The organism is Janthinobacterium sp. GW458P, assembly GCF_002127585.1.
In the GTDB taxonomy this organism is placed as follows: domain Bacteria; phylum Pseudomonadota; class Gammaproteobacteria; order Burkholderiales; family Burkholderiaceae_D; genus Janthinobacterium.
In genome coordinates this window covers 230687-459706 of record NZ_NEGZ01000001.1, presented here as the reverse complement: position 1 = coordinate 459706, position 229020 = coordinate 230687, and the positions used below count along the sequence as shown (strand labels likewise).

215 protein-coding genes, 4 tRNA genes and 1 pseudogene (1 of these 220 running past the window's edge) are annotated in these 229020 nt (G+C 61.9%); 85 read left to right on the top strand and 135 right to left on the bottom strand.

What is annotated here, in order from left to right:
* Positions 1 to 69, bottom strand: partial view of a YqjD family protein gene (locus tag CBW50_RS02065; protein ID WP_086143940.1) — the beginning only. Its footprint begins 285 nt before the window's first position; only the first 69 of its 354 coding nucleotides appear in the window; its start codon is at positions 67 to 69; its stop codon lies beyond the left edge, outside the window.
* Between the two features lie 455 nt (positions 70 to 524).
* On the opposite strand from CBW50_RS02065, the gene CBW50_RS02060 reads away from it, so the two are divergent.
* A complete protein-coding gene (locus tag CBW50_RS02060; RefSeq protein WP_086143939.1) occupies positions 525 to 1925 on the top strand; it encodes a PLP-dependent aminotransferase family protein in 1401 nt (466 codons plus the stop codon).
* A gap of 100 nt (positions 1926 to 2025) precedes the next feature.
* On the opposite strand, the gene CBW50_RS02055 is transcribed toward CBW50_RS02060, so the two are convergent.
* The 3 genes from CBW50_RS02055 to pepN form a co-directional block, all read right to left on the bottom strand.
* A tRNA-Thr gene (locus tag CBW50_RS02055) sits at positions 2026 to 2101 on the bottom strand.
* A gap of 115 nt (positions 2102 to 2216) precedes the next feature.
* On the bottom strand, positions 2217 to 3218 hold the full coding sequence (locus CBW50_RS02050; RefSeq protein ID WP_034747152.1) for a class 1 fructose-bisphosphatase: 1002 nt from the start codon (positions 3216 to 3218) through the stop codon (positions 2217 to 2219).
* Positions 3219 to 3309: 91 nt separating this feature from the next.
* The gene (gene pepN / locus CBW50_RS02045) at positions 3310 to 5964 is read right to left on the bottom strand and encodes an aminopeptidase N (RefSeq protein WP_086143938.1); all 2655 of its coding nucleotides are present in this window, start codon (positions 5962 to 5964) and stop codon (positions 3310 to 3312) included.
* A 217-nt stretch (positions 5965 to 6181) separates the two neighbouring features.
* Between pepN and CBW50_RS02040 the strand changes: the two genes are divergently transcribed.
* Entirely contained in the window at positions 6182 to 6811 is a 630-nt protein-coding gene (locus tag CBW50_RS02040; protein WP_086143937.1) for a DUF4136 domain-containing protein, read from the top strand.
* A 314-nt stretch (positions 6812 to 7125) separates the two neighbouring features.
* Here the strand turns inward: CBW50_RS02040 and CBW50_RS02035 are convergent, their stop codons facing one another.
* The 4 genes from CBW50_RS02035 to CBW50_RS02020 all read right to left on the bottom strand — a co-directional run bounded on the left by CBW50_RS02035 (position 7126) and on the right by CBW50_RS02020 (position 12052).
* Positions 7126 to 8055 (bottom strand): quinone oxidoreductase, encoded by a 930-nt coding sequence (locus CBW50_RS02035; RefSeq protein ID WP_226935496.1) that lies wholly within the window; start codon positions 8053 to 8055, stop codon positions 7126 to 7128.
* Positions 8056 to 8148: 93 nt separating this feature from the next.
* Entirely contained in the window at positions 8149 to 8538 is a 390-nt protein-coding gene (locus tag CBW50_RS02030; RefSeq protein WP_086144003.1) for a methylglyoxal synthase, read from the bottom strand.
* 29 nt (positions 8539 to 8567) lie between these two features.
* Positions 8568 to 9488, bottom strand: coding sequence for an EamA family transporter (locus tag CBW50_RS02025; protein ID WP_086144002.1), 921 nt, complete (start codon positions 9486 to 9488; stop codon positions 8568 to 8570).
* 80 nt (positions 9489 to 9568) lie between these two features.
* The gene (locus CBW50_RS02020; RefSeq protein WP_226935400.1) at positions 9569 to 12052 is read right to left on the bottom strand and encodes an alkaline phosphatase; all 2484 of its coding nucleotides are present in this window, start codon (positions 12050 to 12052) and stop codon (positions 9569 to 9571) included.
* A gap of 143 nt (positions 12053 to 12195) precedes the next feature.
* Between CBW50_RS02020 and CBW50_RS02015 the strand changes: the two genes are divergently transcribed.
* The 12 genes from CBW50_RS02015 to CBW50_RS01960 all read left to right on the top strand — a co-directional run bounded on the left by CBW50_RS02015 (position 12196) and on the right by CBW50_RS01960 (position 23548).
* Positions 12196 to 12921: a YebC/PmpR family DNA-binding transcriptional regulator gene (locus CBW50_RS02015; RefSeq protein WP_086143934.1), complete on the top strand. Its 726-nt coding sequence runs from the start codon at positions 12196 to 12198 to the stop codon at positions 12919 to 12921.
* Between the two features lie 60 nt (positions 12922 to 12981).
* Positions 12982 to 14250, top strand: coding sequence for a phosphoribosylamine--glycine ligase (purD, locus tag CBW50_RS02010; RefSeq protein ID WP_086143933.1), 1269 nt, complete (start codon positions 12982 to 12984; stop codon positions 14248 to 14250).
* Between the two features lie 125 nt (positions 14251 to 14375).
* Positions 14376 to 15191 carry a hypothetical protein gene (locus tag CBW50_RS02005; RefSeq protein WP_086143932.1) on the top strand — a complete coding sequence of 272 codons (816 nt, stop codon included), beginning with the start codon at positions 14376 to 14378 and terminating at the stop codon, positions 15189 to 15191.
* A 273-nt stretch (positions 15192 to 15464) separates the two neighbouring features.
* Positions 15465 to 17015, top strand: coding sequence for a class I SAM-dependent methyltransferase (locus CBW50_RS02000; RefSeq protein ID WP_086143931.1), 1551 nt, complete (start codon positions 15465 to 15467; stop codon positions 17013 to 17015).
* A 141-nt stretch (positions 17016 to 17156) separates the two neighbouring features.
* Complete coding sequence (hemF, locus tag CBW50_RS01995) at positions 17157 to 18071, top strand: oxygen-dependent coproporphyrinogen oxidase (protein WP_086143930.1); 915 nt, start codon at positions 17157 to 17159, stop codon at positions 18069 to 18071.
* Between the two features lie 32 nt (positions 18072 to 18103).
* A complete protein-coding gene (nadD, locus tag CBW50_RS01990; protein WP_253251894.1) occupies positions 18104 to 18751 on the top strand; it encodes a nicotinate (nicotinamide) nucleotide adenylyltransferase in 648 nt (215 codons plus the stop codon).
* Positions 18752 to 19441 carry a ribosome silencing factor gene (rsfS, locus tag CBW50_RS01985; protein ID WP_086143929.1) on the top strand — a complete coding sequence of 230 codons (690 nt, stop codon included), beginning with the start codon at positions 18752 to 18754 and terminating at the stop codon, positions 19439 to 19441.
* 6 nt (positions 19442 to 19447) lie between these two features.
* Positions 19448 to 19918: a 23S rRNA (pseudouridine(1915)-N(3))-methyltransferase RlmH gene (rlmH, locus tag CBW50_RS01980; protein WP_034747108.1), complete on the top strand. Its 471-nt coding sequence runs from the start codon at positions 19448 to 19450 to the stop codon at positions 19916 to 19918.
* Positions 19919 to 19926: 8 nt separating this feature from the next.
* On the top strand, positions 19927 to 20547 hold the full coding sequence (locus tag CBW50_RS01975; protein ID WP_086143928.1) for a nucleoside triphosphate pyrophosphatase: 621 nt from the start codon (positions 19927 to 19929) through the stop codon (positions 20545 to 20547).
* 43 nt (positions 20548 to 20590) lie between these two features.
* Complete coding sequence (gene rng, locus CBW50_RS01970; protein ID WP_086143927.1) at positions 20591 to 22054, top strand: ribonuclease G; 1464 nt, start codon at positions 20591 to 20593, stop codon at positions 22052 to 22054.
* A gap of 2 nt (positions 22055 to 22056) precedes the next feature.
* Positions 22057 to 22839 carry an AraC family transcriptional regulator gene (locus tag CBW50_RS01965; protein WP_086143926.1) on the top strand — a complete coding sequence of 261 codons (783 nt, stop codon included), beginning with the start codon at positions 22057 to 22059 and terminating at the stop codon, positions 22837 to 22839.
* 79 nt (positions 22840 to 22918) lie between these two features.
* Positions 22919 to 23548: a LysE family translocator gene (locus CBW50_RS01960; RefSeq protein ID WP_086144000.1), complete on the top strand. Its 630-nt coding sequence runs from the start codon at positions 22919 to 22921 to the stop codon at positions 23546 to 23548.
* Between the two features lie 4 nt (positions 23549 to 23552).
* Here the strand turns inward: CBW50_RS01960 and CBW50_RS01955 are convergent, their stop codons facing one another.
* The 3 genes from CBW50_RS01955 to CBW50_RS01945 form a co-directional block, all read right to left on the bottom strand.
* On the bottom strand, positions 23553 to 24092 hold the full coding sequence (locus CBW50_RS01955; RefSeq protein ID WP_226935403.1) for a hypothetical protein: 540 nt from the start codon (positions 24090 to 24092) through the stop codon (positions 23553 to 23555).
* An 84-nt stretch (positions 24093 to 24176) separates the two neighbouring features.
* Positions 24177 to 24644, bottom strand: coding sequence for a hypothetical protein (locus CBW50_RS01950; protein WP_193068826.1), 468 nt, complete (start codon positions 24642 to 24644; stop codon positions 24177 to 24179).
* A gap of 114 nt (positions 24645 to 24758) precedes the next feature.
* Entirely contained in the window at positions 24759 to 25790 is a 1032-nt protein-coding gene (locus tag CBW50_RS01945; RefSeq protein WP_086143924.1) for a LacI family DNA-binding transcriptional regulator, read from the bottom strand.
* Between the two features lie 207 nt (positions 25791 to 25997).
* Between CBW50_RS01945 and CBW50_RS01940 the strand changes: the two are divergent.
* The 4 genes and pseudogenes from CBW50_RS01940 to CBW50_RS01925 form a co-directional block, all read left to right on the top strand.
* Positions 25998 to 27236: pseudogene (locus CBW50_RS01940) on the top strand (malic enzyme-like NAD(P)-binding protein); the annotation flags it as partial.
* 253 nt (positions 27237 to 27489) lie between these two features.
* Positions 27490 to 28707, top strand: coding sequence for an O-antigen ligase (locus tag CBW50_RS01935; protein ID WP_086143922.1), 1218 nt, complete (start codon positions 27490 to 27492; stop codon positions 28705 to 28707).
* Between the two features lie 51 nt (positions 28708 to 28758).
* A complete protein-coding gene (gene msbA / locus CBW50_RS01930) occupies positions 28759 to 30492 on the top strand; it encodes a lipid A export permease/ATP-binding protein MsbA (RefSeq protein ID WP_086143921.1) in 1734 nt (577 codons plus the stop codon).
* 36 nt (positions 30493 to 30528) lie between these two features.
* Positions 30529 to 31629, top strand: coding sequence for a glycosyltransferase family 9 protein (locus tag CBW50_RS01925; RefSeq protein ID WP_086143920.1), 1101 nt, complete (start codon positions 30529 to 30531; stop codon positions 31627 to 31629).
* A 15-nt stretch (positions 31630 to 31644) separates the two neighbouring features.
* On the opposite strand, the gene CBW50_RS01920 is transcribed toward CBW50_RS01925, so the two are convergent.
* The 4 genes from CBW50_RS01920 to CBW50_RS01905 all read right to left on the bottom strand — a co-directional run bounded on the left by CBW50_RS01920 (position 31645) and on the right by CBW50_RS01905 (position 36022).
* Entirely contained in the window at positions 31645 to 32235 is a 591-nt protein-coding gene (locus tag CBW50_RS01920) for a response regulator transcription factor (protein WP_253251893.1), read from the bottom strand.
* A gap of 7 nt (positions 32236 to 32242) precedes the next feature.
* Positions 32243 to 33838, bottom strand: coding sequence for an ATP-binding protein (locus CBW50_RS01915; protein ID WP_086143998.1), 1596 nt, complete (start codon positions 33836 to 33838; stop codon positions 32243 to 32245).
* 112 nt (positions 33839 to 33950) lie between these two features.
* Positions 33951 to 35339, bottom strand: a complete 1389-nt coding sequence (locus CBW50_RS01910; RefSeq protein WP_086143919.1) for an ATP-binding protein — start codon at positions 35337 to 35339, stop codon at positions 33951 to 33953.
* Positions 35336 to 36022: a response regulator gene (locus tag CBW50_RS01905; RefSeq protein ID WP_086143918.1), complete on the bottom strand. Its 687-nt coding sequence runs from the start codon at positions 36020 to 36022 to the stop codon at positions 35336 to 35338. Before CBW50_RS01905 ends, CBW50_RS01910 begins: the two co-directional genes overlap by 4 nt.
* Positions 36023 to 36179: 157 nt before the next feature.
* On the opposite strand from CBW50_RS01905, the gene CBW50_RS01900 reads away from it, so the two are divergent.
* From CBW50_RS01900 to CBW50_RS01885, 4 genes are all read left to right on the top strand, one after another.
* Positions 36180 to 37001 carry a MipA/OmpV family protein gene (locus CBW50_RS01900; protein ID WP_086143917.1) on the top strand — a complete coding sequence of 274 codons (822 nt, stop codon included), beginning with the start codon at positions 36180 to 36182 and terminating at the stop codon, positions 36999 to 37001.
* A gap of 60 nt (positions 37002 to 37061) precedes the next feature.
* Positions 37062 to 37649 (top strand): universal stress protein, encoded by a 588-nt coding sequence (locus CBW50_RS01895; protein ID WP_139842376.1) that lies wholly within the window; start codon positions 37062 to 37064, stop codon positions 37647 to 37649.
* Between the two features lie 31 nt (positions 37650 to 37680).
* Positions 37681 to 38694, top strand: coding sequence for a VirK/YbjX family protein (locus CBW50_RS01890; RefSeq protein WP_086143915.1), 1014 nt, complete (start codon positions 37681 to 37683; stop codon positions 38692 to 38694).
* A 181-nt stretch (positions 38695 to 38875) separates the two neighbouring features.
* Positions 38876 to 39106 carry a DUF6139 family protein gene (locus tag CBW50_RS01885; RefSeq protein WP_071075660.1) on the top strand — a complete coding sequence of 77 codons (231 nt, stop codon included), beginning with the start codon at positions 38876 to 38878 and terminating at the stop codon, positions 39104 to 39106.
* 64 nt (positions 39107 to 39170) lie between these two features.
* Here the strand turns inward: CBW50_RS01885 and dnaE are convergent, their stop codons facing one another.
* Complete coding sequence (gene dnaE / locus CBW50_RS01880; protein WP_086143914.1) at positions 39171 to 42710, bottom strand: DNA polymerase III subunit alpha; 3540 nt, start codon at positions 42708 to 42710, stop codon at positions 39171 to 39173.
* A gap of 282 nt (positions 42711 to 42992) precedes the next feature.
* On the opposite strand from dnaE, the gene CBW50_RS01875 reads away from it, so the two are divergent.
* Positions 42993 to 43835: a sulfurtransferase gene (locus CBW50_RS01875; protein WP_086143997.1), complete on the top strand. Its 843-nt coding sequence runs from the start codon at positions 42993 to 42995 to the stop codon at positions 43833 to 43835.
* Between the two features lie 39 nt (positions 43836 to 43874).
* Here CBW50_RS01875 and CBW50_RS01870 read toward each other — a convergent pair whose 3' ends face one another.
* The 22 genes from CBW50_RS01870 to rfbB all read right to left on the bottom strand — a co-directional run bounded on the left by CBW50_RS01870 (position 43875) and on the right by rfbB (position 66830).
* On the bottom strand, positions 43875 to 45812 hold the full coding sequence (locus CBW50_RS01870) for a nucleoside-diphosphate sugar epimerase/dehydratase (protein WP_086143913.1): 1938 nt from the start codon (positions 45810 to 45812) through the stop codon (positions 43875 to 43877).
* A 105-nt stretch (positions 45813 to 45917) separates the two neighbouring features.
* Positions 45918 to 46478, bottom strand: coding sequence for a sugar transferase (locus tag CBW50_RS01865; protein ID WP_086143912.1), 561 nt, complete (start codon positions 46476 to 46478; stop codon positions 45918 to 45920).
* Positions 46479 to 47435 carry an SDR family oxidoreductase gene (locus tag CBW50_RS01860; RefSeq protein ID WP_086143996.1) on the bottom strand — a complete coding sequence of 319 codons (957 nt, stop codon included), beginning with the start codon at positions 47433 to 47435 and terminating at the stop codon, positions 46479 to 46481.
* A 23-nt stretch (positions 47436 to 47458) separates the two neighbouring features.
* A complete protein-coding gene (locus CBW50_RS01855) occupies positions 47459 to 48535 on the bottom strand; it encodes a DUF1972 domain-containing protein (RefSeq protein WP_086143911.1) in 1077 nt (358 codons plus the stop codon).
* 68 nt (positions 48536 to 48603) lie between these two features.
* Positions 48604 to 49734, bottom strand: coding sequence for a glycosyltransferase family 4 protein (locus CBW50_RS01850; protein WP_086143910.1), 1131 nt, complete (start codon positions 49732 to 49734; stop codon positions 48604 to 48606).
* A 2-nt stretch (positions 49735 to 49736) separates the two neighbouring features.
* On the bottom strand, positions 49737 to 50939 hold the full coding sequence (locus CBW50_RS01845) for a hypothetical protein (protein ID WP_086143909.1): 1203 nt from the start codon (positions 50937 to 50939) through the stop codon (positions 49737 to 49739).
* A gap of 3 nt (positions 50940 to 50942) precedes the next feature.
* Positions 50943 to 52427: a hypothetical protein gene (locus CBW50_RS01840; protein ID WP_086143908.1), complete on the bottom strand. Its 1485-nt coding sequence runs from the start codon at positions 52425 to 52427 to the stop codon at positions 50943 to 50945.
* Complete coding sequence (locus CBW50_RS28600; protein ID WP_139842375.1) at positions 52420 to 53292, bottom strand: phytanoyl-CoA dioxygenase family protein; 873 nt, start codon at positions 53290 to 53292, stop codon at positions 52420 to 52422. Before CBW50_RS28600 ends, CBW50_RS01840 begins: the two co-directional genes overlap by 8 nt.
* Positions 53289 to 53834 (bottom strand): DapH/DapD/GlmU-related protein, encoded by a 546-nt coding sequence (locus tag CBW50_RS29855; protein ID WP_086143907.1) that lies wholly within the window; start codon positions 53832 to 53834, stop codon positions 53289 to 53291. Before CBW50_RS29855 ends, CBW50_RS28600 begins: the two co-directional genes overlap by 4 nt.
* Positions 53831 to 55066 carry a lipopolysaccharide biosynthesis protein gene (locus CBW50_RS01830; RefSeq protein ID WP_139842374.1) on the bottom strand — a complete coding sequence of 412 codons (1236 nt, stop codon included), beginning with the start codon at positions 55064 to 55066 and terminating at the stop codon, positions 53831 to 53833. The genes CBW50_RS29855 and CBW50_RS01830 overlap by 4 nt, the downstream gene beginning before the upstream one ends.
* Before the next feature lie 177 nt (positions 55067 to 55243).
* A complete protein-coding gene (pseI, locus tag CBW50_RS01825; RefSeq protein ID WP_086143905.1) occupies positions 55244 to 56302 on the bottom strand; it encodes a pseudaminic acid synthase in 1059 nt (352 codons plus the stop codon).
* Entirely contained in the window at positions 56295 to 56504 is a 210-nt protein-coding gene (locus CBW50_RS30260) for an N-acetyltransferase family protein (protein ID WP_367301819.1), read from the bottom strand. The genes pseI and CBW50_RS30260 overlap by 8 nt, the downstream gene beginning before the upstream one ends.
* Before the next feature lie 303 nt (positions 56505 to 56807).
* The gene (gene pseG, locus CBW50_RS01815; protein ID WP_086143903.1) at positions 56808 to 57794 is read right to left on the bottom strand and encodes a UDP-2,4-diacetamido-2,4,6-trideoxy-beta-L-altropyranose hydrolase; all 987 of its coding nucleotides are present in this window, start codon (positions 57792 to 57794) and stop codon (positions 56808 to 56810) included.
* The gene (locus CBW50_RS01810) at positions 57791 to 59080 is read right to left on the bottom strand and encodes an aminotransferase class III-fold pyridoxal phosphate-dependent enzyme (RefSeq protein ID WP_086143902.1); all 1290 of its coding nucleotides are present in this window, start codon (positions 59078 to 59080) and stop codon (positions 57791 to 57793) included. The genes pseG and CBW50_RS01810 overlap by 4 nt, the downstream gene beginning before the upstream one ends.
* A gap of 1 nt (position 59081) precedes the next feature.
* Positions 59082 to 59861 (bottom strand): NTP transferase domain-containing protein, encoded by a 780-nt coding sequence (locus tag CBW50_RS01805; protein ID WP_086143901.1) that lies wholly within the window; start codon positions 59859 to 59861, stop codon positions 59082 to 59084.
* Entirely contained in the window at positions 59861 to 60760 is a 900-nt protein-coding gene (locus tag CBW50_RS01800) for an aldo/keto reductase (protein ID WP_086143900.1), read from the bottom strand. The genes CBW50_RS01805 and CBW50_RS01800 overlap by 1 nt, the downstream gene beginning before the upstream one ends.
* Positions 60757 to 61914, bottom strand: a complete 1158-nt coding sequence (gene pseC, locus CBW50_RS01795) for a UDP-4-amino-4,6-dideoxy-N-acetyl-beta-L-altrosamine transaminase (RefSeq protein WP_086143899.1) — start codon at positions 61912 to 61914, stop codon at positions 60757 to 60759. The genes CBW50_RS01800 and pseC overlap by 4 nt, the downstream gene beginning before the upstream one ends.
* Positions 61915 to 61923: 9 nt before the next feature.
* Entirely contained in the window at positions 61924 to 62934 is a 1011-nt protein-coding gene (gene pseB / locus CBW50_RS01790) for a UDP-N-acetylglucosamine 4,6-dehydratase (inverting) (RefSeq protein ID WP_086143898.1), read from the bottom strand.
* A gap of 511 nt (positions 62935 to 63445) precedes the next feature.
* Complete coding sequence (gene rfbD, locus CBW50_RS01785; protein WP_086143897.1) at positions 63446 to 64312, bottom strand: dTDP-4-dehydrorhamnose reductase; 867 nt, start codon at positions 64310 to 64312, stop codon at positions 63446 to 63448.
* Complete coding sequence (rfbC, locus tag CBW50_RS01780) at positions 64309 to 64854, bottom strand: dTDP-4-dehydrorhamnose 3,5-epimerase (protein WP_086143896.1); 546 nt, start codon at positions 64852 to 64854, stop codon at positions 64309 to 64311. The genes rfbD and rfbC overlap by 4 nt, the downstream gene beginning before the upstream one ends.
* A 9-nt stretch (positions 64855 to 64863) precedes the next feature.
* A complete protein-coding gene (gene rfbA, locus CBW50_RS01775) occupies positions 64864 to 65751 on the bottom strand; it encodes a glucose-1-phosphate thymidylyltransferase RfbA (protein ID WP_086143895.1) in 888 nt (295 codons plus the stop codon).
* Positions 65748 to 66830: a dTDP-glucose 4,6-dehydratase gene (gene rfbB, locus CBW50_RS01770; RefSeq protein WP_086143894.1), complete on the bottom strand. Its 1083-nt coding sequence runs from the start codon at positions 66828 to 66830 to the stop codon at positions 65748 to 65750. The genes rfbA and rfbB overlap by 4 nt, the downstream gene beginning before the upstream one ends.
* 999 nt (positions 66831 to 67829) lie before the next feature.
* On the opposite strand from rfbB, the gene CBW50_RS01765 reads away from it, so the two are divergent.
* On the top strand, positions 67830 to 69095 hold the full coding sequence (locus CBW50_RS01765) for a hypothetical protein (protein WP_086143893.1): 1266 nt from the start codon (positions 67830 to 67832) through the stop codon (positions 69093 to 69095).
* Between the two features lie 286 nt (positions 69096 to 69381).
* Here the strand turns inward: CBW50_RS01765 and CBW50_RS01760 are convergent, their stop codons facing one another.
* Positions 69382 to 70935, bottom strand: a complete 1554-nt coding sequence (locus CBW50_RS01760) for a DEAD/DEAH box helicase (protein WP_086143892.1) — start codon at positions 70933 to 70935, stop codon at positions 69382 to 69384.
* A gap of 321 nt (positions 70936 to 71256) precedes the next feature.
* Between CBW50_RS01760 and CBW50_RS01755 the strand changes: the two genes are divergently transcribed.
* The gene (locus CBW50_RS01755; protein ID WP_226935405.1) at positions 71257 to 71517 is read left to right on the top strand and encodes an oxidoreductase-like domain-containing protein; all 261 of its coding nucleotides are present in this window, start codon (positions 71257 to 71259) and stop codon (positions 71515 to 71517) included.
* On the opposite strand, the gene CBW50_RS01750 is transcribed toward CBW50_RS01755, so the two are convergent.
* Entirely contained in the window at positions 71514 to 73211 is a 1698-nt protein-coding gene (locus tag CBW50_RS01750) for a methyl-accepting chemotaxis protein (protein WP_086143891.1), read from the bottom strand. The two genes, CBW50_RS01755 and CBW50_RS01750, sit on opposite strands and share 4 nt — an antisense overlap.
* Before the next feature lie 531 nt (positions 73212 to 73742).
* Here CBW50_RS01750 and CBW50_RS01745 point away from each other — a divergent pair.
* Together CBW50_RS01745 and CBW50_RS01740 are read left to right on the top strand one after the other, a co-directional pair.
* Entirely contained in the window at positions 73743 to 74462 is a 720-nt protein-coding gene (locus CBW50_RS01745) for a Crp/Fnr family transcriptional regulator (protein WP_086143994.1), read from the top strand.
* A gap of 175 nt (positions 74463 to 74637) precedes the next feature.
* Positions 74638 to 75300 carry a hypothetical protein gene (locus CBW50_RS01740; protein ID WP_172404647.1) on the top strand — a complete coding sequence of 221 codons (663 nt, stop codon included), beginning with the start codon at positions 74638 to 74640 and terminating at the stop codon, positions 75298 to 75300.
* A 106-nt stretch (positions 75301 to 75406) separates the two neighbouring features.
* On the opposite strand, the gene CBW50_RS01735 is transcribed toward CBW50_RS01740, so the two are convergent.
* Positions 75407 to 75799, bottom strand: a complete 393-nt coding sequence (locus tag CBW50_RS01735) for a GFA family protein (protein WP_086143890.1) — start codon at positions 75797 to 75799, stop codon at positions 75407 to 75409.
* 120 nt (positions 75800 to 75919) lie between these two features.
* Here CBW50_RS01735 and CBW50_RS01730 point away from each other — a divergent pair, with 120 nt between their 5' ends.
* Complete coding sequence (locus tag CBW50_RS01730) at positions 75920 to 76414, top strand: DUF4265 domain-containing protein (RefSeq protein ID WP_086143889.1); 495 nt, start codon at positions 75920 to 75922, stop codon at positions 76412 to 76414.
* A gap of 38 nt (positions 76415 to 76452) precedes the next feature.
* Positions 76453 to 76797 carry a BPSL0067 family protein gene (locus CBW50_RS28595; protein WP_226935407.1) on the top strand — a complete coding sequence of 115 codons (345 nt, stop codon included), beginning with the start codon at positions 76453 to 76455 and terminating at the stop codon, positions 76795 to 76797.
* Here the strand turns inward: CBW50_RS28595 and CBW50_RS01725 are convergent.
* Positions 76788 to 77513: a pyridoxine 5'-phosphate synthase gene (locus CBW50_RS01725; RefSeq protein ID WP_086143888.1), complete on the bottom strand. Its 726-nt coding sequence runs from the start codon at positions 77511 to 77513 to the stop codon at positions 76788 to 76790. The two genes, CBW50_RS28595 and CBW50_RS01725, sit on opposite strands and share 10 nt — an antisense overlap.
* A gap of 125 nt (positions 77514 to 77638) precedes the next feature.
* On the opposite strand from CBW50_RS01725, the gene CBW50_RS01720 reads away from it, so the two are divergent.
* Positions 77639 to 78352 carry a YjjG family noncanonical pyrimidine nucleotidase gene (locus CBW50_RS01720; RefSeq protein WP_086143887.1) on the top strand — a complete coding sequence of 238 codons (714 nt, stop codon included), beginning with the start codon at positions 77639 to 77641 and terminating at the stop codon, positions 78350 to 78352.
* Between the two features lie 94 nt (positions 78353 to 78446).
* Entirely contained in the window at positions 78447 to 78935 is a 489-nt protein-coding gene (locus tag CBW50_RS01715; protein ID WP_086143886.1) for a DUF2726 domain-containing protein, read from the top strand.
* Positions 78936 to 78950: 15 nt separating this feature from the next.
* Here CBW50_RS01715 and CBW50_RS01710 read toward each other — a convergent pair whose 3' ends face one another.
* Positions 78951 to 79286: an FKBP-type peptidyl-prolyl cis-trans isomerase gene (locus CBW50_RS01710; RefSeq protein WP_086143885.1), complete on the bottom strand. Its 336-nt coding sequence runs from the start codon at positions 79284 to 79286 to the stop codon at positions 78951 to 78953.
* Positions 79287 to 79448: 162 nt separating this feature from the next.
* Positions 79449 to 80348, bottom strand: a complete 900-nt coding sequence (locus CBW50_RS01705; protein WP_086143884.1) for a site-specific integrase — start codon at positions 80346 to 80348, stop codon at positions 79449 to 79451.
* A gap of 175 nt (positions 80349 to 80523) precedes the next feature.
* Here CBW50_RS01705 and CBW50_RS01700 point away from each other — a divergent pair, with 175 nt between their 5' ends.
* The gene (locus CBW50_RS01700) at positions 80524 to 80784 is read left to right on the top strand and encodes a hypothetical protein (RefSeq protein WP_086143883.1); all 261 of its coding nucleotides are present in this window, start codon (positions 80524 to 80526) and stop codon (positions 80782 to 80784) included.
* 3 nt (positions 80785 to 80787) lie between these two features.
* On the opposite strand, the gene CBW50_RS01695 is transcribed toward CBW50_RS01700, so the two are convergent.
* From CBW50_RS01695 to ybiB, 16 genes are all read right to left on the bottom strand, one after another.
* Positions 80788 to 81690, bottom strand: a complete 903-nt coding sequence (locus CBW50_RS01695; protein WP_086143882.1) for a hypothetical protein — start codon at positions 81688 to 81690, stop codon at positions 80788 to 80790.
* A gap of 218 nt (positions 81691 to 81908) precedes the next feature.
* Positions 81909 to 82178: a hypothetical protein gene (locus CBW50_RS01690; RefSeq protein WP_139842373.1), complete on the bottom strand. Its 270-nt coding sequence runs from the start codon at positions 82176 to 82178 to the stop codon at positions 81909 to 81911.
* 238 nt (positions 82179 to 82416) lie between these two features.
* Complete coding sequence (locus CBW50_RS01685; RefSeq protein ID WP_139842372.1) at positions 82417 to 83724, bottom strand: type II secretion system protein GspD; 1308 nt, start codon at positions 83722 to 83724, stop codon at positions 82417 to 82419.
* Positions 83721 to 84866 carry a zonular occludens toxin domain-containing protein gene (locus tag CBW50_RS01680; RefSeq protein ID WP_086143879.1) on the bottom strand — a complete coding sequence of 382 codons (1146 nt, stop codon included), beginning with the start codon at positions 84864 to 84866 and terminating at the stop codon, positions 83721 to 83723. The genes CBW50_RS01685 and CBW50_RS01680 overlap by 4 nt, the downstream gene beginning before the upstream one ends.
* Before the next feature lie 9 nt (positions 84867 to 84875).
* Positions 84876 to 85211, bottom strand: a complete 336-nt coding sequence (locus tag CBW50_RS28590) for a hypothetical protein (RefSeq protein ID WP_139842371.1) — start codon at positions 85209 to 85211, stop codon at positions 84876 to 84878.
* 2 nt (positions 85212 to 85213) lie between these two features.
* The gene (locus tag CBW50_RS28585; RefSeq protein WP_139842370.1) at positions 85214 to 86440 is read right to left on the bottom strand and encodes a hypothetical protein; all 1227 of its coding nucleotides are present in this window, start codon (positions 86438 to 86440) and stop codon (positions 85214 to 85216) included.
* Between the two features lie 57 nt (positions 86441 to 86497).
* The gene (locus CBW50_RS01670; protein ID WP_086143878.1) at positions 86498 to 86713 is read right to left on the bottom strand and encodes a major coat protein; all 216 of its coding nucleotides are present in this window, start codon (positions 86711 to 86713) and stop codon (positions 86498 to 86500) included.
* Between the two features lie 274 nt (positions 86714 to 86987).
* On the bottom strand, positions 86988 to 87221 hold the full coding sequence (locus CBW50_RS01665) for a hypothetical protein (RefSeq protein WP_139842369.1): 234 nt from the start codon (positions 87219 to 87221) through the stop codon (positions 86988 to 86990).
* Between the two features lie 6 nt (positions 87222 to 87227).
* Complete coding sequence (locus CBW50_RS01660) at positions 87228 to 87569, bottom strand: hypothetical protein (protein ID WP_226935409.1); 342 nt, start codon at positions 87567 to 87569, stop codon at positions 87228 to 87230.
* 483 nt (positions 87570 to 88052) lie between these two features.
* Positions 88053 to 88131 (bottom strand) — tRNA-Ile (locus CBW50_RS01655).
* A gap of 110 nt (positions 88132 to 88241) precedes the next feature.
* The gene (rpoD, locus tag CBW50_RS01650; protein ID WP_086143876.1) at positions 88242 to 90482 is read right to left on the bottom strand and encodes an RNA polymerase sigma factor RpoD; all 2241 of its coding nucleotides are present in this window, start codon (positions 90480 to 90482) and stop codon (positions 88242 to 88244) included.
* Between the two features lie 464 nt (positions 90483 to 90946).
* Entirely contained in the window at positions 90947 to 92743 is a 1797-nt protein-coding gene (gene dnaG / locus CBW50_RS01645) for a DNA primase (protein ID WP_076567825.1), read from the bottom strand.
* Between the two features lie 129 nt (positions 92744 to 92872).
* Positions 92873 to 93325: a GatB/YqeY domain-containing protein gene (locus tag CBW50_RS01640; protein WP_070287781.1), complete on the bottom strand. Its 453-nt coding sequence runs from the start codon at positions 93323 to 93325 to the stop codon at positions 92873 to 92875.
* A gap of 196 nt (positions 93326 to 93521) precedes the next feature.
* Positions 93522 to 93734, bottom strand: a complete 213-nt coding sequence (gene rpsU, locus CBW50_RS01635; RefSeq protein ID WP_008451879.1) for a 30S ribosomal protein S21 — start codon at positions 93732 to 93734, stop codon at positions 93522 to 93524.
* A gap of 182 nt (positions 93735 to 93916) precedes the next feature.
* Positions 93917 to 95131, bottom strand: coding sequence for an NAD(P)/FAD-dependent oxidoreductase (locus CBW50_RS01630; protein ID WP_086143875.1), 1215 nt, complete (start codon positions 95129 to 95131; stop codon positions 93917 to 93919).
* A gap of 56 nt (positions 95132 to 95187) precedes the next feature.
* Positions 95188 to 96180 (bottom strand): DNA-binding protein YbiB, encoded by a 993-nt coding sequence (gene ybiB / locus CBW50_RS01625; protein ID WP_086143874.1) that lies wholly within the window; start codon positions 96178 to 96180, stop codon positions 95188 to 95190.
* 158 nt (positions 96181 to 96338) lie between these two features.
* Between ybiB and CBW50_RS01620 the strand changes: the two genes are divergently transcribed.
* Both CBW50_RS01620 and CBW50_RS01615 read left to right on the top strand, forming a co-directional pair.
* Entirely contained in the window at positions 96339 to 97016 is a 678-nt protein-coding gene (locus tag CBW50_RS01620; protein ID WP_139842368.1) for a hypothetical protein, read from the top strand.
* A 150-nt stretch (positions 97017 to 97166) separates the two neighbouring features.
* Positions 97167 to 98228 carry a 3-deoxy-7-phosphoheptulonate synthase gene (locus tag CBW50_RS01615; RefSeq protein WP_086143872.1) on the top strand — a complete coding sequence of 354 codons (1062 nt, stop codon included), beginning with the start codon at positions 97167 to 97169 and terminating at the stop codon, positions 98226 to 98228.
* A gap of 103 nt (positions 98229 to 98331) precedes the next feature.
* On the opposite strand, the gene CBW50_RS01610 is transcribed toward CBW50_RS01615, so the two are convergent.
* A complete protein-coding gene (locus CBW50_RS01610; RefSeq protein ID WP_086143871.1) occupies positions 98332 to 98742 on the bottom strand; it encodes a nitrite reductase (NAD(P)H) small subunit in 411 nt (136 codons plus the stop codon).
* 210 nt (positions 98743 to 98952) lie between these two features.
* Here CBW50_RS01610 and tsaD point away from each other — a divergent pair, with 210 nt between their 5' ends.
* Positions 98953 to 99993, top strand: coding sequence for a tRNA (adenosine(37)-N6)-threonylcarbamoyltransferase complex transferase subunit TsaD (gene tsaD / locus CBW50_RS01605; RefSeq protein WP_086143870.1), 1041 nt, complete (start codon positions 98953 to 98955; stop codon positions 99991 to 99993).
* Here the strand turns inward: tsaD and eutC are convergent, their stop codons facing one another.
* The 21 genes from eutC to ybaK form a co-directional block, all read right to left on the bottom strand.
* Positions 99994 to 100767: an ethanolamine ammonia-lyase subunit EutC gene (gene eutC / locus CBW50_RS01600; protein WP_086143869.1), complete on the bottom strand. Its 774-nt coding sequence runs from the start codon at positions 100765 to 100767 to the stop codon at positions 99994 to 99996. It abuts the gene before it with no gap.
* A 9-nt stretch (positions 100768 to 100776) separates the two neighbouring features.
* Entirely contained in the window at positions 100777 to 102165 is a 1389-nt protein-coding gene (locus CBW50_RS01595) for an ethanolamine ammonia-lyase subunit EutB (protein ID WP_086143868.1), read from the bottom strand.
* A gap of 43 nt (positions 102166 to 102208) precedes the next feature.
* Complete coding sequence (locus tag CBW50_RS01590; RefSeq protein ID WP_086143867.1) at positions 102209 to 103672, bottom strand: TIGR01777 family oxidoreductase; 1464 nt, start codon at positions 103670 to 103672, stop codon at positions 102209 to 102211.
* A complete protein-coding gene (locus CBW50_RS01585) occupies positions 103669 to 104313 on the bottom strand; it encodes a DUF4166 domain-containing protein (protein WP_086143866.1) in 645 nt (214 codons plus the stop codon). Before CBW50_RS01585 ends, CBW50_RS01590 begins: the two co-directional genes overlap by 4 nt.
* Complete coding sequence (locus CBW50_RS01580; protein WP_226935411.1) at positions 104310 to 104870, bottom strand: GbsR/MarR family transcriptional regulator; 561 nt, start codon at positions 104868 to 104870, stop codon at positions 104310 to 104312. The genes CBW50_RS01585 and CBW50_RS01580 overlap by 4 nt, the downstream gene beginning before the upstream one ends.
* Positions 104871 to 105056: 186 nt before the next feature.
* A complete protein-coding gene (locus tag CBW50_RS01575; protein ID WP_253251892.1) occupies positions 105057 to 106163 on the bottom strand; it encodes an acyl-CoA desaturase in 1107 nt (368 codons plus the stop codon).
* A complete protein-coding gene (locus CBW50_RS01570; protein ID WP_086143863.1) occupies positions 106160 to 107275 on the bottom strand; it encodes a sterol desaturase family protein in 1116 nt (371 codons plus the stop codon). Before CBW50_RS01570 ends, CBW50_RS01575 begins: the two co-directional genes overlap by 4 nt.
* Positions 107272 to 107895: a phosphatase PAP2 family protein gene (locus tag CBW50_RS01565; RefSeq protein ID WP_226935413.1), complete on the bottom strand. Its 624-nt coding sequence runs from the start codon at positions 107893 to 107895 to the stop codon at positions 107272 to 107274. Before CBW50_RS01565 ends, CBW50_RS01570 begins: the two co-directional genes overlap by 4 nt.
* Positions 107896 to 107906: 11 nt before the next feature.
* Positions 107907 to 109202, bottom strand: a complete 1296-nt coding sequence (locus tag CBW50_RS01560; RefSeq protein WP_086143861.1) for a F390 synthetase-related protein — start codon at positions 109200 to 109202, stop codon at positions 107907 to 107909.
* Positions 109199 to 110029: an MBL fold metallo-hydrolase gene (locus CBW50_RS01555; protein ID WP_086143860.1), complete on the bottom strand. Its 831-nt coding sequence runs from the start codon at positions 110027 to 110029 to the stop codon at positions 109199 to 109201. The genes CBW50_RS01560 and CBW50_RS01555 overlap by 4 nt, the downstream gene beginning before the upstream one ends.
* Positions 110022 to 111059 carry an NAD(P)-dependent oxidoreductase gene (locus tag CBW50_RS01550; protein WP_086143859.1) on the bottom strand — a complete coding sequence of 346 codons (1038 nt, stop codon included), beginning with the start codon at positions 111057 to 111059 and terminating at the stop codon, positions 110022 to 110024. Before CBW50_RS01550 ends, CBW50_RS01555 begins: the two co-directional genes overlap by 8 nt.
* A 10-nt stretch (positions 111060 to 111069) precedes the next feature.
* Positions 111070 to 112050: a 3-oxoacyl-[acyl-carrier-protein] synthase III C-terminal domain-containing protein gene (locus CBW50_RS01545; protein WP_086143858.1), complete on the bottom strand. Its 981-nt coding sequence runs from the start codon at positions 112048 to 112050 to the stop codon at positions 111070 to 111072.
* Between the two features lie 50 nt (positions 112051 to 112100).
* A complete protein-coding gene (locus CBW50_RS01540; protein ID WP_086143857.1) occupies positions 112101 to 113009 on the bottom strand; it encodes an ion transporter in 909 nt (302 codons plus the stop codon).
* Between the two features lie 81 nt (positions 113010 to 113090).
* Entirely contained in the window at positions 113091 to 114842 is a 1752-nt protein-coding gene (locus CBW50_RS01535) for a cation:proton antiporter (RefSeq protein WP_086143856.1), read from the bottom strand.
* A gap of 132 nt (positions 114843 to 114974) precedes the next feature.
* Entirely contained in the window at positions 114975 to 116219 is a 1245-nt protein-coding gene (locus CBW50_RS01530; protein ID WP_086143855.1) for a metal-dependent hydrolase, read from the bottom strand.
* A 103-nt stretch (positions 116220 to 116322) separates the two neighbouring features.
* Complete coding sequence (locus CBW50_RS01525; protein WP_086143854.1) at positions 116323 to 117984, bottom strand: GDYXXLXY domain-containing protein; 1662 nt, start codon at positions 117982 to 117984, stop codon at positions 116323 to 116325.
* Positions 117981 to 118940, bottom strand: a complete 960-nt coding sequence (locus tag CBW50_RS01520) for a DUF2157 domain-containing protein (protein ID WP_086143853.1) — start codon at positions 118938 to 118940, stop codon at positions 117981 to 117983. The genes CBW50_RS01525 and CBW50_RS01520 overlap by 4 nt, the downstream gene beginning before the upstream one ends.
* Positions 118941 to 118984: 44 nt before the next feature.
* Positions 118985 to 119275, bottom strand: a complete 291-nt coding sequence (locus CBW50_RS01515) for a DUF427 domain-containing protein (protein WP_086143852.1) — start codon at positions 119273 to 119275, stop codon at positions 118985 to 118987.
* Between the two features lie 70 nt (positions 119276 to 119345).
* Positions 119346 to 120011, bottom strand: coding sequence for a DsbA family oxidoreductase (locus CBW50_RS01510; RefSeq protein WP_086143992.1), 666 nt, complete (start codon positions 120009 to 120011; stop codon positions 119346 to 119348).
* An 89-nt stretch (positions 120012 to 120100) separates the two neighbouring features.
* Positions 120101 to 120745: a glycerol-3-phosphate 1-O-acyltransferase PlsY gene (plsY, locus tag CBW50_RS01505; RefSeq protein ID WP_226935415.1), complete on the bottom strand. Its 645-nt coding sequence runs from the start codon at positions 120743 to 120745 to the stop codon at positions 120101 to 120103.
* A gap of 97 nt (positions 120746 to 120842) precedes the next feature.
* Positions 120843 to 121334 carry a Cys-tRNA(Pro) deacylase gene (gene ybaK, locus CBW50_RS01500; RefSeq protein ID WP_086143850.1) on the bottom strand — a complete coding sequence of 164 codons (492 nt, stop codon included), beginning with the start codon at positions 121332 to 121334 and terminating at the stop codon, positions 120843 to 120845.
* A 37-nt stretch (positions 121335 to 121371) separates the two neighbouring features.
* Here ybaK and CBW50_RS01495 point away from each other — a divergent pair, with 37 nt between their 5' ends.
* Complete coding sequence (locus CBW50_RS01495) at positions 121372 to 122352, top strand: endonuclease/exonuclease/phosphatase family protein (protein WP_086143849.1); 981 nt, start codon at positions 121372 to 121374, stop codon at positions 122350 to 122352.
* Here the strand turns inward: CBW50_RS01495 and CBW50_RS01490 are convergent.
* The gene (locus CBW50_RS01490; RefSeq protein ID WP_086143848.1) at positions 122349 to 124871 is read right to left on the bottom strand and encodes an EAL domain-containing protein; all 2523 of its coding nucleotides are present in this window, start codon (positions 124869 to 124871) and stop codon (positions 122349 to 122351) included. The genes CBW50_RS01495 and CBW50_RS01490 overlap by 4 nt on opposite strands.
* A gap of 380 nt (positions 124872 to 125251) precedes the next feature.
* Here CBW50_RS01490 and CBW50_RS01485 point away from each other — a divergent pair, with 380 nt between their 5' ends.
* The 4 genes from CBW50_RS01485 to CBW50_RS01470 all read left to right on the top strand — a co-directional run bounded on the left by CBW50_RS01485 (position 125252) and on the right by CBW50_RS01470 (position 131013).
* Entirely contained in the window at positions 125252 to 126493 is a 1242-nt protein-coding gene (locus tag CBW50_RS01485; RefSeq protein WP_086143847.1) for an efflux RND transporter periplasmic adaptor subunit, read from the top strand.
* Between the two features lie 3 nt (positions 126494 to 126496).
* Positions 126497 to 129610 (top strand): efflux RND transporter permease subunit, encoded by a 3114-nt coding sequence (locus CBW50_RS01480; protein WP_086143846.1) that lies wholly within the window; start codon positions 126497 to 126499, stop codon positions 129608 to 129610.
* A gap of 372 nt (positions 129611 to 129982) precedes the next feature.
* Positions 129983 to 130702, top strand: coding sequence for an MgtC/SapB family protein (locus CBW50_RS01475; RefSeq protein WP_216356300.1), 720 nt, complete (start codon positions 129983 to 129985; stop codon positions 130700 to 130702).
* Positions 130702 to 131013: a hypothetical protein gene (locus tag CBW50_RS01470; protein WP_086143844.1), complete on the top strand. Its 312-nt coding sequence runs from the start codon at positions 130702 to 130704 to the stop codon at positions 131011 to 131013. Before CBW50_RS01475 ends, CBW50_RS01470 begins: the two co-directional genes overlap by 1 nt.
* Here CBW50_RS01470 and CBW50_RS01465 read toward each other — a convergent pair.
* Both CBW50_RS01465 and CBW50_RS01460 read right to left on the bottom strand, forming a co-directional pair.
* On the bottom strand, positions 131005 to 132408 hold the full coding sequence (locus CBW50_RS01465) for an ATP-binding protein (protein WP_086143843.1): 1404 nt from the start codon (positions 132406 to 132408) through the stop codon (positions 131005 to 131007). The genes CBW50_RS01470 and CBW50_RS01465 overlap by 9 nt on opposite strands.
* Complete coding sequence (locus CBW50_RS01460; protein WP_086143842.1) at positions 132401 to 133081, bottom strand: response regulator transcription factor; 681 nt, start codon at positions 133079 to 133081, stop codon at positions 132401 to 132403. Before CBW50_RS01460 ends, CBW50_RS01465 begins: the two co-directional genes overlap by 8 nt.
* A gap of 247 nt (positions 133082 to 133328) precedes the next feature.
* On the opposite strand from CBW50_RS01460, the gene CBW50_RS01455 reads away from it, so the two are divergent.
* The 3 genes from CBW50_RS01455 to CBW50_RS01445 are packed head-to-tail and all read left to right on the top strand — an operon-like array spanning position 133329 to position 138820.
* The gene (locus CBW50_RS01455) at positions 133329 to 134459 is read left to right on the top strand and encodes an efflux RND transporter periplasmic adaptor subunit (protein ID WP_086143841.1); all 1131 of its coding nucleotides are present in this window, start codon (positions 133329 to 133331) and stop codon (positions 134457 to 134459) included.
* Positions 134452 to 137556, top strand: coding sequence for a CusA/CzcA family heavy metal efflux RND transporter (locus CBW50_RS01450; protein ID WP_086143840.1), 3105 nt, complete (start codon positions 134452 to 134454; stop codon positions 137554 to 137556). Before CBW50_RS01455 ends, CBW50_RS01450 begins: the two co-directional genes overlap by 8 nt.
* On the top strand, positions 137543 to 138820 hold the full coding sequence (locus CBW50_RS01445) for a TolC family protein (protein ID WP_086143839.1): 1278 nt from the start codon (positions 137543 to 137545) through the stop codon (positions 138818 to 138820). The genes CBW50_RS01450 and CBW50_RS01445 overlap by 14 nt, the downstream gene beginning before the upstream one ends.
* Positions 138821 to 138888: 68 nt before the next feature.
* On the opposite strand, the gene CBW50_RS01440 is transcribed toward CBW50_RS01445, so the two are convergent.
* The 6 genes from CBW50_RS01440 to CBW50_RS01415 all read right to left on the bottom strand — a co-directional run bounded on the left by CBW50_RS01440 (position 138889) and on the right by CBW50_RS01415 (position 143969).
* On the bottom strand, positions 138889 to 139089 hold the full coding sequence (locus CBW50_RS01440; protein WP_086143838.1) for a hypothetical protein: 201 nt from the start codon (positions 139087 to 139089) through the stop codon (positions 138889 to 138891).
* Positions 139090 to 139169: 80 nt separating this feature from the next.
* A complete protein-coding gene (gene xerD / locus CBW50_RS01435) occupies positions 139170 to 140087 on the bottom strand; it encodes a site-specific tyrosine recombinase XerD (protein ID WP_172404646.1) in 918 nt (305 codons plus the stop codon).
* Entirely contained in the window at positions 140084 to 140584 is a 501-nt protein-coding gene (locus CBW50_RS01430; protein ID WP_086143837.1) for a methylated-DNA--[protein]-cysteine S-methyltransferase, read from the bottom strand. Before CBW50_RS01430 ends, xerD begins: the two co-directional genes overlap by 4 nt.
* A gap of 425 nt (positions 140585 to 141009) precedes the next feature.
* Entirely contained in the window at positions 141010 to 142290 is a 1281-nt protein-coding gene (locus CBW50_RS01425) for a TRAP transporter large permease (RefSeq protein WP_086143836.1), read from the bottom strand.
* Complete coding sequence (locus tag CBW50_RS01420) at positions 142287 to 142859, bottom strand: TRAP transporter small permease (protein ID WP_086143835.1); 573 nt, start codon at positions 142857 to 142859, stop codon at positions 142287 to 142289. Before CBW50_RS01420 ends, CBW50_RS01425 begins: the two co-directional genes overlap by 4 nt.
* Positions 142860 to 142976: 117 nt before the next feature.
* Positions 142977 to 143969, bottom strand: coding sequence for a TRAP transporter substrate-binding protein (locus CBW50_RS01415; protein WP_086143834.1), 993 nt, complete (start codon positions 143967 to 143969; stop codon positions 142977 to 142979).
* 145 nt (positions 143970 to 144114) lie between these two features.
* Between CBW50_RS01415 and CBW50_RS01410 the strand changes: the two genes are divergently transcribed.
* Together CBW50_RS01410 and CBW50_RS01405 are read left to right on the top strand one after the other, a co-directional pair.
* The gene (locus tag CBW50_RS01410) at positions 144115 to 146148 is read left to right on the top strand and encodes a PAS domain S-box protein (RefSeq protein ID WP_226935417.1); all 2034 of its coding nucleotides are present in this window, start codon (positions 144115 to 144117) and stop codon (positions 146146 to 146148) included.
* Between the two features lie 23 nt (positions 146149 to 146171).
* Positions 146172 to 146756, top strand: a complete 585-nt coding sequence (locus CBW50_RS01405) for a response regulator transcription factor (RefSeq protein ID WP_086143832.1) — start codon at positions 146172 to 146174, stop codon at positions 146754 to 146756.
* Between the two features lie 15 nt (positions 146757 to 146771).
* Here CBW50_RS01405 and CBW50_RS01400 read toward each other — a convergent pair whose 3' ends face one another.
* The 3 genes from CBW50_RS01400 to CBW50_RS01390 form a co-directional block, all read right to left on the bottom strand.
* A complete protein-coding gene (locus tag CBW50_RS01400) occupies positions 146772 to 147278 on the bottom strand; it encodes a hypothetical protein (protein WP_086143831.1) in 507 nt (168 codons plus the stop codon).
* Between the two features lie 155 nt (positions 147279 to 147433).
* A complete protein-coding gene (locus CBW50_RS01395; RefSeq protein ID WP_086143830.1) occupies positions 147434 to 148261 on the bottom strand; it encodes a siderophore-interacting protein in 828 nt (275 codons plus the stop codon).
* A 22-nt stretch (positions 148262 to 148283) separates the two neighbouring features.
* Positions 148284 to 148976, bottom strand: coding sequence for a PadR family transcriptional regulator (locus tag CBW50_RS01390; protein WP_139842367.1), 693 nt, complete (start codon positions 148974 to 148976; stop codon positions 148284 to 148286).
* A 146-nt stretch (positions 148977 to 149122) separates the two neighbouring features.
* Between CBW50_RS01390 and CBW50_RS01385 the strand changes: the two genes are divergently transcribed.
* Entirely contained in the window at positions 149123 to 149467 is a 345-nt protein-coding gene (locus tag CBW50_RS01385) for a DUF3052 family protein (RefSeq protein ID WP_172404645.1), read from the top strand.
* A gap of 7 nt (positions 149468 to 149474) precedes the next feature.
* On the opposite strand, the gene queG is transcribed toward CBW50_RS01385, so the two are convergent.
* A complete protein-coding gene (gene queG, locus CBW50_RS01380; protein WP_086143827.1) occupies positions 149475 to 150566 on the bottom strand; it encodes a tRNA epoxyqueuosine(34) reductase QueG in 1092 nt (363 codons plus the stop codon).
* A 78-nt stretch (positions 150567 to 150644) separates the two neighbouring features.
* Between queG and tsaE the strand changes: the two genes are divergently transcribed.
* From tsaE to CBW50_RS01365, 3 genes are read left to right on the top strand one after another with little or no spacing between them, the layout of a single operon-like run.
* The gene (gene tsaE, locus CBW50_RS01375) at positions 150645 to 151133 is read left to right on the top strand and encodes a tRNA (adenosine(37)-N6)-threonylcarbamoyltransferase complex ATPase subunit type 1 TsaE (protein ID WP_086143826.1); all 489 of its coding nucleotides are present in this window, start codon (positions 150645 to 150647) and stop codon (positions 151131 to 151133) included.
* On the top strand, positions 151097 to 152494 hold the full coding sequence (locus CBW50_RS01370; protein WP_086143825.1) for an N-acetylmuramoyl-L-alanine amidase: 1398 nt from the start codon (positions 151097 to 151099) through the stop codon (positions 152492 to 152494). The genes tsaE and CBW50_RS01370 overlap by 37 nt, the downstream gene beginning before the upstream one ends.
* A 14-nt stretch (positions 152495 to 152508) precedes the next feature.
* On the top strand, positions 152509 to 153345 hold the full coding sequence (locus tag CBW50_RS01365) for a D-hexose-6-phosphate mutarotase (protein WP_086143824.1): 837 nt from the start codon (positions 152509 to 152511) through the stop codon (positions 153343 to 153345).
* Here the strand turns inward: CBW50_RS01365 and CBW50_RS01360 are convergent.
* Both CBW50_RS01360 and CBW50_RS01355 read right to left on the bottom strand, forming a co-directional pair.
* Positions 153342 to 154385, bottom strand: a complete 1044-nt coding sequence (locus CBW50_RS01360) for a carbonic anhydrase (RefSeq protein ID WP_172404644.1) — start codon at positions 154383 to 154385, stop codon at positions 153342 to 153344. The genes CBW50_RS01365 and CBW50_RS01360 overlap by 4 nt on opposite strands.
* Before the next feature lie 156 nt (positions 154386 to 154541).
* Positions 154542 to 155192 carry a VTT domain-containing protein gene (locus CBW50_RS01355; protein WP_086143823.1) on the bottom strand — a complete coding sequence of 217 codons (651 nt, stop codon included), beginning with the start codon at positions 155190 to 155192 and terminating at the stop codon, positions 154542 to 154544.
* A gap of 269 nt (positions 155193 to 155461) precedes the next feature.
* On the opposite strand from CBW50_RS01355, the gene CBW50_RS01350 reads away from it, so the two are divergent.
* The 9 genes from CBW50_RS01350 (at position 155462) to CBW50_RS01310 (ending at position 165751) form a co-directional block, all read left to right on the top strand.
* Positions 155462 to 156400, top strand: a complete 939-nt coding sequence (locus tag CBW50_RS01350) for a peptidylprolyl isomerase (RefSeq protein WP_086143822.1) — start codon at positions 155462 to 155464, stop codon at positions 156398 to 156400.
* Between the two features lie 139 nt (positions 156401 to 156539).
* Entirely contained in the window at positions 156540 to 158444 is a 1905-nt protein-coding gene (gene mutL, locus CBW50_RS01345) for a DNA mismatch repair endonuclease MutL (protein WP_086143821.1), read from the top strand.
* Positions 158445 to 158558: 114 nt separating this feature from the next.
* A complete protein-coding gene (miaA, locus tag CBW50_RS01340) occupies positions 158559 to 159506 on the top strand; it encodes a tRNA (adenosine(37)-N6)-dimethylallyltransferase MiaA (RefSeq protein ID WP_086143820.1) in 948 nt (315 codons plus the stop codon).
* A 91-nt stretch (positions 159507 to 159597) separates the two neighbouring features.
* Positions 159598 to 159674 (top strand) — tRNA-Met (locus CBW50_RS01335).
* A 61-nt stretch (positions 159675 to 159735) separates the two neighbouring features.
* Positions 159736 to 159812: transfer RNA gene (locus tag CBW50_RS01330), tRNA-Met, on the top strand.
* A 181-nt stretch (positions 159813 to 159993) separates the two neighbouring features.
* Entirely contained in the window at positions 159994 to 160521 is a 528-nt protein-coding gene (locus CBW50_RS01325) for a sigma-70 family RNA polymerase sigma factor (RefSeq protein ID WP_086143819.1), read from the top strand.
* On the top strand, positions 160518 to 161522 hold the full coding sequence (locus tag CBW50_RS01320; RefSeq protein WP_086143818.1) for a FecR domain-containing protein: 1005 nt from the start codon (positions 160518 to 160520) through the stop codon (positions 161520 to 161522). The genes CBW50_RS01325 and CBW50_RS01320 overlap by 4 nt, the downstream gene beginning before the upstream one ends.
* Before the next feature lie 83 nt (positions 161523 to 161605).
* Entirely contained in the window at positions 161606 to 164080 is a 2475-nt protein-coding gene (locus tag CBW50_RS01315) for a TonB-dependent receptor (RefSeq protein WP_086143817.1), read from the top strand.
* Positions 164081 to 164191: 111 nt separating this feature from the next.
* Complete coding sequence (locus CBW50_RS01310; protein ID WP_086143816.1) at positions 164192 to 165751, top strand: histidine-type phosphatase; 1560 nt, start codon at positions 164192 to 164194, stop codon at positions 165749 to 165751.
* Between the two features lie 66 nt (positions 165752 to 165817).
* Here the strand turns inward: CBW50_RS01310 and CBW50_RS01305 are convergent, their stop codons facing one another.
* The 7 genes from CBW50_RS01305 to CBW50_RS01275 all read right to left on the bottom strand — a co-directional run bounded on the left by CBW50_RS01305 (position 165818) and on the right by CBW50_RS01275 (position 172837).
* On the bottom strand, positions 165818 to 167104 hold the full coding sequence (locus tag CBW50_RS01305) for an MFS transporter (protein WP_086143815.1): 1287 nt from the start codon (positions 167102 to 167104) through the stop codon (positions 165818 to 165820).
* 589 nt (positions 167105 to 167693) lie between these two features.
* Complete coding sequence (locus tag CBW50_RS01300) at positions 167694 to 168017, bottom strand: thioredoxin family protein (RefSeq protein WP_086143814.1); 324 nt, start codon at positions 168015 to 168017, stop codon at positions 167694 to 167696.
* Between the two features lie 18 nt (positions 168018 to 168035).
* Positions 168036 to 168731 (bottom strand): fumarylacetoacetate hydrolase family protein, encoded by a 696-nt coding sequence (locus CBW50_RS01295; RefSeq protein ID WP_086143813.1) that lies wholly within the window; start codon positions 168729 to 168731, stop codon positions 168036 to 168038.
* 78 nt (positions 168732 to 168809) lie between these two features.
* Entirely contained in the window at positions 168810 to 170105 is a 1296-nt protein-coding gene (locus CBW50_RS01290) for an MFS family transporter (protein ID WP_086143989.1), read from the bottom strand.
* A gap of 151 nt (positions 170106 to 170256) precedes the next feature.
* Positions 170257 to 171459 (bottom strand): 3-oxoadipyl-CoA thiolase, encoded by a 1203-nt coding sequence (gene pcaF, locus CBW50_RS01285; protein WP_086143812.1) that lies wholly within the window; start codon positions 171457 to 171459, stop codon positions 170257 to 170259.
* 27 nt (positions 171460 to 171486) lie between these two features.
* The gene (locus tag CBW50_RS01280) at positions 171487 to 172128 is read right to left on the bottom strand and encodes a 3-oxoacid CoA-transferase subunit B (protein WP_086143811.1); all 642 of its coding nucleotides are present in this window, start codon (positions 172126 to 172128) and stop codon (positions 171487 to 171489) included.
* A gap of 10 nt (positions 172129 to 172138) precedes the next feature.
* A complete protein-coding gene (locus tag CBW50_RS01275) occupies positions 172139 to 172837 on the bottom strand; it encodes a 3-oxoacid CoA-transferase subunit A (RefSeq protein WP_086143810.1) in 699 nt (232 codons plus the stop codon).
* 165 nt (positions 172838 to 173002) lie between these two features.
* Here CBW50_RS01275 and CBW50_RS01270 point away from each other — a divergent pair, with 165 nt between their 5' ends.
* Positions 173003 to 173830 (top strand): IclR family transcriptional regulator C-terminal domain-containing protein, encoded by an 828-nt coding sequence (locus CBW50_RS01270; protein ID WP_086143809.1) that lies wholly within the window; start codon positions 173003 to 173005, stop codon positions 173828 to 173830.
* Positions 173831 to 173844: 14 nt separating this feature from the next.
* Here CBW50_RS01270 and CBW50_RS01265 read toward each other — a convergent pair whose 3' ends face one another.
* Genes CBW50_RS01265 through CBW50_RS01250 form a run of 4 tightly spaced genes read right to left on the bottom strand, consistent with a single transcriptional unit; the run spans position 173845 to position 175973 of the window.
* A complete protein-coding gene (locus CBW50_RS01265) occupies positions 173845 to 174690 on the bottom strand; it encodes a ChaN family lipoprotein (protein ID WP_226935419.1) in 846 nt (281 codons plus the stop codon).
* 56 nt (positions 174691 to 174746) lie between these two features.
* Complete coding sequence (locus CBW50_RS01260) at positions 174747 to 175178, bottom strand: YeeE/YedE family protein (RefSeq protein ID WP_086143807.1); 432 nt, start codon at positions 175176 to 175178, stop codon at positions 174747 to 174749.
* Between the two features lie 8 nt (positions 175179 to 175186).
* Positions 175187 to 175612 carry a YeeE/YedE family protein gene (locus CBW50_RS01255; RefSeq protein WP_086143988.1) on the bottom strand — a complete coding sequence of 142 codons (426 nt, stop codon included), beginning with the start codon at positions 175610 to 175612 and terminating at the stop codon, positions 175187 to 175189.
* A gap of 7 nt (positions 175613 to 175619) precedes the next feature.
* A complete protein-coding gene (locus tag CBW50_RS01250) occupies positions 175620 to 175973 on the bottom strand; it encodes a helix-turn-helix transcriptional regulator (protein WP_086143987.1) in 354 nt (117 codons plus the stop codon).
* A gap of 333 nt (positions 175974 to 176306) precedes the next feature.
* Here CBW50_RS01250 and CBW50_RS01245 point away from each other — a divergent pair, with 333 nt between their 5' ends.
* Positions 176307 to 176705 carry a PEP-CTERM sorting domain-containing protein gene (locus CBW50_RS01245; protein WP_139842366.1) on the top strand — a complete coding sequence of 133 codons (399 nt, stop codon included), beginning with the start codon at positions 176307 to 176309 and terminating at the stop codon, positions 176703 to 176705.
* A gap of 65 nt (positions 176706 to 176770) precedes the next feature.
* Here the strand turns inward: CBW50_RS01245 and CBW50_RS01240 are convergent, their stop codons facing one another.
* Genes CBW50_RS01240 through CBW50_RS01225 form a run of 4 tightly spaced genes read right to left on the bottom strand, consistent with a single transcriptional unit; the run spans position 176771 to position 179524 of the window.
* Positions 176771 to 176950, bottom strand: a complete 180-nt coding sequence (locus tag CBW50_RS01240; protein ID WP_086143805.1) for a hypothetical protein — start codon at positions 176948 to 176950, stop codon at positions 176771 to 176773.
* Positions 176947 to 177348, bottom strand: a complete 402-nt coding sequence (locus CBW50_RS01235) for a DUF3224 domain-containing protein (RefSeq protein ID WP_086143804.1) — start codon at positions 177346 to 177348, stop codon at positions 176947 to 176949. Before CBW50_RS01235 ends, CBW50_RS01240 begins: the two co-directional genes overlap by 4 nt.
* A gap of 14 nt (positions 177349 to 177362) precedes the next feature.
* Complete coding sequence (locus CBW50_RS01230) at positions 177363 to 177932, bottom strand: DUF1697 domain-containing protein (RefSeq protein WP_086143803.1); 570 nt, start codon at positions 177930 to 177932, stop codon at positions 177363 to 177365.
* Positions 177933 to 177946: 14 nt separating this feature from the next.
* The gene (locus tag CBW50_RS01225) at positions 177947 to 179524 is read right to left on the bottom strand and encodes a sensor histidine kinase (protein WP_086143802.1); all 1578 of its coding nucleotides are present in this window, start codon (positions 179522 to 179524) and stop codon (positions 177947 to 177949) included.
* A 202-nt stretch (positions 179525 to 179726) separates the two neighbouring features.
* Here CBW50_RS01225 and CBW50_RS01220 point away from each other — a divergent pair, with 202 nt between their 5' ends.
* Both CBW50_RS01220 and CBW50_RS01215 read left to right on the top strand, forming a co-directional pair.
* Positions 179727 to 180065, top strand: coding sequence for a hypothetical protein (locus CBW50_RS01220; RefSeq protein ID WP_226935421.1), 339 nt, complete (start codon positions 179727 to 179729; stop codon positions 180063 to 180065).
* The gene (locus tag CBW50_RS01215; protein ID WP_086143800.1) at positions 180062 to 180907 is read left to right on the top strand and encodes an HDOD domain-containing protein; all 846 of its coding nucleotides are present in this window, start codon (positions 180062 to 180064) and stop codon (positions 180905 to 180907) included. The genes CBW50_RS01220 and CBW50_RS01215 overlap by 4 nt, the downstream gene beginning before the upstream one ends.
* A gap of 159 nt (positions 180908 to 181066) precedes the next feature.
* Here CBW50_RS01215 and CBW50_RS01210 read toward each other — a convergent pair whose 3' ends face one another.
* Entirely contained in the window at positions 181067 to 181393 is a 327-nt protein-coding gene (locus CBW50_RS01210; RefSeq protein ID WP_034746769.1) for a hypothetical protein, read from the bottom strand.
* A gap of 662 nt (positions 181394 to 182055) precedes the next feature.
* On the opposite strand from CBW50_RS01210, the gene miaB reads away from it, so the two are divergent.
* The 13 genes from miaB to CBW50_RS01145 all read left to right on the top strand — a co-directional run bounded on the left by miaB (position 182056) and on the right by CBW50_RS01145 (position 195006).
* Complete coding sequence (miaB, locus tag CBW50_RS01205) at positions 182056 to 183423, top strand: tRNA (N6-isopentenyl adenosine(37)-C2)-methylthiotransferase MiaB (protein ID WP_086143799.1); 1368 nt, start codon at positions 182056 to 182058, stop codon at positions 183421 to 183423.
* Positions 183420 to 184484: a PhoH family protein gene (locus CBW50_RS01200; RefSeq protein ID WP_086143798.1), complete on the top strand. Its 1065-nt coding sequence runs from the start codon at positions 183420 to 183422 to the stop codon at positions 184482 to 184484. Before miaB ends, CBW50_RS01200 begins: the two co-directional genes overlap by 4 nt.
* Positions 184468 to 184932, top strand: a complete 465-nt coding sequence (gene ybeY, locus CBW50_RS01195) for an rRNA maturation RNase YbeY (protein ID WP_086143797.1) — start codon at positions 184468 to 184470, stop codon at positions 184930 to 184932. Before CBW50_RS01200 ends, ybeY begins: the two co-directional genes overlap by 17 nt.
* A gap of 207 nt (positions 184933 to 185139) precedes the next feature.
* Complete coding sequence (locus CBW50_RS01190; protein WP_226935423.1) at positions 185140 to 185775, top strand: hypothetical protein; 636 nt, start codon at positions 185140 to 185142, stop codon at positions 185773 to 185775.
* Positions 185776 to 185810: 35 nt separating this feature from the next.
* On the top strand, positions 185811 to 186401 hold the full coding sequence (locus CBW50_RS01185) for a hypothetical protein (RefSeq protein WP_086143795.1): 591 nt from the start codon (positions 185811 to 185813) through the stop codon (positions 186399 to 186401).
* A 66-nt stretch (positions 186402 to 186467) separates the two neighbouring features.
* Positions 186468 to 186887 carry a DUF4259 domain-containing protein gene (locus tag CBW50_RS01180; protein ID WP_086143794.1) on the top strand — a complete coding sequence of 140 codons (420 nt, stop codon included), beginning with the start codon at positions 186468 to 186470 and terminating at the stop codon, positions 186885 to 186887.
* Positions 186888 to 187004: 117 nt separating this feature from the next.
* Positions 187005 to 187883, top strand: a complete 879-nt coding sequence (locus tag CBW50_RS01175) for an HlyC/CorC family transporter (RefSeq protein ID WP_071075558.1) — start codon at positions 187005 to 187007, stop codon at positions 187881 to 187883.
* A gap of 79 nt (positions 187884 to 187962) precedes the next feature.
* A complete protein-coding gene (lnt, locus tag CBW50_RS01170; RefSeq protein ID WP_086143986.1) occupies positions 187963 to 189480 on the top strand; it encodes an apolipoprotein N-acyltransferase in 1518 nt (505 codons plus the stop codon).
* A 147-nt stretch (positions 189481 to 189627) separates the two neighbouring features.
* Entirely contained in the window at positions 189628 to 190542 is a 915-nt protein-coding gene (glyQ, locus tag CBW50_RS01165; RefSeq protein ID WP_086143793.1) for a glycine--tRNA ligase subunit alpha, read from the top strand.
* Positions 190543 to 190579: 37 nt separating this feature from the next.
* On the top strand, positions 190580 to 192682 hold the full coding sequence (gene glyS / locus CBW50_RS01160) for a glycine--tRNA ligase subunit beta (protein WP_086143792.1): 2103 nt from the start codon (positions 190580 to 190582) through the stop codon (positions 192680 to 192682).
* Positions 192682 to 193269 carry a D-glycero-beta-D-manno-heptose 1,7-bisphosphate 7-phosphatase gene (gmhB, locus tag CBW50_RS01155; RefSeq protein WP_086143791.1) on the top strand — a complete coding sequence of 196 codons (588 nt, stop codon included), beginning with the start codon at positions 192682 to 192684 and terminating at the stop codon, positions 193267 to 193269. The genes glyS and gmhB overlap by 1 nt, the downstream gene beginning before the upstream one ends.
* A 16-nt stretch (positions 193270 to 193285) precedes the next feature.
* On the top strand, positions 193286 to 194026 hold the full coding sequence (locus tag CBW50_RS01150) for a 1-acyl-sn-glycerol-3-phosphate acyltransferase (RefSeq protein ID WP_034746739.1): 741 nt from the start codon (positions 193286 to 193288) through the stop codon (positions 194024 to 194026).
* A gap of 44 nt (positions 194027 to 194070) precedes the next feature.
* Positions 194071 to 195006, top strand: a complete 936-nt coding sequence (locus tag CBW50_RS01145; RefSeq protein WP_086143790.1) for a M48 family metallopeptidase — start codon at positions 194071 to 194073, stop codon at positions 195004 to 195006.
* A gap of 85 nt (positions 195007 to 195091) precedes the next feature.
* Here CBW50_RS01145 and waaA read toward each other — a convergent pair whose 3' ends face one another.
* From waaA to CBW50_RS01125, 4 genes are all read right to left on the bottom strand, one after another.
* A complete protein-coding gene (gene waaA, locus CBW50_RS01140; protein WP_086143789.1) occupies positions 195092 to 196366 on the bottom strand; it encodes a lipid IV(A) 3-deoxy-D-manno-octulosonic acid transferase in 1275 nt (424 codons plus the stop codon).
* An 18-nt stretch (positions 196367 to 196384) separates the two neighbouring features.
* On the bottom strand, positions 196385 to 197407 hold the full coding sequence (gene waaC / locus CBW50_RS01135; RefSeq protein ID WP_086143788.1) for a lipopolysaccharide heptosyltransferase I: 1023 nt from the start codon (positions 197405 to 197407) through the stop codon (positions 196385 to 196387).
* 4 nt (positions 197408 to 197411) lie between these two features.
* Entirely contained in the window at positions 197412 to 198806 is a 1395-nt protein-coding gene (locus tag CBW50_RS01130) for a phosphomannomutase/phosphoglucomutase (RefSeq protein WP_086143787.1), read from the bottom strand.
* Between the two features lie 79 nt (positions 198807 to 198885).
* On the bottom strand, positions 198886 to 199194 hold the full coding sequence (locus CBW50_RS01125; protein WP_086143786.1) for an H-NS family nucleoid-associated regulatory protein: 309 nt from the start codon (positions 199192 to 199194) through the stop codon (positions 198886 to 198888).
* A gap of 388 nt (positions 199195 to 199582) precedes the next feature.
* On the opposite strand from CBW50_RS01125, the gene CBW50_RS01120 reads away from it, so the two are divergent.
* The 7 genes from CBW50_RS01120 (at position 199583) to CBW50_RS01090 (ending at position 206050) form a co-directional block, all read left to right on the top strand.
* The gene (locus tag CBW50_RS01120) at positions 199583 to 200431 is read left to right on the top strand and encodes a symmetrical bis(5'-nucleosyl)-tetraphosphatase (protein WP_086143785.1); all 849 of its coding nucleotides are present in this window, start codon (positions 199583 to 199585) and stop codon (positions 200429 to 200431) included.
* Positions 200432 to 200519: 88 nt separating this feature from the next.
* Positions 200520 to 201440 (top strand): AraC family transcriptional regulator, encoded by a 921-nt coding sequence (locus CBW50_RS01115; protein WP_086143784.1) that lies wholly within the window; start codon positions 200520 to 200522, stop codon positions 201438 to 201440.
* A gap of 129 nt (positions 201441 to 201569) precedes the next feature.
* The gene (locus CBW50_RS01110; protein ID WP_086143783.1) at positions 201570 to 202124 is read left to right on the top strand and encodes a carboxymuconolactone decarboxylase family protein; all 555 of its coding nucleotides are present in this window, start codon (positions 201570 to 201572) and stop codon (positions 202122 to 202124) included.
* A 1-nt stretch (position 202125) separates the two neighbouring features.
* Positions 202126 to 203211 (top strand): acyl-CoA dehydrogenase family protein, encoded by a 1086-nt coding sequence (locus CBW50_RS01105; RefSeq protein ID WP_086143782.1) that lies wholly within the window; start codon positions 202126 to 202128, stop codon positions 203209 to 203211.
* Complete coding sequence (locus tag CBW50_RS01100; RefSeq protein WP_086143781.1) at positions 203208 to 204008, top strand: ABC transporter ATP-binding protein; 801 nt, start codon at positions 203208 to 203210, stop codon at positions 204006 to 204008. The genes CBW50_RS01105 and CBW50_RS01100 overlap by 4 nt, the downstream gene beginning before the upstream one ends.
* Positions 204009 to 204038: 30 nt before the next feature.
* Complete coding sequence (locus tag CBW50_RS01095; protein WP_086143780.1) at positions 204039 to 205283, top strand: ABC transporter substrate-binding protein; 1245 nt, start codon at positions 204039 to 204041, stop codon at positions 205281 to 205283.
* 2 nt (positions 205284 to 205285) lie between these two features.
* Positions 205286 to 206050: an ABC transporter permease gene (locus tag CBW50_RS01090; RefSeq protein ID WP_172404643.1), complete on the top strand. Its 765-nt coding sequence runs from the start codon at positions 205286 to 205288 to the stop codon at positions 206048 to 206050.
* Here CBW50_RS01090 and CBW50_RS01085 read toward each other — a convergent pair.
* From CBW50_RS01085 to CBW50_RS29225, 7 genes are all read right to left on the bottom strand, one after another.
* Positions 206040 to 206789 (bottom strand): 1-acyl-sn-glycerol-3-phosphate acyltransferase, encoded by a 750-nt coding sequence (locus CBW50_RS01085; protein ID WP_086143779.1) that lies wholly within the window; start codon positions 206787 to 206789, stop codon positions 206040 to 206042. The genes CBW50_RS01090 and CBW50_RS01085 overlap by 11 nt on opposite strands.
* 88 nt (positions 206790 to 206877) lie before the next feature.
* Positions 206878 to 208179 carry a dihydroorotase gene (locus tag CBW50_RS01080; RefSeq protein ID WP_086143778.1) on the bottom strand — a complete coding sequence of 434 codons (1302 nt, stop codon included), beginning with the start codon at positions 208177 to 208179 and terminating at the stop codon, positions 206878 to 206880.
* A gap of 24 nt (positions 208180 to 208203) precedes the next feature.
* Entirely contained in the window at positions 208204 to 209169 is a 966-nt protein-coding gene (locus tag CBW50_RS01075) for an aspartate carbamoyltransferase catalytic subunit (RefSeq protein WP_034746695.1), read from the bottom strand.
* Positions 209162 to 209686, bottom strand: a complete 525-nt coding sequence (pyrR, locus tag CBW50_RS01070) for a bifunctional pyr operon transcriptional regulator/uracil phosphoribosyltransferase PyrR (protein WP_086143777.1) — start codon at positions 209684 to 209686, stop codon at positions 209162 to 209164. The genes CBW50_RS01075 and pyrR overlap by 8 nt, the downstream gene beginning before the upstream one ends.
* A gap of 39 nt (positions 209687 to 209725) precedes the next feature.
* Positions 209726 to 210124 (bottom strand): Holliday junction resolvase RuvX, encoded by a 399-nt coding sequence (gene ruvX, locus CBW50_RS01065; protein WP_226935425.1) that lies wholly within the window; start codon positions 210122 to 210124, stop codon positions 209726 to 209728.
* Positions 210121 to 210723 carry a YqgE/AlgH family protein gene (locus CBW50_RS01060; protein WP_086143983.1) on the bottom strand — a complete coding sequence of 201 codons (603 nt, stop codon included), beginning with the start codon at positions 210721 to 210723 and terminating at the stop codon, positions 210121 to 210123. Before CBW50_RS01060 ends, ruvX begins: the two co-directional genes overlap by 4 nt.
* A gap of 217 nt (positions 210724 to 210940) precedes the next feature.
* On the bottom strand, positions 210941 to 211249 hold the full coding sequence (locus CBW50_RS29225; RefSeq protein WP_172404632.1) for a hypothetical protein: 309 nt from the start codon (positions 211247 to 211249) through the stop codon (positions 210941 to 210943).
* On the opposite strand from CBW50_RS29225, the gene CBW50_RS01055 reads away from it, so the two are divergent.
* Positions 211151 to 212614, top strand: coding sequence for a deoxyribodipyrimidine photo-lyase (locus CBW50_RS01055; RefSeq protein WP_086143776.1), 1464 nt, complete (start codon positions 211151 to 211153; stop codon positions 212612 to 212614). The two genes, CBW50_RS29225 and CBW50_RS01055, sit on opposite strands and share 99 nt — an antisense overlap.
* A 1-nt stretch (position 212615) precedes the next feature.
* Here CBW50_RS01055 and CBW50_RS01050 read toward each other — a convergent pair whose 3' ends face one another.
* From CBW50_RS01050 to CBW50_RS01025, 6 genes are all read right to left on the bottom strand, one after another.
* Positions 212616 to 217874: an Hpt domain-containing protein gene (locus CBW50_RS01050; RefSeq protein WP_172404642.1), complete on the bottom strand. Its 5259-nt coding sequence runs from the start codon at positions 217872 to 217874 to the stop codon at positions 212616 to 212618.
* Positions 217875 to 217948: 74 nt separating this feature from the next.
* The gene (locus CBW50_RS01045) at positions 217949 to 220186 is read right to left on the bottom strand and encodes a methyl-accepting chemotaxis protein (RefSeq protein ID WP_086143775.1); all 2238 of its coding nucleotides are present in this window, start codon (positions 220184 to 220186) and stop codon (positions 217949 to 217951) included.
* Positions 220186 to 220785 carry a chemotaxis protein CheW gene (locus tag CBW50_RS01040; protein ID WP_253251891.1) on the bottom strand — a complete coding sequence of 200 codons (600 nt, stop codon included), beginning with the start codon at positions 220783 to 220785 and terminating at the stop codon, positions 220186 to 220188. Before CBW50_RS01040 ends, CBW50_RS01045 begins: the two co-directional genes overlap by 1 nt.
* A gap of 27 nt (positions 220786 to 220812) precedes the next feature.
* Positions 220813 to 221178: a PleD family two-component system response regulator gene (locus tag CBW50_RS01035; RefSeq protein WP_086143773.1), complete on the bottom strand. Its 366-nt coding sequence runs from the start codon at positions 221176 to 221178 to the stop codon at positions 220813 to 220815.
* 38 nt (positions 221179 to 221216) lie between these two features.
* On the bottom strand, positions 221217 to 221636 hold the full coding sequence (locus CBW50_RS01030) for a response regulator (protein WP_086143772.1): 420 nt from the start codon (positions 221634 to 221636) through the stop codon (positions 221217 to 221219).
* A 93-nt stretch (positions 221637 to 221729) separates the two neighbouring features.
* Positions 221730 to 221882: a rubredoxin gene (locus CBW50_RS01025; protein WP_038488910.1), complete on the bottom strand. Its 153-nt coding sequence runs from the start codon at positions 221880 to 221882 to the stop codon at positions 221730 to 221732.
* Positions 221883 to 221978: 96 nt separating this feature from the next.
* Between CBW50_RS01025 and CBW50_RS01020 the strand changes: the two genes are divergently transcribed.
* Both CBW50_RS01020 and hemL read left to right on the top strand, forming a co-directional pair.
* Positions 221979 to 222836: a hydroxymethylpyrimidine/phosphomethylpyrimidine kinase gene (locus CBW50_RS01020; RefSeq protein ID WP_086143771.1), complete on the top strand. Its 858-nt coding sequence runs from the start codon at positions 221979 to 221981 to the stop codon at positions 222834 to 222836.
* A 59-nt stretch (positions 222837 to 222895) separates the two neighbouring features.
* Positions 222896 to 224185, top strand: coding sequence for a glutamate-1-semialdehyde 2,1-aminomutase (gene hemL / locus CBW50_RS01015; RefSeq protein ID WP_086143770.1), 1290 nt, complete (start codon positions 222896 to 222898; stop codon positions 224183 to 224185).
* A 125-nt stretch (positions 224186 to 224310) separates the two neighbouring features.
* Here hemL and CBW50_RS01010 read toward each other — a convergent pair whose 3' ends face one another.
* From CBW50_RS01010 to CBW50_RS00990, 5 genes are all read right to left on the bottom strand, one after another.
* Complete coding sequence (locus CBW50_RS01010) at positions 224311 to 225027, bottom strand: HAD-IA family hydrolase (protein ID WP_086143769.1); 717 nt, start codon at positions 225025 to 225027, stop codon at positions 224311 to 224313.
* A 302-nt stretch (positions 225028 to 225329) separates the two neighbouring features.
* Positions 225330 to 226295: a magnesium/cobalt transporter CorA gene (corA, locus tag CBW50_RS01005; RefSeq protein ID WP_034746658.1), complete on the bottom strand. Its 966-nt coding sequence runs from the start codon at positions 226293 to 226295 to the stop codon at positions 225330 to 225332.
* Positions 226296 to 226518: 223 nt separating this feature from the next.
* Complete coding sequence (gene mtgA / locus CBW50_RS01000; protein ID WP_086143768.1) at positions 226519 to 227250, bottom strand: monofunctional biosynthetic peptidoglycan transglycosylase; 732 nt, start codon at positions 227248 to 227250, stop codon at positions 226519 to 226521.
* Complete coding sequence (gene aroE, locus CBW50_RS00995) at positions 227247 to 228089, bottom strand: shikimate dehydrogenase (protein WP_086143767.1); 843 nt, start codon at positions 228087 to 228089, stop codon at positions 227247 to 227249. Before aroE ends, mtgA begins: the two co-directional genes overlap by 4 nt.
* On the bottom strand, positions 228086 to 228943 hold the full coding sequence (locus tag CBW50_RS00990) for an energy transducer TonB (RefSeq protein WP_086143766.1): 858 nt from the start codon (positions 228941 to 228943) through the stop codon (positions 228086 to 228088). Before CBW50_RS00990 ends, aroE begins: the two co-directional genes overlap by 4 nt.
* Positions 228944 to 229020 lie beyond the last annotated feature (77 nt).

Here is a 229020-nt window from a genome sequence, read left to right as displayed (position 1 = left end):
GTGCAAGTCCTGGCGGGTCTCCTGAGTGTTACCGTTCAAATCGGAGCTGGCTTTTTCAATCGCGTTCATGATGGTTTCCTTCAAAGGTGAATAAATCAACCATGCTCGATGCCGTGACCGAATCATGATTCTCCTCGCTTCCGGGAAAAAAGAAGCGGCTAAACGCTGCCGGGCTGAGCCATATCAAACTCTGGATCAGCAGCAAGCTGTTGACACCACCTTAACCGCGCCCGCCGCGCGCCACCGTGCGCTGCCACACCTTGAAGCGCAGACTTAAATTCCTATTGGAAATGACAAAATAACAAACGCCGCCGGCCTGGTGGAACGGACAGGGATTGCGGAGCTATCGCAAGTGCGCTGCGGCACAGAAAACGCCCTGCAGCGACCAGGCATCGTGGCGCTAACAACGATGGGCTATGCATCGTCTTTTGCTTGAGATACAGGGGTTGCACACACAAATGTATGGATTTTTATGGGGAATTTTCCCATAATAACGGGAAGCAATACCCATACATGAAGGCAAAATGTCCAAATCAAAATCCATACAAGAAGAAAGCCAGGCCAGCGCATGGGTCACGCCGTTCGTGCAACATGGCGGCCCGCGCTACCTGCAGATCGCCGACATGCTCGAGCGCGCGCTGTCGGACGGCAGTCTGCGTCCCGGCGACCGCCTGCTGCCGCAGCGCCGCCTGGCCGAGCTGCTCCGGGTCGACCTGACGACGGTAACCCGCGCATACGACGAGGCCAAGCGCCGCAACCTGCTGGAGGGACAGGGCGCGCGCGGCACCTACGTGGCCGCGCCGAAGGTGGAATTGACGCAGTTGCTGGATCTGAGCATGAATATCCCGCCGCCGCCCGTGGGCGTCGATTTCAATGACCTGCTGAAACAGGGCGTGGCGCAGGTGCTGATGCGCACGGACAGCGACTTGTTGATGAGCTATCATCTGGGCGGCGGTGGCAGAGCCGACCGCGCGGCGGGCGCCGTCTGGCTGGCGCCCATGTTTGGCGACGTCGATGCGCAGCACGTGGTGGCCTGTCCTGGCGCGCAGGCGGCGCTGGCGGCGCTGATATTGACCTTGAGCCGGCCCGGCGACACCATCTTGACGGAGGCGGCCGTGTATCCGGGCCTGCGCTCGGCGGCGGGGCAGCTGAACCGCAAGCTCATCGTCGTGGAAACGGATGCGGACGGCATGCTGCCCGAAGCGCTGGAAAAAGCCTGGCGCAAGCACCATGCACGCCTGATCTACCTGAATCCGACCCTGCAAAACCCCACGGCGCACACCATGCCGGACGCGCGGCGCCTGGCCATCACGGAAGTGGCGGCCCGCTGCGGCATGCACATCATCGAGGACGACCCGTACTGGCTGCTGGCCAGCGACGCGCCGCCGCCGCTGGCCCATTACGCGCCAGGCCACGTGTCCCACATCGCCACCCTGTCGAAATGCCTGGCGCCCGGCCTGCGCATGGCCTATGCGCTGGTGCCCGACGTGCAACGGCGCGAACGCTTCGTGCAGGCCCTGCGTTCCTTCAGCCTGATGGCCACGCCCCTGACGACGGCGCTGGCGACGCAATGGATACACGACGGCTCGGCGCACGAGCTGCTGGCCGGCGTACGCAGCGAAGCAGCCGCGCGCCAGGACGTCATCCGCACCATCCTCACCGGCACGAGCCACCCGCGCAGCGACGGCATCCACGTATGGTTCTCGCTGCCCAGCTACTGGACCTCGCGCGAACTGGCCGCCACTGCCCGCACGCAAGGCGTGGCCGTGACGGCTTCCGACGCCTTCTACGACAACCGCCCGCCGAACGCCATCCGCATCTCGCTGGGCAGCATCCGCGACCGCGCGCGCCTGGCCAACGCATTAAAAAAATTATCACTGCTGCTGGCGCACAAGCCGGCCGTGAGCCGGGAATTTGTCATTTAGACGGATGCGCCACTCGCCGGCGCAGGCTGGCGGGCGAGAATGCTGCAGGCGAAAAAAAACCCACCGTTTGAGCGGTGGGTTTTTTTCTACAACGAATACTTGGTGCCGTTGGCCGGAATCGAACTGGCGACCTTCACATTACGAATGTGCTGCTCTACCAACTGAGCTACAACGGCGAAGACCCACATTCTACAAACAATGCACAAAATTTGCTAGTGTCAACGCGAACTTTTTTCATTTTTTTTAGCGGCCCGGCTGCGGGCCGCTGAAAATCGTGGAAAAGTGCGAGGTTTACTCCGCGTGGTAGGCCGTCACGCGGGCCACTTCGTCCTTCGAGCCGAGGAAGACGGGCACGCGCTGGTGCAGCTTGTGCGGGGCGATGTCCATGATGCGCTGCTGGCCGTCGGTGGCGGCGCCGCCGGCTTGCTCGACGATGAAGGCCATCGGGTTCGCTTCGTACATCAGGCGCAGCTTGCCCGGCATCGAGGTGTCGCGCAGGTCTGCCGGGTACATGAAGATGCCGCCGCGGTTCAGGATGCGGTGCACGTCGGCCACCATCGAGGCGATCCAGCGCATGTTGAAGTTGGTGCCGCGCGGGCCCGTGTCGCCGGCCAGCAGTTCGTCGACATAGCGCTTCACGGGCGGATGCCAGTGGCGCGCGTTCGACATATTGATGGCAAATTCCTTCGTCGTCGGCGGAATCTGCATATTGCTTTGCGTGAGCACCCACGAACCCATTTCGCGGTCCAGGGTAAAGCAGTTCACGCCATTGCCGAAGGTCAGCACCAGCATGGTTTGCGGGCCGTACACGGCATAGCCGGCCGCCACTTGCTTGCTGCCCGCCTGCATGAAGTCCTGCTCCGTCGGCTGTCCCATGCCGTCCGGCGCCTTCAGCACGGAGAAAATGGTGCCGATCGAGACGTTGACGTCGATGTTCGACGAGCCATCGAGTGGGTCGAACAGCAGCATGTATTCGCCCTTCGGATAGCGGTTCGGAATCGGATGGATCGATTCCATCTCTTCCGACGCCATGGCCGCCAGGTGGCCGCCCCATTCATTCGCTTCCAGCAAAATCTCGTTGGAGATGATGTCGAGTTTTTTCTGTACCTCGCCCTGCACGTTTTCCGTGTCGGCCGTGCCCAGCACTTCACCGAGGGCGCCCTTGCCGACGGCGTGGCTGATGGTCTTACAAGCGCGCGCGACGACTTCGATCAGCAGGCGCAGTTCGGCCGGAATGCTGTTGTTCGAGCGCTGCTCTTCAACCAGGTATTGCGTAAGACTGATGCGTTTCATGAAACCCCTTTTTTTAATGGTATTTCTTTGCTTAACCCAAGGTAATAGTTGGGGTCAGCTGGGGTCAGACCCGGCGGGTCTGACCCCAAAATTAGTTGGCCAATGCCTTGGAAACCACTTCCATCACGTCGTTCGACAGGCTGGCCTGGCCGGCGACTTGCTCCAGCGCGTCGCGCATATGGTTTTGCAGCGCCGGCACGTAACGGCGCCAGCGGTCCATGGAGCGCGCCAGACGCGCGGCCACTTGCGGGTTCAGGGCGTCGAGCGCGATGACTTGCTCGGCCCAGAAGGCGTAGCCGCTGCCGTCAGCAGCATGGAACTGGGACGGATTGCCGTTGGTGAAATTGAAAATCAGGCTGCGCGCGCGGTTCGGATTTTTCAAGGTAAAAGCCGGATGCGTCATCAACTGGCGCACGGCCTGCACATCGGTCGTCGGCGCGGATGCTTGCATGGCGAACCATTTGTCGACCACCAGCGCCTCGTTCTCGAAGTCGGCATAGAAACTGCTCAAGGCCGCCTGCGCATGCGGCTGCGAGCCGGAATGAATCAGGGCCGCCAGCGCTGCGGCGCGGTCCGTCATGTTGCCGGCATTGTCGAACTGCAGCCGCGCCAGGTCCAGCTCCGCCGCTTCGGGCGCGATCAGCAGATACGACAGGGCTAGGTTTTTCAAGGCCCGCTTGCCGGCCGACAGGGCGTCGGGGCTGTAGTCGCCCGGCGTCTGGTTGGCATGGTATTGCGCCAGCAATTCAGGTTTCAGCGCCGCGGCGATGGTGCGGCGCATGAACTGGCGCGCCGCATGGATCGCCTGCGGGTCGACTTGCGCCATGCGCTCGGCGATGATGGTTTCCGACGGCAGGATCAGGGCCAGCTCGCGGAAGGCGGGATCGAGCGTGTCATCGGCCAGCAGGGCGCGCTGCGCGGCGATGAAGGTGTCGTCCAGCGCCAGGGTCTCGCCGGCGGCGACGGCGCCGGTCAGTTTCAGCAGGCGCTCCATGGCCAGGCGCTGGCCCGCTTCCCAGCGGTTGACCGGATCGCTGTCGTGACGGAACAGGTGCAGCAGCTCGGCGTCGGTATAGTCGTATTCGAGCACCACAGGCGCGGAAAAGTCGCGCAGCAGCGATGGCACGGCTTCTTCCGTCACATTCGTGAAGCGGAACGTCTGCGTCGCCTCGGTCAGCTCCAGCACGACGCTGGTGGCGCCTTTGGTCGCCAGGCCATCGACGTGCAGCGGCAGGTCGCGGCCATCGGCAGCCAGCAAGCCGACGGTGACGGGGATGTGGAAGGGCAGCTTTTCCGGCTGGCCCGGCGTGGCGGGGCAGCTTTGCGTCAGGGTCAGCTCGAACGTCCGGCTGGCGGCGTCGTAGCGCGTGGCAGCGGTGACGATGGGCGTGCCGGCCTGGCTGTACCAGCGCTCGAACTGGGTAAAGTCGCGGCCATTCGCGTCCGCCATGGCGGCGCGGAAGTCGTCGCACTGCACGGCCTGGCCATCGTGGCGTTCGAAATACAGGTCCATGCCCTTGCGAAAACCGTCGCGGCCCACCAGGGTCTGGTACATGCGCACCACTTCGGCGCCCTTCTCGTAGATCGTGACCGTATAGAAGTTATTGATTTCCACAAAAGAATCGGGACGCACGGGATGGGCCATCGGGCCCGCGTCTTCCGGGAACTGCGCCTGGCGCAAGGTGCGCACCTGGTCGATGCGCGTGACGGCGCGGCCCGTGTCCGTGCCGATCATGTCGGCCGAGAATTCCTGGTCGCGGAACACGGTCAAGCCTTCCTTCAGCGACAGCTGGAACCAGTCACGGCACGTTACGCGGTTGCCCGTCCAGTTATGGAAGTATTCGTGGCCCACCACCGCTTCGATACCCGCGTAGTCAACGTCGGTGGCCACGCGCGAATTGGCCAGCACGTACTTGGTGTTGAAAATGTTCAGGCCCTTGTTTTCCATGGCGCCCATGTTGAAATCGCCCACGGCGACGATCATGAAGCGGTCCAGGTCCAGTTCCAGGCCAAAGCGTTCCTCGTCCCAGCGGATGGAATTCTTCAGCGACTGCATGGCGTAGTCGGTTTTATCGAGGTTGCCGTCCTCCACCCACACTTGCAGCAGCGCTTCGCGGCCGGACTTGAGCGTGTAGCGCTCTTCCTGGCACACCAGGCGCGCCGCCACCAGGGCAAACAGGTAGGATGGCTTCTTGAACGGGTCTTCCCACTTGGCGTAATGGCGTCCGTCGCCCAGGTCGCCCTCTTCGATCAGGTTGCCGTTCGATAGCAGCACCGGATACCGTTCCTTGTCGGCGCGCAACATGACCGTATATTTGGCCATCACGTCCGGGCGGTCCGGGAAGAAGGTGATGCGGCGGAAGCCCTCCGCTTCGCATTGCGTAAAGAAATTATGGTTCGACACGTACAGGCCGGACAGCGAGGTATTGTCCTGCGGCGCCAGCACGGTCTCGATATCGAGCAACACCTCGTCGGGCGCCTTCGGAATAGTCAGCATGCCGGCCGTCAGCTTGTACTGCGACGGCTTCAATACCTTGCCGTTCAGGCGCACCATCACCAGTTCGATGTGTTCGCCGTGCAATTCGATGCTGCGGCTGGTGCTGGCCGGGTTGTGACGCATGCGGATCCGGCTCGCCACCACTGTGCGGGCGGGATCGAGATCGAAACCAAGTTCGACGCTGTCAACCAGGAAACTGGGCGGCGTGTAATCTTTGCGGTAAATCGTCTGAGGGCTGTCTGTGCGCATAGGGATTTGGGTGGGAGCGGAGGCAAAAGCCTATTTTACCAACACCCGACCCCGATAGTCGCGATTCGGCTCAGGAATGTTGGATTCCCTTACACGCCGACATACCAGGTAACATTCTGTAATAATGAATGGAAACAAATAGAACTATTCTTATAATACTAGGCGATGAATTGCGTCTACCAACAATGAATTGCAGCTTATCTAAGGAGATCATGCAATGAAACGATATCTCACCATTATGATGGCCGCATTGACCGTGTTGCTGACCGGCTGCGCCACCACCATACGCAGCGACGTGACGGCCTTCCACGAATGGCCCGCACAGTTGCAGGACAAATCATATGTATTCGAGGCGCCAGTGGCGGAAGACGACACCCTGGAGTATCGCAGCTACCAGAACCTGGTGCGCGCGGAACTGGCCAAACACGGCTTCGGCGAAGCTTCGGGCCCTGCGGCGGCCAATTTGCGCGTGGCCATGAATTTTTCCACCGTCGACTATCCTGAGCGCGTACTGCAAGCTTCGGACCCATTCTGGTATGGCCCCGGCTACTGGCCAGGCCGCTACGGATATCGCTATGGCGCCTGGCCAGGCTATGGCCGCTTTGGCTATAACCCCTACTGGTATGGCCCGCTGGAAATGGAAGAGAGCGTACGCCATAAGTACGAACGCGAATTGCGCGTGACGATCAATGACCGCAGCGGCAAGAAACTGTACGACGTGACCGTGCAATCGACAAGCAACAAGCGCGCCACGTCGCAAGTGATGCCGGCCATGGTGGCCAGCGCCTTTGCCGATTTCCCCGGTCAGAGCGGCGTGCCGCGCAAGGTCGAAGTCAAGATAGACTGAAAGCGCCAGCCAAAACCTACTGCGCGTCGCGATCTACGGCCTGCGATGCTCACTGTACCTTCGTACAGTTGCGCTTCTCGACCGCAGCTCCCTTCCGCTCGCTACGGTTTTGTCAGGCGCGAGAAGTCCGGAGTAATTTAAAAAAAGACCGGCTGGTGCAGCAATGTGCCAGCCGGTTTTTTCATGTCTGTTTTATGCCTATGAATAATACGCCTCGGCGGCAAAGGTCAGCGCGCCGATCAGGGCCACGGCCAATAACAGCACGATCAGCAGGCGGCCGAACTTCGGCGTGCCGTCTCTTTCGCTGCCGCCGCTCATGGCACGATGATGGTCGAGCCGGTCGTCTTGCGCCCTTCCAGGTCCGCGTGGGCCTGGGCGATATTGGCCAGGCTGTAGCGCTGATTGATCTCGATCTGCACTTCGCCGCTGCTGACGACGCCGAATAGCGAGGCCGCCATCTCTTCCAGGTTCGCGCGGTTCGAGGCATAGCTGAACAGGGCCGGTCGCGTGATGAAGAGTGAACCGCGCGACGCCAGCTCACTGAGGGTGAAGGCCGGCACGGGACCGGACGCATTGCCGAAGCTGACCATCATGCCCAGCGGCGCGAGGCAGTCGAGCGAACCCGTAAACGTATCCTTGCCGATGGAGTCGTAGACCACGGAAACGCCCTTGCCGCCCGTGATCTCGCGCACGCGCTCGACGAAGTTTTCCGTGTTGTAGTTGATGACGTGGGCCGCGCCATGCGCCTTGGCCAGGGCCGCCTTTTCATCGGAACCGGCCGTGCCGATCAGGTTCACGCCCAGCACTTTCGCCCACTGGCAGGCGATCAGGCCCACGCCGCCCGCGGCCGCGTGGAACAGCACCGTGTCGCCCGCCTTCAGGGCCACCGTGCGGTGGAACAGGTATTGCACCGTCAAGCCTTGCAGCATCATGGCGGCGGCCGTATCGAAAGCGATACGCTCGGGCAGCACCAGCAGCAGGGCCGCAGGCAGATTGCGCTGCTGCGCATACGCGCCATTGATGCGCGCCGCATACGCCACCCTGTCGCCAACTTTCACTTCGGTAACGCCCTCGCCCACCGCCTCGACGATGCCCGCGCCTTCCACGCCCAAGCCATTGGGCAGCGGCTGCGGGTACAGGCCCGTGCGGAAATACACGTCGATGAAGTTCAGGCCGATGGCCTCGTGCTTGACGCGCGCCTCGCCAGGACCGGGCGGCGGCAGTTCCACATCCACGTATTCCATCACTTCCGGGCCGCCCACGCGCTGTACGCGGATGGCTTTGGTGGTAATCGTTGCGCTCACAATATGCTCCTTGAAGAAGAATCGGGAAAAACGTCAGACTGCCGCGACGGCCCGCGCCTGCAGTTGCGACAGCACCAGGTGCGCCGACGACAGATTCGTTGCGCACGCCACGTTGTGCACGTCGCAGGCGCGCACCAGGGCGTTGATGTCCGGCTCGTGCGGCTGCGGCGTCATCGGGTCGCGCAGGAAAATCACGCAATCGATCAAGCCTTCCACCAGCAGCGAGCCGATCTGCAAGTCGCCGCCGAACGGGCCGGAATGCTTGCGCTCGACCTGCAAGCCCAGCTCGTTGATCAGGCGGCCGCCCGTGGTGCCCGTGGCCGACAGTTCGCAACCCTTGAGGAAATCCAGGTATTCGCCCGCCAGGGTAATCATGTCATCTTTTTTCTTGTCGTGGGCAATCAGGGCGATGCGTGTTTTCATGGTGCGGGCCATTTCAGTGAGTGAAGGAATTATTTCTTTTTCGACAGCAAGTAAATACCGGCCAATACCAGGCTGGTGCCAGCCAGCTGCCAGTTGGTAATCGGCTCATCGAGAATCATGGCACCGAGGAACAGCGTCGACACGGGGCCGATCATGCCTGCCTGCGAGGCGACGGGCGCGCCGATGCGCTCGACGGCGATCATCGTCATGAAGACGGGCATCACCGTGCAAAAGATGCCATTGAGCAAGGACAAGCCATACACGGGCATGGGCTGGATCAGCAGCTCGACAGGGCGCAAAATGAAAAATTGCAAGATGCAGGCAAAGCTGGCCACGCACATCGCGTAGCTGACCAGGCGCATCGAGCCGATGCGTTTCACCAGTTCGCCTGAACCCAGCAGGTACACGGCATACGAGCAGGCCGAGCCCAGCACGAGGGTCGAACCGAGGGCCACATTGCTGGCGCCGCCCTGCAAGTCATGCACGAACACCAGCACGATGCCGCAATATGAGGTGAGCAAGGCCAGCCACTGCAGGCGGCTGATGGTCTGCTTGAAGTACACGGTGGTTATCAGGAGCACGAAAGTGGGCGTAAGGAACAGAATCAGCCGCTCCAGGCCCACGGAAATGTATTGCAACCCAAGAAAATCCAGATAGCTGGACAGGTAATAGCCGACGAGTCCCAGCCCGACCAGGCGCCAGCGGTCGCTGTTTGACAGGGGCGGCTCCGTGCGCATTTTCCAGCATGCAATGACGGCGAACACGGGCAGCGAAAAAATCATCCTGAAGGCGATCAGGGTGACGGCGTCGATCTGGTAGCGGTACAGCAGCTTGGCGACGATGGCCTTGGTGGAAAACAACACCGCCCCGCCCACGGCGATGGCCAGGCCACCGAGGTAGACGGAACGGGGAATCGGTGCGGGGGATGCTTGCGGGGAACTGGAGCTCATGCCCAGATTGTAATGGATAAGCACAAGTTTGCCGGGCCGGCCATTCCAGGCCGGCCGCCAGCCCCGACTCCAGCGACAGGTCAGGAAATATTCACTCCCACCGTACCGGCCGCCACAGTGGCCGTCGTCACGCGCGCAATCACGTTCGAAGGCGCCGCCGTGCCGATCAGTTTATTCACCTGTTTGAACTGCGCCACCAGCTTGCCCGGCGTCAAGGTGACCACCGTGTAGCCCTGCGCATCCGTGTTCAGATGCTTGATCCATGGGTTGTTGCCCAGGCCGGACAATTGCTGCGCCAGGCCCAGCAGAGTCGCACTGAAGTCAGTGCTTGCTTTCAAGCCAGCCTGCACGGCCGCCACCGTCGCGTCGAGTTGCGCTTCCGGCACGCCCTTGGCGGCCAGGGCGCCGCGCAGTTGCACGCGCAATTGCTCCAGCAGGCTGTCGACGGTGGGCACAGCCTTGCCCATGGTGTAGTCGAGCAGGTTGACGTCGAGATTGACCGTGCCCAGACCAGTGACGGGAATGGCCAGCGGGTAGCTGACGAGGGTGCCGATGTCACCCATGCTGCCGGCAGCCGACTTCAGGTAGCTGAAGAAGGAATCCGAGCTGACGCCGGCCGAGACGAGGTCCACCATGACGGGCGTGCCGCCACCGGCCGCGTCGAAGTCGTCGCTGACCGTGCCGGCGAAGAACGAGTGGATATCCCCCGTGATGGCCACCACGTTGCCGATGGCATTTGTTTTCAGGTGCGCCATCAGATTCTTGCGCTCGCTGTTGTAGCCGTCCCACTGGTCGCAATTGAGCAGGAAGCGCGTGAAGAACGGCGCCAGCGCCGCTTGCTGGCCCGAAGCGGCGACAAAGCTGGACGCCGCGCCCTTGGCCTGCACGTCTGGCTTGATCCAGCCAAAGGCGATCACTTGCGCGGCGGCCGCAGGCGTGGCGCTGTTGTAGGCAGCCACCGCGATGCCGGCCTGGGCCGCGCTCAAGCCCGCGCCCACGGCCGCTGCGCCCTGCGCGCTGGCGTTGGCTGCCGCGCCGGCGATCGCCATGGCCGCCGCCTGCGCCACGGACTGCGATGCGCCGGCCGTCGAGGCGGCCACGATGGCGCACGCCAGCGGCACGCTGCCGCCCACCAGCGGCAAGGTCGTGGCGATGGATTGGCCTACTGTCGACATGGCGCTCAATGCCAGCAAGGTGGCGATCGCATCCGTGCCGTTCAAGCCCATGCGCAACAATGACACCTCATTGCCCCACAGCTTCCAGGTCGAGGTCGCCGCCTTCATCTTGCCCTTCCACCAGTCGCGCTGCGTGCTGCCCAGCATGCCGACAGCGGCCAGCGGGTCAGTGCCGGCTTTCGTGGCGGCAGCCATTTTCTGCCCCTCCACGCTGTCGAACAGGCTTTGCGGCACCAGGTAGCGGCTGCCGATGCTGCCCAGCGGCTTGCCCGTGGCCGGGTTGATGGTCGACTCGGCGATCGCATGGTCGGCGCGGTACAGGCGCTCGTCCGTCATCACCAGCTGCATCAGTTTGCCGAACTGGAAATCGCGGTAGATCTGGATGTTCTGGAACGTTGTCGCGGCGCTATCGAACGTGACGTCGGCCGGCATGTATTCGAACCACGCCTGGTTGGCGCTGCGGCGGCGGGCCGGCTGGTGCAGGTCGCTGCCATCCGTTGCCGCGATGCCTTCATAGGTGGAGGCATCCTGCCAGGCGTCGTCCGTGAATTCATGGTCATCCCAGATGGCGATGAAGGCAAAGCGTTCGTGCACGGCTTGCAGGCGCGTATCGGTGCGGTATTTCTTGTACAGGTAGCGGTAATCGGCCACTGTGGTGGCATATTTTGCGCCGGCGTTGCCGCTTTTGTACGTGCCGTCAGGCAATTTCAGCTGGTCGTGGCGGCTTTCCACGGCACCGCTCTGGAAGGCTTCGCCCACCGTTTCATAGATGTAGTCGCCCAGGTGGACGATGAAATCGAGCGATTCATTGGCGGCGATGTGCGACAGCGCGCCCCAGTGGTTGATGCTCCAGTCCTGGCACGTCAGATAGGCGAACTGCAGCTGCGGCACGTCGCTGGTCGCGGCAGGCGCCGTCTTGAAGCGGCCCACGTTCGAGCGCACGTCGCCGGCGATGAACTGGTAAAAATACACCTGGCCCGGCTGCAGGCCCGTCACCTTGTGGCGCAGCGTGTTGTCAAAGTCGGCTTTCAGAGGCAATTTCGCATCGACGATGGGCGTGCCGGCCAGGGCCGCGTTGCCGCCCAGGCCGGCCGTATTGTCGGCCGAACTGACGATCAGGCGCACGGCGACGTCCGACTTGCCTGCCACGGCAGGCGCGACGGCATCGAAACTGGCTGGCACGACGCGCGTCCACAGCATGGCGCTATCCGGACGCGGGTCGCCCGAGGCTACGCTTTGCGGGAATTTCCAGTCGCTGCCCGACGCCAGCGGCACGCCAGGATCGCTGTAATCGGTGCTGCCGCAGGCGGCAAGGCCGACGGTGGCCACGGAAACCGTAATAAAGCCGCCCAATTTCAGAAATTGCCGCCTGTCCATTTGACTTGCCATGATGTCGCGCCCTCAATATGGTGAAAGCGCGTCACTTTAGCAACAGATTGTGTCCGCTTGATGACGGGAGCATGCCGCTTGGCAGGGGGCCGATATGCTAAAATGTCGGCCACAATTGAACACCCGTCTAAGGAAGATTCGACATGGCAGGACATAGCAAATGGGCCAACATCAAGCATAAAAAGGCTGCCACCGATGCCAAGCGCGGCAAAATCTGGACGCGCCTGATCAAGGAAATCACGGTGGCGGCCCGCATGGGCGGCGCCGATATCGCGGCCAATCCGCGTCTGCGTCTGGCGGTCGACAAGGCGGCTGACGCGAACATGCCAAAAGACAACGTCCAGCGCGCGATCAACCGCGGCAGCGGCGGCGTTGATGGCGCCAACTACGAAGAAGTGCGCTACGAAGGCTACGGCGTGGGCGGCGCGGCCGTCATCGTCGAATGCATGACCGACAACCGCGTACGCACGGTGGCCGAAGTGCGCAACGCCTTCAACAAGAATGGCGGCAACATGGGCAACGAGGGCTCGGTGGCCTTCATGTTCCAGCACTGCGGCCAGCTGCTGTTCGCGCCGGGCACCGACGAAGACAAGCTGATGGAAGCGGCCCTGGAAGCGGGCGCCGAAGACGTCATCGCCGACGAGGAAGGCGGCTTCGAAGTGCTGACCCCCGTGCACGATTTCGCCACCGTCAAGGAAGCGCTGGAAGCGGCCGGCTTCAAGGCCGAAGTGGCCGAAGTCATCATGAAGCCGGCGACGGAAACCGTGTATGCGGGCGAAGACGCCATCAAGATGCAAAAGCTGATCGATGCGCTGGAATTGCTCGACGATGTCCAGGAAGTGTTCACCAACGCCCTCATTGAGAATTAATCACTCTGCACACAAGGGCGGCAGCGCCGCCCTGCAACCCACACTGAACGAACGGTCCCTATGAAAATTCTGGTAGTCGGCTCTGGCGGCCGCGAACACGCCCTGGCCTGGAAACTGGCCCAGTCCGAACGCATACAGATGGTGTATGTCGCGCCGGGCAACGGCGGCACCGCGCGCGATGCGCGCCTGGTCAATCTCGACATCAGCGACCCGCAATTGCTGGCCGATTTCGTTCAGCAGGAACACATCGGCCTGACCGTCGTCGGCCCGGAAGTGCCACTGGCAGCCGGCATCGTCAACCTGTTCCGCTCGCGCGGCCTGAAAATCTTCGGCCCGACCAAAGAAGCGGCGCAGCTGGAATCGTCGAAGGACTTCGCCAAGGCCTTCATGCAGCGCCACGGCATCCCGACGGCGGCCTACCAGACGTTTTCAGACGTCGCTCCCGCGCATGCCTACGTCGACGCCATGGGCGCGCCTATCGTCATCAAGGCCGACGGCCTGGCCGCCGGCAAGGGCGTGGTCGTTGCCATGACCCTGGAAGAAGCGCACCAGGCGGTCGACATGATGCTGTCCGATAACCAGTTCGGCGACGCCGGCGCGCGCATCGTCATCGAGGAATTCCTCGCCGGCGAAGAAGCGAGCTTCATCGTCATGTGCGACGGCAAGAACATCCTGCCGCTGGCCACCAGCCAGGACCATAAACGCCTGAAGGACCATGACCAGGGTCCGAACACGGGCGGCATGGGCGCGTATTCGCCGGCGCCGATCGTCACGCCGGCCATGCATGCGCGCGTCATGCGCGAGATCATCGTGCCGACCATCCAGGGCATGGCCAAGGACGGCATCACGTTCACGGGCTTCCTGTACGCCGGCCTGATGATCGACGACAAGGGCACGCCAAAGACGCTGGAATTCAACTGCCGCATGGGCGACCCGGAAACGCAGCCCATCATGGCGCGCCTGAAGACCGACCTGGTCACCGTCATGGAGCACGCCGTCAACGGCACCCTGGACGCCGTGGAACTGGAATGGGACCGCCGCACGGCCGTTGGCGTCGTCATGGCCGCCGCCGGCTACCCGGACGATCCCGTCAAGGGCACGCCCATCGGCGACATCCCGGCCGAAACCGCCGACTCCGTCACCTTCCATGCGGGCACCCGCATCGAGGGCGAGCGCCTGGTCACCAACGGCGGGCGCGTGCTGTGCGTGGTCGGCCTGGGCGACAGCATCAAGATGGCGCAGAAGCAGGCGTATGAAACCGTGGAAAAAATCCATTTCGATGGCGCACAATACCGCCGCGACATCGGCTGGCGCGGCTTGAAGCACTAGTCGGCCACTCTGTGGCGCACGGCAGGGCCGGCGCGGAGCTTCTCCGCCCCGGCCCTGTTGTCATTCGCGTGCCAGGAAATCGGACTTTGCGCTAAGATTCTGCCTTCCTGACAAAATGAGAGTCCATGACCAGCCACTCCCATCCCGCCCTCGCCCAGGTACGCCAGCTCGGCCTGATCACGGACAATGAACTCGACGACGCCATCGCCGAACTGGACATCGTCGCTTTCGAACGCGCACATCCCTCGGATGACGACGTCGCGGCGCCGGAACTGGCGGCCGGCGCGAGTGCCGCCGATGCGCTGGCATGGCTGCTGCTCACGGACCTGCTGCCGCAGGAGGATTTCCTGCGGCGCGTGCACGACCTGCCGCGCCGGCATGGCGGCGCGGCCCTGCTCGAACGCCAGCAGCTGACCGCCGAGGCGCTGCGGCACGTCAACCGCCTGGCCATCGACACCCTGTACGACGAAGACCTGATCAACCAGTGGCAGCGCGACGCCGCGCACGCCAGCTTGCCCGAGGACCGCCTGCTCGCTTCGCCCATCGCCGCTCTGCGCGACATGCTCAGGCAGGGCACCTTGTCCGGGCAGCAATTCGAGGCCATGCGCCAGCGCCAGCACGGCTCGGAGCTGGCGCGCATCATCGTCGACGGCGCCGCGCGCCAGGCTCGGCGGGAGCGCCCTTTCCATGCTCGCCAGGGAACCTGGGTGATGGCCGCGCTGCTACTGGTCGTACTGGCCTTTGCCGGCCGCGCCATCGTTTCCAGGCAGGCGTCCGCTCCCGCCGCAGCCCCGGTCGCCGCCATCACTGAGCCGGGCGTCGAGCGGCACGACCTGCGGCAGCGCGCCGCACAGGCCGTGGAGAGTGCGCGCGCACCCGGCGCCGGGCCGGACCTGTCCATCACCGTCGTGCAGGAAGGCGCCGCGCCGCCGGCACCCTGAGCCGTAACGCAAGGCCCGCCCTCACAGAAACGCGTCGCCGGGTACATTCTGTCCTTGCTTTTTTCCGGCCACGTCGGCCCGCGCGATGGCAGCAATACCCGCCCCTCATGCCGTCAAATCCGGCGAAGAAAGCCGCTGCGCCGGTGCGCAGTACCGCGATGACATCGGCGGGCGCGACCTGAAGCACGGATTCATCGTTTTTGACACGCCCGACATCCCCGCGCCGCTGGCACTGATGGCATACTGCCGTTTTGCCACCACTGCGGGGAAACCATGGCCTGGAACGAAGGATACGTGTCGGATATCGAGTACACCAACGGCTTTTACAGCGACCTCAGTCCGCATCACCTCAATTTCAGCTGCATCCTCAACGGTATCGAACCGGTGCCCCTGGATCAGCCCTACACCTACTTTGAACTGGGCTTCGGCCGCGGCCAGACGCTCAACATACTGGCGGCGGCCAATGCCAACGGCCAGTTCTACGGCAACGATTTCAATCCGGCGCATGTCGCAGGCGCACGCGCCCTGGCGGCATCGGCACAGTTGAACAATCTGACCCTGCTGGAATACAGCTTTGAAGAATTGGCCCAGGGCCGCGTATCGGGCCTGCCGCAGTTCGACTTCATTGCCCTGCACGGCATCTATACCTGGGTCAGCCGGGAGAACCGCCAGCATATCGTTGACTTCATCGCCCGCTATCTGAAACCGGGCGGCATCGTTTCGCTCAGCTATAACGCCATGCCCGGATGGAGCTGCGCCCTGCCCCTGCAACGCCTGCTGCTCGAGTTTGCCGCCAGCTTCCCCGGCCGCAGCGACTTGCAGATGCAAGCCGGCATCGCCTATGTGCAGCAGTTGCAGAGCCTGCAGGCCGGCTATATCGCGGACAATCCCGCACTCGCGCCGCGCCTCAACGCACTCGTGAACAGCGATCCTCATTACAGCGTGCATGAATACCTGAATCAGGACTGGGAGCCGCTGTACCACACCGACGTGATGCGCGACGTGGCGGGCGCCAAGCTCGATTTTGCCGGCTCTTCCGACCTGCCCTTTGCCTTTCCCGAGCTGTATCTGAACGCCGACCAGCAAGCCACCATCGACTTGCTGCCTGACGCGGCCATGCGCGAAATGATGAAGGATTATTTTCTCAATACCAGCTTCCGCAAGGATGTGCTGGTACGTGGCGCGCGCCGCATGGGGACGGTGCGTCAGGCCGAGTGCCTGGCCGACGTGCATCTGGCCATGCTGGTACCGCGCGCAAAAATGGCCTTTACCTTCCAGACCAAGGCTGGCGTGGTGACAGGCAACGAGCAAGTCTACGGCGCCGTCTGCGACGCGCTGGCCATACGCCCGCACAGCCTGGTCGAACTGGCCGCACTGCCCGCCTTGCCCGGACAGAGCGTGCAAAGCCTGGCAGAGGTGGCGGCCATGCTGGTCACCGGCAGCCAGGTCGTGATGTATTTTCCGGATGCGGCGCAGTGCGAGAGCGACGGCGCTGCCGCGCATCGCCTGAACCAGTCCATCGTCGCGCAGCTGCGCTATGGCGACGACTACCGCGTCCTGTGCTCGCCCTTGACGGGCAGCGGTATCGACACGGAATTCATCGACCGGCTGCTGTTTTCGCTGCTGATCCCCGAGCGGGAGCAGCCGGACCTGGCCACCCTGCGGGCGCAGGCGGCCAGCGGCATGGCGCAGTACGGGCGCCGCCTGCTCAAGGAAGGTGCCGCATGCGCCGACGAGGCGGCGCACCGGCAGCTGCTCAACGCCGCCATCGATGAGTTCATGCGGGACAAACTCCCCGTACTGCAGCAATTGCGCATGCTGTAGAGGATGCCGGCAGGGTGCTGGCCACGGACAGTGCCCGCCGCCGGCCGCAAAACCACAGCGCCAGCGCCGCCCTATCACAAAAACGCGTAACAGGGTACAATCCGTCCTTACTTTTTTATTTCGGCCTCGTCGGCCCACGCGATGTCGTCAACTCCCTCTCCTTCGGCCGTCAAAGCCTATCTGCTTGATTTGCAAAGCCGTATCGTGCAGGCGCTCGAAGCGCAGGACGGCAAGCCCTTCCTGACCGATACCTGGCAGCGCCCCGAGGGCGGCGGCGGCATTTCGCGGCTGATCGAAGAAGGCAATGTGTTCGAACGGGGCGGCGTGAATTTTTCGCACGTCACCGGCGCGGCATTGCCGCCATCGGCCGCAGCCGCGCGCCCTGAACTCGGCGGCAAGGCGTGGGAAGCGATGGGCGTGTCGCTGGTGCTGCATCCGCGTAACCCGTATGCGCCCACGGTGCACATGAATGTGCGCTTTTTCAGCACTGTGAATGCGAACGGCGAACCCGTATGGTGGTTCGGCGGCGGCATGGACCTGACGCCGTATTATGGCGATGCGGGCGATGTGAAGCACTTCCACCAGGTGTGCCATGATGCGCTGGCGCCGTTTGGCGCACAGCTGCATCCGAAGTTCAAACAGTGGTGCGACGATTATTTCTACCTGAAGCACCGGCGCGAAGCGCGCGGCGCCGGCGGCATCTTCTTCGATGACTTCAATGCCCTGGGCTTTGACGACAGTTTCGCCATGCTGCGCAGCGTGGGCGACGCATTCATCGATGCGTATGTGCCGGTGCTGGCGCGGCGCAAGGACACGCCCTACGGCGAACGCGAACGCGATTTCCAGTGCTACCGGCGCGGGCGCTATGTCGAGTTCAACCTGGTGTTCGACCGCGGCACCCTGTTCGGGCTGCAGTCAGGCGGCCGCACCGAGGCGATCCTGATGTCGATGCCGCCCGTGGTCAAGTGGCGCTACGACTGGCACCCGGAGGCGGGCAGTCCCGAAGCGGCGCTGTATACTGACTTCCTAGTGCATCGCGACTGGCTGCAGGCGTGACAATAGGTCGTACGGCGGGTAGCACGGCATGCGTGACGCTGCTGGGCGGCAGCTACGATCCGGTCCATTGTGGCCACGTCGCGCTGGGCACGCATTTTTCCAGTTTGCTGCACGCCGATGAACTGCGCGTCATTCCGGCCGGCGCGCCCTGGCAAAAGGGCAAGCTGGGCGCCACCGGCCAGCAGCGCGCCGAGATGGCCGGCCTGGCCTTCGCCGGCCTGCCCCTGCCCGTGGTGATCGACCGCCAGGAGATCGAGCGCAGCGAGCATGGCCAGGCCAGCTACACCATCGATACCTTGCGCAAGGTACGCGCCGAACTGGGACCGCGCGCTTCCATCGTTTTCCTGATGGGCGCGGACCAGCTGCAGCGGCTTGCGACATGGCGAGAATGGCAGCAATTATTTGAATACGCGCATATCTGCGTCGCGGCCCGCCCCGGCTTCGCGCTGAATGACACAGCAGTACCGCAAGTGGTCGCCGACGAATTTTCGCGCCGCCTGGGGTCTCTGGACAGCATCCGCAACACGCCGCACGGTCTGACTTATCTGGCACAGGACTTCGCGGTGGATATCTCCGCCACCGAAATACGTGCGGCATTACAACGAGGGAATCGGGCAAACTCGCTTGTTTCCCCGCTAGTGCTAGACTATATTGAACAACATAATTTATACAAAAGCTAAATGGACATCAAAAAACTGCAAACCCTCGTCGTTGACGCCCTTGAAGACGTCAAAGGTCAAGACATCGCCGTCTTCGAAACGAGTCACCTGACCAGCCTGTTCGACCGCATCGCGATCGTCTCCGGTACCTCGAACCGCCAAACCAAGGCGCTGGCCGCCTCGGTGCGCGACAAGGTCAAGGATGCCGGCGGCCAGATCATCGGCATGGAAGGCGAGGACACCGGTGAATGGGTGCTGGTCGATCTGGGCGACATGATCGTCCACATCATGCAAGCGCCTATCCGCGCCTACTACCGCCTGGAAGAAATCTGGGGCGACACCCCCGTCAAGCTGGGTGCCGCCAAGCGCGCGCCGAAAAAAGCGGCCGGCGACGAGCCGAAAAAGGTCAGCGGCCATCTGGCGGCAAGCAAGGCCAATGTGGAAGCTTCGCCCGTGATCGAAAAGAAAACGCCAGCGAAGAAGGCCACGGCTGCCACCGCCGCCAAGAAAGCTCCGGCGAAAAAAGCCGCCGCGCCCAAAGCTGTCGGCAAGACCGTGAAAGTCGCGCCGACCAAGACCGAAGCGGCCGCAGTGAAAGCACTGAAAGCGCTGCCGGAGAAAAAAGTACGCGCCCCACGCGCGGCCAAGCCGGCAGCCGATGCTGCACCGGCAAAAACCGTGATCAAGCGTATCAAAAAAGTCGAAGCGTAAGCATCGATGCAGCTCATCATCGCTGCAGTCGGCCATAAAATGCCGGCGTGGATAGAGACGGGCTTCGCGGAATACGCGAAGCGCATGCCGCCGGAATTGCGCATCGTGCTGAAGGAAATCAAGCCGGTGGAGCGTTCCGGCAGCAAGACCGCCGCCACGGCGATGGCGCTGGAACGTGAACGCATCGAAGCCGTCTTGCCCAAGGGCGTGCGCATCATCGCCCTCGACGAACGCGGCAAGGACCTGACCAGCGTCGGCCTGTCGCAGCAATTGATGGCGTGGCAGCAGGATGGCCGCGATACGGCTTTCCTGATCGGCGGCGCCGACGGCCTCGATCCGCAACTCAAGGCACGTGCCGAAGGCATGCTGCGCATTTCCAGCATGACCCTGCCGCACGGCGTGGTGCGTGTGATCCTTGCCGAGCAGTTGTACCGCGCCTGGTCGATCACGCAAAACCATCCCTATCACCGCGTCTGAACTTCCCCATGAAACCGGCTGATAACAAGATCTATCTCGCTTCCAAAAGCCCGCGCCGGCGCGAACTGCTGCGCCAGATCGGCATCGATTTCGAATTGCTGCTGCTGCGCAGCGACGGCCCGCGCGGCGCCGACGTCACCGAGGAAGTCCTCGATGGCGAGTCTGCGCTCGACTATGTGGCCCGCGTGGCGAATGAAAAAGCCGCCTTTGCCTGGGACCTCGTGCGCCGCCGCCACCTGACGCCGCGCCCCGTGCTGGCGGCCGACACCACCGTCACCATCGACGGCGTCATCCTCGGCAAGCCGGCGGGCCGGGAGGAAGCCGTGGCCATGCTGCAGCAGCTGTCGGGACGCACGCACGAAGTACTCACCTCGATCGCCGTACACTACAAGGATTTCGCCGAGCAGCGCACGCAGGTGTCGCAAGTGCGCTTCGGCGTACTCTCGCCCGCCTCCATCGCTGCGTATTGCGCCACGCCGGAACCCTACGACAAGGCCGGCGGCTACGGCATCCAGGGCAGCGCCGCGCTGTTCGTCGAGCACATCGAAGGCAGCCATTCCGGCATCATGGGCCTGCCCCTGTACGAAACTGCACAGTTGCTACGGCTGGCAGGTTTGCCCTTGCCCTGAACACGGGTATGATGTCATTCGTTGCCTCCACTCCCGCGCCTCCATGAACGAAGACATCCTGATCAATATCACGCCGCAAGAAACCCGCGTCGCCCTCATCCTGCAGGGCGCCGTGCAGGAACTGCACATCGAGCGCACGCTCACGCGCGGCCTGGCCGGCAATGTGTATTCCGGCAAAGTGGTGCGGGTATTGCCGGGCATGCAGTCGGCCTTCATCGACATCGGCCTGGAACGCGCGGCCTTTTTGCACGTGGCCGACATCTGGGAAGCGCGCGGCCACGACGGCCAGAACGCCACGCCGGCGCCGATCGAAAAAATCCTGTTTGACGGCCAGGTGCTGACGGTGCAGGTGATCAAGGACCCGATCGGCACCAAGGGCGCGCGCCTGTCGACGCAGATTTCCATCGCCGGACGCATGCTGGTCTACCTGCCGCAAGACAAACACATCGGCATCTCGCAGAAAATCGAGAAGGAAGCGGAACGCGAGCAGTTGCGCGTGCGCCTGCAAAGCCTGCTGCCGCCCGACGAAAAGGGCGGCTATATCGTGCGTACCATGGCCGAGGACGCGTCCGACGCGGACCTGAAGGCGGACGTCGACTACCTGAGAAAAACCTGGAGCACGATCACGCACGGCGCGCGCACGCGTCCCGCCACCAGCCTGCTGCACCAGGACTTGAACCTGGCGCAGCGCGTGCTGCGCGACTTCGTCGGCGATGAAACGGCCACCATCCAGGTCGATTCGCGCGAAAACTACGTGAAATTGCGCGAGTTCGCGGAAATCTACACGCCCAGCGAATTGACGCGCCTGCAGCACTACACGGGCGAGCGCCCGCTGTTCGATTTATATGGCGTGGAAGAAGAAATTTTGCGCGCGCTGGGGCGCCGGGTCGACCTGAAATCGGGCGGCTACCTGATCGTCGACCAGACGGAAGCGATGACCACCATCGACGTCAACACGGGCGGCTTTGTCGGCGGGCGCAATTTCGCCGACACGATTTTCAAGACCAACCTGGAAGCGGCGCACGCCATCGCGCGCCAGCTGCGCCTGCGCAACCTGGGCGGCATCATCATCCTCGACTTCATCGACATGGACAATGCCGAGCACCGCAACGCCGTGCTGGCCGAACTGAAACGCACCTTGTCGCGCGACCGCACCAAGGTCTCGGTGAGCAATTTCTCCCCGCTGGGCCTGGTGGAAATGACGCGCAAGCGCACGCGCGAGTCGCTCGCCCACATCCTGTGCGAACCGTGCCCCGCCTGCGCCGGCAAGGGCCAAGTCAAGACCTCGCGCACGATCTGCTATGAAATCCTGCGCGAACTGCTGCGCGAAGCGAAGCAGTTCAACCCGCGCGAATTCCGCATCCTCGCCTCGCAGGAAGTCGTCGATTTGTTTTTAGAGGAAGAATCGCAGCACCTGGCCATGCTCGGTGATTTCATCGGCAAGAAAATTTCGCTGCAGGTGGAAAATGCCTACCACCAGGAGCAGTACGACGTGATTTTGATGTAGTCATGCCCGGCAGCACGACCTTCTGGCGCGATCCGCTTCTACCCCACGTGGAAAGCCGGCGCGCGTGCCACAGCCGGGCGTGCTACAAGCCGCACAGCCATCCCACGTTTTCCATCGGCGCCGTCGATTCGGGCGGCAGCATCTTTACGGGCAGCAATGAGGGCAAGGTGGCTCTTGGCAATGGCAGCCTGGTGCTGGTGCCGGCCGGCTGCGTGCACGCCTGCAATCCCCTGCCTGACGCCGTCTGGAGCTACCAGATGCTGCATCTCGATGCGCAGTGGCTGCATAGCCACGTGCCGCAGCTGGATGCAAGCAGCGCCAGCGTACTGCACGAACCTGTCCTGTATGCGCAGTTCTGTGCCATGAATGCGCTACTGTTCTCGCCCGCAGCCGCGGCCGCCAAGCAAGAGGCCCTGCTGGCCTTGCTACACGCCTGTGCCGATGCCTGCGGGGCAATCCCCCTCCCCTCGCACGCTGCCCGCATCCCGATGCAACTACGCCCGGTAGTGCAGCAGCTGCAGTCTCAACCGCTGGCCAGCCTGGCGCAACTGGCCGAACTGGCCGGCATGAGCCGCTACCAGCTGATCCGCGCCTTCCGCGCCGCCACCGGCATGACGCCGCATGCCTACCAGCTGAATCTGGGCGTCAACCGCGCGCGCAGCGGCTTGCAGGCGGGCAACGCCCTGGCCGACATCGCCTGTGAGCTGGGGTTTGCCGACCAGAGCCACCTGCAGCGCGTCTTCAAGGCGCATGCCGGCATCACGCCGGGACGCTATCGCGGCTGAAGCGCCTGCAATTTTCTTCAATACAGACCGGAGCGTCCCCCCGCATACTCGCGCATCGCCATTGCCGGAGTCGCGTTTCATGCAGGATTTTCTCCTTATCGCCGCCGCCCACTTCCTCGCGCTGCTGTCGCCGGGGCCCGATTTTTTCCTCGTCGCCCGCAGCGCGCTGGCGCACGGCTGGCGCGGCGCCATGCCAGCGTGCATCGGCATCGCACTGGCCAATGGCGTGTTCATCGTGGCGGCGTTTGGCGGCGTCGCCGTGCTGCATCCGGGCAGTCCCCTGTTTATCGCCGTGCAATTGGCGGGCTGCGCTTATCTGCTGTACCTCGGCGGGCTATTCCTGCGCCATGCGGGCACCACGACGCTGACGGCAGCGCCGGCCGCCACGCCCGGCAAGGCGCACTGGCGCAACGGCCTGGGCATGGGTTTCCTGTCTGCCATCCTGAATCCGAAGAATGCGCTGTTCTACGTGAGTCTGGCGTCCGTCGTCGCCAGCCGGCAAACGGACAGCGGCTCGGTCGTGCTGTATGGCGTGTGGATGGTGTGTGCCGTGCTGGCGTGGGACATGGCGGTGGCGCTGGCCATCGGCAATGGCACGCTGCGGCAGCGCTTCGCGCGCGCGCTGCCGAGCCTGGAGCGGCTATCGGGCGTGATGCTGATCGTGCTGGCGGTGCTGCTGCTGGTAAATGTCGCCAGCAGCAGTGTCTGACGGATCAGGCGGGCAGCGGGTCCAGGTAAAACACGGCATACACTTTCAACGGTGTGGTCTCCGTGGCCTTTTCCGAACGCACGACGGAGCAGTCGTCGGCGGCGAGGCTGCGCCAGTTCTGGATGCCCGCCTTGGCGAACATCGCGTGTGCAGGGGCGTTGGCCGCCAGGTCCAGCACCAGGCAGGCGTTGCGCGGACCGGCGCCGTAGTTGACGGCGCGGATCTCGATGCCGAAGGTCGTCATCCACGGTTCCCACAGGCCTTTTTCCTTGCCGGCGGCCATGCGGTCGAGCATCTCGCCGAAAGTCAGGCCCTTTTTGACGGTGCTGCGCAGGGCGGTCAGCGACGGCGCCAGACGCGGATCGGGCTGCTTGTTGCCAGCGCGAATCTCGGCGATCGCTTTCAGTTCCTTGATGATGGCCGCATCGCGTTCCGTGTAATCGCGCATGCGCGCATAAAACTCGGCGTCCAGGAAGGGATTGACGGTCAGCTTGGCGACGCCCTCTTCGCGGCGTTTGGGGGATGGCGTATTGGTTTTGGTCATGGCGATAGAGGGCAAGAGAAACGATGAGGGGCGCCAGTTTAACACCTTGCGACAGCGCCGGCATGCCTTGCCGGCGCTTTCCTGCTACGTCGGGTGGGAACGCGATGGTGCAAGGGCCGCGGCGCGCGCGGCGGGCGGCATGAAAGCGCGCCGCGGCCCGAAGAGGAAAACAGCGCCCGCATACAGTCCCGCCAGGGGAAAACGTACTTCCTTGAGCAATTGATGGAAAATGGCGATCGACTGCGCGCGGGTCACGGGAATATCGGCGCGCCACTGGCACAGCACGTCATGCACGAGGCTGGCATGATAGGTCGCCGGCAGGCCCAGGTGCTGCGCGCCATCGGGCGTGCCCACGTAAAACAGGCCGAGCACGCTGATGCAGGGCGAACAGCCATCCCAGGCATAGCCGGCGCGGATGCGGATCGCCGATTCGCGTATCGTCACCCACTCGTTTTCAAACTCTATGCCTTCGAGCAAGGGAGAGCAATAGCCATAGTCGCTGCCCAGCGCATAGCGCCAGGCATTGCCGGGCATGCCGAAATTCTTCGGCATCAGCTGCCCCGCCGAGGCGAGCGCCGCTGTTGTTGCTTGCCTGTCATCTGCATGGTTTTGTCTTGATCATTATCAATATCAAGATTTAAACATACTCAAGCAAAACAAGCGCAATCAGCGGCAAGCGCGCGGCGGCGCCGTCGACTCGCGCACCACGAGTTCCGGCTTCAGGCGCACGTCCAGCACGGCGGCATCGGGTGTATCGATGGTTTGCAGGATCAGGCGCGCCGCTTCCGTGCCGATGCCATGATGGCGGATGCGGATGGTGCTCAACGGCGGACGGATCATGTCCATATAGGGCATATCGTTGTGGCCCACCACGGAAATATCTTCGGGGCAACTCAAGCCCAGCTCGCGGATGGCGTCATAGCAGCCGATGGCCACCAGGTCGCTGCCGGCCACCACGGCCGTCGTCTGCGGCGACTGGCGCAGCAGTTCCAGCAGGGCCGCCTTGCCGCATTCGCGCGAGTAACCGCTGCTCTCGAAGACGAACGCCTGCGACGGATCGAGTTCGCTGGCCTGGATGGCGGCCAGGAAGCCCAGGCGGCGCACGTGGCCCGTGGACAGGTTTTCCGGTCCCGCAATGTGCGCGATATGGCGGTGGCCCAGCGCCAGCAGGTGCTCGACGGCCAGGCGCATGCCGACCACGTCATCGCTGACGACGCAGGAAGCGACGCCCGTCTCGTCGCTGCGGTTGACGGTGACCACGGGCACGTTCTGGTCGATGCACATCTTGATGACGGGATCATCGCGACGCGCCGTGGCCAGGATCAGGCCATCGACCTGCTGCCCCAGCAGGCGGTTAATGACAAACAACTGCTCTTCCTCGTCGGCGCCCACATTGGCGACGATGGCCAGGTAGCCATGCTTGCGCAAGCCTTCCTCGATGCCCAGCAGGATGGGGGGGAACACGGCATTCGTGATATCCGGCAAGACCACGCCGATGATGCGCGACTTGCGCGTGACCAAGGTGGAAGCGGCGCGGTTTGGCCGGTAGCCCAGCCGTCCCGCCTCGGCCAGCACGCGTGCCGCCACTTCGGCGCTGACCATTTGCCGCGTTGCCGGATTCATCACGCGCGAGACGGTGGAAAAATGCACGCCGCTGGCCCGCGCTACGTCGCTTAAGGTGGGGTTCTTGTTTGTCATGGGCTTCCCGGATCGCAATACCGCGATTTTATCGCAAAAAATCCCCATCCCGTCAAAAACCGAGCAAACGCTTGCATTGAAATAAAGCCCTCGCCCAAAGCGGTTTTGATCGACTTCCCCTCAAACGAGCCTTGACAGCGTGCAAACGCTTGCATAACATGGCTCAGATTGACCACTCGGGCCCTGTATGCCCTTCCCAGAATTCCTATGTCTACTTCCCACAGCAAGCACGCCGACCAGAACGGCGAAACTTTCAACCTGAAAGAAGCCGCCCTCGCCTATCACGCCGAACCGCGCGCAGGCAAGATTTCCGTCACGCCAACCAAACCGCTGGGCGATGCCCGCGCCCTGACCCTGGCGTACTCGCCGGGCGTGGCGTTCGCCTGCGAAGCCATCGTGGACGATCCGCGCACGGCCGGCACCTACACCTCGCGCAGCAACCTGGTGGCCGTGATCACCAACGGCACGGCCGTACTGGGCCTGGGCGATATCGGCCCGCTGGCCAGCAAACCCGTGATGGAAGGCAAGGCTTGCCTGTTCAAGCAGTTTGCCGACGTCGACGTGTTCGACATCGAACTGGCGGAAAACGATCCCGACCTGTTCATCGACACCGTGGTGCGCATGGAGCCGACCTTCGGCGGCATCAACCTGGAAGACATCAAGGCGCCCGACTGCTTCTATATCGAGCAACAATTGCGCAAGCGCATGAACATTCCCGTCTTCCATGACGATCAGCATGGCACGGCCATCATCGTCGCGGCCGGCATCCTGAACGGCCTGGAACTGGTGGGCAAGGATATCGGCAACGTCAAGGTGGCCGTCTCGGGCGCCGGCGCCGCCTCGATCGCCTGCCTGGACCTGCTCGTCTCGCTCGGCCTGAACAAGTCGCTGCTGAAGGTCTGCGACAGCCAGGGCGTGATCTATCCGGGCCGCGACGCCAACATGGAAGAGAACAAGGCACGCTACGCGAATGACACGAGCGACCGCGACCTGGCTGACGCCATGGTCGGCGCCGACATCTTCATCGGCGTCTCGAAGGGCGGCGTGGTGAGCGCGCAGATGGTCGAATCGATGGCCGCCAAGCCGCTGATCTTCGCCCTGGCCAATCCGCATCCAGAAATCGCCCCGGAAAAAGTGCACGCCGTGCGCGACGACGCCATCGTCGCCACGGGCCGCTCGGACTACCCGAACCAGATCAACAACGTGCTGTGCTTCCCCTACATCTTCCGCGGCGCGCTCGACGTGGGCGCCACCACCATCAATGAAGAAATGAAGCTGGCCTGCGTGCGCGCCATCGCCGCACTGGCCAAGGAACCATTGCCAGGCCACGAAACCAGCGCGCTGACGCCGCTGCAACTGATACCATCGCCGTTCGACGAGCGCCTGCGCAGCTGGGTCGCCCCGGCCGTCTCGCAAGCGGCAATCGCCACCGGCGTGGCCACGCGCGTGCCGGCGACTGCCTGAAGCGCATGAGAAAGACGCTCTGCCCTTAGCAAAACCATAGCAAGTTACCATTGCTTACAAAAAAACCATGGCCAAAAACCATGGTTTTTCTCGCTTCCCCTTGGTCTATCCTGGATAGTTGCCAACAATGAAATTATCTGAAGGTATTTTTGCATAAACCTTCGATTACAATGACGGCTACTTTATGTTGCTACAGTTGCCAGATTGGCGACGATATGCGTTACCAAGGATATTCATGCTCGGTCTGACTTCTATTTGTATATTTCTTTTTTCTGCATTGTCGTTGGCAGTTACCAGCGGATACTCATTCGGGGCTTTACCCCTTCTGCTTGCCAGCACCTGTCTGCTATGGAAACGGCCCCGCCTGAATCTGCAGCGCCAGGATTATCTGCTGCTGGGCACGCTACTATTGTATTTCTTCGTTTTCACGGCAAACATGCTGTACCACGCCGATCCGACGCGCGAACTCGACATCCCTCTGCGCGCGCTACTGGCAGCACCGGTACTGCTGTTACTGCTCGCCTATCCGCCTCGCCCCGCAGCGTGGTGGAGTGGAGTTGCCATCGGGGCAATCGCAAGCGCTGCACTGGCGTTTTGGCAATTGATCGTCCTGCATTTGGAGCGTCCACAAGCGGCAACCAGCAATGCTATTCACTACGGCAATGCCAGCATGTTGCTAGGCATGCTACTCCTTTGCGGCTTGGGCTGGGCTCGTGAACAACGCAATCGTACGACATGGACATTATTAATCCTCGCAGGCACCTTGGCTGGCGTCCTCGGTTCCATCGTCAGTGGCAGTCGCGGCGGTTGGCTGGTTTTGCCTGTCTGTACGGGGATCATTGCACTGCACCATGCAAAAACACATGACAAACGCTATATCATAGGAGCGGTCATTGTCATCATCATCACACTGGGCTCGCTTACCTACGCATTGCCCAACTCCCAGATACGCAAACGGATGGATATCGCTGTCAATGAGATGCAAGATTTTGAATACGGCGCTGACCTCAAGTGGTCGTCCGTCGGCCAACGTCTTGAGATGTGGCGCACGGCCCTGCTGATGTCAAGCGAGCACGTGTGGATGGGCATCGGCCGTACTGGTTATCTGGAGGAAAAACGCATCATGGTGGCAGAAGGAAAAATGAGCGACGTCATCAGTAACTATACCAATGCCCACAATGACTATCTCGACACATTGGTCAAACGCGGCATCACTGGCCTGCTGGCCCTGTTGCTGCTCTTCCTTGCGCCGCTGGCCCTGTTTGCCCGCGCCTTGCGCCACAGCGCCAGCCCAGCCCAGCCGTATGCGCTGGCCGGCGTGGTACTGTGCACCTGCTACATGATTTTTGGCCTGACGACGAGCTCGCTAACTTTGAACATTGGCATCATCATGCTGGTCTTCCCGATGGTGATACTGTGGTCCATGCTGCGCCATCAAGAACGTACTACCTGAGTTCGTTTTCCGCCCAACCGTTTTTGCTGTCCCCTGCAAGGAACCGTATTGATGCTCACGCCCGACCTGAAGCGCCTCACCGCGCTGCACGCGCCGTATAAAAAACATCTGGCCCTGGCCCTGCTGGCGATGGTCGTCACGGCGGCGACAGAACCATTGTTGCCCTATGCACTCAAGTTGCTGCTCGACAATGGCTTCGGCGGCAAGGTCAATTTCTCGTTCTGGCTGGTGCCGCTGATCGTCGTCGGCATCTTTGCCATGCGCGGCGCCTCGACGTTTGCCAGCAGTTACCTGATGAGCTATGTCTCCACACGCATCCTCAACGAACTGCGGCGGCGGATGTTTGCCAGCATGCTCAACCTGCCCATCGACTTTTACAACACGCATACGGTCGGCAAGGTCATCAATTCCATCATGTTCGAGGTACAGCAGATCATCGAGATGGTGACCAAGGTGTTTACCTCGATCGTGCGCTCCTCGCTGACTGTGCTGGGCCTGCTGGCCTGGCTGCTGTACCTGAACTGGGCCCTGACCCTGGTGACCCTGGTGCTGCTTCCCGTGCTGACCATCGTGGTGCGCACCACGGGCAAGCGCCTGAAAAAACTCAACCGCGACTCGCTGGCCGTCAATGCCGAGCTGACCCAGGTCATCGAGGAAACCACGCGCGCGCAGCAAGTGATCAAGATCTTCGGCGGCCAGGACTACGAAAAGTCGCGCTTCGAAGAGCGCGCCGAACAATTGCGCCGCTACAGCATGCGCATGACCACCACCTTTTCCGCCACCGTGCCCATTACCCAGGTGATCACGGCCGCCGCCGTGGCCCTGGTCATCGTGATGGCCCTGTTCCAGTCGGAGCACGGACAAATCACCGTAGGTGGCTTTGTTTCCTTCATCACGGCCATGCTGATGCTGCTGACGCCGCTGAAACAGCTGGCCGAAGTCAATGGCCCGCTGCAGCGCGGCATGGCCGCCGCCGAGGAAGTCTTTCTGCTGATAGACAAGACGCCGGAACGCACGGGCGGCAAGCCCCTGGCTGGCCGCTGCAGCGGGCACATCGAATTCAAGGACGTGAGCTTTACCTACCCTGGCCATCCGGAACCGGCCTTGCAACACATAAATCTGAGCATCGCGCCTGGACAGACGGTGGCTTTTGTCGGCATGTCCGGCGGGGGCAAATCGACCCTGGTCAGCCTGCTGCCGGGCTTTTACTCGGCTACCGGCGGCCAGATTTTGCTCGACGGACAGAATATCGATGATATCGCCCTGACGAGCCTGCGCAAGCAGATCGCCATGGTCAGCCAGCAAGTGGTGCTGTTCGACGATACCCTGGCCGCCAACATCGCATATGGCGACGCGGCGCCGGACCGGCAGCGCATCGAAGCGGCAGCGGCAGCCGCCTTCCTGTCCGACGTGATCGATGGCTTGCCCGACGGACTCGAAACGCGCCTCGGCGACAACGGCTCGCGCCTGTCCGGCGGCCAACGCCAGCGCGTGGCCATCGCCCGCGCCATTTACAAGGATGCGCCCATCCTGATCCTCGATGAAGCCACCTCGGCACTGGACACGGAGGCGGAACGGGCCGTGCAGGCGGCGCTGGAGCACCTGATGCAGGGTAAAACCACCTTAGTTATTGCTCATCGACTATCAACAATTGAACGTGCGGACTGTATCGTGGTATTGTCACACGGGAAAATAATGGAAACGGGCAGTCACCTACAATTATTGGATGCCAACGGCGCGTATGCCAATCTGCATCGCCTGCAATTTTCCCAGCAAGTAATTTGACACCATCGAATGAATACCCTGAAATCGTATTGATACATGACGCCTTTGATTCCCGCCGAACTTCTACAAAAGTCGGACAAAATTCTTTTCATCGCCCATCTGGCGCTGGGAGACTTCACCTATCTGCAAAATGGCTTCCGCGCCTTTGCCGCGGCCTACCCGCATATTAAAATCCACCTGTGGGTCGATGAGGTCCGGCGCACGTCGGACGCCAGGCAATGGGAAGGCTTGCGCACCTATTCGCTGTACGATTGGGTCGAACAGTCGGGTCTGTTCGCCAAGGTCTACCGCAAGACCTACAGCCCGGCCCTGTACGAGGAGTCTCTGCAAGAGGCCCGGGCAGAACAGTATCCGGTCGTCGTCTCGCTGGCCCACGTGCGGCCACAGCAGTATGCGGATCTTGCCCGCGAAATCAGTCCGCACGGGCTGGTGATCGGCACGCGCAAGCCGTTCAGCCCGCTACGTCCCTGGCATTATCTGGCCTACCGCAAGATCGACGCCGTGCTGGCGTCGTATGCGGGACAGGATGCGGGCGAGCACCATATCAGCAGCGTGTATGCAGACTGGTTCCATCAATTGACGGGACTCGAGATTCCCGTGGCCGAACGCTATCCCTTCGTGCACATTCCCGAACATGCGCTGCAGCAGGCGCAGGAGCAGTTGACCGCCTGGGGCTTTGCACCGCGCCAGGGGCCGCTCGTCCTGTTGAATCCATTCGCCAAGTCGCACAAGCGCGGCTGGCCGCTGGAACGCATTGCCGAGCTGATCGCGCGCATGCAGGCGATGCCGAAATGGCAGCATGCCTGCTTCCTGATCAATGCCATGCCGCAGGAACTGGCCAAGGTGGATGCCGTCGTGCAGGCGCGCAACTTGCCCCGCACGCAGGCCTTCAGCGCCGTCGACAACTTTTTCCAGCTGCCGGCCATGCTGGCCCAATGCGACCTGATTATTTCGGTGGAAACATCGATCATGCATCTGGCGAACGCCGTGCATGTGCCCGTGGTGGCATTGATGCGCAAGAAAAATCCCGAATGGGCGCCCTTCGACAGCGCCAACAGCACCGTCATCACGGTGGCGCGGCGCAGCGACTGGGTCAAGGCGATTTCAAGCGATCAGGTATTGAAGGCCATCGCTTAGAGCCCTCAGCCGCGGCTAGCCTGGGCCCAGCATGCTGATGCGCACCAGGTCGGCCACGTTATCGACGCCCAGCTTGTCCATCAACCTGGCCTTGTGCACTTCCACGGTACGCACGGAAATACCGAGCGCCGGGGCAATGTCCCGGTTATGCTGCCCCGTCACCACCAATTGCATCACTTCCCGCTCGCGCGGCGTCAGGGCGCGCAGCAAGGCCTGTCCCTCGACTTGGCGCAGCAGCTGGCCGCGTGCGTGCGCCTCGCGCGAAAACGCTTCCTCAATAGCGGCCAGCAGCTTGTCGTGGTCGAATGGCTTTTCCAGGAAATCGCTGGCCTGCGCCTTGAACGCCTGGCGCGCCAGGGCCACGTCGCCATGTCCCGTGATGATGATGATGGGCAACATGCACTTCAGCTCCAGCAAACGACGCTGCAGGCTCAAGCCATCCATGCCCGACATGCGGATATCGATCAGCAAACAACCGGCCCACTCGCGCCGCCAGCTGTGCAGGAAATCCTCGCCGCAGGAAAACAGGGCCGTGCGGTAGCCACGGACACCCAGCAGCAAACCCAGCGCATCGCGCACAGCGGGGTCATCATCTACGATAAACACCGTCAAATTACTTGTCACCATACTCTCCAGTAACGGCCGTGCTGGCGCGCGCCAGGGGCAGAACAAAACGAAAAATACCATGCTTGCCCACTTCGGCCCATAGCTGGCCGCCATGCGCTTCAACAATGGCGCGGCTGAGCACCAGGCCCAACCCCAGGCCACTGGCCTTGGAAGACACAAAGGGCTCGAACAGACGCGCCGCCAGGCTGTTGGAAATGCCGGGCCCGCTATCCTCCACGGACAAGCGCAGCCGCCCGCCTTCAAGCCGCTCGGCCGACACCGTGATGCGACGCTGGCCGCGCGGCTGGCCCAGCACCGCATCCTGCGCATTGGCCAGCAGGTTACGCAACACCAGTTCGATCTGCAGGCGGTCGGCGTTCACAGCCAGCGGCGACGGCGGCGCCAGCACCAGTTCGATGCCGTGTTCATGGAATAGCGGCGTAAACTGGCGCGCCATGCCATCGATCAGGGCGCTCGCCTCCACCGCTTCGAGCTGCATCGCGCCCGTGCGGAAGAAGTCGCGCAGGCGGCGCACCACCTCCGCGGCGCGTCCCGATTCGACGATCATATGGCCGACCGCGCTTTGCAGCAAGGCGCCGTTCTCGCCACGCTCCAGCAGGTATTCGCACGCCTTGCCATAGGTCGACAAGGCCGTCAGCGGCTGGTTCAGCTCATGCGCCAGGGCAGCGGCCATCTCGCCGGCGGCCGCCAGGCGCATCGTGTGCTTGAGTTCATCGGCCACCTGGCGCATTTCATCGACGACGATGCCGATAAAAAACCCCACCAGCGCCAGCACGGCATCGAGCATCTGCAATTCATAAAACTGGATATCGACCGCATGCGACCATTTCACCAGGGTGATGATGCACAGTTGCAGCACAAACACGGCCAGTACGGCGCCATGCAAACCCTGGCGCGAGGCGGCCCAGATCACGGGAAGAAACAGGAAATAGAAATGCTTGTATTCCGAACGCACGATGGAGCCGAAGACGCTCCACAGCACGAAGCTGGCCAGGGCCAGATAAGCCAGGGTTTCCCAGCGCCAGACGGCGGCCCTCAGGCGCTCGCGTCCCCGCTCGCTGAACAGTACCCATATCAGCGGCATCGACACGACCATGCCTACCGTGTCACCGATGCCGAAACGCCACACCGCCGTCCCCCACTCGCCGGCCGGGATACGCCCTGTCAGCGACAGCAGCGAAATATAGCCGAAGGCGTTGAACATGGTGCCAAGCAAGACGATGGCGACCCAGGTGACCAGCCGGCGCCGGTTATCGAAGATATCGCTGCTGCTGAAACTGCGGCGCAGGGCAGTACCGATTCCGCCATATCCGAGCACCAGCCACGCCGAACACAGCACGGTCAATGGCAGGCCGGCGGGCATGCCGCGCACCAGCACCTCGCCGGCCAGCAGCGCAATAAACCAGGGCAGCGCCGCCTTGCGGCCATGGATCAGCCAAAAAACCAGGCCCAGCGCGGGATCCGGATTCCAGGGCGTGATGTTCAGTCCATACATCGGGTCGATATATGTGGCCCAGTCGAACAGCAGGTACAGGCCGACAAAGGCGGGATACGGCAGGTAGCGGGACAGGAATGGGCGCATAACGGTGTTTTCTGACTGTCCCGCATTATGCATCGCAGGCGTGCGCCACGCCATGCCATCTTGCGTTATATACACATAAAATAATCTTCATGCAATACCACAAGACGCGCAGTCAGGCATCGGCCAGCGGCAACCGTACCTCCACCAGCAAGCCCAGGCCACCATTGCCACGGTGCAACTGAATCGTGCCGCCATGCTGGCGTACTACCGAGGCAACGATGGACAAGCCCAGGCCGCTGCCCGGCTGCGGCTGCTGCGGCGCGCGGAAGAAACGGTCGAACACGCGCTCATACAGGGCCGGCGCGATGCCTGGCCCCTGATCGGCCACATGCACGACGGCGTGGCCCCGTTCCGCGTGCAGCGACACCGTCACGCTGCTGCCACGCGGACTGTACTTGATGGCGTTTTCCACCAGGTTGTCGATCAGCGATACCAGGCTTTCACGCTGGCCTGGCACGCGCAGCGACACGCTGGCCTGCAGCTCGAGTTCGATGCCGCCCGCTTGTGCCAGGCCGGACAGGGCAGCCAGACGGTCTTGCAGCAAGGTATCGAGCGCCTGCAGCCGGAGTTGCTCACCCGCCTCCGCCTGCACCTCGCTGCGCGTCAGTTGCAGCAACTGGCCCACCAGGCGCGCCGCGCGGTTGCCGCTGTTCAGGATGCCGTCCAGCAACTCCTGCTGGCGTGGGTCATGCGTCTGGCCCTGCAGGGCCTCGACATTGACGCGCATGGCCGCCAGCGGCGTGCGCAGTTCATGCGTGGCGTCGGCGATGAAGCTGCGCTCGCGCGCGGCGCTCGTGTCGACGCGCTGCAACAGCGCATTGATATTGTCGACCAGCGCCGCCAGTTCGCCGTGCGGCGGCTTGAACGTCAGCGGACGCAAATCCTGCGGGCCGCGCGCCGCCACCTCCTGCGCCACCTTGCGCCACGGGCGCATGGCCAGACGGATCGACAGCCAGGCCGGCAACAGCAGAAAAGGCAAGCTGATCAGTAACGGCAGCAAGTAATAACCATGTGAATTGATGGTGACGAAGAATTGCCAGGCGCCGCCCGCCTCCAGCACGGTCACGCGCGTGACGCCCTCGACCAGGCTGCGGCTGCGCCAGGCCTGGCCCTTGATATACACCACTTCCATCTGCTCCGGGCCGGCGCTGCGGATACCGCTGGGCGCGTCGGGCGACTTGTAGACCAGCTTGCCGTCACGCCAGACCAGAATGCGCGGCGCCAGCTCCGGCAACTGCCCCATTTCAAACTCCTCGCGCAAGGCTTCATCGATCGCACGCAGGCTGTGCTGCTGTCGCTGCGGCTGGTCGGCCAGATTGTCGGCCACGCTGATGATGGCGCGCAGCACGCCGCGGCTCACATTGCTCGCTTCGCCGGTGCCCTCGATCAGCACATACGCGACCGCCAGGCTCCACAACACTGTCAGCATCAGCATTTGCGCCATCATCAGGCGGCGCACCAGCGTGGGGCGCCACAACATGCGCCAGAAACGCCCCATCATGTGCCGGCGCCAGGCTGAGCGGGCGTATCGCCCTGCTGGTCGATCACATAACCGACGCCGCGCACGGTACGGATATAGCCTTCGCCTATCTTGCGGCGCAGGTTACCCATATGTACATCCAGGGTATTGCTGGCATTGGCCAGGCCGCCCGGCAGGATGTGTTCCTCCAGCACGCGGCGCGTGATGACGCGGTTGGCGCGCATCAGCAAGGTTTTCAGCAGCGCATATTCGCTGGCCGTCAGCTCCACGGGACGGCCGTGGACACTGACGCGGCGCGTGGGCACTTGCAGCAGCAGGCCGCGCAGCTCGATGGTATCGCCGTCGAAGCCGTAGCTGCGGCGCGCCAGCGCGCGCACGCGCGAGAGCAGCTCGGCCAGCACGAACGGTTTCACCAGGTAATCATCGGCGCCGGCGTCCAGCCCGCGCAAGCGCTGCTCCAGCGTGTCGCGGGCGCTGAGAATCAGCACCGGCAGGCGGGCCGTGCGCAATCTGGCCAGCAGGTCGAGGCCATCGCCGTCGGGCAAGCCCAGGTCCAGCAGTACCAGCTCGCAGCTGTCGTGCTCCAGGCTGCGCACCGCATCGTCCAGGCTGCGCACCCAGACTACTTGCATGCCCTGGTCACGCAGGGCGATGCGCACGCCATTGCCCAGGTCCATATCATCTTCAATCAGCAGTATCTTCATGCATCGTATTAAACCACCGCTAGCTGAAGAATAGGTAAAGAAGCAGCCTTCATGCAATCTTCATAAAGGGCTCATTTTTCCTTCATGACACAGGCCGATACTAGCCGCAGTCAATCGAGCCACTCCGGCCTCGGTTCTCCACCTGACGGAAACCTCCATGCACGCACCTACTACCCTGTTGACCTCGCTGGCACTGGCCTGCGGCCTGACCCTGAACCCGTTGGCCGCAGCCGCCGCCGAACCCGCCCCGGAAAATGTCTTCACCATCGGCGGCGGCGTTGCCGCCGTGTCCAGCTATTCCGGCTCCGACAAGCTGTCCGCCTCGCCGCTGGTCATTCTCGACTACGCCATGGCCAACGGCCTGTTCTTCAGCACTTCGCGCGGCATCGGCTACGGCGGCCAGGCCGGCCCCTTCAGCTACAGCGCCGCGCTGGGCTACCGCGGCAACCGCGAAGACCACAAGCGCAAGGGCGTCAACGGCTGGGGCGGCAGCGACTACCTGAAGGGCATGGGCGAAGTCAAGGGCAACGCCAGCGCCCTGCTGAGCGCCGCCTACTCCCCCATGCCGGGCGTGTCGCTGAGCGTCTCGAGCGACATCCCCCTGTCGAATCGCGAAAATGGCGCGAACGTGCATTTCGGCGCCAGCGGCCAGGTCTACGGCAGGGCTGACGCCAAGGGCGTACAGCAGGACAGCGTGACCATCGGCGGGCAGCTGGGCTGGGGCGAGCGCAAGTACGTGCAGACCATGTATGGCGTGACGGCGGCCCAGGCGGCAAATACCTCGTTCAAGCAATACACGCCCAAAGGCGGCTTTTATGAAGCGCAAGCCACCGTCAACTGGGAGCACCGCATCGATGCGCGCTGGGGCGTCAATACGCTGATCGGCGTCGAGAGCCGTCTGGGCGACGCGGCCAAGAGCCCCATCGTGCAGCGCAAGACATCGCCGATCGGCGCCGTGTATGTCACTTACCGCTATTAAAACGGGCGCGGCATAAGGGAAACCCGTACGCTGTTTCGCCAATTTACACGGCTTGAGGGCATGGATAAGATGACATGGTTTTCCCTCCACTGCCCCCCGTCCATGCATGCATCGCGCCTTGTCCCGCAACGTACCCGCGCTCCCGACAGCGCCGCGGGAACTTGCGGCCAGCCGGGCCAGGCGACGCTGCAGCTGCTCCTGCCCGTCAAGCATACCAGCGACATCATCTACGGCGCGCGCTACGCCAGGCGGATGCAGGAATGGGGCATCAAGGTCCGCGTCAGCCTGCTGCACGTGACGCCGGCGCCGTCCCGGCAGGCGAAGGGAGTGCCGCAGCAAAGCGCCGGCGACGGCGTGGGCAGCATGCTCGATGCTGCCACCCAACAGATGATGCACGAGGCGGGCTTGTACCTGAGCCGTTCGTATATTGATTTCAGCACCCACATTTTCGCCGGCGAACTGCTGTTCACGATACTCGATACGGCAGAACTGCTGGGATGCCACGAAGTTATCTTGCCAACGCACAGGCATAGCGGCTGGCCGCGTCATTTTTCGGGCGGGCTGGCCGGCAAGCTGGCGCGTGCCAGCCGCTGCGCCACCATCCTGCTGGCAAACCACGAGGGCGTCAGCAGCCCGGTACCCGTCTGAGCCGAAACGGCTTCGACGTTCTCTCTTTACCATGGACATGCGCACGATGATGCCAACTATTACCCTGTCAGACGGCTTGATGGCGATGCCGAGCGGCCTACGCCGCTGGCGTGAAATGCTCAAACTGCATCTGCGCGCCCGCGTGCAACAGCGCCAAACCCGCCTCTGGCTGCAACTGCTGAACTCGAATCCGGTTTTTCATGAGCTGGTACAGGCGTATCCGCACATGATCCACAAGGTCTACCGCCCCTACCTGAGCCTTACACTGAATTGCCGCCAGCGTGTGGAGTTGCTGGCCGAACACTACCACTTCATCCTGCAGCAAGGCTGGGGCAAGCTGATGAGTCAAGCGGCCCGCGGCCCCGTGCGCCTCGGCACGGTGCACGGCAAATCGGGCGCTCCCTACCACCTGCAACTGTGTTCGCTGCATCCGATGGACCGCGAAGGCGAGATGGTGCTGCAACTGATGCATGACGACGACGTGCTCTATTCGATCGCCTTCTCCTTCTTCGGTAGCCAGCTGCGTGCCACCCTGGGCGTGAGCGTCGGCTGCGTGCAAGGTCCGAAGGGGCAGGAAAGCGTGCACCGCGTGCGCGAGGCCACGCGCGACCTGCATGGCATGCGTCCCAAGACCCTGATGGTGCGCCTGGTGCGCCAACTGGGATACGAACATGGCTGCAGCAAGATGCTTCTTGTCGGCAATATCAACCGCGCCGTGCACCATTCCGCAAAGAAAGGACGTTTGTTCGCCGACTACAATGCATTGTGGCAAGAACTGGGAGCACAAGTACGCCAGGACGGTGATTTTGAGTTGCCATGCGAAAACCTGCCCTTGCCGGCACTGGAAGAAATTCCTTCCAAAAAGCGCTCGGAAGCACGCAAGCGCCATGAGCTGACGCTGGCGATGATCGCCAGCCTGCGCAGCGGCCTCGACTCCCATCGCTGCCAGATCCAGCTGGCCTCAGCCGGCGCCGCGGCAGCGACCAACGATACACGCCAGTTTGCCGATCTCGACGACGACGATTACGCCTCCGCCATCGCCTGACGCGGGATGGCCAGTGCATGACGCCCCGCCCCTGCGTCCCGGCCCGCCGCCATTGCCATCCGCCGTTCTTCCCTGTAGCACACTTGCACAATCCGTCTGGGGCGTAATCCTGTTACGCTAGCACTATCGGTAGGCACTTCGGGTGCGCCGGTTTCCCCAAACGCTTACTAGGAGGCAAGTCATGCGCGTAGACATCTACCGCCGGGCCGAGCACGACGGCATTTTTTCCTACCTCGCCGTGCCGGAAGGAAAGATCATTCCTGAAGAGGTGACCAACACCGACTGGCAACTCGAAGTACGCGCCAGCGAAGTGGCCGACGATGCCGAAATCTTGCCCGACTACCATATCGAACAGCCGCACCAGCAGATCGCCGCCAAGGGCTATGCGATCACGGGCCTGAAAGACATGTAAACGAAAAAAGCCAAACCTGAATATCTGCGGTTTGGCTTTGTTTTACGAGCTGGACCGTTGCCGGTCAGTACTCGACCGCCACCTCTTGCGCGCCCAGCACCTGCTCGAGCGCCGTCTGCAACTCGTCGGACGGCGCCACGCGCCACGCATCGCCGAATTGCAGCACGCAGCTGACGCCTTGCGGGCTGACCTTGGCGGCGATCGGCAATCCGTCTTCAGCCCGGTGCGGCATGATCACGTCGCTGATGCGTTTCATGTCCAGCGTCGTGGGCAGAGTCAGGCCCAACTGGCGGCCATACTGCACGCGCGCGGCGATGATGTCGAAGGCGCTCTCGGCCGTGATGCGCAAGCCACCCGAGAAACGGTCTTCCGACACCTTGCCCACGACGGCGAGGAATTCATCTTCCTTGAAGATTTTCTTGTTGGCTTCGAACAATTCGCCATATACCGTCACTTCCACCGTGCCGCTCTTGTCGTCGAGCGTGACGATGAGGATCTTGCCGCGCTGCGTCATCTGCGTGCGCAAGCCCGTGATGACGCCCGCCATCATGCGCGGTTCGCGCGATGGCGACAGTTCCGACAATTTCGTGCGCGCAAAACGGCGCGCCTCGGGTGCATACGAATCGAACAGGTGGCCGGACAAATAGAAGCCCAGCGCAATCTTTTCTTCCGTCAGGCGCTGTTTATCCGTCCACACGGGAACCTTCACGTACTCGGGCGGCGCCACCATGTCGCTGTCATCGCCGCCGAACAGGCTCACCTGATTCGCCGCCTTGGCCGCCTGGTCGGCGCATTCCATGGCGAACGCCACGGATGCGAGCAGGATGGCGCGGTCGACCTTCAGGCAGTCGAAGGCGCCGCTGCGGATCAGGGACTCGATGGTGCGGCGGTTGATTTGCTTTTTATCAACACGCTTGCAGAAATCGAACAGGCTCGTGAATGGACCGCCTGCCTCGCGCGCGGCGATGATGGCTTCGATGGCGTTCTGGCCGGAACCCTTCACGGCGCCCAGGCCATAGCGGATCTGCGTGACTTTCTTGCCGCTCACGGATGGCGGCGCGCCGCTCGGCGTGAAGCGGTAATCGGACTCATTGATGTCTGGCGGCAACAAGGTCAGCTTGCAGATTTCCAGCGAATCTTCCACCAGAATCTTGATCTTGTCCGTGTCGTCCATGGCCAGCGACAAGTTGGCGGCCATGAAGGCGGCCGTGTGGTGCGCTTTTAAATAGGCCGTGTGGTACGACAGCAGGGCGTAGGCGGCAGCGTGCGATTTGTTAAAACCGTAGCCGGCGAACTTTTCCATCAAGTCGAAGATCTCGTCGGCCTTTTCCGCCGTCAAGCCGTCCTTCGCCGCACCGGCGCGGAAGATCTCGCGGTGCTCGGCCATCTCTTCGGCCTTCTTCTTGCCCATGGCGCGGCGCAGCATGTCGGCGCCGCCCAGCGAGTAGCCGCCGACGATCTGCGCCATCTGCATCACCTGCTCCTGATACACCATGATGCCGTAGGTTTCGGACAGAATCGATTCCGTGCGCGGATCGGGATAATCGAAGCGTTCGCCGTGCTTGCGCTTGCAAAAATCGGGAATCAGGTCCATCGGCCCCGGACGGTACAGCGCCACGAGCGCGATAATGTCTTCGAAGCGGTCGGGACGCGCGTCTTTCAGCATGCCCTGCATGCCGCGCGACTCCAGCTGGAACACGGCCACCGTCTTGGCCTTGGTCAGCAGGTCGTACGACGGCTTGTCGTTCAGCGGCAATGTTGCCAGATCGAAATTAGCTTGCGCAGGATCAAGCTGCTTGATGTAGCGCACGGCGCGGTCGAGAATCGTCAGCGTCGTCAAACCCAAAAAGTCGAACTTTACGAGGCCGACGGCTTCCACGTCATCCTTGTCGTACTGCGACACGACGCCGGAGTCGCCGCCCTGCGTGTACAGCGGGCAGAAATCCGTCAGCTTGCCCGGGGCGATCAGCACGCCCCCCGCGTGCATGCCGATATTGCGCGTGATGCCTTCGACTTGCTGCGCCAGATCCAGCAATTGCTTGACCTCTTCCTCGTTTTCCAGGCGCTCCTTGAGCAGCGGCTCCTCTTCGATGGCGTCGGCGATCGACACGGGCTTGCCGGGCTTGAACGGGATCAGCTTGGAGATGCCGTCGCAGAAGTTATAGCCGAAATCCATCACGCGCCCCACGTCGCGGATCGCGCCCTTGGCCGCCATGGTACCAAAGGTGGCGATCTGCGAGACGGCCTCCTTGCCGTACAGATCCTTGACGTGCTGGATGACGCGGTCGCGCCCTTCCTGACAAAAGTCAATATCGAAGTCGGGCATCGAGACGCGTTCGGGATTCAGGAAGCGCTCGAACAGCAGGTTGTATTGCAATGGATCAAGATCGGTAATCAGCAGCGAATACGCCACCAGCGAACCGGCGCCCGAACCGCGGCCCGGACCGACAGGCACGCCGTTTTCCTTGGCCCACTGGATGAATTCGGCCACAATGAGGAAGTAGCCGGGGAATTTCATGTTGCAAATCGTGTCCGTCTCGAATTTCAAACGCGATTCATAGCGCGGGCGCTCCTTTTCGCGCCGTTCCGGGTCCGGATACAGCTGGATCAGGCGCTTTTCCAGGCCCGCCTGCGATTCGGCGACGAGGAACTGGTCGATCGTCATGCCCGGCGGGGTGGGGAAATTCGGCAGTTGCGGCTTGCCCAGGGTCAAAGTCAGGTTGCAGCGCTTGGCGATTTCCACGGAATTGGCCAGCGCGGCCGGCAGGTCGGCGAACAATTCCGCCATGTCGGCCTGCGACAGGAAGCGCTGGCTGTCGTTGAAGCGTTTGACACGCTTGGCGTTGGCCAGCATTTCGCCTTCGGCGATACAGGTGCGGGCTTCGTGGGCAATAAATTCTTCAGGGGAAATAAATTGCACGGGATGCGTGGCCACCACGGGCAAGCCCAGCTTGGCCGCTAGGGCCACCGCGTGGCGCACCTGCGCTTCCTGGTTGGCCTGGCCGCCGCGCTGGATCTCGACATAGAAATGGCCGGGGAAAATCTCGGCCCAGCGCTGCGCATTGCGCTCGGCCAGGGCCAGGTTGCCATTCTCGATGGCGATGCCGACATCGCCAAAATGCGCGCCGGACAGCGCGATCAAGCCATTGGCCGCGCTCTCGCCCGGGTACAGGTCGTAGGTATTCGTCGCCAGCGCCTGCAGCCACTCGATGCGCAGCTCGGCGCGGCCCTTGTACTGGTTCGTTAGCCAGGCCGTCGACAGCAGTTCGCACAACTGCAGATAGCCCATGCGGTTCTTCGCCAGCAGCAGCAGGCGCGACGGTTTTTCGCGGTTGTCGTCATTCGTGATCCACACATCGACGCCAACGATGGGCTTGATACCCTTGCCGCGCGCTTCCTTGTAGAACTTGACCATGCCAAACAGGTTCGACAAGTCGGTGACGGCCAGCGCCACCTGCTTGTCCTTGGCCGCCGCCTTGACCACGTCGTCGATGCGCACCAGGCCATCGACGATCGAGTACTCCGAGTGCACGCGCAAGTGGACGAATGCGGGGCCCTGCGGCACCGCTTGCTGTGAACCTGCCGGAGCGCCGGCCTCTTGCATTACCATTTCCATCCTGTGTACCGTTTCGTGCAAAATTCAATGGGGTCTATTCTACCGCGTCGCGGCCCCGGACCGGCGTTGCCGGCTCACGCTGCGGGCAAGAAATTACCGCCCTGCGCAGCCAGACGGCATGGCAATACGCGGCACGGCGGGTATCCCGCCTGGCCAGCCGGGCTTATAATATCGGCTGTTCAGTCTAAGCCGATCGCCATCATGCAAGCCATCACCCAAGCAACACCCGCCGTTTCCGCCGCCGCCAGCCCCCTGGCCGCCACACCCGCCATGACTTTTGTCAATATTGCAGCGTATAAATTCATCACGCTGGCCGATACGGAAGCCATGCGTCCCTTGTATCAGGAGCAATGCCTGGCGCTGGGCCTGAAGGGCACGATCCTGCTGACGCCGGAAGGCATCAACATGTTCCTGTCGGGCACGCGCGAGCATATCGACAGCTTCCTCGCATGGGTGCGCCTGGACGCCCGCCTGGCGGACCTGGAATGGAAGGAAAGCTTGTCGAACGAGCAATCGCACAAGCGCATGCTGGTCAAGCTGAAAAAAGAAATCATCACCATGCGCATGCCGCTGATCAAACCGGAACTGGGCCGCGCCCCGTCCGTCGATGCGCACACGCTCAAGCGCTGGCTTGACGCCGGCGTCGACGATGCGGGCAAACCGGTGGTCATGATGGAAACGCGCAACGCGTTTGAAGTGGACGTGGGCTCGTTCAACAACACGCTCGATTATCGTATCGACAAGTTTACGGAATTCCCGGCCGTGGCCGCCGCGCACAAGGACGAACTGGAAGGCAAGACCGTCGTCACCTTCTGCACCGGCGGCATCCGCTGCGAAAAGGCCGCCATCCACATGAAGGAAATCGGCTATGACAGCGTGTACCAGCTCGATGGCGGCATTTTGAAGTATTTCGAGGAAGTGGGCGGCGACCACTACACGGGCGACTGCTTCGTCTTCGACTACCGCACGGCCCTGAACCCGAAACTGGAACCGACGGAAACCGTGCAGTGCTTCGTCTGCCGCGCCGTCGTCACGCCACGCCAGCAACTGGCGCCGGAATATGTGTACGAGGTGTCATGCCCGCATTGCTACCATCGGCATAGCCAAGCTTGATTGCGATGCAGGCAGCTGACGCAGCCTGCGAATGTCGAATTAATGAAGTGAAGACTTGAGCCCGGACTGGCTATCGCGCGACGACAGATCATTGGCGCACCAGATTAGGTCTTCGATATCACATTGCGGCTCATACTCCATCACAATGCGCAGCAACAAGGCGCGTACGGCGACATGATCAAATTGATCACAGGCGGCCCCCAACTCCTGCAACATGCCATCGAGTCTAGCCCATGGAATTTCGGCCTCCTGCGCGCGCATAATCAATGGATGCTCGGTTCCTTCCACATTATCCCCGATCAGAAGTTCCTCATACAGTTTTTCGCCAGGCCGCAAACCTACATGCTGGATTTCTATCGCGCCATTGGGCGTTAACTCACTTTTGACGTCCAAGCCACTCAAATGGATCATACGCTTGGCCAAGTCGACAATTTTCACCGGCGCCCCCATATCCAGAACAAAAACGTCGCCGCCAGCCCCCATGGCACCGGCCTGTAACACCAATTGCGCTGCCTCTGGAATCGTCATGAAATAGCGGGTAATTTCAGGGTGGGTAATCGTAATGGGTCCCCCAGCAATAATCTGCTTGCGGAACAAGGGAACTACTGAGCCGGAAGATCCCAGTACGTTTCCAAAACGAACCATGCAAAACCGTGTCTTGTCCTGTTCGCGAGCAAAAGCCTGCAGGATCAGTTCCGCCAGACGTTTGGTGGATCCCATGACATTTGTTGGCCGTACTGCCTTGTCTGTGGAAATCAGCACAAAGCGCTTAACATTGGCGGCAATGGCCGCACGCGCCATGCTCAATGTGCCAAACGCATTGTTACGTATACCTTCGATCGGATTATGTTCCACCAAAGGCACATGCTTGTAGGCGGCAGCGTGATACAGCGTTTCAACACCAAAAGTGCACAGAATTTTTTCACATTTCTCGGTATCGAGTACAGAACCGAGAAATGGCATCAATTGCACCTGAATATTCCGCAGGCGTAATAATCCTTGCAACTCCTGTTCAATAGAGTAAAGTGCGAACTCCGACATTTCCAACAAAATCATTTGCGCCGGGCGCTGATTCAAAATCTGGCGGCACAGTTCAGAACCGATTGATCCACCCGCTCCGGTAACCATAACAACCTTACCAGTAATACACATTGCCATCAGATCTTGATTTGGCTCAACGGCATCACGTCCCAGCAAATCTTCAATTTCGACTTCCCGCATATCCTGAATGCGCGCAGATCCATTGATCAAATTCTTGATCGGAGGCGCCACCAGCGTCTTCACCTTAAGTGGCTCCAGTTTGTCGAGAATAAGGCGTTGCTGCGCCTTCGACAGGGACGGCATCGCCAAGACAATTTTGGAAATCTCCTTGGATTCAATCAAATCAGCCAAAGCGTCGGACGGATACACGGTAATACCAGCAATCGTGGCGCCCCGCAATTCCTTCTTATCGTCAATAAACACGACAGGACGATACTCTCCAGCATGGCTCAGGGCTTGAGCCAGCTGGTTGCCAGAGACTCCGGCGCCATAAATGGCAACACGAACGCTGTCCATTTTTCTGCTTGCATGCGAAAAATAGCCCCGCGCAATAAAGCGGCTTGCAGCGACATACATAATGGCGCTGACCCAATAAATACCAAATACCCCGCGAGAAAGACCAATCATACTGGTGGCAAACGCAGTTACGGCGAGCAGTATTGCCACCGAAAGCGTGACACCAAACAGCACCACATAAATAATCTTGTAATCGATGAAACGGATAACTGCCCGGTACAAACCCAAGCGAATAAAGATCGGAATCGAGACTAATGGCGCAGCCATGATCAGCCACAGATAGGGGCGAATTACGTCGGGTCCAACGCTATCGAAACGCAGAAAAATGGCCGCAAGAAAAGTCAGTGGCAGAAAAATCAAGTCCGTCGTCACTGCGACGATTTGCTTGCGTCTGCGGGGAAATTCCAATAACAGCTTCATTAAGACATCCAGTAAAAGAACTACACTATCAATCCAGCACGCAATCCATGCATACCTACAGCACCGGGTTCAGGTCGCGTTACAGCAAGAAACCCTTTCTTTGCATCAATGTTTGATGCCATCACGCCGCAGTACTTTAAACAATGTCATGAAGATGATCTGCATATCGAATACCAGTGACTGTCTCTGCGCATACTCCATGTCCAGCTTGACCTTCTGCGGAATAGGCAAATCATCACGTCCGTTGACCTGGGCCCAACCAGTCAAGCCCGGCCTTAAGGCATCGACGCTATGCTGCGTACGCAGGGCAATCAGATCATCCTGATTAAACAAAGCAGGACGAGGGCCAACGACGCTCATATCCCCACGTAGGATGCTCCACAACTGCGGCAACTCATCGAGACTAGATTTGCGCAAGAAAGAACCTGGCGGGGTCAAGAACTGCGCCGCATTCTTCAATAAATGGGTAGCCACTGCCGGCGTATCAACACGCATGGTGCGAAACTTCGGCATCTTGAATATGCGATTATGGCGCCCCACGCGATCCGACCAGTACAGGACTGGTCCGCGCGAAGTCAAGCGGACGACAACCGCCACCAGTAGCAAGGGCACGCAAAAAATCGCCAGGGAAAATAAAACAAAACAAAGATCAAATACTCTTTTCATTTACAACCGATCAGCTAAAGATAAAAAATGCGCTACTGTCTTGTGAATGCTGTCATCGACACTTGCCGGCGGCACCCAGTCGAGCGTCGTGCGGGTATGCGCAATGTCCACTTGCAGAGATCCAAGCAAGCGGCTAGCGGCGGCAGATTTTCCCAGCACACCAGCGACGCCTGTCAGCACTCCCGCGGGCATCGAAAACAGAAGGGGCCGCGTCTTACCCATGGCAAAAGACAAGGAACGCAACAATTCGGTAATACTCAAGTCATGATCGTCGGAAACCAGAAAAACTTCGCCAGATGCACGCGGATGGCTGCAACACACGGTTAGCAAATCGACCAAATTATCAAGGCCGACCATGCTACGACGATTATGTACCGCCCCCAATGGCAAGGGAATCCCCTTCCTTAGCAACTGCATCAAGCGCTGGAAATTGGCGCGGACACCGGGACCGTACACCAGCGGCGGACGCACAATAACCAATTCCAGACCGGTTTCCTGCGCCAGCACCTGCAAACCACGCTCAGCCTCCAGCTTGGAAAAGCCATAAGGATCCAATGGCGCTGGCTGATCCTGCGAAGTAAACGGTGTACCGTGGGTAGCCTCGCCATTCACCTTGATACTACTGACATAAATGAAGCGCCGCACGCCGCTGCGCACAGCCTGCCGGGCCAAGTTCAAAGTAGCATCCACGTTCACAGCGCGAAATGCCGACAGCGGGTCACTCGATTGATCATCCATGACATGGACCCGTGCAGCCAGATGAACCACTACGTCGCAACCAGACAATGCCACAGACCAATCAGTTTGCGCAGTCAACGCTCCCACCAACACACGCGAAGGTAAACCAGACGCCTGGCGCGCGCTTCCTACATAAGACATATTGAGCGCGTCCAGATGCGCGCACAAAGCCGCGCCAACAAAACCGCTTGCGCCTGTAACGAGTATTTTATCGGGCATTCTGTGTTCCACAAGCGAGAGCATCAAAACAACTGTGCATATTGGTTCGCGATACGATCCCAGGTATAAAACTCCCCTGCCAGGGCTTGCATCTGCACACCGATGGCCGTGAGCTGTTCAGCGGAACTTGTTTCAAGTATCACTTTCAGCCCCGCGGCATCCGCAAAAGGCAGTCCTGCACCATGGGTCGTAAAGCGATTGAAGTCGCAGTCAAAATACGCAATCGGCAGCCCCAGATACATGGCCTCGACTAACGAAGGGTTGGTGCCACCCGCGCTATGTCCATGGATGTAAATATGGCAATTCCCGCGAATTTGATTGAGTATCTCGGGATCATAAATAGGATCCAACAAGTGCAGATGTGGAAGGTGTGAGTATTTCTTGCGTAAATCTTCACCATAAGAACTGTTATTCCAGTTTCCTATCATAACCATATCCATATCAGAATACATCGAGAAACATTCCAAGATAATATCAATATTATTTTCCGGCTCAATCCTGCAAACCTTGAACGCATAGCGCCGGGATGCAAAGGCGTACTTTTGTAGCGCATCAATGGCAAGATTACGATGCTGCGCATGATCAGCGCCGTATGCGATCAAAACTCCCGTGCGTCCGTACTGGCTCTGGACGTAGGCCTGAATGGCTTGGTTATCCACTACCACCACGTCAGCCGCACGCACGGCAGCCGCCTCGGACTTTTTTAGGAACCATTTGGCAAACTTGCTCCATTTAGCACGACGCCATTCAAGGCCATCGATATTAACAATGATCTTTTTCTTGGTGATAAGCTTAATAAAAGGCAAAAAAATGCATCCAGAGACACCAAGAACCACAATTACGTCGGCAAAACGGCAGGCCTTCAGCATAGAGACCACATCATAAGGGATACTTTGCACGCCGTTGGCATCCAGATCGATATATTCCAGTTTTGCGCCATTATAACTGCTCAGCTTTTCATCATATTTCTTCGCGCTACAGTACACCGTAAATTCATACCGTGTGGCTAAATGTCTGGTCAGATGATCGACCAGGGTCTCCCAACCGCCATAACGCGCAGGAAGTCCAACAGAACCAACAATTGCGATTTTCTTCAACATAAATGACAACCAATTTTCCACTGTAAATATTGTGCAATTTAAAAATTACAAAAAAACGACCAATACTTCTATTCATTCCGAATAGTCGCACTGCGACTTGCACGTATATCCATGATCACGGCGTTCATTTCAGCGATAAATTTGTCACGCATGAAATCTTTAGCGCGCAAGCGGGCAGCCTCGGACATCCTGTGGCACAGTACCGCGTCGTCGACCAGACGCAAGACATGCGTCCGCACCCTGTCAGTATCACGCGAATCGATAAGAAAGCCCTCGACTCCATCACGAATGATTTCCGCAGGCCCTCCTACTGGGGGAACAATCACAGGAATGCCAAATGTAATCGCTTCCAGCACCGTCAAGCCAAAAGTTTCCTGCCAGAGATCAACACGCGCAAGACTCAATACCAGACTCGCTTCGGCATAATATGCCGGTGTATTCAGCGTTCTGGGATGCACCGTCAATTGCGACGGGCAAGACGTATCCGAAAAGTATGCATCGATTTCACACTGATCTCCATTAATGACCAGATCAAAATGAATATCAATCCGTCCAGACAGCGAGTTAACCAGCGCAATTAATTCCACTATTCCCTTGTAATCACGCAGCGATGCGATCATCAATATATTGAAGACACCTTGACGGTGCGACTGGTAAACGGAGCTCCAGCCTTTTTCCTCAAAAAAATGATCCAGTGCATTGTAGATACAACGACTTTTCACTCCAGGAATTGGCAACAATTGCATATGTGCCTTGGATACATACATGTTCAAAGATGATGTCCATCTTACCAAGCTCACCAGAAAATATCTGAGAGGGGCTGGCCGGATCGAAATTTCATGAACATGATAAATAACCAAACGTCCTGTCAATTTCCCATAGATGGCTGCGCCAAATGGAAGCAAAGTATTTACATAAATAATTGCATCTGAAGCAATACTCCTATCGCAAAGAAGTTTAAAAAACAAACATACTTGACTAAAAAAAAAGGTAAATAAAGTGACAAATTTATTCTGTGATCGAATATACCAGTACCTACCTCGTGAAATCTGACAATCAGAAAGAAATCCGTCAGTATTGCCAGAAACATACAGTTTCTCGTTTTTCGCTTCACCTTTCAATGCTGAAATAGTGTCACGCAACACCTTTGGACTACCTGAAAAATCGTTGAGTAAATGGCAAAAAACAATCTTCATCATATTTATTTATTCGATTCTTTTTTATAAGTATCAAAAGACAGCAGCATACAAGCCAGGCCGAAGAAAAGGACATGGCTCCATTCCGTCAGCCCTTGCAATATGATTCCTTTCGCCAACACAATCAACATGATCCAGCTGCCGGTCCATGCATATATCGCATGCGGAGTCTTACGCAATGCCATCCAGACACGGATTTTCCTCACAATATACAGTGCAAAAAAGCACAGCCCAAGCAGCCCGAATTTCAGCACGATCGTCAGATAACTATTGTGCAACAGCGGTATCGTGTCATTGCCATCGAAATCCAGTACACCATCTGGCAATGGAATACGTGCGCCCAGGCCATAACCAACGATAACAGGCAAAGCCCCGCCTTCGTCGAAATAATCAAATAAAGCCTGATTTTCGATGTATCGCCATCCAAGTGAAGGATCGGCATCCTCGGCATTGCTGGTCAAACGCTGCTGTACCACGTCCAACTCGACGATCTTGGGCATAAAGACAACAACAATAATACTAATAAGAAATAACTTCCGCATGATTCGAACATTGCTGAAGAGATACCGTCCTATTGTCAATAGCAACACCAGACCGATAAACAAATCAATCAGTACATCGGTGCGTGATAGCGCAGCAATCGTACCGCCAACGCAGAGAAATATCCGATAGCCATAATGGGAGGTATGTTGTGGCGTTTGTCGCAGCAAGGCAATATTAACGATCAAAAAATAAGGGAGCCAACCATGCGAAAGCGGAACATAAGCACCTCGCCAATGATAGGCATCCGCTCCATCGAGATATGCTATAAAGGCAAACATGATAGTGATCACCGATATTGCCACACCAATGTCCGACAAGGTCTGCAACAGAAGCTTGACATTCCCCCGCCCAACCCACAAGGGTATGGCATAGCGCCCTATTATAAAAGCAAATATCGCACCAATATCTCGAAAAATATCCCTTGCATCTTGATGCATTTTTATCGCAAGAAAGACGGAAAAGGTTAGCACCAGGAAAATTGCAAAAAAATCTACGTTCAACTCTGGTGCTTTGATAAAGCGCGAATACCTACATTTCCAGGCAACCATGAGGGATAATGTACAAAAAGCAAAGAAGTAGCCGTTATACATCGGCTCCATCATTTTTTGAGCAACGGTAATGATCAAAAACAATGCGATCACTACCCAACTTCTGCTAGCCAGCATGAATCATCCCACCTTTTCGTTCGCGGCGAACAGCGCATCCAACTTAAGATGAACCAACCGGGCTACACCACTTAATGCAGCCGTATTACCTAGACTATTACGGAAATCAAATGAACCAGGCGTACCAAATTCAACATACGCAGCGGTGGCGTCGATCAAGATCTCTTTCTGAACAGGTTGATAGCTAAGCAGGCGCTCCAGTGCAGGCCTCAGCTCGGAGAAATCGTATACTCGCTGAACGTTCGGAAAGTAACTGTAAAACACCGTTCCAAGGGCAATAACAGGCTTGTTCAAGACTGCCGCCTCAAATCCTACAGTACTCGTCAAGGTGATAACCCCGCGGCTACGTCGCACTATTTCTTTGGTCGGCAGATGCGCTGCCAGTAACCTTACATTCGGCAAAGCATTGAGCTGCCGATAGAAGGACAGCGGTTGCAATGCTACGGCGGAAGGATGCTCCTTCACATACAGCATTACGCCCACAGGCAGACGAAAAGCAATAGCCTTAATGGTGCTCATCTCATCAACATAATCAGTCGCCAACACGGAAGTGGAAGCTTCTGGATGAAAATGCAATGGATAGAGCAAATACGGTTCATCCTTGGTTGTAACTGCATATTCCTTCATCGCTCGATTTAATTTCAGGCGACGAGATAATGAGCGCTTAAAATAGGCAATAGAAAGCTTGACCGGATCACCATGCTGGTACGCTAATGCACAATCTTCACGATACTGGCGGCTATAGCGCCAACCACGCAGAAAATGCTGAATTTTGTCAATCTTAAAATATTTCCCCAACAAACTGATCTGGTCGAGGCCATTTATCTTCATATAGTCAGGAATACTATGGTCAATATGCGCAACATATTGAGCCGCAATTTGTCGCGACTCCTCCGATATGCCACCAGTAAGCCTACGCGCAAATAGATTTCCAATGGTGACATCATCTGCCAATGCGCCAGTGCTGCTCAACTCAATGCGTCCGGGTATTCTCGATGGGCTAAGGCTAAGAAATGGCAAGCCAACAGCTTGCGCCTGTTCAAAAGCAGCAATGGCGAAACTATTGCTGACCGGTTCGTACAGGACAGCCGTGACTTCTTCTTCGATGAAAATTTCCGCAAAAAATCGCGCCAACATTTCGGGGATATCGTGATACTGTACAGGACCATTGGTTTTGAGCGGTGGGGCAATATTCATGGTCAGAAAACGATCGAAATCAGAATACAACGATGCCCAGCTTTTCTGCGATTGCAATGCGGTTTCACCAAGCGGCAGCTTGCTTTTAAGGTAATCGGTAAAATACCATGCTTCCTTCAAACTGCAACTTTCCGCGTACAAGACATCAGAAAGATGAGAATCCAAAGCAAAAACTACACGATAACCTTCAGCTATCAGCTGGGGAGCTAATTCTTCAAAATATGCGCGCGAATATGCTGCTGCATTAATCAGGCATAAAATAGTTTTCTTTTTCAAAATAATATCAGTCATTTATTAATGATGTTGCCAGATCTGGCTGCACATTCGATGCCGGAGCCACAATCAATGGAGAGCGAAAAATAGATTCAGTTACGGAATAACGGAGCTGTATCAATAACCGTTTACCTGCTTTTGGCAACTGTCCTTTGTGTATTCCAAAGGTATCTTCCATGAACGCATCACCAGCTCTTCCAGTCATGATACGTATCCGTTCCACTCCAAATGCAGCTTCAACCTCAGCGTCAGACAATCGACGATGCTCGGTTAAAGTATTTTGCGTGTGTGAACCGGCCACAAAAACGTGAGGCCCATTTTCTTCTCCCACCTCGGTAGCATACAAAAAGAATTTCAAAAAACGAATAGAATCGTTATCCCTATGGAAATTCTCCGCCTCTTCTGGCTCTTCGTTGCCGGATACCGACCACCACGCCTGAATACTGTCCAGGTAGGGCCGACAGCCAAAATAGGCTGTAACCAGATCAATTAGCCGTCGGTCGTAGGCAATAGCATGCAGTTGTTCGATTTGTGCGGCACAGGGAATCTGTGCCACATGAGTTCCTTGCGGAATTTGATCATGGCGAAACTCGCCCAATTGCACACGCCAGGGATCAAAGCAATTGAACTCAGACAAGGCCATGCGCAACTTGGCAATCTCTGTTTCACTCATAAATCCCGGCATCATACATACGCCGTATTTTCTTAACTCTGTGATTCCAATATCGGTGTTAGCTGGTACACCACGCGGGCGCAGCCAAGTAACCATGTTCGCGAGACGGCTACGCGTTACCGGATTGCGTATGCGTTCCTGTACACGATGCCAAGCACGGGTGATCAACCTCGGCTGAACACCTTTTTTTTCAATCGCCAACAGTTTCACGATTTCCACTCCTCAACTATTTTCGACTTCTGTTTTAACTCACGCGTTGCACATCCCACAATAATGGCACCTGCGGGAACGTCACGACTGACCACAGCCCCAGCACCGATAATGGCGCCATCGCCAATACGCACTCCACCCAATACCGTAACATGGGCCGCCAACCAAACACCGTTACCGATGAAAATTGGCTTGGCGATATGTGGATACGGCAAGGCAGCGGTTAAATCAAGTGTAGCCGTTTCAATTGTCACACCACGTGATATCCGTACATAATTTCCCAAAACGACCGGCGCCATCGCTCCGATCTGACAATCGGCACCTATAATGACATTACTACCGATGGAAATATTTTCAGGATATTTCAAATCCGTTCGAATGTCCAAGCTCAAATCGCCAGCATCGGGAAAGAGAGCCGCACCCTTGGCCAGTGAACAGGCACGCAATATCAATTCACAGACAAGACTGCTTATCTTGTAAGAGCACTTACCTAAGCCGGAGGTGGCCAGCCCGGCAATCAATCCATTAACTATTTTCTTCACAATTCACCATTTTCACTAAGACGATCGAACCAGTACTTTCTTACCGCGGAAATCAGTATTGCTATCACCAAGGGGGATACGACCGCTCCGGCAATTCCAAAAAGCTCGATGAAAAGCAAATTTGCCAATATGGACGCCAACAGAGCCCCGCCCATCATGATCAATAAGATCCAATCCTTATGTCCGGCATATAGCGCCAAATGAATCGGTTGAGTCCACACAACGAATCCCTGGCCCAGCAACAGAAACGGCAACATCCACAGTTTGTCGGTATATTCCTGCCGTGACAACAATAAAATGAGTGGCCACGCGGTCACGCAGATAGCAGCAGACAGCCCCACACAACAAATCAGCAATCGCTTCATTACGTGCTGCATGTATTCCCGCCTTCCCTTGAGTTTTTGTCCAAATCGCATCAATAACTCTGGCAGCGCAATATTTGTTACCACCGTTTGCGCAACAGAACCCAGCGTATTGGCGAGGGTCTGAAAAAATGAAAATACGCCAACCGAGCTTGGCCCAAGCAGCATTTGCAAAATAAACCGCTCCAAATTTCCCTGCAGAACAGTTGCAGCGGAAATAAAATAATAGGCGCGCGCATTATACAAACCACGAAAAAGATAATTTTTTCTTGGCCTGCACTTGCATACAATCAACTCTCTCAGTATCCAAACACCCCAAATAACACCCAACAAGGAAAATATGGCCCATAAAAATAAAATGTCGCGCAGCACATTTTCGTTGGAATGCAGGAAAAAGAATGCAATAGGCTGCCAAGCCGCCGTACGCAGGAAACCGATAAATATCGAGTGCACGGGCTGCCTGTTTAGTATCAGATAACGCGATATTTCCTGCATTATTGTTCCGCTAAACAACAAAATACCCAAGTACAGTAAACTTAAGGTATCTGTCGTAAAGTTCAATATATGCGCAGCTAGTAGTCCCAACAATGTGGCCAATGGCGCCGTGAATGTCAACAAACGGCGGTGAACACGCATTAGTACCTTAAGCCGCTGCTGACTCGCACTGCGCGCAAATCGCCTTGATGTAAAAGTATGAAACTCCAATCCTGCCATGTAAATGGCAACAGATTCCATGGCGACAGCCAGTCCGTATAGCCCCATGATTGCCGGACTCGTGTAACGCAATAAAAGCAGCATGAAACCAAGACGTATTGCCAACCCACCACCATGAATGGCCATGGAAAACATACCAGATCTGATTTCACTCATATTTTAAAATGCCATCTTTCATCACATTGCGCAACTTACTCGTAGTTTCTATATTTAGGCCCCTCACTACCAGATAAAAATAGCGCGGAAAGAAAAATATGCGGACAAGTCATCAGATACTGCAGCCGAGGCAGAATTCTTCGCCTCGGCTGCAGTATTACTGTAGATCACGAAACTCTATCCCAAAATAATGTTCCAATTAAGCGCAGTGCCGGCCTTCACATCGTGTTTGACGGGTTGTCCCATCACTAATTCATAGTGCTTGGTTGGCAAGCCCAGTCCCGGACGAATAGCGCGCAGGTTCTGCGGCGTCAGGATATCGCCAGCTTTCATGTCTTTGGTAATGTACAAGGAGCGGCGGAACATTAACGATTTCTTTTCTTTTTCGGTGACGCCATAACTGATCTTGCCCAGTGCCTGCCAGGCGCGCTCCGTTTCAACGACCAGCGATTGCATTTCGTGCGGTTCCATGGAAAAGGATGAGTCAACACCACCATCGGCCCGGTTCAGCGTGAAGTGTTTTTCAATCACAGTTGCACCAAGTGCCACGCTGGCAATCGACACGCCCACGCCCATGGTATGGTCAGACAAGCCAGCTTCGCAATCAAACATCGCGCGTAAATGTGGAATCGTCAGAATATTAGTATTTTCCGGCGTAGCAGGATATGTACTGGTGCATTTAAGCAAGATCAAGTCCTTGCAACCGGCTTCGCGCGCAGCGCGCACCGTCTCATCCAGTTCTGCGATGCTGGCCATGCCGGTCGAGATAATTAATGGTTTACCAGTGGCGGCCACGCGGCGTATCAATGGCAGATCGGTATTCTCAAACGAGGCGATCTTGTAGCAATCCATGTCCAGTGTTTCCAGRAAATCGACCGCCGTATCATCGAACGGAGTGCTGAACGGAATCATTCCCAATTCACGAGCGCGATCAAAAATCGGCTTATGCCACTCCCACGGCGTATAGGCTTCACCATACAGCTTGTACAGGGAAGTTCCTGTCCACAAACTATTCGGATCACTGATATGAAATTCACGTTCGTCCAGATCGAGCGTCATGGTATCGGGTGTATACGTCTGAATTTTCAGCGCATGCGCTCCCGTTCTTGCAGCCGCCTCGACGATTTCCAGCGCGCGTTCCAGCGACTGGTTGTGATTACCGGACATTTCGGCAATCACGAAAGGTGGATGATTCTTGCCTATCAGGCGGTTACCAATTTTGATGGAGTCAGTCATATTGCAACACCTTCTTAAAATAGCTAGTGGAGTCTCTTGCATAATCAACAGCAAGGAACAGACGGTGCGAAGGCTGGTTATCGGCCAGTACTTCCGCCCGTATTATTGTTATATCAGAACGCATATTGCGCAGCCATTGTTCCGCACTGGCAAGCAGTTCAGAACCGCGACCATGCTTTTGCATACCCGGTGAGAGATAAATGATACTTCCGTACTGTTTTGCACTACGTCAAAACAAACCATGCCAACTGGTTGGCCATCGTACTGCTGGCCAACGATCATGGTTCTCCAGCGGAGTGGGCGCGCTGTTGCGCGACACCGCGCGAATCGAATCATGATTGCGCCAAGGCATCAAGTTGGCCGAATCCGCCTCACTGGCAGCATGCAAGACAACCGAGCACATACCGAGCTTACGCGCCACGCGTGCTGCGCCACATCCATCAACTATGGCATGGCTTTGCTGTGACAGGAACTGCCGCAAGGCCGGATTATCAAGCAAGGAGGTCTAATGGAGCAGCAACCGTTCCTCCAATTCAGGCCCTAGACGAATATCCGGTGCATACACCAGGCCACCGAGCGCGGCGTCATCAACCAGTTGTCGTTGATTTTCGGCCACGGACAAAGTCAGGCTCGGCAAGCCCAGGCTGCAACGCTCCCACATCGCCGTCCCGCCGGCACCAATGGCAAGGTCGGCTGCCGCCGTCAATTCAGCCATGCGCGAGGTCTGTACATGGCAAATAAAACCGTGCTGCAAGCATACATCTTCAATCGCCTCGCGCGCCGGATGATGCGTGCCAATCACCACATCGACCTGTATGTCCGGCCGGCTTGCCCGGACCAGCGCGGCGATGGCCGGCATCGTGTAATTACCTGCATCGATACCGCCAAAGAACACCAGAACACGGCTTACCGCAGCCCCCCGCGGACCACACTCAGCGCGCCAGTGGACAAACTCATTCCTCAGCAAGGCATGTTTAGGCCCCAGCAACATTAAACAAGCCGACGGCAGCAAGCCGTCGTAACGTTGCCGCATATCATGATAATAGTTTTGATCCAACAAAATATTGCAATCGTGCGCGCGGTCAGCCAGGTCATCGATTACCATGATCTTCTGCACAAACGCCCTGGCCGCCTGCTCCCAGCGCGCATCAAGTGCGTAATGATCGACAATGACCCAGTCCGCTGTGGGCCGTTCCGACAGCAGCGCGCGCACCTCGGTAAGCTCTTGCTCTAGAGGAACCCCCAGCCACGCCATATGCGGAGGCGACATACCCGCCTCCGTTGTCTCACTGGGCTCAGCTGCTGCGAGGCTGAGTACCTCGAATTGCTGTGCGCGAAGCCAGTCAATATAGTTGCCCGGAAGTTCCCGACAAATGAAGGTGATCGTCGCTCCACGCGACCTGAGCTCTTCGGCCAAGGTCGAGCAGCGCATGACATGTCCGCCTCCCATGTGCAAGGAGGCATCCACGCGAATAACGACGGAACTATTCATCGTACCTTGAACAGTGGTTCCAGCGGCTTGCAACGCAACATACTTTCCAGATTACCATCCTTGACGCCAGCAACCAGCATGGGCACTATTTCTTCATAGGCAGCAAACAGTTTTCCGAGATCGCTGTCGCTATGGCTATAGTTGACGTTATGCGTACCGAAAGTCAAAATACCGCGCGCCAGCATTTCTTGCATGAACAAGGTCTTGATCTGCCATTGCGTATAGGGGCCAGCATCCTTGATCAACACAAAGCTCCAGCTTGGATGGCCAGCAATACTCATGATGTGCTGTGCGGCATTCGCCTCGATGATGGCATTGATACGGTCGATAATTTTCTGGCCCTGCTCCCGGATCCTCGCCACTACCGGTTCGCGCTGCAGTTTCTCCATCGTCGCTAGGGCCGCCGCCAGCGACAGCGTTTCGCCTCCGAAGGTAAACGAAAAGAAAATCTCGTCCATCAGCTTCATCACATCGGCCCGGCCAGCCACAGCCGATACCGGATAGCCATTCGCCAGTCCCTTGCCGAAGGTCGCCAGGTCAGGTGTGACGCCGAACAGTTCTTGCGCGCCACCATTGGCGTACCGGAAACCCGTGATGGTTTCATCGAAGATCAACAGAGCGCCGTGCTTATGGGCCAGCTCCTTGACCCCCTCCAGGAAGGCGTCCTTCGGCTGGTACACATTCATCGGCTCAAGAATCACGGCCGCAATCTGCCCGGGGAAATCGGCGAACAACTTTTCAAGTGATGCCAGATCGTTATACGCAAACGTATGCGTCAACTCACGTGTAGCGACTGGCACACCGCGGTTGCGCGCGGTCGAACCAATATACCAGTCCTGCCAGCCATGGTAGCCACATACAGCCACATGCTCTCGATTGGTGTAGGCGCGCGCCAAACGAATGGCGCCGGACGTGGCGTCCGAACCATTTTTCCCGAAACGCACCATCTCAGCGCAAGGAACGATTTCGCAAATTTTTTCAGCGACCAGCATTTCAATCTGATGCGGCAGGCTGAAAATCACTCCCTCATCCAATTGCGCTTTCACCGCGTTGGTCACATCCTCGTCGTTGTAGCCCAACGTGATAGAGGCCAGGCTGCTGATGAAATCGATGTACTCGTTGCCATCAACATCCCATACATGGCTACCCTTGCCGCGTTGAATAAAATACGGCGAAACACCAAAAGGATATTGCGTTTTGCTCTTGCTGAAAGTCTGAGAGCCGAGCGGGATCGTTTTAAGGGCGCGTTCCAATAATTCCTCAGAGCGTTGATAGCGTGTAGACATATTAGTTCTCAATAGTGTGGGTGATAATCGATACGGCATCGGCAGCGAGTGATTTCTGCAATCCCTCGTTACGTCCATGCATGGTGTTCCAATTTGCTAATTCAGGGCGCCGCTCCAACAGCAACAAGACGTCCTGCATGGAAAAGCGCTTGTTTTCCCGATAAAGTGCTTCATAAATAATGGAAACCAGCTCAAAATCTTTCGGCTCATCCACGGTCCAGCGCAAATGCGACCAATCCCTTACACTGCGGTACACGCCAACCTTGTAACGTTGCGCCTGCTGGTGGATAAAGGGTGTGACATGCTCGCGCTGCGACGGCAGGCGCGCCTCTTGCCACGCATCATCCAGGCAAGAGGCACGGAAAATCTCCACATCGAGTCCATCTGGATAGGTGGCCTCGACACAATTGCTGACATAGTCGTAGTCACCTGCTAGATAAAAAGTGATAACCTCATCGATCAATGCTGGATCGGTCAGTGGACAATCGGCCGTTAAACGGACTATATGTTCAGGAGAAAACGTTTGCGCTGCCTGGTGAAAACGCTCAAGCACGTCATTCAAATCGCCCCTGAAACAATCAATACCATTTGCCTGACACAATGCTTCAATGGCGTCATCCGGCGCTTCACTGCTGGTGGCCACCAGCAAGTGATCGATCTGGCGTACGTCACGCAAGCGCTCAAGCTGACGCAGCAGCATCGGCTCGCCCAACAAAGGCATGAGCACCTTGCCTGGCAGCCGCGACGACGAAACACGAGCTTGCAATATTGCAAGTATCATTACTTCTCCTTTGTCTGTTGCCACAAGGCAGGATTGACGATCCTTTCATCGCTGATCGCAAAGGCCTCATAGCCCACATGCTCTCCGCCCGCAGCCATATATCCCGCCGCCATGCATATTTCTTGCAGTTGCACACTAGAATTGACGCCACAAACGACTTGGTCGATTTCTTCCAGGCCAGTCACAAAACCCAGCGCGGCTTGCAGCGGCGTCAAGCCTTGCGCAGCGATACAGCGGTGATAGGTAGCCAGGTGCTCGCGCACGCCATCAAAATGTGCCGGTAGATCGCAGGGCTCCATCAATAGCAAACCTTGCAGGAAAACAGAGCGGGCATGTATTTCAACACCCGCTTGCTTCAACTTGCGTAAATGGCCGGCATGCAACAGACGCTGATCTAGTACATTGATGGGCAATTGAATCAGATCGATCGGAAAACGCGCCAACACGGCATCAATCTGCTGCCCGGTATATACGGACACCCCAATTTTTCTCACCAGGCCACGCGCCTTCAACTGCACCATGCGTTCCATCAATACTTCGCCACCAGGCAACAGCAAATCATCCACCCGGTGTATCAGCAGGCCATACACAGCGGTGCGCTGCAGTTTCAGCAACGAGACATGCAAACTCTCTTCCAGTTGTTGCGCATCAACAGCACCTAACACGGCTCCGGAAAACTGCGGCGTCTTGGTCACGATATCGAAAGACGTGTCTGCCGCCATGGTACGTCCGAGCACAGCTTCGCTATCACCGTATAGCGCCGCAGTATCGATCAATTTCAATTTCAGCTCGGCCGCAGCTGCCAAAATGGCTGCAACTTCCAACTGACAGACCTTGCCCGCCGCATTTGCAATACCATAATCGAGTCCGAACTGTACTGCACCCAATCCAATTTTCATTTCAGCGCTTTCCGCAAGGCCTCGATCACGCGATCCTGCTGCTCTTCCGTAAAGGTGGCATACATCGGCAAGCTGATAGCTTGTGCATAATAATGCTCCGCTTCCGGAAAATCGCCAGGTTTGAAGCCTTTTGCTTGATAGTAAGGCTGGGTATGCACAGGAATATAGTGCAGATTGACACCAATTGACTGCGCGCGCAGCGCGTCAAAGATGGTGCGGTGTGACTGTGTCAGGCGCTCGGTTTGCAGGCGAATTACGTACAAGTGCAAGCCCGAATAGCCATCCGTATGCTGCCATGGCGTAATAACCGGCAATTCCGCCAGCAATGTATCATAGCGACGCGCCATAGCATGGCGGTAGGCCACGAATTCATCGAGCCGAGCCATCTGGCTCAAGCCGAGTGCCGCCTGCATATCCGTCATACGATAGTTGTAACCGAGTGTGATCTGCTGATAATACCAGGCGCCATCGGGCGCATGCGTCATCTGCTCCGGATCGCGCGTAATGCCATGGCTACGCAGTTGCTGCAAGCTGATCGCCAGATCCGCATTCTGTGTCGTGGCCATACCGCCTTCGGCGCTGGTGATAATTTTCACTGGGTGAAAACTGAAAACGGTAATGTCGCTATAGCGGCAATTGCCGATCGGCTCACCACGATATTTTCCGCCGATCGCATGCGAAGCGTCTTCGATAATCTTGAAGCCATATTCCTGGCTCAGGGCATAGATGGCGGCCATATCACAAGGCTGGCCCGTCAAATGCACGGGAATCAGCACTTTCGGCAAACGCCCGGCTTGTTTCGCCTGCGCAAGCTTTTGCGTCAATGCCTCGATGCTCAGATTGTAGGTACGGGCATCAATATCGACAAAATCAATATCAGCGCCACAATATAAAGCGCAATTGGCGCTGGCAACAAAAGTATTCGGACTGGTCCAGACCAGATCCCCCGGGCCGACACCCAAGGCCAGGCACGCGATGTGCAGGGCACTGGTCGCGCTATTGACAGCCACCGCATGGGGGACACAGCAATACTCTGCCACCGATTGCTCAAACGCCGGCACTGCCGGCCCCTGTGTCAGAAAGTCAGAGCGCAAGACATCGACCACCGCCTGAATGTCGGCCTGAGAGATATCTTGTCGGCCATATGGAATCATTGTCATGTTTTACACGGTATGAGTTGGGTCGACGTGAGTCTGGATCAGCTCGCGCAATTGCTCTTTTGTCAAGAAATCAGTATTGCTACCGCTGTCGTAGCAGAATCCCGGCGGTACCAGCTTGGCACCCATCTTGTCACAATATTCCTGCGTCGAGTACTTGGCACTCATCGGCAAGATGGCGTAATAGCTACCCATATCAACGGTATTGAAACTGTCGCTGGAGGTAATCATCTCTTCATGGATCTTTTCACCTGGACGCACGCCGACGACCGGGAAGCTGCATTCAGGTCCAATTGCTTCGGCTACATCGGTGATGCGGTAGGAAGGGATCTTCGGCACCAGAACCTCACCGCCCCATGCGTTCTCAAGGGACCACAGCACCATATCCACGCCCTCTTGCAGGCTGATATTAAAACGGGTCATAGCCGTATCGGTAATCGGCAGCACGCCCGTCGCGCGGCGTTCCAGGAAGAACGGAATCACCGAACCGCGGCTACCCATGACGTTGCCATAACGGACGACGCTGAAACGCAAGTCGCGATTGCCAACGATATTGTTGGCGGCAACGAACAGTTTGTCAGAGCACAGCTTGGTGGCGCCATACAGATTGATAGGCGCAGCCGCCTTGTCGGTGGACAGGGCAACCACACGCTGCACCTTGGTATCCAGGCAAGCCTCAATCAGGTTTTGCGCACCCAGCACATTGGTCTTGATGCATTCGAAAGGATTATATTCCGCAGCCGGCACTTGTTTCAGTGCAGCCGCGTGGATCACGATATCGATACCTTCCAGCGCGCGGCGCAGGCGGGCCTCATCGCGAATATCGCCAATGAAATAACGAATACCGGCATATTTTTCATCCGAAAATTCATGCGCCATTTCAAACTGTTTCAATTCATCGCGCGAAAATACCACAAGACGTTTGATCGTTGGATAGCGTTCCAGCACGGTTTTCACGAATGCTTTGCCGAATGAACCGGTTCCACCGGTAATGAGAATAGACTTATCTGATAACATTTTTATATTTAACTTAAATTGAATGACAAAATTAAGACGGAGTACAGCCTCAGAATACTTTGACAATATTAATCAATTGAAAGAATTCATTTACATATACCATGCTATTTCGCAGCCATATTGCGAGCGCCTCCGGACAATCCGAAAAATGGAGCACCTGGCTGCACACCTGATGCGACAATTGACAACGCATCAAAAACATAGCCAGTAAAGAAAATGAAATATTTCTTCAAAAATAGAGAAATGAGGCAAACTTTTATTTTCAGCAACTCTCGAATGTTGACTTATTTTTTAAAAAAGTACTTTATTGACAACAAAAATTAGCGAAATTAGAACTAGCAAGAAATATTTTTCATTGCCATCTTAAAATTTCCACCACATTTTAACATTATTGAGTAGTCTAAAATGCGGTTTTTCGCTAAAAAACACCTCCTGACGTGCATTCCATGTTGCCCACAATCACATCACCACGCACATCTCAATAAAGAAAAATAGATACAGCTGGTTTCAATCAGGACTCCATGCATAGGCGCAAAGCCTCTTTCCACTCAGGTAAATCGCAGAACACTTGCCGCAGGTGTTCGCTCGATAACAAGGAAGAAGCCGGGCGAGGAGCGGGCAAGGGATACTCACTCGTCGTAATTGCCCTTATCTGTGGCGAGGATGCGAGAGCGGCATTTCGAAGGATTTCCTCAGTAAAACCAGCCCATGTGGTGCGGCCTTGCGCACTCAAGTGATATACACCGCCATGACGGCGCCACCAGTCCGCCCGATCTCCTTCTATCCGCGCCACGATATGCGCTGTAACATCAGCAATCGTACGACACCAGGTCGGTGCGCCATACTGATCCCCAACGATACGCAACTCAGGACGCTCCTGCGCCAAGCGCAGCACGGTCAACAGAAAATTCTTGCCGCGCATCCCATACACCCAACTGGTGCGCAAGATCAGATGATCGATGCCTACCGCCTGAATTGCTTGCTCTCCAGCCAACTTGCTTCGTCCATAGACATTGATCGGTGCTGTTGCATCCTCTTCCGAATAAGGCTCGCTTTTTGCCCCATCGAACACATAGTCGGTCGAATAATGAATCATGGCCGCATCCAGCTTGCGAGCCTCCTCAGCCATCAACCCTGGCGCGCGAGCGTTGATCAGCATGGCCAATTCAGGCTCACACTCCGCCTGGTCTACTGCCGTATAAGCGGCTGGATTCACAATCAAGTCAGGCTTGACTGCACGGATGACGTCGCGCACCTGGTCCAGGTTTGACAAATCCATTTGCGCACGGCCAGGAGCGACGATATCACCGAGGCCCTGCAAACTGCGGAACAATTCATATCCGACTTGACCAGTACCACCTGTCAACAAGATTTTCATGCAAATACCTCTGCATTGGCCAGCAATACGCCCGCATGGTCCTTGCCCGATAGCAGTGGCTCCCCATCGAGCGGCCATTCGATGCCGATGGCAGGGTCATTCCATCGGAGGCTGCGTTCGAATTGCGGCGCCCAGTAATCGGTCGTTTTGTACAGGAATTCGGCCGATTCGCTGGTTACCATAAAGCCGTGCGCACAACCAGGCGGTATCCATAACTGTCGCTTATTTTCGGCGGAAAGGAGAATTCCCACCCAGTGACCGAAAGTCGCAGAACTCGTGCGTAAGTCTACTGCAACATCAAACACCTCGCCGGCTACGACGCGCACCAGCTTACCTTGTGTCTGCTGAATCTGGTAATGCAAACCACGCAATACATTTTTGGCGGACCTTGAGTGATTATCCTGAACAAAATGGGTACTAACGCCCGTTAGCTCCTGAAATTGTTTCTGGTTAAAGCTTTCGTAGAAAAAACCACGATCATCGCCGAACACCTTCGGCTCGATTATCATTACGTCGGCAATCGCCGTCTTTTGAATTTGCATAATAATTAATTAAAATACTTCTTCATTTAACAAACGCAGCAAATATTGACCATAGCTATTTTTTTTCAACGATTGCGCAAGCTTGCTCAATTGCTCAGCATCAATATACTTACGACGGAAAGCTATTTCTTCCGGGCAAGCCACTTTCAAGCCCTGTCGGTTCTCAATCGTGGCTATAAATTGCCCGGCCTCCAGCAATGACTCATGTGTTCCCGTGTCGAGCCACGCCATGCCACGCCCCATATGTTCGACAGTCAACTCGCCACGTTGCAGATAAACCTGATTAACATCGGTAATTTCCAGCTCGCCGCGCGCCGATGGCCGGATTGACGCAGCGATGTCCGCAATCTGCTTGTCGTAGAAATACAAGCCTGTGACCGCATAATGTGACTTGGGCTGCAAGGGCTTTTCTTCGATACTGACGGCGCGTCGCCGCGCGTCAAACTCAACTACACCATAGCGTTCGGGATCCTGCACATGATACGCAAATACCGTAGCCCCCTCCGTACGACAGGATGCCGCAAGCAGTTGGGATTCGAAATCGTGTCCGTAATAGATGTTATCGCCCAGAATAAGGGCAGACGGCGCGTCGCCGATAAATTCCCGACCGATGATGAAGGCTTGCGCCAGACCATCAGGCGAAGGTTGCACAGCGTAGCTTAGCTCCAGCCCCCATTGGCGTCCATCACCCAGCAACTCCTGAAAGCGGGGGGTGTCTTGCGGCGTCGAGATAATTAAGATTTCGCGGATACCCGCCAGCATCAGGGTCGTCAGCGGATAGTAAATCATCGGTTTGTCATACACAGGCAATAACTGCTTCGAAACAGCCATCGTGACCGGATACAAGCGGGTACCCGACCCACCCGCCAGGATAATTCCCTTACGCGGCGTACTCATAACGTTGGCTCCGTGATGGCGCGTTGCGCATAGTTCTGCTGGACCCAGCTCAAATACGCCCCTGACTGGATATTCTGCACCCAGTCCTGATGATCGAGATACCACTGCACCGTCTTGGCGATGCCGCTTTCAAAGGTCTCCACTGGCTTCCAGCCAAGTTCACGTTCAATCTTGCGCGCATCGATCGCATAGCGACGGTCGTGCCCCGGACGATCCGCGACATAAACAATCTGGATACGGTAAGACGCTCCGTCCTGCCTTGGATCGAGCCGGTCAAGAATGTCGCACAATTCATGCACGACGCTCAGATTGGTCATTTCATTCCAGCCGCCGACATTGTAAGTTTCGCCGATGGCACCCTGCTCCAGTACCCGGCGTATGGCCGCGCAGTGATCACCGACATACAGCCAGTCCCGCACCTGCTGACCATCGCCATAGATAGGCAGGGCCTTGCCAGCACGGGCGTTGGCGATCACTAACGGGATCAATTTTTCAGGGAAATGACATGGCCCGTAGTTATTGGAACAATTCGTCGTCAGCGTAGGCAAGCCATAGGTGTGATGGTAAGCACGCACCAAATGATCCGATGCCGCCTTGGTGGCAGAATACGGGCTGTTCGGTGCGTACGGCGTCGTTTCGGCAAACGGCGCATCATCCGGCCCTAACGTGCCATACACTTCATCAGTGGAGACGTGCAAAAAACGAAAAGCGAGGCGCTCCGCATCTGGCAACGCCGACCAATAACAGCGCACGGCCTCGAGCAAATTGAAGGTTCCGTTGACATTCGTCTCAACAAACGCTGCCGGCCCAAGAATGGAGCGATCGACGTGACTCTCTGCAGCAAAATGCAGCACGGCACGCGGCCGATACTGCTTCAGCAGGGCTGCCACCTGAGTCGTGTCGCCGATGTCACCGTGAACAAAAATATGCCGAGAATCGCCATTCAAGGAATGCAGATTTTGCAGATTGCCAGCATACGTCAACTTGTCAAGGTTAATCACCGATTCATTGCCATGCGCCAACCAATCCACCACAAAATTGGAACCAATAAAACCGGCGCCGCCACTTACTAATATCATATTAATGCCCTATTTAACTCTGCACACCAGAACCGACCATTTTAAACGAAGTCCACCCTCCAGACTGTGCTGAACAACAAGACATGGCTTAATAACTTTCGGGTAACATATTGCGTCGTAATTTATGTGCCAGGCATCTCGTCAGGCCATAAAAATGGCACACTTCTCAACTTTTAAATTTATAGCAAGACATCACGACCGTTTCGAGTTTTCCACAGGCGGATGGCATGCTCACCGTTGCGGCACCCGCAATAGGGTGAAGTGACAAATGCTGCGCAGTAGCGCAAAGGTAATCTTCTTTGTTGACAAAGCCTCCCAGCTGCGCACCAGGCATCAGAAAAAACCGGTTAGCCATTCATACCTCGGGCTGGGCAAGACACCCTGGCACTAACTCATCGGCACCCGACCCAAGCCCCATAACAGCAATGCCTCCTTGTCTTCTTCACGCCTTACAGAATGTAACGTCGATGGGAGCTACGCATCGCAAAGCACATCCCCCAAAGGGCAAGCTGGCGCCTGACTTGACGTTCTCGCCCCTACACTGGATAGTGTAGAAATATGTTGCCTACGCCCGGCATCGCCTCCCTTATGATATACGCGCGCGCCGCTTGCGCACCATGGAAATAGCAAGCTTTTACACCTTGTCACAATTGCCTATGATGAATTACCCACAACCCCTTATAATGTTGTCCGCTGGGCTTAGTATCTGTGCCGAACTGAGCAATCTCAAGGAAATTTTTTCTTATGTTCAACTTTTAGCTGCAGTTCCCTTTATTTCTCACCCAGTCTCAGCGCAGCTGTCCAGCCATTAAAAATCAATGATTTGCAAAATACTTCCGTTAAAAACATCATGACTCATTGGGAATTCCGCGCAGAACGCGACCTTTGACGCATTAACGAAAATCTTCAAACTTTGCAGCCAATAAATTTTAAGTTTCCTCACAATAACAGCAGGGACGTAAAATTACCCCAATAACTCTGCACAATTGAAAGCAACAAATGCCTATCGAAAAAAGTGATATAAAAGAAGAAATTCAAAAAAAACACGATGAGTCAGTCTCAATAGATAAAGGCAGCGCCGAACTTAATCTGACAGATCTCGCCGTCATATTATGGCGTGCGCGCGGAATGGTTGCTGGCATTACAATTCTGACCATGGCATTGACGCTCACCACCACCATTTTGACAGGAAAGTATAAGAGTGAAGGTTTTTTCCAGTTTGGCGGCGCAATCCCGATAGTAAAGGTTGTGGATAAGCTGACCAAGGAGCCACCTCCGGGAATCAGCCTGTCGAACTATAAACGTTATGAAGCAGTTTATAGCAGCGCCGAAAAGTATTCTGATTTTTACGTACAAAATAAACTTGCAGGAGACGTCAGTGCCGAATCGCTGCTACAGAAAATCAATTCGCGCGAAGGCATTGGCAATCTGATTGAACCAATTTTCCCGTTTACAAAGCTTGATGCCAAAAAACTTGGCATGGAATCCAACAAAGATGAAAGCAATAATATCATCGGCTTGCGGATTAATTATTCAGCAGCAACGCCGGATATGGCACGCAATACCGTTTTACTATTAGGTCGCTATGTGATGGACGCTATCATATATCAAACTTACTCTGACATCTTGCGCTTCAAGGATATTGAAATATCCACAAAAATTACTAAACTCGATAATGAAATTATCGAGTCAAATGAGAAACTTGAAGAGTTGTTGCGAAAAAACCGTGATTTGAAATCTATCATCTCTCGCTATCCCGCCGCCACAGAGCAGGGAGCACGTCAGGTCGTCTCGGTAACCGAAGAAACCGCTCGCTACCTTTCGCCAACCGCCCAATTAACAACTAATGAAGTTGAAGTTGCGGAAACGAAAGAGAAACTGTTAAAAATCCAGCGCGACAAGACACAAACGACCATATTAGGTGAGTATTACAGAAACACTAAAGCTCTGCTAGATGGAAGCAAATCCGGCGAAGCCGTTCTGCGTGGTCTTGAACCTATCAAGATAGCCACCTTCAAGGGCAAGGATCTGGATAATGAAATTATCAAGGAAGTTTTCAACCGGCTTACCATTGAAAATCAGACCGCGAATAACATATATTTAGAAAAGAGCCGTTTTATTGCCGGGCCAGACATGCCTCAACATCGCACAGTGAGCTTGTTGATAGCTTTATTGACGGGCCTGATCGTGGGATTCATATTGGCCGTAAGTGTTGTTGGCGGTCGTTTATGGTGGAAAAACAACACCCTGAAACTACAAAAGTAAACCCGGCACTACAGATGCGCCACGGGCATCCACGCTCATGGCGCAGCCTCTCCCCTTGGCAATCATCGATCCTGACGCCATACCTGCCTGATAATGATGTCGCACTCAAACATTGGAGACATCCACCCATATCTTGTATGCTCGCCAGGTGATGTAAAAAAACCGGCAATGCTCACAAGAGCGTTGCCGGTTTTTTTTATTCAGACTGGCTCAGAAAAAACTGGCCGGTCGATCTTCCCTACTTTTTTGCCACGCACAGGATACATTGCGTTGACACGGGAAGATATTATTGCTTCAACAATCCCCCCAGCAACGCCGCCACCTTCTGCTTTGGCTTCACTGGCATGGGCGCCGTGCTGCCGGCAACCGGGGCCGCGGCCTTGGCGGGTTCGTACGGTTTCAGGAACCAGGGATCGACCTTGTCGCGGCGGGCGCCGGCGCCAAAGGCGGGACGCGCGCCGCGCTCGGCGGAGCGGCTGTCGCGGCTCTCGCCGGCATGGCGGCTGTCGGCCGGGCGCGCGGGACGGCCTTCGCCGCCTTCGCTGCGGCGCGGCGGACGGCGCTCGTTGTCGCTGCTGCGCGCAGGTGCAGGCGAAAAGCCGCCCAGCTCACCGCGCTTGATGCTTTGCTTGATGAGTTTCTCGATGTCCGTCAGCAGGCGCTCGTCCTTGTCCGAATAGATGGAAATGGCGTCGCCCGAAGCGCCGGCACGGCCCGTGCGGCCGATGCGGTGCACATAGTCTTCCGCGTTGTACGGCAAGTCGAAGTTGATGACGCAAGGCAAGTCGGAAATATCCAGGCCGCGCGCCGCCACGTCGGTGGCGACCAGCACGTCGATTTCGCCCTTCTTGAACGCTTCCAGCGCCGCCATGCGTTCCTGCTGGCTCTTGTCGCCGTGAATCGCCGTGGCGCTCATGCCTTCCTGCTCCAGCACGCGGGCCAGGCGCGAAGCGCCGATCTTGGTGTTCGAGAACACGATGACCTGCTTCAGGTCGCGCTGGCGCAGCAGATGGGCTACCAGGGCATGCTTCTGGTCTTCCGGCACCTTGTAGACCACTTGCGTGACCTTGTCGGCCGTCTGGTTGCTGCGCGCCACTTCGATCGTCAGCGGATCGTTGAGGAAAGTACCGGCCAGCTTCTTGATTTCTGGCGAGAACGTGGCCGAGAACATCAGGTTCTGGCGTTGTTTCGGCAGCAAGTTGATGATGCGTTGCAAGTCCGGCAAGAAACCCATGTCCAGCATGCGGTCCGCCTCATCCATGACCAGCATCTGCACTTGCCCCAGGCTGATGTTCTTTTGCTCGATATGGTCGAGCAGGCGACCCGGCGTGGCGATGACGATTTCCACGCCGCCCCGCAGGATCACCGTTTGCGGTTTCATGTCCATGCCGCCGAAGACGACGGTCGAGCGCAGCGGCGTGTGCTTGGCGTAGGCCTTGACGTTTTCCGCCACCTGCACCGCCAGTTCGCGCGTCGGCGTGAGGATCAGCGCGCGCACCGGATGGCGCGCGGGCGACATGCTGCTGCTGGCGTGGGCCAGCAGCAGCTGGATGATCGGCAGCGAGAAGCCGGCCGTCTTGCCGGTACCCGTCTGCGCGGCACCCATCACGTCGCGGCCCTGCAGCACCACGGGAATGGCTTGCTCCTGGATCGGCGTGGGATGGGTATAGCCCTGCTCGGTCAAGGCGCGCTGGATTTCAGGGGCCAGGCCAAAATCGGCAAAACTCACGGTGCGGGCGGCAATGGGGGCGGGAGGTGCAACAGGGACCGCTGCGGCGGCTGGCGCCGCGTCAGTGGCAATCGCCGGGCTAGGCGTAGGAGTCGATTCAGTTTCAGACATAAATTTTCTGGTGTGCCTCCGCACTGCGGAAGCCATGCTTTCTCAATAAACAACATTTCGGGGCGCAGACAGCTTCGTTTTGCAAGCCATAAAGCATCGTTCTTGCGGCACCTCAGTGCTCCGGGACATGCTGTATGGCGAGTGCGGGAGCGTTAGGGAGGCGTGCTGCGATGGCGGCGGAGATCGCGCCGGCGGAACATCGCGCGCAGAAGATACAATATCAGTGCTGTAAACGATACCCTAATTCACCGCAACTGTACACGGAAACCGTGATTTTTGAGCAAAAAGCGTTCCAGCGACAGCCCGCCCGAATGCCGTATCATGCCTGCTCTGACGCCCTTGCCGCCCGCTCCCGCCACCATGTCCACTGTTTCCCGTCCGCACGATCCCCAGCCCCAGCCGCCCGTCAAGCCAGGCAATGACGAATGCTGCCACAGCGGCTGCACCTTTTGCGTGCTGGAAATGTACCAGGAAGACCTGGCCGCCTACGAGGACGCGCTGCGCGCATGGCAGCAGCGCCAGCAGGCGGCGGCCACGCCGCCTGCCAAAAAACACGCCAGGACAGCGCGCAAGGCCTCTTAAAAGCTTTCCCACTCGTCGGCGGGCGCCGTCGGACGCGCGGCGCGCGTAGTGGCGGCCAGTTGACGGGACGCCGGCATCGGCGCCGGCGAGCGCGCCGCCACGGCGGCCTTCACGGCCGGGCGCGGCGGGCGCACGGCGGCGCTGGCGGCATCGAGCTTGAAGATGCTGACCACCTCGCTCAGGCTGGCAGCCTGCTCCTGCATCGATTCGGCCGCCGCGGCCGCCTCTTCGACCAGGGCCGCATTTTGCTGGGTCACCTGGTCCATCTGGGCAATCGCCTGGTTGACTTGCTCGATGCCGGCGCTCTGCTCGTTGCTGGCGGCCGTGATTTCGCTCATGATGTCCGTCACGCGCGTGATGCTGGCCACGATGTCATCCATCGTGCGGCCAGCCTGATCCACCAGCCGGGAACCCGCTTCGACCTTGTCGACCGAGTCGCCGATCAGGACCTTGATATCCTTGGCCGCCGCGGCCGACCGTTGCGCCAGGTTGCGCACTTCGGTGGCCACCACGGCAAAGCCGCGCCCCTGCTCGCCCGCGCGCGCCGCCTCGACGGCCGCATTCAGCGCCAGGATGTTGGTCTGGAAAGCGATGCCGTCGATGACGGCGATGATGTCGACGATCTTGCGCGACGATGCATTGATCGACGCCATCGTGCCCACCACTTCGCTGACGACCTTGCCGCCCTCGACGGCGATGCTCGACGAGGTTTGCGCCATGGTATTGGCCTGGCGCGCATTGTCCGCATTCTGCTTCACGGTCGACGTCAGCTCCTCCATCGACGAGGCCGTTTCTTCCAGTGAACTGGCCTGCTCTTCCGTCCGCGATGACAGGTCCTGGTTGCCGGCCGCGATCTGGCTCGATGCCGTGGCGATGGTATCGGTGCCGCTGCGTACCTGGCCCACCAGATTCTGCAGGCTGGCGTTCATGTCCTTCAGCGCATGCATCAACTGTCCCGTTTCATCTTGCGATTGCACAACAATATGCGCCGTCAAATCGCCGGACGCCACCTGGCGCGCCACGCCGACAGCCTCGATCAGCGGGCGCGACACGCTGCGCGCCACCCACAGCGCCAGCAGCATGCCGACCGCCACGATCCCCACCAGCAGGCCGATCAGGCTGGCGCGCGATGCGGCATAGGTGGCGTCGGCGCTGGCGCTCGAGCGCACGCCGCCGTCGGCATTGATGCTTACCAGCTTGTCGAGGACCACCATCATGTCCGCCATGACCTTGGCGGAAGGCCCCACGGCCAGCGCGCGCGCCTCTTCCTTTTTCATCTCGCGCGACAGGCTCAGCATGGTCGCGTGCAGGCGCATGAATTCATCGTTAAGCGCCAGGAAACGCTCGAAGAGTTCCTTTTCGCCCGGTTCGGAAATCAGAGTGCGGTATTTGTCGCCGTCCGTCTTCAGCCTGGCCTGGGTTTCCGTCATGCGCGTTTCGTTGAGCGCCATGTCGGAATCCGCGGCCGCCAGCATGTGCGCCAGTTCCCAGCGGCGTAAATCGCTGACATCGCCGCGCATGGACATGGCCGCCAGCACGCTGGGCATCCAGTTGGCGGACAGGTCGGTCGACGCGTCATTGATGCGCGCCATGGAAAAAATCGCCGACACGCCCAATGCCGCCGTCAGCAGCAGTACGGCGCCAAACGACAAGATCAGCTTGGTGGCTATTTTCAGATCAAAAAACCATTTCATGCGTTGCTTCCTTCGATAATCAAACGGGCGATAAACAGCAAATAAACAGGCAACAGCCAGGCGATAAGCGGGCGAGATGGAAACACGCGGGCAAGGCACGGCGAGCCAGGGAGGCGGACAAGAGAATTTCCGCACTGCAACATTTTATCACCGCGCCTCCTGGACGCAGTCCGGTTTGATCGCCATGCGCGGCTAAAGTTCGCTTTATACCGCTTCATGTCACATTTTTGCCAAATCGCCGGACGAAAAATGAAGAAAAAACGGCGTAGGAGTCGGATGACACGAGGCAATGTTCCTAGCCTACATAAGCACGTCGGCTCATCCGATGCCCGTGCGCGCCCCCTCGTCTTATAGTGGATACAACATTCAGCACAACGCTAGCAAGCCGGAAGCGCAGCGCCATCCAACAAAATCAGAAGACGAGGCCATATCATGTACAAAGCTTATAGCAACCTGACCCCAGCAACGAACAGCCACGCCGTATCCCCGCATGGCTGGGAAGCCCCCCTGGCCAAAGCCCCGGCCACGCCCATGATCAGCATCACCGGCGCCCAACAAAACGAATTGCTGCGCGCCCTGTCGCGCACCGACCTGGAACGCCTGTTTTGCCAACTGGAACTGGTCGCCTTACCTGCGGGCAAGCACCTGTTCGATTGCGGCGGAAAAATTGAATATACGTATTTCCCCACCAACGCCATCGTTTCCCTGCTGTATGTGATGGAAGACGGCGCCACCACCGAGATCGCCGTCGTCGGCCGCGAAGGCGTGGCGGGCGTGGTGCTGTACGAAGCCGAACGGGCCACCTGCACGGCCATCGTGCAAAGCGCCGGCTACGGCTACCGCCTGAAAACGGCTTTCCTGCGCGAAGTGTTCAATGAAGGCGGCGCCCTGGCACAATTGCTGATGCGCTACACCAGCGCCATGTTTGCGCAGATGGCGCAGAACGTCGTCGGCGGCCGCCATTGCAGCATCGAACAAAAGCTGTGCCGCTGGCTGCTGGACCGCCTCGACCGCTCCCTGTCGAACGAGCTGAAGGTCACGCAGGACACCATGGCCAACATGCTGGGCGTGCGCCGCGAAAGCGTCACCGTCACGGCACGCAAGCTGCAGGACGAAGGCTTGATCCAGTATCGCCGCGGCACCGTGGAAGTACTGGACCGCGAAGGCCTGGAAGCGGCTGCCGGCAATTGCTACAAAGCAGCCCGCGCCGGTTTTGAACAATTCCGCAGCGGAATCAGTGCACACAATTAAACCACGTCGCAAGGTGGTGCGGCAGGAAAGCAACACCTCGCACCACCATGCGCCACTTCGTCTTGCCTTACAACAATCCAGCCTCTATCATTCCCGCAGGAATTACCCAATGGAAACTTTTGTTTCCATTGGAATATTTAACGCGTAATGAGACCAACGACTGGAGTCAGTAAGCATGAAACAGCAACCCCTGATCGCCGCCTTGCTGGCTGGCATGTTCTGCGCAAGCCTAGCCCAGGCCGAAATGGCCGTCACAGCCGACCTGGGCACGACTGGCGTCGGCGCACACCTGAGCGTGCCGCTGCAATCGAATCTGCATGCCCGCTTCGGCGTCGGCTTCCTGAACTACTCCTACGACTCCAGTACCGAAGACGTCGACTACAAGCTGAAACTCAAGCTGCGCACCTTCGACGCCCTGCTCGACTACTTCCCCATGGACGGCGCATTCCGCGTGAGCGCCGGCGTGGTGTACAACGGCAACAAAATCGATGCCAAGGGCAAACCCAACAAGAATGGCAGCTACACACTGAACGGCAACACCTATACGGCGGCCAGCGCCGGCCAGCTCGACGGCACCATCGATTTCCGCAAAGCCGCCCCCTACATCGGCATCGGCTGGGGCAACCCGGTGAAAGAGGCTGGCTGGGGCATTTCCAGCGACATCGGCGTATTGTTCCAGGGGGCGCCAAAAACCTCGCTGCGCAATACCGGCTGCGACCCGCTGGTGTGCGCCGCCCTGAAAACGGACGTGGCCGCTGAAAATGACAAACTGGCCGACAAGGTCAAGGATTTCAAGGCATATCCGGTGCTGCGCATCAGCGCCAGCTACCGCTTCTAAGCTGGGGCCAACCCGCCTGGCATGATATCGAGGCACGCTGCGGCGTGCCTTTTGCATATTCAGGGTTCTTGAGGCCGCGCCGCAGGCCAGGTGCGGCATGGTGCAACTAATCCGTCGCGGCGCTGGCGACCAGCCACCAGCCCGGCCTGACATCGTCAAACGAGTAATATGCGGGCGCAAACGCCGCCTGGGCTGGATCATCAAAACTGCCCACCAGCAAGGCTACCGTCGGCGCATCGTCGATGGCGCCGATGGAACTGCCGCAAGCGGCGCAAAAGGCCCGGCTGGAATACTCGGAAGAACGATAGGTGGCCGGCGCGCCGGCTGTGCCCGTCCACCGTACTTGATCGCGCGCAAACTCCACCCATGCCACCGTCGGCGCGCCCGTGTGCTGCTGGCAATTGCGGCAGGAACAGCTGTGCGGATTGCTGCCCTCGCCTGTCACTTCGAAGCGCACGGCGCCACATAAACAGCCGCCTGCCTGCACTGCATTCTCCATCGTATCTCCCCGTTGACACTGTTGCGTACCTGGCCAGGCGGTACGTACCCGGTACAATATTGCCATAACCCCCTCCCTGGCGCACCCATACAATATGGCGCCGGCACTATGAAAGAATAAATGGAAGACATCAATTGCGAAGGCTTGCCGCACATCCGCGTATTGGCAGGTGAAAACAGCAGCGGCCCCGTGTATGAAACCCTGCCGGCGCGCCAGATCGACGAGCACGTCTACGAACTGCTGGCCTCGCCCGGCCTGACTCTGAACCTGGCACGCGGCGACATCGTCAACATCGCCAACCCGCTCGCCCCCGCCGAAGTCTTAAAACGCGGCGGCAACTTCTGCATCCATATCTACGATGCCGACGACGTGCCGCAAGAGGCAGTGGACCTGCTCGAGCGCGACGTGCAAAACCAGCTGGGCGGCACCCTGGACGGCCAGTACAAAGGCAATCTCACCTTCAGCGTGCCGGGACACCACGGCATCTACAGCGTCAACGGCCCCTTCGACGCCTTCCGCGAGGCAACGGGCGTGGAATGGTACTTCGCCAACATCTACGTCAACCTTGATGACGACGATGATGAAACCTTGCTTAACTGGTGGGTGGATATGTAAGGTTGCTGACGTGACAGGTGGGGATATGACCTGCGTCAATGCTCCGTATTGCCCTGGCCCACGTCAAGATGCTGACTCACGCCTTGTGTACGCTCTCTTTCGTCAGCCACACAGAGGAACGCCATGCCTTGCAAAAAGGCGGTATCACGAAAGGCACAGTGATTGCCACCTTCGTCAACGGCCGCTATCAGAATCTGCGGCAGGGCAACCATGCGGCGCTATTCATTCGCCTGGTGCCTGGCGGCATTGAGTTTCGACCAGTGGCGCAACCGCCCGCCTGCGCGATCTACTGTGGCCGTTCGGCGGCGGGGAAAGCAAAGAAGGGCCAGTCCGGCTCAGGCTGCAGCGACCGGGGCGTCGCCGCCCAAGCCCTCTACGATTGACATATCTCAAGGTAGCGGCCCAGCACCGTGTCCATGCCCAATTCCAGGCACTCGACCACCAGTGCGTGGCCGATCGACACTTCCAGGATGCCGGGTATGTCCAGGAAGCGCGCCAGGTTGTGCAAATCGAGGTCGTGCCCGGCATTCACGCCCAGCCCCAGCGCCTGCGCCCGCCGCGCCGCCTGCCGATATGTGCCAAACACGGCATCGGCCTGCGCGCCGCCATGACTCTCGGCAAACCGTTCCGTGTACAGCTCGACCCGCGCCGCGCCCACCTCGCGCGCCCATTCCAGCGCCGGGTAGCCGGCATCGACGAACAGGCTGACGCGGATGCCCAGGTCGTTCAATTGTGCAATGGCGGGGCGCAACAGCGCCGCATGCCGTTCGATATCCCAGCCGTGATCGGACGTCAGCTGGCCCGGCATGTCGGGCACCAGGGTGCATTGCGCCGGGCGCGCGCTTTTCACGACCTCCAGAAATTCCGCCGCCGGATAGCCTTCCACGTTCAGCTCGCGTCCACGTTCCGCGCACAGGCGCTGCAAAGCAGCCACATCATCGTAGCGCGCATGGCGCTGGTCCGGGCGCGGGTGCAAGGTGATGCCGGCGGCGCCCAAGTCGAGAAAGCGCGCGGAAAACGCGAGCAGGTCCGGGAAATTGCGGCCGCGCGAATTGCGCAGCAGGGCGATTTTATTGACGTTGACGGAGAGCTGGGTCATGAAAGGCAATGAAGTGAAAGTAAGGGGTCTGGCAGCGATTGTAGCGGATCCCCCGCACAAGGCACGCTCAACCGAACTCGGCAGTACGTGCTACGATGCAAGACAAGTTCCTTTCAACACATACCATGAGCTACCAGCTATTCCTGTTTGACCTCGACGATACCCTGCTCGATTTCCGGGCATCCGAAAAACGCTCGTTTCTGCACACCATGCACGAACTGGGCTTGCGCGACGGCATCGACGGGCTGTTTACCCTTTACCAGGCGATCAATGTCGACCTGTGGAAACGTTTCGAGACGGGCAGCGTCACCAAGGATTTCCTGAAGGTCGAGCGCTTCCGCAAGACGTTTGCCCAGGGAGGCATCGATGTCGCCCCGGAACTGGCCAGCCGTTTGTATCTGGACTCGCTGCCGGACACGGTCGTGCTCATCGACGGCGCCAAACAGGTGTGCGAAACGCTTTCGCGCATCGGCGAAGTGGGCATCATCACCAACGGCGTCGACTCCATCCAGAACCGCCGCATCGCCGCCTCCGGCCTGGGCGACTACATTTCCTTCGTCGCCACCTCGGAAGCGTGCGGCCACGCCAAGCCGGACGTGCGCTTCTTCGACTACGCGGCCAACATGGCGCGCGCGTTCAGCAAGGATACAAGCATTATCATCGGCGACCGGCTGGACGCCGACATCCTCGGCGCCAACCGCTACGGCATCGCCAGCTGCTGGTTCAACCCGGACGGCATGGCCAATACCTCGGCCGCCATCCCCACCCATGAAGTGGCCAGCCTGCACGACATCGTGCCGGCGCTGAACGAGATGCAAGTCAACATGAAACAGGCTTGATCTGCAACAAGCGCACCATGTGAAATGCGCGGGAAGACGCCAAAATGGCCAGCTTCTCGCGTACCATCAGGACTCCGCACCTTGAAGCGAGTCCATGCCGAATTTCACTTTCCTGATTATCATCGCGGCGCTCGTCCTGCTGTACGTCATGCGGGCCAAGCGCCAGACGGCCAGGTCCCGTGCGCCGCTGCGGCTGCACAGGAAACCCGTCATGACGGCGCGCGAGCAACAGATGTACCACCTGCTGCAGACGGCCTTGCCGGAATGCACGGTGCTGGCGCAAGTGGCGTTTTCCGCGCTGGTGACGGCGCTGGGGCGGACAAACAGAAACCGTTTCGACCGCAAGGTGGCCGATTTTGTCCTGTGCAGCCAGCAACTGAACGTCATCGCCATCATCGAACTCGACGACAGCAGCCACGCCGGGCGCGAACGCCAGGACCAGGAGCGCGACGCCATGCTCAGGCTAGCCGGTTACGTCACCTTGCGTTATGCCAACTTCCCCACCCAGCAGGCGCTGCGCGCCGATATCGAGCAACTGCTCACGCAACAAGCCGGAGCGAAGGCAAACCCCCTGCCCGCCTGATTGCGCGTCAAGCGATCAATCGCGCGTCAGCACCTCTAATAACTCAATCTCGAAGATCAAATTGGAGTTCGGCGGTATCAAGCCCACCTGCCGCTCGCCATACGCCAGCGCCGCCGGCACCCACAGCTTGCGCGTGCCGCCCACCTGCATGCCATGCAAACCCAGAATCCAGCCCTGGATCACCTTGTTGTTGCTCAACACACAGCGAAACGGCTCGCCCCGCTTGTGCGACGAGTCAAACTCCGTGCCGTCTTCCAGCCAGCCCCGGTAATGCGCCGTGACCAGCGCGCCACGCGCCGCCGCCTTGCCGTCACCGACCACGATATCGTCCATCTTCACTTCCGCCGTCATCTCGTTTCACCCTTGAGAAATATCAATGCCGCGATTGTACGACAGCACGAAAAAAGCCCCGGCAGTGGCCCGCCGGGGCTTCAATCGATACTGTGAATTCTGGTGGGCCTCCCGTGAGTCGAACACGGCACCAACGGATTATGAGACACATCATCGACCTCATCACACCGAAGCCTCCGGCCCCACGACTTGCATTCTAGCATTTGCCACCATCAGCACTGGCAAATTGGCGGCATGAACAGCCAAATGCCCCGCAGAAAAATGCGCATACCGCCTCACCATCTGAGCCGACTGCCAACCACCTAGCTCCTGCAATACATGCAATGGCGTACCTTGCTGCACATGCCAACTGGCCCATGTATGCCGCAGATCATGCCATCGAAAATCATCAATACCACAGCGCTTAAGCGCTTTATACCAAGCTGCCGTTGTAGCGGCGATTACAGGCTCACCATTGTACGTAAAAACGCGCACCGCATGACGGCCATGCTGCAAAGTAAGCACGCGCATAGCATCATCATTGAGAGGCACCACAATAGCCTTACGTGTCTTACTTTGATCAGGATGGATCCAGGCGACCCGGCGCACAAGATCGACCTGAGACCAACACAAGCCAATTACGTTCCCCTTGCGTAGTCCTGTAGCAAGACTAAAGGCCACCATATGCGACAAATGCTCAGGCAACTCATTCAGTAACGCGGACGCCTCTTCGTGAGTCAAATAACGCACCCGACGATCAGGCTCCTTCAACAATCGAACCTTCGGAATTGCATCAACCCACTCCCAATCGACACAAGCTCGGATTAGCACAGAACGCAACAACGCTAACGTCCTATTAACAGTTCCATTCTTGACACCGGTAGCACGCTTTTTCTTAGTTACAGCATCCACCACAGAACGATTTATATCGTTTATATCATATCCATCCAACAACGGTTCCAGCCATCGAAAAATGCACTTGTCAGAATTCAGAGAAGCCTTGTCCGACTTTTCAGAAAGCCAGCGTTCGACCGCATCAGGCCAAGTCTTTCCATGCAAAGTTTCAAGAACTAATCCAGCCATCTACAAATCCTTAAATGTTGCCCCATGCAAACTATACAACAGTGTAAATATTTGCGTTATGCTACGAACCAACATGAAAATGTCGTTAATCTTTAGAAACCTTGACATTCATCAAAGCTATCGAAAAACTGCAATTCAGAATGATGTAAAACTTTCATTTAGAAAGAATTAGATCATGGACTTACATACGCTAACAGGCGACGGCGAACTGGATGCATATTTTAAAGAGCGTCCGCACTACAAAAAACTTGGTGAGAAAATTGCACAAATAATTATCAACACAGTATCAGACGAACAAATTGCTGACATTGAAACCCAATTCCTTGTGATGGCAATCAATTTACATCAGCCCGGCACGCCAACCCACCTTAGCGCGTTACTCACTCAAACCATCAACACACTTCATAATCATAAGGAATTCCAAAAGACCTCATAGCAGTTAAAACGGGCACCCATCCAATGGGTTAGACACCCCCGGCGCAGTTGCCAAGTAGACGACGCCAAGCCCGTTATTGCACCAAGTCTGCAAACCTTCCATAGAATGCCCAGCAATGGCCGCAAAAGCCGCCTGGGCAGCCCCGAGCATGGATGTACAGCCAAGCAGCCGCCACGATTGAATCTCAGGCACCACGATGCCCCTAGACCGGAAATAACGTTTTTGATCAAGCGTACGGCATTGCATTTCCTTTCCGCAGTACTTGGCAATGTAGCTGGCGATTTTATGCGCGCCAGTGACACCAAAGCCGAAACGATGCGGATCACGAACGTTGACTTGCCCCATTTGCTCCCCATCCGGTCCACGGCCCAGGACACTTTGCCAGATGGAGCGCAGGAGCGCATACATTTGACGACCGGCCACCGCCACATGAAAATGCAACGCGCCGCGCTCCTGTTCCTCAATGACAGCGACATAGTGAAATTGCTTGTGTTTGCCGAGCTTGCGGCAAAAAGCCTTCCAATGTTTAAGTGCGGTTTCCCTATCCACCATGTTTTCCCGATATGTCAACGTAACCATACGATCAGCGCCAATTTGCTTACAACAGAGCCGAACGTTCTTTTTTGCACGACGACCAGCATCATCGTCGTTTGCTTCGCGGTTCTCGGACTCGCCACGCTTAGCACGCGTCTTGAGCAGCATAGCCGGGCCTACAAAGTGCCGTTGCTTGGTTACCGTCACTTCGCACTGCCCGTCCGGAAAAACGCGCTTACGGGCCGTATAGTTGTCGTTCCATGTGTTCTTAATCCCATCATCGTCCCACCACTCCGGGCGATGTTGCACAGATGGCTCTATAGGCGAGAAATCAATTGACGCTAAAGCGTTTTCATAATCTAATTCGGTCATTCGGTAGTCCTGTAACGGCAGGTTTATCGAAGGCCCCGGACATTTAGTAGATGCCCGGGGCTTTTTTTTGTCCATCAAAAACTGATCTGAAATCCTGTACTGCACTTGCCTGTAACTGCGTTTCCTACTGCTATGTTCTTGAGTGTCCCTTATACAAGTTTAGCGGCGCTTCGCGCCGCCACCCGCGCTGCGCGCAGATAGCGGCACCAAGCTTTCCGCTACCGTTTGCGCAGCAATTGCTGACGCAATAATTTCTCTATCACCTGATCCGGCGTAATGTCTTTAAAGCGGATATACGCCTTCAATCCTTCCAGCACCTGCGCATCGACATGCACCGTCAAAAATGCCTTGCCATCGTCACGCAAGCGATCCCTGCGATCTTTTTGCCGCTGTGCACTGGTCTTTGCCGCGCCAGTTGCCGGACGCCCCCTGCCCCGCTTAATCGGGCCGAGTAGATCAATCGTCTTGTCTTCCTCAAGCTGTTTCATGTACATACTTTCAATACGGTTTTTCAGAGGTGGGCCGTACTGGCCAACGTGAAGCGACGCGGTACTAAGCGTGGCGGCGGACTGCCCGCTAAAACTTTGAAAACGTGTCGCTCCTCGCTCCGATGCGCACGGGCCACCTGACGCCATTACTTCAAAATCAACCGCCGACTTCGATATGCCCTCAAAGATTTTGCCCTCCGGGCCGCTTGTGCCGTCACCCCGGAATTAACGTGACAAGTCACCGTTTTTCTGACGTTCGGGGAACCTGCGCACTCAAGATCAGCACCAGATCGGTATGCAGCTTCGTCCCCGATCGAGCAGCCCACGAAGACGGCAGAAACGAGAAGCCAGAGGAGCTATCGACGGTTTGCGCATCGTTCAGGCCGCCAATCAACAGCACTTCGCCATCGTTGACCGTCACCGCCGTTTTCACCTGGCGCTTAATCAGCGTGGGAGAACCTGTCACGCCACTGGCAGTTGGTTTGAAACTGGATATTTGCCCATCGATGGCAAGATTGATTTTGCCGTTGCCGAGCACCTTGGGCAGTACGTCGACAATGACGCCAGAAGGCCGGTAAACGATGTTTTGAACACTGTTGCCGGAATTGTCTTTGCCCGTGCTGGCAATAGTCGGCGTTTCATCGCCCACCGTCAGCACCATCTTTTGATAATCGTCGCCCACAATGCGGCTATTCGACACTTGCTTGAAACGGCCGTCGGTATTGAGCGCGTCAATCACCAGCTGGAAATTGGTGTTGCGCAAGCTGATGGCGGAGGCCGAATTGACACTGCCAAGCGACGCGCCGAACTTAGCACCCAGCACATTGGCCATGATGGAAATACCGCGGCCCGAGCTGGCGTTATCCGTGACCTCGACCCAGGACGCAGACACATCGACCATGCGCGGCAACTGATCGAGCGCACCGAGCAAGACACGCATTTTGTTTAACTCGGACGCGCTACCCGTCAGCACAATTTGATTGCCAGCCGCAACCGCACTACGCGGACCAAACGCAGCCGCGACAACCCCCGCCAAGAAATCAGCCGAACGGCCAGCCGGCGCATACACTTCAGACTCAGCATCACGCCGCCGGCCAGAGGCACCCGGCACCGGATCAACAGCACCACCCTCAACATCGGCACGCACAGGGCGCAATATCGGCCTATCAAAAAACGCAGAAGCGGCATCGCCGCCCGGAACATCAACGGACGTTAGACGAATAGCAGATGAAACAGAAGCCGAAGACTGCGCAGCACGCAGGTAGTAGACGCCATCGCGCAATTCAGATGCTATGCCCTGGTCGCGCAAAATACCCTCGACAAACGTCGGCAACCGATCAGCATCAAGGGAACTCACCGACACCGTAATCTTGCGATCAAGGGCCTGAGCCTCCGGGGAAATGACAAAATCACGCGCCAACATATTCTTGAAAGTAGCCTGCGCAAACGCGACAAGCGACACGGAAGAAAGCTGTATTGAGACTGGCTGACCTGCGGCAAAAGCAACGCACGGCAACCAAATAAACAGTATAAATAATTTTTTCACATCGAACCCTTCACCCAGGTATCAGCATCGACCAGCGCAAGCCAACCGCCATCAACGAAACGAAAACGCAACGCGGTAACACTACGGCCATCCGACAAAGTGACAACGTAGACACTTCCCCGCGCGATATAACCAATGCCAGTGAGATTTTTTGATGCAACTATTTCGGGCTGTTTTTGGACAATCGTCGGCGCAAGCACTGGCTTACCGAAGTGATAGCCAAACACGCCCAGGGCGGCGCCAAGGCACAGCGCAACAAAGAGAAATTTAGTCATATGTTTGTGAGGTGGCTTAGGAGGAAGAGCGCGATAGCTCAACATCGGCAAAGCAGCAGGCGTCGCCTGCAATGGCCCGATGAAATCGGGAGGAACACCAGCAACGGCGGACAAGTGCCAAGACGAGAGCAGCGAGTGGGTACCGTGCGGATAGGTATCGGAAAAGACTTGCGTCGTGTTGTAAGCGTTGTTCAGATCATCACCACGAAAATACCAACGATCCGCCACCAAAGCGTCAGGAGACGCCCCCAATCGCACCACACCGATATGCAAGCGAGGCATGCTACCGCTAGCAGCACCGGCAGTCATCAACGCAATAGCAGGGCTTAAGACTGGCACCCGCATACGATCCAAACGGTTCAGCCTGACAACATATTCAAGCAGCGAATCACGCAACTGCTTATCGACCTGACTGATGTTCTGCATGATGAAAAACACATCCCATCCATACTTGCGCGCATGGATAGCCCATTCCAGCATCTCAGCACGGCCCTTATCCTGAAAATTGCGGGTATTCAGCCAGGAACCACATTCATCGAGGATGAGCGCACCATTGTGATGCTCGTCAAACCCCGCCAGCAACTTAGGCGAAGGCGCAACAGCCGTGATCCCGGCACGGCCATGCTGCAATATCGGCTCAAAATCGATAAAGCGATTACCACTGCCGATCATGTACAAATCCACAGCAGACGGCTTATCAGGAACCCGAATAACAACACTCCTATCCCGAGCTGGCATCAGGTGTTCGAGGAACACATCACAGTTTGTAGCCACCCTCTTACCGTCACGCAGGTAACGCCTGATCTGATCGATTGCCGCCTTGCCCTTGCCACTCCCGAGCTTGCCCGTAATTGCGTAAACAGCCATTTCAACCGCCTACTTAGTCACAAGGTTAATACCTTTTTTGTTAATCACATATATCTGACAAGCAAGCCACACCGTCGAATAACAAGATGCAGCCGCCATCGTAGTCGAATTAAAAGCTATGCCAAGACCGATTGCAAAACTAGGATGCGAAGAAGAAATGCCAGAAATACCCTGGGCACAAACACCATGAGCACAAGAAAGTCCTGTCGCCAAAAGCGCCGAAGCCAAACCTACAAATATCAATACAGCCGAGAGCCTAAACGCCTTCTCAGCAACCATAAATCTTCCAAAAATAGTAATCAAAAATGTAATGATCGATACGAGCAATTGACCAAGAAGCGGCATGATTAAGCCTTATAAGCTGAAGAAATTTGTTGAATTGAACCAATAAGAGCGAAGAAACAAATAACGCCTGAAATAAATCTAGCAAATATATTTACATACGTGCAAACATCTACCTCATATGAACCACCAGTCACCGGATTAGCTACGATCGGATTCCTACAAACAGCGGTACTAATTGTCGGGAACCAATCACCAGCACCGAATTTCTCCTTAACAAGAGAACCGATTCTTTCCAATCCCTTTTCATTGGTATCACTAACTTCCTTGAGCCACACATCCCCCGAAGCCCTATCAACATCCGGCATACCACTTTCATCAATGCGACATGGAGCATCACCCGGTAAGCCGCAACCGCGCTTACTGCCTCCAGGATTGTCGCCAGGGGTTCCGCCAGGAGTTCCGCCTGGGGTTCCGCCCGGGGTTCCGCCCGGGGTTCCGCCTGGGGTTCCGCCCGGGGTTCCGCCTGGGGTTCCGCCAGGAGTTCCGCCTGGGGTGCCGCCTGGGGTGCCGCCAGGAGTGCCGCCAGGATTACTAGGATCAGTCGGCTTAGTCGGATCAGTCGGATCAGTCGGCTTAGTCGGATCAGTCGGCTTAGTCGGATCAGTTGGCTTAGTCGGATCAGTTGGCTTAGTCGGATCAGTAGGATCAGTCGGCTTAGGCGGGTCACCCGACCCCGTATAAGGCGGAACGACCGTATCAGGTAATTTTTTAGAGGTACAGCGTGCACCGTTTTGCGTCAGCTTCATATTCCAAGAAAACAAGAACACGCCATTAGGATCAGCAGGCCCCTCAGTCGACTTGCCTAAATCGTCTTTAGACCTAACCTTGGCTATACATTTATCAATGCAATATGAAGTATTCAACAAACTACTATCCTGAATAATTTGTTGAACTACTTTATATTCACCGTTAGGAAGCCGCTTGTAATAGGCAGATGAAATTTTATACGTTCCAGCACTATCACCATCTAGGCAGTCACCAACTTTAGTGACATATACACCGCGTGTAACGGTGCCGCCATATGGCTTAACCTCGCAATAAAATTTATCCTCCTCATATTCTTTAACACTAACTATTTCGTTTTGGCGCCCGGCCGGGGCAGCATATTTCTGGCAAGCCTCCTCAACGCTTGTATATATCAGTCCATCAGAACCCTGGAAATAAATGCCGCCAGCAGAGACTGGCTGAATATAAAAAGCCATCATCAAGAGGAATAAAATATTTTTCATTTCTATCCAATAAAAAAGGGCGACATAAGCCGCCCTGTACGCCCGAACGCCGACGAATTAGCCAGCCTTCGAAAACGCCTTCTTCATCATCTTGATGCCCCAGAAGCCACCGGCGACCAGAACGGCGACGGCGAAGGCCGCCGTGATGTAGGTCGTAGCCTGACCGGACAACGCCGTGATCGCAGCCACGCCCGGATCATCAGCAGCAGCAGCGACGCCCGAACCAGCAACCGCGCCCACCAAAGCCAAACCACGCATGATATTTTTGTTCATTTGCACATCCTTTAAAAATAACGGTCTACATACGATTGACGACGACCCTGCGCCAAAAGACTACTAATCCAAAATTTCGATAGAGCGCCGAATAACTCGCTGTATCGCACCAGCGGCATACCCGATGCCAAACGCACTCAAGGCGTAACCAACAGCAGCGGCAACGGTCATTATTTATGCTCCAAAAACCGGGAAATGATGTACTTAACCAAGTGCACAGCACAGAAGAACAGGCCAGCTAAAAACAGAATCGGCCAAAGACTTTCAAGCAGCATCATCGTTGCGCCCCTGCAATCCAGCCCAACGCGAACAGCACCACCACCGCCGCCACAAAAAATATATCAACAGCCTTTTCCTGCGCCGCCACAGCAGCCACATACTCAGGGCCTGACTCAACCACATAGGCACATGCAGCCAACTCAGTAGGAGCGCTAGACACCGTGTACAGCACGGCACCGGACGGAGCATCCGGCCCGGTCATTTGTGTGGAATCGACGCAGGAAGGCATGGGAAATTACGAGGCGGCTTGTTGACCTGGGTTCGCTTTGACGGCGGGAGCCGCTGCAGCGTGTTTTGCTTGGGAAGCAGCGGAAATTGGAGTGATAGAAAAGACCTGCGCGCCGACACGTTTGTCCTGCGAGATCGACACTTCGAACTCAACCTCATACATGCCCGGTTGCGTATCTTTGAAGCGCTCCGGCAAGACCAGCTCACCGATTAACGGCTCGATGACGCCGGTATCGCGGTTTGGCTTATGGACGATGCATTGCGCCATGCGCATATCGTAGTCATTGCCGGTTTTTTTCGAACGGCCAGCCACTTGGGTGACGTGCAAAATTTGGATAGTGTTTTTCATGGTCTTTTCCTTGGAGTAAGTCGCCCGCTAGAGCGATTGTGTTTTGCACGGATCAGCAGCCGAAAAAACCTCCCAAGGCGTACCAGTGGGCAAACAGGCGGCCCGTGGGCCGGAGACTGAGCGGTTTACATTCAACCTAGATGTGCTATCGTTTACTTACCCAAACGGACAAGCATTTGCGCGTTTGGACAAACACATAATATTGTCCAAACGTGTAAATTGCAAACAGGAAATAACTATGAACTATGCAGAATTGATAGAAAATGCAATGAAGGGACGCCCAACGCTGGCGATGTCCAAGCTGTGGGGACTGCCAAACTCAACGCTGGTGAAGTATGTGAAGGGGGAACGTATGCCAGACTTCAATACGGCCCTGAAGATCGTAAAAGAAGCTGGCGTAGACCCTGCCGTGGCCTTTGAGGCGCTAGCAGAAGAAGAACGCAACCACAAATCGAAAAATTTCAAATTGCAGTTGCAAGATAATGGTGGGCCTCCCGTGAGTCGAACACGGCACCAACGGATTATGAGTCCGCTGCTCTAACCAAGCATGAGCTAGAGGCCCAGGGGGACTGCGGCGTGGCGGCGCTATTGAAACCTGCCTCGCGCGGCCGTTTTGGAAACGGACACGCGAGGATAGGGGTATCAGGGGCGCACGTCAAGCCCTATTGGCTTCTAGTTGCCTTCCAAGAAGCTTTTCAGCTTGTCGGAGCGCGATGGGTGGCGCAGCTTGCGCAGCGCCTTCGCTTCGATCTGGCGGATGCGCTCGCGCGTCACGTCAAATTGCTTGCCCACTTCTTCCAGCGTGTGGTCGGTGGACATTTCGATGCCGAAACGCATGCGCAGCACTTTCGCTTCGCGTGGCGTCAGGGAATCGAGCACGTCCTTGACCACGCCCCGCATGGACGCGTGCAGCGCTGCGTCGGCCGGGGCCAGGGTGTTGTTGTCCTCGATGAAGTCGCCCAGGTGGGAATCGTCGTCGTCGCCGATCGGCGTTTCCATCGAGATCGGTTCCTTGGCGATTTTCATGATCTTGCGGATCTTGTCCTCGGGCATCTCCATCTTGATCGCCAGGGTGGCCGGATCGGGTTCCGCGCCTGTTTCCTGAAGGATCTGGCGGGAAATCCGGTTCATCTTGTTGATCGTCTCGATCATGTGCACGGGAATGCGGATCGTGCGCGCCTGGTCGGCGATCGAACGGGTAATCGCCTGGCGGATCCACCAGGTGGCATACGTCGAGAACTTGTAGCCGCGGCGGTACTCGAACTTGTCGACGGCCTTCATCAGGCCGATATTGCCTTCCTGGATCAAATCGAGGAATTGCAGGCCCCGGTTCGTGTATTTCTTGGCGATCGAAATGACCAGGCGCAAGTTGGCCTCCGTCATTTCGCGCTTGGCCTTGCGCGCCTTCATTTCACCGGCCGCCATCTGGCGATTGATGTTACGCAAGTCCGGCAGCGGCAGCACGACGCGCGCCTGCAGGTCGATCAGGCGCTGCTGCAGTTCCTTGACGGTTGGAATGTTGCGGCCCAGGATGGCGCTGTAGGCGTGTCCTGCGTTGACTTCGCCATCGACCCAATCGAGGTTGGTTTCATTGCCGGGGAAGACCTTGATGAAGTGGGCGCGCGGCATGCCGCAGCGGTTCACGGCCACGTCGAGGATCTGTTTCTCGATATGGCGCACTTCGTCCACCTGGCCGCGCAGGGTGTCGCACAGCTTTTCCACCACCTTGGCGGTGAAGCGGATGCCCAGCAACTCTTGCGAAATGGCTTCCTGCGCCTTGGCGTAGGGCTTGGAGTTGTAGCCTTCCTTCTCGAAGGCGCGGCGCATGCGGTCGAATTGCTGCGAAATGACGGCGAATTTTTCCAGCGCCGTGCGTTTCAGGGTTTCCAGCTGTTCAGCGGAGAAACCGGCGGCGCCCGAAGCGCTCGCTTCTTCCTCTTCCTCTTCTTCCTCTTCTTCCGCTTCGCCCTCTTCCTCGTCTTCCTCGACGGGCGCGGCCACGACAGGGGCGGCGGCGACCGGTTCGTTCTCATCGACGAGACCGTCGACGATTTCGTCGATCTTGATCTCTTCGTTGGCGATGCGGTCGGCGGCGGCGATGATCTCGGCGATCGTCACGGGACAGGCGGAAATGGCCTGGATCATGTCTTTCAAGCCATCTTCGATGCGCTTGGCAATCTCGATCTCGCCTTCGCGCGTCAGCAGCTCGACCGAGCCCATCTCGCGCATGTACATGCGCACGGGGTCGGTGGTGCGGCCGAAATCGGAGTCGACGGTCGACAATGCGGCCTCGGCCGCCGCTTCCGCCTCGTCGTCGCTGGTGACGACGGCAACGTTATCGGACAGCAACAACGTTTCCGCGTCCGGCGCGTGTTCGTAGACGGCGATGCCCATGTCATTGAAGGTACCGATGATGCCTTCGATGGCTTCCGGATCGACGATGTTTTCGGGCAAGTGATCGTTGATTTCCGCATACGTCAGGAAACCGCGTTCCTTGCCGAACTTGATCAGGGTCTTGAGTTTCTGGCGCCGGCGCTCGAGTTCTTCCTCGCTCGCTTCCGTGTCGGACGAGAACGCGTCTTTCAGCAGCGCGCGCTCCTTGGCCTTGCGGTCCTTGGCCTTGGCCTTGTCGACGGCCTTCAGTTCGGCCCGCTCGACGGCGTTCAGGGCGGCGACTTCATCATTTTCTGGCTGGAATTCTTTTGGCTTGCGGCCGCGGCGGCCTGGCACCTTTACCGATGGCAAGACATAACCGGACGTATCGATGGCTGCCAGGGTGGCGGCGTCGGTGGTCTGGCTGACCACGGGCGCGCTGGTGACGCGCGCTTCGGGCCGGTCGAGCGCCTTTTCGGCTTTCGTGGTAACTTTGGTGGGCTTTGCAGCCGCTTTGGATTCGGGTTTCTTGATTGGCACAGGCGCTTTCGATTACACAACGACTTGCTTTACGGTGGATTAGGATAAAGTTTGCTGCCAGTTCCCTGTCTACCTGCGGGAACCACCATCTCCGAACCTGCCGACAACTCAGGTTCGACACTGTTACGTTACTTACACCTCATCGGCCACGATCCGCGGGAAGCGCAGCAATTCCTGTCCACCGGCTGTTGCCAGCCGCCTCGGCAAAAATTCCTGCATCGACCGCGTTGGGAGCGAGAGCCTGGCGCGGCTTGCCAGCGCCTGCGAGCCTTGCCCGCAACGCCGAAAACGCCAGTTGGCCCTGGCTGCCGACACGATCCACCGCGCCGATCAAGAGCCTAACTTACTGAAAACAAATACTATTTACGAAACAGAACTAGCTTGCCAAAGCACACAATACTTAGCATTTAATTATAGCACGCGAAAAATGTTTTTCCAGTGCGCGCCATACCATCAGGGCAAGATTAGCGATTCACCAACTCGGCATCGCGCTGGCGCTCCAGCTCCCCCTGCTCCTGCATGATTTCGCGGTAGCGTACACCAATTTTCTCCGATGGCAAACCCGACGCAAACAATTGCTGCAATTCCGCCTTCAAGGCATTCAATTTGATCTCGCGGATGGTGCTCACCAGCCACGACAATTCGCTGTCGTAATCGGATTCCGTACCGGCCGCGATCTCGCCGATGATCTCGTCGTACTCGCTGCCCAGTTCCTTCAACTGCTGCGCCAGCGCGGCAAAACTGCCGTGCTCGCCCAGCGCCTGGCCCACGGCCACCAGCTGCCCCAGGCTGTGCGCCGCGTCGGGCCCCAGGTGCTGGAAGGCGGTCAGCGCGGCCTCGTCGATCTGCAAGGTCAGCGGCGGATGCGCCACCAGCATGCGCATGATCTTCAATTCCAGTCCCACGGGTACGGGGCGGCCTGATTTCGGCGGCGCGCGGTGCGCCACGGCAACGGGTTTCGCCAGCTCGAACAGGGCTTCGATCTCGGCCGGCGTCGACTGCGTCAGCTGCGCCAGCCCGCGCACGATCTGCAGGCGCAGGGACGACGGCGCCATCAGCTGCAGCAGGGGCTTGGCGTCGAACTGCACGCGGGCGCGCCCTTCCGGCTCCGACAGATCATGCTCGCCCGACACTTCTTTCAGCAGGAACTGCGACAGCGGCATGGCTTCATGCACCTGCTGCTCAAAACCCTCGGCGCCGAATGCGCGGATATAGCTGTCCGGATCGTGTTCCGAGGGCAGGAACAGGAATTTGATCGTTTTATTGTCCGACACATGGGCCAGGCTCGCTTCCAGCGCGCGGCGGGCGGCGCGGCGGCCGGCCTTGTCGCCGTCGAAGCTGAAAATCACGTTATCGGTCTGGCGCAGCAGTTTTTGCACATGGGTGGGCGTGCACGCCGTGCCCAGGGTCGCCACGGCTTGCGGGAAACCCATCTGCGCCAGCGCCACCACGTCCATATACCCCTCCGTCACCAGCACGTAGCCGGCGTCGCGGATGGCCTGGCGCGCCTCGAACAGCCCATATAGTTCGAAACCCTTGGAAAACAAGGGGGTTTCCGGCGAGTTCAGGTATTTCGGTTCGCCATGGTCGAGCACGCGGCCGCCAAAGGCGATGACCTGGCCCTTGGTATTGCGAATCGGAAACATGATGCGTTCGCGGAAACGGTCATAGCGCTTGCGGTTATTGCCTTCTTCATCGACCTTGTCGATCACGAGACCGGCTTCGGCCAGGGCCACCACGTCGTAGTCGGGAAAAACGGAGCGCAGGTTGTCCCAGCCGCCGGGCGCGAAACCCATGCCGAAGCGCGCGGCCACTTCGCCCGTCAAGCCCCGGTTTTTAAGGTAGGCGATGGCTTCCGGCGCGTGGCGCAATTGCCCGCGGTAATAATCGCAGGCCTGCGTCATGGCGTCGGACAGGGCCAGGCTCTGCGCCTGGATCTGCGCGCGCTGGGCCGGCGGGATCTTGTCGTCCGCTTCCGGCACGACCATGCCCACGTTCTGCGCCAGGTCCTTGACGGCGTCGACAAAGCCCATGCCCGAGTACTCGATCAGGAAGCCGATCGAGGTGCCATGCGCGCCGCAGCCGAAGCAGTGATAGAACTGCTTGGTGGGGCTGACGGTAAAGCTGGGCGACTTTTCACTGTGGAACGGGCACAAGCCCATGAAATTGGCGCCGCCTTTTTTCAGCTGCACATAGCGGCCCACGACATCGACGATATCGACGCGGTTGAGCAAATCAGAAATGAAGGATTGAGGTATCACTGGCGAGGGCGGGTCTTGTTATAGGTCAGACTATACTACCGCACGTGGCCGGAGGTTGAGCCAGGTCAACGTGTGGGCGATTGAGCGGCTGCCGACCTGGGCCGGCAGCCAATACACTGCATATGAGGCTTAGGCTGCCGGCGTCAAGGCCTTCTTGACCAGGGCGGACACCACCGTCATGTCGGCGCGGCCGGCCAGCTTCGGCTTGACGATGGCCATGACCTTGCCCATGTCTTGCGGACCGGCGGCGCCCGAGGCGGCCACGGCGGCAGCCACCTCGGCCGCCACTTCCTCGTCCGACAGGCCGGCAGGCATGTAGCCGATCAAATGCACCAGTTCGGCTTTTTCGATGTCGGCCAGGTCGGCGCGGCCACCGGCTTCGAACTGGGTGATCGAATCCTTGCGCTGCTTGATCATCTTTTCCACGATGGCCGTCACGTGGGCGTCCGTCAATTCGATGCGCTCGTCGACTTCCTTGCGCTTGATTTCCGCCAGCAACAGGCGAATCGTGCCCAGCTTGCCCGCTTCCTTGGCGCGCATGGCGTTTTTCATGTCTTCGGTAATTTGTTCTTTCAAGCTCATGGCAATCCTCGTTGGTCAGTATGGGAACGGTGCTCGTGCGCGGCCAGAAACAAGTAAGGGCCACAAAAGCGAAAACCCGCTGCGGCGAACCGGAGCGGGTATGCGACTCATCTGAAGTATCACTCCAGGCGAATCAAAACAAAACCCGTGGCGTACAATGCGCCGAACTACCCGGGTTGGTTCTGACTGAACAGTCTTAGAATAATTTTTTCGGCAGTTGTTGGCTGCGGATGCGTTTGTAATGACGCTTGACAGCAGCTGCCAGCTTGCGCTTGCGCTCAGCTGTTGGCTTTTCGTAGAATTCGCGTGCGCGCAATTCGGTCAGCAGACCCGTTTTTTCGATGGTGCGTTTGAAGCGACGCATTGCGACTTCGAACGGCTCGTTTTCTTTAAGGCGAATAGTGGTCATGTAAAATTCAAACCGTTGAGGTGGTGTATAGGAAGAGATAGATAGTAGCAGCTTTTATTGCGAAAGGGAAGCCCCTCCCCACTTGCGTGCGGCATGCAGCCTGCAGTCATTGCCGGAATGTGGCGTAAACCACGCACCGGGGGCGGCGCACCGGGCGCCAGAACCCCATCCTACAGACTTGCTTACTGCAAGGCAATACCTGCCGCCACGCCGGAAGCCCAGGCCCACTGGAAGTTGTAGCCGCCCAGCCAGCCCGTCACGTCCACCGATTCGCCGATGAAATACAGGCCCGGCACCTTATTGGCCATCATGGTCTGCTGCGACAGCTCGCGCGTGTCGATGCCGCCGCGCGTCACTTCGGCCTTGCGGTAGCCTTCGGAACCGTTGGGCACGATGGACCAGGCATTGATGGCCTGCCCCAGCTTGCGCAGCTGCGCGTCGGGCATGTCGGCGATGCGCGCGTCCGGCGCCAGGCCGTTCGTGGCCAGCAGGCAGTCGGCCAGGCGCTGCGGCAGCCATTGGGCGACGATATTGCCCAGCTGCTTCTTCAGCGTGCCCTTGCCTTCAATCAAGGTCTGCGCCACGTCCACTTCCGGCAGCAGGTTGATGACGATGGGCTCGCCCGGCAGCCAGTAGCTGGAAATCTGCAAAATTGCCGGACCCGACAGGCCACGATGCGTGAACAGCAAGTCTTCGCGGAAGCGCGCGCCCGTGGCCTTGCGGCCTTTCAGGCTGCCCGTCTCCACGTCCACTTCCAGCGCGATGCCGGACAATTCCGCGAACGGCGCCCAGCTGGCCGGGTCGAACGTCAGCGGCACCAGGGCCGGACGCGGCTCGACCATCTGCAAGTCGAATTGTTTGGCGATGCGGTAGGCAAAATCGGTGGCGCCGATCTTCGGGATCGACAGGCCGCCCGTGGCGATGACGATGCTGGCCGTCTCGATGTCGCCGCTGTCCGTCTGCAGCACGAAGCCGCCGTCGGCTTGCTGGGCAACATTGTCGATCTTGCACGGCATGCGCCAATGCACGCCGCCAGCGGCGCACTCATCCTTGAGCATGTCGATGATCTGCTCGGCCGATTCATTGCAGAATTGCTGGCCCTTGTGCTTTTCGTGGTAGCCGATCCGGTATTTTTTCACCAGCGCGAGGAAATCCTGCGGCGTGTAGCGCGACAGCGCGCTCTTGCAGAAATGCGGATTTTCCGAGAGGAAATTTTGCGGGGTGGCGTTGATATTGGTAAAGTTGCAACGCCCACCACCCGAGATGCGGATCTTTTCGGCCAGCTTGGCCGCGTGATCGATCAATACCACGCGCTTGCCTTGCTGGGCGGCAACAGCCGCACACATCATGCCGGCCGCGCCCGCGCCGATCACTGCCACATCAAATTGTTTTGCCATAAGAATTCCGGTCACCGCTGATTACAAAGACGCCATTGTAAACTGCGGCGGCGCGGCTAGCGCGGCCGTGCTGCAATCTGCCGCGATGCCATCAGGCATTGTTCCACCTGCTCCGCGATCGACGGCGGCACGGGCACCTCGCCGCGCAGCACGGCGGCGATCCAGGCGGCCGTGGTGGCCGCGTCGCGCTCGGCCGGCAAATGCGGCAGTTCTTCCACCAGCAATTGCTTTTCCACCAATACCGTGCGCTCGCCGTCGTGAAACCAGTCGATCTGCTGCGCCTTGTTGGCGTTGGCCACCGTTTCGCCTTCCGTGCCGCGCATCAGGAAAGCGTCGCCGCGCGCGGGATCACAGGCGCTCAGGAAATATTCACCGAGCATTTCCAGGTATTCGGGGTGCGTGTACGACACCAGGCGCAGGGCGGGTCCGGCGAACGGCTGCATGATTTTCACCAGCGTGTGCGTGGAATTGCGCACGCCCAGCACGCGCCGCAGCGACAGCAGATACGCCATGCGCGGCGCCAGCGCTTCGATCGGCAGGAAGGCCGCTTCGCCGCGCGCCATGGCCGCCTCGGCTTGCGCATGGTCGAGCGAAGCGGGCACGCCCAGCGCGGCCAGCACTTCGGCTGTCGTGATGCGGCCCGGGTCGCTGGTCACGCCATGCACGAGCACGGGTGCGCCCGCGCGCGCCAGCAGCAGCGCCAGCAGGGCCGTCAGATTCGCCATCTTGCGCGCGCCGTTGTAGCTGGGAATGATGATCGGGGCGAACGCGCCTGCCGGCGCGGCCAGCGGCGCGAACGAGGCCTCGGCAGCGTCGAGGAAGCCGGCGATCTCGTCCACGGACTCACCCTTGATGCGCATGGACAACAAAATGCCGCCCAGCTCCAGGTCCGACACGCGGCCCTCGAGCATGGCGCGGTACAGGGCGCGGGCATCATCGCGCGTCATGCTGCGCGCGCCGTTCTTGCCGCGTCCTATTTCTTTAATGAAACGCGCGGCGGGAAATGGCTCGCCGGCCACGTCGGTATGGGGGATGGGTACAGTCGTCATGGCGCCAGCTTACACGGATTTTCCGCGGGGCCGCTACCCTGGCGCCGTGATTGGCGCCGATGCAACAGGGCACGCGCATGCGCGGCCCGCCCGCCGCCCGAAAAAACCTGAATCCGCCGGCGCCGCGCCAGCGTACAAGATGGCAGGGAGGACTCATCATGGAACACGCGATCAAACAGGAAACTGCCTTTGTCGGCATCGAAACGGGCAAACTGCTGCTGAAAGCCGTGCTGCGCTCGGGCGGCGACGTACTGTGCAAGGTGCTGGAAAACGACGTGGCCGGCTACCGCTGGCTGCGCAGCTGGCTGCAAAGGAACGACGTGCCCGTCATGGGCTTGCGCGTCTGCATGCGCCTCGACGCCCCGTACAGCGAGGCGCCGGCCCGCGCGCTGGCGGACATGGGCATGCTGGTCTGCGATGCCCAGCCCGCGCAGCTGGCAGGCTATCTGCACGGCCAAGGCTTGCCCGAGAACGCGGCGCACGGCGCCGTGGTGCTGGCCAATTACTGCGAGGACAAACGCCCCGCTTGCTGGACGCCGCCCTCGCCCGCCTACGTGGAACTGCGCCTGTGGCTGCGCCGCCTGCACGCCATCGTAGGCGTGCGCAAGCAGGAGTCGGCGCGCCTCGACGCCTATCTGCGGGCTGGCCAGCACGCGCTGCACGCCCTGTTGCGCCAGCAAATCGCCTGCCTGGACGCGCAGATACGCCAGCATGAAACGGCCATCCTCGCGCATGTGCGGCGCCATCCCGGCCTGGCCCGGCCGCCCGAGCTGGCCGGCAACTACCAGCGCATCGCCCGCTACAGCGCCGGCACCAGCCTGGCCGGCGGCCACTGAGCGTCCGGCGGCAAGGGGCCGGCGGCGTGCCGGCCCTGCCATAAAAACAACTCATGCATTCCCGTTTTGGCCCCATCCCCGCCGCCAGGCCGCATTTCCGCTACACTATTGCCTCTTAAAGAACGCAATAGCGAAAGCCGAGCCAGAATCATGAATACGCCAGACATCGAAAATATCAACGTCACCTCCTTCGCGCCCATGCCGACGCCAGCCGAACTGCACGCCAAACTGCCGCTGTCGGAAAGCGCCTTCGACACCGTCAGCCGCGGCCGCGAAGCGCTGCGCAACATCATCGACCGCAAGGACCAGCGCCTGTTCGTCGTCGTCGGGCCATGCTCGATCCACGACCCCGTCGCCGGCCTCGATTACGCGCGCCGCCTGAAGGCGCTGCAAGAGGAAGTCAAGGACACGATGCTGCTGGTGATGCGCGTGTATTTCGAAAAACCGCGTACCACCACGGGCTGGAAGGGCTACATCAACGACCCGTACATGGACGATTCGTTCAAGGTCAACGAAGGCATGGAAAAGGCGCGCCAGTTCCTGCTCGACGTGTGCGAACTGGGCCTGCCCACCGCCACCGAAGCGCTGGACCCCATCTCGCCGCAATACCTGGGCGATCTGATCGCCTGGACGGCCATCGGCGCGCGCACGACGGAATCGCAGACGCACCGCGAAATGTCGTCGGGCCTGTCGACGCCGGTCGGCTTCAAGAACGGCACCGACGGCGACATCAGCATCGCCGTCAACGCGATTTTGTCGTCGGCGCACCCGCACTCCTTCCTGGGCATTAACGGCGAAGGCAATGTGGCCATCGTGCGCACGCGCGGCAACGCCTACGGCCACGTCGTGCTGCGCGGCGGCGACGGCCGTCCGAACTACGATTCGGTCTCGATCGCCATCGCCGAACAGGCGCTGGCCAAGGCCAAGCTGCCAGCCAACCTGGTGGTCGACTGCTCGCACGCGAACAGCTATAAAAAGCCGGAACTGCAGCCGCTGGTGATGGGCGACGTGGTCAACCAGATCCGCCAGGGCAACCGCTCTCTGGTGGGCGTGATGATCGAATCGAACATCGTCAGCGGCAACCAGAAGATCCCGCAAGACCTGTCGCAACTGACCTACGGCTGCTCCGTCACGGACGGCTGCATCGACTGGGACACGACGGCCACCATGCTGCGCGATGCGCATGCGCACCTGCTAAGCCGCCCGGCGTAATACGCCTGCCAAAACCTGCTGCGCGTCGGTAGTTGCGGTTTTGGCTGGCGTCGTCTAGCCTGCCCCCCTCAATGAACGGCGCCCTGTGCGCCGTTTTTTTTCTTCATACTGCCATCTGCACATGCGGCAGCACGGCGTACGATCCCGCCAGCGCCTGCTCCGCCTTGCTGGCCGGGATATTGAGTTCATTGACGTCCAGGTAGATGCGTCCATCCTGGATGCGCACGGCATACATGCGCGCCATGGCCTGCACGGGCGCCACCAGGCGGCCCGAATCGAGCTCGATGATCCAGCCGTGCTTCGGCCCCATCAGGTTTTTCTCCATCAGCACCCCATGCGCCAGCGGGCCGCCCAGGCACGGCACCGTGTCGAGCAGCGCATACACCGTGTCGTCCGCCGCGCGGAACAGCGCCACACCGGGCAAATCCTGCCACGCCAGCCCCCGCTGCACCATGCGCGCGCCCGCCAGCGGCATGTCCTTCAGGCGGCAAATCATTTTCCATTGTTCCGGCATCGCAAGCTCCCTTGAAAAAGGCACACGCTTGTCTAAGCAAGAGCGGTGCCAGTGCCGGCCCAGGCGCAAGGCGGGCGAAATCCCGGCCAAAACCGGCCCGCGCCGCACTGCGCAAGTGCACACTGCCGCCGAAATGGTGCGCCGGCCGCACGGTGGACTGCCCGGCTTTCCTTTACAATGGCGGATTACTCCTCCCTATTCAGTACCTTCATGATTGTTCTTGGCGTCGAATCCTCCTGTGACGAAACCGGCCTGGCCTTGTACGACACGCAACGCGGCCTGCTGTCGCACGCCCTCTACTCGCAAGTCGCCATGCACGAGCAATATGGCGGCGTGGTGCCCGAACTGGCGTCGCGCGACCATATCCGCCGCGCCATCCCGCTGCTCGATGAAACGCTGGCCAAGGCCGGCATCACCCTGCCCGAGATCGACGCCATCGCCTACACGCAAGGGCCGGGACTGGCCGGCGCGCTGCTGGTGGGGTCGTCTGTCGCCTGCAGCCTGGGCCTGGCCATCAACAAGCCGGTGCTGGGCATCCACCACCTGGAAGGCCATCTGCTGTCGCCGCTGCTGGCCTCCGAGCCGCCGGAATTCCCCTTCATCGCGCTGCTGGTGTCGGGCGGCCATACGCAGCTGATGCGCGTCGACGGCGTGGGCCAGTACACGATGCTGGGCGAAACCCTGGATGACGCGGCCGGCGAAGCGTTCGACAAGTCGGCCAAGCTGCTGGGCCTTGGCTATCCGGGCGGCCCCGCCATTTCGCGCCTGGCCGAATTCGGCGACCCGCTGGCGTATAAACTGCCGCGCCCCATGCTGCATTCGAAGGATTTCAATTTCAGTTTCTCCGGTTTGAAGACGGCCGTACTGACGGTGGTCAAGAAACATGAAGAAAAAGTCATCGCCAATATCTGCGAACAGGACAAGGCGAATATCGCGCGCGGCTTCGTCGACGCCATCGTCGACGTGCTGACGGCCAAATGCGTGTCGGCCCTCAAGCACACTGGCTTGAAGCGCCTGGTGATCGCCGGCGGCGTGGGCGCCAACGCGCAGCTGCGCGCCTCGCTCAACGCGGCCGCCGCCAAGAAGCGTTTCAAGGTGTATTACCCGGAGCTGGAGTTCTGCACCGATAACGGCGCCATGATCGCCTTTGCCGGCGCCATGCGCCTGCAGATCAACCCGGACGCCGCCAAGCACGATTACTCGTTCAACGTGCGCCCGCGCTGGCCGCTGGACGAAATCCGCGAAGTCTGATCACGCCAGCAGGAAATTGCGCGCGCCCGCCAGGGCCGCGCCCTCTGCCACCGTTTCATCCTTCAAGTCCACGCCCGACAACTGCCGGGTAAATGCCTGCGACAGCAAATAATGCAGCCGGTACGCGGCCGGCGCATATGCCAGGCCTTCCGGGCGCACGTTCGAGATGCAGTTGCGGCGCTCGTCCAGCAAGCCTGCTTTGGGCGCCCACGTCAGGTACAGGCCCAGGCTGTCCGGGGAACTCAAGCCCGGCCGCTCGCCGATCAGCACCAGCACGGCCCGCGCTTTGATCAATTCCCCCACCTCGTCGCCAACGGCGACCCGGCCCTGCGCCACGATGTATAGCGGCGACAACGTCCACGCCTCCAGCGCCAGCCGTGCGCGCAAAGCGGCCAGGAAGGGCGCCGCGTGGCGCTGCACGGCCAGCGCCGACAGGCCGTCGGCCGCCACCAGCGCCAGGTCCACGCCCTTGCTATTTCCGGTCAGGCGCGCCCGTGATACGTCGTCGAGCCGGCGTCCCAGGTCGGGGCGTTGCAGGTAGATGGCACGCGTGGCGGCGGCGCTGTGCAGGGGCACGCAGGCTTGCCCCTGCGCGGCCAAGTCGCGCGCCAGGGCCTCGCCATCGAGCGCCGCGTGCACGGCATCGCGCGCCTGCGCGTGGGCCAGCTGGAACGCCAGCTGCGCGCGGGTCGGCACGCTCACGCCGCTGCGCCCCAGCGCGATGCGCGCCGCCGTATGCGCGCGCAGCGTTTGCCTCGGTATATTCTTGTCCATGTATCCTCCCTAGCCGCCCAGGCGCAGCAGGGCCGCCTGGAAGGCCGGCGCCAGCGCCACGTTCAGATTTCCCTGCGCATCCGTGATCTGCATGCGCGCCAGCCAGGCTTCGAATTCGGGCGCAGGGCGCAAACCCAGCACGCGGCGCGCATACAGGGCGTCGTGGAACGAGGTACTCTGGTAGCCGAGCATGATGTCGTCCGCGCCCGGCACGCCCATGATGAAATTGCAGCCGGCCACGCCCAGCATGGTCAGCAAGGCGTCCATGTCGTCCTGGTCCGCTTCCGCATGGTTGGTGTAGCACACGTCGCAGCCCATGGGCAAACCCAATAACTTGGCGCAGAAATGGTCTTCCAGCCCCGCGCGCATGATCTGCTTGCCGTCGTACAGGTATTCGGGGCCGATGAAGCCCACCACGGAATTGACCAGCAGCGGCTGAAAGGCGCGCGCCACCGCATAGGCGCGCGCCTCGCACGTCTGCTGATCCATGCCGTGGTGGGCGCCGGCCGACAGGGCGCTGCCCTGCCCCGTCTCGAAATACATGACGTTGTTGCCCACCGTGCCGCGCCCCAGCGACAGGGCCGCCGCCCGGCCCTCGGCCAGCAGCGCCAGGTCGATGCCGAAGCTGCGGTTGGCCGCCTGCGTGCCCGCCACCGACTGGAACACCAGGTCGACGGGCGCGCCGCGGCGTATCGCTTCGATCGTGTTGGTGATGTGCGTCAGCACGCAGGACTGCGTGGGAATCTGATATTGAGCTATGACGGCGTCGAGCAGCTGCAGCAGCGACATCACCTGCGCCACATTGTCGGTGGCGGGATTGATGCCGATCACGGCGTCGCCGCTGCCCAGCAGCAGGCCGTCAAGCATCGACGCGGCAATCCCCGTGGCGTCATCCGTCGGATGATTCGGCTGCAAGCGCGCGGACAGACGCCCTTCCAGGCCCAGGGTATTGCGCAAAGCCGTGACGACACGGCACTTGCGGGCTACCAGCACCAGGTCCTGCAGGCGCATGATTTTCGAGACGGCGGCCGCCATTTCCGGCGTGATGCCGGCGGCCACCTGCGACAGCGTGGGCGTGTCCGTCGCGTCGTCCAGCAGCCAGTCGCGAAAGTCGCCCACGCACAGGTGGGAGATCGGCGCAAAGGCGGCGCGCTCGTGGGTGTCGACGATCAGGCGCGTGACTTCATCGTCTTCATACGGCACCAGCGCCTCATTGAGGAAGGCCGACAACGGTACCTCGGCCAGCGCCAGCTGCGCCGCCACCCGCTCGCGCGCGCTGGCGGCCGCCACCCCGGCCAGCACGTCGCCCGAACGCGGCGGCGTGGCCTTGGCCAGCAGCTCCTTCAGGCTGGCAAACTGGTAAACATGGCTGTCTATCGTATGGCTGAAGCGGGGCATAGATTGTGCTCCAAGGCATCCCAATGGCCCATTCTACGCCAGGCTACAGGCTGCGCAGCGCCCCTTCCAGCTGCGGATAGCGGAAGCTAAATCCGTCGGCCAGCAGGCGGCGCGGGGCGACCCGCTGGCCTTCCACCAGCAGGTCAGCCTGCTCGCCCAGCAAGGCGCGCATGAGCCACGCCGGCATGGGCATGAAGGCGGGCCGGTGCAGCACGGCGCCCGCCACCTGGGCGAAGCGGCGCTGTTCGATGGCGTCCGGGGCGCAGAAGTTATATGCGCCGTTCACCGCATGGTCTTCGCTGCGGCGCGCCAGGTGGGCAATGCCGCGGATGACGTCGCGCACATGCACCCAGGTGACCCACTGCCTGCCGCTGCCGAGCGGGCCGCCCACGCCGAAGCGGATCGGCAGCAGCATCTGCGGCAGCGAACCCTGGTGGCCGAAGACGAGGCCGAAGCGCAGGCGGCCCACCTGCACGCCATATTGCTCCGCCTGGCGCGCGGCCGCCTCCCATTCCTGGCACAGCTGCGACATGAAGATGGCTTGCGGGGCACTGTCCTCCGTCAATTCCGTGGCGTCTCCCTGCGGCTGCACGCCGTAATAGCCGATGGCCGACGCCGACAGCAGCACCCTCGGCTTGTGCTGCGCGCGCGCGATCCAGGCCACCAGGTCCTGCGTCAGCGCCACCCGGCTGCGGCGCAGGGCCGCCTTGCGCGCTGGCGTCCAGCGCTTGCCGACGATGCGCGCGCCGGCCAGGTTGACCACCATGTCGATGCGCTGCGCCTCCGACAATGCGTCCAGCGAGTCGATGCAGCGCACCTGGCCGTCGAAGGTCCACGCGGCCTGCTTGGGCTGGCGCGTCAGCACCGTCACCGCGTGGCCGTCGGCCAGCAGGGCGCTGACCAGCTGCTGGCCGATGAAACCCGTGGCGCCCGTCACCAGCACGGACTGCGGCGCGGCGGCAAAGCTTAGGCGCTCCTCCTGCTCCGCTGTCTCCTGCACCTTGCGCCGGCCCAGCTGCCACACGGCATACGCGTCGCGCAGGCCGGACAGGCCCACGCCCACGCCGCACAGGGCGAGGAAGACGCTGAGCCAGCCATACGGCCGCCACACGAGGGCCGTCGGCAAGCTCGCCCATTCGCTGCTGTTCAAGGCCAGCAGGGCGATGAAGGCGCCCGCGTTGATCGCCAGCACCGTATGCGTGACCCGCTCCGTGGCGGGCAAGAGGCGGGTTTGATCTTCCACAACGAAGTCCCACAGGGTGAGCACGATTTCCACGCCAAACACGATCACCAGCACCCAGGCCCAGGCACCGTGCCACTCCCAGGCGGCCAGGCCGACGAACAGCAGGCTGTAGATCAGCGCGCGCGTGGCATGGATGGTCAGTTCCAGGCGCGCCGAGGCTTTTTGCGGCAGCGCTTCCGTGATTTCATGGTGGTAGATGGTGTCGAAGGCGCCCAGGCAGCCTTGCGCCGCCATCAGTTGCAGTGCCAGCAGATGCGTATTCATGGTGTCTCCTTGTGAATTCCCGGCGCGGCGGACTCGCGGAACACGCCGACCTGGGTAAACGTGGTGCCGAACAGGGCGTGGCGGATCTCGATGCGGATGTTGAACTGCTGCGGCGTATCGTTGCGGTGGCACAGATAGGTCTTGCCGGGCGTGAGCACGCCGGGCAGCGGCATGCGCCAGCCGAAAAGATCCCAAAAATAGCCGTCGCTGGTGAAATGCAGGTTGCCATCCTCGACGTGCAGGACCAGCTTCATGCCCAGGCCCATGCCCACGTATTCGAGCACTTCGCCTGTTGCGCTTTCCGCCATGTAGGACGTGAAGCGGATCGGCGCGCGCCCGTGCAGGCGGTAGGTGCGCTGCTTGAAGATGAAGGGACAGCCGGGGCGCGAATACACTTCGATATCGACGGGGAAGTCGTGATCGTCATGCGGGATCAGGGCGCCGTCGATGAAGGGACGCGTGAGCCAGCCCAGCACCTTGCCCAGGCGCGAACTCGTGAGTTCACTGAGCTCGCCCCGGTAATACAGGGGCTGGCCCGGCGCGGGATTTTTCTCGAAGCGGCGGCGGATGTCCGGGTGCAGGGCGAGCCACTGCTCGCCCATGACCTTCTTGAACAGCTCCCCTTCGGACGGGCCGTTCATGTTTTTCCCGGCTTGCCCGGCTTGTCGTCCGGGCTGAGGAACTTGGCCACCTTGCCGCCCATCGACAGCATGCGCTGCAGGGTCGCCGGCGGCAGGTTTTTATAGTCGCTGTAGGTGGAGCTGAGCATTTCCAGGAAGGCCAGCACCTCGCCCATGCGCTCCAGGGTGGCCGGCGGTATCGCCGCATCATGCTCGCCCTCGATCGCGCACTCGCGCAGCACCGTCAGCGTGGGGTCGATCTCGCGCCGCTTGCGCTCTTCCATGATGACGCGGAAGATTTCCCACACATCCTGCAGGGCGACGAAATGGTCGCGCCGGTCCCCCATCACGTGCGTGATGCGCACCAGGCCCCAGCTTTGCAATTCCTTCAGGCTGTTGCTGACGTTCGAGCGGGCCACGTTCAGGCTGGCCGCGATGTCTTCCGCCGTCAGCGGTTCATTGGCCAGGAACAGCAGCGCGTGGATCTGCGCCACCGTGCGGTTGACGCCCCAGCGGGTGCCCATTTCCCCCCAGTGCAGAATATATTTCTGCGTCGTCGGACTCAGAACGCCTACCATAATCTACTCCGCGTCGCGCTTTGCGGTCTGCGATGCTCACTGTGCTCAAGCACAGCTGCGCTTCTCGGCCACAAATCACTGCCGCTCGCTACGGTTCTGTCAGGCGTTCTTGATTTCATGATTTTCTCTTATTTCTGTCGTTACAGAAATGTAAGACAGAAGAGAAACCCAGTCAAGCACGATTCATCAGGACTGTGTCGGCGGCTGGCCCATGGCGCGCAGGAAGGCTTGCTGCGAGGCGTGCAGCTGGCCGTAGCCCAGTTCGCGGTAGACGAGGCCGTGGCGCGGCGCCAGTTCGGCCAGGATGCGCGCCAGCGCCGGGTAGTGGCGGTGGCTCCAGGTAGGGAACAAATGGTGCGTCAGGTGCAGATTCAGGCCGCCGAGCCAGTAGCCGAGCCAGCGCAGCGCGCGCGGTTTCGGCGTCCAGTCGCAGGCCGTGTAAAACGTGTGCTGGTACCAGTCGTGCGGCAAGGTGCCGTCCTGGCCCGGCTGGAAAAATTCCACTTCGGCCCAGTGCGTGCCGAGAATCAGCGCCACCAGCGCGCACGAGGCGAGCATCTGGCCCAGGAAATACGCGCCCAGCACCACGCCCCAGCCGATGCCGTGCTGCTGCAGCACCCACATGGGCAGCGCCAGCACCAGCGCCACGTGGCCCACCTTCCAGCCCAGGAACGACAGCCAGCCGCGCCAGCCCTGCAGGCGGCTGTGCGCGGCCACGGGCGTCTTGCCGAAGCGGTCCAGCCAGTCGCCATACCAGTTCAGGTAAGGCAGCGACAGGGCCGCCACCACGGGCCAGTACAGGTATTGATAGCGGTACTGGGGCGACCAGCGTTGAAACGGCGTCTGGCGCAGGAAAGGGTTCGGTTCCGTGTCGAGGTCATAGCCTTCCACGTTGGCATACGTGTGATGAAAGTGCACATGGCGGATGGTCCAGAAATCCGTGTCCACGCCCACGGGCAAGCCCACCAGGCGGATCAGGATGCGATTCAGGCGTCCCTGGCGGAAGACGGCGCTGTGGGCCGCGTCGTGCAGGGTATTCATGGCCAGCGTCATGGCCGCCACCAGGCAGGCGACATAGGCAGCGACAAACGGCCAGGTGCTGCCGGCGCTCAAGGCCAGCGCATACAGCCCCGCCGTCAGGGCGGCCAGGAAGACGGTTTTCGCATGCAGGCGCGCATCGCCAAAGCGGTGTTTTCCCTCGGCCGCCAGGTAGGCATCGGCGCGCGCGCGCAGTTCGCGGCGGAAGGCGGAATCGCGGGCGGGCTGAAAGCGCAGCGGGGGAAGCTGGCTCACGCGCGCGTCCCCGCCGCGGCCGGCCACCACAGGCGGCGCGCGCCATCGAAGCCATGCGCCAGCAGCGCGGCCAAAAACACCATGCCCCACGCGTCGCGCGCGCCATACCAGCCGAGGAACAGCACGGGCATGGCGAAGGCGATGAGCACCCAGGCGATGGCGCCCCAGCGGCGCGCGTCCGACAGGCCGCCCAGCGCCAGCGTGCCGCCAAAGATCAGCGCGAACAGGATGGCCTGCTGCGCGCCGGCCAGCACCGCTTCGTGGTTGACGTAATAGATCACCAGGCCAAACAGGATCACGCCGCCGATGCCGATGAACAGCTCGGGCACCTCGAAAGTGCCGCGCGACTGCCAGTGGGGAAAGCGCGCGCGCAGCCACTTGAACAGTTTGCCGTTGCTGGCCAGCAGCGGATTGTGCGTGGGTGTCATGCCCTTCACGCCATAGCGCATTTCCACGCCCTCGAGTTCGGGCTGGAAGCTGCCGAACAGTTTGTCCCAGATCAACAGGGTGCCGCCGAAATTGCGGTTGATGTAGCGTTTATCGGTGCCATGGTGGACCCGGTGGTGCGAGGGCGTGACCATGAATTTGTCGAGGATGCCGGACTTGTTCACCAGCGCATTGTGATTGTAGAACTGCACCGTGTAATGCAGGGACGAGACGACGAGGAAGATTTCCAGCGGCACGCCCAGCACGGCCAGGATGGCGATGAAGGGGAAATTCGTCAGCGACGAATACCAGGAATTGCGCACGCCCAGCGACAGGTTGAAATGTTCGCCCTGGTGGTGCACCACGTGCACGGCCCACAGCAGCGGAATTTTATGGTGCAGGCGGTGCATCCAGTAAAAGCACAAATCCCAGGCAAAAAAAGCGAACGCCCATTGCGCGGCCACGGGCCACTGATCGACGAGGTGCAGGTTCACATGGCGCAGCAGCAGGGCGAACGCCGCCACTTCCACGCCGCGGAACACCCACATCAGGATATGGCCGGAATTGAGGTTGAAGACGACGTCTTTCCACGGCACGGGCGTCTGGCGCACCCATTTGAGGATCAGCAGTTCGGCCAGCACGAAGGCCAGCATGACAAGGAAAGAAAGGGCAAAGGGATTCATCATGATGCGGCTTTTATGGAAACGGTGCGGCGGGCTGCCCAGAATACCTGCATTTTCGCCAACATGCCGCCCGCCACGCCCACGGCCAGGCCGGCGGCCAGGTCGATGCTCACGTGCCGGCGCAGGGCGATGATGGCGTAGCAGATGGCCACGCCCAGCAGCATGGCCAGCGCGGAGCGCAGCAGGTGGCGCTTGTCGCATAAAGCCCACACGCACAGCAATGTCAGGGCGCCATGCAGCGAGGGCAGGCAATTTTGCGCGGAGTCCGCCGCCTGCAGCAGGCGCAGCGCCTGCGTGCTCCAGGCATGACCATCACCCACGGGCGGATACGCGAGCGTGCTCGGATACAGCAGGAACACCACGCCGCAGGCCAGCGCGGAAAGCGCCATCGCGCGCGCCAGCCAGCGCACGCGCGCCGCGTCGGCCGCCAGGTAGGCGTAGGGAATCAGGAGAAAGAAGGACAGGTACAGCCAGATGGCGGCATCCGTGTAGGGTATCGCGCGGTCCAGCGCTGTTTCCGGCAGGAGTACCCCCTGCCCTTGCAGCACATCGCTGGAAAAATACACGAGGCCGACGCTGCCCCAGCCGGCCAGCAAATGCAGCAGGCGGGAAGTCAAAGTCATGGAAGAGTGATTCATGCGCTGGCAAGGCGCCGGATGCGGCGCCGTTTCATGGTGGGGTCAAAGGGAGGCAGTTCGCCGCTCGTCGTCCAGGCCAGGCTGTCGACGGCCACGCCCAGGCCGCGCAGCACCGCGTCAAGATGGGCGCGCAGGGCGGCCAGGCCCGCGTCGTCCAGGGCCGCATGCAGCTGCAGGGCGTTGTCGCCCGACTGCAGCAGGCGGTAGTCGGCGTCCGCCGGCAAGGCTTGCGCGAACGCCCGCGTCAGGACGTCGGCAAACACGGCGACGGGGGCGCCGCCGCATGCAGAGGGAAGCAGCAGCATGTCGTCGCAGCGTCCTTCGATGCCGTCGATGGCGCGCGTGGCGCGGCCGCACGGGCATGGCGTGGCGCGCGCAATCAGGATATCGTCGAGGCGGTAGCGCACGATGGGCTGCGTCATGCGCGTAAAATCGGTAATCACGGGCACGAAGCGCCTTTGTTCCGCATCAAGCCACTGCGGCTCGATGTGCACGTATTCCTCGTTCAGGTGCAGCACGCCGTGCTCGCAGCTGCTGGCAAGAAAACCCTCGGTGGCCTGGTAGATCTCGTGCACGGTGCCAAACGCCTGCGCGATCAGGGCGCGGTCCTGCGCTTCCAGCACTTCGGCCACGGAGATGACTTTTTTCGGCGCCAGCGCCAGGCTGCCATCGATGACACGCAAGGCCAGCTGGCGCAGCACCTGGGCCGGCGCGACGATCACAGTTGCCTGATATTGCGCAAGCTGCGCGCACAGGCTGTCGAACGGTTCGAACAGATCGTAGAAGGCAAACGTCAGCCATGGCGAGCGCACGGCCGTGTACAGATTGCTGTTCGCGCGCAGGAACAGCGCCACCTTTTCGCCGGAAAACAGGCCGTCGGGCAGCGCCTTGGCCAGCATCACGCCCGCCCATTGGGCCTTTTCGCGGGAGCTGACGGTAAATACGGCGCGCCGCGACGAGGTGCCGGACGACAGGCCCACCGTGATGTCGCCCACGGCCGGCGTGAAGTCGCGGCTATGCTCGGCCGCCATGGCCGCCTCCATCGCCTGCGTCAACGTCACACCCTCGGTGTTCATGGCGTCGAAATGCTCGAGCATCAGCGCCTTGTTCATGGTGGGCCAGGCATCGAGCGGCAACGCCCGGTATGGCGCAAAGTAGCGGCTGCGCGCGCCCAGCACATCGGCGAAACGCGCCAGCTGCCGCTGCTGGTAACGTTCCAGCTGCGCGCGGTCAGCAAAATGCAGGCGGCGCGTGCGCCAGTACGACAATAACAGCCAGACAATACGCTTCACGGGCGGCCCGCCACAGGCAAATAATCGTTGGTATCTTCATGCGTGATGCGGATCTGCGCATTGCCCGACCGGTGCAGCTGGTGCAGCCGGTTCAGGGTGGCAAAGTACGGCGCGCGCTTGTGCTGGATGAGGAAGGACAATTCCGACGGTCCGCGCAGCTGCTGGAAGCTTTCCGGCACCCAGGCCGCGTCGGACGCCAGCAGGGTCCAGCCGCCGTCCTGCAGCACGAAGGCGCCCAGATGGCCGATGGCGTGGCCGGGCAGGCCGACGATGTAGATTTCGCCCGTGCCGCTGACGTCGCGCCCGTGCGTAAACGGCAGCAGGGCCGCCGGCAAGGCCGTCTCGGGCACGCTTTCGACGAAATCGAGACGATCCGCGATGTCCGGCGGCAGCAGCTCGGGCACGAAGGCCTGGCGCACGGCGGCCACGCCGGACAGGCCCCGCACGGCGTCCCAGCCCGTTCTGGAGGCCATCAGCCGCGCGCCGGGAAAGTCGCGCAGGCCGGCGATATGGTCGGCGTGGAAGTGCGACAGCAGCAGGGTGTGGATGTCGCCGGGCGATACGCCATGCGCGCGCAGCTGGCCGTGCAGCGATTCATTCTCGTCAAACGATATCGGCGTAACCCACGCGTACATGCGGTACACCCCTTTCGACGTGGCGGCGCGGAAGTGTTCGGCGTAACCGGTGTCCCACAGGTACAGGCCCGCGCGCGTTTCGATCAGATAGGCGCGCGAGGGGAAGCAGCGGCTGGCCAGCCCGCTGCCTTTCAGGACCATGCAGGACGGATGGGTGCAGTGGCCGACGCGAAACGCGGTGATGCTAGCCATTGCGCTCCTTGCCCACCTTGTGCGCCGCCGCTTCCTGGCGCATCCACTGCGCCGTGCGGGCGATGCCGTCCTGCAGGCTGACGACGGGACGGTAACCGAGCACCTTGCGCGCCTTGGCGCTGTCGAGCGTCATGTCGAAACTGAGCGCGCCGATGCTGTAGGGCGTCAGCGCCGGTTCGCGGCGCGTAAAACGCGAGGCGAACTGCATCAGGCGAGCCGCCAGCGCCAGCACGCGGTACGGCATGCTGACGATTTCGAACGGCTGCTGCAGGTGCTCGCAAAACAAGGTGCGCAGGATGTCGCACAGGCGCGCCGGCTCGCCGTTCGTGATGTTGAAGGCGGCGCCCGACTGCACGGTCTTGTGCACGGTGGCCAGCCACATCGCATGCACGACGTTGTCGACATAGGTGACGTCAATGGTGGCCGCGCCGCCGTTAGGCAGCGGCAGCTTGCCGCCGCGCTCCTGCAGCACGCGCGCCAGGCGCGGGATCAGCACCTGGTCGTGCGGGCCGAAGATGGCGCGCGGGCGCAGGATCACGCAGGTCATGCCGCTGTGGCGCTCGACCGACTCCTGCACCAGCTTTTCCGCCATCGCCTTGGAACGCGCATAGGCGTTGACGAAGGCGTCGGGACGGAAGGTTTCCGGCACGTCGTAGCGGTGGTGGTAATCGAAATAGATGGCCGGGGTGGAAATGTGCACGAAGCGCTCCACGTGCTGGCTGGCGGCCGCGCGCAGCAGCTGGCCCGTGGCCGTGACATTGGCGGCGATGAAGTCGCGCTCCGGGCCCCACGGCGAGGACAGCGCGGCGCAGTGCCAGACGGTGTCCATGCCGCGCACCAGCTCATCGACCTGGCGCGGCGTCGCTTGCGCCAGATCAAGCGCCACGAACTGCGCGCCCATGCGTTCCAGTTCGCGGCCCACGGCGGCATTGCGGCCGGTGGCGCGCACTTCCACGCCCTGCGCCAGCAAGGTGCGCACGGCATTGCGCCCCAGCCCGCCCGTCGCCCCCGTGACCAGTATCCGCCTCATCACTTCACCCTCATAAATCGACGATCATGCCGCCGATGGTCAGGCCCGCAGCCGTCCCCATCATCAGCAAACGCTGGCCGGCCACGGCGCGCCCCGTCATTACCGCCTCGTGCAGGGCCGTGGGCAGGGACGCGGCCACCTGGTTGCCATGGTTTTCAAAGATCTTGATGATTTTAGCATCGGGAACGTCGAGAATGCGCGCCGCATGCGCGAGACCCAGCGGGCTGGCCTGGTGCGGCACGACCACGTCGACCTTTTCCAGCCCCGCGCCCGATTCCTGCATTAATTCCTCAAGGAAATCCGGCATCACCTTGAGAGCCAGGCGGAATACGGCCTTGCCATCCATGCGGAACAGATAGTCGCCCGGCTCGCAGCCGTTGCGCGGGTTGCGCTCGGTGCCGCCGCCGCGGATTTCGCAGTAGCGGCGCCCTTCCGGATACGTGCCCATCTTGTAGGCGCGGATGCCGGCGCTGCCATCGCCCCGCTCGACGATGACGGCGGCGGCGCCGTCGCCGAAGATCATCGACGCTTCCGGCTCGCTCCAGTCGACCCCGCGCGAGGCGAGATCGGACGAGACGATGGCGATGCGCCGGTAGGCGCCGCCCGCCAGCATCGACGCGGCCACGCGGAACGCGGCCATGAAGCTGAGACAGCTGGCGTTGACGTCGAAACTTTGCGTGCCTGGCGGCAAGCCGGCATGTTCGGCAACGAAGCAGGCCGTGTTTGGCAAGGCTTGCTCGGGCACGCCGCAGGCGCAGATCAGGAGGTCGATATCGGCCGGGCGCAGGCTGGCGTTCTTCAGCGCGTCGCGCAGGGCGGCGGCGCCCAGCTGGCTTTGCGACTCGTCGGGTGCGGCGACAAAGCGCGACAGCACGCCGCTCTTGCGCTGGGTATAGCCGGGCGGGTGGCCCAGTTTCAGGTCCAGGCTGGCGGACGTCACGCTATGCGAGGGCACGGCTTTGCCCGTCGCGATCAGGCGAACTGGAATCATGTTGGCCTTTATATAGGTTAAATGTAAAAAATGCGGTTAATGGGACACGCTCAATCGAGTGCCAGCGGCGGCAGCCTGACGCCGCAGTTCTTACAGAAATTGGCGTCGTCATCGAGCCCTTCCTTCAGGCACGTAGGGCAGGTTCGCGTGGTAACGAGCTTGGAACTGCGTTGTACCGTCATTTCGGCGCTGATAATGCCGGTAGGCACTGCCAGGATGCCCCAGCCCAGCAACATCATCATCGAGGCGATCGTGCGCCCGAAATCGGTCTTTGGCGTGATATCGCCAAAGCCCACCGTCGTCATGGTGCTGATGGCCCAGTATATCGACGTGGGAATGCTGCTGAAGCCGTTCTCCGGTCCTTCCACGACATACATCACAGTACCAAGCAGAAAGACCACCATCATGACGAAAGACAAGAAAATGAGAATCTTGCGCCGGCTGGCCAGCAAAGCGCGTCCCAGCACCGTGTATTCATGCACGTAGGAGGTCAGCTTGAGGATACGGAACATGCGCAGCAGGCGCAGGATGCGCACATCGATCAGCACGTGCGCGCCCGGCAACAGCAAGCCGATGTAGGTCGGCACGATGGCCAGCAAGTCGATAATGCCGAAAAAACTCTTGGCGTAGCGCACCGGGTGCTGCAGGCACGACAGGCGGGCGAAATATTCGATGGTAAACAGGATGGTGAAAAACCATTCGAGCGCCGTCAGCCAGGCGCCGTAGCGCTCGGCCACCGAGGCGACGCTGCTGAGCACGACCACGGTGACGCTGATCAGGATGGCGGCGATCAGCGCCAGGTCGAAGGCGCGGCCCGTGCGCGTCTCCGCCTCGAAGATGACGGTGTACATCTTTTCGCGCCAGCCCCGCTCGGGCTTGCCATATTTCTGTTGCGTTTCCTGCGCGGCAATCTGTTGCGGCGTCAACGGGGCCGCCCCGCTCTTCGTCGCGGCCTTCATGTGGGTAGTGTGCTCATATACTATTATTGTATAGATAATTGACAAAGCACGGCGACACGCACGATTGCGCTACAGTTTGCATTACGACAGCTTCTTCGCCAGCAAGACGGCATTACGCCGGTCGCGCTCGGCCTGCACGATGTCGCTCGTGCGCGCTTCCGACAGGCCCACCTCGTGCAGCACGGTGGCCGTCAGCTGCAGCGCCGATTCCAGCGCCTCGGGCACGACCAGGGTGGCGCCCGCCTGTATCAGGGCCACCGCGTGCGCCTCGTCGCGGGCGCGCGCATACACGGGCAGCAGCGGATACTCGCGGCGGATCGATTTGACGGCATGCAGGACGGACGCCGCGTGGTCCATGGTCAGCACGACGGCCGCGGCCCGGTCCGCATTGACCTTTTGCAACAGTTCCGCGCGCGACGCGTCGCCGAAATACACGGGAAAGCCGCGCGGATGCAGGGTCGTCACCAGGCGCGCATCATTCTCGATCGCCACATAGGCGATATCCTGTTCCGTCAGCACCTTGGCCAGCAACTGCCCCACGCGGCCGAAACCGGCGATGATGACGGTGCTGCCCTGCGGCGGCGGTGCGCCGTGCGCCAGGTCGGCCAGCTGATGGTGGTGGCGTTTTTCCCACCAGTTGCCGAAGGCGCGCGCCGCTTTCGCCAGCGCCGGCGTGGCGAACAGGCTCAGGCCCACCACCAGCATGACGAACTGCGCCACCTGCGGGCCGATCAGTTTTGTGCCCAGCGCATACGCGACGACGATGAAGGCAAATTCGCCGCCCTGCCCCAGCAGCACGCCCGTTTCCACGGCGCGCCCCCAGTGAAAGCCGCCGATGCGGAAAATTACGCTGATGACGAGGGTTTTCAGCGCAAACAGGCTCAGCACGGCCAGCGGAATCAGCACGGGCGACTTGAGGATTTCGCGCACGTCGATCTGCATGCCCACCGACATGAAGAACAAACCCATCAGCAAACCCTTGAAGGGCTCGATCGTCACTTCCACTTCGTGGCGAAATTCCGTCTCCGCCAGCAGCAAGCCCGCCAGCAGGGCCCCCAGCGCCATCGACAGGCCGGCCAGGTAGGTCAATCCCGCGATGCCCAGGGTGCTGAGCAAGGTCAAGGCCATGAACACGTCGGGCTGGCGTTTCTTGACGAAAAACTGGAACAGCGGACGGATCACGCGGCGTCCGAGCAGGTAGATCAGCAGGATGGCGCCCGCCGATTTCACGGCCGCAAAACTGAGCAGATACGCCAGGTCGTCGCTGCGCCCGCTGGCAAACACATCGATCAGGATGAACAGCGGCACCACCATCAGATCCTGGAACATCAGAATGGAAAAGCCCGCCTGGCCGGCCGGGGTCTGCAGCGAGCGCTGGTCCGTCAGCAGCTGCATCACCACGGCCGTGGACGACAGCGACAGCACCAGGCCCAGCACGATGGACGCTTCCAGCGACAGGCCGAAGTAATACGCGACGGCGCCGATCAGGCAGGCGCTGACGGCCACCTGCCCCACGCCCGCGCCAAACACCCAGCGCCGCAGCGCCCACAGGCGTTCCGTCGACAGTTCCAGGCCGATCATGAACATCAAAAACATCACGCCCAGTTCGGCCAGGCCGCTGACCTGCTCGGCGCGGACGAACGAGAAATACGTCAGCCACGTGAATTCGCCGGCCCACAGGCCGAAGCCGAACGGGCCGAACAAGGCGCCCACGGCCAGGAAGCCGAGCACCTGGTTGACCTTCAGGCGTTGCAATAACGGAATAAAAATCCCGGCCAGGGCGAGAAACAGCAGGGTTTCTCGCAGATACGGTAAGGCGTGCTGCTCTTCCAAGGGTATCCTAAATAATCGTCAAAGTATTAAAAATGGCAAGGATAGCATCTATGCCGAATTGGCAATTGTCGCATGCACGGCCACGGCGCAGTAAGTGTACATGCGATTTTTTTCCACAGGGCAACATGCTCCTTATCGTTCGCCCTGTTTCGGCACCGTCAGCATATCCGCGCGGGGGCGGTCCCAGCCCGGCACGTAGGCGGGACACGGGCGGCTGCGGAATTGCTGCAGTTCCACGGTCGTAAAGTTGGGCAACATGCCGGGGTTGAAACGCACGTCCGTCAGCTTGTCCGCATTCAATCGGGGCATGCGGGCAAAGCGGAACCAGGCGTCGACATAGCAATTCTCTTCCTGCAAGGCGCGCAAGGCGGCCAGGCTGCCCGCCGCCTGGGCCGACACGGCGATGCCGGGCGCCAGTTGCCGGCCTTGCTTGCTGGTTTCCGCCAGGCCGGCCGGGCAGGCGGCGGGCGCCAGCGCCCCGGGCAGCAGGCTCAGGGTCCCGCGCCGCAGCGTATACACGTCCGTCTTGCTGTCGAGCGACACATAGATCCAGCACAATGGATTGCTGGGAAACGCCGTCATCGCCACGTCCCACACGCGCGTGCCGGGGTCCAGCCGCTGCACGGCCGCGTCGATGCGGCTGCGGCCGATGGCCGAAGCGACGCCCTGCGCGCCGATGAAGCTGGCGGCCAGCGCAAAGGCCAGCAGCAGCGGACGCCGCCCCCGCTCGCCGGCCCGCCCTTGCAGCACGGCCAGCACCACGCCCAGCCCCAGCAAGACAGCCAGCGCGGCGGGCGCCAGATAGGTCTTATAGGTGAAGAAACACAGGGCCGCCGCCAATCCCGCCAGCAGCACGCTTTTGACGATGCCATAGCGCAAGGACATGATCACGGGCACGCCCAGCAGCACCCAGAACATGGGCTCGACGATGAAGACCATGTCGCCATACAGCCAGCGGCTGTTGAACGGGTAAAACGGGTGCAAGCCATAGGAATTGAGGAAATCCATGCCCATGTGCAAGCAGAATCCCAGCAGCAGACAGGCCGCCAGGCCGATGCGGGCAGGCACGCTGCTTTTCAGCAGCCGGCGCGCGCCGGGCCACAGCAGCCACAACAGGGCCAGCAACAGCAGCGCCTGCGGCAAGGCCAGCAGCAATGTATGCGTGTGGCCACGGTGGTGCAGCATGTAGCCGAACGGGCGCGGCAGCAGTTTCGTGAGGACCAGGTCCAGGTCCGGCGCATTGCTGGCGAACCAGGCCGTAAACAGAAACAGCGCGCGCCGGGTGCGCTGGGCGGGGGGCTGCGGCTCGGGCGGCAGGCTGCGGTGTACCAGTTCGCCGACCCCGAGGCCGATGACCGAATGCGTAATATTATCCATCGGGCAATTTTACAGGATGCGGCCACCTCAAGAGCAAAGGCCGGGGTCCTACCCTCAGGGTACGCCCCCCGGATTCTGCCATTGGGTTTGTTCAATCACGCGGCTACAGCGCCTGTAAATCTTCCCCACGCATGCCCACCAGCAAGGCGCGGCCATCGGGCAGGACGCGGAATTCGCCGTAACGGGCCTTTTCCCAGCGCGCCGCCTCGCCCTCCTTGAAGAACCAGGCATCGCTGACCAGCACCCAGCGGCCATCCTTCGGCGTGAGCTCAAGCAGGAATTCGCCGGGCGCCAGCGCCTCTTTGGTGTACGGGCGCAGCAGTTCGGCCACGCCCCGTGCATCGCGCCTGGCCACGACGAGGGGCCGGCCCGGCGCCCGCTCCACGCTGGCCAATGTGCTCAGGACACCCAGGTTGACGAAATTGAGGCGCATGTAATCGCCCTGCATCAGCGAACGGGGGTCGACGGGCTCCAGCGCCACGAAGATGGCCTCGCCCTTGGCGATCAGCTGCTCTTTCTGCCAGATGCCGCCATTGGCGACGAGCAACACCAGCAGCAAGCCGCCCAGCACGCCCAGGCGCAAGAAGCGGCGTTCGACCGCCACGCCGGCCGGCGTGCTTTCCACCAGGTGCAGCACGGCGCCGCGCGTGGCCAGCCACGACAGCGCGCACAGCAGCGCGCCGGCCACGGCCAGCAGCGCCGCCTTGCTGGCCAGCGGCCAGGCCAGCTGGTAATAAAAGCTGCCGATGACCCACGCCGCCGCCAGCGCGGCCGCCACGGACACGCGCGTGCGCCCGCTCGTCAAACAATACCCGAGGATCAGCAGCACGGGGCCCAGCGCCGGCATGAACCAGGACAGCACGATCAGCACCAGGCCCACGCCGATGGCGGGCAGCTGGCGCAGCGCCGGCCAGCGCCAGCCCGTCCAGGCGGCCGCCGCCGTGGCCAGCACGAGCGACACGCCGTTCAAGGCTTGCGCATACCAGGCGCCGGCCTGGTGCCGGGCCACTTCGCGCGCCACTTCGCCCGTGAAGCCGCCGCCCAAGGCAGCGCCCAGCATGAAGGTCATGCCGGACCAGAAGACCAGTCCCAGCAAGATGGCCAATACCCACCCCGTCGACAGCGACTCCAGGAAGGCGGCGACGGGCGCGCCGCGGCCGTCGTTGAACGCCTGCTTTTGCAGCCAGTGGACGGCCAGCCAGCATGCGAGGGCCAGCATCCAGGCCAGGTACAGCTGCGTGGGGTCGTTCGCGAAAATCCAGTCGCGCCCGCTGTCGACGATGCCCAGCGCCAGCAAGCCGCAGGCGACCACGCCCAGCAGTACGCGCAGCCAGTCGCGCGGCAAGGCGGCGGCCACCAGCAGGCAGGCCGCACACAGCAGCAATGAAGCCATCTGTGCCGAATAATCGCGGAACAGCGCATAGCCGAGCAAAGCGCCGCCCACCAGCAGGCAGGGCACGGCCAGCTGCTCGACGAACAGCACCACGCCGCGCGCGCGGATCAGCAGCACGGCCGCCGCCAGCACGATGGCGGCCACGACATAGGCGCCGGGGCCGTGGCGCACGACGCTTTCCAGGCCCACGCCCAGCGCCACGACCAGGGGGATGGCGGCCAGCCAGGCGCCGAAGGCCGTCATCAGCACCAGCGGCCACGGCCGCACGTCCTGTCGCGGTCGGCTAGTACCAGCCGGCAACAGGCCGGCGCGCGTGGCGTCGCCGATCAGGGTGGCGAGCGCATCGGCCCGTTGACTGTTGATATTGCTCATGCCGCCTCCTGGCGCGCGCGCCACAAAATGCCTTGCACGGTCAGCGCCAGCAGCACGGCGGCGGCCAGGCCCAGCATGACCAGCTTGCCGACACCATCGCCACCGCCGCTAAGCAGGGCACGCGCCAGGCCGCCCACCAGCAGGGTGTTGACGCCCAGCGCCACGGCGCTCAGGCCGAACACATCAAAGAACTGACTTGTGGCCAGCATCGTCGCGGCGACAGCCAGCAAGGCCAGCCCCGCCCAATATGGCGAGCCGACCTCGCTGCCGAACAGGGCTGTGACGGCCGTGCCCGTGATGAGGATGGTGGCCAGGACCAGGCCCAGGCGCAAGGCCCAGACGCCCGCGCCCGTCCAGCGCGCCAGCAACGGCGACACGAACGCGCATGCGAGCAGCACGGCCAGCCAGCCGCCGACGAAAATGGTCAGGTCGGCCGAATCGATGCGCCAGCTGTGTTGCGCATGCGCCTGCATCCACAGGGCGGCGCCCGTCGCGAAGATCAGCATCCACGGCGTCCACAGCACGTCGCTGCGCGCGACCAGGCACAGCGGCAACGCCAGCACGGCCCACAGGGCGAACAATTGCCATGGATCGGCGCCCGTCTGGTAGGTCTGGCCGAAATACGCAAACAGGCCGCCGATGGCCAGCAGGGCCAGCAGCAGCAGGGGCACGCGCGCCTTGGGCACGGCAAACGCCCCGACGCAGGCGGCAGCCAGCACGCCTTGCAACAGGGCAAAACGCCCCATGCGGCCCAGCTCTTCCCAGTTGGCGGCCACCCAGAAAATCAGGCCCATGCCCAGCAAGGCGGCGCCCAGCACGGCCACGCCGCGCGGCAGCCAGTAGGCCAGGCGCGCCGGTTCGTGCTGGAAGCCGGCCACGTCCTGCAACTGCCGGGTTTGTTGGGCGTCGAGCGCATGCTCCGAGGCGAGCTGGTACACGGCGAGGCGTAGATCCATCGTCTGCTTTCTGTGTGAAGGGTGGGGAAATCAGGGGAGTCGGGTCAGCGTTCGACGCTGACGCCGCGCCAGAAGGCGACGTGGCCGGCAATTTGCCTGGCGGCGTCCTGGGGCTGGGGGTAATACCAGGCCGCGTTGGCGTTCGTCTGGCCATCGACGACAAGGTCGTAATAGCTGGCCGTGCCCTTCCAGGGGCAGATGCTGGTGTGGCTGCTAGGGCGCAGGTACGCCTGCGTCACTGCCGACAAAGGAAAATACACATTGTTTTCAACGACTTGCACCTGATCGTCGGCAGCGTGCGCGATGACGGCGCCATTCCATCTGGCTGTTGGCATTTGACTATCCTCCTTCTGCGCCGAGTGTAGCGCAAAAAGTCTGCCATGGCGCGCGCCATTGGCGCCCGGATCAGTCGCCGGCGATGATCTGGCGCAAGGCTTGTTCAAACACTTCGGGCGGCTGGCCGCCGGAAATCAGGTGGCGCTCGTTGATGATGACGGCGGGTACGGAATTGATGCCGTTCTGCTGGTAGAACTGCTCCTGCGCGCGCACCTCGTCCGCATAGGCGTTCGACGCCAACACCTCGGCCGCTTGCACGGTATCGAGGCCCGCGTCGCCCGCGACTTTCAGCAGCACCTCGTGCGAGGACGGATTCTGTCCCTGCGTGAAGTAGGCATCGAACAGCGCCATCTTGAGTGCCTTCTGGCGTCCTTGCAGCCCGGCCCAGTGCAGCAGACGGTGCGCATCGAAGGTGTTGTAGATACGGCTGCGCTTGTCCATGGCAAAGGTAAAGCCCAGCTGCTCGCCGCGCGCGCGGATCGCTTCGCGCGATTGCGCCATCTGTTCCGGGGTGGAACCGTATTTGCGGGCGATGTGTTCGCTCACATCCTCGCCCTCGGGCGGCATATTGGCGTTCAGCTCGAAGGGCTGGAAGTGGATCTCGGCCTGGACGGTGCCGTGCAGCTTGTCCAAGGCTTGCTCCAGCGATTTCAGGCCGATCACGCACCAGGGGCAGGAAACGTCGGACACGACATCGATACGGAGGGGAACGGGTGTGGCGGGAGTGGAACTCATGGTGGGCAGCCTTTGCGCGATCGGTGGCGGCCGCACCGCGCGGCGCCGCAAACACAGCATATGCGTGCGGGCCGCGGGAAATCAAGCGCTTACTTTTTCTTGACGGCGGCCTTGGCCGCATCCTTCTTGCCACCGATCTTGCTTTCTTTGCCAGAGAGCAAGTTCGCGATATTCTGGCTGTGGCGGTAGGCCAGCAGCACGCTCATGACGATGACGGCCAGCAAGATGGGATCGACGCCGAACAGCAAGCCGTAGTAAAACGGCGCGAACAGGGCCGCCACCAGGGCCGCCAGCGAGGAATAGCGGAAGGCGTAGGCGATGATCAGCCAGGTGGCCAGGGTCGCCAGGCCCAGCCAGGGATTGATCCCCAGCAACACGCCGAGGGCCGTGGCCACGCCCTTGCCGCCGACAAAGCGGAAGAACACGGGCCACAAATGGCCGAGGAAGACGGCGATGGCCACCAGGGCCACGGCCGTGTCGCCCACGCCCAGCGCGCCGGCAAAGTGGTCGGCCAGGAACACGGCCAGCCAGCCCTTGGCGCCATCGCCCAGCAGGGTCATGATGGCGGCGCCCTTGTTTCCGCTGCGCAGCACGTTGGTGGCGCCCGGATTCTTCGAGCCATAGGTGCGCGGATCGGCAATGCCGTAGACCTTGCTCATCACCACGGCAAACGATATCGAGCCGAGCAAGTAAGCGGCCACTGTCATTGCCACGGTTGTGATTACTGGATTCATTTCTTCCCTTTATTGTGTTTATTACACCAGCATCGAGGCTGGCGCAGCAGAATATACACCAGCGCCCAGCCTACGGACAGGGTGGCGTCTGGTTTTCTTAATCCTGCAGCGCGCACTGCACCGGCTTGGCCTTGAGCAAGTCGAGCAATACCTGCGGCGCCAGCGAGACGAGAAAACCGCGCCGCCCGCCATTGATGTAGATGCGCGGCAATTCCAGGATCGACGCTTCCACGTAGACGGGCATGGCCTTCTTGGTGCCGAACGGCGAGGTGCCGCCGATCATGTAGCCGGAATGGCGCTGCGCCACCTCGGGCTTGCACGGCTCGACGGACTTGCAGCCGATGCCGCGCGCCAGGTTCTTGGTCGACACCTTGCAGTCGCCATGCATGAGCACGATCAGCGGCTTGGCCGCCTCGTCCTGCATCACCAGGGTCTTGATCACCGCATGTTCCGGCACCCCCAGTTCGCGCGCCGAGACGCTGGTGCCGCCGTGCTCCTCGTACGGATACGGGTGTTCTTCAAAGGAAACTTGATGCTTGCGCAGCAACTGCGTCGCCTGGGTTTCGGAAATATGCTCTTTTTTAGCCATGCGTGATACGCTGATCGTTCAGTGAGGAGTCCTAATTATGCAGCAAGAAATCCGCTTTGCCACCTTCAATGTCTGCAACCTGGCCCCCGCGGGGGCGAAATTGTATGACAACCTGGATCCGTTGAGTCCGGCGCAATACGAGGCCAAGGCGGAGTGGACGGCGCGGCAGATCGACCTGCTCGACGCCGACGTGATCGGTTTCCAGGAAATTTTCTCGCAGGCGGCCCTGCGCGACGTGCTGTCGCGCACGCGCCGCTACCGCGACGCCGCGCTGGCCGGCTACGATGCGACGGATATTGCCGGACGCATGCTGCCGACCGTGGCGCTCGTGTCGCGTTTGCCGCTGGCCGGCCCCGGCGTGGCCCATGCGGACTTTCCCGCCGGCATCAGTCTGTCAGCCGACGCCAGCGACGACAATCCCTGCCGCTTCGCCCGCGCGCCGCTGCATGTGCCGGTGATGTTGCCCGGCGGACAACTGACCGACGTGGTGGTGCTGCATCTGAAGTCGCGCCGGCCCGACTACCGCCATGGCGAGGGCAGCGACGCGCTCGCTTACGCGCTGGCCAACCTGCGCTCGCTGCAGCGGCGCGGCGCGGAAGCCGTGGCCCTGCGCGTACTGGTTAGCGAACTGGGCCGCAGCGGCCGTCCGCGCATCGTGCTGGGCGACTTCAACGACATCGCCAATGCCGTCACCACGTCCATCGTCATGGGCGCGGGCGCGCCGTGCGCACCGCAAGGCGTCAGGCCGGAAATGCGCGAACGCCTGTACGACGCCAACGCCATCGCCCTGCGCCAGGATGCGGCGCGCCACGCGGGCTACACGAATATCCACGACAGCGCCTACATGACGATCGACCACATCCTCGTTTCCGAACACTTCCACCCCGCCTCGCCGCGCGCCATCGGCGCCGTGCTCGACGTGAACTACCTGAACGACCATTTGCTGCTGGGTCTGCCGCAAGCATCCGACCATGGCCAGGTCTTGATGCGCGTCAAGCTGCTGGGCAATATTGATTAATGCAATAACATCGCCAGCGCACTGCCCGCGACTTGCGCGCTGGCATGGCGCCCCTGGTATTGCTGGCAGCCCTGCGCCTGCAGATACGCCAGCTGCCGCGGCGTTTCCACGCCTTCGGCGATTACCGTCAGGCGCAGTTCGCGCGCCATGGCCATGATGGTGGCGGCCACGGCCCCGTCGGCGGCCCCGTCCACCGCGTCCGGCAGGAACGAGGGATCGATCTTGAGCTTATCCACCGGGTACTGGCGCAGATTGGCCAGGCGCGAATAGCCGGTGCCGAAGTCGTCGATGGCCAGCCGCACGCCCAGCGCGCGCAGCTGCGCCAGCTCGTCGGCCAGGCGCGCGCCGCCCTGCATCAGCAGCGCCTCCGTCACCTCCAGTTCCAGCCACACGGCAGGCAGCCCCGATAGGTGCAGCGCTTGCTGCACGCTGTCGAGCAAATGATTGCGCTGGCATTGCGCCGCCGACAGGTTCACGGACACCCACCAGGCCTGGCCCCCGTCGTGCCAGGCGCGGGCGCGCCGGCACGCATGCTGCAGCACCCAGTTTCCGATCGACACCATCAAGCCGCACTCCTCGGCCACGGCAAGGAAGCGTTCGGGCGCCAGCACGCCCAGTTGCGGGTGGCGCCAGCGCAGCAAGGCTTCCGTGCCAACGATCTTGCCGCTGGCCACGTCGAGCGCGGGCTGGCATTCCAGCATGAACTCGTCCCGGCCCAGCGCGGCCCGCAAGCCCTGCTCCAGGTCGGCACGCTCGAGTATCCGCGCATGCATGTCGGCGTTAAAAAACTGGAAATTATTGCGCCCGCCTTCCTTGGCGTGGTACATGGCGACATCGGCGTTGTGCACGAGGGTGTCGATGCTGTCGCCGTCGCTGGGAAAGATGGCCACGCCGATCGATGCGGACACCTGCAGCTCGTAGCCGCCCAGCTGGTAGGGCTGCGTGACAGCGTGCAGCAGGCTGGCCGCCACATGCGCCGCCTGGTCGATGCCGCCCACTTCGGCCAGGATGATGACGAATTCGTCGCCGCCGTGGCGGCTGACGGTGTCGACGCCGCGCACGCAGCGCACCAGGCGGCGCGCCACTTCCTTGAGCAGCAAGTCGCCCACGTGGTGGCCCATGCTGTCATTGATGTGCTTGAAGTGGTCGAGATCCAGGTACAGGATGGCCAGCATGCTCAGCTTGCGCCGCGCCGCCGCCAGCGCCAGCGACAGCCGGTCCAGCAGCAGCACCCGGTTCGGCAAGTCGGTGAGGAAATCGTGCTCGGCCAAGTGGCGCGTGTGCTCCTCATGCTTCTTGCGTTCGCGGATGTCGCTGAGGATGGCCATGTAGTTGCTCAGTTGCCCTTGCGAATCACGGATGGCCGTCAGCGACAGCCAGGCCGGATAGCGCTCGCCCCCCTTGCGCTGGCCCACGATATCGCCTTGCCAATAACCGTTCGCGTCGACCTCCTGCCACACGTGCGCGAACAGCGCCGGCGCCTCCGCTTCCGCGCCGTGCGGGACGAAGGCCTTGCCCAGCATGTCGTCCGGGCTGTAGCCGCTGATCTCGCTGTACGCGGGGTTCATGCTGACGACGCGTTGCTGCGGGTCCATCACGACGATGGCTTCGCGCGCGTGTTCCACCACCTGCGCCGACAGGTGCCACGCCTGTTCGGCCAGTTTGCGGGAAGAAATATCGCGGATCACGGCGTAAAACAGATAGCTATGGTCGAGCGTGACGGAGGTGAGCAGCACTTCGCCCCAGAACAGTTCGCCCAGGCAGGTCTGATAGCGCCAGTCATAGCGGCAGTTGCCGTCGGCATGGGCCTGCGCCGCCAGCTGCGCGCCGCGCAAGGCCGACAGTTCGCCATCGGGCTGGCGCAGCGGCGAAAAATCGCTGAGGCGGCGTCCCAGCAAGCGGGGCCGGTCCTCGCATTGAAACAGGGCGATGGCGGCCGGATTCGCCTCGGCGATGTGTTCGTCGCGCAGCAGCACGATGGCGTCGGCGGACTTGTCGTACAGCTGGCGAAAATTGTCGCCCATCAATAGCAGGGCGCCCTGCGCCGCGCCGTCCTGGCCGCTGGCCGTGATATCGATGTCGACGCACACCACTTGCCGCACGCGCCCGGATTCCATGACGGGAAACACGGTGGAATGGATGCAGCGCGGCGCGGCGCCATCGGTGCCGAGGCGCCACAGGCGCGCCGTGCGCGCCTTGCCGCTGTCCCAGACGGCCGCCAGTTCCGCATGGCCATCGTCGAACCCGCCCTGGCCTTGCGGCAAGGCGGCGGCCACGCCGGCCCAGGCCTGGCCCAGGGCCAGTTCGGCCGGCACGCCATACAGGCGCGCCGCACCCGCGCTCCAGTAGCGCACGATACCGTCGCGGTCGATGCCGCGCACGGCCATGCCGGGCGCCTGCTCGACGGCGGCAACGATGATGGACAGCAAATCGAGCGCCCTGGCGGCCGGCCCCGGCTGCGGCGCGGCGGCAAGCAAACGGCCCGGCGACGGGGCGGCTGCGGCAATCCGATCAGACATCAGGCCCCCCGTTGCGCGGCCACACCGCAACCGGCGAACGAGCGGCCCGTCCGGTGGCGCAACCATCACTGCCATTCTTGCGCGCCGGAGAATCGGCTCATTGACGATGCTCAAGCATCGTCGCATGCCGTATTGGTCTCCGGTCGGCGTTTTTTGCATTCCATTCCCGTTTTTGTGCACTCTGTCGCACGGCGATGGCGGCCGGGCTTGAATCTTCCTAAAGTGGCAACATGCGTATCGCCGTGAACGACCGCAGCGGCAGGCGTGCTGCCTGCGGCCGCCACGGCGATGCGCTACCCGAATTCCCCCGGCCAGCGACAGGCCGGGTCCGCACCGAGACCTGGCGCCGAGCCCTCGCGCCGCCTCCATCGAAGAGTCCTATGAAAAACGAGACACTGCCACCGGCATCCCCCCTTGCAGCCAAGCGCGGCCGGCGCTGGCGCACCCCCGTATTGATCCTGGTCGTGCTGGGCCTGGCCGGCGGCGGCTGGACCGTCATGCAATCGAAGCAACAGGCCGCCAAAGCCGCCGAACAGCAAGCGAGCAAGAAAAAGGAACAGGCCAGGACGCCCGTGCATGAACTGGCGCAGGGCGACGTGGCCGCCATCGATGCGCGCGCGCTCAGCATCAGCCTGCCCCTGTCCGGTTCGCTGGCCCCGCTGACGCAAGCCACCATCAAGGCCAAGGTCTCGGGCGTCATCCATGAAACCACCGTGCAGGAAGGCCAGAGCGTGGTGGCCGGGCAAATCCTCGTGCGCCTCGACGCGGCCGACCAGCGCGCGCGCCTGACGCAGCAGCAAGCCATGCTCGACGAAGCGCAGGCGCGCCTGGCCATGGCGAGTAAAAACGAAGCGAACAGCCAGGCGCTGCTCAAGCAAAAATACATTTCGCAGACGGCCTACGACACGACGCAAAACTCGGTCGACCTGGCCCGCGCCGGCGTCAAGTCCAGCGCCGCCCTGCTCGACCTGGCCCGCATTGCGCTGGCCGACACGGTGATCCGCGCACCGATGGCCGGCATCGTCAGCAAGCGCCATCTGCAGGCCGGCGAAAAAGTCTCGCCCGACATGCCCGTCTATACCATCGTCAACCTGGCGCAGCTGACCCTGGAAGCGCCCGTGCCCAGCGCGGACATCCCCCGCATCCGCATCGGCCAGGACGTGCACTTCAAGGTCGACGGCTTCGGCGCGCGCGACTTTGCCGGCAAGGTCACGCGCATCAACCCCACCACCGAGAGCGGCTCGCGCGCCATGCTCGTCTACATCGCCGTCGACAATGGCGATGGCGCGCTGCGCGGCGGCATGTTCGCCAAGGGCAGCATCGTCACCGAGCGCTCGGCCGTGGCGCCGCTGGTGCCGTTGACGGCCGTGCGCAATGAAAAACAGGGCCCCGTCGTGTATGCGCTGGTGAACAACAAGGTCGTCGCGCAGCCCGTCACCCTGGGCCTGCGCAACGAGGACGAGGGCTACGCCGAGGTCAAGTCCGGCCTGGTGCCGGGCGCGAAAGTCATCATCGCCAGACTCGATGGCGTGAAACCGGGCCACGGCGTCACCTTCGCCGCGCAAGCAGCGACACCAGCCGCCCCCGCCGCGCCGGCAGCCGTGCTGGCACGGAAGGACTAAGCCATGTGGATGACCAAAGTCAGCATTCAAAACCCCGTCTTCGCCACCATGGTCATGGTGGCGCTGGTGGTGCTGGGCATCTTCTCCTACCGGGGCCTGGGCGTGGAAAGCATGCCCAGCGTGCAGTTTCCGTTCGCCGCCATTGAAGTGAACTACCCGGGCGCCTCGCCCGAAGCGGTGGAAAACGACATCACGCGCCCCATCGAGGACGCCGTCAACACCGTCAGCGGCATCAAGACCATCCGCGCCAACTCGTGGGAAGGGCGCGCCGGCGTCTACCTGGAATTCGAGCTGTCGACCAACATGGACAAGGCCATGCAGGACTTGCGCGACAAGGTGGCCCTGGTGCGCCCGCGCTTCCCGAAAGAGGCCAAGGACCCGTTCATCGCGCGCGCCGAGGGCGACAACGAGCGCCCCATCGCCACCATCGTGCTGACCTCGACCGGGCACGACCTGCGCTCGCTGTCGACCATGACGGAGCAGGTCATCAGCAAGCGCTTCCAGGGCGTCGCCGGCGTGGGGCAGGTCAAGCTGCGCGGCCTGCGCGCGCGCCAGATCCTCATCAGCATGAAGCCGATCGAGCTCAATGCCCAGGGCATCGGCGTCGATGAAGTCATCCGCGCCATCCAGGCGACGAATACCAATCTGCCGGCCGGCTCCATCAGCCATGGCGCGGCCGAACAGCTGGTGCGCGTGGAAGGCAAGATCAAGGACGCGCGCGAATTCGGCAAGATCATCGTCGCGCGCCGCGCCGTCGGACCCGTCTACCTGGACCAGGTGGCCACCGTCGTCGACGGCGAGCAGGAAGAACTGTCGATCTCGCGCATGAACGGCCAGCAGGCCGTGACCATGGAAATCACCAAGGTGCAGGACGCCAACGTGGTCGAAGTGGGCACCGGCATCCTGAAAGTGGCGTTTGATTTGCAAAAGACGCTGCCGCCCGATATCAAGCTGCGCGTGCTCGACGACGAGTCGGAGCGCGTGCAAAGCCAGCTTAATAACGTCAAGCGCACCATCATCGAAGGCGCCGTGCTGACCATGGTGATCGTCTTCCTGTTCCTGCACTCGTGGCGCTCGACCATCATCACGGGCCTGACCCTGCCGATTTCCGTGCTGGCCAGCTTCATCGCCATGAAGGCTTTCGGCTTCACCCTGAACTTTTTGACCCTGATGGCGCTGTCCTTGTGCATAGGCCTGTTGATCGATGACGCCATCGTCGTGCGCGAAAACATCGTGCGTCACCTGGGCATGGGCAAGAACCACTACAAGGCGGCCAACGACGGCACCAATGAAATCGGCCTGGCCGTGATGGCCACCACGTTCGCCATCGTCGCCGTGTTCGTGCCCGTCGCCTTCATGGACGGCATCATCGGCCGCTTCTTCCTGCAGTTCGGCATCACCGTGGCCGTCGCCGTGCTCGTGTCGCTGTTCGTCAGCTTCACGCTCGACCCCATGCTGTCGTCCGTCTGGCGCGACCCCGTCAAGGACCGCTTCAAGTACGCGCCGTGGCTGGGCCGCTTCATGGCCTGGATCGAGACGGGCATCGACCGCCTGCACGTATGGTACGGCAAGGTGCTGGTTGTCGCCTTGCGCTGGCGCAAGACCACGCTGGCCACGGCCGTGGCGCTGTTCGCGGGCAGCCTGATGCTCGTGCCCATGATAGGCGGCGAGATGTTCCCGGAAACGGACCAGGGCTGGGTCAACCTGCGCTTCAAGACGCCCGTCGGCTCCAGCCTCGAATACACGGATAGCAAAGTGCGCCAGATCGAAACGGCGTTGAAGGAATTTCCCGAGATCGACAGCCTGGTGGCCAACATCGGCACGCCCGATGGACGCAACACGGCTGAAGTGAACCTGAAGCTGACGGACATCAAGACGCACAAGCGCCGCTCGCAGCAGGAACTGGAAAAGCTGATCCGCGAACGCCTGGCGCCGATCGCCGGCATCACCCTGTCCGTCGGCCAGCGCCCCATCTTCATCGCCATCCTCGGCACGGACGAAGGCAAGCTCGATGCGGTGGCGCACACCCTGATGGACAAGATGCGCGGCATCAAGGGCCTGGCCGACATGGAATACAGCCAGGAAGGCGCCAATCCGTCGACCACCGTCAAGATCAACAACGAGCTGGCCAGCGACCTGGGATTGTCGGTGCAGCAGATCGGCAATGCGCTGCGGCCGTTCGTAGCGGGCGACACGGTCAGCCACTGGCTGGCGTCCGACGGGCAGAACTACGACGTCAACGTGCAGCTGCCGAAATCGGGCCGTCAGAAAGTGGCCGACCTGGCCGACCTGTCGCTGGCGTCGAGCAAGCTTGACGCGAACGGCAAGCCGATCATGATTCCGCTGCGCCAGGTGGTCGAATTCGTGCCGTCATCGAGTCCGCAGGTGCTGAAACGCCAGGCCTTGCAGCGCCGGGTCGCCATCTATGCGGGCGTGCAGGGCCGCCCTGCCGGCGACGTCGACGCCGACGTGCAGAAGGCCATCAAGTCCATCGACCTGCCGCCCGGCGTGCGCTTCGACGTGGCCGGCAATGCGCAGCAGATGGCCGAAACCATGGGCGGCGCGATGATGGCGCTGGGTATCGCCGTGATCTTCATCTACCTGGTGCTGGCGTCGCAGTTCGGCAGCTTCCTGCAACCGATCGCCATCATGGTGTCGCTGCCGCTGTCACTGATCGGCGTACTGGCCGCCCTCCTGATCACGGGCAGCACCCTGAACATCTTCTCCGTGATCGGCTTCATCATGCTCATGGGATTAGTGACGAAGAACGCAATCCTGCTGGTCGACTTCACCAACCAGCGCCAGCGCGAAGGCCTGGGCCAGTTCGAGGCGCTGATGGAAGCGGGGCAGGTGCGTCTGCGGCCCATCCTGATGACGACCCTGGCGATGGTCTTCGGCATGCTGCCGATGGCCATCGGCATGGGCGACGGTGGCGAATCGCAGGCACCGATGGGCCGCGCCGTCATCGGCGGCGTCATCACCTCGACGCTGTTGACACTGGTGGTGGTGCCCGTCGCCTACACCTATCTGGATAGCCTGGGCAAGCGCGCCGCGCGTTTCTTCGGCGGCGGTGAGCATGCCGAGGCCGACGCCGACCAGGCACCCGCCGCCCATTAAGTTTCGACTGGTCGCCTTCACCGTCCCCGCATTGGCGGGGACGACGCGGCGGCTTCCTGAAGAGAGCTTCAGTTGACCAAAGCGGCCCCACTGGCTAGACTGTCCCCGTTATCAATGATATGGAGTGACTCGTGGGTGCTTGTTCCAGTGACAGTAGTCGATTGACCATCGGCGATCGGCCTTAGGCAAGACGTGCGCATTCCGCCCGCCTTGTCCTCGGCAAGGTGCGGTTTTACCAGCGGCGATGTCCATTCGCCGCCACTTCCCTCCTCATCGTTCATCTTTTCGTCAGCGTCGGCCACTGCCCCCTTGCGGGCGAATTTTCGTCGCCTTGTGCACTTGCCTGTTCCTCCCCAGCCGGGAGAAATTATGGTGGTATTTGACTTTGCGCTGCGCGTTGCCGCGGCATTGACCCTGGGCGCCATGATCGGCGCCGAACGCCAGCTGCGCCAGCGCATGGCGGGCTTGCGCACGAATGCGCTGGTGTCCGTCGGCGCCTCGCTGTTCGTGATGGTTTCCGTGCTCGAAGGCGACAGCGCCGGCCATATGCGCATCGCCGCGCAGGTGGTGTCGGGCATCGGTTTTCTGGGCGCCGGCGTCATCATGCGCGAAGGCATGACGGTGCGCGGCCTGAACACGGCGGCCACGCTGTGGTGCTCGGCCGCCATCGGCGTGCTGTGCGGCCTGGGATTTTCCCTGGAAGCTGCCATCGGCACGGGCTTCGTCCTGGTCGCCAACCTGGTGCTGCGCCATCTGGCGCAGCGCATCAACGCCCACGGCAGCGAAGCGGGCATCGAGACGGAAAGCATCTACAGAGTCACGGCCGTGTGCGAGGCGGAGCAGGAAGTCCAGGTGCGCAAGCTGATGCTGGGCTTGATCAGCGGCATGCCGGCGCTGATGCTGCAATCGCTGCACAGCGAAGATGCGCCGCAGGCCGGGCGCATCGAAGTGCGGGCCGACCTGCTCACGCCCGCCTCCAGCCTGGGATTGCTGGAGCAGATCGTCAGCCAGGTAAGCCTGGAAGGCAGCGTCTCGGCCGTGCGCTGGGCGCTGGTCAACAACGCGGAATTTGTCGCCGAACGGGGAGTCTGATGATGAAAAAATGGCTGTTGTGGTTTGCCAAACGTGGCCCTGCCGTCGCCGCCTACCGCCTGACCGTCACCTGCCCCGCGGCGCAGGCCGACCACGTCGTGCGCCTGCTGCTGGCCGAACTGAAAGGCGCGGGCCTGGCGCCGTCGCAGATGCTGCGCAGCTGGGACGAGGCCAGGCAAGTGGTGCAGCTGATCGCCACGGTGCTGTGCCAGGCCGTGCAGCGCGCCGTGCTGGTGCGCTTCGTCAACCGCGCGGGCGCCTGGCCGCAGGTGCGGCAGGTGCGCTGGGAAGGCGTCGCGTCCTCACGCTGAGGCGGGCAGGCGCATGGTAAACAGCGCGCCGCCTTGCGGACGGTTGCATGCCTCGATGCGCCCGCCATACGCATGGACGATGGCTTGCGACAGGGCCAGGCCCAGGCCGAAACCGGGCGCCTCGCCCGCGCGCGCCTTGGCACCCCGGTAAAAACGTTCGAACAGGTGCGGCAAGTCTTCCACGCCGATGCCCGGCCCCGCGTCGGCCACGCCCACCAGCGCATCACCGCCGTCGCGCGACACGTGCAAGGTGATGATGCTGTCGGGCGGCGAGAACTTCACGGCATTGTCGAGCAAGTTGGCCAGCACCAGGTCAGCAGGCCCGGCCGCCACCCGCGCGTGCACGGGCGCGCCTTCACCTTCGTCAAACATGATGCGGATGCCGCGCTGCGCGGCCGCCTTTTCCAGGCGCTGCGCCGCCGCGCGCAGCAGCGGATTGAGGTGCACCGTTTCCACCGCATTGCGCTCCTGACCCGCATCGAGGCGCGTGAGCATCAGCAGTTCTTCCACCAGGGTCGTCAGGCGCTGCACTTCATCGAGGCAGGAAGCCAGCGCCCCCACATACTCGGGCGCCTCGCGCGGGCGGCGCAGGGTGATTTCGATTTCCGTGCGCAGGCGCGACAGCGGCGAGCGCAATTCATGCGAGGCGTCGGCCGTGAAGCGCCGCTGCGCGTCGTAGCCGCGCTCCAGGCGGTCGAGCATGGCGTTCAGGGTATCGACCAGGCGGCCGATTTCATCGGGAGTGCCCGGATGGGGCAGGCGCTGGTGCAGGCTGGCCTCGCCGATCGAATGCGCCTGGCGCACCACGTCGTCGATGGCGCCGAGCACGCGGCGCGTGAGCATTTCGCCGGCCAGCCCCACGGCCGCCAGCAAAGCCAGGGCCATTGCGCCAAACAGCACGGTAGCCGCGGCCAGTATGTGGTTGGCGTCGTCGAGCGAGCCTGCCACCTGCACCGCCAGGCGCGAACCGGACGACGGCACGGGAACGGACACCATGCGCAGCGGCTCTTCGCCAAACTTGGGCAGGGTCTCGAAGACGGTGTCGCCGGCCGCCAGGTGCGTCAGCAGGGCCGGTGGCGCCGGCAATTGCGCTGCCTCGAGGTTGCGGCTGCGCGCCAGCACGCGGCCCTCGCCATCGATGATCTGCACCAGGCGGTCGAGCCGCATCAGCGACGGCGGCGCCAGGCCCGGCGCCACTTCGTGTACCTGGATGGGCTGGCGCGGCGCGGCTGGCAGCATGGCCATTTCCGTTTCGGCCAGCGCCAGCAGGGCCGCGTCGAGCTGGCCGCGCACGGCGCGCGACAAGCCCCAGTAGCCGGCCAGCGCCGTGCAGGCGACGATGGCGAGTATCACGGCCAGGTGCACCCGCAGCAGGCGCTTGCGGAAGCTAGCCACCGTTGCTTTCCGCCAGGCGGAAGCCGCGTCCGCGCACCGTGTGGATCAGCTGGAGCAGCCCCGGTGCATCGACCTTGCCCCGCAGGTTGCGCACATGAACGTCGATCAGGTTGTCGATGCCGATCAGGTCCGCCTGCCAGATCTGCTCGGCCAGGCGCGCGCGGCTGACCACCTCGCCCGCCTGGCGCAGCAGGATCAGCAGGATCGCGTACTCCTTGGGCGTGAGCACCAGCGGCGCGCCGGCGCGCGTCACCTGGTGGCTGACGGGATCGAGCGACAGGTCGGCCAGCGCCAGCACCAGCGGGCGGCTGATGTCGGAGCGGCGCAGCAACGCGCGGATGCGCGCCAGCAGCTCCTCGAATTCGAACGGCTTGGTCAGGTAATCGTCGGCGCCCGTGTTCAGGCCCGCCACGCGGTCGGCCGTGGCGTCGCGCGCCGTGAGCATCAACACGGGCGTCTGGATGCCACGCGCGCGCAAATCGCGGCAAAAGTCGATGCCCTGCTTGCCCGGCAACATCCAGTCCAGCACGATCAAGTCGTAATCGACGGCATAGCTTTCATCCTCGCCCTCTTCCGCGCTGTGCGCCACATCGACGACAAAGCCCTCTTCCTGCAAGCCCCGCGCCAGCAGGCGCGCCGCCTTGCGGTCATCTTCCACCAAGAGAATCCTCATGCCTGCCTTTCCCGTCGCGCCGCGTTTTCCCGCATTGTCCATTCTCCCATTTTAACGCGCCGCGCCCCGCACGCAGCAAACCTGAAGAATGATTCAGGCGTTCTTGGGAGCTTCTTCAGGACGACATTGCTATGCTTTCCCGGCGCTGTAGTGACGCTGTCCGCGCCACCTGCGCCCCATCTCCTGCCCGCCTGGGCACGGCATCCATGCATGCCCCCTATCGACACTAACAACAAGGAAACACGGGATGAACACGACCAACCCCCATGCCCTGGGCGCCTGCTGCGCCCTCGCCGTCGCCCTCGGCTGCACGGCCCTCGCCGGCTGCGCCAGGCCAACGGTGGCGGCCACGCCGACCGCCCAGGCGGCGCATCTGGACGACGGCAGCATCGAAGTCGCAAAAAATTCACCGTTGCGCCAGCGCCTGCAGATCGCCCCCGCACTGGAACAGGACATCGCCACGCAGACGGACGCACCGGGCAGCATCGAAGCCATGCCGGAGAAACTGGTGAAAATCACGCCGCCGCTGGCCGGGCGCATCACGCGCCTGCAACGCGCCCTGGGCGACAGCGTCAAGGCGGGCGACCCGCTGTTCACCCTGGACTCGGCCGAACTGAGCGCCGCCTACACGGACGACAGCAAGGCCCGCTCCGCCCTGCTGCAGGCGCGCCAGGAACTGGAGCGCCAGAAGACGCTGTTCGAGGCGGAGATTGCCGCGCGCAAGGATTACGAAGCGGCCCAGGCGGCCTATGACCAGGCCGGCAGCGATGCGCATGCCAGCGCCGACAAGCTGGCTCAGTACGGCGCCAGCGGACGTGGATCGCGCCGCGACTACGTTTTGCGCTCGCCCATCGCCGGCACCGTGATCGCCATGGAAGGCGCCCAGGGCGGCTACTGGAACGATATCAACGCGCCCGTCATGACCGTGGCGGATCTCTCCACCGTGTGGCTGTCGGCCAACGTGGCCGAGAAGGACCTGGCGCAAGTGGCCGTGGGCCAGACAAGCCGCATCACGCTCGACGCCTGGCCCGGCAAAGCCTTCGCAGGCAAGGTCGCCTACGTGGGTGCCGTGCTCGACGCGGAAACGCGCACGGTGAAGGTGCGCGTGGCCATCGACAACCGTGCCGGCACCTTCAAGCCCGGCATGTTCGCCCACGCGGGTTTTGCCGGCGCCAGCCGCCGCGCCATCGTCGTGCCGGCGGCGGCCGTGCTGCAAAGCGGGCTGTCGACGCGCGTGATGGTCGAGCACGGCCCGCTGCGCTTCGAGCCGCGCGCGGTGCAGGTGGGCGCCAGCCATGGCGACCAGGTGGAAATCGTCTCGGGGCTGAAGGCCGGCGAGCGCATCGTCGTCAAGGAAGGAGTGCTGCTCAATGATTGACCGTTTCATTGCCACTTGCTGCCAGCGGCGCGGCATCGTCTGGCTGGTGCTGCTGTTCGTCACCGCCTACGGCGTCTACTGCTGGAAGCAGTTGCCCATCGAAGCCTATCCAGACATCGCCGACGTCACCTCGCAGATTGTCACGCAGGTGCCGGGCCTGGGCGCTGAGGAAATCGAGCAGCAGATCACGATACCGCTGGAACGCGCCCTGCTCGGCACGCCCGGCATGCACGTGCTGCGCACGCGCAGCCTGTTCGCGCTGTCGCTGATCACCGTGGTGTTCGAGGATGGCAGCGACGGCTACTTCACGCGCGAGCGGCTGCAGGAACGCCTCGCCAGCGTGAACCTGCCGTACGAGGCCAAGCCGGGGCTCGATCCCTACACGTCGCCAACGGGCGAGATCTACCGCTACACGCTGGAATCGAAATCGCGCAGCCTGCGCGAGCTGTCGGAGCTGCAGTTCTGGACCGTGATTCCGCGCCTGCAGCAGGTGCGCGGCGTGGCGGACGTCAGCAATTTCGGCGGCCTGACGACGCAATTCATGCTGGAACTCGATCCCGCAAAACTGGACAGCTACGGCTTCTCGCTGGCGCAGGTGAAGGACGCCATCAACGCCAACAACATCAGCGGCGGCGGCAGCGTCATCGACCGCGGCCAGCAATCGTATGTCGTGCGCGGCGTGGGTCTGCTGCACTCGCTGGGCGACATGGGCAACGTCGTCGTCAGCAGCAAGAACGGCGTGCCCGTGCTGGTGAAGGACCTGGGCAAGCTCGATTACGGCAACGTGGAGCGGCGCGGCATCCTCGGCAAGGACGACAACCCCGACGCCATCGAAGGCATCACCCTGCTGCTGAAAGACTTCAATCCGTCCGAGGCGCTGGCCGGCATCCACGCGGCCGTGGATGACCTGAATGCCAATGTGCTGCCGAAGGATGTGAAAGTGGTGCCCTACCTGGACCGCAGCTCGCTGATCGACGCCACCCTGCACACGGTCAGCCATACCCTGGGCGAAGGCATGCTGCTCGTCGCCCTCGTGCTGCTGCTGTTCCTCGGCAGCCCGCGCGCGGCCGCCATCGTCGCGCTGACGGTCCCGCTGGCCCTGCTGATCGCCTTCATCTTCATGCACCACTTTAAGATTCCGGCCAACCTGCTGTCGCTGGGCGCGATCGACTTCGGCATCCTCGTCGACGGTTCCGTCGTGGTGCTGGAAAACATGCTGCGCCGCCGCGAACGCGAGCAGGACCGTCCGCTCACCCTGCAGGACGCCATCGAGGCAACCCTGCAGGTGGCGCGCCCCATCATGTTCGGCATGGCCGTCATCGTCGCCGCCTACCTGCCCCTGTTCGCCTTCCAGCGCATCGAGTACAAGCTGTTTTCGCCGATGGCCTATGCGGTGGGCGCGGCGCTGGCGGGCGCGCTGGTAGTGGCATTGGTGCTGATCCCGGGCCTGGCCTGGCTGGCCTTGCGCAAGCCGCGCCGCACGTTCCACAACCGCGTGCTGGAAAAGCTGGCGGCCGCGTATGGCCGCTTCCTCGAACGTACCGTGGGCAAGCGGCGCTGGGTGGCCGCCGCCTGTGCCGCCGCGCTGGCAAGCCTGGCCATCCTGGGCGGCAGCATCGGGCGCGACTTCCTGCCCTACCTCGACGAGGGTTCGCTGTGGCTGCAGGTGCAGATGCCGCCCGGGATCACGCTGGACAAGGCATCCGAGATGGCCAGCGAATTGCGGCGCGCCGCGCTGGAGTTCCCGGAAGTGTCGACCATCGTCACGCAGACGGGACGCAACGACGACGGCACCGATTACTGGACGCCCTCGCACATCGAGGCGAGCGTGGGGCTGCACCCGTACAAAAGCTGGAAGTCGGGCATGAGCAAGCAGCAGCTGATCGCCAAAATGAACGAGCGCTTCGCGCGCATGCCCGGTGTCACGGTGGCTTTCATGCAGCCGATGATCGACGGCGTGCAGGATAAATTGTCGGGCGCGCACAGCGACCTGACGGTGAAAATCTTCGGCAACGACCTCGATGAAGTGCGGCGCATCGCCGGCAAGGTGGCCAACGTACTGAAAACCGTCCCCGGCGCCTCCGACGTGGCGGTGGACGTCGAGCCGCCGCTGCCCAACCTGAAGGTGGAACTGGACAGGGCAAAGGCGGCCCGCTACGGCATCAACGCGGCCGACGTGGCCGACCTGATCTCGACCGGCATCGGCGGTGCGCCCATCGGCCAGGTGTACGTGGGCGAGAAAAGCTACGACATCGCCGTGCGCTTCCCGCCCGCCACGCGTTCCAGCCCCGACGCCATCGCCAGCCTGATGCTCAACGCTGCCAACGGCGCCAGGATTCCGCTGGCGCAGGTGGCCAATATCAGCACCACCTCGGGCGAGAGCGTGATCGTGCGCGAAATGGGGCGGCGCCACATCATTGTGCGCCTCAATGCCCGCGGGCGCGACCTGGCCGGTTTCCTGGCCGAAGCGCGCCCGCTGGTGGCCCAGGCTGTGGCCAATGAACACGAGCGCATCAGCGTCGAATGGGGCGGCCAGTTCGAAAACCTGCAGCGCGCACAAAGCCGATTGGCCCTGATCCTGCCGATGACCCTGGGCGCCATGTTTTTGCTGCTGTTTGGCCAGTTCCGCAACCTGCGCCAGCCCGCGCTGGTCTTGCTGGCCGTGCCGCTGGCCATGCTGGGCGGCCTGGCCGCGCTGCACCTGCGCGGCATGACCCTGAACGTGTCGAGCGCGGTGGGCTTCATCGCCCTGTTCGGCGTGGCAGTACTGAATGCCGTGCTGATGCTGGCGCAGATCAACCGCTTGCGCGCGGACGAAGGCAGGAGCTTGCGCGACGCCGTACTCGAAGGCGCGCGCGACCGCATGCGCCCCGTGCTGATGACGGCTACCGTGGCCGCCCTGGGCCTGACGCCGGCCATGCTGGCGACGGGCCTGGGCAGCGACGTGCAGCGCCCGCTGGCCACCGTCGTGGTGGGCGGGCTGGTGACGGCCACGGCACTGACCCTGCTGCTGTTGCCGGCCCTGTATTACCTGATCGAGGCGCGGCAGGCCGCGCGCCACCGCACCCACGATGGAGAAACACATGACACGTTTTAGTTTATTGCTGGCGGCCTGGCTGCTTGCCCCATGCGCCAGCGCTGCCCCGTTGACCTTCGAGACCTACCTGTCCGCCGTGGAAAGCCACAGCCTGGAACTGCAGGCACAGCAGGAAAGCATCGCCTCGGCCAAGGCCGGCATCGGCATCGCAGGCGTGCGCCCCGATCCCGAATTCACCGTGGGTGCCTCACGCGAAACGGTGCACAGCGTCGAGCACCGCCCCGTCACGTGGACGCCGGCCATCAGCATGGCCATCGAGACGGGCGGCAAGCGCGCCGCGCGCATCAAAGCCGCGCAGAGCAATGTCACGCTGGCCGAGGAAACGGTGACTGGCTTCCGGCGCGAACTGTATGGCATGGCCGCGGCGGCGTTCACGGAAGCGTGCCGCACGCGCGAGGTCTTCGCGCGCAAGCAGCAGACCATGGCGGCCCTGTCTAAGGTGGTCGAGGCGAACGGCGTGCGGCGCAAGGCTGGCGACGTGGGCGGCATCGAGCTGCTGCAGTCGCGCGTGGAACGCGACCAGTTCCAGGCCGAGCTGGCGCAGGCGGCCAGCGAGGCGCAAGGCGCCATGCTGAACTTGTCGCCGCCGCTGGGACGCCAGGTCGACGCCTTGTTCCCCGGGGCGCAGCTTGCCTGCGATTTCGCCGCGTATGAAGTGCAGGATGCCAGCACCCTCGTGCCGCAGGCGCTGCGCGAGCGCAGCGACGTGCGCATCGCCCGCGCCACGGTGGACAATCTGCGCGATGGCGCGGCGCTGGTGCGCGCCAACCGCTCGGTCGATCCCACTGTCACGCTGGGTCTGTCCGCCGCGCGCGGCTACCATGACAGCATTGACGGCCGCGGCAATCCCGCCGACGGTTCGCCCCGTTCGCGCGCCCTCTCCCTCTCGCTGGCCATCCCCATCCCCCTGTCGCGGCGCGACAAGGGCGACATCGTGCAGGCGGAAGCGGGCGCGACGCAGGCGATGCTGGCCCTGCGTCAGGCGGAATTGAAGGCGGAAACGGAAGTGCGCACGGCGCAGCTGCAATGGCGCTCGGCGCAGGAACGGCTGGCGCGCTACCGCGACGGCGTGCTGCAGGATGCGCAAAAGGTGGTCGACGGCATGCGCCTGTCCTATGGCAAAGGCAATGCCTCGCTGCTGGAGTGGCTGGCGGCGCAGCACTCGGCCGATGACGCGTATCTGGGCTATTTGCAGGCGCGCGCCGATGCCGCCATCGCCAGCACGCAGCTGCAACTGGCCATCGGCCAGCGGCCGAGCTTATAGCGGGGGGAAGGTAAAACGAGGGGGGCCGGCGCGGCAACGATGCCGCGCCGGTGATCAACGGCAGGAGCTTACTGCGGCTGGACAGGCGCGTCGCCTTCGGCGGCCGCATCTGGGTCGGCGTCGTCCGCCTCCGGCTCTTCACCGTCGGCGCCGTCGGCCGGCTTGGGATTGTTTTTCGCTTCCAGCTTGCGTCTGGCTTTTTCCTCGGCTTTCTTCTTCTTTTCCAGCTCTTTTTGCCGTTTTTCGTATTGGAAATTTGTCTTGGCCATTTACTACCTCTTTAGTTTTTTATTGTTACAGATAAGCACATAAGGCACATTATGACGTAATTGGACCAAACACCAAATGTTTAGCCTCGCGGATGATGCTGCGCATGCAGCAGTTTCAGCCGTTCGCGGGCGACATGCGTGTAAATTTGCGTTGTGGAAATATCGGAATGTCCCAGCAACAATTGCACAACACGCAAGTCCGCGCCATGGTTGAGCAGATGCGTGGCGAACGCGTGGCGCAAGGTATGCGGCGACAGCGGCGCCGTGATGCCGGCATTCAGCGCGTGTTTCTTGATGATGACCCAGAACATTTGCCGCGTCATGGCGCCCCCGCGCCGCGTGACGAACAGCGCGTCGTCCATCTGCCCGTCGAGAATCACGCCGCGCGCCTCCTTCAGGTAGCGCTCTATCCACAGCCGCGCCTGTTCGCCGAACGGCACCAGCCGCGTCTTGCTGCCCTTGCCCGTGATGCGCAGCACGCCATCGTTCAGGCTCAGCTCCACGGATTGCAAGTCCACCAGTTCCGACACGCGCAAGCCGCTGGCATACATGAGTTCGAGCATGGTGCGCTCGCGCAAGCCCAGCGGCGTGCTCACGTCAGGCGCCGCCAGCAAGGCTTCCACCTGCGCTTCGCTCAGGGTGTGCACGAAGCGCGCCGGCTGTTTGGCCGACACCATCTTCAGGCACGGGTCCGCCGCGATATGCCGGTGCCGCAAGGCCAGCTGGTAAAAACGCTTGAGCACGGACAGCCGGCGGTTCGACGACGTTGCCTTGCTCTCGTCATGGCGGGCCGCGAAATACGCCTCGATGTCGGCCGTGGACACTTCGTACAGGCCCTCGCGCCCGGGCCGCGCCACTTCCAGCCAGCGCGAAAACAGACGCATGTCGCGCCGGTAGGCGTCCAGCGAGTTTTTCGACAGGCCGTCTTCCAGCCACAGACTGTCGCAGAATTCGTCGATCAGGGTGGCGTTGTCGGGCGCCAGCAGGCTGTTCATCATGCGTAACCTTCGACGCCTTCATGCGCCAGCAGCCAGCGCTTCACGCCCAGGTGGAATCCCGTCGCATCGTCATGGTGGGCAAAGCCGCCCAGGCCGCCGGCGGCCGTCACGCGGTGGCAGGGTATGACCACCGGAAACCAGTTGGCGCCGCACGCCTGGCCCACGGCGCGCGGCGCCGAGCCGATCAAGCGCGCCACGTCGCCGTACGTACGCACCTGGCCGCGCGGAATGCCGGCGATCGCCGCCCATACGCGCTGCTGAAAGGCGCTGCCCGGCGCGGCCAGCGGCAGGTCAAAGACATGATCGGGGTCGCGGAAATAACGCGCCAGTTGCTGGCACGCCAGCTCGGAGACGGCATCCTGCGCGTCTTTCTCGGCAAAGTGCGGCGGCAGGTAGACCAGTTCATGCAGCTGCCCGCCATCCGCGCGCACGCCCATGGCGCCGAACGGCGCGGCCACGATGGCGCTGAACAGCTCACTGCCCTGTTGTTTTTTCATCTGCTGATCATTATTCAAGTGTGGCAAATATACAACCTGCTGGCGCGGGAAACAGCGCCAAGGCGATTATGCACCGACTTTGGCCGGGTGGGCGGACGTTTCCCCGGCACGAAAAAAAAGCGCACCAATCGGTGCGCTTCAAATATTGCTTCACGTTCCCGGTCGTTTGGGTCCGCCGGTACCGGCTTGTGGCCGCACACAGCGATGACTCAACAACTTCTGTGAAACGTGTGTCTCCTCAATATATCCCCGGTATCAATACCGTTTTTATAGACCACTCCCCCACCAACCTTGTCACCAATTCTGTCTTTCAGCCTTGCTACCTGGGCGTATATGCTTATACGTGTTTCCCCGTAAGGCTGCCCATCATAGCGCATTTATTCGGCCGGATCGACTTTTTTTGCGCCATGACGGGGACAACTGTTTTAGTTGTAAATTAAATTTGGCAGCCACAGCGAGATTTGTGGTACGTAGGTAATCAATCCGAGGAAGGCGAGCATCGTCAGCAGCCACGGCATCACGGCCACGGTCAGTTCCGAAATGCCCATCTTCGTGATGCCGGACGCCACATACAGGTTCAAGCCCACGGGCGGATGGCACATGCCCACCTCCATGTTGACCACGATCAAGATGCCGAAGTGCACAGGGTCGATGCCCAGCTTCATGGCGACGGGGAACAAAATCGGCGCCATGATCAGCACGATGGACGACGGCTCCATGACGTTACCCGCCAACAACAGCAGCACGTTGACCACCAACAAGAAGCTGATCACACCCAGGCCCTTGCCCGTGATCCACTCAGCCATTGCCTGCGGGATGTTTTCGCTGGTCATCAGGAATGAGAACAGCACGGCGTTGGTGATGATGTACAACAACATCGCCGACATGGCGGCCGAATCGAGCAAGACCTTGCCCACCTGCTTGAGCTTCAAGTCCTTGTAGACGAAGACGGCGATGAAGAAGGCGTACACGGCGGCCATGGCGGCCGCTTCCGTCGGCGTGAAGGCGCCCGAATAGATGCCGCCCATGACGATGACGATCAGGAGCAGGCCCCAGGCGCTTTTCTTGAAGGTGACGAAACGCTCGCCCCAGCTGGCCTTCTGCATGCGCGGATAGTTATGCTTGCGCGCCAAAAACCACGTCGTCAGGCCCAGCAGCATGGCCAGCATCATGCCGGGAATCACACCGGCCATGAACAGCTTGCCCACGGAGGTATTCGTGCTGACGGAATACATCACCATCACGATCGACGGCGGTATCAAAATGCCCAGGGCGCCCGAGGTGGTGATGACGCCGGCGCCGAAACCGCGCGGATAGCCCTGCTTGACCATGGCCGGCAGGATGATGGAGCCGATCGCCACCACGGTGGCGGGGCTGGAGCCGGACACCGCGGCAAACAGCGCGCACGCCATCACGCCGGCCAGCGCCAGGCCGCCATGCCAGTGGCCGACCATGGAGCTGGCGAAGTTGATCATGCGCCGCGCCACCCCGCCATGCGTGAGGAAGTTGCCCGCCAAAATGAAAAACGGGATGGCCATGATCTCGAACTTCTCGATGCCCGTGAAAATCTTCAGGGCCACCGATTCGATGGGTACGCTGGTCATGGTGAACAGGAACGTCAGTACCGTCAGGCCCAGCGAAATGGAAATCGGCATGCCGGTCAGCATCAGCGCCAGCAGCAACACAAAAATAATCAGCGCGTTCATGCCTTGGCTCCTTTTTCTTCCGCCGTCAATTCCTCTTCCAGCCCCTCGACGTGCGAATGATCGTGTTTCGGCAGGGCGCCGGTCTTGATGAAATGCACCATTACCTGCAGGAAACGGAAGCACATCAGGTAGGAGCCGAGCGGCACGGCCAGGTAAACCAGCCACATGGGGATTTCCATATCGGCCGAGGTCTGGTCCGTGTGGCCGATCGACCACACGAAGCTGGCGCCCAGGGTCCCGACGATGCCCGTAAACAGGGCGCCGGCGGCCAGGCCGAAGACGATGAAGCGGTCGCGCCAGCGCGGGTTCATGCGGTTGATCAGGACGTCGACGCCCACGTGGATGCCGGTGCGCACGCCATACGCGGCGCCGAACTTGGCCATCCAGACAAACATATAGATGCACAGTTCCTGGGCCCAGCTGGTATTGATTTGAATCAAAAAGTCTTGCAGGCCCGGTATCGGCAAGCCTGCCAGGTAGCGGTGCACGACCGCCACGAAGATGATGAAGGTGGCTGCGCCCATCAGGGTCGCGATCAGCCACTCTTCCAGGTGATCCAGAAATTTCATGGTGGACTTTCAAAGAATGCGGGTACGCTGACACCCGCGCAGGACGCGCAGGTGCCGTTGCTACAGAAAGACAGGGAGGTCCCTGAAAGCCGTGCCCGGTGGCGCGGCCAGCGCTGCTTACTTCGCGCTTTCCTTATTGATGGCCGAGATCAGATCCTTGCCGATGCGCCCTTCCATGGCCTTCTGCACGGGCGCCAGCGCCTTACGCCACTCGGCCTGTTCCTGCACCGTCAGCGTGTAGATCTGCGTCTTGCCCGCTTTCTTGATGGCGTCGAGGGCCTGGTCGTTGTCGCGCTGGGCGATGGCTTTTTCAAACGTCGTCGCCTCGCGCATGGCTTTTTCCAGCTGCGTGCGGATCTCGGGCGGCAGGCCGTCCCAGAACTTCTTGTTGACGATGACGGCATAGCCCAGGTAACCGTGGTTCGACACGGTCACGTGCTTTTGCACTTCATGCATCTTTTGCGTGTACATATTCGATGGCGGATTTTCCGTGCCGTCGACCACGCCCGTCTGCAGCGCCTGATACACTTCCGAGAAGGCCAGCACCTGCGGATTGGCGCCCAGCGCGCGCATCTGCGCGTCGAGCACCTTGGACGACTGGATGCGCATCTTCAGGCCCTTGAAATCGGCCGGATTGTGCAGCGGCTTGTTGGCCGACATCACCTTGAAGCCATTGTCCCAGTAGGCCAGGCCCGTGATACCCTTGGGTTCCAGCTTTTTCAGCAGGCTCTTGCCGATCTCGCCTTCGGTGACGTTGTACAGCGCCGTCTTGGTGGGGAAGATGTAGGGCAGGTCGAACGCTTCGAATTCCTTCACGCCCAGCGGACCGAACTTGGCCAGCGACGGCGCCAGCATCTGCACGGCGCCCAGCTGCAGGGCTTCGAGTTCCTCCTTGTCCTTGTACAGCTGGCTGTTCGGGTAGAGTTCGACCTTGACCTTGCCATTCGTGGCTTTTTCAGCCAGCTGCTTGAAACGCTCGGCGGCCTGGCCTTTCGGCGTGTCGGTCGCCACGACGTGACTGAACTTGATGACGATGGGCGCCTGCGCGTAAGCGTGCACGCCGGCGGTGGCGCCGATGGCCGCGCACAGCGTGACGAACAGGGTTTTCATTGGTGGCAGTTGCATTTTTGTCTCCTGAATGGTGTTTGAAAAAACTTTATTATTTGTCTACTTGAATATTGTGCCAAAGAAACTGCCTCGGCTATTGTGGTTAACCACAATAGCCGGCTCCCGATAAGCCGCTACCCTGCCAGCCATGCCGACTCCCCCCACCCTTGCGCGCCGCTTCAAGCTATCGAGTCCGATGCGCTGGCTGCTGCCCGTCATCCTGCTGCTGCTGTTCCTGTCCATCCTGTTCTGGCTGCCCTGGCAGGCGCGCCAGATGGAGAGCAACGAGCGCCAGGAGCAGCTGATCGCCGACACGCTGTGGGTGGAGCAGACCATCCGCTTCCAGCTGGCGCGCAACGAGGAAAGCCTGTTCAATCTGGGCGTGGACATCGCCAGCGGCTCCCTGTCGGTGGAAAAAGTGCACGAGCGGCTGCAGCAGATGCTGCGCAATGGGCGCGAGCTGCAGCGCGTGCTGTGGCTCGACACGAGCGGCAAGGTGCTGGCCACCAGCGACAGCAATCTGCCGCATGCACTGGCGTTTTCTTCCGCCTCGCTGACGGCGGCCGACAATGCGCGGCGCCTGCACCGGGGCCAGTACGCCCAGCCGTCGCAGCAGACGGGCTTTCCCGACGCGCCGCCGGGCGCCATGCTGATGGACTATCACCAGCCCGTGTTCGAGGGCCAGCGCTACGTGGGCAGCCTGGTGGCCACTTACCAGATCAGCAGCCTGCTCGATGAAATGGTGCCGTGGTGGTTCGCCCAGGATAACCAGATTTCGCTGATCGACCGCGACGACAAGGTGCTGGCGCGGCGCGCCGCGGCCGGCCCGGGCCACGGCGTGTACACGCACAAGCGCGCGCTCGACGTGCCCGGCGCCACCATCACCCTGTTTACCGACAGCGTGAAAAGCCAGCCCAAGCTGCTGCCGAATCTGCTGGTCGGTTCCGTCATCGCCCTCTCGCTGGGCCTGCTGTGGAGCTTGCTGGCCCTGTGGCGGCATATTTCGCGCCGGCTGACGGCCGAAAGCGCACTGCGCCAGCAGATGCTGTTTCGCACGGCGATGGAAAACTCGCTGGTGACGGGCATGCGCGCGCGCGACCTGGAAGGAAGAGTCACCTACGTGAATCCCGCGTTCTGCCAGATCGTCGGCTATCCGCCCGAGGAAATCCTCGGGCGCCTGCCGCCCATGCCCTACTGGGTGCCAGAGGCGCTGGAGGAATACCAGCAGCGCTTCGTCAAGGCCCTGGCCGGCAATCCGACGCCGCAGTTCGAAACCTATTTCCAGCGCCCGGACGGCACGCGCGTGCCCGTGCTGATCTTCGAAGCGCCGCTGGTGGACAAGAACGGCCAGCAGACGGGCTGGATGGGCTCAGTGCTCGACATCTCGGACCGCAAGCGCGTCGAGGAACTCAATCGCCAGCAGCAGGAAAAACTGCAAACGAGCTCGCGCCTGGCTACCATGGGCGAGCTGGCGTCGATGCTGGCGCATGAACTGAACCAGCCGCTGGCGGCCATTTCCAGCTACACCACGGGCGCGCTGAACCTGATACGGCGCGCCATCGACAACGGCGCGCCCGTCGAGCCGACTACCCTGAAACCGGCGCTGGAACAGGCCAGCGCGCAGGCGCAGCGGGCCGGCCAGATCATCCGCAGCGTGCACGATTTCGTGCGCAAGAGCGAGCCGCAGCGCCAGGATATCGCCATCCGCACCCTGATCGACGGCATCCGCGCGCTGATCGACCTGCAGGCGCGCAAATACTATGTCACCATCCAGGAAGAGCTGCCGCCGGACCTGCCGCTGCTGCGCGCCGACCCCGTGATGATCGAGCAAGTGCTGCTGAACCTGACGCGCAACGCCATCGAGGCGATGCAGGATGCGGCGCCGGGACGGCGTATCATGCGCCTGCGGGCCAGTCACGACGCGCAGCAAGGCATGGTGACGGTGGACGTGATCGACCATGGCCACGGCATCCCGGTGGACGTGGCCGAGCGGCTGTTTTCGCCGTTTTTCTCGACCAAGTCCGAAGGCATGGGCATGGGCCTGAACATCTGCCGCACCGCCATCGAATTTCACGGCGGCGCGCTGACCTTCGGCGCCAATCCCGCTGGCGGTACCATCTTTACATTCAGCGTGCCGGCCGCGCCGCGCGCGCCGCACCAGGCAATAACGAATAACGAATAACGAAACGACAAGCCGGAGACACCATGCTACACATTATCGACGACGAAGAAGTCGTGCGCGACTCCCTGTCCTGGCTGGCCGCCTCGCGCAGCATCGAGGCGCGCAGCTACGCCAGCGCGCAGCAATTCCTCGACAGTCTCGACGGCAGTTTCGACGCCGCCGGCGACTGCGTACTGCTCGACGTGCGCATGCCCGACATGAACGGCATCGCCCTGTTCGACCAGCTGGTCAAGCGCGACCTGACGGCGCGCCTGCCCGTGATCTTCCTCACCGGCCACGGCGACGTGCCGATGGCCGTCGACAGCCTGAAACGGGGCGCCTTCGATTTCTTTGAAAAGCCGTTCAACGACAACGACCTGATGGACCGCGTGCAGCAGGGCCTGGCCAACTCGCGCCAGGCGGGCGAACTGGCCGCCGTGCACGCGCGCCTGGCCACCCTGTCGACGCGCGAACGCGAAGTGCTGGACCTGATTCTGGCGGGGAAGATGAACAAGGTGGTGGCCGACAAGCTGGGCATCAGCATGCGCACCGTGGAAGTCCACCGCGCGCACATCTTCGACAAGATGCAGGTCAAGACGGCGGTGGAGCTGGCGGGGTTGTTGAAGTAAGCGTGGCGCGGACGCTCAGCGCGTCAGCATGACGTTGGAAACCTTGCCGTCCGCAACGATGACTTCCGTCGTCAGGATTCCGCCCTGCTTGCTCTCAATGGGGGTGAATGCGCCTGGATAAAACACGGACCAGCTCACGTTGGTGGTAACGTAGTAGGTGCCATCGGGGACCTGCGTGAATTCGAACCTGCCGTCGCTGTCCGCCACGGTGGTGCGGTCATAGTCACGGATCTTCGGACTGACGGTGCCGACTACCTGGCGCTTGTACAGCGACGCAGGCAGCATGGCCAGCTTGCGCGCATATTCCGTCTTCGGACGCAGGGTGACTTTTTCGCCGCCGGCCTTCTTGAACTCGCCCCCCTTGGTCTTCATGAAGGCCTGACCCTTGACGCCGCCGCTGCCGGTGTTGCTCAAGGCGTCATATTCCGCCTGCTGGTATTCCGGCATGACAACCGGCGGGCGCGGGGTCGAGCACCCCATCAGCACCACGGCCAGCACGCTCAAAGACAGTAATTTCAACATTTTCCCCTTGAATATTATTTCTATAAAAAAATAATTATATGCAATTGGAAAATTAAAAACCAGACAATAAGCGCGTCGCCGCCAGCCAGGGCGCCGCGGCCGTGTTCAGGCGTCAGCCGGGCTGGCGCTGCGCGCATCACCCGGCACCGCCATTGCTACTCGTCGTGATGCTCGTGGTGCTCGGCCGCCCCATGCTTCCAGTAGCTGGCCACGTGCAGATGCTGCTTCGGCACGCCGGCTTCAATGAAATGCCCGCGCAAGCCCTGTACCTGCGCATGCTCGCACGCCACCCACACGTAGCCGTCGCCGTTCTGCGGCAAGACCACCTTCGCCAGTTCCGCCAGCAGCAAGGCGCCGCTGCGGCCATTGCGCGCCACCCAGCGCACGTCCAGCTGCGCCGCACTGTCCAGCGCGACCTGCTCGCCGTCTTCGACGATGTCGATCACGGCAATCGCGCGCGCCGTGGCCGGCAGCTGTTCCAGGCGCCGGGCGATGGCCGGCAAGGCCGTCTGGTCGCCCACCAGCACATACCAGTCGAAATCGAGCGGCACCAGCATGGAGCCGCGCGGGCCGCCCACGCCCAGGGTCTGGCCGGGCGCCGCTTGCGCCGCCCAGCTGGCCGCGGGGCCGTCGCCATGCAGCACGAAGTCGATTTCCAGTTCGCGCCGCGCGGCGTCGTAGCGGCGCGGCGTGTAGTTGCGGGCGATGGGGCGGGCGCCCTCGGCATACTGGATGGGATTGGCGCCATTGCCCAGCACGGGGAACACGGGAGTGTTCTCGCCCGGGGCGGGGAAGAACAGTTTCACGTGGTCGTCGTGCGCGGGCGAGACAAAGCCGTCCAGGTCGTCCCCTGCCAGCGTGATGCGGCGCATGTGCGGCGTCAGCTGCTCCGTGCGCACGACGGTGAGCACGCGCAGTTTCAAGTCATGCCGCACGCGCTCGATGGCATGCGGGCGTGGTGTTGCAGGTGAGGCAGTAGTCATTGCTTGTCCTTGTAAAGTGGGCTCAGTGGCTGTCGACGATGGCGTTGGCCGCCTGTTCCAGCACGGCCGATACGCGCTCGGCTTCCGCCTCGCTCCAGTTGGTCTTGTTCAGCAAGAGCGCATGCTTGAGGGTGTGCATGGCCTGGCGCACGCGTTCGGGCAAGGCGTTGCGCGCCTGGACGCGGGCGAACATGTCGAGGCGTGCCAGGATGCCGTCCACCTGGGCGCGGTTCTCGTCGAGGTAGGCGCGGCCCAGCTCCGTGATCGTGTAGAGCTTCTTGCCGCTGGCGCTTTCGCCTGACGTAACGTAGTCCTGCTCTTCCAGCAAGGTCAGGGTCGGATACACGGCGCCCGGGCTGGGCGCATACGCGCCGCCGCAACGCTCTTCGATGGCCTTGATGATTTCATAGCCGTGGCGCGGGCTGATTTCGATCAGCGCCAGCACGATCAGCGGCAGGTCGCCGCGGCCGAAGACGCGCTCGGCCCGTTCGCCGCGTCCGCCCCGGCCACCGGGGCCGCCATGGCCCATGCCGTCGCCGCGCTCGTCGAAGCCGCGCGGGCCGCGGCCGTGCAGATAGTAGTCGCTGCGGTGCTCATGGCGGTGTTCGTGGCGCTGCTCGCCGTGATGGTGGCGCTGCTGGCCGCAATGGCCGTGATGGTGGTGATGGTGGTGATGGCCGCCGTGGCCGTGTTCTGCGTGGTGTGAGTTTCTCATGTTTTCTCTTTAAAGATATATCGTTAGTAGGTATCGTCATTTTATAACGATATATCGATAAGTCAAGGAGAAATTTGTTATGCTCGCCGTTCCCCAATCGACACGCCCCTGCCATGCCTGAAAAAACCGTTGCTGAAAAAATGTATGTGAAAAATGCTCAGGCCCTGGCCGTGCTCAATGATGGCGGCGAGCACGCCGCCCTGCTGGCGCAGTTGCCGGCCGAACGGCGGGKGGGKGRAGGAGAGCGCGCCGACTGGATACTGCTGTTCGCGCGCAGCCGCGCGGAACTGGAGCAGCACCTGCCTGCGGCGCGGGCGCGCCTGGCGCCCGGCGGCGCGCTGTGGGTGGCCTACCGCAAGGGCGGCGTGAAGGCGGGCAGCGACATCCACCGCGACGATATCCGCGGCTTTGCGCAAACCGTGGGGCTCGACAGCGTGGCGATGATCGCCATCGACGCCGACTGGTCGGCGCTGCGCCTGAAACAGGCTTGAGAGGGTTTTAAGCGATGCCGTGCAGGGCCAGCGCCCATTCGACGTGTTCGCGCACGATGGCCGACGGGTGCGCGCGGCGCGACAGCAGGGCCGCGACGATGTCGGCCTGGCCCCGGGCCTTGGCGGCCGCATTGCCCATGCCGACGGCCAGGTTACGCAGCCAGCGTTCGTGGCCGATGCGACGGATCGCGCTGCCTTCCATGCGGCGGTTGAATTCCTCTTCCGTCCAGGCAAACAGCTCCACCATGCCGGCGCTGCCCAGGCTGTGGCGCTCGTCGAAGTCGGGCACCACGGCGCGCTGGGCGAACTTGTTCCATGGGCAGACGGTCTGGCAATCGTCGCAGCCGTACACCTTGTTGCCGATCAGGGGACGCATCTCGACGGGAATGGCGCCTTTCAGCTCAATCGTCAGGTAGGAGATGCAGCGGCGCGCGTCGAGCTGGTACGGCCCCAGGATGGCCTGCGTCGGGCACACCGTGATGCACGCCGAGCACTGGCCGCAGCGCGGCGTTTCAGGCGGGTCGACGGGCAGCGGCACGTCGATGAGGATCTCGCCGAGGAAAAAGAAGGAGCCGCCCTGGCGGTTGATCAGCAAGGTGTGCTTGCCGCGCCAGCCCAAGCCGCCCTTTTGCGCCAGTTCCACTTCCATCACGGGCGCCGAATCGCTGAAGACGCGGTAGCCGAAGTCGCCGATCTCGCCCTTGATGCGGTCGGCCAGCTGCTGCAGGCGCGAACGCATGACCTTGTGATAATCACGGCCGCGCGCATACACCGAGATCACGGCCGCCGCGGGATCGGCGTCGCGCGCCGCCTCGTGCGCGCGCCAGTCCGGCCCCAGCGCCGGCGGCAGGTAATTCATGCGCGCGCTGATGGCGCGCACCGTGCCGGGCACCAGTTCGGCCGGGCGGGCGCGCTTCATGCCGTGGCTGGCCATGTAGTCCATTTCGCCGTGATACCCTGCATCGAGCCAGGCCTGCAAGGGCGCTTCCATGTGCGACAGGTCCACGTCGGCGATGCGCACTTCGGCAAAACCCAGCTCGCGCCCCCATTCCTTGATGGTGCGCGCCAGGGAGGCGAGATCGGTGGTGGTGGCGGACATAGGGGACTTTACGGAAAACGGCAGGCGCGCGGGCGGTTACAATAACGGCAGCCTCCATTTTATGCGATACCGAAGATAATGACCGAACACTTCATAGCCCACCTCCACGACGAAGCCGGCACGGCCGCGCTGGGCGCCGCATTGGCGCGCGCGCTGGCGCCGGGCCTGGCGATCTACCTGCACGGCGACCTGGGCGCCGGCAAGACGGCCCTCACGCGCGCCCTGCTGCACGCGGCCGGCCATGCGGGCCACGTCAAAAGCCCCACCTACACCTTGTCCGAACCGTACACGGTGCAGCTCGGCGGCCAGAGCGTCAACGTCATCCACTTCGACCTGTATCGCATGGGCAGCGCCGAGGAATTTCTCGACGCGGGCTTTCGCGAAGACTTCGACGGCCGCAATATCTGCATCGTCGAATGGCCGGAGAAAGCCGAACCGGTTCTGCCGCCTGCCGACCTGAATGTTTATTTGAGCGTTGCGGGTACAGGACGTGATGTAGAATTGCAAGCGTCTTCTGAATTGGGTCTGTCATGCCTTCACCGTCTCAAATTCGCCCCGAACCTTTGATCTCCTCGCCCATCACCCGGCGCACGGTGCTCAAGGCCGGCGGCACCCTGCTGTTGTCCGTGTTCGCGCCCATGTCGGCGATGGCGGCGCAAATTCTCGCCGTGCGCGTCTGGCCGGCCGAGGACTACACGCGCGTCACCCTGGAAAACGACAGCATCCTCAAGGCGACCCACTTCATCGTCAAGGACCCGGAACGGCTGGTAGTCGACATCGAAGGGCTGGAACTCAATCCCACGCTCAAGGGCCTGGTGGCGAAGATACAGTCGAACGACCCCTACATCAAGCAGGTGCGCGTGGGCCAGAACCGCCCCAACGTGGTGCGCCTGGTGTTCGACCTGAAGGAAGAAGTCACGCCGCAGCTGTTTACCCTGCCGCCGGCCGGCTCCTACAATCACCGTTTGATCTTCGACCTGTATCCCGTGCGCGAGCCGGACCTGATCGCGCAGATGATCGAAAAGGGCGACTGGTCGAGCGATCCGGCCAAGCCGCCCATGGCCGGCACGCATACGCCGCCGCCCGCGCTGCCACTGCCCGACAGCGGCAAGGCGCCGGCGGCCGTGGCGCCGCCGGTGGCGTCCATCGTGCCGCCCGTGCCCGACGTCCGCCCGGAACAGCGCCCGGAAGCGCGCCCGCTGCCGGGCCAGAAGGTGGTGCGCATGATTACCATCGCCCTCGACCCCGGCCACGGCGGCGAGGACCCGGGCGCCATGGGCAGTAAAGGCAGCCGCGAGAAAGACGTGGTGCTGGCCATTGCCAAGCGCCTGAAAACCAAGCTGGAACTGCAGCCGAACATGCGCGTCATGCTCACGCGCGACGCCGATTTCTTCGTCCCGCTGGGCATGCGCGTGGAAAAGGCGCGCAAGGTGCAGGCTGACCTGTTCGTCTCGATCCACGCCGACGCCTTTATCCAGCCGACGGCACGTGGCTCGTCCGTCTTCGTGCTGTCCGAAAAAGGCGCCACCTCGACGGCCGCGCGCTGGCTGGCCAACAAGGAAAACCAGGCCGACCTGATTGGCGGCGTGAACGTCAAGAACCACGACAAGCAACTGGCCAGCGTGCTGCTCGACCTGTCGACGACGGCGCAGATCAATGACAGCATGAAGCTGGGCAAGGCCGTGCTGCGCGAAATCGGCGGCATCAACCGCCTGCACAAGGGTTCCGTCGAGCAGGCCGGCTTCGCCGTGCTGAAAGCGCCGGATATTCCTTCCATCCTGATCGAAACGGCCTTCATCTCGAATCCGGAAGAAGAAGCCAAGCTGACCGACAACGGCTACCAGGACCAGATGGCCGACGCCATCGTCACGGGCATCAAGAATTACTTTGCGAAGAATCCGCCGCTGGCGAAAAGCCGCCTGACCTGACATGAAAGCCTAGCATGAGCAACAGCACCTTTGGCCAGCTGCCGGCCGTGATCATCCGCGCCGCCGACGGCGCGCAGGCGACCGTGACCCTGTACGGCGGCCACCTGGTGTCGTGGCGGACCAGCGACGGCCAGGAACGCCTGTTCTGCAGCCGCGCATCGAGCCTCGACGGCAGCCGCGCCATCCGTGGCGGCGTGCCCGTGATCTTTCCCCAGTTCGGCGCGCGCGGCACAGGCATGCGCCACGGCTTTGCACGCGTGGCGACGTGGCAGCTGGAATCGACCGGCGACGCCGATGGCGCGGCATGGGCGCAATTCGTCCTGCATCACGCGGATCTGCCGGAAGCGATCGCCGCCGCCTGGGACTACGCCTTCACCCTGCGCCTGCGCGTGGCCGTCACAGGCTCCGCGCTGGAGCTGCAGCTGTCCGTGCACAATACGGGCGAGCAGGCGTTCCCGTTCTCGGCCGCCCTGCACAGCTACTTTGCGATCGATCAATTGAGCGAGGCGCGCATTGGCGGCCTGCAGCGCGTGCGCTATTCGGACGACGCGCCGCAGGACGCGCTGCAGGCGGAAGAATTGCTGCAGTTTGCGGACAAGCTGGACCGCATCTACTACCAGCTGCCGGGCGCACTGAGCCTGCAGGCAGGCGCCGCCACCCTGCGCCTGGAGCAGCAGGGCTTCACGGATGCCGTCGTATGGAACCCCGGCGCGCAGGACGCGGCCGCCCTGCCCGACCTGGCCGACGACGAATACCAGCGCTTCATCTGCATCGAGCCGGCGCTGATCCAGCCCGATACGCTGGCTGCCGGCGCCGAATGGACGGGCCGCCAGCGCCTGGAATGCGTTTAGTTGGATTCCTTGATGATGCGTCCGTTACCAGATTGAACCGGGCGCGCATTGAGCGGATACAAACGGCTGAACAGCGCCATCTGCGCCGGCGATGCCTGTACCGGCTGCTTCATCACCAGCCACAGCACGCCCTCGCTGCAGGGTGGTGAAGTCAGCGATCCCATATAGGTGTAGTAATCGCGCCGCGCCGGCAGCATCTCGGCAGGATCGAGCAAAATGGTCGGCTGCATGGTCTCGAATTTCTCCAGCGGCAGATTGTTCCACACGGTCTGGATGGTCGCTTGCGGCGCGCCCCGCTCCAGCAGCAGGGCCAGCACGGCCAGACGGCCTTCCGCATCGCGGTGCACCAGGTGCACCACCATCTCGAACGCCTTGCCATTGATGCGCTCTTCGGAAGGGCGGTGGAAATGGAATTGCTGCAGCTCGAACATGCGGTTCTGTACCGTGATGTAGTTGCCGCCGCTCACTCCCACCTGCACCGTATGGCCATTGTCGACCACACTGAAGGACGACGGATGGTAGTCAAAGCTGATCTGCTCAAGTTCCACCTTCATGCCATCGCGGATGTCGATCGGCGACTGGCGATTGCCATTGCCGCACTTGGCCCAGTCGACATTGATCTTGCTCCAGTTGGCCGGGCCACTCTCGCCCTCGTACGACCAGTGCGTGCCGCGCGGCACCGGTGGCGCAGGCGGCGGCGCCGCTTTCACTACCGCGGCGCGCTTGGCGCGGGCGGCGGCGCGGGCCGCCTGCGTGGCGCGCATTTCCGCCAGGCGCGCCGCGATGCGTTCGGACAGGTCGACTTCGGCCGCTTCTTCCTTGTCGCGCGCCGTCGGCGCGACGACGACTGGCGCCTTGCCCTCCTTGCCCTTGACGGATTCCGTCAGGGTTTTCATGGCGGCCGCGCGCGCCGACGCCGACATGGGCGCGCTCGCTGGTGCGGACGCGGCGGCGCTCGCCGAAGCGGGGGCATCTTTGGCGCTTGCCATGGCCGCCATGGCGGCAAGGCTGCAAGCTAACAGGGCGCTCAAATGTCGCATGGAAATCCAGAAAGTGAGAATACCCTCTGGTTTACGGCTCGAAAGCAACAAAACTTGAATCAGCGCGGGAGTAAAACAGAAATGCGAAGAAGAAAGTTAATCCAGGGCCAGCTGCGGACGGCGCCGCAGCGCGCTTGCCCTGGATCGTTCCAGCAATCAGGCCGACTTGCCGGCCATGCGCTTGTAGAGTTTCCACATGCCGCCCAGCACCACCGGCACGACGGCAGCGCCGACACCGATCAGCACGATCAAGGTCAGGTGGTCGCGTATCCACGGGATATTACCAAAGAAATAACCCGCCGTCACCAGACCGACCACCCACAACAGGGCGCCCGTCACGTTGTACATCTGGAAGCGCGCATGCGTCATGTCGGAAATGCCGGCCACGAACGGGGCAAAGGTACGCACCACCGGCACGAAACGGGCCAGGATGATGGTCTTGCCGCCGTGCTTTTCAAAAAATTCATGCGTGCGGCGCATGGCATCCTTGTTGATCCAGCGGTAATCATGGGTAAACACTCTTTGCCCGATGGCCTCGCCTATCCAGTAATTGAGCGTGTTGCCCGTGACGGCGGCCGTCACCAGCAGCGCGATCAGCAAGCCCAGGTGCATTTGCCCCGTCGCGCAAAACGCGCCGGCGATAAACAGTAGCGTGTCCCCAGGGAAGAAAAACAGCACCACGAGGCCTGTTTCACAAAAAATAATGGCGAACAGCACCGCATACACGAGGGTGCCGTACTGCTCGATCAAGAGACCCAGCGTCTTGTCGACATGCACGATCATGTCGAGGAATTGCACAAAATCCATATATTTTTCCCTAAAGGTAGCGGCGGAATCATACACCACCCGGCCGGCGCAACGGCAGTCCCCGGCCCGATATTTCCGGATTAATTATGCGGCGCCCTTGCGTGTGTGGCAATTTAAGGAAAGGTTAAGGAAAGCGCCATGCCAAAGTGTCCGGCCCGGCTTGCCGTCCCGCAGGCCTGACGTACTTGACGCAATGTTTTTCCACCGAAATATTGCCATTCCGGTATACACTTTCTGACCGGCGCAACCCGCGCCGACCAGGAGAAAACATGTATCGACACCCATTGAGCGGCCTGACCATGGCCACCGTACTGGGCCTTGCACATCTGACGGCCCACGCAGCCCCTGTCCAGATCAAGGCGCCCGCCGAATTGCCCGCCAAGGCGAGCCTGGCCGACGTGATCAAGGCCTCGACACCATCCGACTGGCGTGCGCTGGACCCGGACAACACCTTGTATATGGACATTCCCGGCGGCCGCGTGGTGATCGAACTGGCGCCCGACTTCGCGCCCAGGCACGTGGCCAATATCAAGGCCCTGGTGGCGGAACAGTATTACGACGGCCTGGCCATCACGCGCGCGCAGGACAACTGGGTGGCGCAATGGGGTGATCCGAACGAGAAAAATCCCAAGCCTATCCAGCACGCCCAGCGCACTCTGCCTGGCGAATTCACGGTACCCTTGACAAACATCAAGAGTTTTACCCGCCTGCCGGACGTCGATGGCTATGCGCCGCAAGTGGGCCATTCGAACGGTTTTCCGTCCGCGCGCGATCCGAAAACCGGCACGGCCTGGCTCACGCATTGCTATGCCACCGTGGGCGTGGGCCGCGACAGCGCCAGCGACAGCGGCGGCGGCACCGAGCTGTACGCCGTCATCGGCCAGTCGCCGCGCCACCTGGACCGCGACATCACGGTCGTCGGCAGGGTCGTCTCGGGCATGCCATTGCTGTCGACGCTGCCACGGGGCACGGCCCCCATGGGCTTTTATGACAGCCCCGAGAAAAACGTGCCGATCAAGTCCATCCGCCTGGCCGCCAGCGTGCCTTTGGCACAGCGCAGCAACCTGGAAGTGATGCGCACCGACAGCGCCGCCTACCAGGCCGTGCTGGAGGCCCAGCGCCACCGCGGCGGCCCCTGGAGCAAGGTCACGGCCGGCCACGTCGACCTGTGCAATGCGCCGATACCGGTGCGGGAGGCGGGGAAGTAACGCAACCCGAGGCTAAGACTGCGGTCAGACCCAGGGCACGTTGGCGCTGAACTTTGCGTTAGCGGCGTTGAGGATCTGCCCCCAAATACAGGCATGGGCACAGCAGTGCCTCCGCTTGCGAACCCGTTATAATCAGGGCATGAACGCTCCCATCACGCCCCACCGCCCGATCCAGGCCCTGCCTGACCAGTTGATTTCGCAAATCGCCGCCGGCGAGGTGGTCGAGCGGCCGTCGGCCGTGGTCAAGGAGCTGCTGGAAAACGCGCTCGACTCGGGCGCCACGCAAATTACGGTACGGCTGGAAGAAGGGGGCGTGAAACGCATCGCGATCACCGACAATGGCCGCGGCATCGACAAAGACCAGCTGCCGCTGGCCCTGGCGCGCCACGCCACCTCGAAAATCGCATCGCTGCACGACCTGGAAAACGTGGGCACCCTGGGCTTCCGGGGCGAAGCGCTGGCCTCCATCGCCTCGGTGGCCGCCGTTAGCGTGACTTCGCGCACGGCCGACGCCGCTCATGCCTGGGAAATCGTCGGCTCGCACAATGGCAGCGTCTCGCCGTCGTCGGGCGCGCACGGCACCACGGTCGACGTGCAGGACCTGTATTTCAACACGCCCGCGCGGCGCAAGTTCCTCAAATCCGAGCAGACGGAATACGGCCATTGCGCCGAAGTCGTGCGCCGCATCGCGCTGGCGCGGCCCGACGTGTCGTTCTCGCTGTCGCACAACGGCCGCACCATCGACCAGTGGAATATCAGCGAACTGGCCAAGCGCAGCGCCCACATCCTGGGCAACGACTTCGCCGAAGCGCGCCTGGCGCTGGACGAGTCGGCCGGCAGCCTGCGCATTCACGGCTTTGCCGGCTTGCCGACGGCGTCCAAGGCGCGCGCCGACGGCCAGTTCTTTTATGTCAACGGACGCTTCGTGCGCGACAAGCTGCTGGTGCACGCCGTGCGCATGGCGTATCAAGACGTGCTGCACGGCGACCGCTTCCCCTCGTATGTGCTGGCGCTCGACCTCGACCCGGCCCTGGTCGACGTCAACGTGCACCCGTCGAAGATCGAAGTGCGCTTCCGCGACAGCCGATCCGTGCACCAGTTCGTCTTCCACGCCGTGCAGCGCGCGCTGGCGCAAACGTCGGCCACGGCCTTCGGCAGCGTGCCGGCGCCGCTGCCGGCCGCCTCTACCCTGGGCGGCGGCGACGCGGGGGCGGCTACCGGCGGCCCCGGCATCTGGCGGCGCGAGCAGACGCAGACCTCGTTCGGCGCGCAATTTACGAATACCTTCGCGCCCGCCTCGCCCGGCCCGGCCCGTCCCTTCTTTGCCGAGGCGCCAGGCGTGGCCCAGGATACGGCGGCCTACGGCGCCCTGTTCGGCGGCGGCGCCAACTCGCCCATCACGCAGGTGGCGCCGTACATCGCTTCGCCCGAAGCGATGGCGCGCGAAGAATATCCGCTGGGCTTTGCCCTGGCCCAGCTGCACGGCATTTATATATTGGCGCAGAACACCAAGGGCCTGGTGCTGGTCGACATGCACGCCGCGCACGAGCGCATCCTGTACGAACAGCTGAAAAACGCGCTGCAGGCGCAAGTGTCCGGCCAGGACATGCAGGTGCAGTCCTTGCTGATTCCCGTGACCTTTTATGCGGACGCCATCGAAGTGTCGACGGCGAATGAAAACCAGGACACGTTAAAAGCGCTGGGATTCGACATTGCCGCCCTGTCGCCCACCACCCTGGCCGTGCGCTCCGTGCCGACCCTGCTGAAAAACGCCGATGCGCAAACGCTGGCGCGCGACGTGCTGCGCGACGTGCGCGAATACGGCGGCTCGCGCGTGCTGATCGAGCGCCAGAACGAATTGCTGGGCACCCTGGCCTGCCACACGGCCGTGCGCGCCAACCGGATTTTATCGGTGCAGGAAATGAACGCCCTGCTGCGCCAGATGGAGAGCACGGAACGCGCCGACCAGTGCAACCATGGCCGGCCCACCTGGGTGCAGGTCGAGATCAACGCGCTAGACAAGCTATTTTTACGGGGACAGTGAGTTCCCCCCAAACGGCGCATACCGGGGTCGGACCCTGAGGGTCCGACCCCGGCCCTTAACGCCGGGTTTGACAAAGACCTACTCAGACTTGCGCACCACCTTACAAGATTCAACATGCAAACCACCCCACACCTCCCCCTGGCCGTCGCCATCATGGGCCCCACGGCCAGCGGCAAGACGGCCAGTGCGCTGGCCATCGCGCAAGCCATCCCATCCGAGATCATCTCCGTCGATTCCGCCCTCGTTTACCGCGGCATGGATATCGGCACTGCCAAGCCGTCGAAAGAGGAACTGGCCGCCGTGCCGCATCATCTGATCGATATCATCGACCCTCTGGACGCGTATTCGGTGGCGCAGTTCCGCAACGATACCCTGCGCCTGGTGGCGGAGATCTCCGCGCGCGGCAAGCTGCCGCTGCTCGTCGGCGGCACCATGCTGTACTTCAAGGGCCTGGCCGATGGCCTCGACGATTTGCCCGGCGCCGATCCCGCCTTGCGCGCCCAATTGGAAGAGGATGCGGCCGCCATCGGCTGGCCTGCCATGCATGCGCGCCTGGCGCAGCAGGACCCCGTCACGGCGGCGCGCCTGGCGCCGCAGGACGCACAGCGCATCGGCCGCGCGCTGGAAATCATCGCCCTGTCGGGCCAGCCCATGTCGGCCCTGCTGGCCCTGCGCGAAAAGACCGTGCTGCCATTCCGGCTGCAATCGTTCGCGCTGGAGCCGTCCGACCGCGCCGTGCTGCACGCGCGCATCGCCACGCGCTTCGACCTCATGCTGAAAAACGACGCCTTGCTCGATGAAGTGGAACAGCTGCGCCGGCGCGGCGACCTGCATCCGGGCCTGCCCTCGATGCGCTGCGTGGGCTACCGCCAGGCCTGGGAGTACCTCGATGGCCGCATCGACCGCGCCGCGCTGCGCGAGACGGGCATCATCGCCACGCGCCAGCTGGCCAAACGGCAGCTCACCTGGCTGCGCTCGATGCCGGAGCGCATCGTCATCGATTGCCTGGGCCCAGACCCGGCCTCATCCATGCTGGCGCAGATTCAAGCGTTGCTGAAATAATCACAGAGACCAGCCATCACGAAAAATCCACAGATTTTTCATGGCCAGCATTGACAAGGAAATGCGAAGACTGGATAATGCTCGGCTGTTGGGTGATATAGCTCAGTTGGTTAGAGCACAGCATTCATAATGCTGGGGTCGGTGGTTCAAGTCCACCTATCACCACCAAAGAACATCGATCAGGTTTTTTCCTTGATCAAAACGAGCATCCGGTCTGACCGGTCTGTTTGGTGATATAGCTCAGTTGGTTAGAGCACAGCATTCATAATGCTGGGGTCGGTGGTTCAAGTCCACCTATCACCACCAAGAATTTGCAGCATCGAAAAACCCGCCCTTGCCCCGTGCAGCGGCGGGTTTTTTCATTTCCGACCCCTGCATTGCGGTCTGCACGCAACACCTGCCCCCCTCCGCATGCAATCGGGGATTGTGGCGAGACGCCACTGGCGCTTACAATGAGAATAATTCTCATTTATATTATTCATTCCCCATGTCCGCCATCCAGCCCAGCCTGCAACAGCAAGTGCAGTCGCTCTACAGCGAGCATCACGGCTGGCTGGTGGGCTGGCTGCGCAAAAAGCTCAGCTGTCCGCATGGCGCGGCCGACGTCGCGCAAGACACGTTCGTACGCATCATCGCCTCGCGCGACGCCTTGTTCGGCATGCGCGAGCCGCGCGCCTATCTGTCCACCACGGCCAAGCGCTTGCTGCTCGACCGCGCGCGCCGGCAAGTACTCGAACGCAGCTACCTGGCGGAACTGGCCCTGCTGGCCGACAGCCTGCCCGGCGCGCCATCGCCGGACGAGGTGTTGATGGCCATGCAGGCGCTCGGGCAGATCGCCGGCGCGCTGGCGGGCCTGTCCGCCAGGGTGCGCGACGCCTTTCTGCTGCATTACCTGGAAGAGCTGCCGCAGGCGGCCGTCGCCGCACAGCTGAACGTCTCCACGCGCATGGTGCAGAAATACCTGGTGCAAGCCTTGCTGGCCTGCCGCCACGCCTGCCCGGGCATGACGGCATGAGCAGCACACGCACGGATATCGTCGCCGAACAGGCCGCCCACTGGATCGTGCAGCTGAGCGCGGACGACCCGGCCGAGCGCGAACAGGCGCGTGCCGGCTTTGCCGCGTGGAAGGCGGCCGACCCGCTGCATGCGACGACGGCGGCCGGCATGGAAAGCCTGCTGGGCCAGTTGCACGCCGTGCGCGAACCGGCCGGCGGCGACCATCGGCCCGCGCGCGCCGCGCTGGCCGCCATCGCGCCCAAGCGTTCCCGCCAGCGCCTGCGCCAGCTGGCCGCCGCCAGCGCCGCCACCATGCTGGTACTGACAACTGCCATGCTGGCCAGCGAACGCCCCGCCTACCTGCTGGCCGACCTGCGCAGCCCCACGGGACAATGGCGCACGCATACCCTGGCCGACGGCAGCCGCCTCACCCTGGGCAGCGACAGCGCCGTCAACGTGCATTTCAGCGCGGGCGAGCGGCATGTGGAACTGGTGCGGGGGGACATCCTCGTCGACGTGGCCAAGGATGCGCAGCGGCCCTTCATCGTCGACAGCGGCCAGGCGGCGATCCGCGCGCTGGGCACGCGCTTCACGGTGCGCAGGGACGGCGCCGCCACCATCCTGAGCATGCTGGAGTCGAAAGTATCGGCGCAAGTGCCGCGGCAGCCGGCCAGCATCGTGCAGGCGGGCCAGCGCGCGCGCATCACGGACGATGGCGTGGGCCCCATCACGGCCATCGATGCGGCCGGCGTGCAGGACGCCTGGCGCGCGCACCAGCTGGTGGTCGACGACCAGCCGCTGGCCGAGGTGCTCGACGAGCTGGCCCGCTACCGTCCCGGCCAGCTGCATTACGACCGCGCGCAGCTCGCGCACATCCGCGTGGCGGCCGTGCTGCCGCTGGACGACACGGACAAGGCCCTGCAGCTGTTGATCGACAATTTCCCGCAACTGCGCATCCGCATGCTGACGCGCTACCTGGTGATGGTGGATGCGCCCGCCAGCTCCCCCGCAATAAAATAAATAAAAATAATTAGCATTCGCAGTTCCACTTTGCGCATCTCGTGCGTCAAGGCAGCTGAGATCATTCAAAAAAGGCTGTCACCATGTACGCTCAAGTTGTTGCTGTCACGTCCCAGAACACCCTGCGCACGCGTCTGCGCACGCTGGCCCTGGCCGCCCTGCTGCTGGCAAGCGCCGGCATGCATGCCCAGGCAAATGCGCAAACGGCGCCTGCCACCGCCAGCTACGCCATCCCCGCCGGTCCGCTGGCTGGTGCCCTGAACCGCTATGCGCAGCAGGCGGGCGTATCCATCGTCATCGATGCCGCCAAGGTGCAGGGGCTGCAGACGGCAGGCCTGCAGGGCAGCTACGCCATCGATGACGGCTTTGCAGCGCTGCTGCGCGGCAGCGGCTACGCCATCGGCAAGACGTCCACCGGCTATGTGCTGGTGGCCGCGCCGATGCCCGCACCCACGGCGGCGGCCAATGCCGCCTCGGCGGCCGAGCGCACCATGCCCTCGATTACCATCGTCGGCCAGGCCGAACAAGGCGCCACCACGGAAGGCAGCGGCTCCTACACGGCGCGTAGCATCACCATCGGCAAGGGCGAGCAGGCGATGAAGGACATCCCCCAATCCGTGAGCGTGCTGACGCGCCAGCGCCTGGACGACCAGGGCATCACGGACTTGCGTGTAGCCGTCAACAACGTCACCGGCGTGGTGGGCGTGCATGGCGTGGGTCCGGGCGTGGTCATCACGGCGCGCGGCTTCCAGATCGATCAATGGCAGTACGATGGCGTGCCCATCGACCGCAACACCTATGCGCTGGGTAACTGGGGCCAGGAAAACATGGTCATCTACGACCGCCTGGAAGTGCTGCGCGGCGCCTCGGGCATGCTGGTCGGCACGGGCAGCCCGGGCGGCTCCGTCAGCCTGGTGCGCAAGCGCCCGGCCGCCGCGCGCAGTGTCAGCATGACTGCGCGCGCCGGTTCGTGGGACCACTATGGCGCCCAGCTCGACGTCAGCAGCCCCTTGAACGCGGACGCCAGCCTGCGCGGGCGCGTTATTGTCGATGAAGACGACAGCCATTCCTTCGTCGACCAGGTGTGGAGCCAGAACCGTACCCTGTACGCGGCACTCGACTATGACCTGGGACCGGCCACCACCCTGGGCCTTGCCGTCAGCAACGTCAAGGCCCACGGCCGCCCCACCTTCATCGGCCTGCCCCGCTACGCGGACGGCAGCGCGCTGAACCTGCCCCGCTCCACCTTCACGGGCGCCGACTGGAACCGCAGCGAAGCCAGGCAAACCAACGTGTATCTCGACCTGGAACACCATTTCAACAGCCAGTGGAGCCTGAAGGCATCGGTCGTGAGCATGAAGGAAAACACCAGCTCCGTGCACCAGCGCGTGGCCATGCCCATCAATCCCGACGGCAGCGGCGCGCGCTATGGCGACTTTGGCATGGATTTCGACAACCGCAAGCGCGGCATCGATACCTACGTACGCGGCAAATTCGACGGCCTGGGCATCGCGCAGGAAGTCCTCGTGGGCGCCAGCTATGTCACGATGGCGTCGGACGACGTCTATGCCCGCGCCTGGGAATCCGGCGCCGACGTCTTCAACATCCGGCACAACCGCCCATGGCAAGACCTCGACAGCATCGCCGCGCGCGGCGTGCGGCCCGTCAGCACCTACGAAATACGCCAGAAGGGCCTGTATGGCAGCTGGAACGGCCAGCTGACCGGCAAGCTGAAAGCCGTGCTGGGCGGACGCTTCAGCTGGTACGACTTCGTGTATGCGACGCCCAAAGGTCCCGAAGAGCAGCTCAACGCCAGCGCCAGGTTCACGCCATCGGCGGGACTGATCTACGCGCTCGATCCGCAATGGTCGGCCTACGCCAGCTATGCCGACATCTTTACGCCGCAAAGCATCCGCGATGCGCAAGACAAGGTCCTCAAGCCCATCACGGGCAGCAACTACGAGGCGGGCATCAAGGGTGGGCTGATGGATGGCAAGGTCAACACCTCGCTGGCCGTGTTCCGTTACGACCACAAGAACCGTGCCGTGTTCGACTATGATGCGGGCATGGTGTGCGATAACGAGTACTGCTCGCGTGCCTCGGGCAAGGTGCGCAGCCAGGGCCTGGAAGCGGAAGTATCTGGCGAAGTGGCGCGCGGCTTGCAGCTGTCGGCCGGCTACGCCTACACGACGACGACCTATCTGAACGACCCGGACAACCACGGCAAGGCCTTTTCCACCTGGACGCCAAAGCACATGCTGCGCGTGTGGTCCAGCTATACCCTGCCCGGCGCCTGGGACAAGTTCAGCGTGGGCGCAGGCGTCAACACGCAAAGCCATACGATCGATACCGCGTACAAGTTCAAGGTTGCCGGCTTCTCCATCTGGAATGCACGCATGGCCTGGCAAGCCACGCAGCAAGTGGCCCTGTCGCTCAACATCAACAATGTCTTCGACAAGAACTACATCATCCCGTCCTACAACAATACGGGGTCGAATAACTACTATGGCGACCCGCGCAATGTACAGTTCACCTTGAAGTACACGCCGAAGTGGTAGGCTGACGCGCTGCGCTGACAGCACAGGCGGGCACGGCATTCAGCTGTGCCCGCCTTTTTTTCGTTCAGTGCTAGGCTTGCATTCGAGAATTATTCACCACGAAAAAGAGACATGCCCCAACCACTTCCCCTGTCCAGCATGCTGCTGGCCCTGGCTGCCTGCGCCAGCCCCGCCCTGGCCGTTGACGGCTATTACCAGAGCAAGACGCCGTACGCGCCGCAGCAGGACCCGGCCACGTATGCCGCGCCGCCGGCAGGCTTCCAGCCCATCTTCACACAGCTGGTGGCGCGCCACGGTGCGCGCGGACTAACCGGCATGAAGGGCGACGCGGCCCTGTACGCGATGTGGCGGCAGGCGGCCGCGCAGGATGCCCTGACGCCGCTGGGGCGCGCCCTGGGACCCGACATCCTGGCCCTGATGAAAGCCAATGCCTTGCTCGGCCATGGCGTGGMCGGCATCGAGCGGCCCGGCTACGGCAACCTGTCGCAGACAGGCATCGACGAGCACCGGCAGCTGGCCGCGCGCCTGCTGGCGCGCCTGCCCGCCCTGTTCGCGCAAGTGGGGCAGGACGCCGCCACGGCGCCGCGCCAGCTCGTCACCATCCATTCCGGCGTGGAGCGCGCGCGCGACAGTGCGCGCTTCTTCACGCAATCGCTGCTGGAGCACGCGCCGGCGCTGGCGCCGCTGCTGATCCTGCCGCCCGCGCCGGCGCCGTATCCGCAGGGACGCACCCCGGCGCCACCACCGGATGGCGTGAACCGCTTCCTGCTGTACGCGCACAAGCTGGCGCCGCAGACGGATTGGGTAGCCGACCGCGCCGACCCGCATTACGCCACCTATGCCGCCAGCCAGGCTTACCAGCGCTACGAACGGACCAAGCAGTTGCACGCCCTGATGGACGCTCCGGCGAGAGAGCCGGAAGCGGCCGCGCATGCGCGCCATGTGCTCGAACGCCTGTTTACACCGGCCTTCCTCGGCCAGTTCGAAGACGGGCGCGCCAGCTATGCGGACACGGGCAGCTACACCTTCACCAGCGCGGACGGCAAGCTGACGCGCACCATGACCGGCAGCGGCAAGACCGTCATCCGCAGCCGGAATGCCGCCGCGACGAAACTGTATGAGCTCTACGCAATCGCCGCCGGCATGCGGCATGAGGTAGCGGCCGATTTCAGCCGCTACATGCCGGCCGAGGATGCGCGCTACTACGCCGCTGTCGCCGACCACGAGGATTTTTACCAGAAGGGACCGGCCACCACGGAAAGCAGCGGCGTGACCTGGCGCTTCGCGCTGGCCTTGCGCGAGGATTTTTTCAATGAGGTCGATGCACTGGCCAGGGGCGACCTGCGCCACGCGGCCAAGCTGCGCTTCACGCACGCGGAAATGATCATCCCGCTGGCCTCGGCCCTGGGTCTGCAGCAGGCGCTGCCGCCAGGGACCAGCTACAACTATACGGACAGTCCATGGCGCGGCCAGAGCGTCTCGCCGCTGGCGGCCAATTTGCAGTGGGATGTGTACCGCAACGGACAAGGCGAGCTCATCGTGCGCCTGCTGTACAACGAAAGGGAAACGCCCTTCCAGCCAGCGTGCGACGGCGCCCGCATCGCGCCGGGCAGCGTCTTCTACGACTACGCGCAACTGAAATCCTGCTACGGCCACGTGGCGGCGCAATAAAAAAGCCGCCAGCTGGGCAGCTGGCGGCTTGTGGCGCGCGCAGACGGCGCGTGCGCGTTGACTCGCTTACTGCCAGGCTTCCTTGCCCGCCTTCGGCTTGCCCACCATCAGCAGCGCGCCCAGGGTCAGCACGGCCGCCAGCGACAGGTAGTAGCCGACGTATTGCAAGCCGTAGTTGGTGGCCAGCCAGGTGGCGATGTACGGCGCCAGCGAGGCACCGAGGATGCCGGCCAGGTTGAAGGTCAGCGAGGCGCCCGTGTAGCGCACTTCAGGCGGGAACAGCTCGGACAGCATGGTGCCCAGCGGTCCGTAGGTCATGCCCATCAGGCCCAGGCCGACGGCCATGAAAACGGTCACTTCCCAGGTCACGCCCGAACCGAACATGGGCGCGAGCACCAGGCCGAAGATGGCGATGGCGACGGAGACCCAGATCATGGTGGCGCGGCGGCCGCGGCGGTCGGCCAGCACGGCCGAAAACGGAATCGTCAGGGCAAAGAACAGCACGGCAAACAGCTGCACGATAAGGAATTCCTTGCGCGTGAAGCCCAGCTTGGTCGTGCCCCAGCTCAGTGCGAACACCGTCATCAGGTAGAACAGCACGAAGGTGGCCAGGGCGATGATGGTGCCCAGGAACAGCATGCGGCCATGCTGGCGGAACACGGTGGCCACGGGCAGCTTGACGACCTCGTTCTTGTCGATGACTTTCTGGAAGTCCGGCGTTTCCGTGATCTTCAGGCGCACATACAGGCCGACGATGACCAAGAGCGCGCTGGCGAGGAAGGGGATGCGCCAGCCGTAGCTGAAAAATTGCTCATCAGTCATGGTTTCGCTCAGCAGCAGGAAGATACCGCCCGACAGGAAGAAGCCGATCGGCGCGCCCAGTTGCGGGAACATGCCGTACCAGGCGCGCTTGCCCGGTGGCGCGTTCTCGGTTGCCAGCAGCACCGCGCCGCCCCACTCGCCGCCCAGGCCCAGGCCCTGGCCGAAACGGCACAGCGCCAGCAGCAGCGGCGCCAGGGTGCCGATGGCGGCATAGGTCGGCAGCAAGCCGATGATGACGGTGGAAATCCCCATGGTCAGCAAGGCCGCCACGAGGGTGGCCTTGCGGCCGATGCGGTCACCGAAGTGGCCGAACACGGCCGAACCGATGGGGCGGGCGAAGAAGGCGATGGCGAACGTGGCCAGCGACTGCAGCACGGCGGCCGACGGGTCGCCGGCGGGGAAGAACAGTTTCGGGAACACCAGCACGGCGGCCGTGGCGTAGATATAAAAGTCAAAGAACTCGATGGTGGTGCCGATCAGGCTGGCGAACAGCACCGTGCCGGGGGAATTTTTCTTGTGGGGGGTGCTCATTTACTGCGCTCCTTGGGGAGGGTGTCTAAAGGCCATTCTCTGGATGTTTTTTCAGGCAGCAGCACAGCACGTTGTCTAGGCGCGCGGTTCACATATCATAGCTGTGCGCGGGCGTATTTGCTGCGAAATTGCTATTAAATTCGCAAACAAATTCCACGCTGCAACACGCCGTTGTTAACGGCAGACAACGGTGAACCAACGCGCGCTATCGCGCCGTGATCAGTGCTGATTTAGAGAAACAACGGTCGTGCGCCATCCGGTTACCCGGGGCACGGCAGGAAAGGCGTCAGGGGATGGGCGACGTGTATCAGGCCAGGCGTATCGCCAGGCATTCCGTACCAGACCCGCGCGTCGGCATCGCGGCATCGGTCATTTGTGGTGAATCCTTGCCTGCGGCCCCTCCGGGTGGAGCGGGCCGGCGATGATCGCGCTGCATCACGAAGGATGCGGTTGATCTTGCTGTAAGCGGCTTATGATACGCGCAGTGCTGCGGTGCGGCAAGAAGTTGTGGACAACTGCCGGGGTCAGTCGCTTCGCGATCGGAGCGCATCCCCTTGGGACGCACTCCCCCGGCGGGTCTGCCCCGAAGTTACGCCGCAATCAGGGCAAACGCCCTGGAGATGTCCGCGCTGTCGAGCGGGCGCACGAGGCGCGCCACTTCCCGGCCATCCTTGAGGAAAATCAAGGTCGGCCACAATTTCACGCGGAACGAACGCCCCAGCGCGCGGCCGGGGCCGTCTTCCACGCGAATATGCGCTACCCCGGGATACTGCGCCAACGCGGCCGCCAGCGGCGCCTCGGTGGCGCGGCAATGGCCGCACCAGCCAGCGCCGAATTCCAGCAGGGCCGGCCCGGCCAAGCCGTCGATCGCGGCGCGCGCCGGTTGTGCCATGCAATACGTGTCGTTCAGCATGCCGCTCTCCTTGACCGCTCAGACCACTTGCACGCGCAATTCGCCCAGGCCGTCGATGGCTCCCACCAATTCGTCGCCGCGCTGTACGGCCGCCACGCCGGCCGGCGTGCCCGTGTAGATCAGGTCGCCCGGCTGCAAGGTAAAGTAGGTGGACAGGTCGGCGATGGTTTCGGCCACGTTCCAGATCAGCATCTCGACGCTGCTGCTTTGACGCAGATCATCATTCACGCGCAGGGTGATGGCAGCATGGCTGATGTCGCCCGCCTGCGCGGCCGGCGTAATGGGGCCGATCGGCGCCGAGTGTTCGAAGGCCTTGCCCGTTTCCCATGGACGGCCCAGCTTTTTCGCCGCGCCCTGCACGTCGCGCCGCGTCATGTCCAGGCCGATCGCATAGCCCCACACGTGGTTCAATGCATCGGCCACGCCGATATCGCTGCCGCCCTTGCCAATGGCCACCACCAGCTCCATTTCATGCTGGAAATCCTGCGTCTGCGCCGGGTACGGCAATTCTCCCGTCGTGCCGGCCGGCACGGGCAGCACGGCGTCGGCCGGCTTCATGAAGAAAAACGGCGCCTCGCGGCCCGTATGGCCCATTTCCTTGGCGTGCTCGACATAGTTGCGTCCCACGCAATAGATGCGGTGAACAGGAAAAGTATCGACGCTGCCGGCAACGGGTACGCTGGCTTGCAAGGGTGCGGGAATAACATACGACATGACAACTCCTGATCGGCACGGTGGAAAAAGGCGGCAATGAAAAAGGGGCACCGCGGTGCCCCTTATTCTACGACAACGTTACTTCAGCAAGCCCGAGCGGCTCGGGTCCGGCATGCGGATGGCAACGATGAAGGAAATCAGGCACATGATGGTGACGTACCAATAGAAGTACTCTTCCACGTGCAAGGCCTTGAACTGCAGCGCCACGTATTCGGCCGAACCGCCGAACATGGCGTTGGCGACCGCATACGACAGGCCCACGCCCAGCGCGCGCACTTCGACGGGGAACATTTCCGCCTTGATCAAGCCGCTGATCGAGGTGTAGAAGCTGATGATGGCCAGCGCGATGATGATCAGGCCGAACGCCGCGTACGGGCTGGAAATATCCTTCAAGGCGTGCATGATCGGCAGCACGCACAGGGTGGCCAGGCCGCCGAAGAACAGCATCGAGGTGCGGCGGCCGATGCGGTCGGACAGGGCGCCGAACACCGGTTGCAGAATCATGTAGACGAGCAAGGCGCAGGTCATGACGGCGCTGGCCGTCTTGGTATCCATGCCGGCCGTGTTCACCAGGTATTTCTGCATGTAGGTGGTAAACGTGTAGAACACGAGCGAGCCGCCGGCAGTAAAACCCAGCACGGTAATAAACGCGCGCTTATGCTTGAGCAAGCCGCGCAGGCTGCCGGCGTCCTTGTCCTTGCGCTCGCTGGCGGTAGTCGTTTCCGTCAGCGATTTACGCAGGTTCAGCGAGACGAGGGCCGCCAGGGCGCCAAAGACGAACGGGATGCGCCAGCCCCAGGCACGCAGCTCTTCCAGCGTCAGCAACTGCTGCAGGATGACCAGCAACAGCAATGCCAGCAACTGGCCGCCAATCAGCGTCACGTACTGGAACGAGGCAAAGAAGCCGCGCTTGCCCGATTCCGACACTTCGCTCATATAGGTAGCGCTGGTGCCGTATTCGCCGCCGACGGACAGGCCCTGGAACAGGCGCGCCACCAGCAGCAGGAAGGGCGCGAAGGCGCCGATCGTGTCATACGTCGGCATGACGGCGATCATCAAGGAGCCGCCGCACATCATCAGCACGGAAATCATCATCGACTGGCGCCGGCCGTATTTGTCGGCGATGCGGCCGAACAGCCAGCCGCCCACCGGGCGCATCAGGAAGCCGGCGGCAAAGATGCCTGCCGTCTGCAGCAGTTGCGTGGTGGGGTTACCGGAAGGGAAGAAGGCGTGCGAGAAATACAGGGCGCAGAAGGAATAAATGTAGAAGTCGAACCATTCGACCAGGTTACCGGAAGAAGCGCCAATGATGGCCTTGATGCGCTGCTGGGAAGTCAGCTGCGCAACGTCATGCGGAGTATCGTGGGAAGTCATATCAATCTTCTTGTTCGTGTAAAAAAGACAACACCAGCCGGATTGCGCGGGCTGGTTTTGCATCATACGCCCTTGATCAAGGTCAAAAAGCCGTCCGGCATACGGGTTAATACGTACTACCGGCAACTTTTTCGCCTGCGGGCGCATGGAATCAGACCCGTTCCAGCACCAGCGCGATGCCCTGGCCTACACCGATGCACATGGTACAGAGCGCATAGCGTCCGCCCGTGCGGTGCAGCTGGTTGACGGCCGTCATGGCCAGGCGCGCACCGGAGGCGCCCAGCGGATGGCCGAGGGCGATGGCGCCGCCGTTCGGGTTGACGCGCGGATCGTCGTCGGGCAGACCCAGCTGGCGCAGCACGGCCAGGCCCTGCGCGGCAAACGCTTCGTTCAGTTCGATGACGTCGAAGTCGGCCAGGCTCAAACCCGTCATGGCCAGCACTTTCAGGGTGGCGGGCGCGGGGCCGATACCCATGATGCGGGGCGCCACGCCGGCCGTCGCCATGGCCACGACGTGGGCGCGAGGCGTCAGGCCGAAACGGGCAGCGTTCGCTTCGTCGGCCAGCAGCAGGGCCGCCGCGCCATCGTTGACGCCGGATGCGTTGCCGGCCGTGATCGTGCCATCGGCGCGCACGACAGGCTTGAGCTTGATCAAGGTTTCCAGGGTGGTGGCGCGCGGGTGCTCGTCGCGGGCAACGATCATCGGCTCGCCCTTCTTCTGCGCGATGCTGACGGGACAGATTTCGCTGTCGAACACGCCCGCCTGCTGCGCCGCCAGGGCCTTGACCTGGCTGGCCAGGGCGAACGCATCCTGGTCAGCGCGGCTGATGCCGAAGTCGCTGGCCACGTTTTCCGCCGTTTCCGGCATCGAATCGACGCCGTACCGCGCCTTCATCAGCGGGTTGATGAAGCGCCAGCCGATGGTCGTGTCTTCCATTTTCATGCCGCGCGAAAAGGCGCTGTCGGCCTTGCCCATGACGAATGGCGCGCGGCTCATGCTTTCCACCCCGCCGGCGACCAGCAAGCCCGCTTCGCCGCTCTTGATGAAGCGCGCGGCGCTGCCGATGGCGTCCAGGCCCGAGCCGCACAAACGGTTCAGGGTGGCGCCCGGCACGCTGTCGGGCAAGCCCGCCAGCAAGGCGGCCATGCGCGCCACGTTGCGGTTGTCCTCGCCCGCCTGGTTGGCGCAGCCGTACAGCACGTCCGTGACGGCCGTCCAGTCCACGTTGGGGTTGCGCGCCATCAAGGCACGGATGGGCACGGCGCCCAGGTCGTCGGCGCGCACGCCGGACAGGCCGCCGCCGTAGCGGCCAAACGGCGTACGCTGCGCGTCGCAGATATAAGCGTGAGTCATGCTCTTTCCTCCAAGAAAGTGATTGAATTAACGTCCGTCCGTCAGCGGCACGGCCGTCAAGGCTTGCAGCTGTTCAAAACTCAAGCCATCGGCCAGTTCGACGACCGTGGCGCCGTGTGGCCCCAGATCGAGCACGGCCAGGTCGCTGTAGATGCGGCTGACGCAGGCGATGCCCGTCAGCGGGTACGAGCACGCCCGCACCAGCTTGCTTTCACCGCCCTTGGTCAGCAATTCCATCATGACCCACGTCTTCTTGGCGCCGATGGCCAGGTCCATGGCCCCGCCCACGGCGGGGATGGCGTCGGGCGCGCCCGTGTGCCAGTTGGCCAGGTCGCCCGTGGCGGACACCTGGAAGGCGCCCAGCACGCAGATGTCCAGGTGGCCGCCGCGCATCATGGCGAAACTGTCGGCATGGTGGAAATAGCTGCCGCCGGCCAGCAGGGTGACGGGCTGCTTGCCCGCATTGATCAGGTCGTAGTCTTCCTCGCCGGGTGCGGGCGCAGGGCCCATGCCGATCACCCCGTTTTCGCTGTGCAGGATGATCTCCGCGCCGGCCGGCAAGTGATTCGCCACCAGGGTCGGCAAGCCGATGCCCAGGTTCACGACGGCGCCCTCATGGATGTCGGCCGCCACCTTGGCCGCCATCTGGTCTCGATTCCATTTTTGCATTTGATACTCCTCAGGCAGCTTTGAAGCCGGCGGGGCCGGTGGCCGTGCGCGGCACCTGCACGATGCGCTGCACGAACAGGCCCGGCGTGATGACGTGTTCGGGGTCGATGCTGCCCAGTTCAGCAACTTCGTGCACGGAAGCAATGCTGACCTTGGCGGCCATGGCCATGATGGGACCGAAGTTGCGCGCCGTCTTGCGGTAGGTCAGATTGCCCCAGCGGTCGCCCTGCTCCGCCTTGATCAGGGCGAAATCGGCGTGGATGGGCGATTCGAACACATACATGCGGCCGTCGATTTCGCGCGTTTCCTTGCCCTTGGCCAAGTCCGTGCCATAGCCCGTGGGCGTAAAGAAGCCGCCGATGCCGGCGCCGGCGGCACGGATGCGCTCGGCCAGGTTGCCCTGCGGCACAAGTTCCAGCTCCAGCTTGCCCGCGCGGTACAGGGCGTCGAAGACGTGGGAATCGGTCTGGCGCGGGAACGAACAGATGATCTTGCGCACTTGCCCGTTTTTCAGCAGGGCGGCCAGGCCCGTGTCGCCATTACCCGCATTGTTGTTGACGATGACAAGATCGCGCGCGCCCTGCGCGATCAGGCCGTCGATCAGCTCGGCCGGCTGGCCCGCGCCGCCGAAGCCGCCAATCATGACGGTGGCGCCATCGTGGATATCGGCCAGCGCGTCAATCACGCTGGAACGCAGTTTGTCGATCATTGCGGTCTCCTCCAAATCAAACTCATCTGCCATTTGTTCGTATAACGAACAAATATTCGTATTTAGAACTTATTCGTGAGAATATGCCTGATCGGGGCGCTTGTCAATTTGCCGTTTTCGCCACCGCCATGGCTATAATTGCCACCTTGCCCCATTGGAATTGCCATGACCGCACGCAGCAGCACGCCCCTTGCCACCGAAGAAACCCTGGATGCCGACGGCGCGCCGCGTCCCGGCGACAGTTATGTGCAATCGTTCGCGCGGGGCCTGGCCGTGCTGCGCAGCTTCGGCGCGGACGCGCCGCAACAGACCCTGAGCGAAGTGGCGGAACGGGCGCAGCTGACGCGCGCGGGCGCGCGGCGCATCCTGCATACCCTGCTGCATCTCGGTTACGTGGAAGCGGACGGGCGCTTGTTCCGCCTGACGCCCAAGGTGCTCGACCTCGGCTACGCCTACCTRTCGTCGCTGCCCGTGTGGACGCAGGCGCAGCCGCTGCTGGAAGAATTGATGCAGACCTTGCGCCAGTCGTGCTCGGCCACCGTGCTCGACGGCGACGACATCGTCTACGTCGTGCGCCTGTCCGCGCACCGCACCATGTCGATCAACCTGGGCATCGGCAGCCGATTGCCCGCCTACTGCACCTCGATGGGCAGGGTGTTGCTGTCGGGCCTGACGCCCGAGGCGCTGCGCGAACGGCTGTCGAAGATGGCGCTGCTGAAAATCACGCCGGCGACCAAGGTCGATATCGACGTCCTGATGAAAGAGATAGCGCAAGTGCGGCGCCAGGGCTGGTGCCTGGTGCAGGAAGAGCTGGAACAGGGCTTGATCGCCCTGGCCGCGCCCGTGTTCGATCGGGCCGGCAAGGTGGTGGCCGCCATCAACGTCAGCGGCCAGACGGCGGGGCCGTCCGTGGCGCACCTGCTGGAACACAGCCTGCCGAAACTGCTCGATACGGCCAGCCGGGTCAGCGCCCTGGTGCGGGTGCAGCAGTGATTATTTCCTGAACCTTATTTTTTAAACTTCGCGCACGGATCCGGGCGCGGCTGCGCGGGCATCGTTTGCGTCAAATCAAACGTGCCCTTGTAGCCGGTGCTACCCTGCTCCAGGTAGCCGATGCTGCGCAGGTTCAGTTGCGGATCGGCCAGCTTCAGCCAGCGGGGCACGCCGATATCCTTGCGCACATGGTCGTTGCCGGCGATCAGCACCACGTCGCGCGGCGCCTGGTCGCGGATCAGCTTGGCCATCCAGATATCGCGCGCCACCTGGGCGTTGACGACACCGTTGATCATCATGTCGGGCAACATATTGCAACGGGCCGCCTGGACTTCCTTTTGTTGTCCTTCCAGAATATCGGCCGGCACGGGCGCGGCCAGGTACGTGGCCACCATGGCGGGCGGCATGGACCATTGAATGCCGTCGCGCACGATGCGCGAGGCGTCGGCCGGCGACAGGTTGCCGGCAATCAAGGTCAGCTGGTAGCTGATGACGAGGTCCAGCACGGGCCGGTACATGCTCCAGTCCCAGCGCGGCTGCTCCATCACGCGGATGATGCAATCGGGGTCGGCGCATTCGCGCGCGGCGCGCGTCAGCAAGGCCTGGTTTTCGCGGTCAAATTGCTCCATGACGATCACGGGACGCCAGCCGGCCGCCAGGCGGCGCTGCAATTCCGCGACGCGCAGGCGCTGGCCTTGCGCATTGTCATGCACTTCGCCGAGCAACAGCACTTGCGGGTTAGGCAAGGTGTCGGCCACGGGCGCGGGCGCGGGCGGCGCTTCCTTCTTCAGCAAGCTGCCGCAGGCGGCCAGCAGCAGCGCGCTGCACAGCACGGCGGCGCGCACGCCTGTTCGTTGCATTACAGTCTTCATGGTATTCGGGCATCCTGAATGGCGATGCGCCAGATTGTACCGTCTCAGGCCGACGCCGGCGCCTGGCGGCGCTCCAGCACTTCAAAAACGGCCATGCCGGCCAGCATGGCGAGCACAAACATCCACGCCTTCGGCTGGCCCGCCAGCAGGGACACGAGGGCGGGACCGGGACAGAAACCGGCAATGCCCCAGCCCGCGCCAAAGGCCAGGCTGCCCAGCAGCAAGCGCCGGTCGATGCGGCGCGACACGGGCAATTGCATGGGGTCGCCCAGGAGCGACCTGGTGCGCCGGCGCGCCAGCCAGAACGCGGGCATGGCGACGGCGATGGCACCGCCCATCACCAGCGCCAGCGACGGGTCCCAGGCGCCGGCCAGGTCGAGAAAACCGAGCACCTTGGCCGGGTTGCTCATGCCGGAGACGATCAGGCCCAGTCCAAAGACGAGGCCGCTCAACAGGGAAAGGATCAGCTTGCTCATAAGCTTGCTCACAGATGGCGCAACAGATAGACGGTGAGGAAACCGGCTGCCATGAAGGCACAAGTGGCCGCCAGCGAACGGGGGGACAGGCGCGACAGGCCGCACACGCCGTGGCCGCTGGTGCAGCCGGCGCCGTAGCGCACGCCCACGCCCACCAGCAAGCCCGCGACGATCAGCGCTGGCGTGCCCGCGTCGATCTGCACGGGCGGCAAGGCTTGCCACAGCTGGTACAGCAGGGGCGTGCCGGCCAGGCCGGCGAGAAAGGCGATGCGCCAGCCCAGGTCGCCACTGCGCGGGCGCAGCAAGCCGCCGAGAATGCCGCTGATGCCGGCGATGCGGCCATTGAACAAGATCAATAGCGCAGCCGCCAGGCCGATCAGCATGCCGCCGGCCAGCGAGGCGAACGGCGTAAAGTATTCCCACGCAATCGTCATGGCCATCTCAGTCGGCTTCGTCGTTGAACGGCGGGCGCGGCGCGCAAAATTGCGCATACAGCACTTGCAGCACGGCCAGCACGGGCGCGCTGGCGACGCGGTAATAAATCTGCTTGCCGTCGCGCCGCGTGGCCACCAGCATTTCTTCGCGCAGCACGCCCAGCTGCTGCGACAGGGTCGGCTGGCCGATGCCCACTTTCTGCTCGAGGTCGCTGACGCAATGCTCGCCCTGTGACAGCTGGCACAGCAGCATCAAACGGTCGGCATTGCCCATGGCCTTGAGCAGCGAACTGGCCTTGTAGGCCGATCCGCGCATGGCGTCGAGATTGTATTGTGTTTCTTGCGTTGCGACCGTCTCCATCATGCCCTCCCACAGGCTGCGTTATGCATCATCATGCGATAAACAATATACTAATCAATATATTGTTTTCCTGCAGGCGATTCGCACAAAAAAACAACAGTGTTTTCGCGCCGATAGCGTACTCATGCGAGGCGCGCGGCAGCGATAGCGCCGGCACTATCAAAATGACAAATATTCGTAATTAATAGCAAATATACATACCAAAATTGCCATGGGTTGTGCTGTAATAAGAAGTCATCAGAAAAACCATGATACGCCCCCGTACAGGCGAATTATCCGTCCATGCGCCAGCCGGTCTCGGCGGCGCCACGCGGTGAACACAGGGAGATCAAGATGAAGATTGTTCAGCCGCTATGCGTGGCCATGCTGGCGCTGTCGGCCAGTGCATGGAGTGCGGCGGCAGTGAGCGAGACGGGCAAGCTGCCTGACGCGGACGCGCGTGTCGTAATCGATGAAAACATCAGCCTGAACAACAATCCAGGCTGGGAAACACCGGACGTGCCGTATGCGCGCCTGCTGGCCGATACCAGTCCCGCGCAAGCCGCGCCCCCCTGGAGCAGCGCGCGCCGTGCCACATTGGCGCCTGCCAGGGCCGGCGCATCCGCTCCCGCGCAACAGAACAGCGTACCGGCGGCCGTGCCGGAAGCGAGCATGTATTCGATGCTGCTGGTCGGCCTGGGCTTGCTGGCATTTAGCGTACATGGCGAAAAACAGGAAAAATTCGATGGGTAAAGCTCTTCCAGCGGCGCACTGCCCTGCTGAAAAAATTCCGCCTCGTGCGGAATTTTTTTTACCGCTTACTTTTCCGTCAGGCGGCAAACCCGCTCAATAGTACCCACCGGAATACGCGCCTTCAGCGCGCGCGCAATGCAGGCCGCCTTGTCGGGGCCGGATGCGGAAATCAGCACGAAGGCGGTCAGCACGACGCTGACGGCGACGAGCACGATCAGGACGCCCTTGACGATGTCCCAGTTCATGGCGCCTCAGCAATATCGTAAGTGAAATCATAATAATGCTTGCCGCCTTCGATGCGGATGGCCATGGCGCCCTGCAAGCCCTGCAGCTGGCCCGTGCCCGTGTCGGGCACCACGGCGAGCGACAGGCTGGGCGTGCCGCGCGCCATGCTGCCGCTGTGCTGCAGATAAAAGCTGCCCTGGCGGCCATCGAGCGTGCCCTCGACGCGTTCCAGCGCCACATAGCCGGCCGACCCGGCCACGCCGGCGCGCACGCTGAGCATTTCGCCCTGCGCGCTGGCGTCGAGCGCGCCGCGATAGCGCTTGTCGAGCGACAGACGCCCCAGTCCCGACTGCGCGGCCGTGGCCGACAAGCTTTCCGGCGTCATGGCCACCTCGAACTCCCCTGTAATCTGCGGCATCACTCCTCCTTGCATCACGCGTTTGCGGCCACGTCTGGCCCATCGAGTAACAATTTCAATTTATGCATGGTGGCCCAGTTGCGCGACGTGACGCCGTCGCCCAGCATGGCGCCCAGGGCCGCCAGCACCTTGCTGGCCAACACGCCGTCGGGACACCAGGCATACGCCGCCCATTGCCCCAGGGCCAGCGCTTCCGGCTGCCAGGACTGCTGCAGCAACGGTGCCAGGCGCTGGACATCGGCCGGATTGTTCAGCACCAGCGCCAGCAGACGGGCCGCGTCGCTCGCCGGCGCCAGCGTATTTTGCGCGATCAGCTCGGCGAACTGGGCAGCCGACAGCACCGTCACGCGCGCCGCCACGCCCAGCTTGAGCACCAGCGCTTCCTCGATGCGGCCCGCGGCCTCGGCCGGCGTCACCTGGCCCGCGTCAAACACCACATTGCCACTGTTGAGTACGGTGCGCACATCCGCAAAACCCAGGTCGCCCAGCAGCTTGCGCAGGTCGGCCATGGCCACGCGCTTGGCGCGGCCGACATTGATGCCACGCAAGAACGCCACTTGCTGTGTATTTGCTACGTTTGCCATGGTTTTCTCCTTGCCTATGCCTGGCCGGCAGGCGCATGGGCGGCGCTGTCCGGCAGCGGCGTCACGCGGGGCAGGCGCAGCAGGAATGTCGCGCCCTGCCCCAGCGTGCTGCTGACCGTGATGGTGCCGCCAAACTGCTTGGCAATCAAGTTGAATACGATATTGAGGCCCAATCCCGTGCCGCCCTGGCCGCGGCGCGTGGTGACGAACGGGTCGAATACGCGGTCGAGCATGTCCGGCGCGATGCCGCGGCCATTGTCGCGCACCTGCATTTCTATCCAGTCGCGGTCGCAATGGACGCCAATATGGATGTTGCCGGCCGTATCCGCGTCGAAGGCGTGCTCGACGCAGTTGAGCACCAGGTTGGTCAGCACCTGTGCCAGGGCGCCGGGGTAGCTGTCAAGCATGATGTCCGGCGGGCAATCGATATCGATGGCGATGTGCGTCTTTTTCAGGGTCGGCTGCAGGCTGGAAATCACTTCGCCGATATAGTCGCGCAATTCGAACAGCCGGCGCGCCTCGCTGACCTGGTCAACGGCGATCTGCTTGAAGCTGTGGATCAGGTGTGCGGCGCGGTAGGCATTGTTCATGATCAAACGCGCGCTCTCGCCGGCCGTTTCCAGGTAGCGCACGATGTCGGTTTTCTTCACCGCGCCGCCGGCCACGGCCGCGCTGATGGCGTCCGTGGCTTCCTTCAGCACCGAAGCGCTGGTCAGCGCGATGCCGACCGGGGTATTGATTTCATGCGCGACGCCCGCCACCAGGCTGCCCAGCGAGGCCAGCCGTTCCGATTGCAGCAGCGACTCCTGCGTGCGGCGCAAGTCGTCCATCGCCTGCGCCGTCTCCTGCTGCGAGCGGCGCGCCACGTCTTCCGCCTGGCGGATGCCGGCGATGATGGACTTGAGCTTGCGCTGCACGGCGTTGAAGCCGCGGATCACGTCGCCCAGTTCATCGCGGCGGTTTTCCGGCAGTTCCTCGACGTCGTCGCTGTCGCGCGTGGCCAGGTCGAACAAACCGTCGCGCAGCTGTTTCAGCGGGTCAAAAACGATGCGCAGGCTCAGCGCCAGCGCGCCCACGAGAATGATGTCAAGCAGCAACACTTCCACCACCTTGCGCCGCACTTCGCCGCGCAGGGCCGCGTCGATCTGCTCGCGGCTGAAATTGACGATGACCTTGCCCACGATCACGGGCTTGCCGCCGGTGGCGGCCGCCACGGCGTCGCGGAACACGAGCGGCGCCTCGACGGGCGTGCCGCCCATGGCCACGTCCGCCTCAAGCGGCACCAGGGTGCCGGAGGCGTCGCGCACTTCGCCCGCGAACAGGCCCACGGAAGCATCGTAGACGCGGATGCCGACCAGTTCCGGCGGCAGCATTTCGGCCGCGACGATGCTGTCGACCTTGGATTTATCGAGATCCCACAGGGCCGAAGGCAAGCTCGTCTGCAAGCGCGTCAGCACGCCGCTGCGCAGGCGGGCGCTGCCCGACTCCAGTTCCTGGCTCAATGTATATTGGGTATAGCTGCCGGAAATGCCCAGCACCAGGGTGACGATCACGACAAAAAGCAACGTCAGCCGGACTTGGATACTCACCATCAATCAACACTCCCGGGACCGGCCGCCGGCCCGCGGCGCGGGCGCAGATACGGCGGCAATGCAACGGCCTGAATCAAATGTACGGTATGACATGCTTATTGGCAAGATTTACAGCATCCCCACTTTCGATAGAGACTTTGATGCAGGTTGAGACATTGCGCGATGGCAATGGTAATATCCCGCAATCATCTAAGGAGTCGTCATGGCGGTCACGCATCAACATCTACCCCTGGAACAAGTTCTTCCCGGCATGATTTTGTCGGACGTCTTGCTCGATGCGCATGGACAAGTGCTGTTGCCGCAAGGCGCGGTACTGACGGAAAACATGCTGGCCCTGATGCCGCGCCACGGCATCGCCATGCTGCCGATCCAGGCGCCGCCCCCGTCGCCGGAAGAAATTGCCGCGCAACAGGCGGCCCACCGCGAGCGGCTCGATTACCTGTTCCGCAAGAATGATCGCGACGACGCCACCGACGTGACCACCACCGTGCTGCGCAACTATGTCTCGGCATACCGCCTGGGCACGGGAGACGCGGCATGAGCACCCAGCTGACGCTCGACGATATCGTCGCCCACCTCGATGACCTGCCGTCGCTGCCTGTGGTGGTGATGGAACTGCTCAACAGCATAGACCAGGAAGACGTGGATATTTCCGTGCTGGCGAAAAAAGTATCGTACGACCAGGCACTGACGGCAAAAACCTTGCGCTTGGCCAACTCTTCGCACTACGGCTTGCAGGTGAAGGCCACCACCATCCAGCAGGCGATCACCTACCTGGGCTTCCAGACCACGCGCAGCCTGATCACCTCGGCCGCCATCACCGGCTGCTTCCCCGAGGGCCGCTGCCCCGGCTTTGACGACAAGGCCTTCTGGCGCCATTCCGTGGCGACGGCAGCGTGCGCCAAGGTGCTGGCGCGGCAGATCCGCTTCAACCAGGATTACGCGTTCACGGCCGGCTTGCTGCACAACATAGGTCGCCTGGTGCTGGTAAGCAGCTTTCCCGCACAGTACGCGCAAGTCATCGCGCACCAGGCGGCGCAGGACTGCACCCTGCTCGAGGCGGAGCAAGCCGTGCTGGGCGTGGACCACGTGCAGGCGGGCGTGGCCCTGGCCGAACACTGGAATTTTTCCGACACCATGCGCCTGGCCATCGGCAACTACCTGCAGCCGGCAGCGCCGGGGGCGGGTTTCTTGGCGTCACTGATCCACGTGGCCAATGCCATCGTCTGCGCGCTGGACCTGGCGCAGGCGGGCGACGACATGGTGCCGCGCGTGTCGCCGGTGGCGTGGGACGCGCTGGGCCTGGGCGAGGACACGTATCTGCAGCTGTTCCGCGAAATCGAACTGCGCTACGATGAAATCACCACGGCACTCTTAAGCTGATTCAGGCCGACTCGGCAGGCAGAACCCCAAACGCAAACGGCCCTCGCCTGGAGGCGAAAGCCGTTATGGGTACTGCCATCGTTCCGTCTTGCCCGGTCCACGCCAGCCTGGTGCCGCCAGCAGCTACGCAAGCGGCACAGTCAGCGTACAACCGCCACCTCAGTGCGCGTAATTCGATTCTTGCGCATCGCCGCGGTCTTCTGCTTTTGGACGGCCCTGGGCGTCGGACAAACGGTACTTGGTGCGGCGGTCGCCCATCAGGTCGCGCAGGTCACGGATGCTCATGCCCGTCACTTCATGCATGCGTATCAGCAGCGAGGCGCCGACCGGCAAACGGTGGTGGCGAATCTTGCTGATGACGGGTGGCGCCACTTCGAGCAGGCGTGACAGCGCTGCATCATTCTTCAGCTGCATCTTACTCAGCAGAATGTCGAGCAGGTGGTTAGGGTTGTAACTCTCTTGCGATGCTAATGCATGATGTGCCATGATTTTTCCTCGTCTGGTGAATGTTGAAAGAATGCCGATACGAACTTAAGGCTGGCTTAGAGTGTTTAAATAAACGTCTTTCCATCAGATTCAGCCCTCCCCTCTGCCTTCCATCCATATCGCACTGCCTGCACAGGACTCGCACAGCCACGTCCAATCAACGTGCGCCGCTTGCCGCGTGAGTAAAAGCATGTGCAACCCACCGAAATGAATTGCATATAAGACAATATACTAGCCCAAACACGCTGCATCTGCGCCTCGCGCAAACTTCCTGATTGTTAAATATCAATCAAGCTGCTGGTTGGCTTGGCAACGATGCTATTTCAACACATTAGGATGCCAGCGGGCGCACACAAGGCTTTGCAGCAACTTGTTACAAATCAATGGTGTCGCACGGCAATAAATGCTTTACAGCATCACCGTGCCCGACGTCATGCTCCCCCTGCAATCTTGTCTGCAAGGTCAGCACGGCATGGCCCGTCCCGGCGATTTACGCTAAACTATGGCCTGAACTTGCAGCGAGCCTGCCACCGGGCAGCCAGAGGCGCCCGGCCGGTCATCCACCGCCTCCCGCCCCGAGCGGCGCACGGCGCAAGCCGCCTGGCCGGCTGATTTGCCGCCACACTTATTTGCCGCTCCATTTACCGATAAGCACCGACTCCATGCAGAAAAAAGTATTCATTAAAACCTTCGGCTGCCAGATGAACGAGTACGACTCGGACAAGATGGCCGACGTGCTGGGCGCCTCCGACGGCCTGGTGCGCACCGACACGCCGGAAGATGCCGACGTCATCCTGCTCAACACCTGCTCCGTGCGGGAAAAGGCACAGGAAAAAGTGTTTTCCGACCTGGGCCGCCTGCGCGAACTCAAGCTGGCCAAGCCGCACCTGCTGATCGGCGTGGGCGGCTGCGTGGCCTCGCAGGAAGGCGACGCCATCGTCAAGCGCGCGCCGTATGTCGACATGGTGTTCGGCCCGCAGACGCTGCACCGCCTGCCGCAGATGATCGAGCAGCGCCGCGCCAGCGGCGATGCGCAAGTGGACATCAGCTTCCCGGAAATCGAAAAATTCGACCACATGCCGCCGGCCAGGGTGGACGGCGCCTCGGCGTTTGTTTCCATCATGGAAGGCTGCAGCAAATACTGCAGCTATTGCGTCGTGCCCTACACGCGCGGCGAGGAAGTCTCGCGCCGCTTCGAGGATGTGCTGACGGAAGTGGCGGGCCTGGCCGCCCAGGGCGTCAAGGAAATCACCCTGCTGGGGCAAAACGTGAACGCCTACCGGGGCGCGATGGAAGGCGGCGACATTGCCGACTTCGCCCTGCTGCTCGAATACGTGGCCGACATTCCCGGCATTGAACGCATGCGCTTCGTCACCAGCCATCCGAAGGAATTCACGCAGCGCCTGATCGACGCCTATGCGAAGATCCCGCAGCTGGTCGACCACCTGTACCTGCCGGCGCAGCACGGTTCCGACAAGGTGCTCGGCGCCATGAAGCGCGGCTACACGGGCCTCGAATACAAGTCCATCATCCGCCGCATCCGCGCCGTGCGCCCGAACATGGCCATTTCGTCGGACTTCATCGTCGGTTTCCCCGGCGAGACCCAGGCCGACTTCGACGCCATGATGAAGCTGATCGCCGATGTCGGCTTCGACAACAGCTACAGCTTCATCTTCAGCAAGCGCCCCGGCACGCCGGCCGCCAGCCTGGAAGACGACACGCCGCACGACGTGAAACTGGCCCGCCTGCAGCAGTTGCAGGCGGCCATCGACGCCAACACGCGCAAATACAGCCTGGCCATGGTGGGCAGCGTGCAAACCATCCTCGTCGAAGGCCGCTCCAAAAAGGATACAGACGATAGCGAACTGCAGGGCCGCACGGAAAACAACCGCGTGGTCAATTTCGACGCCGGCCCGGACGCACTGCAGCTGGTCGGCCAGCTGGTCGACGTGCGCATCACCGAAAGCCATTCCTACACCCTGCGCGGCGAACTCGTCGCCAGCGCCCCCGCATTGAAAAGAGCCAGTTGAAAACCAAAGCCCCGATACAGCCGCACTACTTCATCCCCGAGCCGCTCGACAACACGCGCCTGGCGCACCTGTGCGGGCCGCTCGATGAAAACCTGCGCCAGATTTCCGCCGCCCTCGACGTGACGATCTTCCGCCGCGGCGAAAAATTCATCGTCGGCGGCAGCAATGCCGCGCGCGCCGTGGAAATCCTGGAACAGTTCTACGCCATCGCCAACAAGGTCGTGCCGCTGGAAGAAGTGCAGCTGGCCCTGGTGGAACAGCGCGCCGGCCTGTCCGCCGCCTCGGAACACCACGCCAATACGCCCGCCAGCACCTTCGTCGAGCCGGACATCGCCAGCCCCGTGCTGAAAACGCGGCGCGCCGACCTGCGCGGACGCACGCCGCACCAGATCGCCTACCTGCGCGACATCCTCGAACACGACATCAGCTTCGGCGTAGGCCCGGCCGGCACGGGTAAAACCTACCTGGCCGTCGCCTGCGCCGTCGATGCGCTCGAACGCGACGCCGTCAAGCGCATCATCCTGACGCGCCCCGCCGTCGAAGCGGGCGAGCGCCTGGGCTTCCTGCCGGGCGACCTGGCGCAAAAGGTCGACCCCTACCTGCGTCCCCTCTACGATGCGCTGTATGATTTGCTGGGCTTTGATCGCACGCAAAAACTGTTTGAAAAACAGGTGATCGAGATCGCCCCGCTGGCCTACATGCGCGGACGCACCCTCAACCATGCCTTCGTCATCCTTGATGAAGCGCAAAATACCACCGTCGAGCAGATGAAGATGTTTCTGACGCGTATAGGCTTTGGCAGCAAGGCCGTGGTGACGGGCGACGTGACCCAGGTCGACCTGCACAAGAGCCAGACAAGCGGCCTCATCGACGCCGTGCACGTACTCAAGGATGTGCGCGGCATCGGCTTCACGCAATTTAACAGCACCGACGTGGTACGCCATCCGCTGGTGGCGCGCATCGTCGACGCCTATGAAACGGCGCAGGCCGCCAGCGCCGACGCCGCCCAGTTACTCCCCCTGATCAAACCAGCAGCCGCCAAAAATGTCCGAAAAAAATAAACTGTCCTTGTCCGTGCAATACCCGGATGCCCGCCTGGCAACCCTGATCACGCGCCCGAAAGTGCGCCGCTGGGTCAAGGCGGCCCTGTTCGCGCCCGCCGAATTCACCATCCGCTTCGTCGATGCGGAAGAAGGCCGCAGCCTGAACCGCGACTACCGCGAAAAGGACTACGCCACCAACGTGCTGACGTTCGCCTACAACGAAGGCGAAGAGCTGGCCGAGGACGAGCCGACGCGCGCCGACATCATCCTGTGCACGGACGTGCTGGAAAAGGAAGCGGCCGAACAAAAGAAAAGCGTGGAAGAGCACACGGCCCATTTGATCGTGCACGGCGTGCTGCACGCGCAGGGCTACGACCACATGGACGACGAGGAAGCGGCCGAGATGGAAGGGCTGGAGACGCAGATCCTGGCCGGGCTGGGGATTACCGATCCCTACCAGGCTTGAGCCTGGCCCCGTCAACCGCGATCGCTCCCGGGCGGCAGTGCGCGCCATGCCACTGCCGCCATTGCCACGCTGGCCAAATGCCCGCGTGCGCCCCTGCCCCGTGACTGCCCCCCTGAAATATATCTGCGCGGCTTGATTCAATTGCCAAAACGCAACGATATAATACGGTATTGCCATATTCGCCACATTCATGCAAAAGAATTGGCGATGCCACCAGGCAAAGATCCTCCATTCACGCAAGAGGAATGGATCAACTACCACTATCCGAACCCAGGGAGTCATTTCAGCATGCGTCACGCCAAAATTGTGTTTGCCTTTTTGTCCGCCATCGCCCTTTCCGCCTGCTCCACCGTCGCGCCACCCTACACCCCGTCGATGGACAACGTCCAGACACTCAAAAATAGCGCCGGCAGCCAGGCAAAGGTGGGCGTTTTCACCGCACAGAAAAAGGCCGATGCCCCGCTGTCCATGCGTGGCTCGTCCCTGGCCTCGCCGTATGAGAAGTCCTATTCCGTGTATGTGGCAGAGGCGCTGAAACAGGAACTGAGCCTGGCAAACAAGCTGGCGCCGGATGCCGATATCGAAATTTCCGGCACTTTGCTGCAAAATGAATTCGACGCGTCGGGCTTCAGCACCGGCACGGCCATGCTGGAAGCGCGCTTCATCGTCAAGAAAGCCGGCGAGGTACGCTATGACCAGGTCAAGACAGCCAGCCATGAATGGCCATCCTCGTTTGCCGGCGCCATTGCGCTGCCGCGCGCCATGCAGGAATACACGGTCGTCGTGCAGAAACTGCTCGCCCAGCTGTATCAGGACAAGGACTTCAACAACAGCCTGCAATAAGCCGGCGTCCCCCTACTTCACGCAATCCATATCACATGGCTATTACCAAACTCCTTGCAACGCTTGCCGTTGCCGTCGCCCTGGTGGGCTGCGCCCATCCCATGGTCATCGCGCCCAACCTCGCCGGCATCGAACGCCCCGATACCGCGCGCCCGGTCAAGAAAAATGTCGCGTACTACATCAGCGACACGCTGCGCCAAACCGAAGTCACCACTGGCGGCGGCGGTGGCGACAAGGTCAGCTATTTCCCCTACCGCGACATGGAGCTGTCGCTGTACAAAATGCTGTCGAATGTCTTTGGCGAAGTCACCACGCTGAAAAGCCCGGCTGACCAGGAAGCCATGGCGCGTCACCAGATCGTGTATGTCGTGACGCCGCAGCTGTCGACCAGTTCTTCGTCGGACAGCGCCTTCACCTGGCCGCCGACCCGGTTCAGCGTCGACCTGACCTGCAACATCAGCGATGCCAGCGGCAAGGAAATCGTGTCGAAGAAAGTCGTCGGCGTGGGCGAAGGAAAATTCAGCGAATTCAAGAAAGACCACGCCATCACCGGCAAACGGGCGCTGACGGATGCCATGCGCAAGATGCAGCAAGCCCTGCTGGACGAACCCATCCTGCGCAATTAAATCCGCATGGCCATGGCAGGCATGCCAAAATGCCTGCCATTCCATACAACGCAACAAGGACACAGCATGGGCACTTGGGCCACCGACGCCTTCGGCAACGACTACGCCATGGACTGGGCGCAGGACTTGCACGAATATAAAACTCTGGAACTGGTCGAGACGACGCTCGACAACGTCATCGACAGCGCGGAAGCGGAGCTCGAGGCGCCGTTTGCCGCCGAGGCGCTGGCCGCGCTGGAAGTCATCGCCCGCCTGCAGGGCAAGCCGGGCGAAGACGACCCGGCCACCGCGGAAGTCGATGAATGGGTGGCCGCCTGCAGGAAGAAGGTCACGCCGCCGCTGCTGGACAAGGCGCGCCTGGCCTTCGAGCGCATCACGGCCGAGTCGTCGGAACTGCGCCAGCTGTGGCAGGACAGCGAGCACTACGCCGACTGGCAGGCCGACGTGGCGGCCTTGCGCGCGCGCGTGCTGGGCCCGGACGCCTGAAACGTCGGGCAACGGCGCACTTCAACGTATTAAATTTGCATCAAAAGCGGGGAAATCCGGTATTCCCCCACTTTTGGTGTATCCTATATCCCTTCGCAACAACGGCTCACGCCTCCTATGCCCGAGCACCCTAGTGGCGTCAGAACTGACGTCAAGCCCCACCGGTCACTGTTTGAACGCCTGACCGCACTCATTTCCCCCGAGCCAGAGAACCGTGCAGAATTGCTCGATGTTCTACACGATGCGCATGAACGCAAGCTGATCGACGCCGACGCCCTGTCGATGATCGAAGGCGTGTTCCAGGTGTCGGATCTCTGTGCGCGCGACATCATGATTCCCCGTTCGCAGATGGATGTCATCGACATCAGCAAGCCGATCGAGGAATGGATGCCGGAAGTCCTGTCCACCGCCCACTCGCGCTTTCCCGCGATCGAAGGCGAGCGCGACAAGGTCATCGGCATCCTGCTGGCGAAAGACCTGCTGCGTTATTACGCTGAAGAAACTTTCGATGTGCGCGACATGCTGCGCCCCGCCATCTTCATCCCCGAATCGAAACGCCTGAATGTGCTGCTGCGCGACTTCCGCGCCAACCACAATCACATGGCCATCGTCGTCGATGAATACAGCGGCGTCGCCGGCCTGATCACCATCGAAGACGTGCTGGAGCAGATCGTCGGCGATATCGAGGACGAATACGACTTCGACGAAGCCGAGGACAACATCCTGTCGCTGAAGGAAGGCCAGTTCGGCCCCCGCTGGCGCGTCAAGGCGCTGACCGAGATCGAACAGTTCAACGAGGAAGTGGGCAGCCACCTGGTCGACGACGACGTCGACACCATCGGCGGCCTCGTTTCCAAGTACCTGGGCCGCATGGCGCACAAGGGCGACATCTTCGACCTGGGCAATCTGCGCTTCGAGGTGCTGCGCGCCGATGCGCGCCAGGTGCACGTGCTGCTCGTCGAGCGACTGCCCAACGTGCCGGAACTGGAACTCTGACATGCGCGTGCTGTAAATGCGTTTCAGACGCTTAGATCCCAACGCCCCCGCCAAACCGCCCCGCAGCACCTGGGCGCGCATGCTGACTGCCTTTGTTGCCGGCGCCGTCGCCGTGCTGGCGTTCGCCCCATTCGGTTACTGGCCCCTGCAAATCCTCAGCCTGGGCGTGCTGTTCTACCAGGTGCTGCGCTCATCGAGCGTCAAGGGCGGCGCGCTGATCGGCTGGGCCTATGGCTTCGGCTGGTGCGCGGCCGGCACGCACTGGCTGTATATCTCCATGCACCGCTATGGCGACATGGCCGCGCCGATCGCAGTCATTGCCGTGGCCCTGCTGGCCCTCTTGATGGCCATTTACGTGGCCCTGGCCATGGGCGCGGCCGCCTGGCTGCGCCGCCGCTGGGTGCTGTCCCTGCCCGCCATGACCCTGCTGGTACTGCCCGCCACGTGGACCCTGTTCGAATGGACGCGCGGCTGGCTGTTTACGGGCTTTCCGTGGCTGGCCACCGGCTACGCCCACAATACCAGCCCGCTGGGCGGCTTTGCCCCCATCGTCGGCGCATATGGCCTGGGCTGGCTGGCGGCCCTGTCGGCCGGCGCCCTGCTGCTGCTCACGCATCGCACGCGCTGGCTGGCGCTGGGCGGCGTCATCGCCCTGTATGCGGCCGGCGTGGGCCTGCAGTACGTGAACTGGACGCACCCGGTCGGGCGCCCGATCACCGTGCGCCTGCTGCAGGGGAATGTGCCGCAGCAGCAGAAATTCGACCCCGGCTTCGTGCTGGGCGCCCTGCAGATGTACCAGAGCGCCATCACCAGCGCCCCGGCCGACCTGATCGCCACGCCGGAAACGGCCGTCACCGTGCTGCCGCACCAGCTGCCGCCCGGCTATCTGGACAGCCTGGCGACGTATGCGCAGCAGACGGGCAGCTCGATCTTGCTCGGCATGCCCGTGCTCGACGAGCAGCAGCGCTTCTACAATGCGGCCGTGGGCATCACGCCCAACGGCACGCCGGGACCGTACTACCAGTACCGCAAGCACCATCTGGTGCCGTTCGGCGAATTTGTGCCGCCCGGCCTGCACTGGTTTGTCGCCATGATGGCCATCCCGCTGGGCGACATGGGCCGCGGCGCCGACGTGCAGGCGCCGCTCCAGGTACGCGACCAGCTGGTGCTGCCGAATATCTGCTACGAAGACCTGTTTGGCGAGGAAATCGCTGGCCAGCTGGCCAGCGCCCACCGCCATGGCAAGCAGTCGGCCTCCGTGCTGCTCAATATCTCGAACCTGGCCTGGTTTGGCGACTCGATCGCCATCCCGCAGCATTTGCAGATTTCGCAGATGCGCAGCCTGGAAACGGGCCGCCCCATGCTGCGCTCGACGAACACGGGCGCCACGGCCGTCATCGACGGCAAGGGCGTGGTGCAAAGCCTGCTGCCGCCGGAACAGCAAGCCGCGCTGGCGACCAAGGTGCAAGGCATGGGCGGCATGACGCCATACATTCTGTACGGCAACAAACTGGTGCTGGCCCTGTCCGCGCTGGCCCTGCTGACGGCCTTCCTGCTGTCGCGCGCCGCCCGCCGTGGCCGCGCTGCACAGCAATAAGCGGCCGATATTGCCCGAAGAGTCACAGTGGGTCCGTAAAAACCGCTAAAATTAGCAAAACCCCGGCCCGGACGCGCTTGTTAGCAGCGTGCGGGCTTCAAGCAAACCTTAACAAAGCGCAGCCCGTCCGCGCGGCGAACTCATACGATGCTCACATTTCAACAAATTATCCTGACCTTGCAAACCTATTGGGACAAGCAAGGTTGCGCCCTGCTCCAGCCTTACGACATGGAAGTCGGCGCCGGCACCTTCCACACCGGCACCTTCCTGCGCGCGATCGGGCCGGAACCGTGGCGCGCCGCGTATGTGCAGCCTTCGCGCCGCCCGAAGGATGGCCGCTACGGCGAAAACCCGAACCGCATGCAGCACTACTACCAGTACCAGGTGGTCTTGAAGCCGGCGCCGGAAAACATCCTCGACCTGTATCTGGGTTCGCTGGCCGCGCTGGGCCTGGACCTGAAGCAGAATGACGTGCGCTTCGTCGAAGACGACTGGGAAAGCCCGACCCTGGGCGCCTGGGGCCTGGGCTGGGAAGTCTGGCTGAACGGCATGGAAGTGACCCAATTTACCTACTTCCAGCAAGTGGGCGGCCTCGATTGCAAGCCCGTGCTGGGCGAAATCACCTACGGCATCGAACGCCTGGCCATGTATTTGCAGGGCGTGGAAAACGTGTATGACCTGGTGTGGACGGAGTGGGAAGAAAATGGTGTGGCGAAGAAGCTGACCTACGGCGACGTCTTCCACCAGAACGAGGTGGAGCAATCGACCTACAACTTCGAGCACGCGAATACGGACCTGCTGTTCGAACAGTTCGGCAACTACGAAGCGGAAGCGAAGCGTTTGATCGAACTGCAGCTGACCCTGCCCGCCTACGAGAAGATCATGAAGGCCTCGCACAGCTTCAATATGCTCGATGCGCGCGGCGCCATCTCGGTAACGGAACGCGCCGCCTACATCGGCCGCGTGCGCACCCTGTCGCGCCTGGTGGCGCAAGCGTACTACGACTCGCGCGAGCGCCTCGGTTTTCCGATGCTGCCCGCCGCAGACCAAGCCGCCGCCTAATTCGAGCCTCCACACCGCCGTACCAGACAAGAACACCATGAACCAAACACTGCTCATCGAACTGCTGACCGAAGAACTGCCGCCGAAAGCGCTGGCCAAACTGGGCGCCGCCTTCACGGCCGGCATCGTCAACGGCCTGAAAGCGCGCGACTTCCTGGAAGCCGACAGCGTCGCCACCAGCTACGCCTCGCCGCGCCGCCTGGCCGTCTCCATCACCAACGTGCGCGAAGTCTCGCCCGATAAATCCATCCGCGAAAAAGTCCTGCCCGTCTCCGTGGCGCTGGACGCCAACGGCAACGGCACGCCGCCGCTGGCCAAGAAACTGGCCGCGCTGGGCTTTCCCGAGCTGACGGTGGCCGAGCTGGAACGCGCCGCCGACGGCAAGGCGGAAAGCTTCTTCTACACCTACACGGCGCCCGGCAGCAAACTGGAAACGGGTGCGCAAGCCGCCCTGACCGAATCCTGCGCCAAACTGCCGATTCCAAAACTGATGAGCTATCAGCGCCCGGACGGCACCACCGTGCAATTCGTGCGCCCGGCCCACAGCCTGATCGCCCTGCACGGCATCAACATCCTGCCGTTGACCCTGCTGGGCCTGACGGCCGGCCGCACGACGCTGGGCCACCGTTTCCTCACCGACGGCGAACCGATCACCATCGCGCACGCGGAAAACTATGCGCCGTCGCTGATTCTCAACGCCAGCGTCATCGCCAGCAACGAGGAACGCAAGGAACGCATTCGCGCCCAGTTGCTGGAAAAAGCGGGCGCCGACCAGGTGCTGATGCCCGAGGCGCTGCTCGACGAAGTTACGGCCCTGGTCGAATGGCCGGTCGTGTATGAATGCCACTTCGAGGAAGAATTCCTGGCCGTGCCGCAGGAATGCCTGATCCTCACGATGCAGACGAACCAGAAATATTTCGCCCTGACCGACAGCGAAGGCAAGCTGCGCTCGCGCTTTCTGATCGTCTCGAACATCGAGACGGACACGCCCGAGCACATCATCGGCGGCAACGAGCGCGTCGTGCGCCCGCGCCTGTCCGACGCCAAGTTCTTCTTCGAGCAGGACAAGAAGAAGACCCTCGCATCGCGTCTGCCGCTGCTGGCCAACGTCGTCTACCACAACAAGCTGGGCACGCAAGCTGCCCGCACAGAGCGCGTCAAGTCGCTGGCCGGCGCCATCGCGGCCAAATTGAACTGCGACGTGGCCCTGGCCGAACGGGGCGCACTGCTGGCCAAGGCCGATCTGCTGACCGACATGGTGGGTGAATTCCCCGAACTGCAAGGCATCATGGGCACGTACTACGCGCGCCATGACGGCGAACCGGAAGAAGTGGCGCTGGCCGCCTCCGAACACTACCAGCCGCGCTTTGCCGGCGACAGCCTGCCGTCGACCGCCACCGGCACCGCCGTGGCCCTGGCCGACAAGCTCGAAACCCTGGTCGGCATCTGGGCCATCGGCCTGGCGCCGACGGGCGACAAGGACCCGTTCGCGCTGCGCCGCCACGCCCTGGGCGTGCTGCGCATGCTGCTGGAAAAACGCCTGCCATTGTCGATCCAGGGCTTGCTGGGCGATGCCGCCGCACAGTTCGCGTCGGTGCCCGGCTTCAAGGACCCGGTCGCGGATGTGACCACCTTCATGCTGGACCGCCTGCGCGGCATCCTGCGCGAACGCGGTTTCTCGCCGAACGAGATCGAAGCCGTCGTGGCGCAGAATCCCGACCGCCTGGACGACATCGTGCAGCGCCTGGAAGCCGTGCAGGCGTTTGCCGCGCTGCCGGAAAGCGCCTCGCTGGCCGCTGCCAACAAGCGCATCACGAATATCCTGAAAAAGAACGAGGAAGCGGTCAGCCTGGTCGCCGCCGGCGGCGTCAACGTGGCGCTGCTGCAGGACGAGGCGGAGAAAAAACTCGCCGCCGCCGTCTCGCGCGTGCAGCCGGAAGTCGACGCGGCCTTTGCCAAGGGCGACTTCACCAGCACCCTGCAAACGCTGGCGCAGCTGCGTGACGACGTCGACGGCTTCTTCAACGACGTGATGGTAATGGCCGAGGATGTCGGCCTGCGCAACAACCGCCTGGCCTTGCTGTCGTCGCTGCACGGCATGATGAACCGCGTGGCCGACATTTCCAAGCTGGCGGCATAATGGGCACTCCGGCGCTGAAACTGATTATTCTCGACCGCGACGGCGTCATTAATCATGACTCGCCGGACTTCATCAAGTCGCCGGCCGAATGGCTGCCCATCCCCGGTTCGCTCGAAGCGATAGCCCGCCTGAACCAGGCCGGCTATCGCGTGGTCATCGCCTCGAACCAGTCGGGCATCGCGCGCGAATACTTCGACATGACGGTGCTCAACGCGATCCACCAGAAGATGCACACGCTGGCGCAGCAGGTGGGCGCCGATATTGACGCCATCTTCTTTTGCCCGCACGCGGGCACGGACAATTGTGACTGCCGCAAGCCGAAACCGGGCATGTTCCATGAAATCTCGCAGCGCTACAACACCAGCCTGAAAGGCGTGCCCACCGTCGGCGATTCGCTGCGCGACCTGCAGGCCGGCTTCATCAGCGGCTGCGTGCCCTACCTGGTCCTGACGGGCAAGGGCGAAAAAACCAACGAAACGGGCGGCCTGCCGCCCGGCACCCAGGTCTTCCCCGACCTGGCGGCCGTCGTCGGCCATCTGCTCAAGGCGCCGGCCGCGCCGGCACCCGCCGTGGCATTGAGTATCTAATCTTCGGAGAACCGCATTGCGTAATATTTCCCTGTTCCTGCGATCCCTGCTGTTCATGATCATCATGATCGTGGCCACCATCGTCTGGGCCTGCGTGTGCTTTTTTGCCGCGCCATTGAGCTACAACAAGCGCTATTGGGTCACCTCGCGCTGGAACGTGTTTATCCTGTGGTGTGCCAAGGTCATTTGCGGCATCCGCTACGAAGTCAAGGGCGCCGAGAACTTCCCGGACGCGCCGGCCATCGTACTGTCGAAGCACCAGTCGGCGTGGGAAACCATCTTTTTGCTGCCCAGCCTTCCCCGCCCGCTCGTGTATGTGTTCAAGAAGGAGATTTTGTACATTCCCTTCTTCGGCTGGGCCATGGCGCTGCTGCGCATGATCCCCATCGACCGCAAACAGGGCAAGCATGCGTTCAAAAGCGTGGTCGCGCATGGCAAGCGCCGCCTGGCCGATGGCCAATGGATTATCATGTTCCCCGAGGGTACCCGCATTCCCGTGGGCCAGGCGGGCAAGTACAAGAGCGGCGGCACGCGTCTGGCCATCGCCACGGGCGCCGTGGTGGTGCCGATTGCGCATAATTCAGGCGAGTGCTGGCCCAAGCAGTCATTCCTCAAACGCCCGGGACTGATCACCGTCTCGATAGGCAAACCGATTTCGCCGGAAGGGCAAACCCCGGACAGCATGATGCAACAGGTGGAAAATTGGATAGAATCAGAAATGCGCGTCATTTCGCCTCACGCCTACAACGCTGGCTAGACGGCATCAGCGCGGTCATCCAGGAGCCGACCCTGCGCCAGCAGATGAAGACCATCAAGGTCGGCGACCAGCAACTGGATCTGTTCGCGCATGACGTCTCGACCAGCACGCCCCCGGCGGTGCGCCCCACGGCACCGCCAGCGCCGCCCGTGGAGGCAAAGCCTGTAGTTCCCCTGGCGCCGCCACCGGCGCCCGTCATTCCTCCCGCGCGCCCTGTCCTCCCTTCACCGCCACGCACCGCCGATGGCCCGCCACTGCGCCAGCTGCAGCTGGGCAGCCACCTTGTCGAATTCGCCCTGCGCCGCTCCACGCGCCGTTCCATCGGCTTCATGATCGACGATAACGGCTTGCGCGTGACGGCGCCCAAGCGCGTCACCCTGGCCGAAATCGACAGCGCCATCCGCGCCAAGCAAGGCTGGATTGTCTCGAAGCTGCTGGAACGGGGCGAGCGCAAGGTGCAGCGCCAGCAGCGCCCGCCCGTGGCTTGGGTCGACGGCGCCGTGCTGCCGTATCTGGGCGGCGAGATCACCCTGCGCCTGCACCAGGCGCCGCGCCACCGCGCCAGCTTTCAGCGCGACACCAATGAGCTGCACGTGTGGGTCACGCCCACGGGCAGCGAGCAGCAATTGAAGGAAAAAGTAAAGGGCTGGTTCCAGCACGAGGCGCGCCAGCTGTTCGAAGCACGGCTGGACCTGTATGCGGACAAGCTCGGCGTGCGCTACGATTCGCTGTCGCTGTCGTCGGCCGGCACGCGCTGGGGCAGCTGCACCATCGAGCGCAAGATCCGCCTGAACTGGCGCCTCATTCACTTCGCCCTGCCGCTGATCGATTACGTCGTCGCGCACGAACTGTCGCACCTGCTGGAAATGAACCACAGTCCCCGCTTCTGGGCCACCGTGGAATCGATCTATCCCGATTACGATGGCGCCAAGCAGGCGCTCAGAAAGCGCTCACAAGAGCTGCCCGTTTTGTTCGCGTAATCCGACACCATTATTGGCGGCCCATGACGAATGCCGGGGTCAGACCCGCCTGGTCGGCCCCCGGATTGAGGCCAACAATGTCGGATTACGGCAGCAGCGGTTGAATAGCCGCGATGGTGCGCGGCGTGGCACCCCGGTGCTGGCTGGCAAACGCCAGCGCCCGCTCTCCCATGGAAGATAAACGCGCCGGATCCTGCAGCAGCGCCGACGCCTGCGCCGTCAGCGCGTCGGCGTCCGCCACCAGCGCGGCGCCGCCGGCAGCAATCGCCTGCTCGGTCACCAGCGCAAAATTGAAGGTGTGCGGGCCGATCAGCACGGGCTTGCCCAGGGCCGCCGGTTCGATCAGGTTTTGCCCTCCCAGCGGCAGCAGGCTTCCTCCAACGAAGGCACAATCGCAGGCCGCGTAGTACGCAAACATCTCGCCCATCGAGTCGCCCAGCAGCACCTGCGTGCCCTGCGCAACGGCATCGTCCTGCCCCAGGCCGGACCTGCGCTGTACGGCCAGGCCGTGCGACACGATTAACTTTTCCACCTCGCCGAAGCGCTGCGGGTGGCGCGGCACGATCAGCAACAGCACGTTGGCGGGCAGGCTGGCGCGCAGCCAGGCGTCAAGGATCAGCTGCTCCTCGCCTTCGCGCGTGCTGGCGCACAGCAGTACGGGGCGCGCGCCGATGGCCGCGCGCAGCGCCGCCCCCGTCGCCATGGCAGCCTCGGGCACGACAACGTCGAACTTGATGCTGCCCGTGACCACCACGTCCCGCACGCCGAGCTGGCGCACGCGCTCAGCGTCGTCCTGCGTCTGCGCCGCCACCAGGGTGATGCCGCGCGCCGCATCGGCAATGAGTTTGCCGAGACGCTGTGCCTTGCCCAGCGAACGCTGCGACAGGCGCGCATTGGCCAGCACCACGGGCACGCCGTGGCGATTACACTGGTAAATCAAATTCGGCCACACTTCCGTCTCCATCAGGATGCAGATGCGCGGTGCAAAGTGACGGATAAAACTGGCCGGCATGGCACCCGTGTCATACGGCAGGTAGCTTTGCACCAGGCGCGCGCCGTGTTTGGCGAACAGCGACTTGCCCGTGGCGCGCCCCGTGGGCGTCATGTGCGTGAGGACGATGCGGCAGGCAGGCCATTGGGCCAGCAGCGCATCGATCAGCGGCTCGGCCGCGCGCGTCTCGCCGACGGAGACGGCGTGCAGCCAGATCGTGGGATGAGTGGGATTGCTCAGGCGGCCGTAGCAGCCAAGGCGTTCGCCCCAGTGCTGGCGGTAGCCAGGTTCCTGGCGTCCGCGCAGCCACAGCCGCGCCAGCACCAGGGGCAAGGCCAGCCACCAGGCGAGGGTATAAAGAATTCGCATGATTGTTTAACGTTGAAGTCAGGCGGGAGGATGCTCGGCCAGCAGGCGCCGCGCTGCGGCCAGCACTTCCGGCACGCCCGGCGGGCTGCCCTTGTCGCCCAGATTGATGATTTTCGGCGACCAGTTGCCTTCCGTTTTCCACAGCGGCGAATCGGCATAGATTTCCACCGTCGGGCGCACAAAGGCGGCGGCGATATGCGTCAGGCCCGTATCGACGCCGATCACCAGCGCCGCGTGGCGCGCCAGCAAGGTGGCGTCGCCCATTGACAGTTTCGGCAGCACGCGCGCGTTGGGCAGGCTGGCCGCCAGTTGTTCGGCTTCCGCTTTTTCCTTGGGCGAACCCCAGGGCAGCAAAATCGGCATGGGCGCGAGCGCGTGGCCGAGGGAAATCCAGTTCTGCGGCGCCCATTTCTTGGCGTCGCGCGCCGTGCCATGAAAATACACGCAATACGGCGCCTCGCCTATCCAGTCCGGGCGCGGCTCGTTGCCGGATACTTCCGGCAAACCGAAATCGGCCGGCGTATCGACCGTGTAGCCGAGCGCCGCCGCGGCCACCAGTCTGCCGCGCGCTACCGCATGCGTACGCGGATCGAGGGGAATGCTTTTGGTGTGGAACAGGCGCGAAATGCCTTCGTAGCCGGAACCTTCGCTACCGTTCGCCAGGCCGACCTTTTGACCGCCTGGCGCCAGGCGCGCGGCGCCCATAATGATGCCCGTCTTCAGCAAGCCCTGGGTATCGAACACATAATCGTAGCGCGTCTGGCGCAGGCTGCGGAAGAAGGCGGCGATTTCCGCGCGCGTCTCCTTCTTGCCCAGGCTTTTGCGCCAGCGCCGCAGCGCAAACGGAAAAATGGTATTCACGCGCGGATTCAGACGCACCAGGCTGGTATAGCCTTCCTCGACCACCCAGTCGATGGTTGCGCCCGGATAATGACGGGCAATGTCCGCCACCATGGGCAAGTTATGCAGCACATCGCCCAGCGATGACACCCGGATCAGCAGGATTTTCAAGGGCGCCTGCGCGCCTGGTTGAACGACCATGCTGTCAGAACGGCAGAACCGCATCCGGCTTGGCAGCCAGGATCACGCTCTTGAACTGGCCCTGGATGCGCGCCAGGGCTGCCGGCGTTTCCGCCTCGAAGCGCATGACGATTACCGGCGTGGTGTTCGACGAGCGGGCCAGGCCGAAGCCGTCCGCATATTCCACGCGCAGGCCGTCGATGGTGATGATCTGCTCATTGCCAGGGAAAACGGCATCGCGGCGCAGCATGTCCATCAAGGCGACGTTTTCGCCTTCCTTCAGCTCCAGGTGCAGTTCCGGCGTGCTGTCGGACTGCGGCAGGGAATTGAGCAGCGCCGATGGATCGGCTTCGCGCGTGAGGATCTCCAGCAGGCGCGCGCCCGCATACAGGCCGTCGTCGAAACCGTACCAGCGGTCCTTGAAGAAGATATGGCCGCTCATTTCACCACCCAGCGGCGCCCCCGTCTCGCGCAGCTTGGCCTTGACCAGCGAATGGCCCGTCTTGTACATCAGCGGCACGCCGCCATGCTTGCTGATCCACGGCGCCAGATGACGCGTGCATTTCACGTCGTACAGGATCTGCGCGCCCGGATGACGGGTCAGCACGTCGGCGGCGAACAGCATCATCTGGCGGTCCGGATAAATGATCTGACCATCCTTGGTAACCACACCCAGACGGTCGCCATCGCCATCGAAAGCGATGCCGATTTCGGCATCCGTCCCGGCCAGGCAGCGGATCAGGTCTTGCAGGTTTTCCGGATGCGCCGGGTCCGGATGGTGATTCGGGAAAGTGCCGTCGACATCGCAGAACAATTCGATGACGTCGCAGCCCATCCCGCGGAACAGCTCACCCGCAAACGCGCCGGCCACGCCGTTGCCGCAGTCGACGGCGATCTTGATCGGGCGCGCCAGCTTGACGTCGCCCAGAATGCGCTCCAGGTAAGCGGCGCGGATATCGTGCGTGGTGTAGCTGCCCGAAGGGACAATGTCATCGGCGCTGCCGCCGCCCTCATGGGCCACGATGCTGTGGTAAAGCGCCTGGATCGCTACACCATGGATCGCTTCGCCGGCCAGCACCATCTTGAAGCCGTTGTAGTCGGGCGGATTGTGGCTGCCCGTGACCATGATGCCGGAGCGGGTATCGAGCACGTTGGTGCCAAAGTACACCATCGGTGTAGCGACCACGCCGAGGTCGATCACATCAACGCCTGCGGCCTGCAAGCCCTGCGCCAGCGCCGCCGTCAATTCCGGCCCCGACAAGCGCCCATCGCGGCCGATCACGACGCGCTGCTCCCCCTTGGCCAGAGCTGCCTGGCCAAATGCCTGTCCGATCTTGCGAGCCACGCTGGCATCAAGTGTTTTAGCGATGATGCCGCGGATATCGTAAGCTTTGAAGATCGTTTTTGACAATGGAAGCATGATTTGGACGGTATAAGTAGGAACAAAATAGGAGCGTCACAGGCAGAAGAGCTTGTTACGGCGCCAAAAGTATACCGAATTATACGCGCAGCAGATCGATCGACTTGCCCGATTCCACCCAATGCCTGACCCACAGCGGCTGACGGCCACGGCCAGTCCACTGTTCGGTCGCATTATCGGGATGGCGATAACGTACGGCGACCTTGCCCGTGCGTGGATGCAAGCCATCAAGTATCAGCTGTTTCAGGGGGATGCCCGCTTGCTGCGCGATCGCCATGATCTGTTCGCGTGCCTTGTTCAGATCGTCGCGTTCACGACTATTCAATTCCTTCTTGACATTATCTTCCAGTTTGCGCAATTCCAGTATCGTCATCATTGACAGATCCATCTTTTATATCCTCCACATGAATTTAAATAATAAAATCCCGTGAAATATACTACATTGCAAAAATATCTGCGTGCTGCCTGAATAATTAATCGATTATTTACGGCTGCAACATGAAGATTCAATGAAGATTTAATGAAGATATGACGACATACAGCGTAAGCAGGCAATAAACATAAAAGGATCTGTCGTTTTTCTCAATACCGGCAACGTCTTGCGCAGGCAAGGAGATTCATCTGAATTAACTCCCGCGGCGGCACGCGGATTCTATTATGAAGATAAAACGACAGCTCCAGAATTTCCAATAGACGGATAATGCCCGACTTCAGGCATCATGCATGCTTACCTGTTTATAATGGATGCGTGTCATCCCACCTTGAACTCATCCCACATGAAAACCTACTTTATCGGCGATCTGCAAGGCTGCCATGCACAAACCCGCCAACTGATCGAACAGATCCAGGCGGCAGAGGATGGCCCCTTCCGCCTCCTGTTCGCTGGCGACCTGATCAACCGTGGCCCCGCCTCGCTGGCCACCCTGCGCCAGGTTCATGCGCTGGCGCAGCAAGGCCTGGCCGACAGCGTCCTGGGCAACCATGACTTGCACCTGCTGGCCGTGGCCAACGGTATCCGGCCCGAGCATGCGTCCGACACGCTGGCCGAGATCCTTGATGCGCCCGACCGCGAGGAATTGATCACCTGGCTGCGCCAGCGGCCACTGGCACTGGAGCACGACGGCCATGTGCTCGTGCATGCGGGCCTGCTGCCGCAATGGAGCGCGCAACAGGCGCTGGCCTTGAGCGAGGAAGTATCCACCATGCTGCGCAGCGACGACTGGGTAGCCTTCCTGCGCACCATGTACGGCAACGAGCCAGCCGCCTGGCGCGACGACCTGCAGGGCGCCGACCGGCTGCGCTGCATCATCAACGCCATGACGCGGCTGCGCTTTTGCACACCGGACGGCGTCATGGACTTCAAGATGAAGGAAAGCGGCAGCCCACCGCCGGGTTCCGGCCTGCTGCCGTGGTTCGACGTGCCGGGCCGGCGCAGCGCCGGCGACACCATCGTCTTTGGCCACTGGTCGGCGCTGGGACTGCAGTTGCGACCGCACCTGATCGGCCTCGATAGCGGCTGCGTCTGGGGTGGAAAACTCTCCGCTGTGTGCCTGGAAGACCGCACACTGCTGCAAGTCGACTGTCCCGCCTTCCAGCAGCACGGCGGCAAGAGTGGCAGGCAGTAAGCGGATCGCACGCATATGCTTAGTCGAAATCGGTCGTTGGCCTTGCCGCGCCTGGGCCGTATGATGCAGCTTTTGCCTTTGCGATCCCATGCATCCTGATACCGACAGACTGGCGCGCTGGCTGCTCGGCAGCCTGCAACTCGACACCGCCGTACTGCATGTGGGCCAGTACTGCGGCCGCTGGCGCGCGTCCACGGCGGGCCGGGAACTGGGCAGCTTCCACCTGGTGCTCGATGGCCACTGCTATTTGCACCTCGATGGCGCAGCGCCGGTCGCGCTTGGCCCGCGCGATGGCGTCTTCCTGCTGCGCGACTTGCCGCATTTTCTCAGCCCCCACAGCGACCCGCTGCAGGCGGCGAGCGCACAAGCCATGCTGCCGTTGCTGGCGCCCACGGACAGCCCGGCGACGGCGCTGGCCTGCGGCTTTTTCCAGTTCCGCGGCGCCCTCTCCGCGCTGATCGTCGACTCCTTCCCGCCGTATTTGCTGATACGCGGCGATGCGCCCGCCTTCAGCGCCGCCGCAGCGCTGTTCGACCTGATCCTGCTTGAAGCGGGTGGCGACCCGGAACAGCCGTCGCCGCTCATTGCGCGCCTGGTCGAACTGCTGTTCTTTTACCTGATACGTCATGTAGCCCAGGGCGAGCAAGTGGCGGCCGGCCTGCTGTCGCTGCTGCACCAGCCCGCATTTTCGCCGCTGCTCGAACGCATGCTCGACGCCCCGGCCGACGACTGGTCGATCGAGAACATGGCCAAGGCGGCCTGCATGTCGCGCGCCAGCTTCTGTAAGCATTTCGCCAGCGCCAGCGGCCACTCGCCGGCCCAATTCCTGCTCCTGCTGCGCATGAAGATCGCCGCGCGGCGCCTGCACGACGGCGTTTCCGTCGAACGGGCGGCCGAACTGGTAGGCTACCGCTCGCATGCCGCATTTACGCGGGCCTTCAAGCGGGTCACGGGCGAGCAGCCGGGAGCCTACCGGCGCGACCAGCGCCAGCGCCAGCTGGCCAGTTGAGGCACAGCAGAAATCAAGGACAGCAGAATCAAAGACGAACGAACACAAAAGGACGACGCTGACGTCTGTTGTGTACACGACATGGCCGATATAATGCCCGGGTGACTTACTAACTTAGCAAGGTACCCCATGTCCCGTCTGACGCTGCACACTCTCGATACCGCCCCGGCCGACAGCCGCCCCTTCGTGGAAAAGGCCATCGCCAACAACGGCTACCTGCCCAACCTGATCGGCGTGCTGGCCAATGCCCCGCTGGCACTGGAAACCTATCTGACTGTCTCGGGCATCAATGCGCGCGCCAGCCTGAGCCTGATGGAGCGCGAAGTGGTGCAAATCACGGCCGCGCACATCCACGGCTGCGACTTCTGCATCGCCGGCCATAGCGCCATCTCGTTGAAAAAAGCGGGACAGACACCCGCTATCGTGCGTGCCCTGCAGCATGGCCAGCCGACGGGCGATACGAAACTGGATGCCGTCGCCGCCTTCGCCGCGGCCGTCATCGCCACGCGCGGCGCCGTCGCCGACAGCGGGTACCAAGCCTTCCTGGCCGCCGGCTACAACGAACAGCAGGCGCTGGAAGTCGTGCTGGGCATCAGCCTGGCCACCCTGTGCAATTTCTCCAACAGCCTGGCCGGCACGCCCGTCAATCCGCAATTGACGCCCTACTTGCCCGGCGCCGTCTGACATGGGCCACCTCAATCACTGGCTGCACATGCATGCCGACCAGCTCGACCAGTCGTCACAGCTGGCTGAAACGGTCCTCCCCGCGCTGGCGGGAGACCAGCTGCTGCGCATCGGCGTGCCGCAGGAACACGGCGGTGCGGGCGGCGACGTGCGCGATGCCATCGACGCCATCGCCAAAGTAGCCGAACAATCGGTGACGGCGGCCTTTGTCTTCTGGGGCCAGCGCTGCTTCATCGAATTCCTGCTGCAAAGCCAAAACCGCGCCCTGGCCGAACGGCGCTTGCCGGCCCTGCTGGCGGGCACGCAGGCGGGCGCCAGCGGCCTGTCGAACGCCATGAAATTCCTGTCCGGCATCGAACAGCTGCAAATCAAGGGCGCGCGCCACGGCGACGGCCTGCTGATCGACGGCGGCCTGGCCTGGGTGACGAATTTGCGCAAGGCGGGCTTTGTCGCGGCAGCCGCCGTGGCGCCCGATGACGGCGCACCGCCCATCATCGTCGCATTCGACAGCAGCGAGACGGGCGTGCAGCGCAGCGAAGACCTCGACCTGATCGCTCTGCGCGGCAGCAATACGGCCTCCGTCAGGCTGGTGCAGGTACACGTGCCAGCGGGCGACATCATCAGCGACAATGCGCCGGCCTGGCTGCCGCAGGTACGCCCCTCTTTCCTGGGCATGCAGTGCGGCCTGTCGATCGGCCTGGCACGCGCCAGCCTGGCACAGGCGTCGCAGATTTCCGCCGGTTCGCGCAACCAGCTCACGCCACGCATCGAGGCGCTGCAAGCGACGCTGGAGACGGCTGCCGCTACCCTGCTGTCCGGCGTGCACGACGGCCGTTTCAAGAAAGAGGCGCCGGCCATGTTCCGCCTGCGGATACAGCTGGCCGACGTGCTGCAACAGGCCTTGATGCTGGAACTGCAGGCCATGGGCGGACGCGCCTACCTGAATGCCGAACAGCAGGGCTTTGCCCGCCGCTGGCGCGAATCATCGTTCATCCCGATCGTTACCCCCAGCCTGACGCAATTGCAGGCGGCCTTGCAGCTGTTCGACAGCCAGCAGGCGGCCACGGCGCCGGGAGCGACGGCATGACGGCAGCGGAACCACAACAATGGGCCCTGCAGGCGCAGGACCTGAGCTATGCCTATGCCGCCAGCACGCCCGTGTTCCAGCACGTCTCGCTGGGCGTGCGCAAGCGCGAAATCGTCTGCCTGCTGGGCGGCAGCGGCTGCGGCAAATCGAGCCTGCTGCGCGTGCTGGCAGGCTTGCAGCCACCGTCCACGGGCGCAATTCAATTCCTGGACGCTCCCATGCGCGAACCCGATCCGCGCAGCGCTCTCGTGTTCCAGCAGGCGAGCCTTTTGCCCTGGCTGAACGTCACGGGCAATGCGGGTTTCGGCCTGGACTTCAAGCACCAGCCGCAGCTCACGCGCGCAGCGCACGAGGCGCGCGTGGCGCAAGCCATCGAAGCGGTTGGCCTGAAGGGCCGTGAAAAACTGTATCCGTCCGCCCTGTCGGGCGGCATGGCGCAGCGCGTGGCGCTGGCCCGCGCGCTGGCGCGCGAACCGGAACTGCTGTTCGCCGACGAACCGTTTTCCGCGCTCGACGCCATCACGCGCTCCGAGATGCAGTCGCTGCTGGTCGACGTGGTGCACCGCTGGCACACGGCCGTGCTGCTCGTCACGCACGATATCGACGAAGCGATCCTGGTGGCCGACCGCATCCTGCTCATGGGCGGCAAGCCGGGCAACATCGTGCGCGAATGGCCCGTCGCCATCGCCCAGCCGCGCATCGGCCACAGCGCCGACGTCATCGCCCTGAAGATGGACATCCTCGACGCCTTGCAGGCACTGCAGCAGCAGGACCAGGCCCACGCCGCCGCCCTATAGCACATCCCATACACCATACTGGAACCCTTCATGTCCCGTCCTCAAGATAACACCCCCCTGCACATCTGCGCCTCGTCCGACTGCGACTGCGGCCTGACGCGGCGCGACTTCCTGCGCATGTCGGCGCTGGCCACGGCCAGCGTCGCCTCGCCGCTGCTGTTCGCCGGCGATGCCATGGCCCAGCAAGGCCCGAAAGGCGACGACCAGCCCGTGAAAGTCGGCTACCTGCCGATCACCGACGCCACCCCGCTGCTCGTCGCGCACGCGCGCAAGCTGTTCGAGGCGGAAGGCTTGCAGGCGGAAACGCCGCGCCTGTTCCGCAGCTGGGCGCAGATCATCGAAGCGTTTGTCGCCGGCCAGGTCAACGTCATCCATTTGCTGTCGCCCGCCACCCTGTGGGTACGCTACGGCGCCAAGTTCCCCGCGAAAGTCGTCGCATGGAATCACGTCAATGGCTCCGCGCTGACGGTGGCCAACGAGATCAACAAGGTCTCCGACCTGGGCGGGCGTACGGTCGCCATCCCCTTCTGGTACTCGATCCACAACATCCTGCTGCAGCAGATCCTGTCCTCCAACGGCCTGACCCCGGTCACGCGCGCGCGCAATGCGGCCATCAAGCCGAACGAGGTGAACCTGGTGGTTCTGGCGCCGGCCGAAATGGTCTCGGCCCTGGCCAGCAAGTCGATTGCCGGCTACATCGTGGCCGAGCCGTTCAATGCGGCGGCGGAAAACGCCGGCATCGGCAAGATCCTGCGCTTCTCGGGCGACGTGTGGAAAAACCATGCGTGCTGCGTCACCTTCCTGTCCGAGCGCGACATCAGTACGCGTCCGGAATGGGCGCAAAAGGTCACCAACGCCATCGTCAAAGCGCAGTTGTGGACGCGCTCGAACCAGGTCGACACGGCCAAGCTGCTGTCGAACGTGGGCGAGCACCGCTACACGCCGCATCCGCTGCAGGTACTGACCAAGGTGCTGGCCACCACCGATTACGCCGGCTATGAAAAGCAGGGCCTGATCGTGCACAAAAACTGGCAGCAGCGCCGCATCGACTTCCAGCCGTATCCGTTCGCGTCGTACACGGAAGAACTGGTGCGCGCCATCGGCCGCACCAAGGTCGAAGGCGACACGCGCTTCCTGGCCAACCTCGATCCGAAATTTGCCGCGCGCGACCTGGTCGATGACCGCTTCGTGCGCAAGGCCATCACCGCCGTGGGTGGCCCGGCCGCCTTCGGCTTGCCGGCCAACCTGCTGCGCAGCGAAACCGTGGCGGTCTGACGATGGCAAGCAAGTTGTTGACGAAATTCGGCCTGCCCCTGGTGGGGCTGGCCTGTGCCTTGCTGTTGTGGTCCGTCGGCGTGACGGCGCTGGAGAAATCCACGCCGATCGCCACCGCCTTTGCGCCGCTGCCGACGGCGCTGGCGTTCCGGGAAATGCTGGGCGGCGCGGATATCTGGCTGCATGTAGTACTGAGCCTGCAAAGGGTGGGCGTGGGTCTGGGATTGGCCATCGTCATCGGCGTGCCGCTGGGCGTGCTGGTGGCCATGTCGAAGAGCTTTTCCGGCGCGGCCATGCCGCTGTTCCAGCTGCTGCGCATGATTTCGCCGCTGTCGTGGATGCCGATCGCCGTGATGGTGCTCGGTGTCGGTGACGCGCCCGTGTACTTCCTGCTGGCGTTTGCGGCCGTCTGGCCGATACTGCTCAATACGGCCGCCGGCGTGGCGCGGCTCGATCCGAACTGGCTGCTGCTGGCGCGCAGCCTGTCAGCCACGCGCAGCGAGATCGTCTTCAAGGTGATTTTGCCGGGTATCACGGCCGATATTTTGACGGGCGTGCGCCTGGCCATCGGCATCATCTGGATCGTGCTGGTGCCGGCGGAAATGCTGGGCGTCTCGGCGGGCCTCGGCTATTTCATCCTCGATACGCGCGACCGCCTCGCATATTCGGAGCTGATGGCTGCCATCGTGCTGATCGGGATTCTAGGTTTTATCCTCGACTACCTGGCCCGCGCCGCGCATGCGCGCTGGCTGCACGTCAAGAACTAGCCTGCTCCAGCGGCAGCGCGGCGGCCACCGCCGCCTGTGTTGCCGCCGCCAGTTCGCGCCGGTGCGCGTCCAACGTATCGGCAGGCGCCAGGCAGGTCAGGCGCGCGGTGATCGGCGGGCCGCTCAAGATCGCCACCATGCTTTGCGCAAAGCTCATCTCGCCGATGAAGTCGACGGCGTGGTGCAACTCCCCCTTGTCATCCACGTACACGAGCGCGAACGGCTGCACCGGTACCTTTGCGTCAATGGCCGCCTCGAACAGGTTGGCATGAAACGGCAGGATCTGTCCTTGCGCGGCGGTGGTGCCTTCGGGGAAGAACGCAATACGCTCGCCCGCCGTCAACTTATCCACCAGGCCCTGGAAGATCAGGCGCAGGTCGCGCTTGCTGCCACGCGAAATGAAGATGGTGCCGGCGCGTCCCGCCAGCCACCCCAGGATAGGCCAGGCGCGGATTTCCGCCTTGGCGACGAAACGGCAGGGGTGGACGGCATTGATGACGAAGATGTCGAGCCACGAAACGTGGTTCGCCACCACCATCGCATGGTCGAGCGCGGGCACGCTGGCCGCCGGCTGCGCCACGTGCACGCCGCAGATGTCGAGCAGCTGGGTCGACCAGCGGCGAATGCGCCGGTTGCGCCCTTCCAGGTCCAGCCAGGGAAACAGCACGGCGCTCTTGGCCATGCCGCAGCTCAGGTGAATGGCGATGCGCGCGAGGCGGTAGGTAAGCAGAAGTTTCAAATCACACCAACAAATAAACCAGAACCGAAATCCGGGAGCAGACAAGGGATGCCGGGGCAGCGTGCCCCGGTCCGCGGATCTGATTTTTTTAACGCTGAAACGCCACCCGTCCAGCCACGACGGTCGCCTTGACGATGCCGCTCAGCTCATAGCCGAGGAAAGGCGTGTGCTTGCCCTGGCTGGCCAGCGAAGCCGACGACACGGTCCAGCGCGCGGCGGGATCGAAGACGCAGATGTCGGCCGCTTCGCCCACGGCCAGACTGCCGGCCGGAATGCCGGCGACACGGGCCGCGTCAGACGTGACCTTGGCCACGGCGCGGGCCAGCGGGCGCGCGCCCGCCTGCGGCTGCTCCAGAGCATAGTCATCGGCCCATTTCAGGGCCAGCGACAGCAGCAGTTCCAGGCCCGTGGCGCCTGGCGACGCTTCGCCGAACGGCAGCAGTTTTTCATCGTCGTCGACAGGCGTGTGGTCCGAGCACATGGCGTCGACCGTGCCGTCGAGCAGGCCGGCGCGGATCGCGTCGCGGTCGCGCTGGCTGCGGAACGGCGGCGTCACACGCGCGTTCGGATCGAAAAAGCCGATGTCGGCGTCCGTCAGGTGCACATGGTGCACGCCCACGTCGCAGGTAACGGGCAAGCCTTCGGCCTTGGCGGCGCGGATCAGCTCCAGGCCCGCCGCCGACGAGATGCGGCACAGGTGCACGCGCGCGCGGCTGGCACGCATCAGTTCAAAAATCGTGTGCAGCGCGATGGTCTCGGACATCACTGGCACGCCGGACAAACCCAGGCGCGACGCCAGCGGACCGCTGTGGGCGATGCCGCCACGGCCGATGTGCGGATCCTGCGGGCGCAGCCAGACGGTGTAGCCGAAGGTGTTTGCGTACTGCATGGCGCGCAGCAGCACGGTGGTGTCTTCGATCGGCTCTTCCGCCTGCGCGAAACCGATGCAGCCCGCTTCCGTCAGTTCCGCCATTTCCGTCAACGACTGGCCCTTCAGGCCCATCGTCAGCGCACCCAGCGGGTGCACGTGGGCCTTGTTCTGCGTCTTGGCACGGTACTTCAGCATTTCCACCAGGCCTGGCTCATCGAGCACGGGATCGGTGTCAGGGGGGCAGACCAGGCTCGTGACGCCGCCCTGCAGGGCCGCTTGCAGCTCCGATTCCAGGGTCGCCTTGTATTCGTAACCTGGCTCGCGCAGGCGCGCCGACAGGTCGACCAGGCCGGGAGAGACCACCAGGCCGGCCGCGTCAAAGGTCGTATCGGCGGTGAAGCCGGCCGGGGCGCTGCCCACGGCCAGCACCTTGCCGTCGGCGATAAACAGGTCTTGCAAGCCATCGATGCCGTTGGCGGGGTCGATCAGGTGGCCGTTCTTGATATGTAGTGTCGTCATGCTCGCTTACTCGTCCTTGGGCTATCAGCCCTGATTACCAGCCAAAATACTCATCACCGCCATGCGTACGGCGATACCGAACGTCACCTGCGGCAGGATCACCGCCTGCGGACCGTCGGCCACGGCCGAATCGATCTCCACGCCGCGGTTCATCGGACCCGGATGCATGACGATGGCGTCCGGCTTGGCCAGCGCCAGGCGCTCGGGCGTCAGGCCATAGCTCTTGAAGTATTCCTGCGCCGACGGCAGCAGCGCGCCGCTCATGCGTTCATTTTGCAGGCGCAGCATGATGATCACGTCCACGCCCTTCAGACCTTCATCCATGTTGGTGAAGGTGCGCACGCCCATCTGCTCCAGGCCGCCTGGCAGCAGGGTGTGCGGGCCGATGGCGCGCACTTCCGGCACGCCCAGGGTGGTCAGCGCATGGATGTCGGAACGGGCCACGCGGCTGTGCAGGATGTCGCCCACGATGGCCACCGTCAGGTTGGTGAAATCCTTCTTGTAGTGGCGGATCGTGTACATGTCGAGCAAGCCCTGGGTCGGGTGCGCGTGGCGTCCGTCGCCCGCATTGACCACATGGACATGGGGCTGCTTCGTGTCGATCAGGTGCTTGGCGATCAGGTAAGGCGCGCCCGACTGCGCATGGCGCACGACGAACATGTCGGCATGCATGGCCGACAGGTTGTCGATGGTGTCGAGCAGGGACTCGCCCTTGCTGGCCGAAGAAGCCTGGATGTTCAGGTTGATGACGTCGGCTGACAAACGCTTGGAGGCGATTTCGAAGGTGGTGCGGGTGCGCGTGGAGTTTTCAAAGAACAGGTTGAAAACGCTTTTGCCGCGCATTAGCGGCACCTTCTTGACATCGCGGTCGGAAATGCCGACGAACGAGGACGCGGTGTCAAGGATGTGGTTGACGATAGACTTCGGCAAGCCTTCGATAGTCAACAGGTGTTGCAGTTCGCCGTGTTTATTCAGTTGCGGATTAAGCATGGTGGGTGTCTATGGTGAGCGTGAATTTTCCATCGTCGGCTTGCTTCAGGACCAGGGCCTGGCCCGGTTGCACGGCAGTGAAGGCGGCCACGAAATCGGCGGCTACCGGCAACTGGCGTTCACCGCGGTCGACCAGGGCCGCCAGCATGATCTTGGCCGGACGGCCATAGTCGAACAATTCGTTGATGGCCGCGCGCGTGGTGCGGCCCGTGTACAGCACGTCGTCGACCAGCAGGATGGTGGCGCCGGCCACGTCAAAGCTGATTTGCGTCGGCTTGACGTCAGCATGCAGGCCTTTCTGGGCGAAGTCGTCGCGGTAGAACGAGACGTCAAGCACGCCCAGGCGGCCGATCAGGTTCAGGTCGCGCGCCAGGCGTTCGGCCAGCCAGGCGCCGCCCGAATGAATGCCGACGATGGCGACGTTGGGAATGCCCGCCAGGCCGCTCTGCACCTGCTGCAGCAAGTCTGCATACAGGGCCTCGGCGTCGAGTTGGGAAGGATTCGTAGGATGCGGCATAGAGTTCTTAATCATTCAGGAATGGAGGCTAAGGTCAGATTAATAATTCGCGTCAAAATACTGCTGCAGGATGATGGCGGCGGCACGGTCGTCGATCACCTCACCGCGCTTGGCGGCAATCACGGCCGAGGAATAGCGCTCGTCAACCAGTTCCACGGGCAGGTTGAAGCGGCCGTGCATCTGATTGGCGAAACGCCGGCAGCGCGCGCTCATCTCGTGTTCCGTGCCATCGGGATGGCTGGGCAGCCCTACCACGATACGGCTTGCGCCCCATTCCCTGATCAGGCTGGCAATGGCGGCGAACTTCGGTTCATTCGCCGTCTCCGTGATCACGCTGAGTGGTTTGGCCTGGCAAATCATGGTATTGCCGATGGCTACGCCAATGCGCTTCAACCCGAAATCGAAGGCGAGGATGGTGTCGATGGCGTCGCCGCTCATGCGTGGCCAGCCTCGCTCGCCAGCATGAGGGGGTCGATGCCCAGCAATTTGATGGCGGCCACGTAGCGCTGCTCGATGGGGAAATCGAACAGGATGTCGGCTGAGGCGCCCACCGTCAGCCAGCCGTTGCGGCCGATCTCGTCTTCCAGCTGGCCCGGGCTCCAGCCCGAATAGCCGATCGAAACGAGCATGCGCTCGGGGCCATCGCCGTTGGCGACGGCCTCGAGCACGTCGATCGAAGTAGTAAACGCGATTTCATCGGTCACCGTCAGCGACGAGGAGTAACGCGCGCCCGGCGTATGCAGCACGAAGCCGCGATCGTCCTGCACCGGTCCGCCAAACATGATCGGCTCATTGATGATGGGCGTGTCGCTGCCGGCCGCCAGTTTCAGGTCGATACGCTCGAACAGCACTTCCATGGTCATGTCGGTGGGTTTGTTGATGACGACGCCAAGCACGCCGTTTTCATTGTGCTCGCAAACGTACACAACCGTCCCGCCGAAGATGGGGTCTTGCATCGCCGGCATCGCAATCAGGAAATGGTTGGCCAGATTCAAAGTGGAAGAACCCGTTGCGGCCGGTTCCCCGACACCCTGCATCAATCGATGTCCTGGTAGAGTCTGGTCGATTTTACTCTTCTTCATACGCGATGCTCTCTCTGTGGGCTTGCTGGCAAGTCTCGCTTACCCCTGCTGTCATACGCCGGACTGACCACGCGGCGCGGCACTGGTGGCCGCGCGACGCTGTGATGCCGGACGCTATTATTGTTGTAAATTCAATTATAAAAGTTCGCTTTGCGTGTTGCGGCACATCAGTTCAAAGCCCGATTATCGGCTCTGCTCCTTCCATTGCAACATCATTGTAAAATTGACCGCAAAATGGTTGTCGCACGCGAAACACGGTGAACATACCCGGTAGTTTACACTGAATTGCCATCGCAGCGACGTCGAAGGCATGACGCGAGCGGCCATAAAGCCGCTTGAACGGCGAAAAACCGACTATTTTTGACCCTAAACACAGAAAATAATGACGATTAAGACTTCCCTGGTATGGTTCCGGCGCGATTTGCGCGCATTTGACCATGCTGCGCTGCATCACGCCCTGCGCCAGAGTCAGGCCGTGCATTGTGTATTCATCTACGACACAAGCATCCTGGCCGCCTTGCCGCGGCGCGACCGGCGCGTCGATTTCATCCATGCCAGCGTGGCCGAACTGGCTGCCGAACTGCGCCAGCTGGGTGGCGACCTGATCGTGCTGCACGCGGATGCGGCCCAGGCCATCCCGCGTCTGGCCGCCGAACTGCAGGCGGACGCCGTCTTTGCCAACCACGACTACGAACCGCAAGCCATCGCCCGGGACGCAGCCGTGGCTGCCGCGCTGACCGCCGACGCGCGCCTGTGGTTCAGCTTCAAGGACCAGGTGATCTTTGAAAAGGACGAGGTGCTGACGCTCTCGGCCAAGCCTTACACCGTCTACACGCCGTACAAGAATGCGTGGCTGAAGAAAATGCGCGCCGAACCGGCCTGCCTGGCGCCGTTCGCCATCGAGCCGCACGCGGCCAGCCTGGCGCCGCCGCGCGCCGGGACACCCGCATCGTTGCCCACCCTGGCAGAGCTGGGCTTCGAGGCCAGCAACCTGGCCGACCTGGCGATTCCGACCGGCATGTCCGGCGCCAGCAAGCTGTTCGAGGACTTCCTGCCGCGCGCAGCGCGCTATGACGTGGCGCGCGACTTTCCCGCCCTGAAGGGGCCGTCCTACCTGTCCATGCATCTGCGCTTCGGTACCGTCTCGCTGCGCTACCTGGTGCGCACCATCGTCGACCTGATGGATCGGGGCGGCGGCGGCGATGGCGCGCCCGTGTGGCTGGCAGAGCTGATCTGGCGCGACTTCTACGCCATGATCCTGTACCAGAACCCGCACGTGGAAGGCGGCGCCTTCAAGCCGGCCTATGACGCCATCGCCTGGCAGACAGGGCCGGAGGCCGACGCCAGATTCGCGGCCTGGTGCGAAGGACGCACTGGCTATCCGCTGGTCGACGCGGCCATGGCGCAGCTGAACCAGACCGGCTATATGCACAACCGCCTGCGCATGGTCACGGCCTGCTTTCTGATCAAGGATCTGGGCATCGACTGGCGCCGCGGCGAAGCGTATTTCGCGCTACACCTGAACGACTTCGACCTGGCATCGAACAACGGCGGCTGGCAGTGGGCCTCGTCGTCCGGCTGCGACGCCCAGCCCTACTTCCGCATTTTCAACCCGATCACGCAATCGGAAAAATTCGATGCTGGCGGCCGCTTCATCCGCCGCTACCTGCCGCAACTGAAGGCGCTGGGCGACAAGGAAATCCACGCGCCATGGCTGGTGCCGCGCATGCTGCTCGAACAGAAAAACATCGTGCTGGGACGCGACTATCCGCATCCCATCGTGCAGCACGACGAAGCGCGCAAGGAGACCCTGGAACGCTATGCGGTAGTCAAGGCGGTAGCGTAGATCAGGCACCCGCCAGCAGGCACTCCACCTCGGCCAGCAGCTCATCTTCCTGGAACGGCTTGCCGAAATAAGCATTCACGCCCAGTTCAAAGGCATGCGTGCGGTGCTTGTCAGCGCTGCGCGAGGTGATCATGATGACGGGAATGGCGCGTGTTTTTTCATCGCTGCGCACATTGCGCGTCAGGTCAAAGCCGTCCATGCGCGGCATTTCCACATCGACCAGCAGCAGCGCCGGCAGGGTCTCCGCTTCCAGTGCGTGCAGCTGCTCCAGCGCATCGACACCGTCTTTGGCCAGCAGCACCTGATAGCCTTCGCGTTCAAACAGACGCTGCATCACGCGACGCACGGTCAGAGAATCGTCGACCACCATGACGCAGGCGCGCGGCGCGGCCAGCCCGCTGGCGGCGCTCCGCTGTGCGCTGCTCGCCAGCACGTATTGCGACAGCAGTTCGGGGTGATGCTCCAGGTGCTGCGCCAGGGCCACCGGGTTCAGGATCAGCACGATGTCGCCCGTGCCCAGCACCGTGGCGCCGGCAATGCCCGGCATGCGCGCCAGTTGCGGCCCCACATGCTTGACCACCACCTCGCGGTTGCCCAGCACATCGTCGACCTGCAGCGCCAGCCTGTCGTTGCCATTTCTCAGCAGCAGCACGGGCACGTAACGCTGCACGGCCTGCGCCGCTGGCGTCTCGCCCAGCATGGACGAGAGGTGATGCAGCGCCAGCGCCTGTCCGTGCGACTCGATGCAGCCGGCTGCCTGCACCTGCTCCAGCTGCTCGCCCTTCAGGTGCAGCACCTGCTCGACCAGCACAGATGGCAAGGCATAGGTCTTGCCGTGTGCCGCCAGCAGCACCACTTGCGTGACGGCCAGGGTCAGCGGCAGGTGGATGGTGAAGCGCATACCCTGGCCCGCCTGCGTCAGCGTTTCCACGCGCCCGCCCAGGGCCAGCGCTTCGGAGCGCACGATGTCCATGCCAAAACCGCGCCCAGCCAGTTCCGTCAGGCTATCGGCGGTGGAAAATCCCGGCGTAAAAATCAGCTCGGCCGCCTGCGCGTCGCTCAACTGCGCGTCCGGCGCCAGCAGGCCGGCGCCGTGCGCCTTGGCGCGGATGCGCTCCAGGTCCAGGCCCCCGCCATCGTCGGAAAAGGCGATCTCCACTTCATTTCCCTGCTGGCTCACCTGCACCAGCAGCTCGCCCGTTTCGCTCTTGCCCGCCGCCAGGCGCGCGTGGCGCGGCTCGACGCCGTGCACGATGGCGTTGCGCAGCAGGTGCTCAAACGGCGCCGCCATGCGTTCAAGCACGCTGCGGTCGATCTCCACGCCGCCGCCGCGGATATCGAGGTTGACCCGCTTGTCGACTTCCTTGGCGCTTTGCCGCGCCACGCGAAACAGCCGTTCGGCGATGCTGGCAAACGGCACCATGCGGACCTGCATCAGGTCGCGCTGCAGTTCGCGCGTCAGGCGCGCCTGCAGCACCAGGTCGTCCGTCACCGCGTCGACGCTGTGACTGAGGTTCTCATGGAAAGACGCCACATCGTTGACGCTTTCGGCCATCATCCGCGTCAGTTCCTGCAGGCGCGTAAAGCGGTCGAATTCGAGCGGATCGAAATCGCGTTCGCTGCCCACGGCCATGCGCGAGGCGATCTGCGACTCGGCCTGCATTTCCACTTCGCGCAACTGGCGCCGCAGGCGCTGTAAATTATCGGAAAACTCCGCCAGCGAAGCGCCCAGCACGCCCACTTCATTTTCCATTTTCGAGCGCGTGATCGATACCTCCCCCGCCTGGTTCACCAGGCGGTCGAGAATATCGGCGCGCACGCGCACCAGGGCGGCCTTCGGTTCGGCGGCCGGTGTGTCTTCCATGCCCGGCAAGGGCAGCAAAGGCTGCTGCAACTGTTCGAACAGGTGCAACGCATGGTCGTAATGGGCCAGCAATTCCTCGAACGCCTGCGGCGTGGCTGTGCCGGCATGCAGCATGTTTTCGATATGCGTTTCAATTTCATGCGCATGCTGGCCCAGGCGCATGGCGCCCGCCATGCGCGCGCTGCCCTTGACCGTATGCAGGGTGCGCAACAGCATCTGAGCCTGACCGTTGTCGTGCGGGTGCTGCTGCCAGCTGCGCAGCGCCTCGCCGATCTGCGGCAGCAAATCGGCGCCTTCCTCCAGGAAGACGGACAACAGATCGAGATCGAGTTCATCGCTGATGCCGGCGCTGGCGGCAAGCAGCGCGGCCGCATCCGCCGGCATGATGGCGGGGACCAGCGCCTCCGGCAGCGCGTGCTCCAATGGCGGCGCGTGCTCGAAGCCGGCGTCGAACAGGTCATCGCTGGCGCCAATGTGCAGTTCTGGCGCGGCTGGCGGCGAGGACGCCGCCTCGCCGACAATGCTCGCATACGTTGCCTCGAACAAGGTATCGAGCTGCGAAACAGGAACCTCGGCCGACGCCTCGGCGGCAGGCACCGGCATGCCGACGATGCTGGCGTAGGCGGCGGCAAACAGGGAGTCCAGCTGCGCACCCCTGCTCTCGCCAGGCATTGCCGTCAAGGTGCGCCACAAGGTATTGAGCGTTTCGACCATGTCCGGCTGCGCTGGAGGCAGGTCGCCCAGCGCGAAAGCCTGCAGCATCTGCGCGATGCGCTGCGTGGCCTGTTCCAGCACGTCGTGCTGCGCATCCTGCAAGCCGGCCAGCGGCGGCACCACGCTTTCTATGGTCGTCTCCAGCGCCAGCGCCAGGTCGCGCAAAGACTGGAAACCCACGGTGCCGGACGTGCCCGCCAGGGTATGCACGGCTTGCAGCGCCTCCGCACTGACGGCGCGCTGCTCATGGCGCCACTCGCCAAAGTCGCGCGTCAGCACGCGCAGTAATTCGTCCGTCTCGGCCAGGTAGATGTTGTACAAGGGCAGGCTGATGCGCAGCTCACCCACGTGTTTCAGGTTATCGTCAGGCGCTTCGTGCACCAACGGTGCAGTCGCTGCGGGAAAACCGATCACATTGCCGTTGCTGCTCACCGGTGCGGCCGCCTTCGCCACCGTCTCGGGTGCGACGGGACGCGGCTTGCGCAGTACGAACGGTCCGCCTTCGCGCACGCGTTCGGCCGCCATCAGCAGCATGCCTGCCTCGCGTTCGCGCCCCGCTCCCCCTTCCAGTTCAGCCACCCATTCGCTGAGCTGGTACCAGCCGTAATTCAACAGGGTAAACAGGTCGTCGCTCGCCGGGCGCGCCTCGGCCAGCCAGGTATTCATGACGCGCTCCATGGCGCCAGCCGCTTCGGCAAACTGCGCCAGGCCGATCATGCGGCTGCTGCCTTTCAAGGTGTGGAAGGAACGGCGCAGCATGGCCAGGTGTTCGCCGCTGGCGGCCTGCTCGCGCGGCAAGGCCAGTGTCGTGTCGACAAAGGCCAGCACTTCGCGCGCCTCGGTGAGGAAGATGTCGAGCATCTCCGCGTCGACTCCGGCCGTCGCCGGCGCCGCCTCGCCGGTAGACGGCACGGCCGGCGGCAAGGCCTGGTCCAGCAGCGGCACGGGTACCGTACCGGTGGCAGCCACCTTCTCAAATGGCAGCGCGCGGAAGCTGCCGGCGGCCGCGTCAAAATGAAAGCGTCCCTTCGCCGCTTGCGCATTGCGGCCCAGCATATCGACAAAAAAACCCAGCGCGCTGACATTTTGCGCGATTTCGTCGAGCGCTGCGGCCGGTGCCTCGCTGGAGGACAGCTGCCGCACTGCCGCATCGATCTGCCGCACGGCGGCGCCGGCATCGTCCTGGTCCAGTCCGGCCAGCTGCTCCTGCAACTGCTGCAGCACCGCTCCCACACCATCAAGGGCGGCGTGCCGCTCCCCGTCCACGTAATACTCGTTGAGCAGTCTTTCCACCTGCCGCAGCCCCGTTTTCATGTCATCGGCCAGCGCAGCAACGGTCTGCCCCTGTTCGATCTGGCGTGACAGCTCACCAGCGGCGGCAGGCGGGGCCTCACCCGCCAGCAGCGCCTGCAGGCGCGCGGCGATGGTTTCCGCATTGCCCGCGAAATCATCGGGCAGGCGGCGCACCTGCTCCAGCCCCGTGTCGGCAAACAGCAGCGCGGTGCCGATTTCCAGCTCCAGAGGGGCACTGCGGCCACTGGCCACGGCCTGCTGCGCCACGGCCGCGCACTGGCGCAGCAAACTGGCCAGGGCCGGCAGCTTCAGCACATCGCTCTGCGCCGCCACCTGGTGCAAGGACTGCTCGAATGCCGCGCCCAGCGCCGGATCGAGGTCAGCTTGCGCCAAACGGCTCCAACTGACCCGCGCCTGCGCCAGGGCCGCGCGTGCGCCGTGCAGCGCATCCTGGTCGACCTGGCCATAACGCCGCGTTTCCACGTCGTCGGCCACCAGGTCATCGAGCGCGAAAGCGGCGCGCAGCTGAAGCGCCGCCGGCGTCGGTTCGGCTGCCGCGGCGATAAAGAACAGCGCATCGCGCAGCATCGCCTCGGGCAGGCTCCCCGCGCCCTGCGCCAGGCGCCGCAATTGCAAGTTAATCAGGCCAAACAGCTGCTTGGCGTACAGGCCATGCGCGCCCTGCCCGCTGGCGGCCAGTTCGGCGAACGCCTGCATGACGAACCAGAAGGTGCGCGCCGGCGCTTCCTGCTGTGCATCGGCCACCAGGGTCAGGGTTTCGTGCAGGGCAGCGGCATGCTGGCGTTGCGCGCCGGCGTCTGCCGCCTTCAGGAAGGGCAGCAGGGATTTTTCAAAGCGGCCGCGCCAGGCTGGATAGTCCGCCACGCAAGGCGTGTCGGACAGCGCGATGGCATGCCCTTCCAGCATGGCGGCGGGCGGGAAAAACAGGTCTGCCGGGTGGATGCGCTCCGCGCCGAGCATGGCCTGCAGGGCGCGATAATAGGGGAACAAACGGGTGGGCTGCGGCGGCGTGCCGGCTACCAGGTCTTCCAGGTATTCGATGAGGGCCAGATACAGCTCGGCGACGACCTGCGCATGGTCCACCGTGTATTCCAGGCTGCCGTCGCGAAAGCGCGCCAGCGCCTGTTCCGCACTGGCCGTCAACAGGCTGGCGCCGGCCACGTCGACCATCACCAGAGCGCCATGCGCCTGGTGCAGGTGGGAACGCGCATGCTGCAACGCCGTGGCGCGCTCCTCGCGCGCGCGGCCACCCGCCTCGAACAGGGCTGTTTTCGAGCGGCCCAGCGCTTCGCGGATCTCCACCATCACCCACGACAGGGGTTCGCTGTCGAACGACTTGGACTGCTGCGGACTATCAGGTGTGCTCATGCATGCCTCGGTAAAGAAATCTTAGCGCAAAAATCGGTACGCACAATGCGCCGCGCCATCGCCTGGCGCGGCGTTCAGGCGGCGACGCGGAAGCGCGACACCGAGTTTTTCAGTTCCTGCGCCAGCATTGACAGCTTGTGGATCGACTGCGCCGTTTGCTGCGTGCCATCCTGGGTCTGCTCCGTCACGCTCAGGATATGCTGGATATTCAGTGCCACGCCGCTGGCCGAGCCGGCCTGCGTGCCGGTAGCGAACGAAATGCCCTGGATCAGCTCGGCCAGGTGCTTCGACACCTGGCTGATGTCATTCAGCGCGGCGCCGGCCGCGTCGGACAGGCGCGCACCCTCGACCACGCCTTGCGTCGATTTTTCCATCGCCCTTGTCGCGTCCTGGGTGTCGGCCTGGATGGTGCGCACCAGCGCGCCGATCTGCTTGGCGGCGGCGGCCGAGCGTTCGGCCAGGCGCTGCACTTCCTCGGCGACGACGGAAAAGCCGCGTCCCGCCTCGCCGGCCGATGCGGCCTGGATGGCCGCGTTCAGCGCCAGCACGTTCGTCTGCTCGGTGATGTCGGAAATGAGCTCCGTGATTTCGCCGATTTCCTGCGACGATTCACCCAGGCGCTTGATGCGCTTGGAGGTGTCCTGGATCTGCTCGCGGATTTCATGCATGCCCTTGATCGCATTTTCCACCGCCGTCGAGCCCTGCAGCGCAGCCGCCACCGACTGGCGCGCCACGTCAGCCGAGACACTGGCCGATTTCGACACGTCGGTAATCGCGTTGGCCATCTTCACCACGGTCGCGCTGGCGTCGAGTATCTCCCGCGACTGCTGCTGCGACGCGATCAGAAGCTTGCTGGAGATGCTTTGCGCCTGCGTCGAGGCGCGGTTCACCTGCTCGGCCGTGGCCGTCACCCGTCCCACCAGGCCGCGCAATTCCTCGACCGTGTAGTTGACGGAATCGGCGATGGCGCCCGTGATGTCTTCCGACACCGTCGCCTGCACCGTCAGGTCGCCATCGGCCACTTTCTGCAACTCGTTCATCAGGCGCAGGATGGCCGCCTGGTTCAGGTCATTCTGCGCCTTGGCCTGCTCTTCCTTCTCCTGCGACAGCAGGCGCTGTATTTCCGCTTCCTGGCGGCGACGCTCCGCATCGCGCGTGCGGTTGATGGAATCCTGCAACAGCACACGGCCGATGCCGGCCGCCGCGATCAGGGTCAGCACCACGCCGGCCACCATCAGCCAGAATTCCACGCCCAGCGATTCCTGATTGGCGTGATACATCTGCTGCAACAGGGTCAGGCGCTGGCGCAGGTCTTCGTTCTCGTTGAAAATCAGCTGTTCCGCGCTTTTCGCCGAACTGAATTTATCCAGGCGGTCGAGGATGGACGACACCAGCTTCTGGTAGGCGTCAAAACTGGTCTTCAGCGCCACCAGGCGCTCGCGCAGTTCGGCGTCGCGCGTGGGCGCCAGCTGCAGCGACACGCTGCCATTGAGCAGGCCCTCGACGGCAGCGCGGAAATACGTGGTGTCGCGTCCCAGCGAAAACGCCGTTTCCGAGCTGATGCTGCCGGAGGCAAGGAACTCGCTGGCGCTGCGGCTCATGCGCTGGGTCAGCATCATCAGCCGGCCGACGACGGCCAGGTCGCGGCCATTGCCGCCCCGCTGCACCTTCAAGGCGGCGATTTCCTCCGTCTGCGCCAGCAGCGCGGGCGACAGCGCGTTCAATTGCTGCAAGGTCTTGTCGAATTCGCCCAGTTCCGTCTTCAGGCGCAGGATGGTGCTGGCGGCGCGGTCGCTGCTGGCCCACTTCTTGCGGGCGTCGGCCACCGCCGCCAGCAAGCCGGAACGCGATTCGCCGATGTCGCGCCCATGATAAGTCCCGCCGCGCAGCATCAGGCGGAAATCCTGGTTCAGCTCATTGCGGCTTTCCTCGAGCTGGCGGAAGGCTTCCGGATTGCCCTGCACCGCGTTCGGCGTGGCCTTGCCGATGCGCTGCGAGTGCATCAGCGCATCGCTGGCCAGCTGCGTCTGCGCCGAGGCGATATTGCCGCTGCGCGTGTTCAGGCCGACGAACAACAGGCTGGCGGCCAGGCTCAGGGCCATTACCGTCGACAGGATGCTCAATTGTTTTTGCAGCGGCAAGTGGCCGATCAGCGGCAACTTCAAGTCGCTCGCCGGCGCGCTGGCCAGCGACTTGCGCCGTCCCAGCGCGTCGCGCAGGCGCAGCGGCAGGTCATCCGGCAGCGCGACATCGGCCAGGCCGCTGTCCGCTTCGGGCAGGCTGGCCGCCAGGATAGGGGAATGGGCACCCATCAGAAAATGTCCTTGTGTGCGGGGGCGCCGCCGAAGCCGGCGTCCAGGAAGCGCTCCGACTGCACCAGTTGCGCCAGGTCCAGGCGTAGCCACTGCTGCCCTTCGCTGTCGCACAATGCCTGCGCCGCCCACGGCAACGCATCGTGCAGCGACATGGCTTGCATGCCGCGCTGCTGGCGCAAACCCAGCACGCGTTCGACCAGCAGCGCGCAATTCATGCCCAGGCGGGGAGAAAAAGTGATGATGCGGCTGTCGCCGCCTGCCGCGCAGGCGGGTTCGCCCATGTAGCGGGCCAGGTCGATGACGGCCGTCAGGCGTCCGCGCATGGCCAACAGGCCCAGGTACCAGTCCTGCGCCAGCGGCACGCCCTGGATCTGCAAACCGGCGGGAATGACGATCTCACCGAGCTGCGTCAGGTCCAGCAGACAACGCCGGCCACCGAGCATCACGCCCAGCTCCTTGCGGGCCGCCAGTGCGCCGCTGCGCGCGGCCTGCACGCGTTCGATCAATTGCAGCTGGTACTGACGCAAGCGCCCCTGCCGGCGTGCCGCGTCGAAAGTCGGCAGGACGGCGGCAGGCGGAAAAGCCGATGTGGGCACGCCATTGCCAGGCATCGTGCGCATTGCCTAGGACAGCGCCGCGATCTTCGCCAGCAGATCGGCTTCGACCACCGGCTTGACCAGGTAATCGCGCGCGCCCTGGCGCAGACCCCAGATGCGGTCCGTTTCCTGGCTCTTGCTGGAACAGATAATCACCGGCACATCCTGCAGCTCGGGATCGCGCGCGATCGCGCGCGTGATCTGGAAGCCATTCGCACCTGGCATCACCACATCCATCAGGATCAGGTCGGGCCTGGCCTGCTTCAGTTGCGCCAGCGCGTCGGCGCCGTCTTGCGCCGTCAGCACGGCGTAACCGGCACGCACCAGCATCTCGCTCAGGTAATAACGTTCTGTCGGCGAGTCATCGACGATCAGAATTGTGTGTATGGCCATGTGTTTGTTTACTTCCTTGCTGCGTTGTATACATCATACTAAAAACGGCTGGCCAGGTGCTGCCGCACGGCCGCCAGCAGCGCCTCCGGCGCCAGCGGCTTGGCCAGACAGGCGCTGGCGCCGGCCATGACGCCGCGCGCCCGGTCGAACAAGCCCTCCTTCGACGACAGCATCAGCACCGGCGTGGCATGGAACGCCGCGCTGGCCTTGATCAGCGCACATGTACGATAGCCATCGAGGCGCGGCATCAGGATGTCGCACACGATCAGCGCCGGGCGGCAATCTCCAACCTTGGCCAGCGCATCGAAACCGTTTTCCGCCACCACCACGCCATAGCCGGCCTCACGCAGGACTTTTTCGGCCGCGCTGCGCACGGTGGCGCTGTCGTCGATGACCAGGATCGTGATGCCGGCGCACGCGATATCGGACGATGCCTCGGGCAGTAGCGGACTCGTCATTTGATTTTTCGGCAATCTTTCATACCATAGCACATGCTACCGCTACGCCAGCGTGCGGCAGGCACATGCCAATTGATCAGGATTAATTAAATTTCAAATGGCCACCATCTCGAAATCATCCTTGCGCGCCCCGCATTCCGGGCAGGTCCAGTTCATCGGAACATCGGCCCAACGCGTGCCTGGAGCGATGTCTTCGTCGGGCAGGCCGGCCGCTTCATCATAAACCCAGCCGCAAATAAGACACATCCACGTTTGGAATTGCTGCGTTGTTTCGTTGCTACTCACGTTCTGCCACCCTTCAATCAAGTAAAATGCTGAATTAGGTATCTTAATCTACCCGCCGTGCAAAACCAAACTTCTCCCCTCATATTAAGCTTCGGCGTGTCCGATCCGGTCGGCGCCATCGGCATCCAGGCCGACCTGGCCACGTTTTCAGCCTTCGGCTGCCATGGCCTGTCCGTCACCACGGGTCTCCTGATCAGTGATACGGCGCGCGTGGAAGACGTGCAGGCGATCGACCCGGACTGGGTCTCCGACCAGGCGCGCGTGCTGCTGGAAGACATGTCCGTCTCGGCCATCAAGATCGGCGCCCTGGGCAGCGTGGAAAACGTCACGGCCATCGCCGAAATCGTCTCCGACTATCCGAACGTGCCGCTGATCCTCGATCCCTTCATTTCGGCGCTGCCGGAACAGGGCATGGACGACGAGGACATCCTCACGGCAGTGCGCCAGCTCCTGATCCCGCAAACGACCTTGCTGGTGCTCTCGCCGGTGGAACTGGAGCGCCTGGCCGAGACCTGGCGCGACGCCGATCCGGACGACACCCTGCAGAACGACGTCGATTACCTGGTGGCGCTAGGCTGCGAATACGTGCTCGTCACCGGCATGCCGGCCGACGCCAGCAAGTCGGGCACGGGCGAAGGCAAGCTGCGCGCCAACACCCTGTTCGGCGAGGATGGCGTGGTGCGCCACGATGAGTGGCGCCACCTGCCCGGCATCTTCAACGGCGCCGGCAGCACCCTGTCGGCGGCCGCCACCGCCTTGCTGGCCCTGGCGGAGAATGAAGACGATGTGCCGCAAGTCGTGGTGGCGGCGCAGGAATTCACCACCGGCGCGCTGGCGCATGCGCAGCGCCACGGCATGGGCAAGCTGGTGCCGAACCGGCTGTTCCAGCTGCAGCGCCAGCGCGGCGCCCAGTAATCCCGTCCAGACAAATACAGACGACTCAGACAACGATCCACTTTCAAGGCACGATTATCATGACGACGACTTCCCAGAACGACATCCTGTTTACCCGCGCGCAAAAAACCACGCCAGGCGGCGTCAATTCGCCCGTGCGCGCCTTCCGCTCCGTGGGCGGCACGCCGCGCTTCATCACGCGCGCCGAAGGCCCGTACTTCTGGGACGCGGACGGCAAGCGCTATATCGACTATATCGGCTCGTGGGGTCCGGCCATCGTCGGCCACGCCCACTCTGAAGTCGTGAAAGCGGTGCAGGATGCGGCGGCACTGGGCCTGTCTTTCGGCGCGCCGACGGAAGGCGAAGTGCTGATGGCCGAGGAAATTACCCGTCTGGTGCCGTCGATCGAGCAGGTACGCCTGGTCTCGTCGGGCACGGAAGCGACCATGAGCACCCTGCGCCTGGCGCGCGGCGCCACGGGACGCGACAAGATCGTCAAGTTCGAAGGCTGCTACCACGGCCACGCCGATTCCCTGCTGGTCAAGGCCGGCAGTGGTCTGCTCACCTTCGGCAATCCGACCTCGGCCGGCGTACCGGAAGACTTCGTCAAGCACACCATGGTGCTTGACTATAACAACGTGGAACAGCTGAAAGACGCCTTCGACAGCTTTGGCGCGGAAATTGCCTGCGTCATCGTCGAGCCTGTGGCCGGCAACATGAACCTGGTGAAAGCCACCCCGGAATTCCTGCAGGCCATGCGCGAATTGTGCACGCAGCACGGCGCCCTGCTCATTTTCGATGAAGTCATGTGCGGCTTCCGCGTGGCTCTGGGCGGCGCGCAGGCGCTGTACGGCATCAAGCCCGACCTTACGGCCCTGGGCAAGGTGATCGGCGGCGGCATGCCGGTGGCGGCCTTCGGCGGCAGCGCCGCGCTGATGCACCATATGGCGCCGCTGGGCGCCGTCTACCAGGCCGGCACCCTGTCCGGCAACCCGGTGGCCGTCGCGGCCGGCATGACGACGCTGAAACTGATCCAGCAGCCTGGCTTCTACGCGCAGCTGGGCGCCACGGCCAAGCGCCTGGCCGACGGCCTGACCGCCGCCGCAAAGGAAGCAGGCGTGGTCTTCTGCGCCGATTCCATCGGCGGCATGTTCGGCATCTATTTCAGCGAAACGCCGCCGACCAGCTACGCGGAAATGATGGCCGGCGACCGCAGCAAGTTCAATGCCTTCTTCCACGCCATGCTCGATGAAGGCGTATACTTCGCGCCGGCCGCCTTCGAGGCCGGCTTCGTCTCGGCGCAGCACGACGATGCCGTCATCGACGCCACCATCGCCGCTGCGCGCAAGGTTTTCGCCACCCTGGCGTAAGGTACACACCTGACAAAACCTACTGCGCGTCGCGCTTTGCGGCCGGCGATGCTCACCGTACTAAAGTACGGTTGCGCTTCTCGGCCACAAATCACTGCCGCTCGCTGCGGTTTTGTCAGGTGTCGTTACACTGTAGCGCCTTGTAGCAGTTCCGCCACCAGCGCTGGCAGGCTGCCCATGTCGCCAAAGACCAGCTGCGCGCCGGCCGCCTTCAGGCGCGCCTCCTGGCCGGGGGCGATATGTCCGCCGCCGATGAATCCCAAGACCGTCATGCCCGCCGCCACGGCCGCCGTCACGCCCGTGACGCTGTCCTCCAGCACCAGGCACTGGCCAGGCGGCACGCCGAAGGCGCTTGCTGCCGCCAGGTAGACGCCAGGATGCGGCTTGGCGTGGCCGACCAGGTCCGGTGTAAACACGCGGCTCTGGAACAGCGGCGCCATGCCCGTGCGTTCGAGCGACGACAGCACGCGCGCGCTGACACTGTTCGACGCCACAGCCTTGGGCAGCGGGATCGCCGCCAGCGCCTGCGCCACGCCGGGCACGGCGCGCAGTTGCGCATCGCAGGCCGCATCGACGGCATTGCCGATGGCCATGATTTCGTCGGCCGGCAATTGCGATAAACCCAATTCCTTGTAGATATCCTGCATCAGCGGCACCAGGCGCTGGCCCAGGCGCGGCTCGATCAAGCCTTGCAGGGTGACGCCCTCGGGCAGGTTCTGCAGGCGCGGCCCCAGCAATTCCAGCAGCGCCTGCAGGGCCACGGCCTCGCTGTCGACCAGCACGCCGTCGCAGTCGCTGATCAGGTGGGTAAAGCGCGGTGGGGCGGTAGCGGTATCAGGCATGAAATCTCCAGAAGTACAACAGTGGCGGAAAATGCGGCGGCCAGCCGACAAGACTGGCAGCGCAACGATCATAGGTGGAACAGGCGGACGCTGCTACGCAAAAAACGCATCAATGACGATACTTTTCTGCAAAAGACAGCCAGCGGGGTACAGCATGGCGCAATGCAGGCAACGTAGATACCAATTCAATACCACGCAATACCAGTGATTATCGCCGATTTTTGAAATTGCTGCGTCCGCCTTGAAATCCGGGGAGGTCCGGTGGCGGCGCCGGGATGCGAACCCGTCCCGGCGCCGATGGATTATTTCAGCCAGCCACGGTGGCGGAAGTACAGGAAGGGCGCGATGGCGCTGGTGATCATCAGGCCCCAGGCCCACGGATAGCCGAACGACCATTCCAGTTCCGGCATCAGCTTGAAGTTCATGCCGTACACGCTGGCGATCAGGGTCGGCGGCAGGAAGGCCACGCTGGCCACCGAGAAGATCTTGATGATCTTGTTCTGGTTGATGTTGATGAAGCCGACGGTGGCGTCCATCAGGAAGTTGATCTTGTCGAAAAGGAAAGATGTGTGACCATCGAGCGATTCGATGTCGCGCAAGATCTGTCGCGCTTCCTCGAACTGCTCGGAATTGAGCAAGCGGCCACGCATCAGAAAGCTCACGGCGCGGCGCGTATCCATCATGTTGCGGCGGATACGGCCGTTCAAATCTTCCTCGTGGGCAATCGCGTTCAGCGCTTCGGCCGCGTGCGCATCGGTAAATTCCTTTTGCAGCACGCGCGTGCTGACTTCTTCCAGGTTCTGGTAGATGCCTTCAAGCACATCGGCCGAATATTCGGCATCGGTGGCGTACAGGTCCAGCAGCACGTCCATGTAGTCGGCAATCGATCCTGGCCGCGAGCGGGCGCGCATGCGCACCAGGCGGAACACGGGCAGGTCGTCCGTATGCATGGAAAACAAAATCTTGCGGGCAAGAATGAACGCCACGGTGATGACGCGCGACGGCCCGTCGTCTTCTTCGCGCAAAAAATCCGTGCGCAGATGCAAGTCGCCGTTTTCCGCTTCGTAATAGCGGGCCGACGCTTCGATATCCTTGACTTCGTCTTCGCCCGGCAGGGTCACGTTGTAGATGGCCTTGACCCAGGCCCGTTCGTCATCGGTGGGGTCGGTCAGGTCGACCCAGACCGGTTCGGCGTTTTCGAGGTCTGCGCGGCTGTCGATCGGCACCTGGTTGAGCCGGCCATTCTGTAATACAAAAACATTGATCATGCGCGCTCTCAGCCGGATGTTAGGTTATCGTGATGTGCTGGCGCTGGCGCCAAAAATGAAAACAGCGCAAGTGTACCCGCAAAGCCCTTTTCACGACCACCCCTCGCCACCGCTTTTTCACGGAAATTGTGTGTCGCTGCACCAAGGGGATCGATTAAGATGCCACATCGCAATAGTGCAAATTAGACATGCTTAATCTTATGCAAAGCAGCACCCGCTGGCGTCAAGGCAGTTCGGCCGCCCCCATGCGGCGCAGGATGACACTGGTGCGCCGGTTCAGGTAACCCGTATCGCGGTGACGGTCGTAAAAACGGGGATTCGGCAGCATCACGGCCAGTTTCGCCGCCTGCGCCGCGCTCAGGCTTGCCGCGCTCACATGGTAATAGTGGCGGGCGGCCGCCTCGGCGCCGAAGATGCCCGTGCCAAATTCCACCACATTCAGGTAAATCTCGAAAATGCGCTGCTTCTCCATCAGGCTTTCCAGCATGTAGGTAATGATCAGTTCCTGGCCCTTGCGCACATAACTGCGCGAACCGGACAGGAACAGATTCTTCGCCAGTTGCTGCGTGATGGTGGAACCACCGGCCACGACCTTCTGCTTTTTGCTGTTTTTTTCATATGCCTTTTGCAAGGCCTCCCAGTCCACGCCTTCGTGCTCGGAAAAATTCGCGTCTTCCGAGGCGATGATGGCCCGCTTTAAATTATTCGAAATGCGGTTGTACGGCACCCACATCTGCTGGATGGCGGCATTGGGATTCTTGTCTTGCAAGACGGATAACTGCTCGCGCATGAAGGCCGTACTGGATGGGTTATGGTCGACCCACCACCAGATTTGCAGGAAGAAATACAGTTGTACGACGATAAACGCCAGCACGGGCACGATGAACAGCCACTTGATCCAGCCGTAGCGGCCGCCGCTGCCGCCCTTGCGTTGTCCCTTCTTGCCGCCGCTCACAGGCTGCCCCGCAATTGCGCCAGCAGGTCCCGCGTCTGCGGCCGCACGCCGCGCCACACGTAAAACGCTTCGGCCGCCTGCTCCACCAGCATGCCCAGGCCGTCGCGCACCTGCGCGCCATGTTGGGCGGCAAAGTCCATGAAGACGGTGGGCTGGGCGCCATACATCATGTCCAGCGCCAGGGTGCGGCGGCCGAAGATACCGGGCGGCACAGGCGGCAAGTCGCCCGCCAGGCTGGCCGAGGTGGCGTTGATGACGATATCGAAAACGCCGTCGGGTTGCGTGAAGCCGCCGGCGCGCAGCTGCTCCGGGTGACTCAGCGCATCGGCAAACTGCGCCACCAGCGCCTCGGCCGTGGCCACGGTGCGGTTGGCAATGACGATTTCCTGCGGCCCCTGCTCCAGCAAGGGCAGGATCACGCCGCGCGCCGCGCCGCCCGCCCCCAGCAACAGGACGCGCTTGCCGGCGACGGCGACAGCCGCGTTGCGCACGATGTCCGCCACCAGGCCGGCGCCATCGGTATTATCGCCAAGAATGGTGTCTCCATCAAAACGCAGGGTATTGACGGCGCCGGCGGCCCTAGCCCGCGGCGTCAGGACGGTGGCCAGCGCGCACGCATCGAGTTTGAAGGGCACCGTCACGTTCGCGCCCTTGCCGCCTTCGGCCGCAAAGCTGCGGGCCGCCAGCGCAAAACCGTCGAGCGGCGCCAGCCGGCGTTCATAGACAATGGGCTCGCCCGTTTGCAGGGCGAACGCGGCGTGTATCAAGGGTGACTTGCTGTGGGCAATGGGATTGCCAAATACACAATATTGATCAGGATTAATATTTTGCTTGCTCAATTGCTGCCGCCAGTCAGGTTAGCTTCCATTTTTTCTTCGCGGGTAAACTTGAAACGGGTGATGACGACCCACAGGTCATCCTTGTCGCTCGACAACATATTCGGTGGAAAACGGCCAAACGGCGCCGCGCGGCGCACGATGGCCAGGGCAGCCGCATCCAGCGCGGGATTGCCGGAGCTGCGCTCGACGCGGGCGCCGCCCTCTTTCTGGTAAATCGTGCCATCCTGGAAAATCGGAATGTACACGACCAGCTCGCCATACATCTTGCGGCCATTCTTTTGCGGAAAATTCAGCGTGCCGATTTCCTCGATGCGCTTTTGCAGGGTCTTGTAATACATGGCATAGCCGACTTCCTGCGTGCTGGGCGTAATGAAAGTCTTGCGCGGACGCTTGTTCTGATCTTCCACGGTCTGGCTGATCTCGGCCGCCATGCGCGCGATGGCCTTGCTGCTTTCCATCAGGTCCGAACCGCTGGCCAGGGGATTGGGCTTGTCCTTTTCCGTGACGGGCGCGGCACTGTAAGGCGTCGGTTTGGCCGCCTGCGTCAGCAACTCCTGCTGTTTCTGTTCGAGTTCGGCGATGCGCCGGGCGCTGGCCTTGACGCTCTCGCCCTCTTCCACCTTGCGCATGTCGGGCAAGGGAGATTTGGCGCGACCCTTGTCGGCCTGGCCACCGCCATCGAGGCTGGCTTGCGCCAGCGCGTCAGCCTTCAGCGGCTTGTTCGCATGCTTGGCATTGACGAGGATCACTTCCAGGCCCGGATCCGTGGCCACGGCCCGCTGCGGGGCCGGGGCGACAAAATGCATCGCCAGCAAGGCGCCGTGCGCCAGCAGCGATACCGCCACGGCGATCATCAGGAAACGATTCTCTCGGAAAGACTTCACGCGCAACCCAGTTCGCAACAAGCACAAGATACAAGATGGCTGAATTC

Coding starts and splice junctions, on each gene's coding strand:
- CBW50_RS02060 (WP_086143939.1), top strand. CDS start 525: ATGTCCAAATCAAAATCCATACAAGAAGAAAGCCAGGCCAGCGCATGG.
- CBW50_RS02050 (WP_034747152.1), bottom strand. CDS start 3,218: ATGAAACGCATCAGTCTTACGCAATACCTGGTTGAAGAGCAGCGCTCG.
- pepN (WP_086143938.1), bottom strand. CDS start 5,964: ATGCGCACAGACAGCCCTCAGACGATTTACCGCAAAGATTACACGCCG.
- CBW50_RS02040 (WP_086143937.1), top strand. CDS start 6,182: ATGAAACGATATCTCACCATTATGATGGCCGCATTGACCGTGTTGCTG.
- CBW50_RS02035 (WP_226935496.1), bottom strand. CDS start 8,055: ATGGAATACGTGGATGTGGAACTGCCGCCGCCCGGTCCTGGCGAGGCG.
- CBW50_RS02030 (WP_086144003.1), bottom strand. CDS start 8,538: ATGAAAACACGCATCGCCCTGATTGCCCACGACAAGAAAAAAGATGAC.
- CBW50_RS02025 (WP_086144002.1), bottom strand. CDS start 9,488: ATGAGCTCCAGTTCCCCGCAAGCATCCCCCGCACCGATTCCCCGTTCC.
- CBW50_RS02020 (WP_226935400.1), bottom strand. CDS start 12,052: ATGGCAAGTCAAATGGACAGGCGGCAATTTCTGAAATTGGGCGGCTTT.
- CBW50_RS02015 (WP_086143934.1), top strand. CDS start 12,196: ATGGCAGGACATAGCAAATGGGCCAACATCAAGCATAAAAAGGCTGCC.
- purD (WP_086143933.1), top strand. CDS start 12,982: ATGAAAATTCTGGTAGTCGGCTCTGGCGGCCGCGAACACGCCCTGGCC.
- CBW50_RS02005 (WP_086143932.1), top strand. CDS start 14,376: ATGACCAGCCACTCCCATCCCGCCCTCGCCCAGGTACGCCAGCTCGGC.
- CBW50_RS02000 (WP_086143931.1), top strand. CDS start 15,465: ATGGCCTGGAACGAAGGATACGTGTCGGATATCGAGTACACCAACGGC.
- hemF (WP_086143930.1), top strand. CDS start 17,157: ATGTCGTCAACTCCCTCTCCTTCGGCCGTCAAAGCCTATCTGCTTGAT.
- rsfS (WP_086143929.1), top strand. CDS start 18,752: ATGGACATCAAAAAACTGCAAACCCTCGTCGTTGACGCCCTTGAAGAC.
- rlmH (WP_034747108.1), top strand. CDS start 19,448: ATGCAGCTCATCATCGCTGCAGTCGGCCATAAAATGCCGGCGTGGATA.
- CBW50_RS01975 (WP_086143928.1), top strand. CDS start 19,927: ATGAAACCGGCTGATAACAAGATCTATCTCGCTTCCAAAAGCCCGCGC.
- rng (WP_086143927.1), top strand. CDS start 20,591: ATGAACGAAGACATCCTGATCAATATCACGCCGCAAGAAACCCGCGTC.
- CBW50_RS01965 (WP_086143926.1), top strand. CDS start 22,057: ATGCCCGGCAGCACGACCTTCTGGCGCGATCCGCTTCTACCCCACGTG.
- CBW50_RS01960 (WP_086144000.1), top strand. CDS start 22,919: ATGCAGGATTTTCTCCTTATCGCCGCCGCCCACTTCCTCGCGCTGCTG.
- CBW50_RS01955 (WP_226935403.1), bottom strand. CDS start 24,092: ATGACCAAAACCAATACGCCATCCCCCAAACGCCGCGAAGAGGGCGTC.
- CBW50_RS01950 (WP_193068826.1), bottom strand. CDS start 24,644: ATGCCGAAGAATTTCGGCATGCCCGGCAATGCCTGGCGCTATGCGCTG.
- CBW50_RS01945 (WP_086143924.1), bottom strand. CDS start 25,790: ATGACAAACAAGAACCCCACCTTAAGCGACGTAGCGCGGGCCAGCGGC.
- CBW50_RS01935 (WP_086143922.1), top strand. CDS start 27,490: ATGCTCGGTCTGACTTCTATTTGTATATTTCTTTTTTCTGCATTGTCG.
- msbA (WP_086143921.1), top strand. CDS start 28,759: ATGCTCACGCCCGACCTGAAGCGCCTCACCGCGCTGCACGCGCCGTAT.
- CBW50_RS01925 (WP_086143920.1), top strand. CDS start 30,529: ATGACGCCTTTGATTCCCGCCGAACTTCTACAAAAGTCGGACAAAATT.
- CBW50_RS01915 (WP_086143998.1), bottom strand. CDS start 33,838: ATGCGCCCATTCCTGTCCCGCTACCTGCCGTATCCCGCCTTTGTCGGC.
- CBW50_RS01910 (WP_086143919.1), bottom strand. CDS start 35,339: ATGATGGGGCGTTTCTGGCGCATGTTGTGGCGCCCCACGCTGGTGCGC.
- CBW50_RS01905 (WP_086143918.1), bottom strand. CDS start 36,022: ATGAAGATACTGCTGATTGAAGATGATATGGACCTGGGCAATGGCGTG.
- CBW50_RS01900 (WP_086143917.1), top strand. CDS start 36,180: ATGCACGCACCTACTACCCTGTTGACCTCGCTGGCACTGGCCTGCGGC.
- CBW50_RS01895 (WP_139842376.1), top strand. CDS start 37,062: ATGGATAAGATGACATGGTTTTCCCTCCACTGCCCCCCGTCCATGCAT.
- CBW50_RS01890 (WP_086143915.1), top strand. CDS start 37,681: ATGGACATGCGCACGATGATGCCAACTATTACCCTGTCAGACGGCTTG.
- CBW50_RS01885 (WP_071075660.1), top strand. CDS start 38,876: ATGCGCGTAGACATCTACCGCCGGGCCGAGCACGACGGCATTTTTTCC.
- dnaE (WP_086143914.1), bottom strand. CDS start 42,710: ATGCAAGAGGCCGGCGCTCCGGCAGGTTCACAGCAAGCGGTGCCGCAG.
- CBW50_RS01875 (WP_086143997.1), top strand. CDS start 42,993: ATGACTTTTGTCAATATTGCAGCGTATAAATTCATCACGCTGGCCGAT.
- CBW50_RS01870 (WP_086143913.1), bottom strand. CDS start 45,812: ATGAAGCTGTTATTGGAATTTCCCCGCAGACGCAAGCAAATCGTCGCA.
- CBW50_RS01865 (WP_086143912.1), bottom strand. CDS start 46,478: ATGAAAAGAGTATTTGATCTTTGTTTTGTTTTATTTTCCCTGGCGATT.
- CBW50_RS01860 (WP_086143996.1), bottom strand. CDS start 47,435: ATGCCCGATAAAATACTCGTTACAGGCGCAAGCGGTTTTGTTGGCGCG.
- CBW50_RS01855 (WP_086143911.1), bottom strand. CDS start 48,535: ATGTTGAAGAAAATCGCAATTGTTGGTTCTGTTGGACTTCCTGCGCGT.
- CBW50_RS01850 (WP_086143910.1), bottom strand. CDS start 49,734: ATGATGAAGATTGTTTTTTGCCATTTACTCAACGATTTTTCAGGTAGT.
- CBW50_RS01845 (WP_086143909.1), bottom strand. CDS start 50,939: ATGCTGGCTAGCAGAAGTTGGGTAGTGATCGCATTGTTTTTGATCATT.
- CBW50_RS01840 (WP_086143908.1), bottom strand. CDS start 52,427: ATGACTGATATTATTTTGAAAAAGAAAACTATTTTATGCCTGATTAAT.
- CBW50_RS01830 (WP_139842374.1), bottom strand. CDS start 55,066: ATGAGTGAAATCAGATCTGGTATGTTTTCCATGGCCATTCATGGTGGT.
- pseG (WP_086143903.1), bottom strand. CDS start 57,794: ATGAATAGTTCCGTCGTTATTCGCGTGGATGCCTCCTTGCACATGGGA.
- CBW50_RS01810 (WP_086143902.1), bottom strand. CDS start 59,080: ATGTCTACACGCTATCAACGCTCTGAGGAATTATTGGAACGCGCCCTT.
- CBW50_RS01805 (WP_086143901.1), bottom strand. CDS start 59,861: ATGATACTTGCAATATTGCAAGCTCGTGTTTCGTCGTCGCGGCTGCCA.
- CBW50_RS01800 (WP_086143900.1), bottom strand. CDS start 60,760: ATGAAAATTGGATTGGGTGCAGTACAGTTCGGACTCGATTATGGTATT.
- pseC (WP_086143899.1), bottom strand. CDS start 61,914: ATGATTCCATATGGCCGACAAGATATCTCTCAGGCCGACATTCAGGCG.
- pseB (WP_086143898.1), bottom strand. CDS start 62,934: ATGTTATCAGATAAGTCTATTCTCATTACCGGTGGAACCGGTTCATTC.
- rfbD (WP_086143897.1), bottom strand. CDS start 64,312: ATGAAAATCTTGTTGACAGGTGGTACTGGTCAAGTCGGATATGAATTG.
- rfbC (WP_086143896.1), bottom strand. CDS start 64,854: ATGCAAATTCAAAAGACGGCGATTGCCGACGTAATGATAATCGAGCCG.
- rfbA (WP_086143895.1), bottom strand. CDS start 65,751: ATGAGTACGCCGCGTAAGGGAATTATCCTGGCGGGTGGGTCGGGTACC.
- rfbB (WP_086143894.1), bottom strand. CDS start 66,830: ATGATATTAGTAAGTGGCGGCGCCGGTTTTATTGGTTCCAATTTTGTG.
- CBW50_RS01765 (WP_086143893.1), top strand. CDS start 67,830: ATGCCTATCGAAAAAAGTGATATAAAAGAAGAAATTCAAAAAAAACAC.
- CBW50_RS01760 (WP_086143892.1), bottom strand. CDS start 70,935: ATGTCTGAAACTGAATCGACTCCTACGCCTAGCCCGGCGATTGCCACT.
- CBW50_RS01755 (WP_226935405.1), top strand. CDS start 71,257: ATGCCTGCTCTGACGCCCTTGCCGCCCGCTCCCGCCACCATGTCCACT.
- CBW50_RS01750 (WP_086143891.1), bottom strand. CDS start 73,211: ATGAAATGGTTTTTTGATCTGAAAATAGCCACCAAGCTGATCTTGTCG.
- CBW50_RS01745 (WP_086143994.1), top strand. CDS start 73,743: ATGATCAGCATCACCGGCGCCCAACAAAACGAATTGCTGCGCGCCCTG.
- CBW50_RS01740 (WP_172404647.1), top strand. CDS start 74,638: ATGAAACAGCAACCCCTGATCGCCGCCTTGCTGGCTGGCATGTTCTGC.
- CBW50_RS01735 (WP_086143890.1), bottom strand. CDS start 75,799: ATGGAGAATGCAGTGCAGGCAGGCGGCTGTTTATGTGGCGCCGTGCGC.
- CBW50_RS01730 (WP_086143889.1), top strand. CDS start 75,920: ATGGAAGACATCAATTGCGAAGGCTTGCCGCACATCCGCGTATTGGCA.
- CBW50_RS28595 (WP_226935407.1), top strand. CDS start 76,453: ATGCTCCGTATTGCCCTGGCCCACGTCAAGATGCTGACTCACGCCTTG.
- CBW50_RS01725 (WP_086143888.1), bottom strand. CDS start 77,513: ATGACCCAGCTCTCCGTCAACGTCAATAAAATCGCCCTGCTGCGCAAT.
- CBW50_RS01720 (WP_086143887.1), top strand. CDS start 77,639: ATGAGCTACCAGCTATTCCTGTTTGACCTCGACGATACCCTGCTCGAT.
- CBW50_RS01715 (WP_086143886.1), top strand. CDS start 78,447: ATGCCGAATTTCACTTTCCTGATTATCATCGCGGCGCTCGTCCTGCTG.
- CBW50_RS01710 (WP_086143885.1), bottom strand. CDS start 79,286: ATGACGGCGGAAGTGAAGATGGACGATATCGTGGTCGGTGACGGCAAG.
- CBW50_RS01705 (WP_086143884.1), bottom strand. CDS start 80,348: ATGGCTGGATTAGTTCTTGAAACTTTGCATGGAAAGACTTGGCCTGAT.
- CBW50_RS01700 (WP_086143883.1), top strand. CDS start 80,524: ATGGACTTACATACGCTAACAGGCGACGGCGAACTGGATGCATATTTT.
- CBW50_RS01695 (WP_086143882.1), bottom strand. CDS start 81,690: ATGACCGAATTAGATTATGAAAACGCTTTAGCGTCAATTGATTTCTCG.
- CBW50_RS01690 (WP_139842373.1), bottom strand. CDS start 82,178: ATGAAACAGCTTGAGGAAGACAAGACGATTGATCTACTCGGCCCGATT.
- CBW50_RS01680 (WP_086143879.1), bottom strand. CDS start 84,866: ATGGCTGTTTACGCAATTACGGGCAAGCTCGGGAGTGGCAAGGGCAAG.
- CBW50_RS28590 (WP_139842371.1), bottom strand. CDS start 85,211: ATGCCGCTTCTTGGTCAATTGCTCGTATCGATCATTACATTTTTGATT.
- CBW50_RS28585 (WP_139842370.1), bottom strand. CDS start 86,440: ATGAAAAATATTTTATTCCTCTTGATGATGGCTTTTTATATTCAGCCA.
- CBW50_RS01670 (WP_086143878.1), bottom strand. CDS start 86,713: ATGAACAAAAATATCATGCGTGGTTTGGCTTTGGTGGGCGCGGTTGCT.
- CBW50_RS01665 (WP_139842369.1), bottom strand. CDS start 87,221: ATGCCTTCCTGCGTCGATTCCACACAAATGACCGGGCCGGATGCTCCG.
- CBW50_RS01660 (WP_226935409.1), bottom strand. CDS start 87,569: ATGAAAAACACTATCCAAATTTTGCACGTCACCCAAGTGGCTGGCCGT.
- CBW50_RS01640 (WP_070287781.1), bottom strand. CDS start 93,325: ATGAGCTTGAAAGAACAAATTACCGAAGACATGAAAAACGCCATGCGC.
- rpsU (WP_008451879.1), bottom strand. CDS start 93,734: ATGACCACTATTCGCCTTAAAGAAAACGAGCCGTTCGAAGTCGCAATG.
- CBW50_RS01630 (WP_086143875.1), bottom strand. CDS start 95,131: ATGGCAAAACAATTTGATGTGGCAGTGATCGGCGCGGGCGCGGCCGGC.
- ybiB (WP_086143874.1), bottom strand. CDS start 96,180: ATGACGACTGTACCCATCCCCCATACCGACGTGGCCGGCGAGCCATTT.
- CBW50_RS01620 (WP_139842368.1), top strand. CDS start 96,339: ATGGAACACGCGATCAAACAGGAAACTGCCTTTGTCGGCATCGAAACG.
- CBW50_RS01615 (WP_086143872.1), top strand. CDS start 97,167: ATGAATACGCCAGACATCGAAAATATCAACGTCACCTCCTTCGCGCCC.
- CBW50_RS01610 (WP_086143871.1), bottom strand. CDS start 98,742: ATGCCGGAACAATGGAAAATGATTTGCCGCCTGAAGGACATGCCGCTG.
- tsaD (WP_086143870.1), top strand. CDS start 98,953: ATGATTGTTCTTGGCGTCGAATCCTCCTGTGACGAAACCGGCCTGGCC.
- eutC (WP_086143869.1), bottom strand. CDS start 100,767: ATGGACAAGAATATACCGAGGCAAACGCTGCGCGCGCATACGGCGGCG.
- CBW50_RS01595 (WP_086143868.1), bottom strand. CDS start 102,165: ATGCCCCGCTTCAGCCATACGATAGACAGCCATGTTTACCAGTTTGCC.
- CBW50_RS01590 (WP_086143867.1), bottom strand. CDS start 103,672: ATGAATACGCATCTGCTGGCACTGCAACTGATGGCGGCGCAAGGCTGC.
- CBW50_RS01585 (WP_086143866.1), bottom strand. CDS start 104,313: ATGAACGGCCCGTCCGAAGGGGAGCTGTTCAAGAAGGTCATGGGCGAG.
- CBW50_RS01580 (WP_226935411.1), bottom strand. CDS start 104,870: ATGGTAGGCGTTCTGAGTCCGACGACGCAGAAATATATTCTGCACTGG.
- CBW50_RS01570 (WP_086143863.1), bottom strand. CDS start 107,275: ATGATGAATCCCTTTGCCCTTTCTTTCCTTGTCATGCTGGCCTTCGTG.
- CBW50_RS01565 (WP_226935413.1), bottom strand. CDS start 107,895: ATGACTTTGACTTCCCGCCTGCTGCATTTGCTGGCCGGCTGGGGCAGC.
- CBW50_RS01555 (WP_086143860.1), bottom strand. CDS start 110,029: ATGGCTAGCATCACCGCGTTTCGCGTCGGCCACTGCACCCATCCGTCC.
- CBW50_RS01550 (WP_086143859.1), bottom strand. CDS start 111,059: ATGAGGCGGATACTGGTCACGGGGGCGACGGGCGGGCTGGGGCGCAAT.
- CBW50_RS01545 (WP_086143858.1), bottom strand. CDS start 112,050: ATGATTCCAGTTCGCCTGATCGCGACGGGCAAAGCCGTGCCCTCGCAT.
- CBW50_RS01540 (WP_086143857.1), bottom strand. CDS start 113,009: ATGAAGGCCGCGACGAAGAGCGGGGCGGCCCCGTTGACGCCGCAACAG.
- CBW50_RS01530 (WP_086143855.1), bottom strand. CDS start 116,219: ATGGATAATATTACGCATTCGGTCATCGGCCTCGGGGTCGGCGAACTG.
- CBW50_RS01525 (WP_086143854.1), bottom strand. CDS start 117,984: ATGAGCAATATCAACAGTCAACGGGCCGATGCGCTCGCCACCCTGATC.
- CBW50_RS01520 (WP_086143853.1), bottom strand. CDS start 118,940: ATGGATCTACGCCTCGCCGTGTACCAGCTCGCCTCGGAGCATGCGCTC.
- CBW50_RS01515 (WP_086143852.1), bottom strand. CDS start 119,275: ATGCCAACAGCCAGATGGAATGGCGCCGTCATCGCGCACGCTGCCGAC.
- CBW50_RS01510 (WP_086143992.1), bottom strand. CDS start 120,011: ATGAGTTCCACTCCCGCCACACCCGTTCCCCTCCGTATCGATGTCGTG.
- plsY (WP_226935415.1), bottom strand. CDS start 120,745: ATGAATCCAGTAATCACAACCGTGGCAATGACAGTGGCCGCTTACTTG.
- ybaK (WP_086143850.1), bottom strand. CDS start 121,334: ATGGCTAAAAAAGAGCATATTTCCGAAACCCAGGCGACGCAGTTGCTG.
- CBW50_RS01495 (WP_086143849.1), top strand. CDS start 121,372: ATGCAGCAAGAAATCCGCTTTGCCACCTTCAATGTCTGCAACCTGGCC.
- CBW50_RS01490 (WP_086143848.1), bottom strand. CDS start 124,871: ATGTCTGATCGGATTGCCGCAGCCGCCCCGTCGCCGGGCCGTTTGCTT.
- CBW50_RS01485 (WP_086143847.1), top strand. CDS start 125,252: ATGAAAAACGAGACACTGCCACCGGCATCCCCCCTTGCAGCCAAGCGC.
- CBW50_RS01480 (WP_086143846.1), top strand. CDS start 126,497: ATGTGGATGACCAAAGTCAGCATTCAAAACCCCGTCTTCGCCACCATG.
- CBW50_RS01470 (WP_086143844.1), top strand. CDS start 130,702: ATGATGAAAAAATGGCTGTTGTGGTTTGCCAAACGTGGCCCTGCCGTC.
- CBW50_RS01460 (WP_086143842.1), bottom strand. CDS start 133,081: ATGAGGATTCTCTTGGTGGAAGATGACCGCAAGGCGGCGCGCCTGCTG.
- CBW50_RS01455 (WP_086143841.1), top strand. CDS start 133,329: ATGAACACGACCAACCCCCATGCCCTGGGCGCCTGCTGCGCCCTCGCC.
- CBW50_RS01450 (WP_086143840.1), top strand. CDS start 134,452: ATGATTGACCGTTTCATTGCCACTTGCTGCCAGCGGCGCGGCATCGTC.
- CBW50_RS01445 (WP_086143839.1), top strand. CDS start 137,543: ATGACACGTTTTAGTTTATTGCTGGCGGCCTGGCTGCTTGCCCCATGC.
- CBW50_RS01440 (WP_086143838.1), bottom strand. CDS start 139,089: ATGGCCAAGACAAATTTCCAATACGAAAAACGGCAAAAAGAGCTGGAA.
- xerD (WP_172404646.1), bottom strand. CDS start 140,087: ATGATGAACAGCCTGCTGGCGCCCGACAACGCCACCCTGATCGACGAA.
- CBW50_RS01430 (WP_086143837.1), bottom strand. CDS start 140,584: ATGAAAAAACAACAGGGCAGTGAGCTGTTCAGCGCCATCGTGGCCGCG.
- CBW50_RS01425 (WP_086143836.1), bottom strand. CDS start 142,290: ATGAACGCGCTGATTATTTTTGTGTTGCTGCTGGCGCTGATGCTGACC.
- CBW50_RS01420 (WP_086143835.1), bottom strand. CDS start 142,859: ATGAAATTTCTGGATCACCTGGAAGAGTGGCTGATCGCGACCCTGATG.
- CBW50_RS01415 (WP_086143834.1), bottom strand. CDS start 143,969: ATGAAAACCCTGTTCGTCACGCTGTGCGCGGCCATCGGCGCCACCGCC.
- CBW50_RS01410 (WP_226935417.1), top strand. CDS start 144,115: ATGCCGACTCCCCCCACCCTTGCGCGCCGCTTCAAGCTATCGAGTCCG.
- CBW50_RS01405 (WP_086143832.1), top strand. CDS start 146,172: ATGCTACACATTATCGACGACGAAGAAGTCGTGCGCGACTCCCTGTCC.
- CBW50_RS01400 (WP_086143831.1), bottom strand. CDS start 147,278: ATGTTGAAATTACTGTCTTTGAGCGTGCTGGCCGTGGTGCTGATGGGG.
- CBW50_RS01395 (WP_086143830.1), bottom strand. CDS start 148,261: ATGACTACTGCCTCACCTGCAACACCACGCCCGCATGCCATCGAGCGC.
- CBW50_RS01390 (WP_139842367.1), bottom strand. CDS start 148,976: ATGAGAAACTCACACCACGCAGAACACGGCCACGGCGGCCATCACCAC.
- queG (WP_086143827.1), bottom strand. CDS start 150,566: ATGTCCGCCACCACCACCGATCTCGCCTCCCTGGCGCGCACCATCAAG.
- tsaE (WP_086143826.1), top strand. CDS start 150,645: ATGACCGAACACTTCATAGCCCACCTCCACGACGAAGCCGGCACGGCC.
- CBW50_RS01370 (WP_086143825.1), top strand. CDS start 151,097: ATGCCTTCACCGTCTCAAATTCGCCCCGAACCTTTGATCTCCTCGCCC.
- CBW50_RS01365 (WP_086143824.1), top strand. CDS start 152,509: ATGAGCAACAGCACCTTTGGCCAGCTGCCGGCCGTGATCATCCGCGCC.
- CBW50_RS01360 (WP_172404644.1), bottom strand. CDS start 154,385: ATGCGACATTTGAGCGCCCTGTTAGCTTGCAGCCTTGCCGCCATGGCG.
- CBW50_RS01355 (WP_086143823.1), bottom strand. CDS start 155,192: ATGGATTTTGTGCAATTCCTCGACATGATCGTGCATGTCGACAAGACG.
- CBW50_RS01350 (WP_086143822.1), top strand. CDS start 155,462: ATGTATCGACACCCATTGAGCGGCCTGACCATGGCCACCGTACTGGGC.
- mutL (WP_086143821.1), top strand. CDS start 156,540: ATGAACGCTCCCATCACGCCCCACCGCCCGATCCAGGCCCTGCCTGAC.
- miaA (WP_086143820.1), top strand. CDS start 158,559: ATGCAAACCACCCCACACCTCCCCCTGGCCGTCGCCATCATGGGCCCC.
- CBW50_RS01325 (WP_086143819.1), top strand. CDS start 159,994: ATGTCCGCCATCCAGCCCAGCCTGCAACAGCAAGTGCAGTCGCTCTAC.
- CBW50_RS01320 (WP_086143818.1), top strand. CDS start 160,518: ATGAGCAGCACACGCACGGATATCGTCGCCGAACAGGCCGCCCACTGG.
- CBW50_RS01315 (WP_086143817.1), top strand. CDS start 161,606: ATGTACGCTCAAGTTGTTGCTGTCACGTCCCAGAACACCCTGCGCACG.
- CBW50_RS01305 (WP_086143815.1), bottom strand. CDS start 167,104: ATGAGCACCCCCCACAAGAAAAATTCCCCCGGCACGGTGCTGTTCGCC.
- CBW50_RS01300 (WP_086143814.1), bottom strand. CDS start 168,017: ATGCTGAACGACACGTATTGCATGGCACAACCGGCGCGCGCCGCGATC.
- CBW50_RS01295 (WP_086143813.1), bottom strand. CDS start 168,731: ATGTCGTATGTTATTCCCGCACCCTTGCAAGCCAGCGTACCCGTTGCC.
- CBW50_RS01290 (WP_086143989.1), bottom strand. CDS start 170,105: ATGACTTCCCACGATACTCCGCATGACGTTGCGCAGCTGACTTCCCAG.
- pcaF (WP_086143812.1), bottom strand. CDS start 171,459: ATGACTCACGCTTATATCTGCGACGCGCAGCGTACGCCGTTTGGCCGC.
- CBW50_RS01280 (WP_086143811.1), bottom strand. CDS start 172,128: ATGCAAAAATGGAATCGAGACCAGATGGCGGCCAAGGTGGCGGCCGAC.
- CBW50_RS01275 (WP_086143810.1), bottom strand. CDS start 172,837: ATGATCGACAAACTGCGTTCCAGCGTGATTGACGCGCTGGCCGATATC.
- CBW50_RS01265 (WP_226935419.1), bottom strand. CDS start 174,690: ATGCAACGAACAGGCGTGCGCGCCGCCGTGCTGTGCAGCGCGCTGCTG.
- CBW50_RS01260 (WP_086143807.1), bottom strand. CDS start 175,178: ATGAGCAAGCTGATCCTTTCCCTGTTGAGCGGCCTCGTCTTTGGACTG.
- CBW50_RS01255 (WP_086143988.1), bottom strand. CDS start 175,612: ATGACGATTGCGTGGGAATACTTTACGCCGTTCGCCTCGCTGGCCGGC.
- CBW50_RS01250 (WP_086143987.1), bottom strand. CDS start 175,973: ATGGAGACGGTCGCAACGCAAGAAACACAATACAATCTCGACGCCATG.
- CBW50_RS01245 (WP_139842366.1), top strand. CDS start 176,307: ATGAAGATTGTTCAGCCGCTATGCGTGGCCATGCTGGCGCTGTCGGCC.
- CBW50_RS01240 (WP_086143805.1), bottom strand. CDS start 176,950: ATGAACTGGGACATCGTCAAGGGCGTCCTGATCGTGCTCGTCGCCGTC.
- CBW50_RS01235 (WP_086143804.1), bottom strand. CDS start 177,348: ATGCCGCAGATTACAGGGGAGTTCGAGGTGGCCATGACGCCGGAAAGC.
- CBW50_RS01230 (WP_086143803.1), bottom strand. CDS start 177,932: ATGGCAAACGTAGCAAATACACAGCAAGTGGCGTTCTTGCGTGGCATC.
- CBW50_RS01225 (WP_086143802.1), bottom strand. CDS start 179,524: ATGGTGAGTATCCAAGTCCGGCTGACGTTGCTTTTTGTCGTGATCGTC.
- CBW50_RS01220 (WP_226935421.1), top strand. CDS start 179,727: ATGGCGGTCACGCATCAACATCTACCCCTGGAACAAGTTCTTCCCGGC.
- CBW50_RS01215 (WP_086143800.1), top strand. CDS start 180,062: ATGAGCACCCAGCTGACGCTCGACGATATCGTCGCCCACCTCGATGAC.
- CBW50_RS01210 (WP_034746769.1), bottom strand. CDS start 181,393: ATGGCACATCATGCATTAGCATCGCAAGAGAGTTACAACCCTAACCAC.
- miaB (WP_086143799.1), top strand. CDS start 182,056: ATGCAGAAAAAAGTATTCATTAAAACCTTCGGCTGCCAGATGAACGAG.
- ybeY (WP_086143797.1), top strand. CDS start 184,468: ATGTCCGAAAAAAATAAACTGTCCTTGTCCGTGCAATACCCGGATGCC.
- CBW50_RS01190 (WP_226935423.1), top strand. CDS start 185,140: ATGCCACCAGGCAAAGATCCTCCATTCACGCAAGAGGAATGGATCAAC.
- CBW50_RS01185 (WP_086143795.1), top strand. CDS start 185,811: ATGGCTATTACCAAACTCCTTGCAACGCTTGCCGTTGCCGTCGCCCTG.
- CBW50_RS01180 (WP_086143794.1), top strand. CDS start 186,468: ATGGGCACTTGGGCCACCGACGCCTTCGGCAACGACTACGCCATGGAC.
- CBW50_RS01175 (WP_071075558.1), top strand. CDS start 187,005: ATGCCCGAGCACCCTAGTGGCGTCAGAACTGACGTCAAGCCCCACCGG.
- lnt (WP_086143986.1), top strand. CDS start 187,963: ATGCTGACTGCCTTTGTTGCCGGCGCCGTCGCCGTGCTGGCGTTCGCC.
- glyQ (WP_086143793.1), top strand. CDS start 189,628: ATGCTCACATTTCAACAAATTATCCTGACCTTGCAAACCTATTGGGAC.
- glyS (WP_086143792.1), top strand. CDS start 190,580: ATGAACCAAACACTGCTCATCGAACTGCTGACCGAAGAACTGCCGCCG.
- gmhB (WP_086143791.1), top strand. CDS start 192,682: ATGGGCACTCCGGCGCTGAAACTGATTATTCTCGACCGCGACGGCGTC.
- CBW50_RS01145 (WP_086143790.1), top strand. CDS start 194,071: ATGAAGACCATCAAGGTCGGCGACCAGCAACTGGATCTGTTCGCGCAT.
- waaA (WP_086143789.1), bottom strand. CDS start 196,366: ATGCGAATTCTTTATACCCTCGCCTGGTGGCTGGCCTTGCCCCTGGTG.
- waaC (WP_086143788.1), bottom strand. CDS start 197,407: ATGGTCGTTCAACCAGGCGCGCAGGCGCCCTTGAAAATCCTGCTGATC.
- CBW50_RS01130 (WP_086143787.1), bottom strand. CDS start 198,806: ATGCTTCCATTGTCAAAAACGATCTTCAAAGCTTACGATATCCGCGGC.
- CBW50_RS01125 (WP_086143786.1), bottom strand. CDS start 199,194: ATGGATCTGTCAATGATGACGATACTGGAATTGCGCAAACTGGAAGAT.
- CBW50_RS01120 (WP_086143785.1), top strand. CDS start 199,583: ATGAAAACCTACTTTATCGGCGATCTGCAAGGCTGCCATGCACAAACC.
- CBW50_RS01115 (WP_086143784.1), top strand. CDS start 200,520: ATGCATCCTGATACCGACAGACTGGCGCGCTGGCTGCTCGGCAGCCTG.
- CBW50_RS01110 (WP_086143783.1), top strand. CDS start 201,570: ATGTCCCGTCTGACGCTGCACACTCTCGATACCGCCCCGGCCGACAGC.
- CBW50_RS01105 (WP_086143782.1), top strand. CDS start 202,126: ATGGGCCACCTCAATCACTGGCTGCACATGCATGCCGACCAGCTCGAC.
- CBW50_RS01100 (WP_086143781.1), top strand. CDS start 203,208: ATGACGGCAGCGGAACCACAACAATGGGCCCTGCAGGCGCAGGACCTG.
- CBW50_RS01095 (WP_086143780.1), top strand. CDS start 204,039: ATGTCCCGTCCTCAAGATAACACCCCCCTGCACATCTGCGCCTCGTCC.
- CBW50_RS01090 (WP_172404643.1), top strand. CDS start 205,286: ATGGCAAGCAAGTTGTTGACGAAATTCGGCCTGCCCCTGGTGGGGCTG.
- CBW50_RS01080 (WP_086143778.1), bottom strand. CDS start 208,179: ATGACGACACTACATATCAAGAACGGCCACCTGATCGACCCCGCCAAC.
- CBW50_RS01075 (WP_034746695.1), bottom strand. CDS start 209,169: ATGCTTAATCCGCAACTGAATAAACACGGCGAACTGCAACACCTGTTG.
- pyrR (WP_086143777.1), bottom strand. CDS start 209,686: ATGCCGCATCCTACGAATCCTTCCCAACTCGACGCCGAGGCCCTGTAT.
- ruvX (WP_226935425.1), bottom strand. CDS start 210,124: ATGAGCGGCGACGCCATCGACACCATCCTCGCCTTCGATTTCGGGTTG.
- CBW50_RS01060 (WP_086143983.1), bottom strand. CDS start 210,723: ATGCAGGGTGTCGGGGAACCGGCCGCAACGGGTTCTTCCACTTTGAAT.
- CBW50_RS01055 (WP_086143776.1), top strand. CDS start 211,151: ATGACGATTAAGACTTCCCTGGTATGGTTCCGGCGCGATTTGCGCGCA.
- CBW50_RS29225 (WP_172404632.1), bottom strand. CDS start 211,249: ATGCACGGCCTGACTCTGGCGCAGGGCGTGATGCAGCGCAGCATGGTC.
- CBW50_RS01050 (WP_172404642.1), bottom strand. CDS start 217,874: ATGAGCACACCTGATAGTCCGCAGCAGTCCAAGTCGTTCGACAGCGAA.
- CBW50_RS01045 (WP_086143775.1), bottom strand. CDS start 220,186: ATGGGTGCCCATTCCCCTATCCTGGCGGCCAGCCTGCCCGAAGCGGAC.
- CBW50_RS01035 (WP_086143773.1), bottom strand. CDS start 221,178: ATGGCCATACACACAATTCTGATCGTCGATGACTCGCCGACAGAACGT.
- CBW50_RS01030 (WP_086143772.1), bottom strand. CDS start 221,636: ATGACGAGTCCGCTACTGCCCGAGGCATCGTCCGATATCGCGTGCGCC.
- CBW50_RS01025 (WP_038488910.1), bottom strand. CDS start 221,882: ATGTGTCTTATTTGCGGCTGGGTTTATGATGAAGCGGCCGGCCTGCCC.
- hemL (WP_086143770.1), top strand. CDS start 222,896: ATGACGACGACTTCCCAGAACGACATCCTGTTTACCCGCGCGCAAAAA.
- CBW50_RS01010 (WP_086143769.1), bottom strand. CDS start 225,027: ATGCCTGATACCGCTACCGCCCCACCGCGCTTTACCCACCTGATCAGC.
- corA (WP_034746658.1), bottom strand. CDS start 226,295: ATGATCAATGTTTTTGTATTACAGAATGGCCGGCTCAACCAGGTGCCG.
- CBW50_RS00990 (WP_086143766.1), bottom strand. CDS start 228,943: ATGATCGCCGTGGCGGTATCGCTGCTGGCGCACGGCGCCTTGCTGGCG.